174 protein-coding genes and 5 tRNA genes are annotated in these 174,995 nt (G+C 63.7%); 131 read left to right on the top strand and 48 right to left on the bottom strand.

Annotated elements, in window-relative coordinates; all coding sequences use genetic code 11:
* The first annotated feature begins 561 nt into the window (after positions 1–561).
* From ACU8YE_RS18560 to recQ, 21 genes are all read left to right on the top strand, one after another.
* Positions 562–647 (top strand) — tRNA-Tyr (locus ACU8YE_RS18560).
* Positions 648–703: 56 nt separating this feature from the next.
* Positions 704–777, top strand: a tRNA-Gly gene (locus ACU8YE_RS18555).
* A gap of 19 nt (positions 778–796) precedes the next feature.
* Positions 797–871 (top strand) — tRNA-Thr (locus ACU8YE_RS18550).
* A gap of 43 nt (positions 872–914) precedes the next feature.
* Entirely contained in the window at positions 915–2,105 is a 1,191-nt protein-coding gene (tuf, locus tag ACU8YE_RS18545) for an elongation factor Tu (protein ID WP_004634449.1), read from the top strand.
* 88 nt (positions 2,106–2,193) lie between these two features.
* A tRNA-Trp gene (locus ACU8YE_RS18540) sits at positions 2,194–2,269 on the top strand.
* A gap of 59 nt (positions 2,270–2,328) precedes the next feature.
* On the top strand, positions 2,329–2,709 hold the full coding sequence (gene secE, locus ACU8YE_RS18535) for a preprotein translocase subunit SecE (protein WP_015855766.1): 381 nt from the start codon (positions 2,329–2,331) through the stop codon (positions 2,707–2,709).
* A 12-nt stretch (positions 2,710–2,721) separates the two neighbouring features.
* Complete coding sequence (nusG, locus tag ACU8YE_RS18530) at positions 2,722–3,306, top strand: transcription termination/antitermination protein NusG (RefSeq protein WP_004634452.1); 585 nt, start codon at positions 2,722–2,724, stop codon at positions 3,304–3,306.
* Positions 3,307–3,482: 176 nt separating this feature from the next.
* Complete coding sequence (gene rplK, locus ACU8YE_RS18525; protein ID WP_004634453.1) at positions 3,483–3,914, top strand: 50S ribosomal protein L11; 432 nt, start codon at positions 3,483–3,485, stop codon at positions 3,912–3,914.
* A gap of 2 nt (positions 3,915–3,916) precedes the next feature.
* Positions 3,917–4,612 (top strand): 50S ribosomal protein L1, encoded by a 696-nt coding sequence (gene rplA / locus ACU8YE_RS18520; RefSeq protein WP_147216777.1) that lies wholly within the window; start codon positions 3,917–3,919, stop codon positions 4,610–4,612.
* Positions 4,613–4,988: 376 nt separating this feature from the next.
* A complete protein-coding gene (gene rplJ, locus ACU8YE_RS18515; protein WP_004634455.1) occupies positions 4,989–5,495 on the top strand; it encodes a 50S ribosomal protein L10 in 507 nt (168 codons plus the stop codon).
* Positions 5,496–5,561: 66 nt separating this feature from the next.
* Positions 5,562–5,936 (top strand): 50S ribosomal protein L7/L12, encoded by a 375-nt coding sequence (rplL, locus tag ACU8YE_RS18510; protein ID WP_004634456.1) that lies wholly within the window; start codon positions 5,562–5,564, stop codon positions 5,934–5,936.
* A 448-nt stretch (positions 5,937–6,384) separates the two neighbouring features.
* Complete coding sequence (gene rpoB / locus ACU8YE_RS18505) at positions 6,385–10,491, top strand: DNA-directed RNA polymerase subunit beta (protein ID WP_232041207.1); 4,107 nt, start codon at positions 6,385–6,387, stop codon at positions 10,489–10,491.
* A gap of 127 nt (positions 10,492–10,618) precedes the next feature.
* Positions 10,619–14,848: a DNA-directed RNA polymerase subunit beta' gene (gene rpoC, locus ACU8YE_RS18500; protein WP_316881400.1), complete on the top strand. Its 4,230-nt coding sequence runs from the start codon at positions 10,619–10,621 to the stop codon at positions 14,846–14,848.
* Positions 14,849–15,107: 259 nt separating this feature from the next.
* On the top strand, positions 15,108–16,961 hold the full coding sequence (locus ACU8YE_RS18495) for a DUF2138 domain-containing protein (protein WP_446929312.1): 1,854 nt from the start codon (positions 15,108–15,110) through the stop codon (positions 16,959–16,961).
* Entirely contained in the window at positions 16,958–17,662 is a 705-nt protein-coding gene (locus ACU8YE_RS18490) for a DUF1175 domain-containing protein (RefSeq protein WP_260804346.1), read from the top strand. The genes ACU8YE_RS18495 and ACU8YE_RS18490 overlap by 4 nt, the downstream gene beginning before the upstream one ends.
* Before the next feature lie 8 nt (positions 17,663–17,670).
* On the top strand, positions 17,671–22,452 hold the full coding sequence (locus ACU8YE_RS18485; protein ID WP_446929311.1) for an alpha-2-macroglobulin family protein: 4,782 nt from the start codon (positions 17,671–17,673) through the stop codon (positions 22,450–22,452).
* Positions 22,453–22,459: 7 nt separating this feature from the next.
* On the top strand, positions 22,460–24,190 hold the full coding sequence (locus ACU8YE_RS18480; RefSeq protein WP_446929310.1) for a YfaQ family protein: 1,731 nt from the start codon (positions 22,460–22,462) through the stop codon (positions 24,188–24,190).
* A complete protein-coding gene (locus ACU8YE_RS18475; protein ID WP_316871519.1) occupies positions 24,187–24,990 on the top strand; it encodes a YfaP family protein in 804 nt (267 codons plus the stop codon). Before ACU8YE_RS18480 ends, ACU8YE_RS18475 begins: the two co-directional genes overlap by 4 nt.
* Positions 24,991–25,000: 10 nt before the next feature.
* A complete protein-coding gene (locus tag ACU8YE_RS18470) occupies positions 25,001–25,843 on the top strand; it encodes a YfaP family protein (RefSeq protein WP_446929309.1) in 843 nt (280 codons plus the stop codon).
* Positions 25,844–25,865: 22 nt separating this feature from the next.
* A complete protein-coding gene (locus ACU8YE_RS18465) occupies positions 25,866–26,456 on the top strand; it encodes a class I SAM-dependent methyltransferase (protein WP_316871521.1) in 591 nt (196 codons plus the stop codon).
* 112 nt (positions 26,457–26,568) lie between these two features.
* Positions 26,569–28,482, top strand: a complete 1,914-nt coding sequence (gene recQ, locus ACU8YE_RS18460) for a DNA helicase RecQ (RefSeq protein WP_316871523.1) — start codon at positions 26,569–26,571, stop codon at positions 28,480–28,482.
* On the opposite strand, the gene ACU8YE_RS18455 is transcribed toward recQ, so the two are convergent.
* Entirely contained in the window at positions 28,479–29,399 is a 921-nt protein-coding gene (locus ACU8YE_RS18455; RefSeq protein ID WP_322018735.1) for a LysR family transcriptional regulator, read from the bottom strand. The genes recQ and ACU8YE_RS18455 overlap by 4 nt on opposite strands.
* A 99-nt stretch (positions 29,400–29,498) precedes the next feature.
* Here ACU8YE_RS18455 and ACU8YE_RS18450 point away from each other — a divergent pair, with 99 nt between their 5' ends.
* The 36 genes from ACU8YE_RS18450 to dsbD all read left to right on the top strand — a co-directional run bounded on the left by ACU8YE_RS18450 (position 29,499) and on the right by dsbD (position 52,991).
* Positions 29,499–30,758 (top strand): MFS transporter, encoded by a 1,260-nt coding sequence (locus tag ACU8YE_RS18450; RefSeq protein WP_446929308.1) that lies wholly within the window; start codon positions 29,499–29,501, stop codon positions 30,756–30,758.
* A 300-nt stretch (positions 30,759–31,058) separates the two neighbouring features.
* Positions 31,059–31,436 (top strand): 30S ribosomal protein S12, encoded by a 378-nt coding sequence (rpsL, locus tag ACU8YE_RS18445; protein WP_003265519.1) that lies wholly within the window; start codon positions 31,059–31,061, stop codon positions 31,434–31,436.
* A gap of 186 nt (positions 31,437–31,622) precedes the next feature.
* Positions 31,623–32,093 carry a 30S ribosomal protein S7 gene (gene rpsG, locus ACU8YE_RS18440; protein ID WP_004634470.1) on the top strand — a complete coding sequence of 157 codons (471 nt, stop codon included), beginning with the start codon at positions 31,623–31,625 and terminating at the stop codon, positions 32,091–32,093.
* 114 nt (positions 32,094–32,207) lie between these two features.
* Positions 32,208–34,334 (top strand): elongation factor G, encoded by a 2,127-nt coding sequence (fusA, locus tag ACU8YE_RS18435; protein ID WP_045203008.1) that lies wholly within the window; start codon positions 32,208–32,210, stop codon positions 34,332–34,334.
* Positions 34,335–34,417: 83 nt separating this feature from the next.
* On the top strand, positions 34,418–35,626 hold the full coding sequence (gene tuf / locus ACU8YE_RS18430) for an elongation factor Tu (protein WP_102067425.1): 1,209 nt from the start codon (positions 34,418–34,420) through the stop codon (positions 35,624–35,626).
* Positions 35,627–35,733: 107 nt separating this feature from the next.
* Positions 35,734–36,045, top strand: a complete 312-nt coding sequence (gene rpsJ / locus ACU8YE_RS18425) for a 30S ribosomal protein S10 (RefSeq protein WP_004634473.1) — start codon at positions 35,734–35,736, stop codon at positions 36,043–36,045.
* 285 nt (positions 36,046–36,330) lie between these two features.
* Positions 36,331–36,984: a 50S ribosomal protein L3 gene (gene rplC, locus ACU8YE_RS18420; protein WP_024977883.1), complete on the top strand. Its 654-nt coding sequence runs from the start codon at positions 36,331–36,333 to the stop codon at positions 36,982–36,984.
* An 11-nt stretch (positions 36,985–36,995) separates the two neighbouring features.
* On the top strand, positions 36,996–37,616 hold the full coding sequence (gene rplD, locus ACU8YE_RS18415; protein ID WP_446929307.1) for a 50S ribosomal protein L4: 621 nt from the start codon (positions 36,996–36,998) through the stop codon (positions 37,614–37,616).
* Positions 37,613–37,927: a 50S ribosomal protein L23 gene (rplW, locus tag ACU8YE_RS18410; RefSeq protein WP_004634476.1), complete on the top strand. Its 315-nt coding sequence runs from the start codon at positions 37,613–37,615 to the stop codon at positions 37,925–37,927. Before rplD ends, rplW begins: the two co-directional genes overlap by 4 nt.
* Before the next feature lie 2 nt (positions 37,928–37,929).
* Positions 37,930–38,760 carry a 50S ribosomal protein L2 gene (gene rplB / locus ACU8YE_RS18405; protein WP_004634477.1) on the top strand — a complete coding sequence of 277 codons (831 nt, stop codon included), beginning with the start codon at positions 37,930–37,932 and terminating at the stop codon, positions 38,758–38,760.
* A gap of 21 nt (positions 38,761–38,781) precedes the next feature.
* Positions 38,782–39,057: a 30S ribosomal protein S19 gene (gene rpsS, locus ACU8YE_RS18400; protein ID WP_004634478.1), complete on the top strand. Its 276-nt coding sequence runs from the start codon at positions 38,782–38,784 to the stop codon at positions 39,055–39,057.
* A 9-nt stretch (positions 39,058–39,066) separates the two neighbouring features.
* On the top strand, positions 39,067–39,396 hold the full coding sequence (gene rplV, locus ACU8YE_RS18395) for a 50S ribosomal protein L22 (protein ID WP_004634479.1): 330 nt from the start codon (positions 39,067–39,069) through the stop codon (positions 39,394–39,396).
* Positions 39,397–39,405: 9 nt separating this feature from the next.
* On the top strand, positions 39,406–40,194 hold the full coding sequence (gene rpsC / locus ACU8YE_RS18390; protein WP_009241892.1) for a 30S ribosomal protein S3: 789 nt from the start codon (positions 39,406–39,408) through the stop codon (positions 40,192–40,194).
* A 2-nt stretch (positions 40,195–40,196) separates the two neighbouring features.
* The gene (rplP, locus tag ACU8YE_RS18385) at positions 40,197–40,613 is read left to right on the top strand and encodes a 50S ribosomal protein L16 (RefSeq protein WP_003264123.1); all 417 of its coding nucleotides are present in this window, start codon (positions 40,197–40,199) and stop codon (positions 40,611–40,613) included.
* Between the two features lie 12 nt (positions 40,614–40,625).
* Positions 40,626–40,820: a 50S ribosomal protein L29 gene (gene rpmC / locus ACU8YE_RS18380; RefSeq protein WP_004634481.1), complete on the top strand. Its 195-nt coding sequence runs from the start codon at positions 40,626–40,628 to the stop codon at positions 40,818–40,820.
* The gene (gene rpsQ / locus ACU8YE_RS18375; protein ID WP_004634482.1) at positions 40,817–41,086 is read left to right on the top strand and encodes a 30S ribosomal protein S17; all 270 of its coding nucleotides are present in this window, start codon (positions 40,817–40,819) and stop codon (positions 41,084–41,086) included. The genes rpmC and rpsQ overlap by 4 nt, the downstream gene beginning before the upstream one ends.
* Before the next feature lie 267 nt (positions 41,087–41,353).
* Positions 41,354–41,722 (top strand): 50S ribosomal protein L14, encoded by a 369-nt coding sequence (gene rplN / locus ACU8YE_RS18370; protein ID WP_003264129.1) that lies wholly within the window; start codon positions 41,354–41,356, stop codon positions 41,720–41,722.
* 11 nt (positions 41,723–41,733) lie between these two features.
* Complete coding sequence (gene rplX, locus ACU8YE_RS18365) at positions 41,734–42,042, top strand: 50S ribosomal protein L24 (RefSeq protein ID WP_009241893.1); 309 nt, start codon at positions 41,734–41,736, stop codon at positions 42,040–42,042.
* A 26-nt stretch (positions 42,043–42,068) separates the two neighbouring features.
* Complete coding sequence (rplE, locus tag ACU8YE_RS18360) at positions 42,069–42,611, top strand: 50S ribosomal protein L5 (RefSeq protein WP_009241894.1); 543 nt, start codon at positions 42,069–42,071, stop codon at positions 42,609–42,611.
* Positions 42,612–42,620: 9 nt separating this feature from the next.
* A complete protein-coding gene (rpsN, locus tag ACU8YE_RS18355; RefSeq protein WP_004634486.1) occupies positions 42,621–42,926 on the top strand; it encodes a 30S ribosomal protein S14 in 306 nt (101 codons plus the stop codon).
* A gap of 27 nt (positions 42,927–42,953) precedes the next feature.
* A complete protein-coding gene (gene rpsH, locus ACU8YE_RS18350) occupies positions 42,954–43,349 on the top strand; it encodes a 30S ribosomal protein S8 (protein WP_004634489.1) in 396 nt (131 codons plus the stop codon).
* Between the two features lie 12 nt (positions 43,350–43,361).
* Positions 43,362–43,895 (top strand): 50S ribosomal protein L6, encoded by a 534-nt coding sequence (gene rplF, locus ACU8YE_RS18345; protein WP_004634491.1) that lies wholly within the window; start codon positions 43,362–43,364, stop codon positions 43,893–43,895.
* 11 nt (positions 43,896–43,906) lie between these two features.
* Positions 43,907–44,263: a 50S ribosomal protein L18 gene (rplR, locus tag ACU8YE_RS18340; protein ID WP_004634492.1), complete on the top strand. Its 357-nt coding sequence runs from the start codon at positions 43,907–43,909 to the stop codon at positions 44,261–44,263.
* 21 nt (positions 44,264–44,284) lie between these two features.
* Positions 44,285–44,803 (top strand): 30S ribosomal protein S5, encoded by a 519-nt coding sequence (gene rpsE, locus ACU8YE_RS18335; protein ID WP_004634493.1) that lies wholly within the window; start codon positions 44,285–44,287, stop codon positions 44,801–44,803.
* Positions 44,804–44,825: 22 nt separating this feature from the next.
* Complete coding sequence (rpmD, locus tag ACU8YE_RS18330; protein WP_003264137.1) at positions 44,826–45,008, top strand: 50S ribosomal protein L30; 183 nt, start codon at positions 44,826–44,828, stop codon at positions 45,006–45,008.
* A gap of 18 nt (positions 45,009–45,026) precedes the next feature.
* The gene (rplO, locus tag ACU8YE_RS18325) at positions 45,027–45,458 is read left to right on the top strand and encodes a 50S ribosomal protein L15 (RefSeq protein ID WP_024977880.1); all 432 of its coding nucleotides are present in this window, start codon (positions 45,027–45,029) and stop codon (positions 45,456–45,458) included.
* A 57-nt stretch (positions 45,459–45,515) separates the two neighbouring features.
* Positions 45,516–46,838 (top strand): preprotein translocase subunit SecY, encoded by a 1,323-nt coding sequence (gene secY, locus ACU8YE_RS18320; protein WP_009277656.1) that lies wholly within the window; start codon positions 45,516–45,518, stop codon positions 46,836–46,838.
* A 26-nt stretch (positions 46,839–46,864) separates the two neighbouring features.
* Positions 46,865–47,083 (top strand): translation initiation factor IF-1, encoded by a 219-nt coding sequence (infA, locus tag ACU8YE_RS18315; RefSeq protein ID WP_003264140.1) that lies wholly within the window; start codon positions 46,865–46,867, stop codon positions 47,081–47,083.
* Between the two features lie 30 nt (positions 47,084–47,113).
* Complete coding sequence (gene rpmJ / locus ACU8YE_RS18310) at positions 47,114–47,230, top strand: 50S ribosomal protein L36 (protein WP_003264141.1); 117 nt, start codon at positions 47,114–47,116, stop codon at positions 47,228–47,230.
* 21 nt (positions 47,231–47,251) lie between these two features.
* Positions 47,252–47,617 carry a 30S ribosomal protein S13 gene (gene rpsM / locus ACU8YE_RS18305; RefSeq protein WP_004634501.1) on the top strand — a complete coding sequence of 122 codons (366 nt, stop codon included), beginning with the start codon at positions 47,252–47,254 and terminating at the stop codon, positions 47,615–47,617.
* A gap of 24 nt (positions 47,618–47,641) precedes the next feature.
* Positions 47,642–48,043, top strand: coding sequence for a 30S ribosomal protein S11 (gene rpsK / locus ACU8YE_RS18300; protein ID WP_003264143.1), 402 nt, complete (start codon positions 47,642–47,644; stop codon positions 48,041–48,043).
* A 202-nt stretch (positions 48,044–48,245) separates the two neighbouring features.
* Positions 48,246–48,869 carry a 30S ribosomal protein S4 gene (gene rpsD, locus ACU8YE_RS18295; protein WP_092975823.1) on the top strand — a complete coding sequence of 208 codons (624 nt, stop codon included), beginning with the start codon at positions 48,246–48,248 and terminating at the stop codon, positions 48,867–48,869.
* A gap of 239 nt (positions 48,870–49,108) precedes the next feature.
* A complete protein-coding gene (locus tag ACU8YE_RS18290; RefSeq protein ID WP_004634508.1) occupies positions 49,109–50,089 on the top strand; it encodes a DNA-directed RNA polymerase subunit alpha in 981 nt (326 codons plus the stop codon).
* Between the two features lie 155 nt (positions 50,090–50,244).
* Complete coding sequence (gene rplQ / locus ACU8YE_RS18285; RefSeq protein ID WP_024977878.1) at positions 50,245–50,643, top strand: 50S ribosomal protein L17; 399 nt, start codon at positions 50,245–50,247, stop codon at positions 50,641–50,643.
* A gap of 158 nt (positions 50,644–50,801) precedes the next feature.
* The gene (gene cutA / locus ACU8YE_RS18280; protein WP_232041195.1) at positions 50,802–51,140 is read left to right on the top strand and encodes a divalent-cation tolerance protein CutA; all 339 of its coding nucleotides are present in this window, start codon (positions 50,802–50,804) and stop codon (positions 51,138–51,140) included.
* Positions 51,141–51,158: 18 nt separating this feature from the next.
* Positions 51,159–52,991, top strand: a complete 1,833-nt coding sequence (dsbD, locus tag ACU8YE_RS18275; RefSeq protein WP_446929306.1) for a protein-disulfide reductase DsbD — start codon at positions 51,159–51,161, stop codon at positions 52,989–52,991.
* Here dsbD and hemB read toward each other — a convergent pair whose 3' ends face one another.
* Together hemB and yihA are read right to left on the bottom strand one after the other, a co-directional pair.
* The gene (gene hemB / locus ACU8YE_RS18270) at positions 52,992–53,987 is read right to left on the bottom strand and encodes a porphobilinogen synthase (RefSeq protein ID WP_232041193.1); all 996 of its coding nucleotides are present in this window, start codon (positions 53,985–53,987) and stop codon (positions 52,992–52,994) included.
* Between the two features lie 150 nt (positions 53,988–54,137).
* Positions 54,138–54,839, bottom strand: a complete 702-nt coding sequence (gene yihA, locus ACU8YE_RS18265) for a ribosome biogenesis GTP-binding protein YihA/YsxC (protein ID WP_045203015.1) — start codon at positions 54,837–54,839, stop codon at positions 54,138–54,140.
* A 256-nt stretch (positions 54,840–55,095) separates the two neighbouring features.
* On the opposite strand from yihA, the gene ACU8YE_RS18260 reads away from it, so the two are divergent.
* The 8 genes from ACU8YE_RS18260 (at position 55,096) to msrQ (ending at position 63,032) form a co-directional block, all read left to right on the top strand.
* A complete protein-coding gene (locus ACU8YE_RS18260; RefSeq protein ID WP_232041192.1) occupies positions 55,096–55,755 on the top strand; it encodes a c-type cytochrome in 660 nt (219 codons plus the stop codon).
* Between the two features lie 112 nt (positions 55,756–55,867).
* Positions 55,868–58,072 (top strand): cytochrome c biogenesis protein ResB, encoded by a 2,205-nt coding sequence (locus tag ACU8YE_RS18255; protein WP_446929305.1) that lies wholly within the window; start codon positions 55,868–55,870, stop codon positions 58,070–58,072.
* Positions 58,073–58,079: 7 nt separating this feature from the next.
* Positions 58,080–59,267, top strand: a complete 1,188-nt coding sequence (gene ccsB / locus ACU8YE_RS18250; RefSeq protein WP_092975806.1) for a c-type cytochrome biogenesis protein CcsB — start codon at positions 58,080–58,082, stop codon at positions 59,265–59,267.
* A gap of 108 nt (positions 59,268–59,375) precedes the next feature.
* Complete coding sequence (locus ACU8YE_RS18245) at positions 59,376–59,810, top strand: COG4315 family predicted lipoprotein (protein ID WP_316881415.1); 435 nt, start codon at positions 59,376–59,378, stop codon at positions 59,808–59,810.
* A 25-nt stretch (positions 59,811–59,835) separates the two neighbouring features.
* The gene (locus tag ACU8YE_RS18240; protein WP_446929304.1) at positions 59,836–60,408 is read left to right on the top strand and encodes an RNA polymerase sigma factor; all 573 of its coding nucleotides are present in this window, start codon (positions 59,836–59,838) and stop codon (positions 60,406–60,408) included.
* An 8-nt stretch (positions 60,409–60,416) separates the two neighbouring features.
* Complete coding sequence (locus tag ACU8YE_RS18235; RefSeq protein ID WP_260804333.1) at positions 60,417–61,277, top strand: anti-sigma factor family protein; 861 nt, start codon at positions 60,417–60,419, stop codon at positions 61,275–61,277.
* 95 nt (positions 61,278–61,372) lie between these two features.
* Positions 61,373–62,368: a protein-methionine-sulfoxide reductase catalytic subunit MsrP gene (msrP, locus tag ACU8YE_RS18230; RefSeq protein WP_446929303.1), complete on the top strand. Its 996-nt coding sequence runs from the start codon at positions 61,373–61,375 to the stop codon at positions 62,366–62,368.
* Positions 62,369–62,375: 7 nt separating this feature from the next.
* Positions 62,376–63,032, top strand: coding sequence for a protein-methionine-sulfoxide reductase heme-binding subunit MsrQ (msrQ, locus tag ACU8YE_RS18225; RefSeq protein ID WP_440840268.1), 657 nt, complete (start codon positions 62,376–62,378; stop codon positions 63,030–63,032).
* 63 nt (positions 63,033–63,095) lie between these two features.
* Here the strand turns inward: msrQ and lysA are convergent, their stop codons facing one another.
* Positions 63,096–64,355: a diaminopimelate decarboxylase gene (lysA, locus tag ACU8YE_RS18220; protein ID WP_440840269.1), complete on the bottom strand. Its 1,260-nt coding sequence runs from the start codon at positions 64,353–64,355 to the stop codon at positions 63,096–63,098.
* A gap of 64 nt (positions 64,356–64,419) precedes the next feature.
* Positions 64,420–64,653, bottom strand: a complete 234-nt coding sequence (gene lptM / locus ACU8YE_RS18215; protein WP_004634541.1) for an LPS translocon maturation chaperone LptM — start codon at positions 64,651–64,653, stop codon at positions 64,420–64,422.
* A gap of 138 nt (positions 64,654–64,791) precedes the next feature.
* Between lptM and cyaY the strand changes: the two genes are divergently transcribed.
* The gene (gene cyaY, locus ACU8YE_RS18210; RefSeq protein WP_414561162.1) at positions 64,792–65,136 is read left to right on the top strand and encodes an iron donor protein CyaY; all 345 of its coding nucleotides are present in this window, start codon (positions 64,792–64,794) and stop codon (positions 65,134–65,136) included.
* Positions 65,137–65,212: 76 nt separating this feature from the next.
* On the opposite strand, the gene ACU8YE_RS18205 is transcribed toward cyaY, so the two are convergent.
* The gene (locus ACU8YE_RS18205) at positions 65,213–67,624 is read right to left on the bottom strand and encodes a penicillin-binding protein 1A (RefSeq protein WP_260804091.1); all 2,412 of its coding nucleotides are present in this window, start codon (positions 67,622–67,624) and stop codon (positions 65,213–65,215) included.
* A 452-nt stretch (positions 67,625–68,076) separates the two neighbouring features.
* Here ACU8YE_RS18205 and pilM point away from each other — a divergent pair, with 452 nt between their 5' ends.
* From pilM to ACU8YE_RS18165, 8 genes are all read left to right on the top strand, one after another.
* Positions 68,077–69,147 carry a pilus assembly protein PilM gene (pilM, locus tag ACU8YE_RS18200; protein WP_316871539.1) on the top strand — a complete coding sequence of 357 codons (1,071 nt, stop codon included), beginning with the start codon at positions 68,077–68,079 and terminating at the stop codon, positions 69,145–69,147.
* A 10-nt stretch (positions 69,148–69,157) separates the two neighbouring features.
* Positions 69,158–69,790: a PilN domain-containing protein gene (locus ACU8YE_RS18195; RefSeq protein WP_232041182.1), complete on the top strand. Its 633-nt coding sequence runs from the start codon at positions 69,158–69,160 to the stop codon at positions 69,788–69,790.
* Between the two features lie 2 nt (positions 69,791–69,792).
* A complete protein-coding gene (gene pilO, locus ACU8YE_RS18190; RefSeq protein WP_260804092.1) occupies positions 69,793–70,452 on the top strand; it encodes a type IV pilus inner membrane component PilO in 660 nt (219 codons plus the stop codon).
* Positions 70,449–70,994 carry a pilus assembly protein PilP gene (locus ACU8YE_RS18185; protein ID WP_045203028.1) on the top strand — a complete coding sequence of 182 codons (546 nt, stop codon included), beginning with the start codon at positions 70,449–70,451 and terminating at the stop codon, positions 70,992–70,994. Before pilO ends, ACU8YE_RS18185 begins: the two co-directional genes overlap by 4 nt.
* Positions 70,995–70,996: 2 nt before the next feature.
* A complete protein-coding gene (gene pilQ / locus ACU8YE_RS18180) occupies positions 70,997–73,156 on the top strand; it encodes a temperature dependent type IV pilus secretin PilQ (protein WP_446929315.1) in 2,160 nt (719 codons plus the stop codon).
* Between the two features lie 138 nt (positions 73,157–73,294).
* Positions 73,295–73,867, top strand: coding sequence for a shikimate kinase (locus ACU8YE_RS18175; RefSeq protein WP_316871541.1), 573 nt, complete (start codon positions 73,295–73,297; stop codon positions 73,865–73,867).
* Positions 73,864–74,970 carry a 3-dehydroquinate synthase gene (gene aroB / locus ACU8YE_RS18170; RefSeq protein WP_446929302.1) on the top strand — a complete coding sequence of 369 codons (1,107 nt, stop codon included), beginning with the start codon at positions 73,864–73,866 and terminating at the stop codon, positions 74,968–74,970. The genes ACU8YE_RS18175 and aroB overlap by 4 nt, the downstream gene beginning before the upstream one ends.
* A 19-nt stretch (positions 74,971–74,989) precedes the next feature.
* Positions 74,990–76,156 carry a deoxyguanosinetriphosphate triphosphohydrolase gene (locus ACU8YE_RS18165; RefSeq protein WP_446929301.1) on the top strand — a complete coding sequence of 389 codons (1,167 nt, stop codon included), beginning with the start codon at positions 74,990–74,992 and terminating at the stop codon, positions 76,154–76,156.
* 219 nt (positions 76,157–76,375) lie between these two features.
* Here ACU8YE_RS18165 and ACU8YE_RS18160 read toward each other — a convergent pair whose 3' ends face one another.
* Positions 76,376–77,050 carry an OmpW/AlkL family protein gene (locus ACU8YE_RS18160; RefSeq protein WP_446929300.1) on the bottom strand — a complete coding sequence of 225 codons (675 nt, stop codon included), beginning with the start codon at positions 77,048–77,050 and terminating at the stop codon, positions 76,376–76,378.
* A 250-nt stretch (positions 77,051–77,300) separates the two neighbouring features.
* On the opposite strand from ACU8YE_RS18160, the gene ACU8YE_RS18155 reads away from it, so the two are divergent.
* From ACU8YE_RS18155 to tatC, 28 genes are all read left to right on the top strand, one after another.
* Complete coding sequence (locus ACU8YE_RS18155) at positions 77,301–78,026, top strand: transposase (protein ID WP_260804142.1); 726 nt, start codon at positions 77,301–77,303, stop codon at positions 78,024–78,026.
* A 261-nt stretch (positions 78,027–78,287) separates the two neighbouring features.
* Entirely contained in the window at positions 78,288–83,000 is a 4,713-nt protein-coding gene (locus ACU8YE_RS18150; RefSeq protein WP_446929299.1) for a glutamate synthase-related protein, read from the top strand.
* Between the two features lie 140 nt (positions 83,001–83,140).
* Complete coding sequence (locus tag ACU8YE_RS18145) at positions 83,141–84,604, top strand: glutamate synthase subunit beta (protein WP_446929298.1); 1,464 nt, start codon at positions 83,141–83,143, stop codon at positions 84,602–84,604.
* A 177-nt stretch (positions 84,605–84,781) separates the two neighbouring features.
* Positions 84,782–85,831, top strand: a complete 1,050-nt coding sequence (locus ACU8YE_RS18140; RefSeq protein ID WP_373407720.1) for a Bug family tripartite tricarboxylate transporter substrate binding protein — start codon at positions 84,782–84,784, stop codon at positions 85,829–85,831.
* A gap of 268 nt (positions 85,832–86,099) precedes the next feature.
* Positions 86,100–86,933 (top strand): ABC transporter ATP-binding protein, encoded by an 834-nt coding sequence (locus ACU8YE_RS18135; protein WP_446929297.1) that lies wholly within the window; start codon positions 86,100–86,102, stop codon positions 86,931–86,933.
* Complete coding sequence (gene mlaE / locus ACU8YE_RS18130; RefSeq protein ID WP_045203038.1) at positions 86,930–87,697, top strand: lipid asymmetry maintenance ABC transporter permease subunit MlaE; 768 nt, start codon at positions 86,930–86,932, stop codon at positions 87,695–87,697. Before ACU8YE_RS18135 ends, mlaE begins: the two co-directional genes overlap by 4 nt.
* Positions 87,698–87,734: 37 nt before the next feature.
* Complete coding sequence (gene mlaD, locus ACU8YE_RS18125; protein WP_024977847.1) at positions 87,735–88,256, top strand: outer membrane lipid asymmetry maintenance protein MlaD; 522 nt, start codon at positions 87,735–87,737, stop codon at positions 88,254–88,256.
* A gap of 3 nt (positions 88,257–88,259) precedes the next feature.
* The gene (locus tag ACU8YE_RS18120; protein WP_232041172.1) at positions 88,260–89,063 is read left to right on the top strand and encodes an MlaA family lipoprotein; all 804 of its coding nucleotides are present in this window, start codon (positions 88,260–88,262) and stop codon (positions 89,061–89,063) included.
* Positions 89,064–89,215: 152 nt separating this feature from the next.
* On the top strand, positions 89,216–89,851 hold the full coding sequence (locus ACU8YE_RS18115; protein WP_232041171.1) for an MlaC/ttg2D family ABC transporter substrate-binding protein: 636 nt from the start codon (positions 89,216–89,218) through the stop codon (positions 89,849–89,851).
* A 74-nt stretch (positions 89,852–89,925) separates the two neighbouring features.
* On the top strand, positions 89,926–90,237 hold the full coding sequence (locus tag ACU8YE_RS18110) for an STAS domain-containing protein (RefSeq protein ID WP_260804099.1): 312 nt from the start codon (positions 89,926–89,928) through the stop codon (positions 90,235–90,237).
* A gap of 250 nt (positions 90,238–90,487) precedes the next feature.
* Positions 90,488–91,453 carry an ABC transporter ATP-binding protein gene (locus tag ACU8YE_RS18105; protein WP_232041169.1) on the top strand — a complete coding sequence of 322 codons (966 nt, stop codon included), beginning with the start codon at positions 90,488–90,490 and terminating at the stop codon, positions 91,451–91,453.
* Positions 91,450–92,238 (top strand): ABC transporter permease, encoded by a 789-nt coding sequence (locus ACU8YE_RS18100; protein WP_232041168.1) that lies wholly within the window; start codon positions 91,450–91,452, stop codon positions 92,236–92,238. Before ACU8YE_RS18105 ends, ACU8YE_RS18100 begins: the two co-directional genes overlap by 4 nt.
* 59 nt (positions 92,239–92,297) lie before the next feature.
* Positions 92,298–92,534 (top strand): BolA family protein, encoded by a 237-nt coding sequence (locus ACU8YE_RS18095; RefSeq protein WP_024542178.1) that lies wholly within the window; start codon positions 92,298–92,300, stop codon positions 92,532–92,534.
* Positions 92,535–92,632: 98 nt separating this feature from the next.
* Positions 92,633–93,898 carry a UDP-N-acetylglucosamine 1-carboxyvinyltransferase gene (gene murA / locus ACU8YE_RS18090; protein ID WP_260804101.1) on the top strand — a complete coding sequence of 422 codons (1,266 nt, stop codon included), beginning with the start codon at positions 92,633–92,635 and terminating at the stop codon, positions 93,896–93,898.
* Positions 93,899–93,917: 19 nt separating this feature from the next.
* Positions 93,918–94,607: an ATP phosphoribosyltransferase gene (gene hisG, locus ACU8YE_RS18085; protein WP_009241938.1), complete on the top strand. Its 690-nt coding sequence runs from the start codon at positions 93,918–93,920 to the stop codon at positions 94,605–94,607.
* Entirely contained in the window at positions 94,604–95,932 is a 1,329-nt protein-coding gene (gene hisD / locus ACU8YE_RS18080; protein WP_446929296.1) for a histidinol dehydrogenase, read from the top strand. Before hisG ends, hisD begins: the two co-directional genes overlap by 4 nt.
* Positions 95,933–95,948: 16 nt before the next feature.
* The gene (gene hisC / locus ACU8YE_RS18075; RefSeq protein ID WP_446929295.1) at positions 95,949–97,073 is read left to right on the top strand and encodes a histidinol-phosphate transaminase; all 1,125 of its coding nucleotides are present in this window, start codon (positions 95,949–95,951) and stop codon (positions 97,071–97,073) included.
* Positions 97,070–97,660: an imidazoleglycerol-phosphate dehydratase HisB gene (hisB, locus tag ACU8YE_RS18070; protein ID WP_414561151.1), complete on the top strand. Its 591-nt coding sequence runs from the start codon at positions 97,070–97,072 to the stop codon at positions 97,658–97,660. Before hisC ends, hisB begins: the two co-directional genes overlap by 4 nt.
* Positions 97,661–97,715: 55 nt before the next feature.
* Entirely contained in the window at positions 97,716–98,339 is a 624-nt protein-coding gene (locus ACU8YE_RS18065; protein ID WP_004634603.1) for a MarC family protein, read from the top strand.
* Positions 98,340–98,347: 8 nt separating this feature from the next.
* Positions 98,348–99,001: an imidazole glycerol phosphate synthase subunit HisH gene (gene hisH, locus ACU8YE_RS18060; protein ID WP_440819017.1), complete on the top strand. Its 654-nt coding sequence runs from the start codon at positions 98,348–98,350 to the stop codon at positions 98,999–99,001.
* A 76-nt stretch (positions 99,002–99,077) separates the two neighbouring features.
* Positions 99,078–99,821 carry a 1-(5-phosphoribosyl)-5-[(5-phosphoribosylamino)methylideneamino]imidazole-4-carboxamide isomerase gene (gene hisA / locus ACU8YE_RS18055; protein ID WP_004634607.1) on the top strand — a complete coding sequence of 248 codons (744 nt, stop codon included), beginning with the start codon at positions 99,078–99,080 and terminating at the stop codon, positions 99,819–99,821.
* A gap of 47 nt (positions 99,822–99,868) precedes the next feature.
* Positions 99,869–100,645, top strand: coding sequence for an imidazole glycerol phosphate synthase subunit HisF (gene hisF / locus ACU8YE_RS18050; RefSeq protein ID WP_232041163.1), 777 nt, complete (start codon positions 99,869–99,871; stop codon positions 100,643–100,645).
* On the top strand, positions 100,642–101,064 hold the full coding sequence (gene hisI / locus ACU8YE_RS18045; protein WP_232041162.1) for a phosphoribosyl-AMP cyclohydrolase: 423 nt from the start codon (positions 100,642–100,644) through the stop codon (positions 101,062–101,064). Before hisF ends, hisI begins: the two co-directional genes overlap by 4 nt.
* Positions 101,057–101,431: a phosphoribosyl-ATP diphosphatase gene (locus tag ACU8YE_RS18040; protein WP_232041161.1), complete on the top strand. Its 375-nt coding sequence runs from the start codon at positions 101,057–101,059 to the stop codon at positions 101,429–101,431. The genes hisI and ACU8YE_RS18040 overlap by 8 nt, the downstream gene beginning before the upstream one ends.
* 31 nt (positions 101,432–101,462) lie before the next feature.
* Positions 101,463–101,837 (top strand): DUF4870 family protein, encoded by a 375-nt coding sequence (locus ACU8YE_RS18035; RefSeq protein WP_102067507.1) that lies wholly within the window; start codon positions 101,463–101,465, stop codon positions 101,835–101,837.
* A gap of 62 nt (positions 101,838–101,899) precedes the next feature.
* Positions 101,900–102,151 carry a Sec-independent protein translocase subunit TatA gene (tatA, locus tag ACU8YE_RS18030; RefSeq protein ID WP_232041160.1) on the top strand — a complete coding sequence of 84 codons (252 nt, stop codon included), beginning with the start codon at positions 101,900–101,902 and terminating at the stop codon, positions 102,149–102,151.
* A gap of 20 nt (positions 102,152–102,171) precedes the next feature.
* Positions 102,172–102,684 (top strand): Sec-independent protein translocase protein TatB, encoded by a 513-nt coding sequence (gene tatB / locus ACU8YE_RS18025; RefSeq protein WP_446929294.1) that lies wholly within the window; start codon positions 102,172–102,174, stop codon positions 102,682–102,684.
* Positions 102,685–102,745: 61 nt separating this feature from the next.
* Positions 102,746–103,549: a twin-arginine translocase subunit TatC gene (gene tatC / locus ACU8YE_RS18020; protein ID WP_260804105.1), complete on the top strand. Its 804-nt coding sequence runs from the start codon at positions 102,746–102,748 to the stop codon at positions 103,547–103,549.
* A gap of 88 nt (positions 103,550–103,637) precedes the next feature.
* On the opposite strand, the gene ACU8YE_RS18015 is transcribed toward tatC, so the two are convergent.
* The 5 genes from ACU8YE_RS18015 to ACU8YE_RS17995 all read right to left on the bottom strand — a co-directional run bounded on the left by ACU8YE_RS18015 (position 103,638) and on the right by ACU8YE_RS17995 (position 110,071).
* Entirely contained in the window at positions 103,638–104,723 is a 1,086-nt protein-coding gene (locus ACU8YE_RS18015) for an ABC transporter ATP-binding protein (protein ID WP_252694997.1), read from the bottom strand.
* Positions 104,716–106,527 carry an ABC transporter permease subunit gene (locus ACU8YE_RS18010; RefSeq protein WP_440840274.1) on the bottom strand — a complete coding sequence of 604 codons (1,812 nt, stop codon included), beginning with the start codon at positions 106,525–106,527 and terminating at the stop codon, positions 104,716–104,718. Before ACU8YE_RS18010 ends, ACU8YE_RS18015 begins: the two co-directional genes overlap by 8 nt.
* A gap of 87 nt (positions 106,528–106,614) precedes the next feature.
* Positions 106,615–107,721, bottom strand: a complete 1,107-nt coding sequence (locus tag ACU8YE_RS18005; protein ID WP_232041156.1) for an ABC transporter substrate-binding protein — start codon at positions 107,719–107,721, stop codon at positions 106,615–106,617.
* Between the two features lie 122 nt (positions 107,722–107,843).
* Complete coding sequence (locus tag ACU8YE_RS18000; protein WP_433865448.1) at positions 107,844–109,373, bottom strand: sensor histidine kinase N-terminal domain-containing protein; 1,530 nt, start codon at positions 109,371–109,373, stop codon at positions 107,844–107,846.
* Complete coding sequence (locus ACU8YE_RS17995; RefSeq protein ID WP_232041154.1) at positions 109,370–110,071, bottom strand: response regulator; 702 nt, start codon at positions 110,069–110,071, stop codon at positions 109,370–109,372. Before ACU8YE_RS17995 ends, ACU8YE_RS18000 begins: the two co-directional genes overlap by 4 nt.
* A 120-nt stretch (positions 110,072–110,191) precedes the next feature.
* Between ACU8YE_RS17995 and ACU8YE_RS17990 the strand changes: the two genes are divergently transcribed.
* Together ACU8YE_RS17990 and ACU8YE_RS17985 are read left to right on the top strand one after the other, a co-directional pair.
* On the top strand, positions 110,192–111,334 hold the full coding sequence (locus ACU8YE_RS17990) for an ABC transporter substrate-binding protein (protein WP_232041153.1): 1,143 nt from the start codon (positions 110,192–110,194) through the stop codon (positions 111,332–111,334).
* Between the two features lie 334 nt (positions 111,335–111,668).
* On the top strand, positions 111,669–112,802 hold the full coding sequence (locus ACU8YE_RS17985) for a porin (protein ID WP_446929293.1): 1,134 nt from the start codon (positions 111,669–111,671) through the stop codon (positions 112,800–112,802).
* 421 nt (positions 112,803–113,223) lie between these two features.
* Here the strand turns inward: ACU8YE_RS17985 and ACU8YE_RS17980 are convergent, their stop codons facing one another.
* Positions 113,224–114,438, bottom strand: coding sequence for a Do family serine endopeptidase (locus ACU8YE_RS17980; RefSeq protein WP_446929292.1), 1,215 nt, complete (start codon positions 114,436–114,438; stop codon positions 113,224–113,226).
* Positions 114,439–114,457: 19 nt separating this feature from the next.
* Between ACU8YE_RS17980 and ACU8YE_RS17975 the strand changes: the two genes are divergently transcribed.
* A complete protein-coding gene (locus ACU8YE_RS17975; RefSeq protein WP_232041150.1) occupies positions 114,458–115,204 on the top strand; it encodes a Nif3-like dinuclear metal center hexameric protein in 747 nt (248 codons plus the stop codon).
* A gap of 12 nt (positions 115,205–115,216) precedes the next feature.
* Here the strand turns inward: ACU8YE_RS17975 and mscL are convergent, their stop codons facing one another.
* Positions 115,217–115,645, bottom strand: coding sequence for a large conductance mechanosensitive channel protein MscL (gene mscL / locus ACU8YE_RS17970; RefSeq protein ID WP_232041149.1), 429 nt, complete (start codon positions 115,643–115,645; stop codon positions 115,217–115,219).
* Between the two features lie 245 nt (positions 115,646–115,890).
* Between mscL and petA the strand changes: the two genes are divergently transcribed.
* The 6 genes from petA (at position 115,891) to ACU8YE_RS17940 (ending at position 120,120) form a co-directional block, all read left to right on the top strand.
* Positions 115,891–116,499: a ubiquinol-cytochrome c reductase iron-sulfur subunit gene (petA, locus tag ACU8YE_RS17965; protein WP_009241960.1), complete on the top strand. Its 609-nt coding sequence runs from the start codon at positions 115,891–115,893 to the stop codon at positions 116,497–116,499.
* Positions 116,499–117,902 carry a cytochrome b gene (locus ACU8YE_RS17960; protein ID WP_232043059.1) on the top strand — a complete coding sequence of 468 codons (1,404 nt, stop codon included), beginning with the start codon at positions 116,499–116,501 and terminating at the stop codon, positions 117,900–117,902. The genes petA and ACU8YE_RS17960 overlap by 1 nt, the downstream gene beginning before the upstream one ends.
* Before the next feature lie 37 nt (positions 117,903–117,939).
* Complete coding sequence (locus tag ACU8YE_RS17955) at positions 117,940–118,683, top strand: cytochrome c1 (RefSeq protein WP_024977815.1); 744 nt, start codon at positions 117,940–117,942, stop codon at positions 118,681–118,683.
* Positions 118,684–118,833: 150 nt separating this feature from the next.
* Positions 118,834–119,445, top strand: coding sequence for a glutathione S-transferase N-terminal domain-containing protein (locus tag ACU8YE_RS17950; protein ID WP_004634649.1), 612 nt, complete (start codon positions 118,834–118,836; stop codon positions 119,443–119,445).
* A gap of 72 nt (positions 119,446–119,517) precedes the next feature.
* Positions 119,518–120,015, top strand: coding sequence for a ClpXP protease specificity-enhancing factor (locus tag ACU8YE_RS17945; protein WP_232041148.1), 498 nt, complete (start codon positions 119,518–119,520; stop codon positions 120,013–120,015).
* 29 nt (positions 120,016–120,044) lie between these two features.
* Positions 120,045–120,120 (top strand) — tRNA-Thr (locus ACU8YE_RS17940).
* A 61-nt stretch (positions 120,121–120,181) separates the two neighbouring features.
* Here the strand turns inward: ACU8YE_RS17940 and ACU8YE_RS17935 are convergent.
* A complete protein-coding gene (locus tag ACU8YE_RS17935) occupies positions 120,182–120,613 on the bottom strand; it encodes a nuclear transport factor 2 family protein (RefSeq protein WP_446929291.1) in 432 nt (143 codons plus the stop codon).
* 108 nt (positions 120,614–120,721) lie between these two features.
* On the bottom strand, positions 120,722–121,051 hold the full coding sequence (locus tag ACU8YE_RS17930; protein ID WP_446929290.1) for a hypothetical protein: 330 nt from the start codon (positions 121,049–121,051) through the stop codon (positions 120,722–120,724).
* A 467-nt stretch (positions 121,052–121,518) separates the two neighbouring features.
* Between ACU8YE_RS17930 and ACU8YE_RS17925 the strand changes: the two genes are divergently transcribed.
* From ACU8YE_RS17925 to ettA, 8 genes are all read left to right on the top strand, one after another.
* Positions 121,519–122,931, top strand: a complete 1,413-nt coding sequence (locus ACU8YE_RS17925) for a carbohydrate porin (protein WP_446929289.1) — start codon at positions 121,519–121,521, stop codon at positions 122,929–122,931.
* A gap of 224 nt (positions 122,932–123,155) precedes the next feature.
* Positions 123,156–123,362 (top strand): hypothetical protein, encoded by a 207-nt coding sequence (locus tag ACU8YE_RS17920; protein ID WP_446929288.1) that lies wholly within the window; start codon positions 123,156–123,158, stop codon positions 123,360–123,362.
* Positions 123,363–123,407: 45 nt separating this feature from the next.
* Positions 123,408–125,051: an Nramp family divalent metal transporter gene (locus ACU8YE_RS17915; protein ID WP_446929287.1), complete on the top strand. Its 1,644-nt coding sequence runs from the start codon at positions 123,408–123,410 to the stop codon at positions 125,049–125,051.
* Between the two features lie 632 nt (positions 125,052–125,683).
* Positions 125,684–126,670, top strand: a complete 987-nt coding sequence (cyoA, locus tag ACU8YE_RS17910; protein ID WP_446929286.1) for a ubiquinol oxidase subunit II — start codon at positions 125,684–125,686, stop codon at positions 126,668–126,670.
* Positions 126,671–126,679: 9 nt separating this feature from the next.
* Positions 126,680–128,659, top strand: a complete 1,980-nt coding sequence (gene cyoB / locus ACU8YE_RS17905; protein ID WP_446929285.1) for a cytochrome o ubiquinol oxidase subunit I — start codon at positions 126,680–126,682, stop codon at positions 128,657–128,659.
* 3 nt (positions 128,660–128,662) lie between these two features.
* Positions 128,663–129,304: a cytochrome o ubiquinol oxidase subunit III gene (gene cyoC / locus ACU8YE_RS17900; RefSeq protein WP_027680203.1), complete on the top strand. Its 642-nt coding sequence runs from the start codon at positions 128,663–128,665 to the stop codon at positions 129,302–129,304.
* Entirely contained in the window at positions 129,305–129,673 is a 369-nt protein-coding gene (locus tag ACU8YE_RS17895; protein WP_112183489.1) for a cytochrome o ubiquinol oxidase subunit IV, read from the top strand.
* A 148-nt stretch (positions 129,674–129,821) separates the two neighbouring features.
* Positions 129,822–131,489 carry an energy-dependent translational throttle protein EttA gene (gene ettA, locus ACU8YE_RS17890; RefSeq protein ID WP_232041139.1) on the top strand — a complete coding sequence of 556 codons (1,668 nt, stop codon included), beginning with the start codon at positions 129,822–129,824 and terminating at the stop codon, positions 131,487–131,489.
* 117 nt (positions 131,490–131,606) lie between these two features.
* On the opposite strand, the gene ACU8YE_RS17885 is transcribed toward ettA, so the two are convergent.
* From ACU8YE_RS17885 to ACU8YE_RS17865, 5 genes are all read right to left on the bottom strand, one after another.
* The gene (locus ACU8YE_RS17885; protein WP_232041138.1) at positions 131,607–131,831 is read right to left on the bottom strand and encodes a CDGSH iron-sulfur domain-containing protein; all 225 of its coding nucleotides are present in this window, start codon (positions 131,829–131,831) and stop codon (positions 131,607–131,609) included.
* 10 nt (positions 131,832–131,841) lie between these two features.
* Entirely contained in the window at positions 131,842–132,330 is a 489-nt protein-coding gene (locus tag ACU8YE_RS17880; RefSeq protein ID WP_232041137.1) for an aminoacyl-tRNA deacylase, read from the bottom strand.
* 169 nt (positions 132,331–132,499) lie between these two features.
* Positions 132,500–132,808, bottom strand: coding sequence for a hypothetical protein (locus tag ACU8YE_RS17875; RefSeq protein ID WP_045203072.1), 309 nt, complete (start codon positions 132,806–132,808; stop codon positions 132,500–132,502).
* 191 nt (positions 132,809–132,999) lie between these two features.
* Positions 133,000–135,588 carry a glucans biosynthesis glucosyltransferase MdoH gene (mdoH, locus tag ACU8YE_RS17870; protein WP_446929284.1) on the bottom strand — a complete coding sequence of 863 codons (2,589 nt, stop codon included), beginning with the start codon at positions 135,586–135,588 and terminating at the stop codon, positions 133,000–133,002.
* The gene (locus tag ACU8YE_RS17865; protein WP_313903717.1) at positions 135,561–137,147 is read right to left on the bottom strand and encodes a glucan biosynthesis protein G; all 1,587 of its coding nucleotides are present in this window, start codon (positions 137,145–137,147) and stop codon (positions 135,561–135,563) included. Before ACU8YE_RS17865 ends, mdoH begins: the two co-directional genes overlap by 28 nt.
* A 310-nt stretch (positions 137,148–137,457) precedes the next feature.
* Between ACU8YE_RS17865 and ACU8YE_RS17860 the strand changes: the two genes are divergently transcribed.
* Both ACU8YE_RS17860 and ACU8YE_RS17855 read left to right on the top strand, forming a co-directional pair.
* Positions 137,458–138,198 (top strand): hypothetical protein, encoded by a 741-nt coding sequence (locus ACU8YE_RS17860; protein WP_446929283.1) that lies wholly within the window; start codon positions 137,458–137,460, stop codon positions 138,196–138,198.
* A 121-nt stretch (positions 138,199–138,319) separates the two neighbouring features.
* Positions 138,320–138,490 (top strand): hypothetical protein, encoded by a 171-nt coding sequence (locus ACU8YE_RS17855; protein WP_232041134.1) that lies wholly within the window; start codon positions 138,320–138,322, stop codon positions 138,488–138,490.
* A gap of 22 nt (positions 138,491–138,512) precedes the next feature.
* Here ACU8YE_RS17855 and ACU8YE_RS17850 read toward each other — a convergent pair whose 3' ends face one another.
* The 6 genes from ACU8YE_RS17850 to hemA form a co-directional block, all read right to left on the bottom strand.
* The gene (locus ACU8YE_RS17850) at positions 138,513–139,136 is read right to left on the bottom strand and encodes a UbiX family flavin prenyltransferase (RefSeq protein WP_280928269.1); all 624 of its coding nucleotides are present in this window, start codon (positions 139,134–139,136) and stop codon (positions 138,513–138,515) included.
* A gap of 19 nt (positions 139,137–139,155) precedes the next feature.
* A complete protein-coding gene (gene grxD / locus ACU8YE_RS17845) occupies positions 139,156–139,467 on the bottom strand; it encodes a Grx4 family monothiol glutaredoxin (RefSeq protein WP_024977796.1) in 312 nt (103 codons plus the stop codon).
* Positions 139,468–139,535: 68 nt separating this feature from the next.
* On the bottom strand, positions 139,536–140,438 hold the full coding sequence (prmC, locus tag ACU8YE_RS17840) for a peptide chain release factor N(5)-glutamine methyltransferase (protein WP_446929282.1): 903 nt from the start codon (positions 140,436–140,438) through the stop codon (positions 139,536–139,538).
* A 98-nt stretch (positions 140,439–140,536) separates the two neighbouring features.
* On the bottom strand, positions 140,537–140,905 hold the full coding sequence (locus tag ACU8YE_RS17835) for a hypothetical protein (RefSeq protein ID WP_232041132.1): 369 nt from the start codon (positions 140,903–140,905) through the stop codon (positions 140,537–140,539).
* A 181-nt stretch (positions 140,906–141,086) separates the two neighbouring features.
* Positions 141,087–142,169: a peptide chain release factor 1 gene (gene prfA / locus ACU8YE_RS17830; protein WP_446929281.1), complete on the bottom strand. Its 1,083-nt coding sequence runs from the start codon at positions 142,167–142,169 to the stop codon at positions 141,087–141,089.
* 109 nt (positions 142,170–142,278) lie between these two features.
* Complete coding sequence (gene hemA, locus ACU8YE_RS17825; RefSeq protein WP_116576406.1) at positions 142,279–143,586, bottom strand: glutamyl-tRNA reductase; 1,308 nt, start codon at positions 143,584–143,586, stop codon at positions 142,279–142,281.
* A 223-nt stretch (positions 143,587–143,809) separates the two neighbouring features.
* Here hemA and ACU8YE_RS17820 point away from each other — a divergent pair, with 223 nt between their 5' ends.
* The gene (locus tag ACU8YE_RS17820) at positions 143,810–144,052 is read left to right on the top strand and encodes a GlsB/YeaQ/YmgE family stress response membrane protein (RefSeq protein WP_440840284.1); all 243 of its coding nucleotides are present in this window, start codon (positions 143,810–143,812) and stop codon (positions 144,050–144,052) included.
* Between the two features lie 32 nt (positions 144,053–144,084).
* Here ACU8YE_RS17820 and ACU8YE_RS17815 read toward each other — a convergent pair whose 3' ends face one another.
* The 5 genes from ACU8YE_RS17815 to ACU8YE_RS17795 all read right to left on the bottom strand — a co-directional run bounded on the left by ACU8YE_RS17815 (position 144,085) and on the right by ACU8YE_RS17795 (position 151,304).
* A complete protein-coding gene (locus ACU8YE_RS17815) occupies positions 144,085–146,043 on the bottom strand; it encodes a hybrid sensor histidine kinase/response regulator (RefSeq protein WP_260804124.1) in 1,959 nt (652 codons plus the stop codon).
* 25 nt (positions 146,044–146,068) lie between these two features.
* Positions 146,069–146,536 (bottom strand): response regulator, encoded by a 468-nt coding sequence (locus tag ACU8YE_RS17810; RefSeq protein WP_024972795.1) that lies wholly within the window; start codon positions 146,534–146,536, stop codon positions 146,069–146,071.
* 26 nt (positions 146,537–146,562) lie between these two features.
* The gene (locus ACU8YE_RS17805; protein ID WP_446929280.1) at positions 146,563–148,851 is read right to left on the bottom strand and encodes an ATP-binding protein; all 2,289 of its coding nucleotides are present in this window, start codon (positions 148,849–148,851) and stop codon (positions 146,563–146,565) included.
* A gap of 346 nt (positions 148,852–149,197) precedes the next feature.
* On the bottom strand, positions 149,198–150,292 hold the full coding sequence (ychF, locus tag ACU8YE_RS17800) for a redox-regulated ATPase YchF (RefSeq protein WP_252694972.1): 1,095 nt from the start codon (positions 150,290–150,292) through the stop codon (positions 149,198–149,200).
* A 118-nt stretch (positions 150,293–150,410) separates the two neighbouring features.
* Positions 150,411–151,304 (bottom strand): EamA family transporter, encoded by an 894-nt coding sequence (locus ACU8YE_RS17795; protein ID WP_433865418.1) that lies wholly within the window; start codon positions 151,302–151,304, stop codon positions 150,411–150,413.
* A 358-nt stretch (positions 151,305–151,662) separates the two neighbouring features.
* Here ACU8YE_RS17795 and ACU8YE_RS17790 point away from each other — a divergent pair, with 358 nt between their 5' ends.
* Positions 151,663–152,040, top strand: coding sequence for a flagellar protein FliT (locus ACU8YE_RS17790; protein ID WP_092975627.1), 378 nt, complete (start codon positions 151,663–151,665; stop codon positions 152,038–152,040).
* 31 nt (positions 152,041–152,071) lie between these two features.
* Here ACU8YE_RS17790 and ACU8YE_RS17785 read toward each other — a convergent pair whose 3' ends face one another.
* From ACU8YE_RS17785 to ACU8YE_RS17775, 3 genes are read right to left on the bottom strand one after another with little or no spacing between them, the layout of a single operon-like run.
* Positions 152,072–152,545 (bottom strand): lytic transglycosylase domain-containing protein, encoded by a 474-nt coding sequence (locus ACU8YE_RS17785; protein ID WP_232041124.1) that lies wholly within the window; start codon positions 152,543–152,545, stop codon positions 152,072–152,074.
* A 21-nt stretch (positions 152,546–152,566) separates the two neighbouring features.
* The gene (locus ACU8YE_RS17780; RefSeq protein ID WP_446929279.1) at positions 152,567–152,905 is read right to left on the bottom strand and encodes a hypothetical protein; all 339 of its coding nucleotides are present in this window, start codon (positions 152,903–152,905) and stop codon (positions 152,567–152,569) included.
* Between the two features lie 10 nt (positions 152,906–152,915).
* Positions 152,916–153,305 (bottom strand): hypothetical protein, encoded by a 390-nt coding sequence (locus tag ACU8YE_RS17775; RefSeq protein WP_232041122.1) that lies wholly within the window; start codon positions 153,303–153,305, stop codon positions 152,916–152,918.
* Between the two features lie 366 nt (positions 153,306–153,671).
* Between ACU8YE_RS17775 and ACU8YE_RS17770 the strand changes: the two genes are divergently transcribed.
* The 5 genes from ACU8YE_RS17770 to ACU8YE_RS17750 all read left to right on the top strand — a co-directional run bounded on the left by ACU8YE_RS17770 (position 153,672) and on the right by ACU8YE_RS17750 (position 161,012).
* A complete protein-coding gene (locus ACU8YE_RS17770; protein ID WP_446929278.1) occupies positions 153,672–154,967 on the top strand; it encodes a UbiH/UbiF family hydroxylase in 1,296 nt (431 codons plus the stop codon).
* Positions 154,968–155,013: 46 nt separating this feature from the next.
* Entirely contained in the window at positions 155,014–155,760 is a 747-nt protein-coding gene (locus tag ACU8YE_RS17765) for a DsbC family protein (protein ID WP_414561134.1), read from the top strand.
* 78 nt (positions 155,761–155,838) lie between these two features.
* The gene (acuI, locus tag ACU8YE_RS17760; protein ID WP_446929277.1) at positions 155,839–156,855 is read left to right on the top strand and encodes an acrylyl-CoA reductase (NADPH); all 1,017 of its coding nucleotides are present in this window, start codon (positions 155,839–155,841) and stop codon (positions 156,853–156,855) included.
* 67 nt (positions 156,856–156,922) lie between these two features.
* Positions 156,923–158,779 (top strand): M61 family metallopeptidase, encoded by a 1,857-nt coding sequence (locus tag ACU8YE_RS17755; RefSeq protein WP_446929314.1) that lies wholly within the window; start codon positions 156,923–156,925, stop codon positions 158,777–158,779.
* Between the two features lie 16 nt (positions 158,780–158,795).
* Positions 158,796–161,012 carry an FUSC family protein gene (locus ACU8YE_RS17750; RefSeq protein ID WP_260804130.1) on the top strand — a complete coding sequence of 739 codons (2,217 nt, stop codon included), beginning with the start codon at positions 158,796–158,798 and terminating at the stop codon, positions 161,010–161,012.
* A gap of 334 nt (positions 161,013–161,346) precedes the next feature.
* Here the strand turns inward: ACU8YE_RS17750 and ACU8YE_RS17745 are convergent, their stop codons facing one another.
* From ACU8YE_RS17745 to rpe, 9 genes are all read right to left on the bottom strand, one after another.
* Positions 161,347–162,138: a uracil-DNA glycosylase gene (locus ACU8YE_RS17745; RefSeq protein WP_260804131.1), complete on the bottom strand. Its 792-nt coding sequence runs from the start codon at positions 162,136–162,138 to the stop codon at positions 161,347–161,349.
* Entirely contained in the window at positions 162,135–162,794 is a 660-nt protein-coding gene (locus ACU8YE_RS17740) for a CYTH domain-containing protein (protein ID WP_414561129.1), read from the bottom strand. The genes ACU8YE_RS17745 and ACU8YE_RS17740 overlap by 4 nt, the downstream gene beginning before the upstream one ends.
* 10 nt (positions 162,795–162,804) lie before the next feature.
* The gene (gene trpC, locus ACU8YE_RS17735) at positions 162,805–163,608 is read right to left on the bottom strand and encodes an indole-3-glycerol phosphate synthase TrpC (protein WP_414561128.1); all 804 of its coding nucleotides are present in this window, start codon (positions 163,606–163,608) and stop codon (positions 162,805–162,807) included.
* Position 163,609: 1 nt separating this feature from the next.
* A complete protein-coding gene (trpD, locus tag ACU8YE_RS17730) occupies positions 163,610–164,647 on the bottom strand; it encodes an anthranilate phosphoribosyltransferase (protein ID WP_012436495.1) in 1,038 nt (345 codons plus the stop codon).
* Positions 164,648–164,660: 13 nt separating this feature from the next.
* Positions 164,661–165,092 carry a lysozyme inhibitor LprI family protein gene (locus ACU8YE_RS17725; RefSeq protein WP_232041115.1) on the bottom strand — a complete coding sequence of 144 codons (432 nt, stop codon included), beginning with the start codon at positions 165,090–165,092 and terminating at the stop codon, positions 164,661–164,663.
* Positions 165,092–165,661 (bottom strand): aminodeoxychorismate/anthranilate synthase component II, encoded by a 570-nt coding sequence (locus ACU8YE_RS17720; protein ID WP_232041114.1) that lies wholly within the window; start codon positions 165,659–165,661, stop codon positions 165,092–165,094. Before ACU8YE_RS17720 ends, ACU8YE_RS17725 begins: the two co-directional genes overlap by 1 nt.
* A gap of 16 nt (positions 165,662–165,677) precedes the next feature.
* On the bottom strand, positions 165,678–167,210 hold the full coding sequence (gene trpE / locus ACU8YE_RS17715; RefSeq protein WP_446929276.1) for an anthranilate synthase component I: 1,533 nt from the start codon (positions 167,208–167,210) through the stop codon (positions 165,678–165,680).
* 402 nt (positions 167,211–167,612) lie between these two features.
* Positions 167,613–168,344 carry a phosphoglycolate phosphatase gene (locus ACU8YE_RS17710; protein WP_446929275.1) on the bottom strand — a complete coding sequence of 244 codons (732 nt, stop codon included), beginning with the start codon at positions 168,342–168,344 and terminating at the stop codon, positions 167,613–167,615.
* Positions 168,341–169,066, bottom strand: a complete 726-nt coding sequence (gene rpe, locus ACU8YE_RS17705; protein ID WP_232041111.1) for a ribulose-phosphate 3-epimerase — start codon at positions 169,064–169,066, stop codon at positions 168,341–168,343. The genes ACU8YE_RS17710 and rpe overlap by 4 nt, the downstream gene beginning before the upstream one ends.
* Positions 169,067–169,197: 131 nt before the next feature.
* Here rpe and apaG point away from each other — a divergent pair, with 131 nt between their 5' ends.
* Positions 169,198–169,572: a Co2+/Mg2+ efflux protein ApaG gene (gene apaG, locus ACU8YE_RS17700; RefSeq protein ID WP_232041110.1), complete on the top strand. Its 375-nt coding sequence runs from the start codon at positions 169,198–169,200 to the stop codon at positions 169,570–169,572.
* A 7-nt stretch (positions 169,573–169,579) separates the two neighbouring features.
* On the opposite strand, the gene ACU8YE_RS17695 is transcribed toward apaG, so the two are convergent.
* Entirely contained in the window at positions 169,580–169,813 is a 234-nt protein-coding gene (locus ACU8YE_RS17695; RefSeq protein WP_232041109.1) for a hypothetical protein, read from the bottom strand.
* Positions 169,814–169,887: 74 nt separating this feature from the next.
* Between ACU8YE_RS17695 and mltA the strand changes: the two genes are divergently transcribed.
* Positions 169,888–171,030, top strand: coding sequence for a murein transglycosylase A (gene mltA, locus ACU8YE_RS17690; RefSeq protein ID WP_446929274.1), 1,143 nt, complete (start codon positions 169,888–169,890; stop codon positions 171,028–171,030).
* 9 nt (positions 171,031–171,039) lie between these two features.
* Here mltA and paaK read toward each other — a convergent pair whose 3' ends face one another.
* The 3 genes from paaK to paaG all read right to left on the bottom strand — a co-directional run bounded on the left by paaK (position 171,040) and on the right by paaG (position 173,808).
* Complete coding sequence (gene paaK / locus ACU8YE_RS17685) at positions 171,040–172,344, bottom strand: phenylacetate--CoA ligase PaaK (protein ID WP_446929273.1); 1,305 nt, start codon at positions 172,342–172,344, stop codon at positions 171,040–171,042.
* 203 nt (positions 172,345–172,547) lie between these two features.
* Positions 172,548–173,015, bottom strand: a complete 468-nt coding sequence (paaI, locus tag ACU8YE_RS17680; RefSeq protein WP_446929313.1) for a hydroxyphenylacetyl-CoA thioesterase PaaI — start codon at positions 173,013–173,015, stop codon at positions 172,548–172,550.
* A 4-nt stretch (positions 173,016–173,019) separates the two neighbouring features.
* Complete coding sequence (gene paaG, locus ACU8YE_RS17675) at positions 173,020–173,808, bottom strand: 2-(1,2-epoxy-1,2-dihydrophenyl)acetyl-CoA isomerase PaaG (protein WP_433865402.1); 789 nt, start codon at positions 173,806–173,808, stop codon at positions 173,020–173,022.
* A gap of 83 nt (positions 173,809–173,891) precedes the next feature.
* On the opposite strand from paaG, the gene ACU8YE_RS17670 reads away from it, so the two are divergent.
* A complete protein-coding gene (locus tag ACU8YE_RS17670; RefSeq protein WP_446929272.1) occupies positions 173,892–174,668 on the top strand; it encodes an enoyl-CoA hydratase in 777 nt (258 codons plus the stop codon).
* Positions 174,669–174,995 lie beyond the last annotated feature (327 nt).

The following is a 174,995-nucleotide window of genomic DNA, read 5'->3' as shown; positions in this document are numbered from 1 at the left end:
AACAGGACCGTGAAACGACTCCGCGCCGATGATAGTGCGGATTCCCGTGTGAAAGTAGGTCATCGCCAGGCTCTCCCATCCAACACCCCAGCTCCCTTCAAAGAGCTGGGGTGTTTGTCTTTGCGCGGCTCATTCCCATACGCTTTTCCAAGCGCGCTGTCACTCGTCGAGCTGCGCGCCAGCACGCACGCTCGGCCGTCAATTCATAGCAAAAAGCTCACAACGGAGGCTCTAGCGGTTGCGGGAGGATGCGTTCGCGCAGTCGGCTAGCCCGTGCGCCTGCGCGCCGCTCATCGAGTGTTCCGCCGCTTCACGATGGCAACTCGCAGGGGGCTTCTGCCTTTCGATACTCCGCCGGTCGACCGCATTGCCACTTTCGACGAAGGTTCGGCGAGCGCCTCTATCGGCGCCGTGGGGTGTGTATCCGCGTGCCGTGGCCACGCTGGTCCGTCGAATGTCGTCGCCTATAAGGATGAGAGCATCAATGCTCGGAATCTCGCGATTTCATCAAGCAACGCTTGACAGGGTGGCCTGATGGTCCCATAATCGCAAGTTCTCTTCGGAGAGGTGCCCGAGTGGCTAAAGGGGGCAGACTGTAAATCTGTTGGCTTACGCCTACGTTGGTTCGAATCCAACCCTCTCCACCAGAATTAAGCAGTGAGTTCGGCCGCGAGGCCGGGCGGCAAGGGAAGAAGTAACCCGGGCGGGTGTAGCTCAATGGTAGAGCAGAAGCCTTCCAAGCTTACGACGAGGGTTCGATTCCCTTCACCCGCTCCATTCACTGTTCGCAAGTTTTGCCCATGTGGCTCAGTGGTAGAGCACTCCCTTGGTAAGGGAGAGGTCGGCAGTTCGATCCTGCCCATGGGCACCACGCATCCACCAACGCAAATCGCTACCGAGACAGGAGTCGCGACATGGCAAAGGAAAAGTTCGAGCGGACCAAGCCGCACGTGAACGTTGGTACGATTGGTCACGTTGACCACGGCAAGACGACGCTGACCGCAGCGATCACGACCGTGCTGGCGACCAAGTTTGGTGGTGCCGCCAAGGCATACGACCAGATCGATGCGGCGCCGGAAGAAAAGGCGCGTGGCATCACGATCAACACCGCACACGTCGAGTACGAAACGGCTAACCGCCACTACGCGCACGTTGACTGCCCGGGCCACGCCGACTACGTCAAGAACATGATTACCGGTGCCGCCCAGATGGACGGCGCAATCCTGGTGTGCTCGGCCGCTGACGGCCCGATGCCGCAAACGCGTGAGCACATCCTGCTGGCCCGCCAGGTTGGTGTGCCGTACATCGTCGTGTTCCTGAACAAGTGCGACATGGTGGACGACGCCGAGCTGCTGGAGCTGGTCGAGATGGAAGTGCGCGAACTTCTGTCGAAGTACGACTTCCCGGGCGACGACACCCCGATCATCAAGGGTTCGGCCAAGCTGGCGCTGGAAGGCGACAAGGGCGAACTGGGCGAAGTGGCCATCATGAACCTGGCCGACGCACTGGACACCTACATCCCGACGCCGGAGCGCGCTGTTGACGGTACGTTCTTGATGCCGGTGGAAGACGTGTTCTCGATCTCGGGTCGCGGCACCGTGGTGACCGGCCGTATCGAGCGCGGCGTCGTTAAGGTCGGCGAAGAACTCGAAATCGTCGGTATCAAGGCCACGCAGAAGACCACCTGCACGGGCGTCGAAATGTTCCGCAAGCTGCTGGACCAAGGTCAAGCAGGCGACAACGTCGGTATTCTGCTGCGCGGCACGAAGCGCGAAGACGTCGAGCGCGGTCAAGTGCTGTGCAAGCCGGGTTCGATCAAGCCGCACACGCACTTCACGGGCGAGGTCTACATCCTGTCGAAGGACGAAGGCGGCCGTCACACGCCGTTCTTCAACAACTACCGTCCGCAGTTCTACTTCCGTACGACGGACGTGACCGGCTCGATCGAGCTGCCGGCCGACAAGGAAATGGTTATGCCCGGCGACAACGTGTCGATCACCGTCAAGCTGATTGCCCCGATCGCCATGGAAGAAGGTCTGCGCTTCGCTATCCGTGAAGGCGGCCGTACCGTCGGCGCCGGCGTCGTCGCTAAGATCATCGAGTAAGAGCTGTAACTCTTCCGTGCGGCTGCCAACCGGCCGCACGTGAAGTGCCAGAGTGGGGTTGACCAAATGGCAACCCCAAAGCTGTTTTAGGGGTATAGCTCAACTGGCAGAGCGTCGGTCTCCAAAACCGAAGGTTGGGGGTTCGATTCCCTCTGCCCCTGCCAATTCATCAGCCGCGTCGCGCAGGAAAACGCGCCACGCGGCTTAGTCTCGTTTGGGAAACATGGCCAATCCGAACGTCGAAACCGTCAACACCGCCAGCGGCAAATGGCTGCTGGTCTTGGCGTTCCTGCTGCTGGTCGCTGGGGTGATCGGTTTTTACCTGCTTGCGCAACAGCCGAGCTATGTCCGTGCTGCCTCGCTGATCGGCGGGCTGGTGTTGGGCGCAGGCGTTGCGCTGGTGTCCGCGCCTGGGCAAGGCTTCATCGAGTTCGCGCGCGAGTCGTACCGCGAGGTTCGCAAGGTGGTGTGGCCGACGCGCAAGGAAGCCGGGCAAATGACCGGTTTGGTGTTTGCGTTCGTCGTGATCATGGCCCTGTTCCTGTGGTCTGCGGACAAGCTCATCGAGTGGGTGATCTTCTCGCTCGTGCTGGGCTGGAAATAATCGAGTGAAGCCATGACGGATAACGTAGCGAACGACACGTCCACGGATTCGTCCGCACCGGCCTCGAAGAAGCGCTGGTATGTCGTGCATGCCTATTCGGGCATGGAAAAAAGCGTGCAACGCGCGCTGCAGGAGCGTATTGAGCGCGAAGGCCTGCAACATCTGTTCGGTCAGATTCTGGTGCCGTCGGAAGAGGTGATGGAGAGCAAAAGCGGTCGCAAGACCGTGACTGAGCGCCGCCTGTTCCCCGGCTACGTCTTTGTCGAAATGGAGATGACCGACGAGACCTGGCACTTGGTGAAGAACACTTCCAAGGTGACCGGCTTCATTGGTGGTACGGGCAATCGCCCCTCGCCGATTTCCAAGAGCGAAGTCGACAAGATCATGGCCCAGATCCAGGAAGGCGTCGAGAAGCCACGTCCCAAGACGCTGTTCGAAGTGGGTGAGATGGTGCGCGTGAAGGAAGGCCCGTTTACCGACTTCAATGGCAACGTCGAAGAAGTGAACTACGAGAAATCGCGCCTGCGCGTTTCCGTGACGATCTTCGGACGTGCGACGCCGGTCGAGCTCGAGTTCGGTCAGGTCGAGAAGGTTTAAGAAATTCGGTGTGGTGGCGAAAGCCACTGCGCCAATCGCCCGGTCCGTTGGACTTGGCGGGCAACGGTGGCAATGTCACCTGCGCCAACAGAGGAGCGTCGGCCTTGCGCCGATGCGTTACCACTCAACAGGATTGCCATGGTTGGTTGAGCTAGGCAATCCGGATTGGAGTCAAGATGGCCAAGAAAATTATTGGCTTTATCAAGCTGCAAATTCCGGCTGGTAAAGCAAATCCGTCCCCGCCCGTCGGTCCCGCTCTGGGTCAGCGCGGTCTGAACATCATGGAGTTCTGCAAGGCGTTCAACGCGCAGACTCAAGGTATGGAACCGGGTCTGCCGGTGCCGGTGGTGATCACCGCCTTCGCCGACAAGAGCTTCACCTTCGTGATGAAGTCGCCGCCGGCGACCGTGCTCATCAAGAAGGCCGCCGGTATCCAGAAGGGTTCGGCCAAGCCGCATACCGACAAGGTCGGCAAGATCACCCGTGCCCAGGCAGAAGAAATTGCCAAGGCGAAGAACGCTGACCTTACCGCAGCTGATCTGGACGCCGCCGTGCGTACGATCGCCGGTAGCGCCCGTTCGATGGGTATCACGGTGGAGGGCCTGTAATCATGGCAAAGATTTCGAAGCGTGCGGCCGCGAACAAGGCCAAGGTCGAGCGTACCAAGTTCTACCCGATCGACGAAGCGCTGAGCCTCGTCAAGGAATGCGCCAGCGCCAAGTTCGATGAATCCATCGACGTGGCCGTGCAACTGGGCATCGATGCAAAGAAGTCGGACCAAGTGGTCCGTGGTTCGGTGGTGCTGCCTGCCGGTACCGGCAAGTCGGTGCGCGTGGCTGTGTTTGCTCAAGGCGACAAGGCCGAGCAAGCCAAGGCTGCAGGCGCTGAGATCGTCGGCATGGAAGATCTTGCCGAGCAGATCAAGGCCGGCAAGATGGACTTCGACGTCGTGATCGCTTCGCCGGACACGATGCGCGTGGTCGGTACGCTGGGTCAGATTCTGGGCCCGCGCGGCCTGATGCCGAACCCGAAGGTCGGCACCGTGACGCCGGACGTTGCTACGGCTGTGAAGAACGCCAAGGCTGGTCAGGTGCAATTCCGTGTCGACAAGGCCGGTATCGTCCATGCCACCATTGGCCGCCGCTCGTTCGAGCCGGCAGCCCTGAAGAGCAACCTGGCTGCACTGCTGGACGCGCTGACCAAGGCCAAGCCGGCATCGAGCAAGGGTGTGTACCTGCGCAAGGTCGCCGTGTCGTCGACGATGGGCGTGGGCGTGCGTGTTGACCAGGCAACCCTGGCTGCCTGATCGAACTCGATCATTCGCATCGGGTGGCCCGATAACCATCCCGGTGTTAGCTGTTTTCTCTCGCGCGGCTCCGGCCGCACGGACTCTCGAAGCTTGAGGGACAAGACTTTGGGCAGTGGTAGACGTTTGCGCAAGCAGGCCGACGCCGCTGGTTATCAAAGACCGTTGGCGGTGAAGGGCTCCTTGGAGCCAACACCTTAATCGCAGCCTGCTCCGGAAACGGAGGCGGTGCTTAGCCAACGCAGATGGCGCCCCCGAAGGGAATGAGTGACTTTGGTATTGCCGAAGTGATTTGTGCCAATCGGACGCCGTACTTTTGGACTGACCGAGGCGACCGCAGTGACTGCGCAAGCCGAAGTCGTTTTGGAGCTTAACCGTGGCACTCAATCTCGAAGATAAGAAGGCCGTCGTGGCCGAGGTAACGGCGCAAGTCGCCAAGGCCTCGACCATCGTCGTCGCCGAATATCGCGGTATCACGGTTGGCGATCTGACCAAGCTGCGCGCGCAAGCGCGCCAGCAAGGCGTCTACCTGCGCGTTCTGAAGAACACGCTGGCGCGCCGTGCTGTTGAAGGCACGCCGTTTGCCGAACTCGCCGAGCAACTGACCGGCCCGCTGATCTACGGTATTTCCGAAGACGCAGTGGCCCCGGCCAAGGTGCTGAACGATTTCGCCAAGGGCAATGACAAGCTGGTGCTGCGCGCCGGTTCGTACGATGGCAAGGTTCTCGACGTCGACGCCGTGAAGGCGCTGGCAACGATTCCGAGCCGCGAAGAACTGCTCAGCAAGCTGCTGTTCGTCATGCAGGCTCCGGTGTCGGGCTTTGCCCGCGCCCTGGGTGCCCTGGCTGCCAAGCAAGGCGAAGGCGAGGCTGCAGCGGCCTAATAGGCTGCTGCTGCACCGCGCACAGATCGCACGATCGATACCGAATCACATTCTGGAGTTATTCAAATGGCAATCACCAAAGACGACATCCTGGAAGCCGTTGGCGCGATGTCCGTGATGGAACTGAACGACCTGGTCAAGGCGTTCGAAGAGAAGTTTGGCGTGTCGGCTGCTGCCGTGGCCGTGGCCGGTCCGGCTGCTGCTGGTGGCGCTGCTGCTGCTGAAGAGCAAACCGAATTCACCGTGACGCTGAAGAGCGCCGGCGCGAACAAGGTTGGCGTCATCAAGGCCGTGCGTGAAATCACCGGCCTGGGCCTGAAGGAAGCCAAGGACCTGGTCGATGGCGCACCGAAGCCCGTGAAGGAAGGCGTCGACAAGAAGACCGCCGACGAGCTGGTGAAGAAGCTGGTGGAAGCCGGCGCGGAAGCCGAAGCCAAGTAAGTGCAGGTCTCGCGTGCCGTATCGGTACGCGATGGAGGCTGGCAAAGGGAGATTTCCCGGCGCCAGCCTTTTTGCGCTTGTGGGACCGATTGTTGAGCGATCCCGCAATCACGCTGTAAGTATCGTTGAAGTCTCTTTGCCGGGTTTTCCGGCCGCCGGCCAGGACAAGGCCAGCAGAGGCCAAACATCAGTGGCACACTAGGCAGTTCGCAGTCCGCTGATGTTTGTCTTCTGAACCGACTGCAGAAGGCAAGTTTGGTCGGGTACTCCCCCGTCCGTAGCATGGGCTCCATGGGCCCATGTGCGGGTGGCGCGCGCAGTACCGTCAGCCAGAGGTTGGTAGCGGCCAACCGCCAAATCCCGTCACCAGTCGCTGAACACCTCAAGTGTCAGGCGTGCCTTATCGCCTTAAGTCCGTCGCGCGCACTTGCGATGATTCGGAGATCCCATGGCGTACAGCTTTACCGAGAAGAAGCGTATTCGCAAGAGTTTCGCGAAACGCGCAACGGTTCATCAGGTTCCCTTCCTGCTTGCCACCCAGATTCAATCGTATGCCCAGTTCTTGCAGGAGAACGCTCCTGTTGCACAACGCAAGAGCGAAGGTCTGCAAGCGGCGTTCAACGCCATTTTCCCCATCGTGTCGCACAACGGTCTGGCACGCATGGAGTTCGTGTCGTACCACCTGTCCAACCCGCCGTTTGACGTCAAGGAATGTCAGCAGCGTGGTCTGACCTTCCACTCGGCGCTGCGCGCAAAAGTGCGCTTGATCATCAACGACCGCGAGAATCCTACCAAGGTCAAGGAGATCAAGGAGCAGGAAGTCTACATGGGCGAAATTCCGCTCATGACCTCCACCGGTTCGTTCGTGATCAACGGTACGGAACGTGTGATCGTGTCCCAGCTGCACCGTTCGCCGGGCGTGTTCTTCGAGCACGACAAGGGCAAGACGCACAGCTCGGGCAAGCTGCTGTTCTCGGCGCGGATCATTCCGTACCGCGGCTCGTGGCTCGATTTCGAATTCGACCCGAAGGACATCCTGTACTTCCGCGTTGACCGCCGCCGCAAGATGCCGGTGACGATCCTGCTGAAGTCGATTGGCCTCACGCCGGAGCAGATCCTGGCGCACTTCTTCGTGTTCGACAACTTCACGCTCAAGACCGAAGGCGCACTGATGGAATTCGTGCCCGAGCGTCTGCGCGGTGAAGTCGCTCGCTTCGACATTTCCGACAAGAACGGCAAGGTCGTGGTTGAGAAGGACAAGCGTATCAACGCCAAGCACATCCGCGACCTGGATTCCGCCGGTACCAAGCTGATCAGCGTGCCGGAAGACTACCTGCTGGGCCGCGTGCTGGCGAAGAACATCGTCGATCCGGATACCGGTGAAGTCCTGGCCAACGCCAACGACGAACTGACCGAAGGCGTGCTCGAGAAGCTGCGCGACGCCGGCGTGAAGGAAATCCAGACGCTGTACACGAACGACCTGGATCAAGGTCCGTACATGTCTGCGACGCTGCGCACGGACGACACGGCCGACCAGACCGCCGCGCGTATCGCCATCTACCGCATGATGCGCCCCGGCGAGCCGCCGACCGAAGACGCTGTCGAAGCGCTGTTCCAGCGTCTGTTCTATAGCGAAGACTCGTACGACCTGTCGCGCGTTGGCCGCATGAAGGTCAACAGCCGCCTGAACCGTTCGACCGGTACCGGCCCGATGGTGCTGACCGACGAGGACATCCTCGACACGATCAAGCTGCTGGTGAACCTGCGTAACGGCAAGGGCGAAGTGGACGATATCGACCACCTCGGCAACCGCCGTGTGCGTTGCGTCGGCGAACTGGCGGAAAACCAGTTCCGTGCCGGTCTGTCGCGCGTTGAGCGTGCTGTCAAGGAGCGTCTGGGCCAGGCCGAGACGGAAAACCTGATGCCGCACGACCTGATCAACTCGAAGCCGATTTCGTCGGCGATTCGCGAGTTCTTCGGTTCGTCGCAACTGTCGCAGTTCATGGACCAGACCAACCCGCTGTCGGAAGTCACGCACAAGCGTCGTATTTCGGCACTGGGCCCGGGCGGTCTGACGCGCGAACGCGCGGGCTTTGAAGTCCGTGACGTGCACCCGACCCACTACGGCCGCGTGTGCCCGATCGAAACGCCGGAAGGTCCGAACATTGGTCTGATCAACTCGCTGGCGCTGTACGCACAACTGAACGACTACGGCTTCCTCGAAACGCCGTACCGCAAGGTTGAAAACGGCAAGCTGACCGACCAGGTGGATTACCTGTCGGCCATCGAGGAAGGCAAGTACGTGGTGGCGCAGGCCAACGCGACGCTGGACAAGGACGGCAACCTGATCGACGAGCTGGTCTCCGCGCGTGAAGGCAGCGAGCGTGAAACCCGTATGGTCACGCCGGACCGCGTGCAGTACATCGACGTGGCACCGTCGCAGATCGTGTCGGCTGCAGCCTCGCTGGTGCCGTTCCTCGAGCACGATGATGCAAACCGTGCACTGATGGGCGCAAACATGCAGCGTCAGGCCGTGCCTTGCCTGCGTGCGGACAAGCCGCTGGTGGGTACCGGCGTCGAGCGCACCGTGGCAGTGGACTCGGGTACCGCCGTGCAGGCAACCCGTGGCGGCGTGGTCGACTACGTTGACGCGAACCGCGTGGTGATCCGCGTGAACGATGCCGAAGCCGTCGCTGGTGAAGTCGGCGTGGACATCTACAACCTGATCAAGTACACGCGTTCGAACCAGAACACGAACATCAACCAGCGTCCGATGGTCAAGGTGGGCGATGTCGTTGCCCGCGGCGACGTGATCGCTGACGGCGCCTCGACCGACATGGGCGAGCTCGCGCTCGGCCAGAACATGCTGGTCGCGTTCATGCCCTGGAACGGCTACAACTTCGAGGATTCGATCCTGATCTCGGAGCGTGTGGTTGCTGAAGACCGCTACACCTCGATCCACATCGAGGAGCTGTCGGTCGTTGCTCGCGACACCAAGCTCGGACCGGAAGAAATCACGCGCGACATCTCGAACCTGGCCGAAGCCCAACTGGCTCGCCTGGACGAATCGGGCATCACGTACATCGGCGCAGAAGTGGAAGCCGGCGACGTGATGGTCGGCAAGGTCACGCCCAAGGGCGAGACCCAGCTGACGCCGGAAGAGAAGCTGCTGCGTGCGATCTTCGGTGAGAAGGCGTCCGACGTGAAGGACACCTCGCTGCGCGTGCCTTCGGGCATGAGCGGTACCGTGATCGACGTGCAGGTCTTCACGCGTGAAGGCGTGGTGCGTGACAAGCGCGCCCAGTCGATCATCGACGAAGAACTGAAGCGCTACCGCCTGGACCTGAACGACCAGCTGCGTATCGTGGAAGGCGATGCCTTCCAGCGTCTGGAGCGTCTGCTGGTGGGCAAGGTTGCCAACGGCGGCCCGAAGAAGCTGGCCAAGGGCACCGCGCTCACGAAGGAATACCTGGCCGATCTGGACAAGTGGCACTGGTTCGACATCCGCCCGGCGGAAGACGAAGTCGCGCTGCAACTGGAAGCCGTGAAGGTTGCCATCGAGCAGAAGCGCCACGACTTCGACCTCGCGTTCGAAGAGAAGCGCAAGAAGCTCACGCAAGGCGACGAACTGCCGCCGGGCGTGATCAAGATGGTCAAGGTGTACCTGGCCGTGAAGCGTCGCCTGCAGCCTGGCGACAAGATGGCCGGCCGTCACGGTAACAAGGGTGTTGTGTCGAAGATCACCCCGATCGAAGACATGCCCTACATGGCCGACGGCACACCTGCTGACATCGTGCTGAACCCGCTGGGCGTGCCTTCGCGGATGAACGTGGGTCAGATTCTCGAAACCCACCTGGGTTGGGCTGCCCGCGGTCTGGGCGAGCGCATCGGCAACATGCTCAAGGCGCAAGCCAAGGCTGCCGAGATCCGCAAGCTGCTGGGTCAGATCTACAACGAGAGCGGCAAGGTTGAAGATCTGGACAGCCTGTCCGATGCTGAAATCCTCGAGCTGGCCGAGAACCTGAAGAAGGGCGTGCCGTTCGCGACGCCGGTGTTCGATGGTGCGCATGAGGATGAAATCCGCCGCATGCTGGACCTCGCCTATCCGGAAGACATCGCGAAGGAGAAGGGCCTGACCGCATCCAAGCAACAGGTCACGCTGTTCGACGGCCGCACCGGTGAAGCCTTCGAGCGTCCGGTCACGCTGGGCGTGATGCACATGCTGAAGCTGCACCACTTGGTCGACGACAAGATGCACGCGCGTTCGACCGGTCCGTACTCGCTGGTGACGCAGCAGCCGCTGGGCGGTAAGGCCCAGTTCGGTGGCCAGCGTTTCGGTGAAATGGAAGTGTGGGCACTCGAAGCGTACGGCGCGTCCTACGTGCTGCAGGAAATGCTGACCGTGAAGTCGGATGACGTGAACGGCCGGACCAAGGTGTACGAGAACATCGTCAAGGGCGAGCACTCGATCGATGCCGGCATGCCGGAATCGTTCAACGTGCTGGTGAAGGAAATCCGCTCGCTGGGTATCGACATCGACCTCGAGCGCAACTGAGCGCCGATGCGGTGAGGGCATGGCGGCAACATCGCCATGCCCGGGTAACAGCAGCCATTGACGAAGATTTAGGGCCGGCGCCTTTGGGTCACACCAAGGCGCCAGCCTCAAACTCAAGGAGTTTGGAATGAAAGCATTGCTCGACCTATTCCGTCAGGTACAGCAAGAAGAGCAGTTTGACGCGATCAAGATCGGCCTCGCGTCGCCTGAGAAAATCCGTTCGTGGTCGTTCGGCGAAGTCAAGAAGCCCGAGACCATCAACTACCGTACGTTCAAGCCCGAGCGTGACGGTCTGTTCTGCGCCAAGATCTTCGGCCCGATCAAGGACTACGAGTGCCTGTGCGGCAAGTACAAGCGCCTGAAGCACCGTGGCGTGATCTGCGAGAAGTGCGGCGTTGAAGTGACGCTGGCCAAGGTGCGCCGTGAGCGCATGGGCCACATTGAACTCGCTGCGCCGACCGCGCACATCTGGTTCCTGAAGTCGCTGCCGTCGCGTCTGGGCATGGTGCTCGACATGACGCTGCGCGACATCGAGCGCGTGCTGTACTTCGAGGCATTCGTCGTGGTTGAGCCGGGCATGACCGCGCTCAAGAAGAGCCAGATCATGTCGGAAGACGACTACCTGGCCAAGTGCGACGAGTACGGCGAAGGCGAGTTCGTTGCCATGATGGGCGCCGAAGGCATTCGCGAGCTGCTGCGCGGCATCGACATCGAGAAGCAGATCGAAACGATCCGCGCCGAGCTGCAGGCCACGGGTTCGGAAGCCAAGATCAAGAAGTTCGCCAAGCGCCTGAAGGTGCTCGAGGCATTCCAGCGTTCGGGCATCAAGCCGGACTGGATGATCCTCGAAGTGCTGCCGGTGCTGCCGCCCGAGCTGCGTCCGCTGGTCCCGCTGGACGGCGGCCGTTTCGCCACGTCGGACCTGAACGACCTGTATCGCCGCGTCATCAACCGGAACAACCGTCTGAAGCGTCTGCTCGAGCTGAAGGCGCCGGAGATCATCGTGCGCAACGAAAAGCGCATGCTGCAGGAAGCCGTGGACTCGCTGCTGGACAACGGCCGTCGCGGCAAGGCGATGACCGGCGCCAACAAGCGTCCGCTGAAGTCGCTGGCTGAAATGATCAAGGGTAAGGGCGGTCGTTTCCGTCAGAACCTGCTGGGCAAGCGCGTGGACTACTCGGGCCGTTCGGTCATCGTGGTGGGCCCGACGCTGAAGCTGCATCAGTGCGGCCTGCCCAAGCTGATGGCGCTCGAGCTGTTCAAGCCGTTCATCTTCCACAAGCTGGAAACGATGGGCATCGCCACCACGATCAAGGCGGCGAAGAAGGAAGTGGAAAGCCAGACGCCGGTGGTGTGGGACATCCTCGAAGAGGTGATCCGCGAACACCCGGTGATGCTGAACCGTGCGCCGACGCTGCACCGTCTGGGTATCCAGGCGTTCGAGCCGGTGCTGATCGAAGGCAAGGCCATCCAGCTGCACCCGCTGGTCTGCGCGGCGTTCAACGCCGACTTCGACGGTGACCAGATGGCTGTTCACGTTCCGCTGTCGCTCGAAGCGCAGATGGAAGCGCGCACGCTGATGCTGGCGTCGAACAACGTGCTGTTCCCGGCCAACGGCGATCCGTCGATCGTGCCGTCGCAAGACGTGGTGCTGGGTCTGTACTACACGACCCGCGACAAGATCAACGGCCGCGGTGAAGGCATGACGTTCGCCGACATCTCGGAAGTGATCCGCGCCTACGAGAACAAGGAAGTCGAACTGGCTTCGCGCGTGAACGTGCGCATCACCGAGTATGAACTGGTGAACCCGGAAGCCGACGGCGACGCCCGTTTTGCACCGAAGATCACGCTGCAGGCCACCACGGTCGGTCGCGCGATCCTGTCGGAGATCCTGCCGAAGGGTCTGCCGTTCTCGGTGCTGAACAAGCCGCTGAAGAAGAAGGAAATCTCGCGCCTGATCAACACGGCGTTCCGCAAGTGCGGTCTGCGCGAAACCGTGATCTTCGCTGACAAGCTGCTGCAGTCGGGCTTCCGCCTGGCAACGCGCGCCGGTATCTCGATCGCCATCGACGACATGCTGGTGCCGCCGGCCAAGGAGAAAATCATCTCCGAGGCGGCTGCCAAGGTGAAGGAATACGACAAGCAGTACATGTCGGGTCTGGTGACGGATCAGGAGCGTTACAACAACGTCGTGGACATCTGGGGCGCCGCCGGCGACCAGGTGGGCAAGGCGATGATGGAGCAGCTCCAGACCGAAGACGTGGTCGACCGCAACGGCAACACCGTCAAGCAAGAGTCGTTCAACTCCATCTACATGATGGCCGACTCGGGCGCACGGGGTTCCGCAGCGCAGATCCGTCAGCTCGCCGGTATGCGTGGCCTGATGGCCAAGCCGGACGGCTCGATTATCGAGACGCCGATTACCGCGAACTTCCGCGAAGGCCTGAACGTTCTGCAGTACTTCATCTCGACCCACGGCGCACGTAAGGGTCTGGCTGATACGGCACTGAAGACGGCGAACTCGGGTTACCTGACCCGTCGTCTGGTCGACGTGACGCAGGATCTGGTGGTGGTGGAAGACGATTGCGGCACCTCCAACGGCGTGGCCATGAAGGCCTTGGTCGAAGGCGGTGAAGTGATCGAAGCCCTGCGCGACCGTATCCTGGGCCGCGTGGTCGTCAACGACGTGGTGAACCCGGAAACGCAGGAAACCGCGATCGAAGCCGGCACGCTGCTCGACGAAGACATGGTGGACCTGATCGACGCGCTGGGCGTGGACGAAGTGAAGGTTCGCACCCCGCTGTCTTGCGACACGCGCTACGGCCTGTGCGCCAAGTGCTACGGTCGCGACCTCGGCCGCGGTGTGCTGGTGAACTCCGGCGAAGCAGTGGGTGTGATCGCTGCTCAGTCGATCGGTGAGCCGGGCACGCAGCTGACGATGCGTACGTTCCACATCGGTGGTGCGGCATCGCGTGCGGCAGTGGCATCGAGCGTGGAAGCGAAGGCAACCGGTACCGTGCGCTTCACGGCGACCATGCGTTACGTCACCAACGCGAAGGGCGAGCAGATCGTCATCTCGCGTTCGGGCGAAGCGCTGATCACCGACGACCACGGCCGTGAGCGCGAGCGCCACAAGATCGTGTACGGCGCGACGCTGCTGGTCAAGGATGGTCAGTCCATCAAGGCCGGCACGCAGCTCGCCACGTGGGATCCGCTGACGCGACCGATCATTTCGGAGTACTCGGGCACCATCAAGTTCGAGAACGTCGAAGAGGGCGTGACCGTTGCCAAGCAGATGGACGAAGTGACCGGTCTGTCGACGCTGGTGGTGATCGATGCGAAGCGTCGTACCGCTGCCACGAAGGGCATCCGTCCGCAGGTGAAGCTGCTCGACTCGTCGGGCGCCGAAGTGAAGATCCCGGGCACGGACCACTCCGTGACCATCGGCTTCCAGGTGGGCGCGCTGATCACCGTGAAGGACGGTCAGCAAGTGCACGTGGGTGAAGTGCTCGCACGTATCCCGACCGAATCGCAGAAGACGCGTGACATTACCGGTGGTCTGCCGCGTGTGGCCGAGCTGTTCGAAGCCCGTTCGCCGAAGGACGCCGCCGTGCTCGCGGAAGTCACCGGTACGACTTCGTTCGGTAAGGACACCAAGGGCAAGCAGCGCCTGGTGATTACGGATCTCGACGGCAACGCCCACGAGTTCCTGATCGCCAAGGAAAAGCAGGTGCTGGTGCACGACGGCCAAGTGGTCAACAAGGGCGAAATGATCGTTGAAGGCCCGGCCGACCCGCACGACATCCTGCGTCTGAAGGGCGTGGAAGAGCTGGCGACCTACATCGTCGACGAAGTGCAGGACGTGTACCGTCTGCAAGGCGTGAAGATCAACGACAAGCACATCGAAGTGATTGTTCGTCAGATGCTGCGCCGCGTGCAGATCGTCGATACCGGCGACACCCGCTTCATCCCGGGTGAACAGGTGGAGCGTTCGGACCTGCTCGACGAGAACGACAAGGTGATCGCGCTGGGCAAGCGTCCGGCGACCTACGAGAACCTGCTGCTGGGTATCACGAAGGCATCGTTGTCGACCGACAGCTTCATCTCGGCGGCGTCGTTCCAGGAAACCACGCGCGTGTTGACCGAAGCCGCCATCATGGGCAAGGTCGACGACCTGCGTGGTCTGAAGGAAAACGTCATCGTTGGCCGTCTGATCCCGGCCGGTACCGGCCTGGCCTACCACCGCGCCCGCAAGGCGAAGGAAGTGGCCGACCGCGACCGCGCTGCGGCGATTGCCGAAGAAGAAGCCGCTTCGATCTTCGAAACGCCTGCCGTTCAGCAAGAAGGCGACGCGTAAGCGAGCCAAGCAACACCATCAAAGCCCGGCCATGTGCCGGGCTTTTTTTTTGCCGGCTTTTTGCCGAGGCGCCGTGTGCAGACGCCCAGCAACACTGGCGCCGCCCGAGTCGTATTTTCTTGAGACGTTAACCCGCCTTAACATGCCAACCGCTATGATTTCGCGGTTATAGACCGGCACTTTTTACAATCTGCGCGCCCTCCAGCGGAGCAGGTTTCAGCAAGGCGCCGGCCCCTCCAGTCTTGCCGACGATTCCTCCATGAAGCTCACACGCAAGCAGATCGCCGTTGGCGCGGTCGCCCTGGTTGTTGCCGGCGCGGCGGTGGTGCAGATGGTCTGGCACCCGTTTGGCCGCACACGCGCGCTGCACGCCCGCCAGGTCCAGCTCGACCTGACCTATCCCGACGCCCTGATCGACAGCCAAAGCCTGTCGCAACTGCCGCGCGACGTGCTGCGTGTGCCGCTGCTGCGCGACGTGCTGACCGAAGATTTCGTCGCCTATTACGAAGGCAACGAAGACCGTCTCTCGGTGGCCGGGGCGCTGCGCCGCCTGGCGTACGAGCAGAAGCTCGACCTGGCCGAGACGGTGCTCAAGCACGTATTTGACGAGCCCGCCCGCGTGATGCTGTGGCGCGGCCCGGACGACAAGCTGCGTTACTGGGTGCTCTCGATGCAGCGCAACGGCCTGGCCAAGGCGCTGGAAGCCGTCGCCACGGTGGCCACGAGCGATACGCAGCTCACCAAAGTCGCCGATGGGCTGGGCGATTCGGGCGCGCCGGTCTATGCGCTCAGGCTGTCGGCCACGCGTTCGATCCTGATTGCCAGCAAGGGCGATCGGCTGATCGCGCTGTCCGAGCCGGGCATCCTGCTGGACAAGGACGGCAAGCCGATTTCCAAGCAGGCCAGCGCGCTGGCGGCGCTGCTGTCGGACGATACCGGCAGGCGCAACGTGCAGGGCACGGCGTACGCGCTGCCCGCGCAGGAGCCGACGGGCCATCACGTTGTGGTGAGCGCCAACTATCTGTCGTTCGGTTATCAGCAATACTTCCCCGGCATTGAAGCGCTGCGTTTCGACTTTGGTGCGGGCAAAGACGGCGCGGGCAACGGCTGGCAGAGCGCCGCGCTCATCGACCCGGCCCGGCTGACGGCCAAGTGGGACAACGCCGGCCTGTGGCGTGCGCTGCCCTCTGACCCTGCCGCATGCGCGACGCTGCCGGTCGACTGGAAGGCCGCCGGCACGCTGCTGAAGTCCGTGGCCGGCGACGCCAAGGAGATCAGCGAAGCCGCCGCGCATGTTGGTGATGCATTCGCGGGCCCGGCGGCCGCATGCTGGTACGGCAAGTCGTCGCTGGTGGCGCCGTTGTTCGTCGCGAAGCTGTCGTCGGCGTCGCAGGCAGAAGCCGTCAAGCCGGCGCTCGGTGCGCTGTTCGGCCAGATTGTCGGGTCGTACGAAGCCAAGGCGCAGGCTGACGACAAGTCCGGTCCGTACAAGCGCCTGCCGGTGACGACAAAGCAAGGGCCCGCCAACGCAACGCTGTGGCAGCGCCCGGTGAGCGCGCGTTACGGTACCGCGCAGTCGGCGGGGGCACCGTTTGCGGCGCAGCTGTCGTCGGATCGCTACTTCCCGGTCACGCTGGCGATTGCGGGAGACGTGGTCGTGTTTTCGCCTGACGCGCGCCTCGTCGATGACGCCTTGGCGGTGCTCGCCAAGCGCTTCCCCGCAGTGGCCGACAGCCTGCCGAAGGACAAGACCGATCGCATCGTCCTGACCATGACGCCCGCATCGCTCGCCCCGCTTGTCCGCCGCGAAGCGGGCGCAGCGCTGCCGGCCGACCAGGAAGCGGTGTTCCTGAACGCTGCGCAGACGCATCTGTTTCCGAAGCTCAAGGCGCTGTCGCGGTACGCGCCGGTGTCGCTGGCGCTGGATGGCGGCGTGCCGTCGTCGCGCGGCTGGGTGCCGGTGACGTGGCTCTCAAGCGGACGCGGTCTGCCTGCCGGTGGCGATGGCACGCCGCCGCTGGCTGACGCAACGGCAGCACAAGCCCCGGCGGCCGATGCGCCGACCACAGCGGCTGCGGCTTCCGCCTCCGAAGCCAACACCAGCACGCAATGACGTTGCGCGCCCAGGCCGCCGCGTTGAACCGCCGCCGTTGGTTGACGGCGGCGGGCGCCTGCCTGCTCGCTCCGTCTGTGCATGCGTTGTCGGGTTGGGCCGACGCGGCTCCCGCGGATGCCGATGCACTCACGCCGGACCAATCCAGCGTGTTCCGTGCGTGGTTCGTGCGCATCGTCAACGAGCAGCTCCGCCAAGGCCCGACGCCGCGCTGGACGCATCGCGACTGCGCCGGCCTCGTGCGCTTTGCCGCCGGCGAGGCGCTGCGCCCGCACGACGCCCGCTGGCTGCGCGCCAACGGCATGCGCGATGCGGAATCTGCGCGACACCTGCCGCCCGAGCTGAATCTCACACCTGCCCAGCGCACGCTCACGCAGCGTTGGGCACGCTTCGATGGCAGCACCGGCGCGTATGTCTCGGCGCTGGGCCTCATCCAGCAGAACAGCCGATTCATCGCCCGCGACGTCAACCAGGCACTCCCGGGCGATCTGCTCTTCTTTGATCAAGGCGACGACCAGCATCTGATGATCTGGATGGATCGCTACATCGCTTACCACACCGGCACCGTCACCCGCACCGACAACGGCCTGCGCGCGGTCCCGGTCTCTGAACTGATGCAATGGAAAGACTCGCGCTGGCAGCCGCAGAGCGGCAACCCCAACTTCATCGGCGTGTTTCGTCTGGCCTTTTTGACACGGTAGAAAAACTCATGCGCAACCGTTGGCTGTCGTTCAATCTCGTCGCCGCCGTCTGCGTGACGGTGCTGGCGTTCGTCGTTTCGGTGCCGGCAGCGCATGCGGCCGATGCGCCGGAAACCCCGAACCCCACGCTGTTCGACGTGCCGGGCAGCGGCTATGAGCCGTTCAAGGGGCAGCCGTTCTTCCTGCTGTCGGATGCGAGCTACGGCACCGATCAGGAAGCGATGGTCCGTCTTGAAGCGCCGGGCCGCGAGTACAAGGACGAACTCTCCCGCTACGGCGGCGCTGACATCCTCGTCTACCGCGTGCCGCAGCCGCTGGAATTTCTGAAGGCGCAGAAGAACCTGCACCGCATCGACGTCAAGGCCAACTACACGGGCGAAGGCCTGGCCAACACGCTGGCCTATCTGTGGGACAACTGGACGCGCCAGGCCCGCCGCGCCTGGCAGCGCGTCTTGTCGTTCGCCACACGCAGCAAAGCCGTCGAGACCGCGCCGCAGTTCAGCATGGGTGACCAGATGACCGCGCCCACGCGCTTCTCGAACAACCCACAGTACGCGCCGCTCAAGGGCTACGAACTGCTGGGTCGCTTCCGCTACCCGATCTGGGACGCCAAGCCGATCGCGCCGCCCAAGGACGTGCAGCTCGAGGGCAGCAGCAGCGAGTGGATGCCGCAAAACGCCGGCAACGTGATGATTCCGGTCGGCAAGCTGCCTGCAGGTCTGTACATCGTTGAAGCGGTGATTGGCGCGTACCGTGCGCACACGCTGCTGTTTGTGTCGGACACCGTGGCCGTCACCAAGGGCACTTCGCAAGGGATGATGGTGTGGACGGCCGAGCGCAAGAGCGGCAAGCCCGTCGGCGGCGCGTCGGTGAGCTGGACCGACGGCGTGGGCGTGCTGGCCTCGGGCACCACCGAGTCGGACGGGACAGCCGACCTGCGCCACGTGTCGCCTGAGCGCAGCTACGTGATCGGCAACGATCGCGCGGGCGGCGTGTTCATCTCCGAGAATTTCTATTACGACAGCGAGATCTACAACACCAAGCTGTACGCCTTCACCGATCGCCCGCTGTATCGCCCGGGCGACGAAGTGAACGTCAAGTTCATCGGCCGCAACTTCAAGAACGCGACCGAGTCGACCGTGCCGGCTGCCGGCGACATCAAGCTGCAAGTGCTCGACCCGAATGGCGCGCCGGTGGCCACGACGACCACGCGCCTGGCGGGCGAGACCGGGGCGGACGCACGCTTTACGCTGCCGTCCAACGCGCCGGCCGGCGGCTACTCGCTGCGCTTTGATTACAACGGCGGCACATACGGCGGCGCTTTCCGCGTAGCCGAATACATCAAGCCGCACTTTGACGTGAACCTCTCGCTGGACAAGGCGAGCTACGGCACGGGCGAAGCGGTCAAGGGCAAGATCAGCCTGCGCTATCCGGACGGCAAGCCGGTCAAGAACGGCAAGGTGTCGGTCAGCCTGCGCGCGCAACAGGTGACGATGGTGGAGGGCGAACTGCGCTACGCGGGCCTGTTCCCCGTCAAGCTGGAGCAGCAGGAGCTGACCACCGACGGCGACGGCAACGCCAAGCTGGAACTGCCCGCCGCCAAGGAACCGAGCCGCTACGTGGTGACCGTGTTTGCCAACGATGGCGCGGCGTACCGCGTGAAGGTCACGCGCGAATTGCTGATCGCACGTGGCGCGACGCCGTACAAGCTGTCGACCACGTCGAACTTCACCACGCCGGGGCAGAACGTGTCGTTCACGCTCACGCCGATGCCGGTTATGAGCGGCGCAAGCGGTGCCAGCGCTCCGCCGGCCAAGTGGGATCTGGTGCGCCTCGAAACGCGCACGCGCACCGAAGGCACGCTGGCGCCGGATGCCAAGGGCAACGCCACGTTCCCGGTCAAGTTCGACCAGCCGGGTTCGTACACGCTGTCGGTGCGCGATGCGGCCGGCAACCTGCTCGCCGCATCCAGCCACTGGGTGGCCGGTGACGGCGTGCAGACCGTTCCGGGCAACATCGAAATGGTGTTCGACCGCGATCGCTACCAGATTGGCGACACGGCCGAAGCGCTGATCACGTTCCCGCTGCCGGTGGACGATGCGCTGCTCACGCTGGAGCGCGACAAGGTCGAGCGCCACGCGCTGCTCACGCGCGGCGGCGAATGGCTCAGCCTGCAGAAGGTCACGCCGTCGCAGTACCGCGCGCGCATCAAGATCGGTGCAGAGTTCGCGCCCAACATGACGTTCTCGGTGCTGTACGTGCGCGACGGCGACATGGTGTTCCAGAACGCCGGCATTGTCGTCACGCAGCCGACGCTGGACCTGGGCGTGCATGCCGACAAGGCCGTCTACGCCCCGGGCGAAACCGTCACGCTGGACTTGACCAGCGCGCTGGCGGGCAAGCCCGTGCCGGCCAACCTGACCGTGTCGGTGGTCGACGAAATGATCTACGTGCTGCAGCCTGAAGTGGCACCAAGCATCGTCGACTTCTTCTATCACCCGCGCCGCAACAGCGTGCGCACCACGTCGAGCCAGAGTTTCATCAGTTACGACCTGGCGCTGGCCTCGCTGCCGGGCAAGCCGGGCGGCACGTATGGCCGCCATAACGAGCGTGGCGTGAAGGTGCTGGAGCGCCCGCGCCGCGACGAGAAGGACACTGCTGCCTGGGTCGCCAACCTGCAGACCGGCGCCGATGGCCGTGCGCGCATGACCTTCAAGATGCCGGATTCGCTGGCGCGCTGGCGTATCACGGTGCGCGCCGTGTCCACCACTGGCGCATCGGACGGCATCGTTGGCCAGCGCACGGCAAGCATCCGCTCCGACAAGCCGCTGTATCTGAAGTGGACCGGCCCGCAACGCTTCCGCGAAAGCGATCAGCCGCGCCTGGACATGGTCGCCTTCAACCAGACCGACAAGGACATCACCGCCGACTGGATCGTCTCGGGCGCCGGCCTGAACATCAACCAGCGCGTGACGCTCAAGCGCGGCGCCAACTACCTGCGCGCGCCCGTCACGGCGCTGCAGGCGGGTGTCGTGAATGCCGAGCTGAAGCAGGACGACAAGGTCTCGGACCGCCTGCAGACCACGCTCAAGCTGGACGCAGCGGGCTGGCTGGCCGACCGCGAAAACGTCGTTCCGCTCACGCAGCTGCAAGGCACGCGCCTGCCGCTAGGCCTGCCCGCCGATGCACGCGATGTGCGTCTGCGCGTGGTCGGCAACACGGCCAGCCAGTTTGCCCGCGTCGCCGATGACCTCATCGAATATCCGTACGGTTGTGCCGAGCAGACCGCCAGCCGCCTGATCCCGCTGGCACTGGCCCAGCAGAGTCTGGCTGCCACAGGCACGCGCCTCGGCGATGGCGGCCTGGCCGGCACGCAAGGCGTCGACGCGCTGCTGCGCACGCAACGCCAACGTCTGGCACTGCTGGCCGGCACCAACGGCACCTTCGGCTGGTGGGGCGAGCTGACCACCAGCAGCGCGCTGATCACGTCGTATGCGTATTACGCGGATTGGCTCGCCAGCCGTTCGGTCGGCATCAGCCTGCCGGCAGACAACTGGAAGCAGGTGCTCGAAGCCTACAAGCGCACCAGCCAGAACGAGCCGCTGCTGCACCGCGCGCTTGCGCTGTGGTTTGCCAACGAGATGGGCCTGCCGGTGGCGACGCCGCTGTCGGGCGTGGCCAACGAGCTTGCGCCCAGTGGCGGCAAGGCGGCCAAGGCCCCGGTCGATGCCGACCCCGCAGCGGGCGACAGCCTGATCTTCGTGGCGCCGGATTCGCCACGCGGCCGGCAGGTGGCGACGGTGCTGACGGCACAGCTGATGCGCCAAGTCGGCCAGCCGGTACCGGAAGCGCTGGTCTCCGCTGACATCGCCGCCCGCAACGCGCTGGCCGCCGACACCTCGCCGCTGGTGCAAAGCCTGCTGCTGATGGGCGGCGGGCGCTCAGCTGCCGACCCGGCACCGCTGCTGGCTCGCGCCAGCACCGCCATGCCGACGATGGATCGCGCTGTGGCGCTGGTCTGGCTGCAGAAGGGTTTGGGCGGCCTGCAAGGTGCCAGCGTTGCCACCATCCAGCCGGCCGTTTCGGCTGGCGGCTGGCAGGCGGCGCGCTCGCCGGTGGGTGTGCCGACCTGGCGCTGGACCGGCGCGCAAGTGCCCGCCGCGCTGGACCTGACGACGGCTCCGACCGACGTGACCACGCAATCGGCCATCGTGTCGTACCGCAGCCGCGCGGCCGAGGCGTCCAAGCTGCCGATCACGGTGGAGCGCAAGCTGTATCGTCTTGAGCCGATCGACAGCGCGCCCGCCAAGGCCGATCCGAAGGCGCCCAAGCAGCCGGCGGCCGACGCCAGCAGCGGTATCGCCTTTACCGCCAAACCGGTCAAGCCGGGCGACACGCTCGACAGCAATGCGCTCTACGTCGACGAGGTTGTGTTGACGCCGCGCCAGGGCACGTACCGCTACGGCTTGGTCGAAGTGCCGCTGCCGCCGGGCGCCGAAGTGGAAGCCACCACGTGGGGCATCCAGATCGACGGGCTGAAGGGCGAACCGAACGAAGGCAACGGCGCGCAGCCGTTCGAGCGCAAGGCCGCGTATGAAATGGGCCAGCTCTCGTACAACCAGCCGGTGCCCGCGCTGGAGCGCCCGACCGTGCTGCGCCAGCTGGTGCGCTTCTCGCTGCCGGGCCGCTTTGCGCTGCCGCCGGTGCGCTACTTCCGCATGTACCAGCCGGAAGCCAAGGCGTTCCAGGGCGACGGCAAGACGGCCAGCTATCCGTTCAAGGTGGAGTGATCTGACGATGCCTTCCCGCCTGCTCGCCCGTGGTGTGCTGACCGGCCTGCTGTGGGCTGGCGGCGCACTCGCGCTTGCCGGGCAGGCGGGGCACGCCACCGCCGGGCCGGTTGGCCAGCCGCTTCCGCAACTGAGATATGCCGCGTTGCAAGGCGATGACGCCAAGCTCTGGCAGTTCAGCGCTGACCCGGCCGGCGGCGTGCCGCAAGCCACCGCGTTGCCGCACGACGCCGAAACGCCGCTCGGCAGCGTCTGGAAGCTCTTCGTCTATAGCTACCTTGTCTCGCGCCGCATCAGCACGCCCGACTACAAGTGTCACGGCAACGACGCCGAAGAGGTGTACTGCTGCACCGCAGGCAACAGCATCGACCGCGAGCGCGCGCTCATCCAGTCGTGCGGACGCTATTTCGAACCGGCGCGTCTCGGGCTGGACCGCGCGGATTGGCGCCGCTTCTGGCAGCAAGCCGGATCGCCCACGTGGCTACGTGACCTGCGTGCCATGCAGCCGACGCATCGCGTGCCGGTCGCCGATCTGCTCACCGCGCTGCGCAGCGTTCCGGCCGAGGGGCGCGAAACTGCCGCGCAGACACTCGTCTCCGTGCTGACCATCGGGCGCGGCGAGGGCACGGTATCGGACTTCGGCGGTCTGCTGCGCGCCAAGACGTGGACGATGCCCGACCCGCAGCGGCCCGGCGCGTCGATCGGCGGGGCCGCGGGCTGGCTGGCCGACGGCACGCCCGTCTGGCTGGGCGGTGCGGGGTCGAGCAACCAGGTGCTGGCCGCTGCCGCACCGCGCCTGACGCCGCTGATCGAGCAGACGCCCGTGCCCGACGATGATGCCTGCGTCGCGGTGGACTTCTTCGCGCGTTACCCGATTCGCGAGGTGCGCGATGCCAGCGGCAAGCCGGTCGCGGCCGGTCGTCTGGAAGGCCGCTACGCCGTGCGCTTCGTCAACGGCAACACGCTGCCGATCGAGAGCAAGGGCGAGTTGACGCTCGCGCGCCAGAACAACATGCCGGTCATTACGGGCCGCCTGGGCATGAACGACTACGTGGCGCGTGTGGTCGAGCGCGAAGGCGAACTCGCCGAGCCACAGGCCGCGCGTGCGTTGGCCGTGGCGGCACGCAGCTACCTTGTGCAGCACGCCTCGCGCGACAAGGGCTGCTACCGCATCGCCGACAGCTCGCGGACGCAGCGCGTGCTGCCGCGTCCACCGCTGGCCGCCGCGCGCAACGCAGCCGAATTTACCGACACGCTGGTCCTAACCGGCCAGTCCGTGCAGTACCACGGCACCATCAGCGCACGCGGCCAGATGAGCTGGACCGCCGCGCGTGCCGCTGCCCAGCGCGGCCAGGGGTTTGACGCGATTCTCGCACAGTGGTGGCCGCAGGCGACGCTCACGTCGTTCCAGAGCCCGGTGGCGGGGGATTGTTCACCCGTGGCGGGCGCGCAGCAGTGGCTGCAGGCGCGCGCGCCGGGTTGGTCCGCGCGCCTGAATGCCGAGCCCGGCTACGAGACACCGCCGCTGCCGGCCGTGTGCGTCGTACAAGAGGGCCGCCCGTATGCCGACGCGCGCCGCAACCGGCTCTACGTGCACCGGTTTGCCACCGAGGAAGACCGCATCGCACTGACGCACGAATATCTGCACCTCGCCTTTGCGCGTCACCCGCGCGGGCAGGACGAACAGTTTGTCGAGGCGATGGCGCGTCGCCTGATCCGAGGGGAGGGTTTGCTGTGAAGAGTGGGACGACGCGCTTGGCGCTGGGCGCCGTTGCGCTGCTGCTGGCCGCATCGGCACTGGCTGAGCCGGTGGCCGATCTGGAAGGGCCGATCGGCGGCTGGCGCAACAGCAAGCTGACCAACGAGCTGGAGCAGTACACCGCGGCGTATCCAAAACCGCCCGTGGACCGTGGCGCGCAAAAGTACCGCACGCTCATTGCCGGGCGCATCCGCGCGGCTGGCAAGCAGCGCCGCCCGCCGGTGTTGGTCGTCAATGGCAACGCCATGCCGTTGTATGGCGATGGCGAAGGCCGTTTCGCGCGCCCCTGGGCGTTCGGCCCGGGTTCGAACAGCGTCGAAATCGTCAGCGCCGACGGCCAGTCGCGCCAACGTCTGCAGTTCTACGAGGCGGACACCACCAAGACGTCGGCCAAGCTGCGCGCCGTCCTCACGTGGGACGACCCGCGCGCCGAGGTCGACATGCACGTCATTTCGCCGATTGGCGATCACGCGTTCTGGGCGCAACCGCTGCTCTCCGACGGCGGTGGGCTTGACGTGGACAGCGTCGACGGCGCCGGCCCCGAGATTTTCTCGACCGCCGCGCCGCGCCCCGGCGTCTGGCTGTTCTACGTGAACTACTGGGGCAACTTCAATGCCGGCGGCTACAACTTCGACGAAAAGGCGCACGACCGCGATCTCATCACCGCGCAACTGACGCTGATCTATAACGAGAACACGCCCAACGAGCGGCGCGAGTTCGTCAGCGTGCCGCTGCGCAAGATCGGCGAGCTGGCGCTGATGAAATCGATCCGCTTCTGACGTGACACACATGACGCCTTCCACTTTACGTCTCGCCGTCGCCATTGCGCTGGCCACGTTTGCGGCTGCTGGCAGCGTGCTCGCGCAAACCGACGCCGGGAGTATCGAGATCACCGCGCCGCTCAATGGCTGGCGCAATTCGGCGGGCGACGAATCCCGCTACACGCAAGACGTGCATTACCCGGCGGTGTCGGTGTCGACGCCGCCGGGGCAGGGCATCGCGTCGATGATCGCCGGGCGCATCCGCAACCAGCCGAAGGCTGCCGCAGCAACGGACGAAAACAAGCCGCGCCGCCGCCGTGGCGCCGATGGCGCGTCGGTCGGTACGCTGATCGTCAACGGCGTGGCCATGCCGCAGCGCATCGAGGCTGACGGCACGTTCTCGCGTCCGTACGCATTTGGCGCGGGCAGCAACAGCGTCGAGGTGCGCAGCGCGCGCGGCGATGCCAAGCGCGTGCAGTTCTACGACAGCTACACCGGCAAGCAGCGTCCGCGTCTGCGCGTGGTCCTGTCTTGGGACACCGACGGCACCGATCTCGACTTGCACGTCATTTCGCCCGATGGCCAGCATGCCTGGTACGGCAACCGCGTGGTCCAGAACGGCGGCGCGCTCGACGTGGACGTCACGACCGGCTATGGTCCTGAGATCTATTCGAACCCGGCCCCCGTGCCCGGCACGTATCTCGTCTACGTGAACTACTACGGCAGCGGCAACGACAACAGCATCATCACCACGGCTACTGTCAACATCATTACTGACGAAAACACGCCGTCCGAGCGCCAGCAGACGTTTGTCGTGCCGATGCGCAAGGCCGGCGATCTGACGCTGTTACGCAGTTTCACGATGAAGTAGCCCACACGATTCCGGAGCCGCCATGGATACGCAGACCGTTGCCGCCTACGACACCCTTGCTGAGGCTTTCGCGCAGGAGTGGCGCGAGCAGCCCGCGCCTGAAGACCTGTACGCGTTGCTGCGCCGCGAGTTCAAGGCGGGCGGCGCCACCGCCGACATCGGCTGCGGCGCGGGCCGCGAGGTGGCGTGGCTCAACGCCAACGGGTATCCGGCTGTCGGCTACGACGCCTCGGCGGGGTTGCTGGAAGCGGCGCGGGAGCAGTATCCAGGGCTGTCCTTCCGGCAGGCGCTGCTGCCCGAGTTGGTCGGTATTGCCGAAGGCGCGTTCGACAACGTCCTCTGCGAGACCGTCATCATGCATTTGCCGCCCGAGCAGATTGGTGCGGCGGTGGAGCGCCTGGTGTCGTTGCTGCGCCAGGAGGGCACGCTGTACCTGAGCTGGCGGGTCACGCCTGAGGCCGATCAGCGCGATGGACGCGGCCGGCTGTTCACGTCGTTCGATGCGGCACCTGTGCGCCAGGCGCTGGCCGGCACCGAACTCGTCTTTGACAAGGCGGCCGTCAGCCAGTCGTCGGGGCGGACGATCCATCGCATCGTTGCACGCAAGGTCTGACGGCGGCGTTGCCGACAATCCGACTGTCCTGATTGACCACCCTGCGGCGGGGTTTGTCACAATAGCGGTTTCGCCCAGCCCGCGCGTGATACCGCGCGCACCCGCCGCCCCGATGTACGACTCCCCCGCCATAGACCACGCGCTGCAGGCGCTGCCCGAAGACACCGCCGCCGCCACGCATGCGGTGCTGCACGATGTGTTCGGCTACAGCGCCTTCCGCGGCCCGCAGGCGGAGATCGTCGCCCACGTGGCGGATGGCGGCGATTGCCTCGTGCTGATGCCGACCGGCGGTGGCAAATCGCTCTGCTATCAGATCCCGGCGCTCGTACGGCACCGGCGCGGGCAGGGCGCCGGTATTGTCGTGTCGCCGCTGATCGCGCTGATGCAGGATCAGGTGGCCGCGCTGGAAGAGGCCGGCGTGCGCGCCGCATACCTCAACTCTGCGCTGACGGGCGCCGAGGCAGCGCAGGTCGAGCGCGATCTGGCGGCGGGGCGGCTGGATCTCGTCTACGTGGCGCCCGAGCGGTTGATGACGCCGCGCTTCCTCGAGCTGCTTGAGCGATCGCGCATTGGCCTGTTCGCCATCGACGAAGCGCACTGCGTGTCGCAATGGGGGCACGATTTCCGGCCCGAGTACATCCAGCTTTCCGTGCTGCACGAGCGATTCCCGCACGTGCCTCGCATTGCGCTCACCGCCACGGCCGATGCCGTCACCCGCGACGAGATCGTCGAACGGCTGGCGCTGACGGACGCGCGCGTCTTCCTCTCCAGCTTCGATCGCCCGAACATCCGCTACACCATCGTCGAGAAGGACAGCGCGCGCCAGCAGCTGCTGCGCTTCATTCGCGCCGAACACATGGACGGTGACACCTGTGACGCCGGCATCGTCTACTGCCTGTCGCGCAAGAAGGTGGAGGAGACCGCGCAGTGGCTGGCCGAGCAGGGCATCCGCGCGCTGCCGTATCACGCCGGGATGGACTCCGAAGTGCGCGCCCGCCATCAGGCAATCTTCCGCAAGGAGGAGGGGGTCGTCATGGTGGCGACCATCGCCTTTGGCATGGGCATCGACAAGCCGGACGTCCGCTTCGTTGCGCACCTCGATTTGCCCAAGAGCCTCGAAGGTTATTACCAGGAAACCGGCCGCGCAGGCCGCGACGGCATGCCCGCCAACGCGTGGATGGCGTATGGCTTGTCTGACGTGGTGCAGCAGCGCCGCATGATCGACGAGTCCGATGCGGACGATGTGCACAAGCGCGTCTCAACCGCCAAACTCGAAGCGCTGCTCGGCCTTTGCGAAGCCGCAAGCTGCCGCCGTGTGGCGCTGCTTGCGTACTTTGGTGAAAGCAGCCAGCCGTGCGGCAACTGCGATACGTGCCTGACGCCGCCGCAAACCTGGGACGCCACGCGCGAGGCGCAGATGGCGCTGTCGTGTGCGTACCGCGTCCAGCAAGCCAGCCGCGTGAGCTTTGGCGCGGGACAACTCATCGACATCCTGCGGGGCAACGCGACCGAGCGCGTCAAGCAGTGGCATCACGAGACGCTGTCGACCTTCGGCATCGGCAGCGATTTGTCAGAAGCCGCGTGGCGCGGCGTGTTCCGACAGTTGGTCGCGCAGGGCTTGTTTGCGGTGGATCACGGCGGCCACGGCGCACTGATCCTGACCGACGCGGCCCGCCCCGTGCTCAAGGGCGCGCAGTCGGTGATCCTGCGTCGTCAGGTCGAGAAGGTACGTGGTGCGTCTTCGTCGTCGGCGAAGAAGGAGCGTCGCGCCGATCCGGCCGCCGAGCTTTCCGCCGAGGCGCAGGTGCGCTGGCAGGCGTTGCGTGCCTGGCGGACGCAGGCCGCGCGTGAGCACAGCGTGCCGGCATATGTGATCTTCCACGACGCCACGCTCGCGCGCATCGCCGAGACCGATCCGGATTCGCGCGAAGCGCTCGGCGAGTTGCCCGGTATCGGCATGGCCAAGCTGGACCGCTACGGCCAGGCGCTGCTCGACGTGCTGGAGAAATGCCGCGAGCAAGCCTAGGCGGACAGCGGCAATGGCCCCATCACGCCGGTGCGGCTCAGGTGATCGCCCAGAAAATCGACAAACGCCCGCACCTTCGGTAGCAGGTGCACACGTTGTGTGAACACGGCGTGCAGCGGCACCTCCCGCGCCGTGTAGTCCGTCAGCACCGCCTGCAGCCGGCCGGCCGCAATATCGTCGCGCACCAGATACGCCGGCCCCAGCGACACGCCCAGCCCTGAACGCGCCGCCTCGCGCAGCACGAGGCTGTTGTTGGCCAGCATCGAACCATTCACGTGGGCGATGTAGCGCTGGCCCGCGGCGTCCGTCAGCACCCAGTCGTACGGCCCGTCGTAATTGGCGTAGACGAGGCAGTTGTGGTTGCGCAAATCCTCCGGCGACTGCGGAATGCCACGCTCGCGAAAATACGACGGCGCCCCGTAGATGGCGTGCGCGCAACTCGCCAGCCGCCGCGCCACCAGCGATGAGTCCTCCAGCATGCCAATGCGGATCGCCACGTCGATGCGCCCGGCGACAAGATCGGCGTAGCGGTCGTTCATGTCCAGATCGATCTGCACGGCAGGGTAGCGCGCCTGGAATGCGCCCAACAGCGGTGCTAACAATGTCACTGCAAACGAGGCCGGCGCTGACACCCGCAGCGTGCCGCGCGCCTCGTCGCGTAACGCGGTCACGGCCTGCTCTGCCGCATCAACGAGCGCCAGTCCTTCGCGGCTTTTTTCGAAGAACGCCGCGCCCGCTTCGGTGAGCGACAGGCGCCGCGTTGTCCGTTGCAGCAGACGCGTCTGCAGCCGCGCCTCCAGCCGCGCCAGCGCCTTACTGATCACACCGCGCGACATCCCCATCGCATCCGCCGCCGCCGACAGGCTGCCGCGCTCCACCACCTGCACAAAGATCGCCACGTCAGAAAGCCGGTCCATATTTGCGCGCCTGTGGAAACAATATTGCGCCAGAGGCTACCTTAATCTGCGCGAATCGGCTGGCTACGATGGGCGCTCCGATCCTTCGTCCTGCTCATCATGACTACCGAAGCGCCTGCCGTTGCCGTTTCCAACCCGCCACCCGCCGATCGGCTCCCCGACGGCGCCACGCCCTTGTTTGCCGCCGCCGTCGGGCTCATCGTCATCAACCTGTTCGGCATCCAGCCACTCGTTGCCGAGATCGCCGCGAGCATCGGCTGGACCACGGCCGCCACGGGGCTGCTGGTGACCGCCACCCTTATCGGCTATGGCATCGGCCTGTTGCTCCTGATGCCGCTGACCGACCTGCAGGACAACCGCACGCTGGCCTCGCGCACCCTGTGGGGCGCGGTGGCTTCGCTGGCGCTGACCACTGTCGCGCACAGCGGCCAAGTGCTGATGCTGGCTGCCTTCGCCATCGGCCTCACGTCGACGGTCATTCAGATGCTGATTGCGCTGGCGGGGCGCCTCGCCGCAGACCACCGGCGCGGGCGGGTGCTCGGCGACATCATGATCGGCCTGAACCTCGGCATCCTCCTTTCGCGCCCGGCGGCCAGCCTGATCGCGGCGCAGTGGGGCTGGCGGGCGTTCTACGGCGCATCGGCGGTGGCGATTGCCGTGTTGGCTGTCTTCCTGCCGCGCGTGATGCCGACCTTCGTGCCGCCGCGCGCGCTGTCGTACGGCGCACTGCTGGGCTCGTACGGGCGGCTGCTGCGTAGCGAACCGTTGTTGCGCCGCCGCGCCGCCACCCAGGCCTTGCTGATGGCCGCGTTCACGTTGTTCTGGACGGCTGTCGCACTGCGGCTGGCGGCAGCGCCATTCCATCTTTCGCAGAACGGCATCGGCATCTTTGCGCTGTGCGGCGCGGCTGGGGTCGTGGCCGCGCCCATCGCCGGGCGGCTGGCCGATCGCGGCTTGGTGCGCGTGGGTACGCTGCTCGCGCACGGCAGTGCGGCGACGGGTTTGCTGTTGGCGCTGGCTTCGGCACTGTTGCCTGGCCTCAGCGTCCCCGCCATGTTGACGATGTTGGTAGCTGCGGCGCTGCTGCTCGACTTCGGCGCCATCGGCGACCAGGCGCTCGGCCGCTACATGGTCAACACACTGTCACCGGAGATTCGCGGCCGTGTGAATGGTCTGTACACCGGCGCGTTCTTCTTTGGCGCCGCTGCAGGGGGCGGCTTGGCCGGCGTGGCCTGGGTGCGCGCCGGCTGGATCGGCGTATCCGTTCTCGCGCTCGGGTTTGTGGCGACGGCTGCACTCGTCTTTATGTGGCCTGCACGTGCTTCGCGTGCCATCGGCGCCACACCGCGCCGCTGCTGATCTCACCCGCGCGTCGCCAGAGAGGCGGCGCGCTTGACGCTTGCAAGACAGCCCGCTATAGTGCCAGATTCGAGTTTTTGGCTTCTGGTTTCGCGCGTCCCTGCCCGGCAAAGCGCTGTGCGAGACATCTGAACCAGACGGGCTCGCGCTCTTTGGTCTTGATCTGTTCCCGCAGGTCCTCCCCTTCAGAGCGTTCTGCTCGCCACTTCCATAAAACCCGATTGCGCCGTCCGCCTCACAAATGAGGCGTTCACGTTATGTGAACCGGCGATTTTTCAAAAAACCAAGCTGGATTGAACAATGCCAACCATCAATCAACTGGTTCGCAAGCCCCGCGTCTCGGAAAAGCTGAAGAGCAAGAGCCCGGCACTTGAGAACTGCCCGCAGCGTCGCGGCGTGTGCACCCGCGTGTACACCACGACGCCGAAGAAGCCGAACTCGGCACTGCGTAAGGTCGCGAAGGTGCGCCTGACCAACGGTTTCGAAGTCATTTCGTACATCGGCGGTGAAGGCCACAACCTGCAAGAACACAGCGTCGTGCTGATCCGCGGCGGCCGTGTGAAGGACTTGCCGGGTGTGCGTTACCACATCGTGCGCGGCTCTCTTGACCTGCAAGGCGTCAAGGACCGTAAGCAAGCGCGTTCGAAGTACGGCGCGAAGCGTCCGAAGGCGGCCTAAGTCGTCAGTGAGATCGCGCCGCTTTTGCGGTCACGGTCTTGTCATGAGCAGGCGGTACAACGGTGCGTTTTTTGACCGCACTGGCACCGTCGAGTAAGTGGTCACCCGGCTCAGATTGTTGGAAGACAAGCTAGTTGGTGGCCGGAGAACCGAAGCGGTTCTCAACTGAACAGAGAAGGAAAGAAGATGCCACGTCGTCGTGAAGTCCCCAAGCGGGAAATTCTGCCGGACCCGAAGTTCGGCAATGTGGAAGTCGCCAAGTTCATGAACGTCCTGATGCTGGACGGCAAGAAGTCGGTGGCTGAACGTATCGTCTACGGTGCGTTCGACCAGATCGAGAAGAAAGCAGGCAAGGCGCCGATCGAGGTGTTCACGCTGGCAATCGGCAACATCAAGCCGGTGGTCGAAGTGAAGAGCCGTCGTGTTGGTGGCGCCAACTATCAGGTGCCGGTCGAAGTCCGGCCGTCGCGTCGTCTGGCATTGGCGATGCGTTGGCTGCGGGAAGCTGCGAAGAAGCGCAGCGAGAAGTCGATGGCCCTGCGTCTGGCTGGTGAGCTGCTCGAAGCCTCGGAAGGCCGCGGCGGCGCCATGAAGAAGCGCGACGAAGTGCACCGCATGGCTGAAGCCAACAAGGCGTTCTCGCACTTCCGCTTCTAAGCGACGCGAGACGTTGTTGGTTGCTGGGCGGGCTGTGTGCGCACATCTCGCCCATTTGTATTAGGGGCGCTTGGCCATGGGCCGGCGCCCCGTTGACGAATCTGAGGATTAACCGTGGCTCGTAAGACCCCCATTGAGCGCTACCGTAACATCGGTATTTCCGCTCACATCGACGCCGGCAAGACCACCACGACCGAGCGGATCCTGTTCTACACCGGTGTGAACCACAAGATCGGTGAAGTGCATGATGGCGCTGCCACCATGGACTGGATGGAGCAGGAGCAAGAGCGCGGCATCACCATCACGTCTGCTGCTACCACCGCCTTCTGGAAGGGCATGGGCGGCAACTATCCCGAGCACCGCTTCAACATCATCGACACCCCGGGCCACGTGGACTTCACCATCGAGGTGGAGCGTTCCATGCGTGTGCTCGACGGCGCGTGCATGGTGTACTGCGCAGTGGGTGGCGTGCAGCCGCAGTCGGAAACCGTCTGGCGCCAGGCCAACAAGTACAAGGTGCCGCGTCTGGCGTTCGTCAACAAGATGGACCGTACCGGCGCGAACTTCTTCAAGGTCTACGACCAGCTGAAGACCCGTCTGAAGGCCAACCCGGTGCCCGTCGTAGTGCCCATCGGCGCTGAAGACGGCTTCCAGGGCGTCGTCGATCTGCTGGAAATGAAGGCGATCATTTGGGACGAAGCCAGCCAAGGCGTGAAGTTCGAATACACCGACATTCCGGCTGAGCTCGTTGACACGTGCAACGAGTGGCGCGAGAAGATGGTCGAGTCGGCTGCTGAAGCCAGCGAAGCGCTGATGGAAAAGTACCTGGGCGGCGAAGAGCTGACCCGTGCTGAGATCGTCAAGGCGCTGCGCGACCGCACCATCGCCTGCGAAATCCAGCCGATGCTGTGCGGCACCGCGTTCAAGAACAAGGGCGTGCAGCGTATGCTCGACGCCGTGATCGACTTCCTGCCGTCGCCGGTCGACATTCCGCCGGTTCAAGGCATTGACGAAAACGACGAAGAGAAGAAGCTCGAGCGCAAGGCAGACGACAACGAGAAGTTCTCGGCGCTGGCGTTCAAGATCATGACCGACCCGTTCGTTGGTCAGCTGATCTTCTTCCGCGTCTACTCGGGCAAGATCAACTCGGGCGACACCGTGTACAACCCGGTGAAGCAGAAGAAGGAGCGTCTGGGCCGGATTCTGCAGATGCACGCCAACCAGCGCGAAGAAATCAAGGAAGTGCTGGCAGGCGACATCGCCGCTGCAGTGGGCCTGAAGGACGCCACCACGGGTGACACGCTGTGCGACCCGAGCGCTCCGATCATTCTCGAGCGCATGGTGTTCCCGGAGCCGGTGATCTCGCAGGCTGTCGAGCCGAAGACCAAGGCTGACCAGGAAAAGATGGGTATCGCCCTGAACCGCCTGGCTGCTGAAGATCCGTCGTTCCGCGTGCGTACCGATGAAGAATCGGGCCAGACCATCATTTCGGGTATGGGCGAGCTCCACCTCGAAATTCTGGTCGACCGCATGAAGCGCGAATTCGGTGTGGAAGCCAACATCGGCGCCCCGCAAGTTGCCTACCGCGAAACCATCCGCAAGAAGGTTGAAGACGTCGAAGGCAAGTTCGTCAAGCAGTCCGGCGGTCGCGGTCAGTACGGTCACGCTGTGATCACGCTCGAACCGGCGGATGACGAGGCGAAGAAGGCTGGCAAGAACTTCGAGTTCGTCGATGCCATCAAGGGCGGTGTGATTCCTCGCGAATACATCCCGGCGGTCGAGAAGGGTATCGTCGACACGCTGCCGGCCGGTATTCTGGCGGGCTTCCCGGTGGTGGACGTGAAGGTCACGCTGACGTTCGGTTCGTACCACGACGTGGACTCGAACGAAAACGCGTTCCGCATGGCCGGTTCGATGGCTTTCAAGGAAGCCATGCGCCGCGCCACCCCGGTTCTGCTCGAGCCGATGATGGCTGTGGAAGTGGAAACGCCGGAAGACTACACGGGTACCGTGATGGGCGACTTGTCGTCCCGCCGCGGCATCGTGCAGGGCATGGACGACATGGTGGGCGGCGGCAAGATCATCAAGGCCGAAGTCCCGCTGTCGGAAATGTTCGGTTATTCGACGTCGCTGCGCTCGCAGACGCAAGGCCGCGCCACGTACACCATGGAATTCAAGCAATACGCTGAGGCACCGAAGAACATCGCCGAAGCTGTGATGGCTGCCAAGGGTACGAAGTAATCAACGTGTTTTGGGCGGCGCGCGTGTGCGTGCTGCCTGCATCCAAATCTAGTAATTAGCCGATTCCGAATTGAGGAGCTGACATGGCAAAGGAAAAGTTCGAGCGGACCAAGCCGCACGTGAACGTTGGTACGATTGGTCACGTTGACCACGGCAAGACGACGCTGACCGCGGCGATCGCAACCGTGCTGTCGAGCAAGTTTGGCGGTACCGCGAAGAAGTACGACGAAATCGACGCAGCGCCGGAAGAAAAGGCACGCGGCATCACGATCAACACCGCGCACATCGAGTACGAAACGGCTAACCGCCACTACGCGCACGTTGACTGCCCGGGCCACGCCGACTACGTCAAGAACATGATTACCGGTGCTGCCCAGATGGACGGCGCCATCCTGGTGTGCTCGGCCGCTGACGGCCCGATGCCGCAAACGCGTGAGCACATCCTGCTGGCCCGCCAGGTTGGTGTGCCGTACATCATCGTCTTCCTGAACAAGTGCGACATGGTGGACGACGCCGAGCTGCTGGAGCTGGTGGAGATGGAAGTGCGCGAACTTCTGTCGAAGTACGACTTCCCGGGCGACGACACCCCGATCATCAAGGGTTCGGCCAAGCTGGCGCTGGAAGGCGACAAGGGCGAACTGGGCGAAGTGGCCATCATGAACTTGGCCGACGCACTGGACACCTACATCCCGACGCCGGAGCGCGCTGTTGACGGTACGTTCCTGATGCCGGTGGAAGACGTGTTCTCGATCTCGGGTCGCGGCACCGTGGTGACCGGCCGTATCGAGCGCGGCATCATCAAGGTCGGCGAAGAAATCGAAATCGTCGGTATCGCCATGGACGGCGACAAGCCGAAGATCGACAAGACGACCTGCACGGGCGTGGAAATGTTCCGCAAGCTGCTGGACCAAGGTCAAGCAGGCGACAACGTCGGTATTCTGCTGCGCGGCACGAAGCGCGAAGACGTCCAGCGCGGCCAAGTGCTGGCCAAGCCGGGTTCGATCAAGCCGCACACGGAATTCACGGGCGAGGTCTACATCCTGTCGAAGGACGAAGGCGGCCGTCACACGCCGTTCTTCAACAACTACCGCCCGCAGTTCTACTTCCGTACGACGGACGTGACCGGCTCGATCGCCCTGCCGGAAGGCAAGGAAATGGTCATGCCGGGCGACAACGTGTCGATCACCGTCAAGCTGATCGCCCCGATCGCCATGGAAGAAGGCCTGCGCTTCGCTATCCGTGAAGGCGGCCGTACCGTGGGTGCTGGCGTCGTTGCCAAGATCCTGAAGTAAAAGGCGGATCGATGCGCTGTTCCTCGTAAGGGGCGCAGCGCATCGCCTGTTGCATCGCTCTTTCAATCTACCGGCGGCTCGACCGCCATGCTCTTTAAGGAAACATCATGCAGAACCAGAAGATCCGTATCCGCCTGAAAGCTTTCGACTATCGCCTGATCGACCAGTCGGCCGCTGAAATCGTCGAGACCGCCAAGCGCACCGGAGCGATCGTCAAGGGCCCGGTGCCCCTGCCGACCCGCATCCAGCGTTTCGACGTTCTGCGTTCGCCGCACGTCAACAAGACCAGCCGCGACCAGTTCGAAATCCGCACGCACCAGCGCCTGATGGACATCGTCGACCCGACGGACAAGACCGTCGATGCGCTGATGAAGCTGGACCTGCCGGCTGGCGTGGACGTCGAGATCAAGCTGCAGTAAGCAACACAACGCTGCCGGGCCACTCCGGTAACGGGCAAGCGGCGAGCCAAGTGCTCGCCGTTTTGCTTTTGAGCACTGGATGTTGCATTGCACACGACGTTCGGACCGCCATCCGGCAATCGCTCTTGCATATTGTTCGTAACCCGGATATATTGTAGGGCTACCCCTTTAGTCAGGGGAGTGGGCTGGCCATTTGGCCTCGCGCTGTCTCTTTAGGCGCAGTCCAGTTCAAGATTCGTAGTATCAATCAGCCCCGGCCAATCGCAGCTGGGAATGGAGCAAACCATGAGCCTTGGCCTTGTAGGTCGCAAGGTTGGCATGACCCGTATTTTCACGGACGACGGCGATTCGATTCCCGTTACCGTGCTCGAGGTCGGCGACAACCGCGTGACGCAAATCAAGACGGACGAGACCGACGGTTACACCGCGGTTCAAGTCACCTTCGGCACCCGACGCGCCAGCCGCGTCACCAAGCCGCTGGCGGGTCATCTCGCCAAAGCCGGCGTGGAAGCGGGCGAAGTCATCAAAGAATTCCGAGTGGATGCCGCTCGTGCCGCTGAATTCCAGCCTGGCGCGAACATCAGCGTCGACCTGTTCGAAGTCGGTCAAAAGATCGACGTCCAGGGTGTGACGATTGGTAAGGGCTACGCCGGTACCATCAAGCGTTACCACTTCTCGTCGGGCCGCGCCTCGCACGGTAACTCGCGCTCGCACAACGTGCCGGGCTCGATCGGTATGGCGCAGGATCCGGGTCGCGTGTTCCCGGGTAAGCGCATGACCGGTCACATGGGTGACGTCACCCGTACCGTTCAAAACCTGGAAATCGCCAAGATCGACGCAGAGCGCAAGCTGCTGCTGGTCAAGGGTGCGATTCCGGGCGCCAAGGGCGGTCAAGTCATCGTCACGCCGGCCGTGAAGGCCCGCGCCAAGAAGGCATAAGGAGCAAACGCATGGAACTGAAGCTGCTCCAGGACAACGGTCAACTCGGCGCCAGCGTTGCTGCCTCGCCGGAAGTCTTCGGCCGTGACTACAACGAAGCCCTCGTTCACCAAGTCGTCGTCGCTTACCAAGCCAACGCTCGCAGCGGCAACCGTAAGCAGAAGGACCGTGAAGAGGTCAAGCACACGACCAAGAAGCCGTGGCGTCAAAAGGGTACGGGCCGCGCCCGTGCAGGTATGAGCTCCTCCCCGCTGTGGCGCGGGGGCGGTCGTATCTTCCCGAACAGCCCGGAAGAAAACTTCTCGCAGAAGGTCAACAAGAAGATGTACCGCGCCGGCATGCGCTCGATTTATTCGCAGCTTGCCCGTGAAGGTCGCATCAACGTCGTTGACAGCCTGTCCGTCGACGCGCCCAAAACCAAGCTGCTGGCCGACAAGTTCCGCGCCATGGGCCTGGATTCGGTGCTCGTGATTACCGATAACCTGGACGAAAACCTCTTCCTGGCATCGCGCAACCTGGCGCACGTGCTCGTGGTTGAGCCGCGTCACGCCGACCCGCTGTCGCTCGTGCACTACAAGAAGGTGCTCGTGACCAAGGCAGCCGTCGCGCAGATCGAGGAGTTGCTGAAATGACGCAAGTTGCCAAGAACGACCATCGCCTGATGCAGGTGCTGCTGGCGCCTGTGGTGTCTGAAAAGGCAACCCTGGTGGCCGAGAAGAACGAACAGGTCGTGTTCGAAGTGGCTCGCGACGCCAACAAGGGCGAAGTGAAGGCTGCCGTCGAACTGCTGTTCAAGGTCGAAGTTGAGTCCGTCCAGATCCTGAACCAGAAGGGCAAGCAAAAGCGCTTCGGTCGCTTCATGGGTCGTCGTGACCACGTGAAGAAGGCCTATGTTTCGCTGAAGCCGGGCCAGGAAATCAATTTTGAAGCGGAGGCCAAGTAATCATGGCACTCGTCAAAACCAAGCCGACATCGCCGGGCCGCCGCTCGATGGTGAAGGTCGTTAACCCCGACCTTCACAAGGGCGCGCCGCACGCTCCGCTGCTGGAAAAGCAAATCCAGAAGTCGGGTCGTAACAACAACGGCCACATCACCACCCGTCATAAGGGCGGTGGTCACAAGCATCACTATCGCGTCGTCGACTTCAAGCGTAACGATAAGGACGGTATCCCGGCCAAGATCGAACGCTTGGAATACGATCCGAACCGTAGCGCCAACATCGCGCTCGTGCTGTTCGCTGACGGCGAGCGCCGCTACATCATCGCCCCGAAGGGCGCTGTGGTTGGCCAAGCCATCGCTAACGGCTCGGAAGCGCCGATTAAGGCCGGTAACAACCTGCCGATCCGCAACATTCCGGTCGGTACGACAATCCACTGCGTGGAAATCCTGCCGGGCAAGGGTGCTCAAGTTGCCCGTTCGGCTGGGACGTCCGCCGTGCTGCTGGCTCGCGAAGGCATCTACGCTCAAGTGCGACTGCGCTCGGGTGAGGTGCGCCGCGTGCACATCGAGTGCCGCGCGACCATCGGTGAAGTCGGCAACGAAGAACACAGCCTGCGCCAGATCGGTAAGGCCGGTGCAACTCGTTGGCGCGGTATTCGCCCGACCGTTCGCGGTGTGGTGATGAACCCGGTCGATCACCCGCACGGTGGTGGTGAAGGTAAGACTGCTGCTGGCCGTGATCCGGTGTCCCCGTGGGGCACGCCGACCAAGGGCTACCGCACCCGTCGTAACAAGCGCACTGACAGCATGATCGTTCAGCGCCGTCACAAGCGTTAATCGGTAGGTAGGAGCTTAGATATGACTCGTTCCGTAAAAAAGGGTCCTTTCATTGACGCCCACCTGCTGAAGAAGGTTGAGGCGGCGGTGCAAACGAAGGACAAGAAGCCCATCAAGACGTGGTCGCGTCGTTCGACCATTCTGCCGGACTTCATCGGCCTGACGATCGCCGTTCACAACGGCCGTCAGCACGTGCCCGTGTATGTCACGGAAAACATGGTTGGCCACAAGCTCGGCGAATTTGCGCTCACGCGTACGTTCAAGGGCCACGCTGCCGACAAGAAAGCGAAGCGATAAGGGGCAATCATGGAAGTTAAAGCGATTCATCGCGGCGCCCGTATCTCCGCACAGAAGACGCGGCTGGTTGCTGACCAGATCCGCGGCCTGTCGATCGAGCGCGCGCTCAACGTGCTGACGTTCAGCCCGAAGAAGGCGGCTGGCATCGTGAAGAAGGTGGTTGAGTCCGCCATCGCGAACGCCGAGCACAATGAAGGCGCCGACATCGACGAGCTGAAGGTCAAGTCGATCTACATCGACAAGGCTACGTCGCTCAAGCGCTTCACGGCGCGTGCAAAGGGCCGTGGCAACCGCATCGAGAAACAAACCTGTCACATCACTGTGACGCTGGGCAACTAAGGGGTCACGATGGGACAGAAGATTCATCCGACTGGCTTCCGTCTGGCTGTCAGCCGTAACTGGGCATCGCGTTGGTACGCGAGCAACACCCAGTTTGCCGGCATGCTCAAGGAAGACATCGAGGTTCGCGAGTTTCTGAAGAAGAAGCTGAAGAACGCGTCGGTGGGCCGCGTGGTCATCGAGCGTCCGGCCAAGAATGCTCGTATCACCATTTACAGCTCGCGTCCGGGCGTGGTGATCGGCAAGAAGGGCGAGGACATCGAACTGCTGAAGGCTGAGCTGCAGCGTCGCATGGGCGTGCCCGTGCACGTGAACATCGAAGAAATCCGCAAGCCGGAAGTCGATGCACAGCTGATCGCCGATTCGATCACGCAGCAGCTCGAGCGCCGCATTATGTTCCGTCGCGCAATGAAGCGCGCGATGCAGAACGCGATGCGTCTGGGTGCCCAAGGCATCAAGATCATGAGCTCGGGCCGTCTGAACGGCATCGAAATCGCCCGTACCGAGTGGTACCGCGAAGGCCGTGTGCCCCTGCACACGCTGCGCGCCGATATCGACTACGGCTTCTCCGAAGCGGAAACCACCTACGGCATCATCGGTGTCAAGGTGTGGGTGTACAAGGGTGACCACCTTGGTCGCAACGACGCACCCGTCGTGGAAGAGCCGCAAGAAGAGCGTCGCAAGCGTCCGGGTCGTCCGGAAGGTCGTCGCCGTGAGGGCGAAGGTCGCCCGGCCGGTCAGCGCCGCGGTGCTGGTGCAGGTGCCCGTCGTGGCGCCGACGCCAAGACTGGAGAATAAACATGCTGCAACCTAAGCGCAGGAAGTACCGCAAGGAGCAGAAGGGCCGTAACACCGGTATCGCGACGCGCGGCAACGCAGTCTCGTTCGGCGAATTCGGTCTGAAGGCGATGGGCCGTGGCCGTCTGACGGCGCGTCAGATTGAGTCGGCCCGTCGTGCGATGACCCGTCACATCAAGCGTGGCGGCCGCATTTGGATCCGGATTTTCCCGGACAAGCCGATCTCGAAGAAGCCTGCCGAAGTCCGTATGGGTAACGGTAAGGGCAACCCGGAATACTACGTGGCTGAAATTCAGCCGGGCAAGATGCTGTACGAAATGGACGGCGTTGGCGAAGAACTGGCACGCGAGGCTTTCCGCCTGGCCGCTGCCAAGCTGCCGATCGCGACCAGCTTCGTGGTGCGTCAGGTCGGAACGTAAGGAGCACACACCATGAAAGCATCCGAACTGCGCGACAAAGATGTCGCCGGGCTGAACCAGGAGCTCTCCGAGCTGCTGAAGGCCCAATTTGGCCTGCGCATGCAAAAAGCGACGCAACAGCTGCAGAACACCAGCCAGCTGAAGAAAGTGCGTCGTGACATCGCGCGTGTCCGCACCGTGCTGGGCCAGAAGGGGAACCAGAAATGACTGAAGCCGCAACGTCCCTGAAGCGCACGCTCGTCGGTCGCGTTGTCAGCAACAAGATGGACAAGACCGTCACGGTCCTGATCGAAAACCGCGTCAAGCATCCGCTGTACGGCAAGTACGTGGTGCGCTCGAAGAAGTACCACGCGCACGACGAAGCCAATCAGTACAACGAAGGCGACAAGGTTGAGATCACCGAATCGCGTCCGCTGTCCCGCACGAAGTCGTGGGTGGTGTCGCGTCTGCTTGAAGCTGCGCGCGTGATCTAAAACAACAGCGGAGTAGTTTGCTGTTGCAAGGCCGAGATTATGTGATATAGTCTCGGTCTTTCCCTTTGTGAGGGTGGCCGGCAAACCTGCTGGTGGCTCAAGTGAGGGGAAAAGCGAATGGGCCAGGCGGCAATCGCCGTCGGGCAGCTACCGACTTCAAGTTGATCAACCCAATCGCAGTTGGCGCAATGCCAGCAGCCGGCGGGACCAAGACTGATCGCCTCTGCGCATTGTGCGCTTGGCGAATTAAGTTGGGACGAGAACACCATGATTCAGACAGAAAGCCGGCTCGAAGTGGCCGATAACACGGGTGCGCGTGAAGTCATGTGCATCAAGGTGCTGGGCGGTTCGAAGCGCCGCTACGCCAGCGTCGGCGACATCATCAAGGTCAGCGTCAAGGATGCTGCCCCGCGTGGTCGCGTGAAAAAGGGCGATATCTACAACGCCGTGGTGGTGCGTACCGCCAAGGGCGTGCGCCGTCCTGACGGCTCGCTCATCAAGTTCGACGGCAATGCCGCCGTGCTGCTGAACACCAAGCTTGAGCCGATCGGCACCCGCATTTTCGGGCCGGTCACTCGCGAACTCCGTACCGAGCGCTTCATGAAGATCGTGTCGCTCGCGCCGGAAGTGCTGTAATCGGAGGCCGCATGAACAAGATTCGCAAGGGCGATCGCGTCATCGTCCGTACCGGTAAAGACAAGGGCAAGCAAGGTACCGTGCTGGCCGTGCTGGCCGAGCATGTGACGGTTGAAGGCGTGAACGTTGCCAAGAAGCACGTGCGCCCGAACCCGATGCTGGGTACGACGGGTGGTGTGGTCGACAAGGTCATGCCCATCCATATTTCGAACGTTGCGCTCGTGGATGCCAATGGCAAGCCGTCGCGCGTCGGCATCAAGGTTGAAGGCGGCGTGAAGACGCGCGTGCTGAAGACCACCGGTGCTGCCGTCGGCGCTTGATTCTGGGCAATAGAGAGGAGTTGAGCATGACTGCACGTCTGCAAGAGTTTTACAAAGAGAAGGTTGTGCCCGAACTGATCAAGCAGTTTGGTTACAAGTCCGTCATGGAAGTGCCGCGCATCACCAAGATCACCCTGAACATGGGTCTTGGCGAAGCCATCAATGACAAGAAAGTCATTGAGCACGCCACGGGCGACCTGATCAAGATCGCTGGCCAGAAGCCCATCGTGACGAAGGCCCGCAAGGCTATCGCCGGCTTCAAGATCCGCCAGGGTTACCCGATCGGCACGATGGTCACGCTGCGTGGCCAACGTATGTACGAATTCCTGGATCGCTTCATCACTGTGTCGCTGCCCCGCGTGCGCGACTTCCGTGGTGTGTCCGGCAAGGCGTTCGATGGTCGTGGCAACTACAACATCGGTGTGAAAGAGCAGATCATTTTCCCCGAGATTGAATACGACAAGATCGACGCACTCCGTGGTCTGAATATCAGCATCACGACGACTGCGAAGAACGACGAGGAAGCGAAGGCGCTCCTCAACGCGTTCAAGTTCCCGTTCCGTAATTAAGGGGTTACCGTGGCTAAATTGTCTCTGATCGAACGCGAGAAGAAGCGTGCCAAGCTCGTGGCCAAGTACGCTGAGAAGCGCGCCGCTCTCGAAGCCATCGTGGCCGACCAAAGCAAGTCGGAAGAAGAGCGCTACGAAGCGCGTCTGAAGTTGCAAGCGCTGCCGCGCAATGCAAATCCGACTCGTCAGCGCAACCGCTGCTCGATCACCGGTCGTCCCCGCGGTACGTTCCGCAAGTTCGGCCTGGCGCGTAACAAGCTCCGCGAGATCGCCTTCAAGGGCGAGATCCCGGGTCTGACGAAAGCCAGCTGGTAATCACGCACAGGCTACAGGAGAAACAGTATGAGCATGAGCGATCCGATCGCCGATATGCTGACGCGTATCCGCAACGCGCAAGCGGTGGAAAAAGCGTCGGTGGTCATGCCGTCGTCGAAGCTGAAGGTGGCAATCGCCAAAGTCCTGAAGGACGAAGGCTACATCGACGAATTCGCCGTGACCGAGCAGGGTGGCAAGTCCACGCTGACGATTGGTCTGAAGTACTACGCTGGCCGTCCGGTCATCGAGCGCCTGGAGCGCGTCTCGAAGCCTGGTCTGCGTGTGTACAAGGGCCGTAATGAAATCCCGCAAGTGATGAACGGCCTGGGTGTCGCCATCATCTCGACCCCCCAGGGTCTGATGACGGACCGCCGCGCCCGCGCAACCGGTGTCGGTGGCGAAGTCATTTGCTACGTCGCCTAAGGGAGGGGAACCATGTCTCGCGTAGGTAAGGCTCCCATCGCGCTGCCCAAGGGCGCAGAAGTCAATTTCGCAGGTGGTCTGCTGACCGTTAAGGGCCCGCTGGGCACTCTGACGCAGCCGATTCACTCGCTTGTCAAGGTCAACACCGACAACGGCACGATCACGTTCGCGCCGGCAGATGAGTCGCGTGAAGCCAATGCGCTGCAAGGTACGATGCGCGCCCTGACGGCCAACATGGTCAAGGGTGTGACGACGGGCTTCGAGCGCAAGCTGAACCTGGTCGGCGTGGGTTACCGTGCATCGGTTCAGGGCACTGCTCTGAAGCTGCAACTCGGTTTCTCGCACGACGTGATCCATGAGATGCCGGAAGGCGTGAAGGCGGAAACGCCGACGCAGACCGAGATCATCATCAAGGGTTCGGACAAGCAAAAAGTTGGTCAGGTCGCCGCTGAAGTGCGTGGTTATCGTCCGCCGGAGCCCTACAAGGGCAAGGGTGTGCGCTACGCCGATGAGCGTGTGATCCTGAAGGAAACCAAGAAGAAGTAAGGGTGCACATCATGAACAAAAATGACTCGCGTCTGCGCCGTGCACGTCAGACCCGCCTGAAAATTGCGGAACTGAGCGTCGCCCGTCTGGCTGTGCACCGTACGAACCTGCACATTTATGCGCAGGTCTTCTCGGAAGATGGCACCAAGGTCCTGGCTTCGGCCTCGACGGCGGAAGCCGAAGTCCGCAAGGAACTGAACGGCAACGGTGGCAACACCGCTGCTGCCACCCTGGTGGGTAAGCGTATCGCTGAGAAGGCGAAGGCTGCCGGCATCGAAGCCGTGGCGTTCGATCGCTCGGGTTTCCGTTATCACGGTCGCGTAAAGGCTCTGGCCGACGCGGCACGCGAAGCTGGCCTGAAGTTCTAAGCCGGCATAGAGGATATCGTCATGGCAAAAATTCAACCTAAGGTCCAAGGGGACGAGCGCGACGACGGTCTTCGCGAGAAGATGATCGCGGTCAACCGTGTGACCAAGGTGGTCAAGGGCGGCCGGATTCTCGGTTTCGCTGCTCTGACTGTGGTCGGCGACGGCGACGGCCGTATCGGCATGGGCAAGGGTAAGGCAAAAGAAGTCCCCGTGGCCGTGCAGAAGGCAATGGACGAAGCCCGTCGCAAGATGGTCAAGGTCCCGCTGAAGAACGGTACGCTGCAGCACGAAGTGGTTGGCAAGCATGGCGCCGCAAAGGTGCAGATGATGCCCGCGAAGGACGGTACTGGCGTGATCGCCGGTGGTCCGATGCGCGCCATCTTCGAAGTGATGGGCGTGACGAACATCGTGACCAAGTCGCACGGTTCGACCAATCCTTACAACATGGTGCGCGCAACGCTGGATGGCCTGCGCAAGATGAGCACCCCGGCCGAAGTCGCCGCCAAGCGTGGCAAGTCGGTCGAAGAGATCCTCGGCTAAGCCGAAGGGATAGGTGAACGATATGTCGCAGAAAACCGTGAAAGTCCAACTCGTGCGCAGCCTGATCGGTACGCGCGAAGACCACCGCGCCACGGTGCGCGGCCTGGGCCTGCGCCGCATGAACTCGGTGTCCGAATTGCAGGACACGCCCGCAGTGCGCGGCATGATCAACAAGGTGTCCTACCTGGTCAAGGTCATCGGCTAAGGCAAGACGGAGAAGAACATGCAACTGAATAACCTGAAGCCGGCAGCCGGCTCCAAGCACGCCAAGCGCCGCGTTGGTCGCGGTATTGGTTCGGGCCTGGGCAAGACGGCTGGTCGTGGTCACAAGGGTCAGAAGTCGCGTTCGGGTGGTTTCCACAAGGTCGGCTTCGAAGGCGGCCAGATGCCCCTGCATCGTCGTCTGCCCAAGCGTGGTTTTACCTCGCTGACCAAGGAATTCACCGCTGAAGTGCGTCTGGGCGACCTCGCGGGCCTGCCGATCGAGGAAATCGATCTGCTGTCCCTGAAGCAAGCCGGCCTCGTTGGCGAGATGGTCAAGAGCGCCAAGGTGATCTTGTCGGGTGAAATCGACAAGAAGGTCACTCTGAAGGGTATCGGCGCGACGGCTGGGGCGAAAGCCGCAATCGAAGCAGCTGGTGGCTCGCTGGCCTAATAGCCTGCTGTTTCACACTGACGGAGCATCCGTTTGGCCACGGCGAAACCTAATGTGATGGCCCAGGCCAAGAACACGGCCAAGTACGGCGATCTTCGCCGTCGGCTGGTGTTCCTGGTTCTGGCACTGCTGGTGTACCGGATCGGCGCGCACATTCCTGTGCCTGGCATCGACCCGGATCAACTGGCGCAGCTTTTCCAACGGCAGTCGGGTGGCATCCTTGGGATGTTCAACCTGTTCTCCGGCGGCGCGCTGTCGCGTTTCACGGTGTTTGCGCTGGGGATCATGCCGTACATCTCGGCGTCGATCATCATGCAACTGCTGACGATCGTGCTGCCGCAGCTGGAATCGTTGAAGAAGGAAGGCCAAGCCGGCCAGCGCAAGATTACGCAGTACACGCGCTACGGTACGGTCGTCCTGGCAACGTTCCAGGCGCTGGGGATTGCAGTGGCGCTTGAAGCGCAGCCGGGTCTGGTACTGGATCCGGGTCTGATGTTCCGGGCCACCGCAGTGATTACGCTGGTGACTGGCACGATGTTCTTGATGTGGCTGGGTGAGCAGATCACTGAGCGCGGTCTGGGCAACGGGATCTCGATCATCATTTTTGGCGGAATTGCTGCGGGCCTCCCCAACGCGATCGGCGGGTTGTTCGAGCTGGTGCGTACGGGTTCGATGGGGATTTTCTCAGCGATCCTCGTGGTGGCGATTATCGGTGCGGTGACGTTTGTGGTCGTGTTCATTGAACGCGGCCAGCGCAAGATCCTCGTCAACTACGCCAAGCGGCAAGTTGGTAACAAGATTTATGGCGGACAGTCGTCGCATCTGCCGCTGAAGTTGAATATGGCTGGGGTGATTCCGCCGATCTTTGCATCGTCGATCATTCTGTTCCCAGCTACGATCGCGGGCTGGTTTACAGCCGGTAACTCGACGAATCCGGTCGCACGGGTCGTCAAGGATCTGGCAGCAACGCTGTCGCCGGGTCAGCCGGTGTACATCCTGCTGTATGCAGCGGCGATCATCTTCTTCTGTTTCTTCTACACCGCGCTGGTCTATAACAGCCGCGAAGTGGCGGATAACTTGAAGAAGAGTGGTGCGTTCATCCCGGGCATCCGTCCGGGCGAGCAAACCACGCGGTATATCGACAAGATTCTGGTGCGTTTGACCCTGGCGGGTGCGATCTACATCACGCTGGTGTGTCTGTTGCCAGAGTTCTTGGTGCTGCGTTGGAATGTGCCGTTCTACTTCGGTGGGACGTCCCTGTTGATCATCGTGGTCGTCACGATGGACTTCATGGCGCAAGTGCAGTCCTACGTGATGTCTCAGCAGTACGAGTCTTTGATGAAGAAGGCGAATTTCAAGGGAAACCTGACGCTCCGCTAGGAGTGATCGCACGAACCTGAAGGGACATGGCTAAAGATGACGTGATCCAGATGCAGGGCGAGGTGCTGGAAAACCTCCCCAACGCAACGTTTCGCGTCAAGCTAGAGAACGGCCACGTAGTGTTAGGCCATATTTCCGGCAAGATGCGCATGCATTACATCCGCATCTTGCCCGGGGACAAGGTGACGGTCGAATTGACCCCGTATGATCTGTCCCGCGCGCGCATCGTATTCCGGGCGAAGTGAGCGGACTGGAATTGAAGGAAGAGGAAAATCATGAAAGTGCTGGCTTCTGTTAAGCGCATTTGCCGCAACTGCAAAATCATCAAGCGCAAGGGCGTGGTGCGTGTGATCTGCTCGTCGGACCCGCGTCATAAGCAGCGCCAAGGCTAATTTCGCAAAGAGGATTGACGAATGGCACGTATCGCAGGGGTCAACATCCCCAACCACAAACATACCGTGATTGGCCTGACGGCGATCTACGGTATCGGCCGCTCGCGCGCTCAGAAGATTTGCGAGGCTACTGGTATCCCGACCGACAAGAAGGTCAAGGACCTGACGGATCCGGACCAGGACGCGCTGCGTAAGGAAATCGAGAAGTTCCTCGTCGAAGGCGACCTGCGCCGTGAAACGACGATGAACATCAAGCGCCTGATGGATCTGGGCTGCTACCGTGGCGTGCGCCATCGCAAGGGCCTGCCGATGCGTGGTCAGCGTACCCGCACCAATGCCCGTACCCGTAAGGGTCCGCGCAAGGCCGGCGTCGCGCTCAAGAAGTAATCCGTCGGGTAAAGGATAGGAACTATGGCAAAAGCAGCGAATACCGCCGCCCAGCGCGCGCGCAAGAAGGTTCGCAAGAACGTCGCCGACGGCATCGCGCACGTTCACGCGTCGTTCAACAACACGATCATCACGATCACCGACCGTCAGGGCAACGCTCTGTCGTGGGCGACGTCGGGTGGCCAAGGCTTCAAGGGCTCGCGTAAATCCACGCCTTTCGCTGCTCAGGTGGCAGCCGAGAGTGCTGGCCGCGTGGCGCAGGACCAAGGCATCAAGAACCTGGAAGTGCGCATCAAGGGCCCGGGCCCGGGTCGTGAGTCGGCGGTGCGTGCACTGAACAACCTGGGTATCAAGATCCAGTTGATCGAAGACGTGACGCCGGTGCCGCACAACGGCTGCCGTCCGCCGAAGCGTCGTCGTATCTAAGTGATTCGACCGGCCTCTCCAGTTACTGGCGAGGCTGGTCCGCGGGTGCTATACTTGCCCGCTTGCCTGTCTTCCGAATTTTCCGGAAGGCGGGTTTTGTCTTTTCATAAGCCCACTGTTCGCTGCGGTCCCGTTGTTGGGGCTGAGCGGCGGACCATCCGCGGCCGTGCGCCACGGATGACTGATAACGAAGGAACATAACGTGGCACGCTATACCGGTCCCAAGGCGAAACTGTCTCGCCGCGAAGGTACTGACCTTTTCCTGAAGAGCGCACGCCGCTCGCTCGCCGACAAGTGCAAGCTGGACAGCAAGCCTGGTCAGCACGGCCGCACTTCCGGCGCCCGCACCTCCGACTACGGTAACCAACTGCGTGAAAAGCAGAAGGTCAAGCGCATCTATGGCGTGCTGGAGCGTCAATTCCGCCGTTACTTCGCCGAAGCCGATCGCCGCAAGGGCAACACGGGTGAAACCCTGCTGCAACTGTTGGAATCGCGCCTGGATAACGTCGTTTACCGCATGGGCTTCGGCTCGACCCGCGCAGAAGCGCGTCAACTGGTGTCGCACAAGGCGATCCTGGTGAACGGCCAAGCTCTGAACGTGCCGTCGGCTCAGGTCAAGTCGGGCGACGTGATTGCCATCCGCGAAAAGTCGAAGAAGCAAGTGCGTATTGCGGAATCGCTGTCGCTGGCCGAGCAGACTGGTTTCCCGATCTGGGTTGCCGTGGACGCCAAGAAAATGGAAGGCACCTTCAAGCAAGCCCCGGATCGTGCGGATATCGCTGGCGACATCAACGAAAGCCTGATCGTCGAACTGTATTCGCGTTAATGACAACGCCCGTACTGCAAAGTGCGGGCTCGTGCGCCTTCTGGGGACGCTCATCGTCAACGATATTGTGTTCACGCGCCTGCGATATTTGGGCGCCGATCCAATCCGAATCGTTACGTGCCGCAACGCGATTGCGGCATGTGCGTCTTCCGTCGCAACGTCCGCGATGGAACCTTTCCAGTCCAATCCGTCAGCCTTATCGGTGTAACGAGCCGAGGGTATTGAAATAGGACAACCTAATGCAAACAGCACTCCTGAAGCCCAAAATTATTGCGGTTGAGCCGCTTGGCGATCATCACGCGAAGGTCGTCATGGAACCGTTCGAGCGCGGCTACGGCCACACGCTCGGTAACGCGCTGCGCCGCGTGCTGCTGTCGTCGATGGTCGGCTATGCTCCGACCGAAGTCACGATCGCTGGGGTCGTCCACGAATATTCCACCATTGATGGCGTGCAAGAAGACGTCGTCAACCTGTTGCTGAACCTGAAGGGCGTGGTGTTCAAGCTGCACAACCGTGATGAAGTCACGGTGTCGCTGCGCAAGGAAGGCGAGGGTGTGGTGACCGCCGCCGATATCGAGCTGCCGCACGATGTCGAGATCATCAATCCGGGTCACGTGATCGCCAACCTGTCGGCCGGTGGCAAGCTGGATCTGCAGTTGAAGGTCGAGCAAGGCCGCGGCTATGTGCCGGGCAACGTGCGCAAGTTTGGCGATGAGTCGAGCAAGGTTATCGGCCGCATCGTGCTGGACGCGTCGTTCGCACCGGTGCGCCGTGTGTCGTACGCGGTGGAGTCTGCACGTGTGGAGCAGCGTACCGACCTCGACAAACTGGTGATGAACATCGAGACCAACGGCGTGATCTCGCCGGAAGAGGCGATTCGCCAGTCGGCTCGCATCCTGGTTGATCAGCTGTCGGTGTTCGCCGCGCTGGAGGGCACCGAAAGCGCCGCCGAGGCCGCCGCTGCTCGTGCGCCGCAGATCGATCCGATCCTGCTGCGCCCGGTCGACGACCTGGAACTGACGGTGCGTTCGGCCAACTGCCTGAAGGCCGAGAACATCTATTACATCGGCGACCTGATCCAACGTACCGAGAACGAACTGCTCAAGACCCCGAACCTGGGTCGCAAGTCGCTCAACGAGATCAAGGAAGTCCTCGCATCGCGTGGCCTGACGCTCGGCATGAAGCTCGAGAACTGGCCGCCCGCAGGTCTCGAGAAGTAAATCGTAATCGTCGGCCGGTGCGTGAGCATCGGCCGGTTTTCTCGCCATCTCCGTTTTGGGTGGCTTATTGTTAAGGCTACCGGCCCGCGCCACGCCGCGTTGTACACGTGGCGGCGATAGAAGAGCTGGTCAAACACTCCTAAAAAGGAATCATCATGCGTCACCGTCATGGTTTGCGGAAACTGAACCGCACCTCGTCGCACCGTCTCGCGATGCTGCGCAACATGTCCAACTCGCTGCTGCAGCACGAGCTGATCAAGACCACGCTGCCGAAGGCCAAGGAACTGCGCAAGGTTGTCGAGCCGCTGATCACGCTGGCCAAGAAGGACACCGTCGCCAACCGCCGTCTGGCATTTGCCCGCCTGCGCGATCGCGACATGGTTACCAAGCTGTTCAACGAACTGGGCCCGCGTTTCGCGACCCGTCCGGGCGGCTACACCCGTATCCTGAAGTTCGGCTTCCGTCAGGGCGACAATGCGCCGATGGCGCTGGTCGAGCTGCTCGACCGTCCGGAAGTTGCCGAAGCTGTGGAAGTCGACGGCGCTGCCGAGTAAGGTCAGCCCAGGTTTGCCGGCGCGACATGGCGTCGCGTTGGCCAAGCCCAAGAATGCGTGCTGCGGCGCGCATTACAATGAAGCCAGGATTCGCATCCTGGCTTTTTTGTTGCCCGCTTTCGGTGTTCTAGCTGTCAGCGTGCATCCCTGGAGTACCTATGTCCGCCGGAACCGAAGTACTGCTCGTGCTGACCAATTTGCCCGACGCCGATAGTGCGGATCGCGTAACCAAGGTCGTGCTGGAATCTCGTGCAGCAGCATGCGTCAATCGCTTGCCGGCTTGCGCGTCGACGTACTGGTGGAATGGTGCGATCGAGCACGCCGCCGAGATCCCGCTGCTGATCAAGACCACGCACGCAGCCTACCCGGCGTTGGAGCTGGCGTTACGCAAGGCGCATCCGTACGAGGTCCCCGAGATCATCGCTGTACCGGTGGCAGCAGGCTTGCCGGCGTATCTTGCGTGGGTGGCCAACGAAACGCGCCAGCCTTCCAATTGATGTTCGAGTGCCGTTGATATGACCCTTTTTCCGTTCGCGTCCGTCCGACGTGTCGTCCAGTTGGTGATGTTGCTCGTCGCAGTGGCGACGCTGCCCATGCGCGCGCTTGCTGCTGACGATTTCCTGCCACCCGAGCAGGCATTCCGCTTCGCCGCCAAACAGGTCGACAGCCAGACCGTCGAAGTGAGGTTCGCTATTGCCGACGGCTACTACATGTATCGCGAGCGCTTCGCGGTGGCGGCGGATCCGGCGACCGTCACGCTGGCACCCCCTGACATGCCGGCAGGCAAGGTCAAGTTTGACGAGACGTTCAACAAGGACGTCGAGACCTACCGGCATGACGTTGCATTCCGTGTGAAAGCCCAGAACGCCAGTGCGCCTTTCACGCTGATCGTCACGTCGCAAGGGTGTGCAGATCAGGGCCTGTGCTATCCGCCGATGAAGAGCCGTTTCCTGGTGGAGCCCGCCGCCTCGTTGTCGGGCACGTCTTCCGCGGGCGGTGGCGATGCCAGTTCCGGGGATGTCCTCGGCCGCATCGCCAGCACGCTCGGCAGCGGCAATCTGGGAGCGATTGCGGCGTTGTTCTTTGGGCTCGGGCTGCTGCTGACCTTCACGCCGTGCGTGCTGCCCATGCTGCCGATCTTGTCGGCGATCGTGGTCGGCGAACACGCGACGCGCTCGCGCGCAGCAATCGTGTCGGCGGCTTACGTGCTCGGTATGGCCGTCGTCTATACCACCGTGGGTGTGGCAGCCGGTTTGGCCGGGCAGGGGCTGCAAGCCGCGCTGCAGAATGCGTGGGTGCTTGGCGCGTTTGCTGTCTTGATGGTGGCGCTGTCGCTATCGATGTTCGGGCTGTATGAACTGCAATTGCCGGCGGCTTGGCGCGATCACCTGACAAAAGCTTCCAGCAAGCATGGCGGCGGCGAGATTGTGGGAGCCGTCGTGATGGGCGCGCTGTCGGCGTTGATCGTGTCCCCGTGTGTGACGCCGGCGTTGGCGGGTGCGCTGGCCTACATCGCGCAGACGGGCAACGCAGCCATCGGGGGCATGGCGTTGTTTGCGATGTCGATCGGCATGGGCGTGCCGCTTGTGCTCGTAGGTGTGGGGGCGGGCAACTTGCTGCCGCGTGCTGGCCATTGGTTGATCGTCACCAAAGCGGTGTTCGGTTTCATCCTGCTGGCGGTGGCGCTGTGGATCGTGCAGCCGGTGTTGCCGGCCTGGGCGGTGATGGTCGCGTGGGGTGGGTTGTTGATCGGTGCGGCCGTGTTTCTGCGGACGTTCGATTCGCTGCCGGATGGCGCAGGCAACGTGCAGCGCTTGGGCAAGGTCGCGGGTGTGGTGCTCGCGCTGGCGGGGGCGGCGCAACTGGTCGGTGTCGCCGCCGGGGGCCGCGATCCGCTGCAACCGCTGGGCGGACTGATTCGCGCATCGGCGGGCACGTCCGCGCAAGCGGAAACACGCGGCGTGATATTCAAGCGCGTGAAGAGCATCGCCGAACTCGACACCGAAGTGCGCAACGCGAGCGCATCGGGGCGTGCGGTGATGCTCGATTTCTACGCCGACTGGTGCGTCAGCTGCAAAGAGATGGAGCGCCTGACCTTTACCGATGGGCGTGTGCACAAGGCGCTTGCCGATGTGGTGCTGCTGCAGGCCGACGTGACGGCCAACAACGCTGATGACCAAGCCTTGCTCAAACGCTTCGGCCTGTTCGGTCCGCCCGGCACGGTCTTCTTCGATGCGCAGGGTCGCGAACTGAAGGCGCGTGTGGTTGGCTTTGAGCGCGCCGACACGTTCCTGGAAAGCCTGCGCCGCGCGATCGGCACGACACAGGCAGTCAAGCCGACGGCCTGATTACGCGCGCAGCAGGCGTGCGGCGTCCAGCGCAAAATATGTCAGGATGCCGTTCGCCCCGGCGCGTTTGAATGCCAGCAGCGATTCCAGCACGACCTTGTCGTGATCCAGCCAGCCGTTCTGCGCGGCGGCTTTCAGCATCGCGTATTCACCGCTGACCTGATAGACGTACGTCGGAAAGCGGAACTCATCTTTCACGCGGCGCACGATATCGAGATATGGCATGCCGGGCTTGACCATCACCATGTCGGCCCCTTCGGCGATGTCGAGCGCCACTTCGCGCAGTGCTTCGTCCGAGTTGGCCGGATCCATCTGGTAAGTCATTTTGTTGCTCTTGCCCAGATTGGCGGCCGAGCCCACCGCGTCACGGAACGGGCCGTAGAACGCCGAAGCGTACTTTGCCGCGTAGGCCATGATGCGCGTGTGGATGTGGTCGTCATTCTCCAGCGCCAGGCGAATCGCGCCGATACGGCCGTCCATCATGTCGGATGGCGCGACGATGTCCACGCCTGCCGCAGCCTGCACCAGCGCCTGGCGCATCAGGATATCCACCGTCTCTTCGTTGAGCACATAGCCGTTGGCGTCGAGCACGCCGTCCTGGCCATGGCTCGTGTACGGATCGAGCGCCACATCGGTCAGGATGCCCAATTCAGGGAAGCGCGCCTTGAGCGCCTTTACCGCGCGCGGGATCAAGCCGTCGGCATTGGTGGCCTCGATACCATCCGGCGTTTTGAGCGAGGGCTCGATAACGGGGAAGAGTGCAAGCACCGGAATGCCAAGCTGCACGCACTGCTCGGCGACGCTCAGCAATACATCGATCGACACGCGCTCGACACCCGGCATCGACGGCACGGCCTGTCGCACATTCGTGCCTTCGAGGATGAAGACCGGGTAGATCAGGTCGTCAGCAGTGAGGCGCGATTCGCGCATCATGCGGCGGGAGAAATCGTCGCGGCGCATGCGGCGCGGACGATGGTCGGGGAAGCTCGCGATCATTTCAGCAGACCCTAAGAACACACTGTGAAGTTTCGAAACCTTTGTCGCGATTATCCATCCTATGCACGGACAATGCGCCAGCGACGCTGATGCAGCGTTCCCCGCGGCTCCTCCCTGACGCGGGTTCCCATCGATGGCTCGATGGGGTCGTTACCCCCGTTGCGTGTTTGGCGACGGGGTTTTTTTTGCCTGCTCGGCTTGCGGCTCGGGCTCCAGCGCCTCCGGCAGGCACAGCCAGCCTGCGACAATTCGCTGCGCCTCTTCGATGCCGCGACGCTTCAGGCTGGAGAACAACTGCACCGTGAGCGAAACATCGCCGTCGATCTGCGCGCGGTAATCGGCCAGCACCTTGCGTGCGGCCATGAGTGCGCGCGAGGCATCGTTGTTGGTCAGCTTGTCCGCTTTCGTGAGCAGCACGTGGATCGGCTTACCTGTCGGCAGGAACCACTCGACCATCTGGCAATCGAGGTCGGTAAACGGGCGGCGCGCGTCCATCATGATGACGAGGCCGGCGAGCTGCTGGCGCGCCTTGACGTAGTCGCCCAGAAGATGAACCCAGTGCGATTTGGTCTCGCCGGGCGCTTCGGCATAGCCGTAACCGGGCAGGTCGACCAGGAAACCGAGCGGGTCCTCCGCCTTGGCGGGCATCACCGAGAAATAGTTGATGTGCTGCGTGCGGCCAGGCGTCTTGCTGGAAAAGGCGAGCCGCTTCTGATTGCACAGGATGTTGATCGCGGTGGATTTGCCTGCGTTGGAGCGGCCCGCAAACGCAACTTCCGGCACGGCGGTCGCCGGTAAATCACGCAGATGATTGACGGTGATGAAGAAACGGGCTTGATGCAGGAGCGACATGCGCGGCAGTACCTGTAAACTGCAGTTCAGAACTGCGTGGTTGCTGCGCCGCGAGGTCGCATTGCAGAGGTGTTATTGTACAATACGCCGGTTTACGGACGTCCCCACCAGATCCGTCGCAGGACCGCCCCGAGGCCCGGGCCGGTCCGTTTTCATGCGCTGATCTGGCACGAGGAGAAGGGGATGCCCGGCGCCGCAGGGTCCCGCATTGGGCGGCGCACGCAGCATTCGAAAACAATCTAAACAAGGTGTGCGAATGAACCGCATCGCGAACGTTTTTGCTGTCGCAGCGCTGTCACTGGCATCGGTCTTTTCCATGGCCCATGCCGAAGAGCAAAAAGTCGCCAAGGCCGACGCCGCGCGCGGCGAAACGATTTTCAACACCGGTGTGCCCGCCAGTGGCGTGCCTGCATGTGCCAGTTGTCACGGCGCCGGCGGCAACAGCGCCATGAACGTCAACCCGAAGCTGGCTGGCCAGCACGCCGAATACATCGAAAAGCAGCTCAAAGATTTCAAGGCCAAGACCGACCGTAACCAGCCGGTCATGTCCCTGTATGCCGGCGCGCTGTCGGACCAGGACATGAAGGACATTGGTGCCTACCTGGGTAAGCAACCGGCTTGGAAGCCGGGTTCGGCCAAGAGCAAAGACACCATCGAGCTAGGCCAGAAGCTGTATCGCGGCGGCGACGCCAAGCGCGGTATCGCAGCATGCGCAGGCTGTCACGGCCCGACGGGTGCCGGTATCCCGGCGCAATATCCGCGTATTGCAGGTCAGTTCTCCGAATACACTGAAGCTCAACTGGTTGCGTTCCAAAGCGGCACCCGCAAGAACAGCGTACAGATGCGCGACTTGGCTGGTCGCATGACGGCCCAGCAGATCAAGGCGGTAGCCGACTACATTGCGGGCCTGCGCTAATCTGCCGCACCCGGCCGTCATGTGACGGTCGCACAATCAACAAGAAGAACAGGGTGGCAATGCGCCTGGCATCGCCACCCTGTTTTCGTTTCTGAACAGGTTGTCTCCCAGCATGTCTTCGGTCTCCACTTCCGGCGTCCAGATCCGCTCCCGACGTCGCGCGCTGCGCGAAACGGTCGAGCTGCTGTCGTCGATGCGCTTTGCTATCAGCCTGCTGACGGTGATCGCCATTGCCAGCGTGATCGGCACGGTGCTCAAACAGAACGATCCGTATCCGAACTACGTCAACCAGTTCGGGCCGTTCTGGGCCGACGTGTTCCGCTCGCTGACGCTGCCCACCGTCTATAGCGCCTGGTGGTTTCTGCTGATCCTGGCGTTTCTGGTGGTGTCGACCTCGCTGTGCATCGTGCGCAACGCCCCCAAGATGCTGGCCGACATGCGCTCCTGGCGCGAGAACGTGCGCGAAGGCAGCTTGCGTGCGTTCCATCACCGCGACGAATTTGATTCGCCCGTCGCTACCGCAACCGTCATCGCTCGCTTGGCCGCACTTGCGCAGAACCGCGGCTTCCGCATCAAGGCGTTCGCGCGCGAGGGTGGTGCGACGCTGATCACCGCAAAGGCCGGGGCGGGCAACAAGATCGGCTACATCCTTGCGCACACGGCCATCGTCGTGATCTGCATCGGCGGGCTGCTGGACGGCGACATGATGATCCGCGCGCAGATGTGGTTTGGCGGCAAGTCGCCCATCAAGGGCAATGCGGTCATCAGCGACATCGGCCCGGAACATCGGCTCTCGACGTCGAACCCCGGCTTTCGTGGCAATGCGTTCGTGCCGGAAGGTTCGAGCGTCAGCACGGCGATCCTGAACATCGCCGATGGCGCGCTGATCCAGGACCTGCCGTTCATGATCACGCTCAAGAAGTTCACGGTTGAGCATTATTCGACCGGCATGCCCAAGCTGTTCGCCAGCGACATCGTCGTGACCGACCGTCGTACCGGCAAGCAGACCGCCGCACGCGTGGAGGTGAACAAGCCGTTCGTGTATGACGGCGTGGCGATCTACCAGTCGAGCTTCGAAGATGGCGGCTCGAAACTCAAGCTGACCGGCTTCCCGATGCAAGGTGATAACGCCAAGACGTTCGACATGTCGGGCGTCGTGGGCGAAAGCTCCAAGCTCACCGGCAAAGGCGGCGATTACACGGTCGAGTTCTCCGACTTCCGCCTGATGAATGTCGAAACGGTGACGGACGCCTCGGGCAAGCAGGACGCTCGCGGCGTCGGCAAGAAGGGCGGTGCGGAAAGTGGTCTGCGCGCGGAGCTTGGCAACGTGACCAAGATGACGCGCGACCGCGACCTGCGCAACGTCGGCCCCTCGGTGCAGTACAAGCTGCGCGACGCCAACGGGCAGGCGCACGAGTTCAGCAATTACATGCAGCCGGTTACGCTGGACGGGCAGTCGGTGTTCCTGGCCGGCATGCGTTCACAGCCCGACGAGCCGTTCCGCTACCTGCGCATTCCTGCGGACGCACAAGGCACCGTCCGCGACTGGATGCGCCTGCGCGCTGCGCTGCAAAATCCGGCGATGCGGGGCGAAGCGGCGCGCCGGTTTGCGCTGCTCTCCATGCCCGGCGAGCAGCGTGCGGAACTGCGCAACCAGTTGATGGAAAGCGCCCGTCGCGCGCTCGACCTCTTTGCTGGCGCTGCCGATGTAAAGGACGGCTCCGCGGGTGCGCAGGGCGGCTTTGCCGCAGTCGCTACCTTCCTGCAGAAATCGGTGCCCGAAGGCGAGCGCGAGAAGGCCGCCGATGTGCTGATGAAGATCATCAACAGCTCGATGTGGGAGCTGTGGCAACTGGCCCGCGCGCAGGACGGCCAACCGGCCCCCATTGTGGATGCCGCCAGCAGCCAGTGGTTGCAGAGCGCCATCAACGCGCTGTCGGACAATGCCTTCTACGGTGCACCGGTGTATCTGCAGCTGACCGACTTCCAGCAAGTGCAGGCCAGCGTGTTCCAGCTCACACGTGCGCCGGGCAAAAACATCGTGTATCTTGGGTCGTTGCTGCTGGTGCTGGGCGTGTTCTCGATGTTTTACGTGCGAGAGCGCCGCTGGTGGCTGTGGATCCGGCCGCAATCCGGTCAGGCCAACGAAAGCGTCTCCGGCGCACATGTGCTCACAGCCATGTCGACCATGCGCCGCACGCTCGACTTTGACCGCGAGTTCGAGCGCCTCAAGCACGATATTCGCGCCGCGGCAGGAGCCCCGAGCGCCCCCGATGCCGCCGGTGCAGCGAGCGTCGACCCCAAACCAACGAAGTGAGCCGGTGATGGAAGCGAGCAATCCCCAAACGACCATGGCGAGCGCCGATCTGGGCGCGCTGCAACGCCCATCGTATTTCCGTCGCCTAGGCTGGTTTGACTGGCTGTTTGCTGCAATGCTGGCGGCCGGGGCTGGTTATGCCTTCTCCCGCTATGGCGCTTATATGGATGGCTACGAGCGCGGCATTCTCGTCGCCGCCGTGCCCGCCTTCGCATGGCTGGGCTGGACATGGAAGCCGGTGCGCGTGCTGATGATCGGCATCGCCGTGTTGGCGCTGTTCGGTATTTCGCAGTACGCCGGCGCCAATGGCCCGGATCTCGCCCGGGCTGAACACGCCTTCTTCCTCAAGTATTTCCTTGCGAGCCAGTCGGCCATCCTGTGGATGAGCGCACTGATCTTCCTGTCCACGCTGTTTTTCTGGACGGGTTTTCTGCTGCGCTGGGAAGCGGGTGGATCGATCGGCAGCAAGCTGTGCTGGGCGGCCGTGGTGCTCGGCCTGACCGGCATGCTGGTGCGGTGGTATGAGTCGTACCTGGTGGGCGCAGACATTGGCCACATCCCCATCTCGAATCTGTACGAGGTGTTCATCCTCTTTACGCTGATCACCTCGCTGTTCTATCTGTACTACGAGCAGCGTTACAAGACGCGCGCGCTGGGGCCGTTCGTGATGCTGGTGGTGTCGGCAGCGGTGGGTTTTCTGCTGTGGTACACGGTGTCGCGCAGCGCGCAGGAGATCCAGCCGCTGGTGCCGGCTCTGCAAAGCTGGTGGATGAAGATCCACGTACCGGCCAATTTCATCGGTTACGGCACGTTCGCGCTGTCGGCTATGGTGGGCGCGGCTTATCTGCTGAAGGAGCGCGGCGTGCTCGCCGATCGCCTTCCGTCGCTCGAAGTGCTGGACGACGTGATGTACAAGGCCATCACCGTCGGGTTTGCGTTCTTCACCATCGCCACGATTCTCGGTGCGCTGTGGGCGGCTGACGCCTGGGGCGGCTACTGGAGCTGGGATCCGAAGGAAACCTGGGCGCTGATCGTTTGGCTGAACTACGCGGCGTGGCTGCACATGCGCCTGATGAAGGGCCTGCGTGGCCGCATGGCGGCCTGGTGGGCGCTGATTGGCCTGTTGGTGACGACGTTCGCCTTCCTGGGCGTGAACATGTTCCTCTCAGGCCTGCACAGCTACGGCGAGCTGTAAGCCGTCAGTCACAAAAAAATCTCGGCGGACTGGAATAAAGACGCGCCTAGCGTGTTTACTGCTCAGTGAGGGCGCGATCGGCGCGCCCCTCCATCCCAGGAGAACAAGATGAGCCAGTCCGCAGCTTCCCAGAAGTTGTTCAATCCGCGCGCCGCATTGGCCGGCGCCGCGCTGCTTGCCGCATTCGGTTTGGCAGGCTGCAGCGGCATGGGTATGGGCATGGGCGGGTCGTCCACGCCATCGGCCGTCAAGGTGACCAATGGCACGCTTACGGATCAGCACGGCATGGCGCTCTACACGTTCGACCGTGACGCCACGGCCGGCAAGAGTGCCTGCAACGGCAAGTGCGCCGAGAACTGGCCGCCGCTGGCTGCCAATGACGCCGACAAGCCGTCCGGCGATTACACCATCATCACGCGCGACGACGGCAAGAAACAGTGGGCCTATCGCGGCAAGCCGCTCTACCTCTGGACCAAGGACAAGATGCCCGGTGATCAGACCGGAGACGGCTTCATGAACGTTTGGCACATCGCCAAGCCGTAAGCCCCCCGCCTTCGCTCGCGCCCACATGTCCGACCTGGCCAGCCGGCTGATCGCACTTACGCCACGCCTGCGCCGACACGCGCGCGGCCTGATGCGGGATGCCAGCCGTGCCGATGATCTTGTCCAGGACACGCTGGAACGCGCCTGGCGTTATCGCTGGCGGTTCCAGCTACGGCCCAGGCTTGGGCCGATCGGGCAGATTGGCGCAAAGGGCGAGGGCGACGGGTTGTTTGCCTGGCTGCTCACCATCATGCATCGGCTGCACCTGAACGCCGTGCGCCGGCCCGATCGGATCGAGCTGAGCGACTCACCTCCCGAGATCCCCGTCGACGACGACCCCGGTTTGCGCCGAGACTTGCTGCGTGCGCTGGCGACGCTGCCCGAAGACCAGCGGGCGGTACTGCTGCTCGTCGGTCTGGAGCAGTTCGCCTACAAGGAAGCCGCCGACGTGCTGGGCGTGCCGGTGGGCACGGTGATGTCGCGGCTGTCGCGGGCGCGTGAGCGGATGCGCGTGGCGCTGGATGGCTCGCCCGCTGTGTCCCGTGCATCGGCGGTGTCTGGCGACGGGAGCAGCGCAGCGCTGCACCGCGTGAAGTGAGGCTCGCCATGTCCTCCAATTCCATTCATATCGACGAACTTCACGCCTATGCTGACGGCCGCCTGCCTGCGCCGCGGCGCGCCGTCGTGGAGGCTTATCTTGCTGCGCACCCGCACGCAGCCGCCGAGGTCGCGGGCTGGCGCAGGACGGACGCGCAATTGCACCACGCGCTCGATCCGCTGCTCAACGAACCGGTGCCGCAGCGCCGCATTCCGGCGGCAATCTTGGCGGCAGCACGTCGCCCGACGGCCGGCGGCTTCGGCGCGATGCGCGGCTGGAGTGTGGTGGCGTTGAGCGTCGCCTGCCTGGCCATTGGCTCGGGTGCCGGTTGGCTCGGCCGAGGTGCCGTCGAGCGCACCATGCCCATGCAACGTTTCGCGAACGATGCACTTGTATCGCACGTCGTCTTTTCTCCCGAGTCCAAACACATGGTGGAGGTGCCGGCCGGCGAAGAGGCGCATCTCGTCACATGGTTGTCGCGGCGGCTTGATGCGCAGTTGCGTATTCCAGACCTGACGTCGCTCGGCTACCGGCTCATCGGCGGGCGCCAGACGGTCGTGGCGGATGCGCCGACGGCCATGCTGATGTACGAGGGGCCGGGCGGCACGCGGATCTCCGTGCAGTTACGGCGCATGCCGAACAATCGCGATACCGGTTTCCGGCTAGAGACGCTCGCGCCCGACAACCGCGTGCTGCAGGCGATTCATCCTGCGGTGGATCACCCGCCACCGATGGCGTTCTATTGGGCGGATCGCGGTCTGGGGTTTGCGGTCGCCGGCCCGCTGGCGCGGACGCAGTTGCTGGAAGTGGCCCAGGTGGTCTATCGGCAGTACAGCGAATTCACCGGGCCTGCGCCCCGCAAGGAATAGCACTAACTTTTTTTTCCCGCACGCTGTCAGGTTGGCGGCGCGGGCACGACCAACGCACATGGGACAGCGCTCCCGCACAACGAGGACCACGAATCATGTTGATCAAGACTGACCGCTGGCTGCGTGGCGACGACATCCCCGCCAGCGAGATCACGCCGCAGCACATCTTCGAGCAGCGCCGTCGCTTTTTGGCCGCTGCCGCCATGGGCGCTGCCGGCGCAACGCTGGCGCCGTGGGCCTCACGCGAGGCCTTTGCCGCCAACCCGTCGCTAGCCAAGCTGGCCGGCAAGCCGAATCCTGCGTACACGACCGTGGAGAAAGCGACCCCGTACGACCAGGTCACCACGTACAACAACTTCTACGAGTTCGGCACCGACAAGGCCGACCCGGCGCGCTATGCCGGCACGCTGCGCCCGCACCCCTGGCAAGTCAGCGTGGAGGGCTTGGTGAAGACGCCCAAAACCTACGACCTGGACGACCTGATGAAGCTCGCGCCGATGGAAGAGCGCGTCTACCGCCTGCGTTGCGTCGAGGGCTGGTCGATGGTGATTCCGTGGGTGGGCTTTCCGCTGGCCGAGCTGATCAAGCGGGTGGAGCCCCAGGGCGGCGCCAAGTACATCCAATTCATCTCGCTGGCCGACAAGCGCCAGATGCCCGGCATCAGCAGCCCCGTGCTGGAGTGGCCGTACAGCGAAGGCCTGCGCCTGGACGAGGCGATGCATCCCTTGGCGCTCCTCACCTTCGGGCTCTACGGCCAGGTGCTGCCGAATCAGAACGGTGCGCCCGTGCGCGTGATCGTGCCGTGGAAGTACGGCTTCAAGAGCGCCAAGTCCATCGTCAAGATCCGGTTTGTCGACAAGCAGCCGCCGACGAGTTGGAACATTGCTGCGGCCAACGAATATGGCTTCTATTCCAATGTGAACCCGACCGTGGACCACCCGCGATGGAGCCAGGCCACCGAGCGCCGCATCGGCGAAGACAAGGGCGGCTTTGGCGGCCTCTTCGCACCCAAGCGCAAGACGCTGATGTTCAACGGCTATGAGCAGGTCGCGCCGCTGTACGCGGGTATGGACCTGCGCAAGAACTTCTGAGGCCGACATGACACTGCTGCCGCCGATGTTGCCGTCCAAGCAGTTGCGTGTGGTGAAGGCGATCGCGTGGGTGGTCGCGCTCGTGCCCTTCCTGCGCATCGTCTTCCTGGGCGCGACGGACCAGTTCGGGCCGAACCCGCTGGAGTTCGTCACGCGCTCGACCGGCACATGGACGCTGGTGCTGCTGTGCTGCACGCTGGCCATCACGCCGCTGCGCCGCATCACGAGCATGAACTGGCTGATCCGGCTTCGCCGCATGCTCGGGCTGTACACGTTCTTTTACGGATCAATCCATTTCCTGATCTGGTTGCTGGTCGATCGCGGGCTCGACCCAGCGTCGATGCTCAAGGACATCGTCAAGCGGCCCTTCATTACCGTGGGCTTTGCGGCGTTCGTGCTGATGATTCCCCTGGCCGCCACGTCGACCAACGCGATGGTGCGCAGGCTTGGCGGCAAGCGTTGGCAGTGGCTGCACCGGCTTGTCTATGTGACCGGCGTGCTCGGCATCTTGCACTACTGGTGGCACAAGGCCGGCAAGCACGACTTTGCCGAGGTGTCGATCTACGCCGCGGTGATGGCCGTGCTGTTGGGGCTGCGGGTGTGGTGGGCTTGGCGCTCGCCACGCAGTGCGATGGCCGGAGGCGCGATGCCGGCGCGCGATTGACACTGGTCGCGCCCATGAAAAAAGCCGACGTTTGCGCGTCGGCTTTTTCTTTGCGATGCAGGCTTACGCCGGGAACAGGTGCTCGCCGCGGATCAGGTCTTCAAAGCACTCGCGCTCGCGTGCGAGGTGCATCTTGTCGCCGTCGACGATGACTTCGGCGGCGCGATTGCGTGTGTTGTAGTTGGAACTCATCGTGAAGCCGTACGCGCCGGCTGACAGGATCGCCAGCACGTCGCCGGGCTGCACCGCCAGCGAACGGTCGCGGCCGAGCCAGTCCCCGGATTCGCACACCGGGCCCACGACGTCGTAGACCACCGGCGCGCTCTGGCCTTCGCGCACCGGCACGATGTGGTGATACGCCTCGTACATCGCGGGGCGGGCGAGATCATTCATGGCCGCATCGACGATGCAGAAGTTTTTGCTCGCGCCTGGCTTGAGGTATTCGACGCGCGTGAGCAGCAGGCCCGCGTTGCCGACCAACGAGCGGCCCGGCTCGAACAGCACGGTGCGATCGCCAAAGCCGCGCTGCTCGACGCGGTCCAACAGCGTGCGCGCGAAGGCTGTGATGTCCGGCGGCGTCTCGTCTGTGTAAGTGATGCCTAGGCCACCGCCCACATCAATGTGTGCGAGGCGAATGCCCTCGGTGTCGAGCTGCGTCACCACGTCGAGCACCTTGTCCAGCGCATCCAAATACGGCGACACCTCGGTGATCTGCGAGCCGATATGGCAGTCGATGCCGACCACGCGCAGGTTCGGCATCGCAGCCGCCGCGCGGTAGGTCGGCAGCACTTCGTCAAACGCCACGCCGAACTTGTTGCCCTTCAGGCCCGTCGAGATGTACGGGTGCGTCTTGGCGTCGACGTCCGGGTTGATGCGCAGCGACACGGGCGCGACCTTGCCCATCGAGGCGGCCACGTCGTTCAGGCGGTGCAGCTCGGGAATCGACTCCACGTTGAAGCACGCCACGCCGACCTCCAGCGCGAAGCGCATTTCGTCTGCGCTCTTGCCTACGCCCGAGAACACCACCTTCGCGGCCGGCGCACCGGCGGCCAGCACGCGCTTGAGTTCGCCGGCGGACACAATGTCAAAGCCGGCGCCAAGCTGCGCGAACACCTGCAGCACGGCCAGGTTCGAGTTGGCTTTCATGGCGTACTGCACATGCGCGTTGCGACCTTCGCATGCGGCGGCGTAGGCCCGATAGTTGGCCGTGAGCGCGGCGCGCGAGTACACGTAGGTGGGCGTGCCGAACTGCGCGGCAATCGCGTCCAGCGCGACGCCTTCGATCATCAGCGCGCCTTCCTGGCGGATCAGGGACTCGGACATGAGTGGGAACATTCTGGGCGCAGCCCTGGATTAGGGCGGCGCCGGTTGAGCAAAAAAGACGGTATCAGCGGTTCGCGGGTACCGCGCTGGCGGCATCGGCGGCTGCGGGTTTGGCGCCCGGCACCGGGGGCTGCGGCACGGCGTTCGGGCCGGCGATGCCAGGGTCGGTGGTTTGCGGCGCGGTTGGCGCCGGCGGCACCTTGGGCATGTACAGCGGCCCGCGAATCCCGCAGCCGGATAGGCCTGCGACCGTCAGGGTCAGGCCGACAGTGGCTACAATGGCGGCGGTTCGTATCATCGGATGATGGTGCAGAAAGGATGCCCCAGGGGTCAGGCCCTTGCGGCGATCGGAGTCATATGGGACGAGGCGCCTGCTGGTCAGGACGGGCCGGAAAGGGCCGCCACGCAACGTCCGCGCAAGATTTTGGAGTGTAGCATGCCCCCCCTGAGCGAATCGGAGTTCCTGGCGCTGGCTGAAGCGGAACTCACCCGCATCGAAAGCATTGTCGAAACGGCTGCAGAGGAGGCCGATGCCGACATCGAGATCAACCGTGCCGGCAACGTGCTCACGCTTGAATTCGACGATGGCTCCAAGATCATCATCAACAGCCAGGCGCCGATGCAGGAACTGTGGGTGGCTGCGCGTGCCGGCGGTTTCCACTTCCGCCGTGGTGACGACGGCCGCTGGGTCGACACGCGCAGCAAGGAAGAGCTGTACGTCGCGCTGTCACGCTATGTCAGCCAGCAAAGCGATGTGGATGTGACATTGGCCGCCGGTTGAGCTCAACGTTCTTGTCGGATGCCAAAAGAAAAGCCGCCCCGAAAGGCGGCTTTTTCATTGGCCATCGGCGCGAGCATCAGTTGCCGCGGAACATGTCGAGAATCTTCTGCTTCTCCTGTTCCTGCGTCGGCGCCAGATTGACGCCTGGCTGCGGCTGGTCGCCGGCCGGTGCGGATGCTCCCGGCATGGCATCACCCAGGCCGACCGAAGCGACGCCCTGACCGTTGGCGTATTCCTCGTAGGCCCAGTCGCCGGCCATCTGCACGACGCCTTCGGGCGGCTGACGCTCGGTCTGCGGTTCACCCTTGAGCGCGTAGCTCATGTAGTTGATCCAGATCGGCAAGGCCAGGCCACCACCGGTTTCGCGATCGCCCAGGCTGCGCGGGTTGTCGTAGCCCATCCAGGCCACGCCGACCACCTTGGGCGTGTAGCCGCAGAACCAGGCGTCGAACGAGTCGTTGGTGGTGCCGGTCTTGCCGGCCATGTCGTTGCGGCCCAGCTTGACCTTGGCCTGGTAGCCCGTGCCGCCAGACACAACGCTGCGCAGCAGCGAATCCATGATGAAGTCGTTGCGCGGGTCGATCACGCGCACAGCGTCCTTGCCGGCGGTCATTGGATGGCTCTGCTGCACGACCGTGCCGCGCGCATCCACCACGCGGTCGATGATGTACGGGTTCACGCGGTAGCCGCCGTTGGCGAACACCGAGTAGCCGCTCGCCATCTGCAGCATCGTCACCGAGCCTGCGCCCAACGCCATCGGCAGGTAGGCCGGGTGCCGATCGGCGTCGAACCCGAAGCGCGTGATGTACTGCTGCGCGTACTGCGTACCGATCGCCCGCAGGATGCGCACCGACACGAGGTTCTTCGACTTCTGCAGCGCGCGGCGCATCGTCATCGGGCCGTCGTAGCCGCCGCCGTAGTTCTTCGGCTCCCACACTTGGCCACCGGTGTCGCCGGTCGGGATGGAGAGCGGCGCGTCGTTGATGACCGTGGACGGCGAGAAGCCCTTGTCCACCGCCGCCGAATAGATGAACGGCTTGAAGCTCGAACCCGGCTGGCGCCAGGCCTGCGTGACGTGGTTGAACTTGCTGCGGTTGAAATCGAAGCCGCCGACCATCGAATAGATCGCGCCCGTCTGCGGGTCAAGGGAGATGAAGCCCGAGGCGACTTCCGGCAACTGGGTGATCGACCACTTCTGCGTCTTCGTGTCCTGAATCACACGGATCACCGCACCCGGGCGCAGCTTGATCTTCGGCTGCGCGTTGCTCGACAGCGCGGCTTGCGCAAAGCGCAGGCCGTCGCCCGCCAGGTCGATCGTCTCACCGGTCAGCATCGTCGCGCGCACCAGCTTGGGCGTCACGCTCACCACCACGGCCGATTGCAGATCGTCGCTGTTCGGATGTTCGAGCAGGGCGTCGTCGATCGCCTGTTCGCGCTCTTCGGCATCGGAGGGCAGATCGATGAATGCTTCCGGGCCGCGATAGCCATGACGGCGCTCGTAGTCGAGAATGCCGCGGCGCACGGATTGATACGCGACGTCCTGGTCGGCCTTGCGCAGCGTTGTGTAGACATTCAGGCCGCGCGTGTACGTTTCTTCACGGTATTGCGCGTACATGAGCTGACGCACCATTTCGGCGACGTACTCGGCGTGCACGTCAAACTCATGGCCTTCGCCACGGACCGGCAGTTGCTCGTTGATGGCCTGGGTGTACTGCTCCGGCGTGATGTAGTGCAGGTCGCGCATGCGCTGCAGGATGTATTCCTGACGCACCTTGGCGCGCTTCGGGTTCACCACCGGGTTGTACGCCGACGGCGCCTTGGGCAGGCCGGCCAGCATGGCCGCTTCGGCCAGGGTGATGTCCTTGATGTTCTTGCCGAAGTAGATCTGCTCGGCGCTGGCAAAGCCGTACGCGCGCTGACCCAGGTAAATCTGGTTCATGTACAGCTCGAGGATCTGATCCTTTGTCAGGCTCGCCTCGATCTTGTACGAGAGCAGCATCTCGTAGATCTTGCGCGTGTACGTTTTCTCGCTCGACAGGAAGAAGTTGCGCGCCACCTGCATCGTGATGGTCGACGCGCCTTGCGACAGGCCGCCGTGCAGGTTCGCCAGGCCCGCGCGCAGCACGCCGATGAAGTCGACACCGCCGTGCTCGTAGAAGCGGTCATCCTCGATGGCCAGCACCGCGCGCTTCATCACCTCGGGCATCTGCGTGATCGGCACGAAGCTGCGGCGCTCCTCCCCGAATTCCCCGATGAGGACGTTGTCGGCGGTGTACACGCGCAGCGGAATCTTCGGGCGGTAATCGGTGATCGCGTCGAGCGACGGGAGGTTGGGCGCGGCGACGAGCAGGGCATAGCCCAGCAGCAGCGCTCCGACGACCCCCATGGCAACGAACAGGCCGAGCATCCAGAGAAGCAGTCGCACCCACAACGGGCGGCGGGCTTTGGGCGGCTTGGGCGAAGCTGGGGTGGTTTGGGCAGTAGCCATTACAGGTGGGCACCGGGGGTGTCAGTCAGCGTGGCGGCGATTATATCGTCGAGGCTTCAAGGGTCTGACGGCATCGGACGTAACAGCACGTAACCAGTGTCACCTCAGCGCACGAGACTGCACTTGTGCGCCGCGTCATGCTCACTGAGCGCGCGAATTGTGCGCCCGCCGTACCTTGATTCAAGACGGCTAAGAATCAGCCGATAGAAGTAGACGGAGCGGAAATCAAGTCAGACGAAAGGGGTATCCCCCGACCGTGGGGTTTTGACAACGCTTTCCGAAGGGCGTGGCGCGAAATGCATCGCGGTCTGCCTGAGCGTTTGCCTGTTCTAAAGGATTTTGTGAGAATCCAGCAGCAAATCTAAGCAGGCTATGGCGCACGTTGGATTTGCGACGGGCGCCAGGGTTCAAAAAACTATAAACGGTGGGGTGTCTCTGTGCGACGGGGTTTGTTGTCCGGCCTGCTGCGCCGCAATATCGTCGGGATAGATATCGGGTCTTCCAGCGTCAAGGTGGTGGAGTTGTCCGCCAACGGCAAGCAGGGGGATTTCCGTCTCGAAAAATGCGCCAGCGAGCTGATTGAACGCAGTGCCGTCGCCGACGGCAATCTGGTGAATATCGATGCGGTGGGCAATGCGCTCAAGCGTGCCATCGCCAAGGCGGGCATTCGCGGCAAGGAAGCCGTGCTTGCCATTCCCGCAAGCCTGACGGAATCGCAAACCGTCAGCCTGCCCGACAACCTGACCGAAGACGAGCTTTTCGTGCAGGTCGAGAGCGAAGCCAATCGGCTGTTTCCGCCCTCGCAGAACGTCAATTTCGACTATGTCGTGATCGGCCCGTCCGAAACCGAAGGCGGGATCGGCGTGCGTGTCACGGCAACGGTTTCCGAGCGCGTGACCGAGCGCGTGACCGCCGCCGAGATGGCCGGTCTGAAAGCGATCGTCATGGATGTGGAAGAGAACGCCATCCAGCGCGCCATGACGCACATGCTGGCCGTCAAGCCGGACGCCACCGAAACCGAGACGCGCGACATGCCCGTCGTGGCGATGTTCCACCTGGGCGGGGCGCGCTCGCACGCACTGTTCTACCAAGGCTGGAAGGAGTTGTATGACCAGCCGATGTCCGGCTCGGGCGACCAGCTCACGCAAAGCATCTCGCGTCTGTTCTCACTCGATCTGCTCAAGGCCGAGGTGAAGAAGCGCAAGAACACGTTGCCCGACGAATACCGTAGCCAGCTGCTCAAGCCCTCGCTCGAGACGCTGGCCATGGAAGTGGGGCAGGCGATCCAGAATTTCCTGTCGACTTCGAGCGTCGGCCGCGTGGACGAGATCGTGCTCTCGGGCGGTCACGCATCGTTGCTGGGCGTGCAGACCGCGATCCAGCAACAGACGCAGATCAATACGACGCTGGCCAATCCGTTCGCCAACATGGGCGCGGCCAAGAACGTCAACGCGCGCTATCTGCAGCGCGATCTGCCGGCCTACATCGTCAGCGCGGGCCTTGCCCTGCGCGGGCTGCAATAAGGAGCTGACGATGGCCAATGAAAGCGCGAATGCCGTGAATGCGCTCCCGAACGTCAATCTGCTGCCGTATCACGCAGAGCGACGTGCCGGTAAGCGCAAGAAAGTCTTCATGAGCCTGGGCGGCGCTGCCGTTGCGGGCGCAGTGGTGGTGTTCCTGGGCGGCATGGTGATCGATCACCAGACCGAAGAGGCGCAACGCATCAACGACATCCTCACGCAGAAGAACGCGGAGATGGACAAGCAGATCGCCGAGGTCAACACCCTCAAGAAGGACATCGACGACCTGCTGCAACGTCAGCAAGCGGTGGAAAGCCTGCAGAACCAACGCAACCGCCCGGTGCAGTTGCTCGAAGAACTGGTGCGCCAGGTGCCGGACGGCATCTATCTCACCTCGCTCAAGCAGGATGGCGAGCGTTACACCGTATCGGGTGTGGCCCAGTCCAACGAACGCGTGTCGGACCTGCTGCGCAACCTAGGTGCGGTGCCCTGGCTGGATCACGCCGAGCTGGGTGAATCGGTGGCCACCACCATGACCAACAACCTGAAGGAACAGCGCCGTCTGTTCAACTTCACGATCCGCTTCCAATGGAAGGCCGAGCCGGCAGCGCCGGCCAAGCCGGGTGCGGCCACGGCGAGGAAATAACCATGGCGCTCTCGACCGAAATTTCGCTGGAAGACCTGGTCAGCCAGTTCCGTGGCCTGAACCTGAATGAGCCGGAAACGTGGCCGATGGCGCCGCGCATCCTGTTCATGATTCTGTCCGCCGTGCTGGTCATCGGACTGGGTTGGCAGTTCTATTGGAGCGGCAAGTTTGACGAGCGGGACGCCAAGCGCACCGAGCAGAGCAACCTCAAGTCGGCATACCAGAGCAAGCTCGCGCAGGTGGTGAACCTCGAAGCGCTGCGCAAGCAGAAGGCCGAGGTGGAGCAGCGTGTCGCGAAGCTCGAGCTGCAATTGCCCAACAAGACCGAAATGGATGCGCTGCTGGCCGACGTCAACCATGCCGGTATCGCGCGTGGCCTGACTTTCGACCTGTTCCGTCCCGCTGCCGCCGTACTCAAGCCTTACTACGCCGAGATCCCGGTGGCCGTGAAGGTCAATGGCCGCTATCACGACATGGCGCTGTTCGCTGCAGACGTGGCGGCGCTGTCACGCATCGTCACGCTGCAGAACATCTCGCTGACGGGTACCAAGGATGGCGGCATGGTGATGGAAACCCGCGCTGAGGCCTACCGGGCGCTCGACGCCGACGAGCAGGCGGCTCAGCGCAAGGCGAATGCCGCCGCCAAGGGAGGCGCCAAATGAGGGGCCGCACCATGAGCCGTCGCCGCATGTCGCACGTTCTGCGTCTGTCGCCCCTGTGCCTGGCCGTCGTGCTGACGGCCTGCGGCGCGAGCGAAGACGATGAATTGCAGCAATGGATGCAGCAAGCGCGCCAGAGCGTCAGTACGACCGTGCCGCCGCTGCCCGAACCCAAGCCTTACGCGCCGCGCGAATACACGACCACCAAGCAGACTGATCCGTTCAGCGTGCAGAAGGTGGCAGAACTATCGCGCGCGCAGAACGAATCGCCGGAACCGAATCGCCGTCGCGAGCCGCTGGAAGACTATCCGCTGGAAGCCTTCAAGCTGGTCGGGACGATGAAGCGCAATGGCGAGACGGAAGCCGTCCTGTCTGTCGGGGACAAGACGCAGCATGTGCATGTGGGGCAGTACATCGGACAAAACTATGGTCGCATCGTCCGCATCGGAGACCAGGAACTCACCCTGCGTGAGCTGGTGCGCGAAGGCACGACCGAATGGAAAGAAAAAATGACGACCCTGAAAGTTCAGGAGAGCGCGCAATGACGATGCGTCTTGTGAAGGGCGGCCTGTCGCAGGCAACCCGAGTGGCCCGGGGGGGCGCGGTGGCATGGCTTTCGCTGTGCCTGTTCATGATGGCCGGTCAGGCTGTCGCTCAGCAGGCAGCGCCTGCGGCGGCAGTCTCCGGCAACACGATCGAAAAGGTGGAGCAGGCTTCGGCCGGTGAATCCACTGTGGTGACGGTCACGCTCAAGAACGCGCCGGCCCAAAAGCCGGTGGAGTTCAGCACGCAGCAGCCCGCGCGCATCGCCATCGACTTCTTCGGCGCGACCTTTGCGCAAGGCCGAGCCAACTACCAATACGGCGGCAAGCTGCTGCGTTCGGCGAACGTCGTGCAGATCGGCGATCGCACCCGCGTCGTGCTCGATTTGTCGCGCCAGACGCAGTACAAGTCCGAAGTGCGCGGTAACCAGTACGTACTGACGCTGGAAGCCGCACCGGTGGCAGCGGCTGTCTCGGCGCCGACCTTCTCGGCTCCGACACCCGCTGCAGGTGCTGAGCGTCCGGCCGTGCGCAACGTTGATTTCCGCCGCGGCGAGGACCTCGCCGGCCGCGTGGTGGTCGATTTGTCGACTGCCAACTCGGCGATCAACATCGCGCAGCAAGGTCAGAACCTCGTGGTCGACTTCGTCGGTGCGACGCTGCCGCAGTCGCTGCGTCGCCGCTATGACGTGAGCGATTTCGGTACGCCCGTGCAGGCCATGCGCGCTACCGACAACGGCACTGGCGCACGCCTGATCATCGAGCCGCGCGGTAACTGGCAGTACAGCTCGTACCAGACCGACACGCAGTTCGTCGTGGAAGTGCGCCCCACCAAGGAAGACCCGAACAAGCTGATTTCCGGCCCGGGTTACCGTGGCGAGCGCCTGTCGCTGAACTTCCAGAACATCGATGTGCGTTCGTTGCTGCAAGTCTTCGCCGACTTCACGAACCTCAACATCGTGACCAGCGACAGCGTGACGGGCACCCTTTCGCTGCGTCTGAAGGATGTGCCCTGGGATCAGGCACTGCAGATCGTGCTGGATTCGAAGGGCTTGGCGTCGCGCCGCAACGGCAACGTGCTGTGGGTTGCCCCGCGCGGTGAGCTGGCCACGAAGGAGAAGGCTGAGCTTGAGTCGCAGCAGCAAGTGACCGAGCTGGAGCCGTTGCGCAGCCAGGTGTTCCGCCTGAACTACCAAAGCGCCGGGGACGTGCGCAACATGCTGCTGGGTACCGGGGCGGCAGGTGGTGCGGCTGGTGCTGCTGGTGGCGCCGCGACTTCACGGATTCTGTCCAAGCGAGGCTCGCTCACGGCGGATACGCGTACGAATCAGCTGTTCGTCTCGGACATCCCGAGCAAGCTCGAAGAGGTGCAGGCCTTCCTCCAGAAAATCGACATCCCCGTTCGCCAGGTGATGATCGAAGCGCGCATCGTTGAGGCTGACGACACGTTCAGTCGCAACCTGGGTGCCAAACTGGGCTTCGCGTCAAAGACGAATGGCGCGGGTTACGGCAACACCTACACCAACGTGGTTTCGCCGGTTACGCAGGGTGCCACGTGGGACAACAGCCCGGCGCTCAGCTTCCCCGCTAACGGCATTAATGGTGTGAACGCAGCCAGCGTTGCCGTGAGCCTGTTCAACGCCGGTGCCGGCCGTTTCCTCGCACTGGAGCTGTCCGCGCTGGAAGCTGACGGCCGCGGCAAGATCGTCTCTAGCCCGCGCGTGGTCACTGCCGACAACATCAAGGCACTGATCGAGCAGGGTACTGAGATTCCGTACCAGCAGGCGACCTCTTCCGGTGCGACTTCGGTGCAGTTCAAGAAGGCCAACCTGAAGCTGGAAGTGACGCCCAAGATCACGCCCGACGGCAACATCTTCCTGGATGTGGACGTCAACAAGGACAGCGTGGGTATCCAAACGACCAACGGCTTTGCCATCGACACCAAGCACGTACAAACGCAGGTGCTGGTCGAGAACGGCGGCACGGTCGTGATCGGCGGTATCTACACGCAGAACGAGCGGACCGACATCAACAAGGTGCCGCTGCTGGGTGACATTCCGGTGCTGGGCAACCTGTTCAAGAGCACGAACAAGATCAACAACCGCACCGAGCTCCTCGTCTTCCTGACGCCGCGAGTGCTGTCCGATCAACTGTCGCTGAAGTAATCGGCGGTAACGTCGCGATCTGAAAGCCCGGCCTCCTGCGTGGAGCGCCGGGCTTTTTTGTGTCCTGCCCCCGGGTTTGTGCAGGATGGTGACCAAATGCCACTACAATCAAGCTCAAATTCCTGATTTCACGCGATTTTGTCTGTTTCCAACGTTTTTTTCGTCGGCTTGATGGGCGCGGGCAAGACCACGGTCGGCCGGGCGGTGGCGCGCCGGCTTGATCTGCCGTTCTTCGACTCCGACCATGAGATCGAAGCGCGCTGCGGCGTGCGTGTGCCGGTCATTTTCGAGCACGAGGGCGAAGTGGGCTTCCGTGATCGCGAAACCCACATGATCGACGAACTCACCTCGCGCGATGGCGTGGTCCTCGCCACCGGCGGCGGCGCCGTCCTCCGGCCCGAGAATCGCGCTTTCCTGCGCGAGCGAGGCACCGTGATCTACCTGCGCGCCAATCCGCATGACCTGTATCTGCGCACGCGTCACGACAAGAACCGGCCACTTCTGCAGACCGAGAACCCGCGTGCCAAGCTTGAAGAACTGCATGCGATCCGTGATCCGCTATACCGTGACGTGGCGCACTTTGTCATCGAAACGGGCAAGCCCACCGTGGCGCAGCTTGTTAATATGGTGCTGATGCAACTGGAGGTGGCCGGCATTGTGGCGCCGCCGGCGGGCACCTCCACCTCCTCGCAAGTCTCCCCTCAGTCATGATTACCGTTGATGTTGACCTTGGCGATCGCGCCTATCCGATCCATATCGGCTCTGGGCTACTTTCCAAGGCCGAGTTGTTTGACCCACACATTCGCGGCGCGCGTGCCGTGATCGTCACCAACGAGACCGTCGCTCCGCTCTATGCAGCCAAGGTCGAGGAGGCCATTCGTTCGCTCGGCAAGGCTGTCGACACCGTCGTGCTGCCCGATGGCGAATCGTTCAAGAAGTGGGACACGCTCAACCGCATCTTTGATGCGCTGTTGACGGCGGGCGCAGACCGCAAGACCACGCTGATCGCGCTGGGCGGCGGCGTGATCGGCGACATGACCGGTTTTGCCGCTGCCTGCTACATGCGCGGCGTGCCCTTCATCCAGGTGCCGACGACGCTGCTGTCGCAGGTCGATTCCTCGGTGGGCGGCAAGACGGGCATCAACCACCCGCTGGGCAAGAACATGATCGGCGCGTTCCACCAGCCGCAGGCGGTGCTGGCCGATATCGATACGCTGCGCACCTTGCCCGCGCGTGAACTGGCTGCCGGCATGGCCGAGGTCATCAAGCACGGCGCAATTGCCGATGCCGATTACTTCGCCTGGATCGAGCAGAACATCAAGGGCCTCAACGATTGCGATACCGACCTGATGGCCGAAGCCGTGCAGGGCTCGGTCCGTATCAAGGCGGCTGTCGTGGCGCAGGACGAACGCGAGACCGGGCTGCGAGCCACGCTCAATTTCGGCCATACCTTCGGCCACGCCATCGAGGCCGGCCTGGGCTACGGCGAATGGCTGCACGGCGAGGCCGTCGGCTGCGGCATGGTGATGGCGGCGGACTTGTCGCATCGCCTGGGCTTTATCGACATCGATACGCGCAACCGAATCACTGCGCTCACGCGTGCGGCCGACCTACCGACGGTGGCGCCGGACCTGGGCGTCGATCGCTTCATCGAGCTGATGCGCGTCGACAAGAAAGCCGAAGCGGGCGAGATCAAGTTCGTGTTGCTGCGCAAGCTGGGCCAGGCGTTTGTGACCACGGTGCCCGATGCCGACTTGCGCGCCACCTTGCAGCACGCCGTGCTGCGACCACCGACCGAAGCGCCCGTCGCCTGAGACAAGATGAGATGGCCTGATGAACGACCGATTTGATTTGCCGGCCGCCCCGTTCGATCTCGATGGTCATCTCGCCCCCTACGCCGCGCATTCTGCGCAGACGCGCGGCCGCGTCCACGCCGAGCCGCCATCCACGTCGCGCACTGAGTTCCAGCGTGACCGCGATCGCATCATCCACAGCACCGCGTTCCGCCGGCTTGAATACAAGACGCAGGTCTTTGTGAATCACGAAGGCGATCTGTTCCGGACCAGGCTCACACACAGCCTGGAGGTCGCGCAGATTGGCCGGTCGATTGCGCGTAGCCTGCGTCTGAATGAAGACCTGGTCGAAGCGGTTTCGCTGGCACACGACCTGGGCCACACGCCCTTCGGCCACGCTGGCCAGGACGCGCTCAACGATTGCATGAAGCCGTATGGCGGCTTCGAACACAACCTGCAGAGCTTGTTGGTCGTCGATCGGCTGGAAGAGCGCTACGGTGGATTCGATGGCTTGAACCTGACGTTCGAAACGCGCGAGGGCATTCTCAAACATTGCTCGCGAAATAACGCGGCCACGCTGGGTGACCTGGGCCGGCGCTTTCTCGAAGGGCAACAGCCTTCTTTGGAAGCACAGCTGGCCAATCTTGCCGATGAGGTTGCATACAACAACCATGATATCGACGACGGCCTGCGCTCCGGCCTGATTACGCTGGAGCAACTCGAAGGCGTGCCGCTGTGGGCCATTCACCGGCGCGAAGCCGAGGCCGCGTTCCCGAATGTCAGCGGCCGGCGCCTGATCAACGAAACCATTCGCCGCATCATCAACGCGCTGATCGTCGATCTGATCGGCACCACGCGTGCCGGCATTGCCGACGTTGCGCCGCGATGTATCGACGATGTGCGCGCCGCGCCAGCGCTCGTCGCGTTCTCAGATCCGATGCGCGAAGAGGCGCGCGCGCTCAAGCGCTTCCTGTTCGACAACCTGTATCGGCATTACCTCGTGATGCGCATGGCCGCGAAGGCGCGCCGCATCATCGACGATCTGTTCCGCGTCTTCATGGACGACCCGCGCCTGCTGCCGCCGCAGTACCAAGCGAAAGCCACCCCCGAAGAGCAGCCGCGCTGGATTGCGCATTACATCGCTGGCATGACGGATCGCTACGCCATCAAGGAGCACCGCCGCATCTTTGCCGTGGATGCGGTTTGACTAACGGCAGTAACGGTCGAGCCGCTATCCGATCGCCTGGCTCCCAAGCGATCTGAAACCAGGTCAAAAGCAAACGCCCAAAAAAAATGCCCGGCCGCCCCAACGCATGCCGGGCCGAACGCGCCAACCACCGCCGACGAGCGCCCCCGCCGTCGACGGCCCCTGCGGCACGTCGGTAAAAGTCGATCAGGACAGTGTCAGTTCGCTGATCGTCCTCCCTTAAAAGCGATAACCCAGGCCGACGCCCAGCAGCCATGGGTCAACCTTGACCTTGCTGATGGTCTGGCCGGCCATCTTCACGTCGGCGCTGATCCAGGTCTTCTTCAGGTCGACGTTGAAGTAGAGGCGTTCGGTCAGGCGATAGTCGAAGCCGGCCTGCAGCGCGGGGCCGAAGCTGTTCTTGCTGAGGTCCAGCGAGCCAACGCCCGGCACCTGCAGATTCACATTCGAGATGCGCGTGTAGTTGACGCCCGCACCCACGTACGGCTTGAAGCGCGACTCGGGCGTGAAGTGGTATTGCATCGTCAGGATGGGGGGCAAGTGGCGGAAGCTGCCGATCTTGGTCGGGCCGCCCAGCGCGCTTTGCATGACCGTGACGTCCTGTTGTTGCGGGTAAGTCAGGATCAGCTCGGCCGCGAGGTGCGGCGTAAAGAAGTACGAGATGTCCAGCTCAGGCAGGACCTTGTTGTTGATCTGAATGGCATCAGCCGGAATGGCTAGTGCGGGCACCGCGTCGGATTTGTTGGCGGCTGTCAGGTTGACGGCGCGCAGACGCACCATCCAGTTGCCGGTGGCCGGCGCCAAATCCGTGCTCTGCGCAAAGGCGGTCTGGCTGAATCCGGCGGCAAGCATTCCGGCGGCAACAGCTACGGTGGCTAGGCGGTGAAAAGCCATGAATCGCTCCCTCTCGTGTCGTCTCGTGATGTGATGGGAGCCAGTCTCGCGGGGAAGTCGCTTGGCCGATTTGCTCGGGATCAAGTTCACCCCGTCGTCGATGACGCGTACGGCCGCCAATTTGACGGCACGCAAACTCTGCCGTCGCCCCTCGACGACAGTCGGGATGCAAGCGTTTGCCCACCGAAAATTGGGGACAGGTTCGCCGGCTTCACGCTACGATGGCGCTTTTCGCCGCACTGTCTTTTCCATGGCCCGCCTGCCTCGCCTCAGTCCCACCGATGTCCCTGTGCACGTGTTGCAGCGCGGCAACAATCGCCAGGTCGTTTTTCGCGGTGACGACGACTACGCGTTTTATCTCGATACGTTGCGCATGGCCGCGCGCGAGCACGACTTTGCCGTCCATGGCTTCTCACTGATGCCGAATCACGTCCACCTGGTGGGAACGCCCAAGGTGGCGGACAGCCTTTCGCGCACGCTGCAGGCGGTCGGGCGGCGCTATACGCGGTACTTCAACGCCGCGGCCGATCGCAGCGGAACGCTGTGGGAAGGGCGTTTCCGCTCGACCGTGCTGGACCCGGCCGAATGGGTGTTGCCGATGCTGCTGTATGTGGAGTCCAACGCCGTGCGCGCGGGTCTCGTTAGCACGCCGGAAGACGACCGATGGAGCACGTATCGGCACCATGTGGGCATCCAATCCATCCCGTGGGTGAGTGACCACTATTGCTATTGGCGGCTTGGTAATACGCCTTTCGAGCGCCAATCTCGCTATCGAACGTTGTGGCATGAAGGTTTGGGCTCAGATCAGCTGGCGCAGATTCGCCAGCATGTGCACAGCGGTTGGCCGCTTGGCAGCGAGGCGTTTCTCGCAACACTGGCGCGCGCCGGAGGCCGCCGCGTTGCCCCATTGCCCAAAGGGCGACCGCCTCGCCCACCCGCAGAGGCGGTCGTGGAGGGCGGCGTGCGTACCGAATAGCGAGGTGGCGGCGCCGTCGTGCCCAGGTGCTTCGATGCGGACGAATTTAATCTGTCCCCAATAATAAACCCGCACTGTTGTCGTGCATTTATTAATTTACTCCGACCCCATTTAAAAACTTTTGCCTGTTACAGGCTGCTCTTTTATATTCGTTCCACCCCGCATTCATGGTGCGGCGCGCCATTGCCTGTCTGCCACCGCATCCGCACGATCGCGAGGGCCTTCCACGGTGCGCAGTACCCACAACCTCGGAAGATCGCCGTGGAACAACATTCCTTCCCCGCCGCACCGTCGGCCCAGGGTCTGTACGACCCGACCAATGAACATGACGCTTGCGGCGTCGGCTTTGTCGCTCACATCAAGGGCAAGAAGAGCCACGAGATCGTCCAGCAAGGCTTGCGCATCCTGCACAACCTCGACCACCGGGGCGCCGTCGGTGCCGATCCGCTGATGGGCGACGGCGCGGGCATCCTGCTGCAGATTCCCGACCAGTTCTTCCGCGAAGAGATGGCGAAGCAGGGCATCAACCTGCCGCCGGCGGGCGAATACGGCGTCGGCATGATCTTCCTGCCGAAGGAACACGCGTCGCGCCTGGCCTGCGAACAAGAACTTGAGCGCACCGTGCGTCTGGAAGGCCAGGTCGTGCTGGGCTGGCGCGATGTCCCGGTCGACAAGACCATGCCGATGTCGCCCACGGTGCAGAAGACCGAGCCGGTGATCCGCCAGATCTTCATCGGGCGCGGCCGCGACATCATGACCACCGATGCGCTGGAGCGGAAGCTGTACGTGATCCGCAAGACCGCCAGCCACGCCATCCAGGCGCTCAAGCTCAAGCACGGCAAGGAATACTTCGTGCCGTCGATGTCGGCGCGCACGATCGTCTACAAGGGCCTGCTGCTGTGCGAACAGGTCGGCCGCTACTACCAGGACCTGGCAGACCCGCGCACGGTGTCGGCGCTGGCGCTGGTGCACCAGCGTTTTTCGACCAACACGTTCCCCGCATGGGAACTGGCGCACCCATACCGCATGGTTGCGCACAACGGCGAAATCAACACCGTCAAGGGCAACGTCAACTGGATCAACGCGCGTACGGGCGGCATCTCGTCGCCGGTGCTGGGCGATGATCTGCCCAAGCTGTGGCCGCTGATCTATCCGGGTCAATCCGATACGGCATCGTTCGACAACTGCCTCGAACTGCTGACGATGGCCGGCTACCCGCTGGCCCAGGCGATGATGATGATGATTCCGGAAGCGTGGGAACAGCACACGCTGATGGACGACAACCGTCGCGCCTTCTACGAATACCACGCCGCGATGATGGAGCCGTGGGACGGCCCCGCCGCCATCTGCTTTACCGACGGCCGCCAGATCGGCGCGACGCTCGACCGTAACGGCCTGCGTCCGGCGCGCTATTACGTCACCGACGACGATATGGTCGTGATGGCGTCCGAAGCGGGCGTGCTGCCGATTCCCGAGTCGCGCATCGTCAAGAAGTGGCGTCTGCAGCCGGGCAAGATGTTCCTGATCGACATGGAGCAGGGTCGCATCATCGACGACAAGGAACTCAAGGACAACCTGGCGAACGCCAAGCCGTACAAGAGCTGGATCGATGCCGTGCGCATCAAGCTCGACGAGCTGGACGCGAAGCCCGAAGACGTGGCCGCCGAAACCAAGCCGGCCGCGAAGCTGCTGGATCGTCAGCAGGCTTTCGCCTACACGCAGGAAGACGTCAAGTTCCTGATGACCCCGATGGCCGCCAACGGCGAAGAAGCCGCGGGCTCCATGGGCAACGACAGCCCGCTGGCCGTGCTGTCGTCCAAGAACAAGACGCTGTACAACTACTTCAAGCAACTGTTCGCGCAGGTCACGAACCCGCCGATCGACCCCATCCGCGAAAACGTGGTGATGTCGCTCGTCTCGTTCATCGGCCCGAAGCCGAACCTGCTGGAGCTGAACAACATCAACCCGCCGATGCGTCTTGAAGTGAGCCAGCCCGTGCTGGACTTCAAGGACATGGCGAAGATCCGCAACATCGAGCACTACACCGGCGGCAAGTTCATGGCTTACGAGCTGGACATCTGCTATCCGGTGGCGTGGGGCAAGGAAGGCATCGAAGCGCGCCTGGCCTCGCTGTGCGCAGAGGCCGTCGATGCGGTCAAGTCGGGCTACAACATCCTGATCGTGTCGGACCGCGCGGTCGACGAGAAGCAGGCCGCGATTCCGGCGCTGCTGGCCACGTCTGCCATCCACCATCACCTGGTGGACAAGGGTCTGCGCACGAGCACGGGGCTGGTCGTCGAAACGGGCTCGGCCCGCGAAGTGCACCACTTCGCCCTGCTGGCCGGCTATGGCGCAGAAGCCGTGCACCCTTATCTGGCGATGGAGACGCTGGCCGAATTGGCGCCGGGCCTGGGCCTGACCGCCGAGAAAGCCATCTACAACTTCACCAAGGCGATCGGCAAGGGCCTGCACAAGGTGATGTCCAAGATGGGCATCTCGACGTACATGTCGTACACCGGCGCGCAGATCTTCGAAGCGATCGGTCTGTCGCGTGAACTGGTCGACAAGTACTTCCAGGGCACCGCATCGAACGTCGGCGGCATTGGCATCTTCGAGGTGGCCGAGGAAGCGCTGCGCCTGCACCGCGACGCCTTTGGCGATGCGCCGGTGCTGGCCAACATGCTGGACGCCGGCGGCGAATACGCCTACCGTGTCCGAGGCGAAGAGCACATGTGGACGCCGGATTCGATCGCCAAGCTGCAACATGCGACGCGCGCGAATTCGTACCAGACGTACAAGGAATACGCGAACCTCATCAACGATCAGAGCAAGCGCCACATGACGCTGCGCGGTCTGTTCGAGTTCAAGGTGGACCCGGCACGCGCGATTCCGCTGGAGGAAGTCGAACCGGCCAAGGAGATCGTCAAGCGCTTTGCGACCGGCGCCATGTCGCTCGGCTCGATCAGCACGGAAGCGCACACCACGCTGGCCGTGGCGATGAACCGCATCGGCGGCAAGTCGAACACCGGCGAAGGCGGCGAAGACGAGCGCCGCTACCGCAACGAACTGCGCGGCATTCCCATCAAGCAGGGCACGAAGCTGTCGGACGTGATCGGCCGCGAAGTGGTCGAGCGCGATCTGGAACTGCAAGAAGGCGATTCGCTGCGCTCGAAGATCAAGCAGGTGGCGTCGGGCCGTTTTGGCGTGACGGCCGAGTACCTGGCTTCGGCTGATCAGATCCAGATCAAGATGGCGCAGGGCGCAAAGCCTGGCGAGGGCGGCCAGCTGCCCGGCCACAAGGTGACGGATTACATCGGCAAGCTGCGTTACGCGGTGCCGGGCGTTGGCCTGATCTCGCCGCCGCCGCACCACGACATTTACTCGATCGAAGATCTGGCACAGCTCATTCACGACCTGAAGAACGTGAATCCGCGTTCGGACGTGTCGGTCAAGCTGGTGTCGGAAGTGGGCGTCGGCACGGTGGCAGCAGGCGTTGCCAAGGCCAAGGCCGATCACGTGGTGATCGCCGGCCATGACGGCGGTACCGGTGCCTCGCCGTGGTCGTCGATCAAGCATGCCGGCACGCCGTGGGAGCTGGGTCTGGCCGAGACGCAGCAGACGCTGATGCTCAATGGCCTGCGCAACCGCATCCGCGTGCAAGCCGACGGCCAGATGAAGACCGGCCGTGACGTGGCGATTGGCGCGCTGCTGGGCGCGGACGAGTTTGGCTTCGCCACCGCACCGCTGGTGGTCGAGGGCTGCATCATGATGCGCAAGTGCCACCTGAACACCTGCCCGGTGGGTGTGGCGACGCAGGATCCGGTGCTGCGCAAGAAGTTCTCGGGCAAGCCCGAGCACGTGGTGAACTACTTCTTCTTCGTGGCCGAAGAAGTGCGCGAAATCATGGCGCAACTGGGCATTCGCACGTTCAACGAACTGATCGGCCGCGCGGACCTGCTCGACACGAAGTCCGGCATCGAACACTGGAAGGCCCGCGGCCTGGACTTTGCGCGCATCTTCTACCAGCCGGCCAAGAAGGAAGGTGAGCCGTGCTACCAGGTCGATGTGCAAGACCACGGTCTCGATCGCGCACTGGATCACCAGCTCATCGAGAAGGCCAAGGCTGCGATCGAGAAGGGCGAGCGCGTCTCGTTCATCCAGCCGGTGCGCAACGTCAACCGCACGGTCGGCGCGATGCTGTCGGGCGAGGTCGCCAAGCGCTATGGCCACGAAGGTCTGCCTGATGATTCGATCCACGTGCAGATGCAGGGCACGGCCGGCCAGTCGTTCGGCGCGTTCCTGGCGCACGGCATCACGCTGGATCTGGTGGGCGACGGCAACGACTACGTGGGCAAGGGCCTGTCGGGCGGCCGCGTGATCGTGCGCCCGCCGCACGAGTTCCGCGGTGAGCCGACGTCCAACATCATCGTCGGCAACACCGTGCTGTACGGCGCGCTGGCCGGTGAGGCGTTCTTCAACGGCGTGGCAGGCGAGCGCTTTGCGGTGCGCAACTCCGGCGCCACCACGGTGGTGGAAGGCACGGGCGACCACGGCTGCGAATACATGACCGGCGGCACGGTCGTCGTGCTCGGCGCTACCGGCCGCAACTTCGCGGCAGGCATGTCGGGCGGCGTGGCCTACGTCTATGACGAAGACGGCCTGTTCGACAAGCGCTGCAACACGGCGCAGGTCGCACTGGAATCCGTGCTGTCGGCGGCCGACCAGGAGAAGGCGCACACGCCGTCGACCTGGCACAAGGTGAACGGCGAGCGCGTGCTCGACGAGCAACTGCTGAAGGCGCTGGTGGAAAAGCACTTCCGCTACACCGGCTCCGAGCGTGCCAAGGAACTGCTGGCCGACTGGAACAACGCGCGCCGCCGCTTCGTCAAGGTCTTCCCGACCGAGTACAAGCGTGCGCTGGCCGAGATGTACGAACGCGAACAGGAAGCCGGCCGCGAGCAGATCGCTGCCTGATTCCAATCGACTGGGCGAATGGCTGATCTGCTGATCGGCCGTTCGCCACCACCGAATACAACGCAACCTCACAAGACAGGCTCGACTGCCTGGCTAGCACGACTGTGCCGGCAGAGCAGCATCGGGCCAGGAAGGACACCATGGGCAAGGCGACCGGTTTTCTCGAATTTCCCCGCCAGAACGAGGCATACGAAGCGCCCGAAGCGCGCGTGAAGCATTACAAGGAATTCGTGTTCGCGCTGGCGGACAACGAAGCCAAGATCCAGGGCGCGCGTTGCATGGACTGCGGCATTCCGTTCTGCAACAACGGCTGCCCCGTCAACAACATCATCCCGGACTTCAACGACCTGGTGTATCGCCAGGACTGGAAGACCGCGATTGAGGTGCTGCACTCGACCAACAACTTCCCCGAGTTCACGGGCCGCATCTGCCCGGCACCGTGCGAAGCGGCTTGCACGCTGGGCATCAACGAACTGCCGGTGGGCATCAAGTCGATCGAGCACGCCATCATCGACAAGGCCTGGAAAGAAGGCTGGGTCGCGCCGCAAGTGCCGAAGCACAAGACCGGCAAGACCGTGGCCGTTGTCGGCTCGGGCCCGGCTGGCATGGCGGCAGCGCAGCAACTGGCGCGCGCCGGTCACGATGTGACGCTGTTCGAAAAGAACGACCGCATCGGCGGCCTGCTGCGCTACGGCATCCCCGATTTCAAGCTGGAGAAGGCGCAGATCGACCGCCGCATGCAGCAGATGGAAGCCGAGGGCGTGACGTTCCGCACCGGCGTGATGGTGGGCGACAAGACGGTTCCGGCCGGCATCGCCAACGACGCACGCGAGACCATCGCCGCGGAAGAGATCCTCAAGCAATTCGACGCCGTCGTGCTGACGGGCGGCTCGGAAGTGCCGCGCGATCTGCCGGTGCCGGGCCGTGATCTGGACGGCGTGCATTACGCGCTCGAATTCCTGATCCCGCAGAACAAGGAAGTGGCCGGCGATGCGCCGAACCCGATCCGCGCCGACGGCAAGCACGTCATCGTCATCGGTGGCGGCGACACGGGCTCGGACTGCGTGGGCACGTCCAACCGCCATGGCGCCGCATCGGTCACGCAGTTCGAACTGCTGCCGCGTCCGCCCGAAGAAGAGAACAAGCCGCTGGTGTGGCCGTACTGGCCGATCAAGCTGCGCACGTCGTCGTCGCATGACGAAGGCTGCGAGCGCGACTGGTCGGTCGCTACCAAGGCGCTCATCGGCGAGAACGGCCGCGTGACGGGCCTCACCGCCGTGCGCCTGGAGTGGAAGGACGGCAAGATGGCCGAGGTTGCAGGCAGCGAGTTCACGCTCAAGGCCGATCTCGTGCTGCTCGCGATGGGCTTTACCAACCCGGTCGGCGGCGTGCTGGATGCCTTTGGCGTGACGAAGGACGCGCGCAACAACGCGCGTGCCGCCACCGAGGGGGACAACGCCTACGCGACCAACGTGCCGAAGGTCTTCGCCGCCGGTGATGTGCGCCGTGGCCAGTCGCTCGTGGTCTGGGCCATCCGGGAAGGCCGCCAGGCTGCTCGCTCGGTTGACGCGTTTCTCATGGGCCATTCGGAACTGCCGCGCTGACCACGCGGTTGACCGTCTGACTCAGGCCCGCCTGCCTCGGCGGGCTTTTTTGTTTGTGACACGCGTGTTGTGGCGGCAGCGTCATGCCTCATGGTTTACGTCGACATGGTTTACATGAGTGCAGGGCGGACGGGCGGATTTCTAGAATGAGATCTCCCCGTGATCCCCGACCACCTCATGCGACCTCGTGCCCGCAATGTGCGTGCAGATGTGCCCCACGCGCCGGATGTGCCGCATATGCCGGACCGGCAGCGGCGGCGCACGCTTGCGTGGCTGGGCGTGCTGCCGGCAATGCTGACGTCGCCCGCGCATGCATTGCTGCAAGGGTATCCCTCGCAACCGCTGCGTCTGGTCGTGCCCGCGGCGGAAGGCAGCGCGTTTGATGCGTTGGCCCGGGCACTGGCGACGCAACTGCAGCAGCAGGTCGGCCGCGAGGTGGGCGTCGAAGATCGCCCGGCAGCCAATGGCATGGCCGCCGGCGAGGCCGTCGCCCGCGCGCCGTCCGATGGCCATACGCTTCTGCTTCAACAGACCACGTTCGTCGCCCAGCCCGCGCTGGAACCGGCATCGTATGACCCGCTGCGCGATTTTCAACCGGTAGCGATGGTGGCTACGCTGCCGCTGTTTCTCGCCGTCGATGCGCGCCTGCCGATCTACTCCATCACCGATCTGCTTGCGCAGGCGCGCGGCGAGTCCGTCACGGTCAATTGCGGCTCGGATATCGTCGGCACGTGGTCGCATCTCGTCGCCGAGCAGTTTGTGCGCGACTACGCTTTCCACGCGCCGCACGTGGCCGTTCGCGGTGAAGCCGGGCTCGTGCAGCAGATTCTGGCTGGGCGCATGACGGCATGTTTCGCCTGCTATCCGAGCGTGGCAGCAGCCGCGGCCAATGGCCAGTTGCGGTTGCTCGGGGTGACGGGCGGGGCGCGCTCGCGCTTCGCGCCCGCTGTGCCGACGCTGCGCGAAGGCGGTCTCGCCGGATTCGATCGCAGCGCCTGGATCGGCACCTTCATGCCGGCGCGCACCCCCCGGCTTCTGTCGATGCGCGCGGCGGCAGAACTGCGTCGCGCCGTCGCTTCCGGAGATGTCCACGCTACGTTGCGCGCAGGCGGCTTCGAGCCGGAATGGGATGCCCCCGACACGTTCGCCCAGGCCGTGCGCCGTGATGCCACGCATTGGCAAGGGGTGATTCGCCAAGCCGACCTACGCCTGGATAGCGGCGAATAGGGCACTTTCGTTTCTGCCCGCGCCGCCAAGACCGACTTCGCAGGCGCACCACTTTCAGCATCCCGCAAGACCCGAAAACCCATGGCGCGGCGAACAAGCCACACAAACTGTCGGTAAGAAAGGCGTGACTGACGGGCTACGCGGGTTTCCACCTATAATGGCGGGCCGCGCGAAGCCGCCCTTGTTGGCGGGTCTGCGGTCGTCAAGACAACGAGATGCGGCAGCATGAAGCCGCCAACCTGCCGAGCCCTCAGCACCGACCTCCACCGTGTCCAACCAGCCTTCCAACGCCGTTGTCGAACTCGATCAGGTCGATTTCGCCTATCAGCCAGGCGCGCGGCGCATCCTGTCCGGCCTGTGCATGCGCGTCCCCAAGGGCAGGGTGGTGGCCGTCATGGGCGGCTCCGGTTGCGGCAAGACGACAATTCTCCGGTTGATTGGCGGCCAAGTGGCCGCCGCTGCCGGTACTGTGCGCGTGCATGGCCAGGACATCGGCGCCATGGACAAGCGTGCGCTGTACGCGGCGCGCCGCCAGATGGGCATGCTGTTCCAGTTCGGTGCACTGTTTACGGATTTGTCCGTCTTCGACAATGTGGCATTTCCACTGCGCGAACATACCGAGCTGCCCGAAGCCCTCATCCGCGATCTGGTGCTGATGAAACTCAACGCGGTCGGCCTGCGCGGTGCACGCGACCTGATGCCCTCGGAGATTTCCGGCGGCATGGCGCGGCGCGTGGCATTGGCGCGGGCGATTGCGCTCGATCCGTCGCTCATCCTCTACGACGAGCCGTTCGCGGGGCTGGATCCGATCTCGCTGGGTTTGACCGCGTCGCTCATCCGCAAGTTGAACGACGCGCTGGGCGCGACCAGCATCATCGTCTCGCACGACGTGCAGGAGACGTTCCACATCGCCGATTACGTTTATTTCATTGCCAACGGCGGCATTGCTGCCCAGGGCACGCCGGCTGAGCTTGCTGCGTCGACCGACCCGTTCGTGCGCCAGTTCGTGCACGGTGAGGCGGACGGCCCCGTGCCGTTCCACTATCCTGGGGCGCCGCTGGCCGATGACTTCGGTCTGGGAAAGACCGGAGGAGCGCAATGATTTCCGCCATCGGTCGCTTTGTTCTGGTGCTGATCAGCCGCTTCGGCTATGCGGCGCGCACGTTGATTTCGCTCATTGGTGCTTCCGGCGACGTGTTGCGCCGCCCGCGCCTGGTGATCGAGCAACTGCGCTTTGTCGGCAATGATTCGTTCATCATCATTGCCGTATCGGGGCTGTTCGTTGGCTTCGTGCTTGGCTTGCAGGGATACAACACGCTCAACCGCTACGGCTCCGAGCAGGCGCTGGGCCTGCTGGTGGCGCTGTCGCTGGTGCGCGAACTGGGGCCGGTGGTGACGGCGCTGCTCTTTGCTGGTCGCGCCGGTACCTCGCTCACGGCCGAGATTGGCCTGATGAAAGCCGGCGAGCAACTGATCGCCATGGAAATGATGGCCGTCGATCCGCTGGCCCGCGTGCTGGCGCCGCGCTTCTGGGCGGGCTTCATTGCCATGCCGCTGCTGGCGGCGATTTTCAGTGCGGTCGGTATTCTGGGCGGATACTTCGTCGGGGTCGGGTTGATTGGCGTAGACCCCGGGGCGTTCTGGTCGCAGATGCAGGCCGGCGTGGATGTCATGGACGACGTGCTGAACGGCGTCATCAAGAGTGTCGTGTTTGGTGTGGCGGTTACCTTCATTGCGCTGTATCAGGGCTATGAGGCCAAGGCCACGCCGGAAGGCGTCTCGCGCGCGACTACCCGGACGGTGGTGATCGCGTCGCTCACCGTGCTGGCGCTGGATTTCGTGCTCACGGCACTGATGTTCAGCTGAGCCGCCGGTTGTCGTTAGCGTTCAACGAGAAAAGATCATGCGTAAAAGCGTCCTCGATTTCTGGGTCGGCCTGTTCGTACTGGTGGGCATCATTGCGCTGCTATTCCTGGCGCTCAAAGCGGGCAATATGAGTTCGTTCTCGTTTGCCAAGACTTACCAGGTGAAGGCCGCCTTCGACAACATCGGCGGGTTGAAGGTGCGGGCTCCGGTCAAGAGTTCGGGGGTGGTGGTCGGCCGTGTGTCGCAGATCCTCTTCGACGACAAGAGCTACCAGGCCATCGCGGTGCTCGACATGGATCAGCGCTATCAGTTTCCGAAAGACAGTTCGGCCAAGGTCCTGACCTCGGGTCTGCTGGGCGAGCAATACATCGGTATCGAGCCGGGCGGCGACTCGGCCATGCTTGCTAGCGGCAGCAAGATCACGATGACGCAGTCGGCGGTGGTGCTGGAAAACCTGATCAGCCAGTTCCTGTACAGCAAGGCTGCGGATGCCGGTGCCGGCAGCGCAAATGGCAGCGCCGGCGGAGCCAAGCCGGCTGAGGGCAGTGGGAGCAAATAAATCATGAAAACAACGACATCCATCCGTACGCTGCGCAGCTTTGCGCTGGCCGTGGCTGCTGGCGCCACGCTGCTGGCTGGCTGTGCGACGGGGCCGAATGCCAATCCGGCCGATCCGATCGAGCCGTTCAACCGCGAAGTCTTCCGTATCAACGAGGACCTCGACAAGGGCGTGCTGAAGCCGGTCGCGCAAACGTATGTCGATGTGGTGCCGTCTCCGGCGCGCACGGCAGTGTCGAATTTCTTCTCGAACGCGGGCGATGTCTATTCGGCCGTCAACAATCTGCTGCAGTTGAAGGGCACGGCCGCGCTGGAAGACACCATGCGCGTGGCGATCAATACCGTGCTGGGTCTGGGTGGCCTGATCGACATTGCGTCGGACGCCGGCCTGCCCAAGCACAAGGAAGACTTCGGCCAGACGCTGGGTGTGTGGGGCGTACCGTCGGGCCCTTACGTCGTTTGGCCGCTGCTCGGGCCCAGCACCGCGCGTGACACCGTGGGGTTCCTGGTCGACTGGCAGATGGATCCGCTCACGTACTGGCACGACAGCGCAGTCACCTACTCGCTGGCCGCGCTGCGCGTGGTGGACGTGCGCGCGAACCTGCTTGGGGCCAGCAATGTGCTCGAACAGGCCGCTGTCGACAAGTACACGTTCCTGCGCGATGCCTACCTGCAGCGCCGTCGCTACCTGATCTATGACGGCAACCTGCCGGAAGATCAGGACAACAAGACCTCGCCGGATACCGGTGACGCCACGGTCTCGCCGTACCAGCGCTTTACCCCCAACTGGCCGGTGTTCCGTCGCTGATCGACACACGTAACAAGGTCGCCTCAAAGGTGACAAGGCGTAAAACTGGCCGGCCCGCACGAACTAGCTTGCGGGCGGTCTGTTCTAATCGCCAACAAGATTGTGGCGAACGCGCTGCAAGCGACCCGAAAATCACACTATAAGGACGCGATATGTTGAACAAGCTCCTCCGCTCCCTGTTTGCCGGACTCACCCTGACGGCTGCCGTTGCAGCCGCGCCGGTCCACGCCCAAGAAGCTGATGCACAGACCACCGTCAAGACGGCAGTGGACGACGTGCTCACCACCATCAAGAGCGATCCGGAACTGCGCGGCGGCAACATGAGCAAGGTGTTCCAGCTCGTCGACCAGAAGATCGTGCCGCGTGCCGATTTCAAGCGCACCACGCAAATCGCCATGGGCCGATTCTGGAACCAGGCATCGCCGGAGCAGCAACAGCAGATCCAGGAAGGCTTCAAGACGTTGCTCATCCGCACTTACGCCGGCGCGCTGTCGAACGTGAAGAACCAGACCGTTTCGTACAAGCCGTTCCGTGCAGCTGCGGATGACACCGACGTGGTGGTGCGCTCGACCGTGAACAACAACGGCGAGCCGGTGGCCCTGGACTACCGCCTGGAAAAGACGGCCGGTGGCTGGAAGGTGTACGACATCAACATCAGCGGCCTGTGGCTGTCGGAAACGTACAAGAACCAGTTTGCCGATGTCATCAGCAAGCGTGGCGGCGTGGCCGGCCTGGTGAGCTTCCTGAACGAGCGCAACTCGCAGCTCGAGAAGGGCCCGGCAAAGTAAGCAGCCTTCCGGTAGAATCGATGCAGCGGTCAACTCTGGCCGCTGTTTCTTTTTCTGACGTATCCATTTCCACCATGTTGACCTTGTCCGGCCCGCTGACTCACCGCGAAGCGCCGCGCGTTCTGCGCGAGGGCGAGGCTCAGCTCGGCCAAGCGCGCGAAGCCGGCAATGCCGCGCTGCACGTCGATTGCGCTGGCTTGTCGCAGGTCGATTCTTCTGCGCTGGCGGTGCTGCTGTCGTGGCAGCGCACGGCACAGAGCGCCGGTATCGTGCTCGATATCGCAGGCGCTCCGCAGGCGCTGTCCAACCTCGCCACGCTTTACGGCGTGGAGTCTCTGCTGGCCGTCGCGCCAGCCCCTGCTGCTCCCCATCACGCTCGACATTGACGCGGCGTCCGGTGCGGGGCGCGGGGTGATGCCCCCGAACCCGTCATCGCGATGCCGCGCTCCGGCCGAGGCGTCGCGCGCGCCCTGGCATTCGCGGTTGGGCGTCGCAGGGTGCGGCGCCGTGAGTTGGTGCAGTTCCCCTATAATTCTGGGTTTGTCGCTCTGCCGCTGCCATGTGCGGCATCCGCGGCCGTCATGATCGTGTCGATCCACGGCCTCGATATGCGCAGAGTAGTTCACTTTGTCGGCCATGAAAGCCATCGAAATCGCTGACGTCCGCAAGCGCTACAAGTCGTTGCAAGCGCTAAAGGGCGTGAGCCTGTCTGTCGAGCAGGGCGAGTTTTTCGGCCTGCTGGGCCCCAACGGCGCGGGCAAGACCACGCTGATCTCCATCCTCGCTGGCCTGAATCGTGCCGATTCCGGCCACGTGCGCGTGCTTGGTCACGACGTTGTCACCGACTACCGCATGGCCCGCCGCAAGCTCGGCGTGGTGCCGCAGGAACTGGTGTTCGATCCGTTCTTCACGGTGCGCGAAACGCTCCGCCTGCAGTCGGGCTACTTCGGCCTGACCAAGAACGACGACTGGATCGATGAGGTCATGGCCAACCTGGACCTCACCAACAAGGCGGACGCCAACATGCGCGCGCTCTCGGGCGGCATGAAGCGCCGCGTGCTTGTTGCGCAGGCGCTGGTACACCGCCCTCCCGTGATCGTGCTGGACGAACCGACCGCCGGCGTGGACGTCGAGTTGCGCCAGACGCTGTGGAAATTCATCTCGCGCCTGAATCGCGAAGGCCATACCGTCGTGCTGACCACGCATTACCTGGAAGAAGCCGAATCCCTGTGCGACCGCATCGCCATGCTCAAGTTTGGCGAAGTGGTGGCGCTCGATCGCACGGCGAATCTGCTGTCGCAATTTGCCGGGCTGCAACTGGTGCTGAGCTTTTCGAAGGGAGCGCTGCCCGCGTCGCTGGAAGGCCTGCGCTTGCCGGGCAACCACGGCGAGCGTGGCGTGCGCCTGCGCTTGTCGGGCTATGGCGAGGTCGAACAGATTCTCGCCACGTGCCGCCTCGCCGGCTGTGAGATCGACGACATGGAAGTCGCCAAGGCGGATCTGGAAGACGTGTTCGTGCAGATCATGCGCCGCGAAGGTGGCTTGCCCGTGGGGCCTCAGACGCCCGCCATTCCCGATTCTGCGCTGGAGCCCGCTGCATGAACGCCATTCCCGAGAGCTTGCCGGGCCGCTGGGTCGGTTTCCGCACGCTGCTGTACAAGGAAGTGCTGCGCTTCTGGAAGGTGAGCTTCCAGACCGTGGCCGCGCCGGTGCTGACCGCGCTGCTGTATCTCCTGATCTTCGGGCACGTGCTGGAAGACCGCGTCAAGGTGTTCGACCAGTTGAGCTACACCGCTTTCCTGGTGCCTGGTCTGGTGATGATGAGCGTGCTGCAGAACGCCTTTGCGAACAGCTCTTCGTCGCTCATCCAGTCCAAGATCACCGGCAACCTAGTGTTCATCATGCTGCCGCCCCTGTCGCACTGGGAGATGTTCGGTGCGTACGTGTGCGCGTCCGTCATTCGCGGTCTGGCGGTGGGTACGGGCGTGCTGGTCGTGACGACCTTGTTTGCGCATCTGCACTTCGCGCAGCCGCTGTGGATCATCGTGTTTGCTGTGCTGGGCGCCAGCGTGCTCGGCACGCTGGGGCTGATTGCCGGTATCTGGGCTGAAAAGTTCGATCAGCTTGCGGCGTTCCAGAACTTTCTGATCGTGCCGGCCACCTTCCTGGCGGGTGTGTTCTATTCGATTCATTCACTGCCGCCGTTCTGGCAGGCGGTGTCCCACGCCAATCCGTTCTTCTACATGATCGACGGCTTCCGCTACGGCTTCTTCGGCGTGTCCGATGTGCCGGTGACGACGAGCCTCGGCGTGATGCTGATCGCGTTGGTCGTGGTGGGGGGATTGGCCCTGCAGATGCTGCGCACGGGCTACAAGCTGCGCCATTGATGCGTCGATAACAAAACGAACGACGCTCACCCTAACGTTTTGCAGGAGAAGGGACGGCTATGTTGCCCACACCCGAACAAGTCAAGCAGTACATCGAAACTGGCCTGCCGTGCGAGCACCTCGAAGTCGAGGGCGACGGCCAACACTTTTTTGCCACCATCGTCAGCGCGCAATTTGAAGGCAAGCGGTTGATCCAGCGTCACCAGCTCGTCTATGCCGCGCTGGGTGAGCGGATGCGCGCGGAAATCCACGCGCTGTCCATGAAGACGCTCACCCCGGCGGAGTGGCAGTCCTGATGGCCGAGCTTGATCCCACCCCGGTTACCGTTTCAACCGATTCCGACCTTGCGCTCGCCGAGCGCCCCTCCCAAAGTGATCGACGAGACGTCTCGCTCATGGACAAACTGCTGATCGAAGGCAATGGCCCGTTGTCGGGCGAAATCCGCGTGTCTGGCGCCAAGAACGCCGCGCTGCCCATCATGTGCGCCGCGCTGCTGACGGCCGAGCCGCTGGCGCTGAGCAACGTGCCGAACCTGCAGGACGTGCGCACGATGCTCAAGCTGCTGCGCCAGATGGGCGTGGAAGGCGTGCTCGACGGTCACAACCTCACGCTCGACGCGGCGACCATCCACACGCCGGAAGCTTCGTACGACCTGGTGAAGACGATGCGTGCGTCGATCCTGGTACTGGGCCCGCTGCTGGCGCGTTTCGGCCATGCGCGTGTGTCGCTGCCGGGCGGTTGCGGCATCGGTGCGCGTCCGGTCGATCAGCACATCAAGGGCCTGCAGCAGATGGGCGCCGAGATCGTGATTGAACATGGCTACATCGAAGCCAAGCTTGCTGATGAGGCCAAGCGTCTGCGCGGCGCGCGCATCGTCACCGACATGGTGACGGTGACGGGCACCGAAAACCTGCTGATGGCCGCCGCACTGGCCGACGGCGAAACCGTGCTGGAAAACGCCGCGCGCGAGCCCGAGGTGACCGACCTCGCCAATCTGCTCGTGAAGATGGGCGCGCGCATCGAAGGCATTGGCACCGACCGTCTGGTGATCCAGGGCGTGGAAGCGTTGCACGGCGCCGCGCACACGGTGATTGCCGATCGCATTGAAGCTGGCACGTTCCTGTGCGCCGTGGCTGCGGCCGGCGGCGACGTGACGCTGCGCGGCGTGCCGCCTGGCATTTTGGATGCCGTGCTCGACAAGCTGCGCGAAGCCGGCGTGACGCTCACCACGGGCGACGACTGGATCCGTGTGCAGATGACGGGCCGCCCCAAGGCCGTGAGCTTCCGCACGTCGGAATACCCGGCGTTCCCGACCGACATGCAGGCGCAGTTCATGATGCTCAACGCCATTGCCGAAGGCTCTGCCACGGTAACGGAGACCATCTTCGAAAACCGCTTCATGCACGTGCAGGAACTGAACCGCCTGGGCGCCAATATCGTCATCGACGGCAAGACGGCCGTGGTGACGGGCGTCGAGCAATTGTCGGGCGCGACCGTCATGGCAACCGACCTGCGGGCCTCGGCCAGCCTCGTCATTGCCGGTTTGATCGCGCAGGGCGAGACGCTGGTCGACCGCATCTATCACCTTGATCGCGGCTACGACCGCATTGAAGACAAGCTGTCCGCTGTCGGCGCCAAGATCCGCCGCATTCAAGCGTAAGGTAAGGAACCCGCCGGCCATGAACGCATTCCAGTCCGCCTCCAACCAGCTCACGCTGGCGCTGTCCAAAGGGCGCATCTTTGAAGAGACGCTGCCGTTGCTGAAGGCTGCCGGCATCGAGGTGACCGAAGATCCGGAAACCTCGCGCAAGCTGATTCTGCCGACCTCTGACCCGGCGTTGCGCGTGATCATCGTGCGCGCTTCCGACGTGCCGACCTACGTGCAATACGGCGCGGCGGACTTCGGCGTGGCCGGCCGCGACGTGCTGATGGAGCACGGCATGGCGGGCCTGTATGCGCCCATCGATTTGAACATTGCCCGCTGCCGCATGTCGGTGGCGGTGCCCAAGGGCTTCGATTACGCCAACGCGGTGCGCCAGGGTGCGCGCCTGTCGGTGGCGACGAAGTATCTGAATACCGCGCGCGAGCACTTCGCCAAGAAGGGCGTGCACGTCGACCTGATCAAGCTGTATGGCTCGATGGAGCTGGGCCCGCTGGTGGGCCTGGCTGACGCCATCGTCGACCTGGTCAGCACGGGCGGCACGCTGCGCGCGAACAACCTCGTCGAGGTGGAAGAGATCGTGCAGATCTCGTCCCGACTCGTCGTCAACCAGGCTGCGCTGAAACTCAAGCGCGACCGGCTGGCGCCCATCCTCGACGCTTTCGAGCGCGCCTCTGCGACGGACGCGCGCGTTGGGGAAGCCGCATGAGCCTGACCATCCGTAAGCTGGATTCGGCTGAAGCCGGATTCGCGGCGCAACTGCGCCAGGTGCTTGCTTTTGAAGCGAGCGAAGACGAAGCCATTGACCGCGCCGCCGCGCAGATCCTGGCCGACGTGAAGGCGCGCGGCGATGCCGCCGTGCTGGAAGCCACGCGCCGCTTCGACCGCATCGAAGCCGACAGCGTGGCCGCGCTGGAACTGTCGCCGGCCACCCTGCAAGCCGCGCTCGATGGCCTGGAGCCCAAGCGCCGCGCGGCACTTGAAGCCGCTGCCGCCCGCGTACGTGCGTATCACGAGAAGCAGAAGATCGAGTGCGGCACGCACAGCTGGGAATACGCCGAAGCTGACGGCACGGTGCTTGGCCAGAAGGTGACGCCGCTCGACCGCGTGGGCATTTACGTGCCGGGCGGCAAGGCGGCGTATCCGTCATCGGTGTTGATGAACGCGATTCCGGCGCGCGTGGCCGGCGTCAAGGAAATCATCATGGTGGTGCCCACGCCCGGCGGCGTGCGCAATGACTTGGTGCTGGCTGCGGCTTGCATCGCCGGCGTGGACCGCGTGTTCACCATCGGCGGCGCGCAGGCCGTAGGTGCGCTGGCTTATGGCACGGACACCGTCCCGGCCGTCGACAAGATCGTCGGCCCCGGCAACGCCTATGTGGCCGCTGCCAAGCGTCGCGTGTTCGGCACGGTTGGTATCGACATGATTGCCGGTCCGTCGGAAATCCTCGTCATCTGCGATGGCACGACCGATCCGGACTGGGTGGCGATGGACTTGTTTTCGCAAGCCGAGCACGACGAGCTGGCCCAGTCGATCCTGCTGTGTCCGAACGCCGAGTTCATCGCGCAGGTGGAAGCCAGCATCAACCGCCAGCTTGAAGACATGCCGCGCCGCAGCGTGATTGCCGAGTCGCTGTCGGGCCGTGGCGCGCTCGTCAAGGTGCGCGACATGGAAGAGGCGTGCGACATCGCCAACGACATCGCGCCCGAGCATCTGGAGATTTCGGCAGAGAACCCGCGCCAGTGGGCTGAGCGCATCCGCCACGCCGGTGCGATCTTTCTCGGCAAGTACACCAGCGAATCGCTGGGCGATTACTGCGCGGGCCCGAACCACGTGCTGCCGACGTCGCGCACGGCACGCTTCTCGTCGCCGCTCGGCGTGTACGACTTCATCAAGCGTTCCAGCCTGATCGAGGTGAGCGAAGCCGGGGCGCAGATGCTGGGCGAGATTGCGGCCGAGCTGGCCTACGGCGAAGGCCTGCAGGCGCATGCCCGCAGCGCCGAATATCGCCTGCAACGCCCGACCTCCGAATAACACCCGCCGCACGACGATGACCGCCACCGCTCCGGCCCAAGCTTCTCTGGATGACCTGCTCGCCCGCATCGTGCGCGACGACGTTCGCGCCATGGGTGCGTACCACGTGCCCGACGCGACTGGCATGGTCAAGCTGGACGCGATGGAGAACCCGTATCCGCTGCCGGCAATGCTGCGCGACGCATTGGGCAAGCGCCTGGCCGAAGTCGCACTCAATCGCTACCCGGTGCCGACTGCCGATGCGCTCAGGGCACAGCTCAAGCAGGTGATGCACGTGCCGGCCGGCGCCGAGGTGCTGCTGGGCAACGGTTCGGACGAGATCATCAGCCTGATCGCCATTGCGGCGGCCAAGCCGGGCGCGACCGTGCTGGCGCCGGTGCCGGGCTTCGTGATGTACGCGATGTCGGCGCAGCTGCTGGGCCTGAACTTTGTTGGCGTACCGCTCAAGGCAGACCTGACGCTCGACCGTGAAGCCATGCTGGCCGCCATGACCGAGCACCAGCCTGCCGTCATCTACCTGGCGTATCCGAACAACCCGACCGGTAACCTGTTCGACGCGGCCGACATGGACGCGATCATCCGCGCGGCTCGCGGCCCGGTGTGCCAGAGCCTGGTGGTGGTCGACGAGGCCTACCAGCCGTTCGCGCAGCACAGCTGGATGCCGCGCCTGCGCGATTTCGATCACCTTCTGGTGATGCGCACCGTCTCGAAGCTGGGCCTGGCCGGTATCCGCCTCGGCTACGTGGCAGGCCACCCGAAGTGGATCGCCGAGTTGGACAAGGTGCGCCCGCCGTACAACGTGAATGTGCTGACCGAGGCCACCGCCCAGTTCATGCTTGAACACGTGGACGTGCTGGATGCCCAGGCAGCGACCCTGCGCACCGAGCGCACCAAACTGATCGATGCACTGTCGGCCCAGCCCGGCGTGACGGTCTTCCCGAGCGCGGCAAATTTCATCCTGCTGCGCGTGCCGAATGCCGCCGCTTTGTTCGAGCGCCTGCTCAATCGGCGGATTCTGATTAAAAACGTCAGTAAAATGCACCCGTTGTTGACCAACTGTCTGCGCGTGACGGTCAGCAATCCCGAAGAAAACGCGCAATTTATCGATGCCTTTGCCGCATCGATGCAGGAAGCCCCATGAGCCGCCGTGCCGAGGTCACTCGCAACACCTCTGAAACGCAGATCCGCGTCGCCCTTGATTTGGACGGCACGGGCAAGCAGACGCTGAACACCGGCGTCCCCTTCCTCGACCACATGCTCGACCAGATCGCCCGTCACGGCATGGTCGACCTGGACGTTTCGGCCACCGGCGACACCCATATCGACGACCACCACACCGTGGAAGACGTCGGCATCACGCTGGGCCAAGCCGTCACCAAAGCCATCGGCGACAAGAAGGGCATCGTGCGCTACGGCCACAGCTATGTGCCGCTGGACGAAGCGCTGTCGCGGGTGGTCATCGACTTCTCCGGCCGTCCGGGCCTGGAGTTCCACGTGCCGTTCACGCGCGCACGCGTCGGCAACTTTGACGTGGACCTGTCCATCGAATTCTTCCGCGGGTTCGTCAACCATGCCGGCGTGACGCTGCATATCGACAACCTGCGCGGCGTCAACGCGCACCACCAGATCGAAACCGTGTTCAAGGCCTTCGGCCGTGCGCTGCGCATGGCGGTCGAGATCGACCCGCGCGCTGCCGGCACGATTCCGTCGACCAAGGGCGCACTGTAAATCACTGCGTCGGCCTGGCCGCGCCTACCCGACTCCCAAACCGGCCGCCGATCCGATGGATCTGACAAAAAGCTTTTTCTCGCTGCTCGCCCTGATCAACCCGATCGGGGCGATCCCGTTCTTCATCAGCCTGACCGAGAGCCAGACAGACGAAGAGAAGCGCCGCACCATCAAGGTCGCGTCGATTTCGGTGGCGATCGTGATCGGCCTGTCGGCGTTGCTCGGCGAGCAGATCATCAGCTTTTTCGGGTTCTCGGTTGGCTCGCTCCAGGTTGGCGGCGGGATCATCATGATCATGATCGCGCTGAACATGCTCAATGCGCAGACCAGCCGCACCAAGGCCACGCCCGAAGAAGAGGACGAGGCCGGCGCCAAGGCCAGCATTGCCGTTGTGCCGCTGGCGATTCCGCTGCTCACGGGCCCGGGCTCAATCAGCACGGTCATCGTCTATGCCGGCAAGACCAAGCATTGGTGGGACCTGTTTCTCCTGGCAGGGGTCGGTGTTGCGATCGCAGTTGTGGTCTGGATCGTGTTGCGCGCGGCCGAGCCGATCGCCCGCGTGATCGGTCGCACCGGCATCAATGTCGGTACGCGGTTGATGGGCTTGATCCTGGCGGCGCTGGCCGTGGAATTCATTGTTGATGGGCTGAAAACCCTGTTGCCCGTACTGAGGGCCTAAGTTAAGTCATGACTAAGATCGCAATCGTCGATTACGGCATGGGCAATCTGCGCTCGGTAGCGCAAGCCCTGATGGCCGTTGCTCCAGAGGCCGATGTGCGCATCAGTGCGCAAGCGGATGAAATTCGTTCGGCCGACCGCGTGGTGCTGCCGGGGCAGGGCGCCATGCCCGATTGCATGGCCGCGTTCGACCAGTCGGGCCTGCGCGACGCTGTGCTGGAGGCATCGCGCAGCAAGCCGATGCTTGGCGTGTGCGTGGGTGAGCAGATGCTGCTCGAGCGCAGCACCGAGGCGCGCCCGGGCCAGCAGTTCACCGAGGGGTTGGGCCTCATCAAAGGCGATGTGGTCCGCTTTGACCTGGACGGCCAGTTGCAGCCGGACGGCTCACGGTACAAAGTGCCTCAGATGGGCTGGAACCGCGTGCACCAGAGTCGGGCCCACGCCCTCTGGGAAGGTGTGGCGGATCAGAGCTACTTCTATTTCGTGCACAGCTACTACGCCCGGCCTGCCAACGCCGACGAATCGGTCGGAGAGACCGAATACGGCGTGCGGTTTACCTCCGCCATCGCCCGGGATAATATTTTTGCAACACAGTTTCACCCGGAAAAAAGTGCGCAAGCCGGCCTGCAGATCTACCGGAACTTTGTGCACTGGAATCCGTGACGCCCGCCGTGGCGTCGCAATCGAATCCATTTTTCGCCCTTTTTAATCTTTTCCCCTCAACTCTGTCGTCACGCTTATGTTGCTCATCCCGGCCATCGACCTGAAGGACGGTCAGTGTGTGCGCCTCAAACAAGGCGATATGGATCAAGCCACCGTATTCTCGGAAGACCCTGCAGCCATGGCGCGGCATTGGGTCGAGCAGGGTGCGCGCCGCTTGCACCTTGTCGATCTGAATGGCGCTTTCGCGGGCAAGCCGCGTAACGAGGCGGCTGTAAAGGCCATCCTCGCCGAGGTGGGCGATGAGATTCCCGTGCAACTCGGCGGCGGCATCCGCGATCTGGGCACCATCGAGCGCTGGCTCGACGATGGCTTGTCGTACGTAATCATCGGCACGGCGGCGGTCAAGGACCCGGGTTTTCTGCGGGACGCATGCACGGCGTTCGGCGGTCACATCATCGTCGGGCTCGATGCCAAGGACGGTAAGGTGGCGACCGACGGCTGGAGCAAGCTCTCCGGCCACGAAGTCGTTGACCTCGCCAAGAAGTACGAAGACTACGGCGTCGAAGGCATCATCTACACGGATATCGGCCGCGACGGCATGCTGCAAGGCATCAACATCGATGCCACCGTCAAGTTGGCACAGTCGGTGAAGATTCCCGTCATTGCCAGTGGCGGCCTGTCGAACCTGAAGGACATCGACCACCTGTGCGCGGTCGAAGAGCATGGCGTGGAGGGCGTGATCTGTGGTCGCGCGATCTATTCCGGCGACCTGAACTTCAAGGAAGCGCAAGCCCTTGCGGACAAACTCGGCGCGGCCTGATTGTTGATCCAGCCGTGCACAACGGGCGCTCCGGCGCCCGACTCATCATGCTAGCCAAACGAATCATCCCCTGCCTGGACGTGACCAACGGCCGGGTGGTCAAGGGCGTCAATTTCGTCGAATTGCGCGACGCCGGCGACCCCGTCGAAATCGCACGCCGCTATGACGAACAGGGCGCCGACGAAATCACCTTCCTCGACATCACGGCCACGTCGGACGGGCGTGACCTGATGCTCGGCATCATCGAAGCGGTGGCTTCGCAGGTGTTCATTCCGCTGACGGTGGGCGGCGGTGTGCGCGCGCTGGAAGATGTGCGCCGGCTGCTCAATGCGGGGGCGGACAAGATCAGCATGAACTCGTCGGCGGTGGCGAATCCGCAACTGGTTTCTGACGCCAGCGCCCGCCACGGCGCGCAATGCATTGTCGTGGCCATCGACGCCAAGAAGGTGTCGGCTGAAGGCGAGGCTCCGCGCTGGGAAGTTTTCACGCACGGTGGCCGCAAGGGCACGGGCCTGGACGCGGTGGCATGGGCACGTGAAATGGCGCAGCGTGGCGCCGGCGAAATCCTGCTTACCAGCATGGATCGGGACGGCACCAAGGCTGGCTTCGATCTGGAACTCACGCGCGCCGTGTCGGACGCCGTGCCGGTGCCGGTCATCGCCTCGGGCGGCGTGGGCAACCTGCAGCATCTGGCAGACGGCATCCAGCAAGGTCACGCCGATGCGGTGCTGGCCGCGAGCATCTTCCATTACGGGGAATACACCGTCGGCCAGGCCAAGCAATTCATGGCCGAGCATGGCATTCCAGTACGGATCGGACTATGAGCAAGAAGTGGCTGAACAAGGTCCACTGGGACGACAACGGCCTGGTGCCTGTGATCGTGCAGGAACAGGGCAGCAATGACGTTCTGATGTTTGCCTTCATGAACCGGGAGGCACTGCAGAAAACCGTGGAATCCGGCGAGGCCGTGTTCTGGTCGCGCTCGCGCAAGCGCTTGTGGCACAAGGGCGAGGAGTCCGGCCATATCCAGAAGGTGCACGAAATCCGCCTCGACTGCGATGAAGACGTAGTCTTGCTCCGCGTCACACAAATCGGCGGCATCGCCTGCCATACTGGGCGCCACGCGTGCTTTTTCCAGAAGTTCGAAGGCAATGTGGAAGACGGCGATTGGCACACCGTCGAGCCGGTGCTGAAGGACCCTGACGACATCTACGCCGGCAAGCCCGGCCACAATCATGAGTGACACCCTGCGCCGCCTGGGCGAGGTGCTCGAATCCCGCAAGCTTGCCAATGGTGGCGACCCGGAAAAGAGCTACATCGCCCGTCTGTTCAACAAGGGCGACGATGCCATCCTCAAGAAGATCGGCGAAGAGGCCACCGAGACGGTCATGGCCGCCAAGGATGCCCGCGCCGCAGGCATGACCGACGAGGCGCGCAGCAAGGTGGTCTACGAAGTGGCGGACCTCTGGTTTCACACGATGGTGCTGCTGTCGCATTTCGACCTCACGCCAGATGACGTGGTGAACGAACTGGCGCGCCGCGAAGGGCTTTCCGGCCTGGAAGAAAAGGCGCTGCGCAAGTCGCAGGCGCGCGACGCGGCGGGTGACTGACTACGGTGGCGAATCGTCGCAGGGAGGCAGCGTGGACAAATACGGAGCAGCAGTGGTGGTGACGGATGACGCGGAGCGCCTGGCGGGGCTGCGTCGTCTGACGCATATCCTGTATGCGCTCTACGCCATTTTTTGGCTGACCGGCGGTATCACTGCATTGATTGCCATCATCGTCGGGTATGTTAAGCGCGACGATGTGCGCGGCACGCTGTATGAGTCGCACTTTCGTTGGCAGATCCGTTCGTTCTGGTGGTGCGTACTGTGGGGTGTGATCGGCGTGCTGCTCATTCCCGTGGCCTTCATCGGCTTTGCCGTCCTGTGGGCTCTGGGCATCTGGATGCTGTATCGTATTGTGAAAGGTTGGCTGTATCTGAACGACAGCAAGCCGATGTACGCAAATCCGTAAAATCAACCAATGGCGTCGCCACCGTTGCGACGCCACCAGCCGTATTTACGTGGGAGTAGGACATGGGTTCCTTTAGCATTTGGCATTGGCTGATCGTGCTGGTCATCATCATGATGGTGTTCGGCACGAAGAAGCTGCGCAACATCGGTTCGGATCTGGGCAGCGCCGTGAAGGGCTTCAAGGACGGCATGCGCGAAGGTCAGGAAGACAAGCCAGCAGGCTCGCCGCAACAGACCGCCGGCCAGCCGCCGCGCGAGCTGCACGATTCGACGACGATCGACGTCGAAGCGCGCGACAAGTCCAAGCAAGGTTGAGCACCGACGCGCGCTGACCGATGATTGATCTCGGCATTTCCAAGCTGGCGCTGATTGGCATGGTGGCGCTCGTCGTTATCGGGCCGGAGCGTCTGCCCAAGGTGGCGCGCACCGCTGGCGCCTTGCTTGGCCGCGCGCAGCGCTACATCGCCGACGTGAAGGCCGAGGTCAGTCGCGAAATCGAGCTTGAGGAGTTGCGCAAGATGCGCACCGACTTCGAGCAGGCCGCGCGCAATGTCGAGCAGACCATCCACCAGGAGGTCAGCAAGCACACGACCGAAATCAACGAACGCCTGAACGAGGCGCTTGGTGATCCTCCGCACACGGCAACCTCCGCTCCAGACTGGCGCCCGGCACCGGGCAAGTCGCGCAATGGCCGCAACAGCTGGCGCAACAAGCAACTTTCGATGCCCAAGTGGTACCGCCAGAAGCAGGGCGTGCGCATGTGGGCCCAATCGGGTGCGGCACGCGTCAAGCGTCATCGTCCGCCCATCGTTGCAGCACAGTCGCGTGCGCGCTCCTTCTTCGAATGATCTTTCGGGCGCGTGCCGTGTCTGCGGTGCCGCGTCCTGACTTCCCTCTCTCCCATCCGACATGAGTGCCGCTCCGCTCGATCCGCAAGAGTCGCCCGAGGACGGCGCGCAGGAAACCTTCATTTCGCACTTGGTCGAGTTGCGCGAGCGCATCGTCAAGGCAGGTGCAGGCGTGCTGCTGGTCTTTCTGGGCCTGGTCTACTGGGCGCCGGATATCTTCAACCTGTTCTCGCGGCCGCTGATCCAGGCGTTGCCCAAGAACGGTCACATGATCGTGACTGACGTCACCGGCTCGTTCTTCGTGCCGATGAAGGTGACGCTGCTGGCCGCCTTCCTGATTGCTCTGCCTTGGGTGCTGTACCAAATCTGGCGCTTTGTGGCGCCAGGGCTGTATACGCACGAGAAGCGGATGATCATGCCGCTGGTGATAAGCACCTACGTGCTATTCCTGTGCGGTGTGGCGTTTGCGTATTTCCTGGTGTTCCCGACGGTGTTCAAGGTGATGGCGCACTACAATGCGCCGCTGGGTGCCGAGATGTCCACCGACATCGACAAGTACTTGAGTTTCGCCATGACCACGTTCCTTGCCTTCGGCATCACCTTCGAGGTGCCGGTGGTCGTGATGGTGCTTGTGCGCTTTGGCATCGTGAGCCTGGATAAGCTGCGGCAGGCGCGGCCATACGTGGTGGTGGGGGCGTTCGTGATTGCCGCGGTGGTGACGCCCCCGGACGTGATGTCGCAGCTACTGTTGGCTGTGCCGCTGTGGTTGCTGTACGAGCTGGGGCTGATCTTGGCGGCAATTTTCCTGCGTCAGGCCACGGCTGCGGAGAACAATCCCGAGCACTTGCCGGTGGTGAAGGACTGACAGGCCGACCCCAGCGTCAGCCAAAGAAAAAAGGCAGCCGAAGCTGCCTTTTTTTGTTGCCGATAAATCTGCAGTTGCTGCTGTTGCTTCAGGCAGCGTACAGCCAGAACTGTTCGCGCGGGAAGGTCAGTGCGTACTTGCCGTCGCTCGGGGCGCTGGCGGAGTAGGCGCGCAGGCCTGTGCCCGTTGCGCCGCTGTCGTCGGTGGCGCGGAACAGGCATTCCCAGCGGTCGCCCAGATACATGCGCGTAGCGAGCGGCAGGTGGATGGTGTTATCGGCGTTGTCGACACCCACGCGCACCTGCTCGAGGCGGATCACTCCGTGCGCTGAGGCACCCGGCTTCAAATCCCCGCGCGCAACACCCCACAGCGACCAGCCGCCGGTCTCGTCCACCAGGCGGGCCATGCCGTCACGCACTTCGGCGATCTTGCCGTTGATGCGGTTGTTGCTGCCCATGAACTCGGCGGTGAAGAGCGTTTCGGGCGCGCCGTACATCTGCTCGGGCGTGCCTTGCTGTTCGATCACGCCGTTGTTCAGCAGCAGGATGCGGTCGGACATGGCCATGGCTTCGCTCTGGTCGTGCGTGACCATGAGGGCCGAAAGACCCAGGCGGACGATCAGCTCGCGTAGGAAGGCGCGGGCTTCTTCGCGCAGTTTGGCGTCGAGGTTCGAGAGCGGCTCATCGAGCAGGATCACGGGCGGGTTGTAGACCAGCGCACGGGCGATGGCCACGCGCTGCTGCTGGCCACCGGAGAGCTGGCTCGGGAAACGCTCGCCCAGATGGCCGAGGCCCAGTTGCTGCAGCACCGCCTGCACGCGTTCCTTGATCTGCGCGGCAGGCGTCTTGCGCAGCTTGAGCGGGTAGGCGACGTTCTCGGCCACGGTCTTGTGCGGCCACAAGGCGTAGGACTGGAACACCAGGCCCAGGTTGCGCCCTTCGGCCGGCACGTCGAGCTTCTTGGCGCCGTCGAACATGACCCGATCGCCGATCTTGACGGTGCCCTGGCTGGCCTGTTCGAGGCCGGCGACAGCACGCAGCAGCGTGGTCTTGCCCGAACCAGATGGGCCCAGCAGCGAGACGACCTCGCCCTTCTGCAGCTGCATCGAGACACCCTTGAGAACCGGGTTGTTACCGTATTGCAGGTGCAGGTCGTTGACAGTGAGTTCAATCATGGAGCTTCACTCCGAAACGCAGTGCGATGCCGAGGCCGACGGCCACCAGCACGATATTGACGAAGGACAGTGCGGCAACGATATCGATGGCGCCGCCCGCCCACAGGGAAACCAGCATCGAGCCGATCGTCTCGGTGCCCGGCGACAGCAAATACACACCGGTCGAGTACTCGCGCTCGAAAATCAGGAAGATCAGCAGCCAAGCACCGAGCAGGCCGTAGCGCGTGAGCGGCACGGTCACATCGCGCGTGGTGCGGGCGCGGGTGGCGCCTACCGAGCGTGCGGCTTCTTCCAGCTCCGGACCGACTTGCAGCAGCGCGGCAGAGATCAAGCGCAGGCCATAGGCCAGCCACACCACCGTGTAGGCGATCCACACGCTGAAGATCGTGCTGCGCAGGTCGCGCAGGCTCGGCACGACGTTTTCGATGATCCAGTTGGCAAACGGCAAGCCGCTGTCGGTCAGGCCGGTCTCGATCCAGTTCGGTACGAACAGGAACACCCACAGGAAGGCCAGGCCAGCCAGCAGACCGGGAATGGCACGAGGCACCAGCACGCTGTAATCGAGGAAGCGCGTCCAGCCATCCGGCTTCCGGTGCATGGCCAGACCGATACATGTGTAGCAGCCCACCGCCAGCGCGCCGCCGATCACGCCGATCAGCACCGTGTTCACCATCGCCCGCAGGAACTGCGGCTGCTCGAAGATCTGCTGGAATGCCGTGGTCGAGAACGCCTCGGCCAGCGACACGCCTTCACCCCAGTTCGACACGAAGGCGCGCAGCGCGATACCCGAGAGCGGCACCACCACCGTCACGAAGAACCACAGCACCACCACTGCCCATGCCGGCCAGCGCCAGCTGCCCAGCGGCAGCGGACGGCTGCGCGTGACCTTGCCTTTGACGGTGACAAAGCGGTTGGCCGACTTCAGCATGTAGCGTTGCAGCAGCACCAGCGGGAACGTCACCATCACGAGGCAGACCGCCACGGCGGCCATCAGGTGATATGCCGGCGTGCCGAGCTTGTTCGTCAGCTTGTACAGATACGTTGCCAGCACCAGGTGACCTTCCGGATCGCCTAGCACGAGCACGAGGCCGAACACCTCGAAGCCCAGGAACGTCACCAGCACGGCTGCGTACAGCAAGGCAGGGCGCACCATCGGCAGGCTCACGTTGAGCGCCACCGACAGCGGCGATGCGCCCGCGATACGCGCGGCTTCTTCCACGTCCGAACCGAGGCTGCGCAGCGCCGACGAGACATACAGATACACGTGCGGCACGTGCGTCAGGCCGGCAATGATGATGATGCTCGTGAACGAATACACGTTCCAGGGCGCACCGCCAAACAGGCTCTTGAACCACACGGTGTAGAAACCCACCGGGCCGGCGGACACCACGTAGCCGAACGCCAGCACCATCGGCGAGACGAACACCGGAATCATCAGCAGCGGTTCGAGAACGCGGCGGCCGGGCAAGTCCGAGCGCACCATCAGGAACGCCAGGATGCCGCCAAGCGGCACCGAGATCACCGCCAGGCCGAAAGCGAGCGCGGTGGATTTCTCAAAGGCCTGCCAGAAATCGGAATCCGTAAAGATGAAGCGATACGCATCCAGCCCCGCCAGCGCGTCGGGCATGAAGAACGGCGCAGACAGAAAGCTCTGGTAGAAGATCAGCGCCAGCGGCGTGAAAATCGCCAGCGCGGTAAGCAGAATGACCACGCCGCGCGGCAAAGCCTGTCCCACACGCGTCCAGGGCGAGCGCTTGAGGGTGACTTGGCGAGCGGCGGCACGGTCTTGCGCTAGAGAACGCATGGTGCCTCCAGGAGGAACCGGCGCCAGGTACGGATGGCGCCGGCGGGTCGGTCAGATGAGAGAGGTGCCGATGATCAGCGGATCAGATCAACGGCCGGCGGCGGTGCGCCATTGCTTGATGAAGTCCAGGCGCTTCTTGGGTTCCAGGAACGCCAGGATCGATTCGTCAACGGGAATCGGCTTGATGCTGTTGCCGAGAATCTTCTTCAGGCCGGCGGCGGTGGCTTCGCCCGTCACGTCTTCACGCAGCGAGTGCAGATCCGACTTGTTGGCGAGGATTTCCTGGCCGCGCTTGGACAGGATGTAGTCCAGCCACAGCTTGGCCGCGTTCGGGTTCTTCGCCTTCTTGGCGATCATCGCCACGCGCGACACCACCAGCGTGTAGTCCTTCGGATAGACGATGCCGATCGATGGATCCTTCTTGGCGCGTGCAATCGCGTACGAACCGAGGATGTTGTACGCCACCAGGTTTTCACCCGAGGCCACACGTTCCATCATCGTGCCGGTGGAGGACTGCAGCACCAGGTTCGGGCCCACTGCCTTGACGAAGTCGAAGTACTGCGGCGAATCCAGATTGTCTTGCGCTGCCATCATGAAGCCCACGGCCGACTTCTCGATGTCGTAGGTCGTGACCTTGTTCTTGAAGCGCTCTGGCTGGCTGGCGACCAGCTTGGCGAAATCGGCGTGCGTTTGCGGCACTTCCGAATCCTTGATCAGGCGCTTGTTGTACAGGAACACGGCCGGCTCATACGTCGTGCCGTATGCGATGCCCTTGTGGACGGCCCACTTCGGCAGGTTCGGCACTTCGGGCGAGTCGTACTTCATCGCGTAGGTCTGCGCGAGCTTGAGCTGCGAGTCCATCGACGAGTTCCACATCATGTCGGCCGAGGCGCCACCGGCAGCCTGCTCGCTGATGAAGCGGTTGTACAGCTCGCTGCTGTTCATGTCGTTGTACTCGACCTTCACACCCGGGTAGAGCGACTCGAAATCCTTGATCAGCGGATCTGCAGCCTTGGTGTCGGTCGTCGCATAGACCACCACCTTGCCTTCCTTCTTGGCGGCGGCGATGGTGTCGGCGTAGCTGGCGGGGTAGCCGGCCGGAACTTGCGCGAAGGCGGCGGCGCTGAGGGTCAGTGCGGCTGCTGCAATCGAAGCGAGAGCGGCGTGCGCAGGCGTAAAGCGTCCACGAAGCATGAGTTTGTCTCCTGTTTGCTTGTGATGGCGTGGGGCCGGCTACTTATGGCTTGTTGCTCGTAGCTCGGACGGATGGCCCCAGGTGCGGCGGATTATAGAAATCGCGCGCTTTCGCCACGCTTTCATTGCGGCTGCTGCATCGCAGCATGTTCAGAGGGGAAGGCCGCAGTCGCCAGCGGCACGCGAATCCGCGCCGACAAACCGACGCCGCCGTGCTCATTCGGCTCGCCGTCGGCCAGCTCGATGTGTCCGCCGCTACGCGCAGCATAGGCCCGCGCGATGGCCAGACCGAGGCCGGAACCTTCGGCGGCATAGCGAGCATCTTTGGGCGCCGCTTTGGGTTTACCCGAGCGACTTCCACCTTCGTGCGCTCGGCGAAAGCGCTGGAAGGCGTGCGCGCGCTCGTCGGCGTTCATGCCGGGCCCGGTGTCGTCCACGCAGACCAGTGCGGCATCGCCTTCGGCCATGGCTCGTACAGTGATGCGTCCGCCGGCCGGCGTGTAGCGGATGGCGTTGTGCACGAGGTTGGAGAGCGCTTCGCGCAGGAAGGCCGGATAGCCAATGACGGGCAGCGCCATGACGAGGCCGCCGTCGTCCCACCCGAGGTCCTGCTGTTTTTCGCGCGCCAGCGGCAGTGCATCGACCACCACGTCGCGTGCCAATTCACCAAGATCGAAGGTTTCGGCCGGCGCATCCTGTCCCGCATGTCGTGCGCGGGCGAGGGCGAGCAATTGCGTGGTCAGCCGGTTCGTCGACTGCAGGCGCGCGATGATCGCGGACAGGCTTTCGCGCACGCGCGCCGGGTCGGTTTCGCGCAGCGCGTATTCGGCTTGCGTGAGCAGCACGGCCAGCGGCGTGCGCAACTGGTGGGACGCATCGGCAAGGAACTGGCTTTGCGCCTCTGCAAGTTCGGCGTAGCGATGAATGTGGTGATTGATCGCGTCGACCAGCGGCCGCACTTCGGCGGGCACATCCGTGGCGTCGAGCGGACGCAGGTCATCTGACGCCCGCACGCCGATGCTGCGTGCCAGGCGATTGAGCGGGCGCAGCGCAACGGTCACGCCGAGCCACAACAGCGCGGCGCTTACCGCCACCAGCGCCGCGTCGCGCAGCAGCGTACCGTGCCACACCGCCTGTTGCAGCGCGCGCCGCGTCTCGATGGTTTCCGCCACCTGAATGACGATGCGCGCCGGCAGCCCCGGCTGGTAGAGCGGCTTGGCCACGGCGGCCACGCGCACGGGCTCGTCGTGGTACATCGCGTCGTAGAAGAGCGGGGTGTCATTTTCCAGTCGCGTGACGGGCAGCGGCAGATCGTCGTACCCGGTCAGCGCGGCTTCAGGTGCCTTACCGGGTAAGGGCTCGAAAGCGACGCGGTAATAGACATTGCTCTGTGCGGTCGATTCGAACATTGACAGCGCCACATACGGCACGTTGACCTGCACCTGCCCGCGCTCGATCGTCACGCCGTTCTCGATGGCGCGTACCGAGCCGAGCAGGGCGCGGTCGTATGCGCGATCGGTCGCGCTACGCAGCGCTTGGTACGCCGAGACGATGTCGATGGCCAGCACACCCACCAGCCCCGGCAGCAGCAACCAGAGCAGCGTGAGTTTCAGGCTGCGCGGCAGCCGAAGCCAAGTGAGCCGCTGCATCATGCGCTGCTATCGCCGGCGGCGGGCGCTTCACCATTGCCGGTTTCGAGCAGGTAGCCCAGCCCGCGGACGGTGACGATCTGCACGCCCGTGCCCGCCAGCTTCTTGCGCAGGCGGTGCACGACCACTTCCACCGCGTCGGGGCTGGAATCGCTGTCCAGATTGAAGACCTTGTCGAACAAATGCACTTTGCTGATCGGCTGGCCGGTCTTGTGCAGCAGCGCCGACAGCGCGGCGTGCTCGCGCGGCGTGAGCGATAGCGGCTCGCCTGACAGCAGAAACGCCTTGCGTCCGGTGTCGAACTCCAGCGGCCCGCAACGCAGACGTGGGAACGCCCGGCCGCGGCTGCGGCGGATGAGCGCCATCAACCGCGCCTCCAGCTCGGACAACGCAAACGGCTTGGTGAGGAAATCATCAGCGCCGGCATTGAGGCCGCGCACGCGCTCATCCAGCGCGCCCTGCGCGGTGAGGATCAATACCGGCGTGCGGTCGTCGCGCGCGCGCATGTCGGCCAACACGGCAAAGCCATCCTTGCGCGGCAAGCGCAGGTCCAGCACCACCGCATCAAATTCTCCCGAGCCGAGGAACGCCTCCGCGATGACGCCATCCGCGGCGCGCTCGATCACGAAGCCGCTTTGCGCCAGCGCGCGCGCCAGCCATGCGGCCAATTCTTCCTCATCCTCCACCAGCAAAATCCGCATCGGGTGTCTCTCAATATCGTTCTGGCTACTTTTTCATGATAATGCGTGGCGCCCTGATCTCGGCCACATCGCCGATCACACCGTCCACCTGATGCGCAGCACAGTTGCGCTTCAACAGGCATGTCGTCCATCCTCAATTCCCGTCGCCGCTGGCTTTGTCAGACCGCCGCATTGCTGGCTGCAAGCGGCGTCGTCGCGCGTGGGGCGCAGGCGCAGTGGCTGGCCCGCCCGGCGCCGGAGCTGCCGTCGTATTACCCGCGCGATTACGGCGCGATGATCGACGCCGCGCGCCGCGAAGGCCGTGTCACGGTGTATTCCACGACAGATTTCTCCGCCGCGTACCCGCTGATCCGCGCCTTCGAAACGCGCTACCCGGGCATCACCGTCGACTACCGCGAGCAAAACAGCGACGACATTTACCGCCGATTTCTCGCTGAATTCGCTGCCAAATCGCCGGGCGCCGATGTGGTCTGGAGTTCGGCCATGCCCGAGCAGTTCAAGCTGGTGAACGACGGCCACGCACTCTCTTACGCATCGCCCGAAAGGCCGTACCTGCCGTCGTGGGCCATCTGGAAGAACGAGGCGTACGGCACGAGCTACGAGCCGGTCGTCTTCGTCTACAACACGCGACAGCTGCCGGCGGAGTTGATTCCTTCCACCCACGCCGACTTCGCCCGCATTCTGAATGGCCATCGTGACTTGCTGCGCGGCCGCGTCGCCTCGTACGACATCGAGCACTCCGGCTCGGCCTTCCTCTTTGCCGCCGAAGACGCGCGCACCACGCCGGTATTCTGGGATGTTGCCAAGGCATTGGGTGGCGTCAACGTCAACTTGTACATCACGACGGCCGCGATGCTGGAGCGCGTCGCCTCCGGCGAAAGCCTGCTCGCCTACAACGTGATCGGCTCATACGCCGCGCGCTACGTCGATCGCAATCCGGCCCTCGCCATCAAGATGCCGACCGACTACACCCTGGTGGCCACGCGTGTCGCCTTCATCGCGCGGCGCGCTGCCCGCCCGAATGCCGCGCGCCTGTGGCTCGACTTCATGCTCTCGCGCGATGGCCAGAGCGTGATGGCGGATCGCGCATTCCTGTTTTCGCTGCGCCAGGACGTTGAGACCGGCCTCACGGCCAAGCGCCTGCTCGCCGAACTTGGAAATACGCACCGGCCCATCCCCGTCGGCCCGGGTTTACTCGCCCATCAAGATCAACTCCGCCGTGCCGATTTCCTAAAGCGATGGCACGCCGCACTCGGTCGATAAAAAGAGAATAAAAGACCACTTTTTGCTGTAACGTGGTGCGAAGGCGACAATTCAGAACCGTCACAGACTCCCCAAATTTGTTCGGCGGGAAGAGGGTGACAATCGCCCGCCAACCCCAGTGCCATCGCGCAAAAAGCGGGTCGCGCCCCCCTCTCAATGGGGTCCGGCGCGTGTTGCCCATGAGCAACAACTTGGCCGCAAATCGCGGCCCAGAGCCAGAAAGGGTTTCCGGAATCAGTCAACGCTGGCACATAATGCGGTCAGACGTGAGGTATCTGCGTCGTCCATAAGGACAGTCAAGATTTCCCAATCAGTTGACAAGGAAAGTGTCGATATGAAGATGAAACTGTTTGCAGCTGCTGTTGCAGCTCTGGCCGCCGGTGGCGCCTATGCACAATCCTCCGTGACCCTGTACGGCGTGGTCGACGCTGGTCTGACCTACGCAAACAAGGTGCCGAACGGCAACGGCGGCGGTAGCTCGCGTGTTGGCCTGGATTCGGGCGGCCTGTCGGGCTCGCGCTGGGGCCTGCGCGGCGTTGAAGACCTGGGCGGTGGCCTGAAGGGTATCTTCAACCTGGAAAGCGGCTTCAACCTGGACAACGGTACGTCGGCTCAAAACAACCGCCTGTTCGGTCGTAACGCTTACGTCGGTCTGCAAGGCCAGTGGGGTCAACTGACCCTGGGTCGCCAGCAAAATCTGCTGTACGACTTCTCGCTGATGTATGACCCGATGGCGATCGCTACGCGTTACTCGCTGGCCTCGCAAGATCAATACTTCGCTGGCCGCGCTGATAACTCGGTTAAGTATGTTGGTGCGTTCGGTGGCCTGAGCGTCTCGGCTCTGTATGCATTCAACCGTGACGGTAACGAGCAAGCTGGTCTCAGCAAGCTGGGCCGCGAGTGGAGCCTGGGCGTGAACTACGCTGGTGGCCCGCTCGGTATCGGTGCTGTGTACGACCAATCGAATGGCGTTGCTGGTTCGGCGACGACGTTTGCAGCCCAGAGCGCTCTGGCTGACAACAAGGAACAACGCGCCACGATCGCTGGTACGTACGCTTTCGGCCCGGCCAAGCTGTACGCTGGCTATCGTTGGTACAAGGCTAACTTCGCAACTGTTGCTGGCAACGGCAACCTGCGTTCGAACCTGTACTGGGCTGGCCTGGGTTACCAAGCTACTCCGGCTCTGTCGCTGACGGGTACGGCTTACTACCAACAGTTCAAGAACAGCGGTACGGGCAACCCGTGGCTGTTCGTGGTCGGCACCGACTACGCTCTGTCGAAGCGCACCGACGCCTACTTCAACGTGGCCTATGCTAAGAACAGCGGCGGCTCGGGTCTGGGCGTGATGGGCCTGAATGCCAGCGGTTACACTGGTACGACGTTGACTAACGGCGAACAAGTGTTCTCGAACTCGGGTAACAGCAACAACCAGTTCGGCGCTACCGTCGGCCTGCGTCACAAGTTCTAATTTGACGCGCTCGTAAGGGCGCATCGAATTAAGCGGTTAAACGCCGATTCCGAAAGGAGTCGGCGTTTTTCTTTGTGCGAACGATCCATAGCGCGCCTCCATGCTTGAAACTCTGCCGAGGGATGGCTCGGCTGGTGTGCAAGTTTTGGTCGATGACGCGAGCGGAGGCGAGGGGAGGTAGGCCGTCTCGCTTGCCGTCTTATGGCGGCGCCCGCCCGGGTGAGCCGACGCTGCCCCAGCGGAGCGTGACGAAGGCAGTTCGCAGCAATCTCGCGCAGCTATTGGTCTGATCGCTTGTTGAGCGGGCGCGTCCGCGTCAAGGTGGCTTACCCCCTCAACGTGCAGGCTCGATGGTCAAGCGTGCGCGCATAAAAAACGGCGGCACATATGGCCGCCGTTCGTGTATTACGAAATCTGCTGCTTACTGTGGTTCTTCGTCGTCCTGCGAAGGCATCGGTACGTTGCGACGAGTCGGCGGGGGACGCTTACCGACAACGATGGTCAGTTCCACCGCCTTGCCTTTGCGTGAAACCGTCACCTTAGCGTCCGCGCCGGGTTGCAGCTGAGCGATGCTGTTGAGCAGTGCCGTCGTATCCAGGATCGGCTCACCGTTGACGCTGGTGAGAATGTCTCCCGGGCGCAGGCCCGCCTTGTCTGCGGGGCCGCCTTGAACCACGGCGGCAATCAGCGCTCCATCCTTGCGCGACAAGCCAAACGACTCGGCGATTTCCGGCGTCACATCCTGCGGTTCTACACCGATCCAGCCGCGCACCACGCTGCCGGTCGAGATGATCGATTCCATCACCTGCTTGGCCAGCGACACCGGAATCGCAAAGCCGATGCCAAGCGAGCCGCCCGAGCGCGAGTAGATCGCCGTGTTGATCCCGAGGAGGTTGCCGTCGGCATCGACCAGCGCGCCGCCGGAGTTGCCGGGGTTGATCGCGGCGTCGGTCTGGATGAAGTTTTCGAAGGTGTTGATGCCCAGATGGCTGCGACCCAGGGCGGACACGATCCCCATCGTCACCGTCTGGCCCACGCCGAACGGATTGCCGATGGCGAGCACCACATCGCCAACGCGCACATTCTCCAGTCGGCCCAGGGTGATCGCGGGCAGATTGGGCAGATTGATCTTGAGGACGGCCAGGTCGGTTTCCGGATCGGAGCCGACCACTTTGGCGTTGGCCTTGCGGCCGTCGGTCAGGGCGACTTCGATCTCGTCGGCGCCGTCCACCACGTGGTGGTTCGTTAGAATGTAGCCTTCCGAACTGACGATCACGCCTGAGCCGAGGCTGGCCGTGGGTTCTTGGCGCTGCTCAGGAGCGCGGTCGCCGAAGAAGAACCGGAACCACGGATCAGCGCTGGCTTGCGGGTTGTTGCCACGCTTTGGCGCATTCTTGCTGCTGAAAATGTTGACCACCGCCGGCATCGCCACCTTGGCGGCTTCCGCGTAGGAGTTGCTGGAGGTGCCGCCGTGGCCGATCGGCGCGACTTCCTTGAGCGCGACGATGGGCGAGCCGGATTGCACTGCGACCTTGCCGCGCTGCAGCCAATCAGGCTTGAGCGTGGCGATCACAAACCAGACGGCCAGGACGACCGTGACGGCTTGCGCGAAAAACAGCCAAAAGCGGCGCAACATAGAGCGAAATTGAGTCCAAATGGATCGAAAAGAACTTGAATTGTACTTGAACGACCTGTTGCAGGCGGCCCGTTTTCGGGACTATTGCCCCAACGGTCTGCAGGTGCAAGGGCGCGACACCGTTACCCATATCGTGACGGGGGTGACCGCCAGCCTTGCGCTGATCGAGGCTGCCATCGATGTGGGCGCCGATGCCATCCTCGTGCATCACGGTTACTTCTGGAAGGGGGAGGACGGCCGTGTTGTGGGTCAGAAGCATGCGCGCCTGAAGCAACTTCTGGCGCACGATCTCAACCTGTTTGCATATCACCTGCCGCTCGATGCGCATCCTGAGCTGGGCAACAACGCGCAGTTGGGTGCGTTGCTGGGCATGTCGCCCCAGGGCCGGTTTGGCGACGATGAACTTGGCTGGGTTGGTACGCTTGCCGCAACGACAACGCTGGGCGCTTTCGCGCAGACGGTGTCGGCGAAGCTGAACCGGGCGCCGCTGGTGATCGGCGAGGAGGATCGCCCGGTGCGCACAGTGGGTTGGTGCACGGGCGGTGCCCAAGGCTGGTTTGATGCTGCCGTGGCTGTCGGTGTGGACGTGTATTTAAGCGGTGAAGCGTCGGAGCAGACCACGCATCTCGCGCGCGAATCGGGGGTTGCCTACATTGGTGCGGGGCACCACGCTACCGAGCGCGGTGGCGTTCAAGCGCTCGGCAATCATCTGGCCGAGCGCTTTGGCGTGGGTCACACCTTCATCGATATCCCGAATCCGGTGTGATTCGACTTCCGATTACGGCTTGTTCTTCAGGCTGTCGCGAATCTCGCGCAGCAGGAGGATGTTTTCGGGCGTTTCGGCGGGCGCAGCCGGCGGGTTGGCGTCGATTACGCGCGTGATGGCGCGCACCATCAGAAAGACGATGAACGCCAGAATCAAGAAATTGACCGCCACCGTGATGAAGTTGCCGTAGGCGAAGACCGGCACGCCTGCCTTCTTCAGATCGACAAGGGTGTGGGGCACTCCCGCCGGCGCCTCTGCCAACTGGATGAACAGGTTCGAGAAATCGAGCTTGCCAACGATACGGCCGATCAACGGCATGATCAGATCATTGACGAGCGAATCCACGATTTTGCCGAACGCCGCACCGATGATCACACCCACTGCCAGGTCGATCACGTTGCCGCGCATCGCGAATTTCTTGAAGTCTTGCATCAGTGCCATCGGTTTTCTCCGGATTGTTTGATTCGAGACAAACGGTCAAGCTAACGAACGGTTGACCTGAATTGTTGAAAGCGAGGCTGCAAGAGCCATGCCAAAGCCTTGTCAGCATTGGGCTGGCGGGCGATCGGCGTGTTCACTATATCCGTAACCGCTGCGCCCGGCGACCGCTATCGTTCGCTCGGTACGCTCGGGTATAATTTTTGGTTGACGCGAATCTATCTTGATTTCTCATCCTGGGGTCTTGAATGAGTGACCAGCAAAACGTGGACAAAGGTCGCCGTAATCTATTGATTGCGACGTCCGTGGCTGGTGGTGTGGGAGGGGTTGCAGTTGCGGCCCCTTTCGTTTGCACATTCGCACCATCTGAAAAAGCCCGTGCAGCGGGCGCGCCCGTAGAGGCCGACGTGAGTGACCTGGCCCCCGGCCAGATGAAGGTGGTGGAATGGCGCGGCAAGCCGGTCTGGCTGCTCAAACGCACGCCCGACATGCTGGAATCGCTCAAGAAGACCGATAACGAAGTCGCCGACCCCAAGTCCGACGTGCCCTTCACCATGAAGACGCCGGACTACTGCAAGAACGAAACCCGCTCCCGTGCCGAGCATAAAGACCTGCTGGTCGTGGTCGGCATCTGCTCCCATCTTGGTTGCTCCCCGTCTGGTCCGTTTCCCGCGGGTGCCAACGTGCAGCTCGCCGGAGACCCCGGCTTCGTCTGCCCGTGCCACGGCTCCACGTTCGACCTGGCTGGCCGCGTGTTCAAGAACAAGCCCGCGCCGCAAAACCTCGACGTTCCGCCGTACATGTTCCTGTCCGACACGAAACTGGTGATCGGTAAAGACGAGAAAGGAGAGGCTTGATCATGGCCGAGAAGAAGGTGGAGACAACCGGGCTGCTGGGCTGGATCGATGCACGCTTCCCGGCATCGGAGCTGTGGAAGGCGCATCTGTCGGAGTACTACGCGCCGAAGAATTTCAACTTCTGGTATTTCTTCGGATCGCTGGCGCTGCTGGTGCTGGTGATCCAGATCGTCACGGGCATCTTCCTGGTGATGAACTACAAGCCGGACGGTACGCTCAACGCCGCCGGCATCCCCGTCGCCTATGCGAGCGTGGAGTTCATCATGCGCGAGGTCCCGTGGGGCTGGCTGGTGCGCTATATGCACTCGACCGGCGCTTCGGCGTTCTTCATCGTCGTGTATATGCACATGTTCCGCGGCATGCTGTACGGCTCGTACCGTAAGCCGCGCGAGCTGGTCTGGATCTTCGGCTGCCTGATCTTCCTGTGCCTGATGGCCGAAGCCTTCATGGGCTATCTGCTCCCATGGGGCCAGATGTCGTACTGGGGCGCGCAGGTCATCGTGAACCTGTTCTCCGCCATCCCGCTGATCGGCCCGGACCTGTCTCTCTGGATTCGCGGCGACTACGTGGTGTCTGACGCGACGCTGAACCGCTTCTTTTCGTTCCACGTTATCGCGGTGCCGCTGGTGCTGCTGGGCCTGGTGGTCGCGCATATCATCGCGCTGCACGAAGTGGGCTCGAACAACCCGGACGGCGTCGAGATCAAGGCCAAGAAGGACGAGCGCGGCATTCCGCTCGACGGCATTCCGTTCCACCCGTATTACTCGGTGCACGACGTTGTCGGCGTCGCGGTCTTCCTGTTCATCTTCAGCGCGATCGTGTTCTTCGCGCCGGAAATGGGCGGCTACTTCCTGGAAGCCAACAACTTCATTCCGGCAGACTCGCTGAAGACACCGCCGCACATTGCACCGGTCTGGTACTTCACGCCGTTCTATTCGATGCTGCGCGCGACCACGTCGGACTTCCTGCCGTGGCTGTGGGGCTTCATCGCGATCATGCTGGGGCTGCTGTTCGTGCGCTCCAAGAGCATGAAGGTCAAGGGTGTCGCGGTGGCTGTGGCCGTGATCCTGGCGCTGGGCTTCGCCTTCATCGACGCGAAGTTCTGGGGTGTGGTGGTGATGGGCGGCTCGGTGGTGATCTTCTTCTTCCTGCCGTGGCTGGACCAGTCGCCGGTCAAGTCGATCCGCTATCGCCCGGGCTTCCACAAGACGCTGCTGATTGTCTTCGTGATTGCCTTTGCGGTGCTGGGCTATCTGGGTATCCAGCCGCCGAGCCCGGTCGGTTCGATCATCTCGCAGATCGGCACCATTCTGTACTTCGCGTTCTTCCTCGCGATGCCGATCTGGAGCCAGATCGGGACGTTCAAGCCAGTGCCTGAGCGCGTCACGTTCACGCCGCACTGATAGAGCCCGCGCACAAGGACCCATGAAGGACACAAGAATGAAAAAGCTGCTTGCGATTTTCGCCTTGGCCGGTCTCGTGTTTGCCGCGCCCGTGATGGCCAATGAGGGCGGCGTGCCGCTCGATCCGGCGCCCAACCAGTCCAGCGACACGTCTGCGTTGCAGCGCGGCGCCAAGCTGTTCGTCAACTACTGCCTGAACTGCCACGGCGCCAGCGCCATGCGCTACAACCGCCTGCGCGACATCGGTTTGAGCGAGGAGCAGATCAAGCAAAACCTGCTGTTCTCGTCAGACAAGGTCGGCGACACCATGCACATCGCCATGGACCGCGAGGACGCGAAGAAGTGGTTTGGTGCCGTACCGCCGGACCTGTCTGTCATTGCCCGCGCGCGCGGCAGCGACTGGCTCTACACCTACCTTCGCACGTTCTACCGTGACGACACGCGTCCGACTGGCTGGAACAACCTGGTCTTCGACAAGGTCGGCATGCCGCATGTGCTGTGGGAGCTGCAAGGCCAACAAGTGCCCAAGTACGCCGAAGTGAAGTCTGAGCACGGCGAGGCCGAGAAGAAGCTCGTCGGCCTTGAAGTGACGGTTCCGGGCAAGATGAACAAGGTCGAATATGACCAGGCAGTCGCCGATCTGGTCAGTTATTTGGACTGGATGGCTGAGCCTGCCGGCAACCTGCGCAAGCGCCTCGGCGTCTGGGTATTGTTGTTCATTGGCGTGTTCTTCGTGCTGGCCTGGCGCCTGAATGCGGCCTATTGGAAGGACATCAAGTAAAATCCGTGTTTTCCGGGCAAGGGCTAGGCCGGTGGAGAACTGGCTCTAGCCCTTTGCCTTTTCGCTTTTTGTGCCGTGGCGATGTCATTTGTCGTCACGGTTGTACCGTCATAGGGCCGCCCCCGGCCCATGCGCCAAGGAACTACAACCATGATGGTCTTGTACTCGGGCACCACTTGCCCGTTCTCGCAGCGTTGCCGCCTCGTCCTGTTCGAGAAGGGCATGGATTTCGAGATTCGCGACGTCGATCTCTTCAACAAGCCGGAAGATATCGCGGTGATGAACCCGTACGGCCAGGTGCCCATCCTGGTTGAGCGCGACCTGATTCTGTACGAGTCGAACATCATCAACGAGTACATCGACGAGCGCTTCCCGCACCCGCAGCTGATGCCGGCCGATCCGGTACAGCGCGCCCGCGCCCGCCTGTTCCTGTTCAACTTCGAGAAGGAACTGTTCACGCACGTCTCCGTGCTCGAGAACGAAAAGGGCAAGGCCGCCGAGAAGAATCACGAGAAGGCACGTGCGGCCATCCGCGACCGCCTTACGCAGCTGGCTCCGATCTTCCTGAAGAACAAGTACATGCTGGGCGAAGAGTTCTCGATGCTTGACGTGGCGATTGCGCCGCTGCTGTGGCGTCTGGACCACTACGGCATTGAGGTCTCCAAGAACGCGGCCCCGCTGATGAAATACGCTGAGCGTATCTTCAGCCGTCCGGCGTATATTGAAGCGCTGACGCCGTCGGAAAAGGTCATGCGCCGCTGATTGCCGCCGGGTCGCCGGTCTCGCTCGGGTTGCTCCTGTGCATGGCCGCGCCCAACGGTCACTGATTTCATCATGTCGGAAACCTCCACCAAGCCCTATCTGATCCGTGCCATCTATGAATGGTGCACGGATAACGGCTTCACGCCGTACATCGCTGTCTTCGTCGACAAGAGCACCAACGTGCCGCGCGAGTTCGTCAAGAACGACGAAATCGTGCTGAACGTGAGCTTTGACGCGACCAGCCAGCTCGACATGGGCAACGAGTGGATCACGTTCCACGCGCGGTTCTCGGGTGTGTCGCGCAAGATCGAAGTGCCGATCGAAAACGTGCTCGCCGTGTATGCGCGCGAGAACGGGCAGGGTATGGCATTCCCGGTAGAGCGCAGCACGCCGACGACACAGGCCGCAACCGAACGTGAGAACAATCCGCCGCCCAAGCTGGCCGCGGTGGACTCCGAATCGGTGCCTGCGCCGGTCCCTGTCGAAGCCGAAACCGGCCCGGAAGACGACCCGACGCCGCCGAATGTGCCTCGCATTGGGGGCAAGCCTGCGCTAAAGGTCGTCAAGTAACGCGTGTTAGGTTAGAATCGCGTTTCTTTGCCGGCTTAGCTCATCTGGTAGAGCAGTTGATTTGTAATCATCAGGTGGCGGGTTCGAGTCCTGCAGCCGGCACCAGCATCACGAAAACGGTCTCCCTTGCGGAGGCCGTTTTCTTTTGTCCGGCCGGTTTAGTCTGCTAAACGCGCACTTCTTTCCCAAAGATGCACGTCCAGCCCCGCATCGTGTCCATGTACTCGCGCACCCGGGCGATCCGCTCGCCCTCCAGCACGAAGACGAAGCAATAGGTGTTGTCGTAGCGTCGGCCGTTCGCCAGCGTGGCCTGCATGCGTTCCTCCACGATCACCGTTTCGTCATTGGCGTGGATCGCGCCGAGTTCTACCAACACATCGGCGACGAAAAGCTTCGGGAACGTGACCGTGAGGAAATGCACGATGGCGTCGCGCCCGATCATGTGATGCGTGCAGTCGAGCGCAATGGCGGTGGCGTTACCCTCGGGAGCGAGCCATTGCGCGTCTGGCGTGAAGCAGTCGGCGATGCGGGCGGCATCGCGTGACGCGAATGCACGCCACGCATCTATGACGATGTCTTTGCTGGTTCGAGACGTCATGTGCGGCATGGAAGAGCAGGATGTACGTCGATGCTAATGTCTGCAAACCTTGCTGGCGCGCCAGTTTCGGACCACTCCCTGTTCGCCTGCGATCCAGCTCCGCGAGCCTTAACCGCGCCGCACCCAGATCACTTTGCCGCCCTGAATGCCCAGATTGCGTCGTTCTTCGCGGTAATCCATGGTGCCGGGCAGGGCTCTGCCATCGCGCTCGCTAATGCGCCAGAGGCAGCCGTTGAGCAGGACAGCGGCGTCCTGTTCGGATTTGCCGATCAGGGCGTTGTCAGGACCTGCGGCCGCCTGGCAAGTGGCCGTGGCCGGTGTGTGTTCGGTCACCTTGGATTCGGCCCCGCTCCTGGTCTGTTCCGAGCCTGCCGTCGAGCAGCCGACCATGCCTGCTATTGCCGCGATCATAGTGAGCAGCGTTGCTAAGCGCGTCATACAACCTCCGTCTGATATCGCTGTGTCGAGCGCCCCCTCGTGATGCGCTCGATCGTGATTGCAGTGTACCGATGCCGACTTGCGAGGCGCCTCTCATCGCGTTGTTGCCGCCGCGCAATGGGCTTCGTGACACCTCCAAGAAAACGCTTGCCGCCGTCAACGAGACTTTGTTACTCTGCGCCCCGTCACAGCTACGGAGACTATCTCCATGGACAGTTGTTCTAGTCGATCCTCGATCGCACATTGAACGGCTAGACAGTCTCGGCGCATCGCCTCGCGCCTCACCACTGCCTAGCCGTATCGCACGGCAGGCGGTGGCGCTTGCGTAGGTTCTCTGCGCAAGTCCCTTCCTGAATTCGATTGTTGTATCCGGCACAGCCGCATGGCTGCGTGCGTTTGCGCGCGCCATGACGCGGCGTGGCCGGCGTTCGCCTACGCCCGTCAGAGAAACGGGCGGGGGAGGTCTCATGCTGTTTCTCTCGATGCTGGAGTACGTTTGGGTGGCGGTGCGTCCGCTGGTCTGGGTTCGCGTGCTGATGGGCGTGGCGGCCATTGTGTCGGTGATGTCGATGGCGCATGCGGCGGACGTACCCGCTTCAGCGGTTGACGTCCCACGCATCGCCAGCGGCGAACTGGACGACCGTTTCGGTTTCCATGGCCAAACCACCTACGTGTGGCAACGCAAGCCTGCCTTCAACGCTGCATACAGTGGCGGCAACAGCCTTGGCGCCTCGCGCGCCAAGAGCTATTCCTTCACGGCCACGCTCGACCTGGGCATGCGCTTATGGAAGGGCGCCGAGTTCCACTTCAACCCCGAGGTCGCGCAGGGCGTGGCGTTCTCAGAGCTGCATGGCCTTGGCGGCTTGCCCAACGGGGAACTGGCCAAGACGGCCGGGACGAATCCAACGCTGTACCGCGCCCGCGCTTTCCTGCGCCAGACGTGGGGCCTGGGTGGCGACACGGAAAAGGTCGACGCCGATTTCAACCAGTTCGCCAACGTCGTCGACAAGCGCCGTGTGGTGCTGACAGCCGGCAACTTCGCGGTGCCTGATGTCTTCGATGCGGTGTCGTATGCGCAAGACCCGCGCACCCAGTTCTTGAACTGGGCGTTCATGGCGCATCCGTCGTTCGACTATCCCGCCGATGCGCGTGGCTACAACTGGGGCGTGGCGCTTGAGTACGTCGACAGCGAGAACGGTTGGGCCGTGCGCGCTGGCCGCTTCCTGCAGCCGGAACAATCGAACGGTTTGCCGCTCGACACGCGGTTCCTCAAGCACTACGGCGACATCCTCGAGCTGGAGAAACGCTACACGCTGTTCGGTCAGGAAGGCACGGCGCGGTTGCTCGGTTGGCGAAACCAGGCGCGCATGGGCCGATTCGACGATGCGATGGCGCCTGGCGCTGCCACAGGTGCGGCGCCCGACGTCGGACTGGTGCGCAAGGCGCATGCAAAGCTGGGCGTTGGCATCTCGTTCGAACAGAAAGCCGGTGACAACCTCGGCCTGTTCGCGCGCCTGAATTGCTCGGACGACAAGACCGAGACGTACGCCTTTACCGAAGCTGGCCGGAGCGTGTCGTTTGGTGGATTGCTCAAGGGTGCCGCTTGGCGCCGTTCGAAGGATGTGCTGGGCGTGGCCGTCGCGGTGAACATGCTGGGGCCGGATCACCGCGCCTATCTGGCCGCAGGCGGCAGCGGCGCGTTCCTTGGCGATGGCGGCTTGAACTATGGCCACGAGCGCGTGCTGGAACTGTTCTACAGCCTGCAGGTAACCAAAGTCCTGGCGATCAGCCCCGACTTCCAGCTCATCCAGAACCCGGGCTACAACCGCGATCGCGGTCCGGCCAAGTTCGTGGGCGTTCGCGTCCACGCCGAGTTCTAACCGTAGGAGGACCCATATGGACAGTCCGAGTCGACCTTACCGAACGTCTTCTTTTCACTAGGCGAGTCCGCCGCACGGTTGTTCCTTGCTGCTGACTTGCCGCCCTGGCAAGGCAGCGGTGTCTGCATCGCTCCTTGATCGTTTCGACTTTGCCGCTGCGCGTATGTAACGCGTGCGGCGATGGCCGCGTGCCGTGCATGTGCGCACGCGGTGAGGAGAGTGTCATGCGCAAATTCAATATTCCCGCGCGTCGTTTCTCGGCGATCGCACGGCCTTTCAGCTCGCCGTTTGTGCAGGCCCGAGCCGGTGCGCCCGGGCGTGCCGACGCTGCGTCGACCACGTCCAACCGGCGCGCCGGTGACGGCGGCCAAGCGCTTTCCAACCAAGGCTATGCGGCGGCGGCCATCCGGCTCTCGCGCACCTATTGGTAGTTCAACGGCGGGTAATCCGATAACACAACACAAACGGAGTTCGATATGACCCAATTCGCTTCGGGCATCGACGCACCACCACGTCACGCCGCGCTCGACGATGCTCACGTGGGCGATATTCGCGGCGCGCTCGGCACCATCGCGCATCACGATACGGGCGCCCGTAACAGCTGGCGCGCGCGCTTGCGAACGCTGCTCGCCATCCTCGGGCCTGGCCTGATCGTGATGGTCGGCGACAACGACGCCGGCGCCTTCGGCACGTACACACAGGCCGGGCAGAACTACGGCACCACGCTGCTGTGGACGCTATTGCTGCTCATCCCCGTGCTGTACGTGAACCAGGAGATGGTGCTGCGCCTGGGCGCCGTCACGCGCGTTGGCCACGCGCGGTTGATCTTTGCGCGCTTCGGCAGGTTCTGGGGCAGCTTCTCCGTCATCGATCTGTTCCTGGTGAACGCGCTGACGCTCGTGACGGAGTTCATCGGCATCAGCCTCGCGCTGGAATACCTCGGAATCCCGCGGCATTGGGGCGTGTGCGCTGCCGCAGCGCTGGTCATGCTGGCGGCATCCACCGGCGACTTCCGCCGCTTCGAGCGCTTTGCGCTGGTGCTGGTGGCGGGCAGCCTCACGCTGATCCCGGTGTTCGTGATGGTGCATCCGCCGATGGGGCAGGTGGCGCGCGACTTCTTCGTGCCGGCGCTGCCCGCCGGTGCGCCGCTTGCCGAGGTGATGCTCCTGATCATCGCCATCGTGGGGACGACGGTGGCGCCGTGGCAGTTGTTCTTCCAGCAAAGCTACGTGATCGACAAGCGCATCACGGCGCGCTTCATCCGCTACGAGCGTGCGGACCTTTGGCTCGGCATCGTCCTCGTGATCGCCGGCGCGGTCGCGATGATCGCTTTCAGCGCCCAGGCCTTCCACGGCACGCCGGAGTTCGGCAATTACACCGATGCGCTTGGCACCGCGCACGGCCTGGAGCGCCACTCGGGCCGCTGGGCCGGCGTGCTGTTTGCGATTGCGTTGCTGGACGCCAGCATCATCGGCGCCTGTGCGGTGTCGTTGTCGACTGCATATGCGATTGGCGATGTGTTCGCTGTGCGGCATTCGTTGCATCGCAAGCCGACGGAGGCCAAGGGCTTTTATGCCGTGTACTTCGGCCTGACGTTGCTAGCCGCAGGGCTGGTGCTGACGCCGGGCGTGCCGCTCGGTCTGCTGACCAATGCCGTGCAATCGCTGGCAGGGGTGCTGTTGCCAAGCGCCACGGTGTTCCTGCTGCTGTTGTGCAACGACAAGGCCGTGCTGGGGCCTTGGACGAACGGCCGCGCGATGAACATCTTCACCGGCGGTGTGGTGGCTGTGCTGGTGACGTTGTCGGTCATCCTCACTGCCGCTGTGCTGTTCCCGGGCATTGGCGAATTCGAGATAGGCGCCATCCTGATCGGCGGCACGCTGATCGCGGGGGTGATGTCGCTCGTGCTGTGGCGTATCGAGCGACGTACCCATCGGCCGCACCATCCGCGGCGCGTGAGTGTGCTGGACCGCGACCACTGGACCATGCCATCGCTTGAGCAGCTTCCGCCTGCGCGCTGGACGCCACTCAAACGCACCTGGATGTTTGTGCTGCGCGGTTACCTCGTGGTGGCGGCAGGGCTGGTTCTGGTGAGGATTGTTGGGCTCCTCATCCAGTGACGCAGTCCTGTGAGGGCGAGGGGAGCCACCTGGGTGGCTCCCCAAGATGAGAATTGTTCTTATTATTCGCTGCCTATTTGGGCGCACATCTGGGGATAACGTCGGGTGCGCGCCACTGTGGCTGATTGTCGCAGTGCAACAACAGGCACTTTCGATTTGCTTACCCGCAAAGCCACGTAAACCCTAGCCGTACGGCGAGGGCATCACTTGTCAATCGACGCCGTTTTCTAGTTGCCTGAGCACATAGCGCGATCCGGAGCGCCATCTGGCGGTAAGATCGCGCCCGCATTCCACTTCCAACCGCGCTCCCCCAACGGGCGCATGACGTAGTGCCTGCTCCGACCTTTTACGCCCCCGATCTGTCGTCCGCCGCTTTGTGCGACGCGGCGGCGCTCGACTTCGCCCATGCCCGGCATGAGCGAAGCCCGCCTCGCCAACTGAGGGCGTTGGGTTCAGCTTCTCCCTGACCGGCGCCTGATGTGATCGAAGATCCGCTGCCGCACCTCAGCTGTACTCGGGGCGCCGGTAGTTCGGTCTTCTCTCATTTCCCGCGTTTTTCCGCCTGTGGCCGCTGTCTGGGCTGCTGGGCTCCCGTGATGTCCGGAAGCATCGCCGGCGCAATTGTGCAAGACATGAAGAACACACTCGTTCCACATATGAAGCGGCTCCTCGCCGCAAGCCTCCCGCTCCTGCTGGCGGGCTGCAACCTGACGGTCCTGGACCCGAAGGGGATGGTTGCGGCTGAAGAAAAGACGCTGATCCTGGTGGCGACCGGCCTGATGCTGCTGGTGGTCATCCCCGTGATCGTGCTGACGCTGGTGTTTGCGTGGAAGTACCGCGCGTCCAACACCCGCGCCCGCTATGAGCCGGACTGGTCGCACTCCAACGCCATCGAGGCTGTGGTGTGGCTGATCCCCTGCCTGATCATCATCGTGCTGGGCGTGATCACCTACAAGTCCACGCACGCCCTCGACCCGTACAAGCCGATCGAATCGGATGTGAAGCCCATCACGGTCGAGGCTGTTTCGCTGGATTGGAAGTGGCTGTTCATCTATCCGGAACTCAAGATCGCAACGGTCAATCAGCTCGCATTCCCGGCCAACACCCCGATCAACTTCAAGATCACGTCCGACACGGTGATGAACGCGTTCTTCATCCCGCAGCTGGGCAGCCAGGTGTATGCCATGGCGGGCATGCAGACCAAGCTGCACCTGATCGCCAATGAGACCGGCGTGTTCGACGGCATGTCATCGAACTACAGCGGCTCGGGTTTCACGGGCATGAAGTTCAAGGCCACGGCCATGACGAACGAAGAGTTCGATGCCTGGGTCAAGCAGGTCCGTGAGTCGTCGCAGAACCTGACCAAGGAAGGCTACGCCGAGCTGTCCAAGCCGAGCGAGAAGGTGCCGCCGGCGGTGTACGCATCGGTCGACCCGACCCTGTATCACAGCATCCTGCACAAATACATGGACAAGATGGGCGAGGGCGACAAGGTCCTGACGCTCGACGAGGCGCTCGAAGGCGCCAACTGCACGACGGCCACGGCTGAAGCGGCAACGCGTCCGCTGCCGGTGCAGTCAGCCCTGCCAGCGCCCAAGAGCGCGGCCAAGAATTCCTAGGAGTTGACGATGTTTGGCAAGTTGAGTCTGGAGGCCATTCCGCTGCACGAGCCCATCGTGGTCGTGACGGTGTCGGCCATTCTGTTGGGTGGCGCTGGCCTGTTCGGCCTGATCACCTATCTCAAGAAGTGGACCTACCTCTGGAATGAGTGGATCACCTCGGTCGATCACAAGAAGATCGGCGTGATGTACTGCATTCTGGCCATCGTGATGCTGCTGCGCGGCTTTGCCGACGCCATCATGATGCGCTCGCAACTGGCGGTTGCCTCGGGCGGCGGTGCCGGCTATCTGCCGCCTGAGCACTATGACCAGATCTTTACCGCGCACGGCGTGATCATGATTTTCTTCATGGCCATGCCGCTGATGACGGGCCTGATCAACCTGATCGTGCCGCTGCAGATCGGCGCGCGCGACGTGGCATTCCCGTTCCTGAACACGCTGTCGTTCTGGCTGGCTGCCGCAGGTGTGGTGCTGATCAACGTGTCGCTCGGCGTGGGTGAATTTGCTCGCACCGGCTGGCTGGCGTACCCGCCGCTGTCGGAGCTGGCGTACAGCCCGGGCGTGGGGGTCGATTACTACATCTGGGCGTTGCAGATATCAGGCCTCGGGACATTGCTGACCGGCGTGAACTTCGTCGCGACCATCTTCAAGATGCGCGCGCCGGGCATGACGCTGATGCGCATGCCGATCTTCACTTGGACCGCCCTGTGCGCCAACATCCTGATCGTGGCGGCGTTCCCGGTGCTGACCGTGGCGCTGGCGCTGCTGGGCGCCGACCGCTATCTCGACATGCACTTCTTCACGAACGGCGGCGGCGGCAACGCCATGCTGTATGTGAACCTGATCTGGATCTGGGGCCACCCCGAGGTGTACATCCTGATCCTGCCGGCCTTCGGCATGTTCTCGGAAATCGTCTCGACGTTCTCGCGCAAGAAGCTCTTCGGCTACACGTCGATGGTGTGGGCGACCGCCGGCATTACCGTGCTGTCGTTCCTGGTGTGGCTGCACCACTTCTTCACCATGGGCTCGGGTGCGAACGTCAACGCGTTCTTCGGTATCGCGACGATGATCATCTCGATCCCGACGGGCGTGAAGATCTTCAACTGGCTGTTCACGATGTACCGCGGCCGCGTCGAGCTGAACTCGATGATGCTGTGGACGATCGGCTTCATGATCACCTTCGTGATCGGCGGTATGACCGGCGTGCTGCTGGCCGTGCCGGGCGCCGACTTCCTGCTGCACAACAGCCTGTTCCTGATCGCCCACTTCCACAACACCATCATCGGTGGTGTGGTGTTCGGTTACCTGGCCGGTATCACGTACTGGTTCCCGAAGGCCTTCGGCTTCAAGCTGGACGAAAAGTGGGGCAAGCGCGCTTTCTGGTGCTGGTTCGTGGGTTTCTACACCGCATTCATGCCGCTGTACGTGCTGGGCTTCATGGGCATGACGCGCCGTCTGAACCATACCGACAATCCGGCATGGCAGCCGTGGCTGATCGTCGCCGTGATCGGCGCCGCGATCATCGCCTGCGGTATCGCTTCGCAGCTCATCCAGATCTTCGTGAGCATCCGCAACCGTCATGCGCTGGCTGATCTGACGGGCGACCCCTGGGGTGGCCGTACGCTGGAGTGGGCGACGTCGTCGCCGCCGGCGCACTACAACTTCGCACGCGTGCCGGTCATCCGTGACATCGACGCCTTTGCAGACATGAAGGCGCGCGGTGAAGTGCTGACGCAGGTCGCACCGAGCTACGAAAAGATCCACATGCCGAAGAACACCGGCGCCGGCTTCTTCATCGGCATGTTCTCGATCGTGATGGGCTTCGCGCTGATCTGGCACATCTGGTGGATGGCCGTGCTGGGTCTGGTCGGCATGATCGGCAGCTTCATCCTCCGCAGCAACAACGACGACATCGATTACTACGTGCCCGCTCACGAGGTTCACGAGACCGAGTCGGCCTACTTCCAACGTATCGGTTCGCAGGCTTAAACCATGGCTTCCAATGTTCTAGACGGTCACGCCGCGCACGGTCACGCGCACGGCCACGACCACGCGCATGACCATGCGCACCACCACGATGCTGCAGACACCAAGGTCTTCGGCTTCTGGGTGTACCTGATGAGCGACTTGATCATCTTCGCGTCGCTGTTTGCCACGTTCTGCGTCCTGCGCGGTGCGACGGCAGGCGGCCCGACGGGCAAGGAACTCTTCGATCTGTCGTATGTGGCAATCGAAACCGGCATCCTGCTGGTGTCGTCCATCACCTACGGCATGGTGATGATTAGCCTGCAGAACGGCCGCAAGGACCAAGTGATGCTGTGGCTGGGCATCACGCTTCTGCTGGGCGCCGCGTTCGTCGGCATGGAAATCAACGAGTTCCACCACCTGATTGCAGAAGGCGCGGGCCCGAGCCGCAGCGCGTTCCTGTCATCGTTCTTCTTGCTGGTCGGTACGCACGGCCTGCACGTGGCGAGCGGCATGCTGTGGATCATCGTCCTGATGTGGCAGATCAGCCGCAAAGGGCTGACCCCGACGCAATCGACCCGCCTGTCGTGCCTGAGCCTGTTCTGGCACTTCTTGGACGTGGTGTGGATCGGCGTGTTTACCGTCGTGTATCTGCTGGGAGCGATGTAAATGGAACAGACCAACGTTTCGACGGGCATTGCCCACGATGATGCCCACGGTCATGCAGCGGGCGGCGCCGGTCATGCCACCGTCAAGGGCTACCTGATCGGCTTCGTGCTGGCGGTGATCCTGACCGCCATCCCGTTCAAGATGGTGATGGACGGCGGCTACTCGCACCAGACGGTGCTGGTGACGGTGATGGCCCTGGCGGTCGTGCAGATCGTCGTGCATCTGATCTATTTCCTGCACCTGGACGGCTCGTCCGCCCAGCGCTGGAATGTGATGGCCTTCCTGTTCACGCTGCTGATCCTGGCGATCGTCGTTGTCGGCTCGCTGTGGGTCATGCATAACATGAACGCCAACATGATGACGATGTAACGAGGCCTGGCCTCTGTTGCATTGGAAGGGCGCCCTGGTGGGCGCCTTTTCTTTTGCTCGTGCGGCCTTGAGCCCTGGGTTTGCCACGCCCCGGCTTTGTTAAACTCGCCGGGTTCCCCATTTCTGCGTTTCCCCCCGCAATTCCGCCATGTCACAGTACGTTTTCACCATGAACCGCGTGGGCAAGATCGTTCCGCCCAAGCGCCAGATCCTCAAGGACATCTCACTGTCGTTTTTCCCGGGCGCCAAGATTGGCGTGCTGGGCCTGAACGGCTCGGGCAAGTCGACCGTGCTGAAGATCATGGCCGGCCTGGACAAGGACATCGAGGGCGAAGCCACGCCGATGCCCAACCTGAACATCGGTTACCTGCCGCAGGAGCCGCAGCTCGATCCCGCCAAGACTGTGCGTGAAGAGGTCGAGAGCGGCCTGGGCGAAGTGATGGATGCGCAAAAGCAGCTCGAAGCCATCTACGCCGCGTACGCCGAGGAAGGCGCTGACTTCGACAAGCTGGCCGAAGAACAGGCGCGTCTGGAAGCCATCATCGCCGCCGGCTCCGGTGACAACGTCGAACTGCAGCTGGAAATTGCCGCCGACGCACTGCGCCTGCCGCCGTGGGACGCCAAGATCGAGCACCTCTCGGGCGGTGAAAAGCGTCGTGTCGCACTGTGCAAGCTGCTGCTGTCCCGCCCCGACATGCTGCTGCTGGACGAGCCGACCAACCACCTGGATGCGGAATCGGTGGACTGGCTTGAGCAGTTCCTCACGCGCTTCCCGGGCACCGTGGTGGCCGTGACGCACGATCGCTACTTCCTCGATAACGCCGCCGAGTGGATTCTCGAGCTCGACCGTGGACACGGCATCCCCTGGAAGGGCAATTACAGCTCGTGGCTTGATCAGAAAGAGACGCGCCTGAAGCAGGAAGAGTCCAGCGAATCTGCGCGCCAAAAGGCGCTGAAGAAAGAACTGGAATGGGTGCGCCAGAACCCGAAGGGCCGCCAAGCCAAATCGAAGGCGCGTCTGGCTCGCTTTGACGAGTTGAACAGCCAGGAATACCAGAAGCGCAACGAAACGCAGGAAATCTTCATCCCGGCCGGCGAGCGTCTGGGCAATGAAGTGATCGAGTTCACCAACGTCAGCAAGAGCTATGGCGATCGCCTGCTGATCGACAACCTGAGCTTTACGATTCCGCCGGGCGCGATCGTCGGCATCATTGGCCCGAACGGCGCCGGTAAGTCGACGCTGTTCCGCATGATCACGGGCAAGGAGCAGCCGGATTCGGGCACTATCAAGATCGGCCCGACCGTCAAGCTGGCTTACGTTGACCAGAGCCGCGATGCGCTTTCCGCAGACAAGACTGTCTTCGAAGAAATCTCGAACGGCTCGGACATCCTCACGGTGGGCCGGTATGAGACGCCATCGCGCGCCTACATCGGCCGCTTCAACTTCAAGGGTGGCGATCAGCAGAAGCACGTCGGCACGCTGTCGGGTGGCGAGCGTGGGCGCCTGCATCTGGCCAAGACGCTCATCTCGGGCGGCAACGTGCTGCTGCTGGATGAACCGTCGAACGACCTCGACGTGGAAACGCTGCGTGCGCTCGAAGATGCACTGCTCGAATTCGCGGGCTGCGTGATGGTGATCTCGCACGACCGCTGGTTCCTCGACCGCATCGCCACGCACATCATCGCGTTCGAAGGCGATTCGCACGTCGAATTCTTCCCGGGCAACTACCAGGAATACGAAGCCGACAAGAAGAAGCGTCTGGGCGAAGAAGGCGCCAAGCCCAAGCGTATCCGCTACAAGCCCGTTACGCGCTAGGACGGCTCGCCGGCCTATTGCGCTACCCGATCTCGGTGCTCCGATGCTCGCCGTACTGATGTACGGCTGCGCTTCTCAGACCGATTTCGGGCCGCTCGCTACGGCCTTCGAACCATCCTATGGCGCTTCTTCAGCCGCAGGCGCGTCGAGGTTGCTGTCAAACTCGACGCGCTTGTGCGAGCCGTCACAGAACGGCTTGTTCAACGAGTGCCCGCAGCGGCACAGCCATGCCTGGCCTTCCTCCACCGGTAATTCGCGTCCGCCCTGGGTGACGATCCGGAAGCTTCCCTTGATGTGATACGGCCCGTCGTTGCGGACCGTGATGACGACATCGTCGGCCATGTTGGCCTCCTCAGAAGAGGATGCCCTGCATGCGATACGCGAAGTGACCGGGCTTGGCGTCGCGCATCAAAGCCATGAATTGATCCATGTCCATATGCACGACGTTTTCGTGGTCGCCAGCTTCGAAGTAGACGTCGCCGTGGGTCATCAGGCTGCTGTCGATGTAGGTTGGCATGCCGTAGGCCATGCCCACGGGCGGAACGGCTCCTGCATCACAGTCCCGGAAGACTTCGCGCAACTCCGATTCATCGGCCAGCGTGAGGTCCATGCGGCCCGATTCCTTTTGCAACTCGGACAGATGCAGGTGATACGTCGACGGCAACACGGCCGCGACATAGCCAAGCTTGTCTTCTAGCAGGAGCGTCTTGGCCAGACGGTCGCCGGGGACATGTGCAGCTTGCGCGGTTTCGGTGCTCGTGTGGGTATGCGGATGGCGAATCACCTCGTACAGGCAGCCCTTGCTGCGCAGGCAGCCGTCGAGGGTGCTGGAGATCGACATGGCGTCCTCCCGTGTGCTATGCGGCCGGCGGCGGGATTGCTGTGGCCGCTACGTCAGCATAGGTCGGTTTGCGGATTGCGCAGGCATTCGAGCGTACAAAAGCAACGGGCCACTCATGTGAGCGGCCCGTGTGGCGATGTAGCTTTCTGTTCGCGCCAAGCGTCAGGGGTTAGCGGTCCCAGCCGCGGTGCCAGCCGTGGTCGTGGCGCCATTCGCGCTCGCGCCACTCGTGACGGCGCCATTCGCGTTCACGCCAGTCGTCGCGGTCGCGATAGTAGCCACCATAGACCACCGGGGCAGGGGCATAGACCGGCGCCGGGCGATACACCACGGGAGGCGGCGCATAGACAGGGGCCGGGGCCACATACACCGGCGCGGGGACGCCGATCGACACGCCAACGTCCACATGCGCCAGCGCCGCCGTCGAGGCGCACAGCGCGGCGCCACCCAGAACGAATGCGAGCAGTGTGCGTTTCATGATGCTTCTCCTTACGGTTGCGAGGCCGGGGCCGCTGTGCCGTCGACTTCGTGTATCAAGTTCGTGATGCCATTCTATGAACCACCGGGCGCTTCAGGTGATACGCAAATCCTACGGATGTAACGGGAAGTAAAACGCCCCACCGGCAAGACGCTGGTGGGGCGCGGGGTTTCCACGCGGGCACGCCTCGTTCAGCCCTGTGCAGCCTCCCAGGCTCCTCGCTGTTCCGGTGACGACCACACCGCCAGGTGCAGCGCCGACAGCGCGAACGGATCTGACAGCAATACCAGCTTTTGCTTGCCTGTGAGCTTGTCGGGACCAACCTCCAGTGCGTGGCGCACGTGTGCCTCCCGCACGGCAATCAGCCGCCGGTCGTGCGGAAAGCGGGCCGTGCCGATCGCGCACATCAGCGCATTGGTGACGGGGTCGACCACGGCTTGGCGGAAGTCTGGCATCGGCGGCGCATTGCGCAGGTGCTTGCGTGTGGCGCGGAGCTCGCGCGGCGGGCGCACTTCCTCGGGGATCATGAACAGGCGCAGCCGTCGCATGCGGCGGCCCAGGCTCACACGGCTGGAGAATACCGAGAGCGGAATCGACACGATCAGCGCGCCCACGACTGGCGAAAGCCACCACAGGAAGCTCGGGTTCAGCCAATAGACGATGGCGGCCCAGACGATGCCGATCACGGTGTGCAGGCCGTGGCGGCGTACAGCGTCGCCCCAATGCGTCTGCGCGTCTTCGCGCGGCGGTGACTTCCAGTGCACCTTCCAGCCGAGGAAGGCGGCCGTCACGAAGCGTGTGTGGAACAACATGCGCACCGGCGCGGCCAGCACCGAGAACGCCGCCTCGATCGCCATCGACAATGCCAGGTGGATCGCCCCGCCAAAGCGCTTCGGCCCCTGCGCCCACAGGACGAACACGCTGAGGATCTTCGGCAGGAACAGCACGGTGGCGGTGGCGGAAAACAGCGCGGCGGCTTTTTCCGGATGCCACTCCGGCCAGATCGGGAAGAGCTGGCGCGGCTGCGTAAAGTATTCCGGCGCGATCAGCGTGTGCTTGGCCAGCAGGGCGGTCGACAGGATCAGGAACAGGAACCACAGCGGCGCAGACAGATACGCCATCACCCCGGTAATGAACACCGCGCGGTGCACACGGTGGAAGCCTGGTGCGCCGAACAGGCGGAAGTTCATCAGATTGCCGTGGCACCAGCGGCGGTCGCGGCCCAGCTCGTCGAGCAGGTTGGGCGGCATTTCTTCGTAGCTGCCGTCCAGGTCGTAGGCGATCCACACGGCCCAGCCGGCACGGCGCATCAGCGCGGCTTCGACAAAGTCGTGCGACATGATCTCGCCGGAAAGCGAGCCCTTGCCCGGAATCGGCGCCAGCGCGCAGTGCTTGATGAACGGGTCCAGCCGGATGATGGCGTTGTGGCCCCAGTAGTGCGATTCGCCGAGCTGCCAGTAGTGCAGGCCAGCGGTGAACAGCGGCCCGTACACACGCGTGGCGAACTGCTGGATACGCGCATACAGCGTGTCGCGGCCGGCGGCGCGCGGCGCGGTCTGGATGATGCCCGCGCTGGGCGCACCTTCCATCAACTGCACGAGGCGCGTCAGGCAGTCGCCGCTCATCACGCTGTCGGCGTCGAGCACGATCATGTAGCGGTATTTGCCGCCCCAGCGCCGGCAGAAATCGTCGATGTTGCCGCTCTTGCGCTTCACGCGGTGGCGACGCCAGCGATAGAAGATGCGACCGAAACCATCGAGCGCGCGGCAGATATGCAGCCACGCATCGGCTTCTGCGGTGCGGATATCCGGGTCGCCTGAGTCCGACAGCACGAAGAAGTCGAAATGCTCCAGATGTCCCGTGCGCTGCAATGATTCGTACGTCGCGCGCAGCCCTGCAAACACGCGCTGCACATCTTCATTGCAGATCGGCATGACGATGGCCGTGCGCGCATCGTCCGGAATCGTGGCGTCCGGCGTGGCCCGGCGCGAGATGACGAAGCGGTCGCCGTGGAAGGCCAGCAGCAGGAAGCCCGTAATGGCCGTCCAGAAGCCCGCCGAGACCCAACAGAACAGCACCGCAAACAACACGATGATGATGGCTTCGAGCCAGTCGGCACCGTGGTACGGCAGCACCGTGCTCATCGCCCAGGTGGCAGCGATGGTCTGCGCGATCATCAGCGCCAGCAGCGTCAGGCGGCGGCGCGAGCCGACGAAGCGCCAGATGCCCTTCGGGTCCGGCGAGTCGGGTGCCTCGTACGGCACCGGCTTCTTGCCGCCATGCATCCAGCGGTCGATGGCCTTGCGCGTGCGCCAGATCGGCCCGAGCACCCATGGCCACGGCACCATCGAGCGACGCGCGGGCGTGGGCCCGGTATCCAGGTGGATGCGGCCTTGGCTGTCGTGCTCAAGCGGCGGCGCCGGCTCGGCAGAGGGCTCCGTCGATGCGGCATCGGCGCGCGTGGCGCCATAGGCCGCATCCAGACGCGAGCCTACGGAGGCGTAGGCCGGTGCATCGGCGTCGAGCGAGGTCGTCTGGGCCGGGTCGAGCCTGGCCAGCGCACGATGCAGCTTGGCGAGCGCCGCTGCATCGTCGTCGGCGGCTGTGATGCCCGCGTTGCGCAGGAGCGCAGCACGCGCATCGGCCGCCAGCGGCAGCGCCCCAAGGTAATGGTCGGCCACAGACTGCGCTGTGGCAGGGGTGGTGGAGGGGGCGGTGCCAGCGGCACCGTCAGTCTGGGCTGTCGTCACATTCAGCCCGGAGGTAACAGGTAGCTCCACGTCTCAGAAAGTCCGGTGCCGCCGCTGCGCAGGTAGCCGCGCATTTCGACGGGTTTATCGTCGTCGACCCGCTTCAGGCGCACAGTCACGCGCCATCCGCCGGTCGCGGTGTTGGGTTGGCCGAAGATCGATTCGATCTTGCCGTTGGCATCTGCCGAGAATACGGGCTCGACCGGCGCATTGGGCGGAAGCTTCGCCAGCGCGGGGCCTTCAAAGTCGACCACGAAAGCGATCGTATCGTCGGGCTTGCGCTCGTCGGGGCGCTTGGTTGTCCAGCCGTGCGAACGGCGCGTCTGCGTCACCCACGCCAGCGCAGGCTTCTTGTCAGCGTCCTTCTGCCACAGCAGGCGGTATTCGAGATTGAACGGCTGATGCGGCTTGGGCGGGTTCTCAGGCACCCAGTAAGCGACCACGTTGTCGTTCGTCTCGTCTGGCGTCGGAATCTGCACCAGCTCCACGCGGCCCGCGCCCCATTTGCCGACGGGCTCGACCCACGCGCTCGGGCGCAGTTCGTAGCGGTCGCCGATTTCCTGGTAGCTGGAGAACGCGCGGTCACGCTGCATGAGGCCGAAGCCGCCGGGGTTGGTCGTCCCGAACGAGCTGACCAGCAGGCGCTTGGGGTTCGTCAGCGGACGCCAGATCCATTCACCTGTGCCGGAAAGCACCGACAGGCCGTCGGAGTCATGCACTTCGGGGCGGAAATCCAGCGCCGGTGCCGGCTGGTTCTCGCCAAAGAAGAACATGCTGGTGAGCGGCGCGATGGCCAGCTTGCTCACGTTCTCGCGCATGTACAACTGCGCCTTGACGTCGACCGCCGTGTCGCTGCCCGGCTTGATGACAAAGCGGTAGGCACCCGTGGCGCGGCGCGAGTTGAGCAGCGCGTAGATCGTCAGCTCTTTCGCGTTGGCGGCAGGCCGTTCGATCCAGAAATCGGTGAAGCGCGGGAATTCCTCGCCCGAATTGAGCGCGGTGTCGATGGCCAGCCCGCGCGCAGAGAGGCCGTAGACCTGCCCCTTGCCGATACCGCGGAAGTACGACGCGCCCAGGAACACGATGACCTCGTCCTTGTATTTGGGCGTGTTCATCGGATAGTGCACGCGGAAGCCGGCAAAGCCGAGCTTCTGCAACTGCTTCGGGTCGAGCTTGACCGGACCGTAATCGAACAGGCGCGGATCGAAGCGGATTTCGCGCACGCCGGCAGGCGACACCTCATTGATCTTCACGGGCTGGTCGTAGTAGGACCCCTCGTGGAAGAAGCCGAGTTCGAACGGCAGCTTGTCGCGGCGCCAGTAAGCCTGATCGGACTTGAAGCGGATTTCGCGGTACTGGTCGTAGCGCAGCTCGCGGAGTTCGCGGGGCAGGGTGTCGGCGGGCGCCTGGTAGGGCTTCGAGGCCAGTTGCTTGGCGCGTACGGCCACATCGTTGAAACCGAAGGCCAGCGCAGCATGCGCCGAAGCCAGCGCCAGCAGGCCCACGGCCAACCGCGCATAGCCGGTTACCGAACGGGTGCGTGCCGCGCGAGCGGCCCCCGGCGTGCGGGAGGAAACAGCGGAGGGAATGTTCAAAATGAGATCGCGTCTATGCGGCGGGCCGAGGAACGTGACGCTTCGGTCCTGCCGGTCATTCGTCTGTGCCGCCGAGATTTTACCCGCCGTACCTTTGCGAGATCAAAACCGGCAACATTTTGATAATGTTTCTGGCCGTATCGGGCCGACATCCGCGTCAAATGGCGTGTAACCAGGCGGTCTTTGGCGGGTCAGCCGTTCGGTTGAGGGGAACGCGCAGCGTCGGCCGGCAGTCAGAGCTGCTTTCCTGTGTGCCGGGATTTCCGCGTGGCACACTCTCGGCTTTTTCCTCCATGGAGTTCGCATGACCTGCTGGACGCGACGCGCCACTGCAATCGCCGCGCTTGCCTTTTCGACCTCGTTGCTCGCGCCTGTGGCGTTTGCTGCACCCGCAGCCAAGGCGGCTCCAAAGGCTGCGGCGCCTGCCAAGGCAGTGCGCGATCCCGGCGACGTGGCGGTGCTGCTGGATACCTTCCCGCTCGGCAAGCCTCTGCGCAAGCTGCCCTCGTGCGAGGACGTACGCGCGAATGGCGGCAAGGATGTCGCCGAATATTGCTCCGATGCGCTTGAATCGCATGGCCGCACGCGCTCGCTGGGCGTGCCTCAGGCATCGCGCCCCGAGTTGATGGACGGGCCGCAGGCCGTGCTCCTGATCGACCAGGATGGCAACATCGCCGGCATGTTCGTGCCGACGCGCGGCGTCGATACCGAGCAGCGCGTCTTCCAGGCGCTGTCCGATCGTTACGGCAAGCCTGCGCAGGAAGGCAAGGCGCCGCTCAAGCTCAAGTCTGGCAAGACGGTCGATTCGCTTCGTGCGCGCTGGGCAGGCCATCAGACCATCATCACGATGTACGCGATTCCCGAAGAGCCGCAGAACGGCACGGTGGAATTCCTTTGGGCACCGCGCGCCGGGGCGGTCATGGATCAGATGCGTGCGGAAGTCGATCCGAATGCACCCAAGCCGGCTCCTGCGTCCGGTGTGGCGGCCTCGGCACCTGCTGCGATGGTCAAGCCCTCTGCAGGCAAACCGGCGCCTAAGCAGTGAACTTACGAACACACGTTCGTAGTTTTCGGTTACACCGCTTACACCCGCATGACGCCGGCGTCGCTCGCGTCGGCTTATAACGTCCGTGTGGCTCCACTAGGGGGGCCGAAGGACGCTAATCATGAAAATCGTGGCTCTGGCCTTGTTGGCCGCGACGCTTGGGGGTTGCGCGGTGTATCCGGCACCGGTGGCTGTGGCACCTGTGCCTGTCTATGCTGCACCGGCTTATCCGGCCTATTACGGCGGCTATTGGGGTGGACCTTCGGTGTACTTCAATTACCATCACCGCTGATCTGCCGTTGGCTGATCAGCGTCTAATCCGTTGAACGCAGGCCCGGCCAGCCGGGCGCCAACGTCTGCGGCAAGCCAAGCAGATCCAGCACGCGCCCGACCGTGTGGTCGACGAGGTCGTCGATCGTCTTGGGGCGCTGGTAGAAGCCCGGCACGGGCGGAAACACGATTCCGCCCATCTCTGTGACGGCCGTCATGTTGCGCAGGTGCGCCAGATTCAACGGCGTTTCGCGCACCATCAGGATGAGGCGACGACGCTCCTTGAGCGTGACGTCGGCCGCGCGCGCAATGAGATTGTCCGACAGGCCGTGCGCCACGGCCGCCAACGTCTTCATCGAGCAGGGCGCCACCACCATCGCTTCCGCCGCAAACGAGCCGCTGGCAATGGTTGCGCCGATATCGCGCACGTTATGCACGACGTGCGCCAGCGCTTCCACTTCTTCGCGTGCCATGTGCAGCTCGTGCTGCACGTTCATCAGCCCTGCGGGCGACATCAGCAGGTGAGATTCCACCCCCGCCGATTCGCGCAGGCCCTGCAGAATCTGCAGCAGCCGCACGCCGTAGATTGCCCCGGACGCCCCCGTGATGGCCACGATGATGCGGCGCACAGGTGGCGTCTGGACTGTGGCGTTCACGGGCAAGGTCACGCTGAAACGAGAACGCAGCTCAAGCAGCCAGCAGCGGCTGCAGCTCGCCGCTCTGGTACATCTCCATCATGATGTCCGAGCCGCCGATGAATTCGCCCTTGACGTAGAGCTGCGGAATGGTCGGCCAATTGGCGTAGTCCTTGATGCCCTGGCGGATTTCGTCGTCTTCCAGCACGTTGACGGTGTGCGGCCGATCCACGCCGCAGGCCTTCAGGATCTGGATGGCGCGGCCCGAAAAGCCGCACATCGGAAATTGCGCCGTGCCCTTCATGAAGAGGACGACGGGGTGGCCTTTGACGATCTGGTCGATCTTTTCGTGCGTGGTGCTCATGGGGAGACTCGATTGGGTGAGGGGCGGCAGCCGGGTTTTTAGGCTGACATCCACATTGGAAAACCCTTCTATTTTAGCGAGGAACGCGCACCGGCGTTTTGATCCAGCCACTGCCCGCCGCTGCAGCGGTCATGGCCGGCCAGGTCTTGCGCAGTGAAGACATTGGCGAAGCCGGCGCCCTGCAGCAGCGCGCGCACGGGTTCGCCCTGATCGTAGCCGTGTTCGAGCAGTAGCCAGCCGCCCGAGGCAAGCCGCGCAGGCGCCCCTGCGACGATGCTGCGCAGGTGTCGCAGGCCGTCATCGTGGTCGGTGAGGGCGTTGGCGGGTTCGAAGCGCAGATCGCCCTGATCGAGATGCGCGTCGGTGGCCGCAATGTAAGGTGGGTTGCTGGCGATCAGGTCGAAGGCGGGGGGCGCATCGGCATCGGCCAGCGCGCCATACCAGTCACCCAGTGCAGCCCGGAAATTGGTTGCGCCCAGCGCCTTGGCGTTGTCGATCGCCACGGCCAGCGCATCGGCGGAGGCATCGGTGGCCCACACGCGCGCGTCGCGTCGCGCCAGTGCAATTGTGATGGCAATGATGCCGCTGCCCGTGCCCATGTCGAGCACGGCCGGTGCATCGCGTTCTTCCAGGCGGTCAAGCGCCTGCTCGACCAGCAATTCCGTATCGGGACGGGGAATGAGCACGGCCGGCGTGACCTTGAACGTGCGGCCGAAGAATTCACGTTCGCCCAGCAGATAGGCCATCGGCTCGCCGGCCAGGCGGCGTGTGGCGAGTTGGCTGATTCGCGCGCGCGCGGCTACGTCGATAGCGCTGGTGTCTTGCGTGATGAGTTGCACGCGCGAGAGGCCCGTCACGTGCGAGACCAGCATGCGCGCTTCCAACGCAGGCAAGCCGGCGCGTGCCAGCGCCGTCAGCGCATCGGACACGCAAGCCAGGGTTTCGGGCGAAATGACGGGAACAGACGACACGGCAACAGACCAGCAGCGAAGATCGGGGCGCACAAAATAACACGGGCCCGGCCAACGTGGCGCGGGCCCGCGAGCGGGTCGGTGCGGTTAAGCAGCGCTTATTGCTTGGTCGCGTCCTTGACCTTGTCGGCCGCTTCCTTCGTGGCGTCTGCGGTCTTGTCTGCTGCAGCCTTGGCCGCGTCGGCCGTCTTGTCGGCCGCAATCTTGGCGGCATCCTTGGCCTGCGCCAGTGCGCCCGACGCGGAGACTTGGGCATCCGAAGCGGCTTGCGAGAGTTCCACCTTGGCGGCGTCTGCAGCCTTGGTCACGGCGGTGCCGGCGTTGTCGAGCGCCTGTTTGGCGGCGTCTTTCGATTGCTCCATCGCGCTCTTGGCGGCCTGGTCGGTGGCGTCGTCTTTCTTGCCGCAGGCGGCCAGGCCCAGTGCGAGGGAGGTAGCGACAGTGATGGCCAGCAGTTGGGTACGCATTGCGATTCTCCTAATCGTGATGTTGCCGCGCTTGTTGGTGAGTGCGCGCCGGATGCGACCGGCGATGCACTCGGCGTGATCGAGATCGATTATAGGAACGCAAGACCGGCGCGCCATCGCGCAAACCTGTATCAAACGCAAGCGGATGTTACGGAGGGCGCGCTTTTTAACGATTGAGCGCTCAGGCCTCTTCCCCGAGCGCCGCAAGCTGCTCCGCTTGGTGCTCAGCCGCCAACGCACCGACCAGTTCATCGAGGTCGCCGTCCATGATCGCGTCGATCTTGTACAGCGTCAGGTTGATGCGATGATCGGTCACGCGGCCCTGCGGGAAGTTGTACGTGCGGATGCGGTCGGAGCGGTCGCCCGAGCCGATCAGGCTCTTGCGGGCGCTGGCTTCCTTGGCTTGCGCTTCGCGCTCCTGGCGATCCTTCAGGCGTGCAGCTAGCACCTGCATGGCACGGTCCTTGTTACGATGCTGGCTGCGGTCGTCCTGGCACTCCACCACCAAGCCGGTCGGCAGGTGGGTGATGCGCACGGCCGAATCCGTCTTGTTGATGTGCTGCCCGCCCGCACCGGATGCGCGGAACGTATCAATGCGCAGATCGGCCGGATTGATCTGGATGTCGGCCAGTGCGTCGGCCTCGGGCATGATCGCCACGGTGCAGGCCGACGTGTGGATGCGTCCCTGCGCCTCGGTGGCGGGCACGCGCTGCACGCGGTGGCCGCCCGATTCGAACTTCAGGCGCGAGTACGCACCTTCGCCTACCAGCCGCGCAATCACTTCCTTGTAGCCACCCAGGTCTGACGGCGATTCGCTCACGATCTCCACCTGCCAGCGCTGCCGTTCGGCGTAGCGCGTGTACATGCGCAGCAGGTCGCCGGCAAAGAGCGCGGATTCATCGCCGCCGGTGCCGGCGCGGATTTCCACGAAAATGTTGCGATGGTCGTTCGGGTCTTTGGGCAGCAGCAGGCGTTGCAGCTCGCCTTCGAGGGATTCCATGCGCTCGCGCGCCGCGCGAAGTTCATCTTCCGCAAACGCCTTCATGTCCGGATCGGCTGCCAATTCCTGCGCGGTGGCGATGTCTTCCTCGGCCTGCTTCCACGCGGCAAATTGCGCGACCACGGGCTCCAGCTCGGCATGTTCGCGCGTGAGCTTGCGGTATTGGTCGAGGTTGGCGGTGGCGTCTTCACGCGCAAGCAGCGCGTTGATTTCGACGATGCGCTCGGCCAGTTGGTCGAGCTTGGACAGCATGCTGGGCTTCATTCGGGCAGTCGCGGAGGGAAACGCTGGAAGCGAAGGCGGCGCATGATACCGCGCCAGAAGTTGCGCGCCGAGAGTGAAACCATGCGGCGCGCGGGCGATGCGCTGGCCGCTAGCGCTCGGAGTGGCTGGATTGGCGGAACAGCGCCGGCAGCAGGTCGATGAGCTGTTCGCGGCCTTCGCCCTGCGCGTGGTTGAGCGCATGCGTCGGGCCGTGGAGGAATTTCTTGGTGAGCGCCTGCGACAGCGCTTCAAGCACAAGGGCCGGGTCATCGCCGCGCGCGAGCATGCGCTGGGCGCGTTCCAGCTCACCCTGGCGCAGCGTTTCGGCCTGCGCGTGCAGATCGCGGATGACGGGCACCACGCTGCGCGCATCGAGCCAGTGCATGAAGTTCAGCACGCGCGTTTCGATGATGGCCTCGGCCTGCGCCACGGCGGCCTGCCGCAGCGCGTTGCCTTCCCGCACGATGGCGCCCAGATCATCCACGGTGTAGAGGAACACGTCGGACAGACGTGCGACCTCGGGTTCGATGTCGCGCGGCACGGCCAGGTCGACCATGAACATCGGGCGGTGGCGGCGCTGCTTGATGGCGCGCTCCACGGCGCCCAGGCCGATGATGGGCAGCGTGCTGGCCGTGCATGAAACAACGATGTCGAACTCGGCCAGCTTGGTCGGCAGTTCGGCCAGGCGCACCGCGCGAGCGTTCAGGCCCTGGTTCGACAGCGATTCGGCGAGCTTCTCGCCGCGTTCCAGCGTGCGGTTGGCGATCACCACCTCACGCGGCGTCTGCGCGGCGAAGTGCGTAGCGCACAGCTCGATCATCTCGCCGGCGCCAATAAACAGGACGCGCTGATCCGCGATCGACTCGAAGATGCGCTGCGCCAGGCGCACGGCGGCGGCGGCCATCGACACGGAATGCGCGCCGATCTCTGTCGTGCCGCGCACTTCCTTGGCCACCGCAAAGGTGCGCTGGAATAGCTGATTCAGGTACGTGCCCAGGGCGCCCGCTTCGGTGGCGGTGCGCACGGCGTCTTTCATCTGGCCGAGGATCTGCGTCTCACCCAGCACCATCGAATCGAGCCCGCTGGCCACGCGGAACGCATGGCGTACCGCAAGCGATTGCCCGAGCGAATACACATGGGGCGCAAGTTCGCCGGGGTCGATGTTGTGGTGCTGTGCCAGCCAGCGAATCGCATGCTCGTGCGCGGTCTGCTCGGGCAGGTTGCCGTCGGTCGCGCAGTAGATTTCGGTGCGATTGCAGGTGGAGAGGATGGCGGCTTCGGCCGTGCTTCTGAGGTGCGGCAGGTGCTGGCGCAGCGTGCCCAGCGCGGGCTTGAGCTGCTCGAGCGGAAACGCCACCTTCTCGCGCAGGGAAAGCGGCGCAGTGTGGTGGTTGATTCCAAGCGTCAGCAACTGCATGTGGGGCGGCCGGTTAAATGGGGACGGCACGAATTTTGAGCACTTTGGATTATAACGCCCGGCCCCCGGATGAGCAGGACCCAGGTCAAATCTCGTGGCATGTGTGGACGAATGTCGATTATTCGTCACGCGCCGCGTGGTGGGGCCACCGTGGCCTTCTGCAGCGTCCTGCGCTAAGGTACGCGTCCAGTTGAATCGCTCAAGGGCAAGACGGAGAACAGGCATGGGGTGGATCGGGCCGCTATGGATCGGGCTGGCGGTGGGCGTGGCGGCACGTTGGCTGCATCCCGCAGGCAAACGCCTGGGGTGGGCGGCTGCGCTGGTGACGGGTGCGCTTGGCGCGTTGTTTGGTTACTACAGCGGCCAGTTTGCCCACCTCTATGCCGACGGGCAGATCATGGCCTGGACGGCCGCCGTAGTGGGCGCCATGCTGCTGCCCGCGGCGTGGGGCCTATTGCGCCGCTAGGTGGCAAGTGGACTGCGGCGTTCTGGCGCGGTTCAGCCCGCCCCCACGCCGGCAGTGCGCGCATCGCGCGCGGCCAGGTAGCCGGCCATCAACGTTTCCAGGCGCTTGAAGTCCACCGGTTTGGTCAGGTGATCCGTAAAGCCCGCATCGCGGCACCGGGCGATGTCTTCTTCCATGCCGTAGCCCGTAATTGCAATCGATGGTGCGGCTTGCCGCTCGGCAAAAACGCGCACCACATCCAGGCCGCTGCCGTCCGGCAGGCCAATATCGCTGATCAGCAGATCAAACGTGCCAGATTCAGCAGCCTGCATGGCCGTGCGCGCGCCGTTGGCCACGGCGACGCTGTGGCCGAGGATCTCCAGCATCTGCGACATGGCTTCGGCCGTATCGGCGTTGTCTTCCACCAGCAGCACATGCAAGCCGCGCGTCGGCTGGGCGCGTGGCATGGGCGGCGAGGGCGGTGTCTCGGGCTGCACCCTCTCGGTCGCGAGGGGCAGCGTAAGCGTGAACGTAGCGCCCTCGTGGCGGCCGGCGCTCTCGGCAATCAATGAGCCCTCGTGCTTCTGCACCAGCGCGTAGGCAATCGCCAGGCCCAGGCCCAGCCCGCCAAAGCGTTGGGTGATCGATGCATCGGCCTGTTCGAACGCCGAGAAGATACGCGGCAGTGCGTCGAGCTCGATGCCGATGCCATTGTCCTTCACGGCCACGGCCACGGTGGAGGGCGATGGGTTCCAGACGCGCACCTCAATGGCGCCGCCTTCGGGTGTGAACTTGACGGCGTTGCGCACCAGGTTCCAGATCACCTGCTGGATGCGCGCACCGTCGGCATACAGCCGGCTGCGGCCCGCCTCGAAGCGCGTCTTGAGCGACAGCCGCTTGGCCTGCATGTCGTTGCGCGACATCTCCAGCGTGCTCTCCAGCAGCGGATACAGATCGACCAGCGCAAAGCTCACCGCCAGCTTGCCGCGTGCAATGCCGGTGATGTCGAGCAGGTCGTCGATCAGGCGCGCTTCCAGCTCGGCATTGCGGCGCACGACTTCGAGCTGCGCGACCACATACGCCGGCAAATCCTGGCGCAGTTCCAGCAGATGCACGGCGGTCAGGATGGGCGTGAGGGGCGTGCGCAACTCGTGCGACAGCACGGCCAGGAAGTGGTCCTTGGCGTGGTTGGCCGTCTCGGCTTCTTCCTTTGCACGGCGCAGGGCGTCGGCAGCGATGCGCTCTTCGGTGGAGTCGCGGATGATCTTGGAGAAGCCGACCAGTTGCCCCGTCTCGTTGTGGATGGCGGTGACCACGCTTGATGCGTAGAACGGCGTGCCGTCCTTGCGCAGCATCCAGCGGTCGTCGGTGAGGCTGCCTTCGCGGCGCACGCGTTCGAGCTTGCGCTGGAATTCCCCCGCCTCGCGCGCGGCCTGCGGATACAGAATCTCTGCTGACTTGCCCAGGATGTCTTCGCGCGCATACCCGAGAATGCCGCGCGATGCCGCGTTCCAGGTGCGCACGATGCCCTGGGGGTCGAGCGAGAGCACGGCGTGCTCCTTGAGCGCGTTGATCAGCAGGCGGAAATGCGTTTCCGCTTCGCGCAGGGCGGCTTCTGCGGCGATGCGCTGGCGGCGCTCGGCCGCTTCGGCCAGCGCGCGCAACAGCACCACGGGCAGGCGCTGCAGGCGCTGTTTGATGACGTAATCGGTGGCGCCGCGCTTGAGCATGTCCACCGCGTGCTCCTCGCCCAGCGCACCCGATACAAAGATGAACGGCGTTTGCGGCGCCATGCGGCGCGCAATATCGAGCGCCTCCGCCCCCGTGAACTGCGGCAGCATGTAGTCGGCCAGGATGGCGTCGAAGGTCCGTTCGCTGAGCTGGGCGATGAAGTCGGTCTCGTTGTCGACCAGCGTGGTGTCGGCCTGCAGGTTGGCGGTTTCCAGCCGCGCGCGCGTCAGTTCTGCGTCGAGCGGATTGTCTTCGACCAGCAGCAGTTGCAGATTGGGCATGGCGGCGAATGCTCCGGATTGGCGGCTAGCTCGCCGGCAGCAACGTGCGGCGTGCCCGGGTGGAGCCGGGAGGCGGTTCGTTGAGCACCGCCCAGAATACGCCCAGGTCGGCAATCGCATCGACAAACGCGCGGAACTCCACCGGTTTCACCACATAGGCATTGACGCCCAGCTCGTAGCTGCGCAGGAGGTCGGTTTCTTCGCGCGACGAGGTGAGCATGACCACCGGCAGGCTCTTGAGCGCCGGCGTGGCGCGAATCTCGGCCAGCACTTCCAGCCCGTCGACCTTTGGCAGCTTCAAGTCGAGCAGCACCACGGCCGGGTTGCCGGGCACGCGTTGCGCGTACAGGTTGCGCGCGTGCAGGTAATCCAGCGCTTCGGCGCCGTCGCGGGTGACGACCACATCGTTGGCAAGCTGGCTGCGCTCCAGCGCCAGCAGGGTCAGCTCGAGGTCGTTTGGGTTGTCTTCGACGAGCAGGATGGGTTTGAGCATGGTGACAATGAACGTGGAAAGAACGATCAGGCATCGCGAGTCATGGGTGTGCGGAGGCCCGCCTCCGATGCCGCCTGCGGGTCGGGCGCGCGCGGCAGCGCGAAGTAGAACGTCGCGCCGCGGTCGAGTTCGCCCTCGGCCCAGGTGCGGCCGCCATGGCGGTCGATGATGCGCCGCACATTGGCCAGACCAATGCCGGTGCCCTCGAACTCGTCCATGCGATGCAGCCGCTGGAACACACCGAACAGCTTGGCCACGTATTCCATCGAGAAGCCCACGCCGTTGTCGGCAATGCGCACGATGGTTTCGGCGTCGGTCTGTTCGGCGTCGATATGGATCCGTGCCGGATCACGGTCACGCGTGTATTTGATGGCGTTGGAGAGCAGGTTGCGCATCGCCAGTTGCAGGAATGCCGGGTCGGCGCGCACCACGGGCAATGCGGCGATGTTCCATTCGATATGGCGGCGCCCCTGATCGATCGTCAGGTCGCGCACCACGCCGCGCACGAGTTGTGCGAGGTCGACATCGGTCAGGTGAAGTGCGCCGCGTCCCATTTGCGAGAAGGTGAGCAGGTCGTCGACCAGCTTGCCCGCAAAGCGCGACGACTCCGAGATCGTCTGCAGAAAATGCCGTCCACGCGCCGAGACATGCTGGCCTTCCATCTCGTCGAGCAGTTCGGCATAACCGGCGATATGGCGCAGCGGCGCGCGCAAGTCATGTGAAACGGAATACGAGAACGCTTCCAGCTCGTGATTGGCGCGGCGCAGTTCGCTCGTGAGTTCCGCGGCCTCTTCAGCGCGGCGCAGCACGATGTTCAGGACGGCGTAGCGGAACTCCGCGGCGGTTTCCACTTCGCTCGTACGCCAGGGGCGCGAGGTGTGGGCGATGTGTTCTTGCCAATGGCGCGTGTGGCCAAGCATGTGCGCGGTATCGCTGTCGGTGGCCATGTCTGGCGCGTCGCCTGCCCAGCGTACGGTGTGCGGGGTTTCAGGGCGAAACCACAGCACATAGTGACGATGCAGTTGGGACACCTGCACGGCCAGCACGCCGCAGGCATGGGGTAGCAGCGCGGCGCCGTCCGGATAGGTGGCGACCAGGCGGTCGGTGTGGAAGACCTCGCCGGGGTGCTCGTTGGCCAGCCATTCGGTCAGGCGCAGGATGCCATCTTCGTCAGGCGCGGCACCGATGCGCACGCACTCTCCCTGGCGCACGATGGCGGCGCCGCTGGCCGAGGCAAAGCGCAGCAGGTCGGCGGGATGTTCGATCAGGCCATCCTGGAAATGGTCACGATCGGCCATTGCCGCCAGCAGACGCACCAGGATGCGCCGCAGTTCCAGCCGGTGGGCGATCTCGGCGCGGTCTTCCTTCGCTTCGACCTGCAGCGACAGAATCTGCGCCAGGTGTTCGCATGCCGTGCGCACCTCAAATGACAGCGAACAGGGCGTTGCATGGTGGCAGGCGATCAGGCCCCAGAGATTGCCTCGCACCGTAAGCGCCAGCGTGAGCGAGGCCTTGGCGCCCATGCGGCGCATGGTTTCGCGCTGCGCTTCGGACGCGGCGCGCAGGGCCGCGTACGTCAGATCAGTCGTGCGCCCCGTGGATGGATGCAGAGGCGGCACCAGACCCACCGGGGTATCGTCCACATCTGCCACCAGGCGCAAGGGGTTGTGGCTATACAGGCTGTGCAGTTCGGGCGTCATGCCTGCGCCGGACAGGTGCGTGCCGACCAGCGTCTCATAGGCCTTGTCGCGCGCCTCTGCGAGTGCCAGCAAGGAACCATCGCGGTCAATGCGGTAGATCGTGACGCGGCCAAAGCCGGTCAGGCGGCGGACTTCGCCCGCGGCCAAGTCCGTCAGCGCATCGACTGTGCTGGCCGCTTGCAGGCTGGCGACGAACGTGCGCACCAGGGGATACATCGATGCAAACGCGCCGTCGGCCGCACGCGCGGCAGGTTCCAGCTCCAGGATCAGCGTGCGCTTGTGCCGGTGCGTCACCGCGTCGAGCGCGTGGCCGTGTGGCGTCTGCAGCGTGCCGATATACAGCGGATGGCCGTCGATGCTGTGTGTGCCCAGGGCGCGCTCCAGCATTTCCCGGCCGGCGGTGCCGATCACACGGTCGACGGGTGCGTGCAGGGCAGTGGCCAGTGGCGTACCCAGGGCCGCCTCCAGGTTTTCGCTCACCTGATGGATGCGTAAATCCGGTTCGGACAGGCACAACAACACTCCGCGCGACTGGATGGCGGCGTTGCTGCCAATACCGATGGCGTCGTCGATGTCGTCCACTACGGACAAGGGCGGAGGCGATTGCGAACTCATGGCGTCGGGCGAGTGCGCCGCCCCGATGGCGATGGCCTTGGCTGAATGCCTGGCAGGGCGGCGGGCTGCCCCGGGCGGAAGCGGCCTGCCGGGGGTTCAGCGTATTTGCCAGGTTCCTACGCAAGCGACGTGCCCAACACGCGAAAACGGCATGGCGATGCGCCCCGTCGAGCACCGAAGCTGCGTTATCGGCCCTTCATGCATGTAAAAAAGTGATCCAGGATCGCCACAACGTTACAAGGCTGGCCGGTACGCGGGATACCCTGTTGCCCAGGCTTGCATTTTCGCGTCGCCCATGAAAAAGCCCCGCAGCGATTGCGGGGCTTTTTCGTTGCGCTTGTGCTGGTCAGACGTTGAACAGGAAGTGCAGCACATCGCCGTCCTTGACGATGTATTCCTTGCCTTCGGCGCGCATCTTGCCGGCTTCCTTGGCACCCTGTTCGCCCTTGAACTGGATGAAATCGTCGTACGAAATCGTCTGAGCGCGGATGAAGCCGCGTTCAAAGTCGGTGTGGATGGCCGCGGCTGCGCGCGGGGCCGTGTCGCCGATGTGGATCGTCCAGGCGCGCACTTCCTTCACACCGGCGGTGAAGTACGTTTGCAGGCCGAGCAGCTTGAAGGCCGCGCGGATCACGCGGTTCAGGCCCGGCTCCTCCATGCCGATGTCGGCGAGGAATTCGGCCTTGTCTGCGTCATCCAGATCGGCGATTTCGGCTTCGATGGCGGCGCACACGGCCACTACTGGCGAATTCGTCTGCGCGGCGTAGTTGCGCACGGCGTCCAGGTGCGGATTGTTCTCGAAGCCGTCTTCGCGCACGTTGGCCACGTACATGGTCGGCTTGGCGGTAATCAGGCATAGCGGCTTGATGGTTGCCCACTCGTCGTCGGTCAGGTTCAGGCCACGCACCGGCTTCGCTTCATCCAGCACCTTCTGGGCTTTCTCCAGCACGGCGACCAGCTTGGCGGCTTCCTTGTCGTTGCCCGACTTGGCGGCCTTGGTGTAGCGCTGTAGCGCCTTTTCGACCGTACCCAGGTCAGCGAGGGCGAGTTCGGTATTGATGACTTCGATGTCGGCGATCGGGTCGACCTTGCCGGCGACGTGGATCACGTTTTCATCTTCGAAACAGCGCACCACGTGCGTGATGGCATCCGTCTCGCGGATATTCGCCAGGAACTGGTTGCCCAGGCCTTCACCCTTGGAGGCGCCCGCCACCAGGCCCGCAATGTCGACGAACTCGACCACCGCCGGCAGCACGCGCTCGGGCTTGACGATGTCGGCCAGCGCTTGCAGGCGGGCGTCCGGCACTTCCACCACGCCTACGTTGGGCTCGATCGTGCAGAACGGGTAGTTCTCGGCAGCGATGCCGGCTTTGGTCAGGGCATTGAACAGGGTCGACTTGCCGACGTTCGGCAGACCGACGATGCCGCATTGGAGGCTCATGGTGAAAAAGGCTCTAAATCAAGGGGTTGCGTGACGCGGGGGAGGCGGCAGCACAGTGGAATCCGGGCTGTGCGCGTCGTTCACGGAAAGGCGTGATTGTAACCGCTCCGGCTCGGGTCTAGCCCCGGGATGCGGCTTCGGCGGGCTTGCGTTGCGTGCGGCTGGCCAGCACCAGCGCAATACCGCCGAGGATGGCGGCGGATGCGGCAGCCAGGCGCGGGGTCAGCGGCTCCGCCAGGAACAGCACGGCGCCGAACGCCGCAATGGGCGGCACCGACAGTTGCACCGCCGCCGCACGGATCGCCGACAGCCCTTTGAGCGCGGCGTACCAGATCACATAGCCGATGCCCGAAGTGAGCGCGCCGGAGGCAAGCGCGAGCAGGATACCGGCCGGGCTGGCGTGTGCGCGGTCATACAGCAACATGCTCAGCGCGAGAGCCATGGGCGCGGCGCGCAGGAAGTTGCCGGCAGTGGCAGCCAGCGGATTGTCGAGCCCGCGACCGCGCAGCGAATACACGCCCCAGGCAATGCCCGCCACCGTCATCAACGCGGCACCCAGTGGCGTCGGGGCTGTCACGCCGGGCGAGACGAGATAGACGAGCCCACCCGCCGCCAGCGCAAAACCCGCCCAACCCAGGGCCTCAAACCGTTCGCCGGCACGCAGGCCGGCCGCCAGCATGGTGAGCTGCACCGCGCCAAACAGAATCAGCGCGCCGGTGCCTGCGCTCAGCGTCAGATACGCAAACGAGAAGAAGACGACATAGACGAAGAGCATCGTCGCGGCGGCCCAATCAACACGGGCTAGCGGTGCCCGCCCCGCGCCTGCCCGCGCAAGGACGGCCAGCACGACGGCGCCCGACACGAGCCGGATGCTGGAAAAGCTCGCCGCATCGATGGCCGCGTGTTGAAGCGCCAGCCGGCACAGCAGCGAGTTCGACGCGAACGCCACCATGGTGATGCTGGTGAGCAGCACTGTGCGCAGGCCGGGGTGCCCGACATTCGTCTGGTCCATGTGAGTTCTCATGTGGTGGGCAATCGGCCTCCGCGCGATGGCCCGCCAGTGGCGCGATGTCCTCATTCTAGAGTGCGGCTTTGGGCAAACAAGGCGCTTCCCTGCCGCATGGACGAGGGGGGGGGAGGCGTTACGGGCCCCGTTACGCGTTACGTTCCAGAAACGTAACAACTTCGCTTGAAGCGGCCGTTTTTCGGGCCTGTGACGACTGCCACCAGATGCCCTCCGTATCCTGCGGGGCCAAGCCGGCAAAGGCTTGAGTGCCATTTCTGCGCGAGTTGGAAACGGCTGCGCGCCGGCCGGGCATGCCTATTGCACTGGCTTCCCGCAAACAACACGTTTGATTCTGGAGCACAGCATGTCCTGGACCGTCGCCACCGCCGCCCGCCCGATCCATACGGTTTCCGACAGCGCCGGCCTGTTCGCCTGCTACGAGGCCATCGCGAGCCTGTCCGAAGACATGGTGGATGCTGCCGAACGCGGCGACTGGGACGAAGTGAGCTTGCTCGAGCGCGAATGCGCGGCCCACATGGAGCGCCTCGGCCACGGCCTGCGCCCGGCCTTGTCGCACGAAGAAGTGCAACGCAAGCGTGACCTGATGATGCGTATTCTGGCTAACGACGCCCGCGTGCGTGCGCTGGTCTGCCCGCGCCAGGATGAACTGATGCGCTTGGTCAGCGGCGAGCGCCGTGCCATTGGCGCCCGTCAGGCGTACGCCGCCGTCTCGTACTACTGAGCCGCAGAGCGGTTCCGGGGCCGGACCCGAATCAGCGGTCGGCCCGCAATTCTCCCCACGACATCAGCACCCGCTGGATGCTGCGCGCATAGGCGTCGCGGTGGACAGGCGTTTCCGAGTGGTACGCGCCGATGGCCCGCCACGTGTTTCCATGGCGAACCATTTTTTGCTTGAGCAGCCACGCCGCCACGAACACGTTGACGCAGGCGTCGGTCAGCGCGCGGCGCGGCACGCCGTAGCGGGCCAGCGTACTGAAGTGGATCGAGTTGATCTGCGCCTGGCCGATGTCGACCGAGCCGTCGGCATTGCGGTGGATGGCGCCCGCATCGCCCTTCGATTCAAACCACACGATCGCGCGCAGCACCGTTGGATTGACGCCCTGATAGGTGCCGGCCTGCTCGAAGCAATCGCCCGAAGCGGCGTGCGCAGCAACGCTGGAGGCGGCCAGCACAAGCGCCGCAACAACGCGGCTGCAACTCAAACGAAGAGGGCGGGCGAGAGGCATGGCGGCTCCGGCGTTTTCTGATTACTTCTGCAGGGCCACTTCAAGCTGCCGCTCGATACCGGCCAGATACGTATGCGATGCTTCGGAGACCACCATGCGCGGCACCGGCTCGGTAGCCTTGCGCCACTGGTTGGTCACGACCTTGCGTTTGCCGCCGCGCGTATGGACGGCGGGCGCGGCTTCGATATCGGCCCCGCCGCCCGGTGGCAGCATCGCCAGCGAGGGCAAGGGCGGATAGACGCGGTCGGGCGCCGCGGCTGTCGTCGGCATCAGTGCGTCGGGTGGCGCGGCAAAGGCCGATACGGTCGGGATCGCCAGCAGGCCAACGGTGAGCGGGAAGAATAGATGGGTCATACGCATGACGGTCCTCTTAATCCTGCGTGCGGATCGTCACGCTGTAGGGCTGGCTGGCGCTGACGGTCAGGTTTTCCAGGCGGACGTAGCCGGCGCGCTGCGCGGGCACGCCGTTCCATAGCGCCTGGTTCAGGTAGCGGAAATCCTGCGCTAGCGCGGCCACCTGGATCGTCGCGGGGCGTTTTTGCGCAGCGGCCAGTGCCCCTGCCTTGGTCAGCACGGCGGTCAATTGCGGGTCGTGCGCGCCGAGTGCATCAGGCGGGATGGCGAAGGTCATGACTTCGCCGGCGGGCGCGGTGCGGGCCACCGGCGCGGGCGTCTGGGCGGGCATTTGCGCACAGCCGGCCAGTGCCAGCAGGGCGGCCAGCGTCAGCGAGAGGGTGGAGCGTTCGGAGAAAGTCCACATGGCGATGAGGAATGTGTGGATCGGACCCGCACTGTATCGGCGGGTCGCGCGGGTCAAAACGTCGAATTACCCGGCTTTTATCGTCCATCCCGACGAATGGCTTGAGTCGCTGAATTTGGGTGGAAACGGCATCACATCGCGGGTTTGCGGCCGGGCGAATTGCCTCGCACATATGCGGCGCAATCGGCATATTGGCGCCGCATATGTGCGCTGCGCGCTGCAATGGGTTTGGGTGGCGCCAGCGTCTCGCCGCAGGGCGGGTAGGCGTAAACACCGAGCAGCGGTGCGGCGCCGCCAAGTGTCGGCCGTGACACATTTGCGCGGCCACAAGGCTGGGCCACCCCTCGCCGCTATAATCGGCGCACCATGAATACACCCGCGTTTTCCTCTTCCAAGGCTGTGCCCAAGGAGGCAGCGCCTTACCACTTGGCCGTGGTGGGCGGCGGCATCGTCGGGCGCGCCTGCGCGCTGCGGCTGGCGCAGATCGGCTTGCGCATCGCGCATATCGCCCCGCCCGCTCCAGCCTCCGCACCGGTCGGGCCGGATGCCTGGGATGCGCGTGTCTACGCGTTCTCGTCCAGCTCCCAAGCGTTGCTGGAGCAGTTGCGCATCTGGCCAGCGCTCGACATGACGCGCGTGCAGCCTGTGCACGACATGCGGATCTTCGGCGACGACGCTGCCGCACGCGGCGAGCATGCCCACCCCGACCTCCATTTTTCCGCCTACGCAGCCGGCACGCCCCAACTGGCGTGGATTGCTGAATCGTCGCTGGTCGAACGCGCGCTGGAAACCGCACTGCGCTTTGCCCACACCGTGCAGACGTTCCCGCACGCCGCCACCGGTTTCGAAATGGAAGCGGACGCCGTGCGCCTGACGCTGGCGGACGGGCAGACGCTCCGCGCCGAATGCGTGATCGGCGCCGACGGCAAGCATTCGTGGGTGCGCGAGCAGGCCGGTATCCAGGCCGAAGCGAAGCCGTATCGTCAGCTTGGCGTGGTCGCCAACTTCCAGGCCGAACACTGGCATCAGGACACCGCGTGGCAATGGTTCCTCGGTGCCTCCGCCGAGCAGGCCGCCGCCACGGATGACGCCGCCCCGGTACGCGGCGAGATTCTCGCGATGCTGCCGCTGCCCGATCGGCGCGTGTCGATGGTGTGGTCTGCCAGCGAAGACCACGCCCGCGAATTGCTCGCGCTGTCGCCGGAGGCGCTGTGCCGCGCGGTGGAAGCCGCGGCCGGTGGCGCCATTGCCGCACGCTTTGGTCGTCTGTCGAACATCACGCCTGCGCAGGGCTTCCCGCTCGTGCTGCAACACGCCAGCCGGGCCGTCGCGCCGCGCGTGGCGTTGGTGGGCGATGCGGCCCATGTGATCCATCCGCTGGCTGGGCAGGGCATGAACCTCGGGCTGCGGGATGTGTCGGAAATTGGCCGCGTGATGGCGGAACGTGAAACCATGCGCGATCATGGCGATCTCAGGTTGCTGCGCCGTTACGAGCGTGCCCGCCGCGAAGATCTGCTTTCGCTCACGGCCGCCACTGATGGACTGCACAAACTGTTCGCCCTGCCGGGCGCGCTGCCCCGCACGGTACGCAACGCGGGGATGCGCATGGTGGGCATGACGCCATTTATCAAACGCTTGTTGATCAAGCACGCACTCGGCTGAGGCAGTCTCAGCGGGTTTGTGGTTTTTCGGGGTTCCAGGAGTCGTTATGTCGTTTCGTATTCGGGTGGCGGCCATCGCCTCTGCGGTGGCAGTGGCAGCTATTGGCGCAGGCTATGTGTTGAGCGCCGGTGCCGCCGAGCCCGCCTTGGACAAGGTCAAGGCCACGGTACAGAAGGCCCTGGGCCCGAACGTGGAGATCAAGAGCGTCACCAAGTCGCCGCTGGCCGGCCTGTACGAAATCAACCTCGGCAGCCAGGTTGTCTACAGCGATGCCACCGGCCGCTACGTGCTCAACGGCGACCTGCTCGATACGCAGACCGCCACCAACCTCACGCAAGAGCGCCTGGCCGAGCTGAACCGCGTGAAGTGGTCGGACCTGCCGCTGGACCGCGCCGTGAAGTGGGTCAAGGGCAACGGCGCACGCAAGATCGCCGTGTTTTCCGATCCGAACTGCCCGTACTGCCACAAGCTGGAGCAGATGCTCACGCAGGTCGACAACATCACGGTCTACACCTTCCTGTTCCCGATTCTGTCGGAAGACTCAAACACCAAGGCTAAGCAGATCTGGTGCTCGGCCGACCGGGCCAAGGCCTGGCGCGACTGGATGACCGCCAAGACCGCCCCGGGCGGCTCCGGCACCTGCGACACGCCGCTGGAGGCCAACCTGAAGTTGGGCCAGCAACTGAACGTGACCGGCACGCCGGCCATCATCTTCCCGGACGGCACCCGGGCCCCGGGCCTGATCGACGCGGCCACGCTGGAGCGCAAGTTCGCCGCGCTCAAGAAGTCGTAATTCGCACGAAGGAAGCGCCGGTCGATCCGGCGCTTTTTCTTTGGGCGCTTGCATTCAATTCACCTTCGGAGACTTGGCATGTCGTTTCGCGCGCTGATGCTGGAAAAGCAGGATGGCGGGCCGCTGGCTCACATCGTCGACCTCGATGACGCGGCGTTGTCCACGCCCGAAGCGCTTGCCAACGATGTGACCGCTGGCGACGTGCTGATCCGCGTGGACTGGTCGACCATCAATTACAAGGACGGCCTGGCCATCACCGGCAAAGGCCCCGTGGTGCGCAAGTGGCCGATGGTGGCCGGTATCGATGGCGCGGGCGTCGTGCTCGATTCGTCGCACCCGGATTGGCGGACTGGCGATGCGGTCGTGCTCAACGGCTGGGGCGTCGGCGAGACGCACTGGGGTTGCCTTGCCCAGCAGGCACGGCTTTCCGGCGATTGGCTGGTGGCATTGCCGGCGGGGCTCGATGCGCGGCAGGCCATGGCGATTGGCACGGCGGGCTACACGGCGATGTTGTCCGTGCTGGCGCTCGAGCGCGCCGGCGTGAAACCCGGCGACGGCGAAGTCCTGGTGACCGGCGCCTCGGGCGGCGTGGGTTCGATCGCCATCGCGCTGCTCGGCAAACTGGGCTACCGCGTGGTGGCATCCACCGGCAAGACGAGCGAGGCCGATTTCCTGCAGGCGCTGGGCGCGACGGACGTCATCGACCGCGCAGAGCTGTCTGCCCCGGGCAAGCCGTTGCAGAAGGAGCGCTGGGCGGCAGTGGTCGACTCGGTGGGCTCGCACACGCTGGTCAACGCGTGCGCACAGGTGCGCTATGGCGGCGTCGTCACGGCGTGCGGGCTGGCGCAGGGGATGGATTTTCCGGCAACCGTCGCGCCGTTCATCCTGCGCGGCGTGACGCTATACGGAATCGACAGCGTGATGGCACCGCGTGCGTTGCGCCAGACCGCGTGGCAGCGCTTGGCCGCCGATCTGCTGCCCGATCGCCTGGCCGCCATCACGCGCGAAGTGACGCTTTCCGAGGCCATCGACGCCGCCCACGACATCGTGGCCGGCAAGATGCGCGGGCGCGTCGTGGTCAACGTCAACCGATAGGCTGGCAGGCGGGTTTGCGGACGATTTGCCTTCGGCAGCGTGGGACGGCAACGCTACAATGTCCGCCATGAAGCCGATCCGCTACACCATCGCCCCCGCCGCGCCCGAGGCGCACGTTTTCACCGTCACCGTCACGGTTGACGCGCCCGACGCTCAGGGCCAGCGTTTCTCGCTGCCGGCGTGGATTCCGGGCAGCTACATGATCCGAGAGTTCGCACGCAACATCGTGCGGATCGAGGCATCGTCGGCTGACAGGCCGGTGCGCCTGACCAAGGTCGACAAGCACACGTGGTGGGCCGCCCCCTGCAGCGGGCCGCTGACGGTTTCATACGACGTCTATGCGTGGGACTTGTCGGTGCGCGCGGCCCATCTGGACGCCACGCACGGCTTCTTCAACGGCACGTCGGTGTTCCTGCGCGTGGAAGGCGCGGACGACCAGCGTTGCGTCGTCGACATCCAGCCGCCCGCCGGAGATGCCTACCGGGGCTGGCGCGTGGCCACCGCGCTGCGCGAGGCCACCGGCCGCGTCCAGGGCAAGGCCGGCGCCAAGCGTTACGGCTTTGGCTGGTACGAAGCGGCGGATTACGACGAGCTGATCGACCACCCAGTCGAGATGGGCACGTTCGAGCTGGTGTCGTTCGAGGCCTGCGGCGCGCAGCACGACGCCGTCTTTACCGGCCGCGTGCCCAACCTCGATCTGGAACGCATCGCCCGCGACTTCAAGCGCATCTGCGAAGCGCAGATCCGCCTGTTCGAGCCCCACACCGCCACGGCGCCGTTCCTCGACAGCAACTGCCGCTACGTCTTCATGACGATGGTCACCACCGACGGCTACGGCGGCCTGGAACACCGTGCCAGCACCGCGCTGATGTGCGCGCGCAATGATCTGCCCGTGGCCGGGCGCGATGAAACCACCGAGGGCTATCGCACTTTCCTGGGCCTCGTCAGCCACGAGTATTTCCACACCTGGAACGTCAAGCGCATCAAGCCGGCCACCTTCGTGCCGTACGCACTCGACCGCGAGGTCCACACGCCGCTGCTGTGGCTGTTTGAAGGTTTCACGAGCTACTACGACGACCTGATGCTGGTGCGCTCGGGCCTGATCTCCGAAGCCCAGTATCTGGAGATGCTCAGCAAGACGTGGAACGGCGTGCTGCGTGGCAGCGGCCGTCTCAAGCAGAGCGTGGCAGAAAGCTCGTTCGACGCCTGGACGAAGTATTACCGCCAGGACGAAAACGCGCCCAATGCCATCGTCAGCTATTACACCAAGGGCTCGCTGGTGGCGCTGGCGCTGGACCTGACGATCCGCACGCAGACCCACGGCGAACGTTCGCTCGACGACGTGATGCGCGCCCTGTGGGTGACATACGGCCGTGATTTCTATGCCGCCGGCCACACGCAGCGCGGCGTGACCGAAGCGGGGCTGATCAGCCTGATGGAAGAAACCACGGGTGTGCGCCTGCGCACGCTGGTGCGCCAGTTGAGCGAAGGCCGCGACGACCCGCCGCTGCCCGCGCTCTTCAAGGCGATGGGCGTGAGCGCCACGCGCAAGGCCGCCGATACGGCGCTCGCGCTGGGCGTCAAGACCGCTGCCGAAAACGGCTTCGTCAAGCTGCAGCAGGTCTTCGACGATAGCCCGGCGCAGCGCGGTGGTTTGTCCGCCGGCGATCTGATCGTTGCGGTGGACGGCCTGCGCGTGCCGGCGGGCCAGCTCGACAAGACGCTCACGCGCCATCGCGCCGGCGATACCGTGCCGGTGCACGTGTTCCGCCGCGACGAACTGATGACGCTGAACGTGAAGCTCGCCGCCGATGCGACGCCGCAATTCACGCTGGCGCTGGCAACGGAGCCGTCGCCGCTGCGCTCGGCGTGGCTGGGCAAGCGAGCGGCCGCGCGCAAGGTGGCGCGCGGCAAGTCGGCCTGACGCGTCGCCTGATCCGATGGATTACGTCCACGATCCGCGCACGTTCCTCTACAGCCATTACGTCTCGCGCGGCATCCGTACTGCCACCGGCGTGATCGGCCTGACGCTGCTCGCGCTGCTGGTGATGGACCTGCAGGGCGCGATGGTGGTGTCGATCGGCGCGCTGTGCACGAGCCTCATGGACTTGCCCAGCCCGCTGCGGCACAAGTTCAACGAGATGATGGCGTGCGTGCTGCTGACCACCGCCGTCACGTTTCTCGTCGCGGTGGTGACGCCGTATGCCATCTTGCCGGCGGTGATCGTGGTGGTGAGCTTCCTCGCGGGGCTCATGGTGGCGTACGGCAACAAGACGATGCCGCTGCAGTTCGCGGCGCTCTTCGTCATGACGCTCACCTTTACCGAGGAATTCGCTTTTCGCGAAGCGGTGGAGCACACCCTGCAGTTCTTCCTCGGCGCCATCGGTTATATGGCCTTTGCGATGGCGGTGGCGTGGGGGCAGCGGCGCCGTATCAAAGAGCAGGTGCTGGCCGAATGCCTCTACGAACTGGCTGTGTACGTGGAGCGCAAAGCCGGCTTCTACGACGCGTCCAAGGATTTCGACGAACAGTTCAATGCGCTCGTGCGCCAGCAGATTTCGGTGGCCGACAAGCAGCAGGTGGCGCGCGATTTTGTTTTCCGCGACAACCGCACCGCCAGCGACGGGCGCCTCGTGCAGATCCACATGCGGATGCTCGACATCTACGAGTACCTGCTGTCGTCCAACACCGATTACCCCGTGCTGCGCCAGTGGCTGGCCGACGCCGAGGTGATGCGCCTGCTGCGCGACGTGATCGAACGCATGCGCCTGGACATCGAAGGCGTCGCCTATGCCGTCGGGCGTGATCGGCCATCGCCCACGCCGATGTCGTATGACCAGGAGATGGCCGCCATTGAAGGCGCGCTGCACGAACTGCAACACAACCACCATGGCGTGCCCATCGAAGCCATCGCAGCGCTGGAGGAATCGGTGGCCACGGTGCGCGGCGCGATCCGCCTGATGACGCAGTTGCATGCCGCCACCGACACGCAGGTCGAGCCGTCGCAGGTGCTGTTGCGCCCGGACATGACGCCGTTCCTCACACGCCAGAAGTACGAACTGCGCCTGGTGCTGGAAGAACTGACCTGGCGGTCTCCGGTGCTGCGCTTTGCGCTGCGCATCTCGATGGCGGTGGCTGCCGGTTTATGGATTGCCGACCACCTGCCCTATGCGTCGCACGGCTACTGGGTGTTGCTGACGATTGTCGTGATCCTCAAGCCGACCTTCAGCATGACGCGCCAGCGCAACTTTGATCGGGTGCTTGGCACGCTGATCGGCTGCGTGATCGCGGCGGTGATTCTGCGATTCACCCATTCGACGTGGATCCTGATGGGCGTGCTGTACCTGTCCACCGCCGCCAGCGCGGCGTTCGTCACCGTGCGCTACCGCTACACGGCCATTGCCGCCTGCGTGCAGGTGCTCATCCAGATCAACCTGCTGCTGCCGGGCAGCAAGGGCGCCATTGGTGAACGGCTGGTCGATACGCTGATCGGGGCAGCCATCGCCACCGCCTTCAGCTACGTCCTGCCCGCCTGGGAATACCGCAACCTTCCCAAGCTGGTGGACGACGTGCTCCGCACCAACCGCCGCTTTATCGAGGCCGCGCGCGAGCTGCTGCTCGGCACGCTCAAGGACGATTTCGCCTATCGCGTGCAGCGCAAGCAGTACATGGAATCGCTCACCGGGCTGATCTCGGCCTTCGCACGGATGCTGGACGAGCCCAAGAGCCGCCACCGCGCCGTCGACAACCTCAACCGCTTCATCGTCCAGAACTACCTGGTGGCCGCGCATGTGGCGGCGGTGCGCATCCTGATGCGTCAGCGCGCGCAGGAGCTGGACGAAGCCGACACCCGCGCACTGGTCGAGCAGACCGCCGAAGCCGCGCTCGAAAGCCTCGCGCGCGCCAAGGAACGTTTCGACCAGGCCGTGCACGAAGGTGGCTGGGGCGTGCGTCCGCGCGATACGCAAGAACTGGGCGCTGCCGACTTCGCCGACAAATCCGCCCGTTCCCGCATGGTGGATGCGGCAGCAGAATCGGACTCGCTATCGGCGATGCACTTGCTGGAGCGGCGCCTGCAGGCCCTGCGGGCCGATACGGCCAAGATTGCGCTGCGCTGCGGGGCGTTGGGGCGGGCGCTGCGTATTTCGAAGGACTAGGTGCGGCCGGGCTGCTGAAAAGCCTTCGCACGGGCGGCGATCTTCCACCACGACTGCTCTGAGCCTCGGACCCTCGACGACGGCGGTCAAAGCGCGGAAGACGAGCTATAGACAGTCGACATCCGGTATCCCGGCGTCAAAGGTCAGCCTCCGAGGGCCGAAATTGAGCCTCGGAGAGTCGAAGCCGGGTCTTAGAGAGTCAAACTCGAGCTCCGGAGAGTCGAACTCGAGTCTCGGAGAGTGGAGTTCGAGTCTCGGAGAGTCGGACTCGGCCGCCAGAGAGTCATGGCCGGCGCTTGGCGGCTCGTCGATGGGGCTGCATGGCCCGCGCGGTTCATTCGGCTTGCGGTTTCAGCCAATCGATGGTCGGTTGATGCTGCGCTGCCAGCCAATCATTGGCCGTCTTGAAATGCCCGCACCCCAAGAACCCGCGATGCGCTGACAGCGGCGACGGGTGCGGCGCCTCCAGCACCAGATGCCCGTCCGACAGCAGCGCGCGCTTGGCCTGCGCGTGGCTGCCCCAGAGCATGAACACGCGCTTGTGACCGACGCGCGCGAGCTGCTCCAGCAGGCAATCGGTAATGCGTTCCCACCCGCGCTTGGCGTGACTTGCGGCCTGGCCTTGCTCGACGGTGAGCACCGTGTTCAGCAGCAGCACGCCTTGTTGTGCCCAGCCTTCCAGGTTGCCGGAGGCGCCGGGCAGCTTGCAGCCGAATTCCGCTTCGATTTCCTTGTAGATATTGCGCAGGCTGGGTGGCACGCGCACACCGGCCGGCACCGAAAACGCCAAGCCATGCGCCTGCGGAATCTCGCGGCCATCAACAGTGCCCGTGCCGTGATACGGATCCTGGCCGAGGATGACGACGCGCACATCGTCCACCGAGGTCAGGTGCAGCGCGCGAAAGACATCCGTCGGAAAGATCGGCTTGCCCGCTGCGCGCTCGCCATCGACAAAGGCGCACAACTCGGGCCAGTTGGCCTGCGCGATGCAAGGCGTGAGGATCGCCTTCCAGTCGGCGGGCAGGGCGTCGAACTGTTGGGCCAGCGGGGTGAAACCCGCGGCGATCGTGTCGGCTGCGGGCTCATCGAAGAGAGCGGCTTGCGCCGGATTGGCGCGTCGCGTCACGGCTGGCCCCCAGTGGCTTTCGCGCGCAGTTGGTAGCCGCGTTGCGCCTTGCTGATGTCGAGTGGCGCGAGGCCGGTCACAGCGGCGCGCAACTTCTGCGTCCAGGCGTGCAGGCGTTCGGCAATCGCCTCTTCGGCGAGCGTGCTGCCGGCGGCGGGCTTCCACTCCAGTTCCAGTTCATCGATCGGCTCGCGTGCCTGCGTGCCGGGGATGAGGATGGCGCCAGCGTCCAGCGCGATCTCGATGTCGCCGCCATCCGCTGCGACACGCCACAGGCGGCGCGTGAAGTCGGTGCGGAACAGCGGGGCGAGTGCAGCCGCGTGTGGCCGAACATAGTCGGCAGCTTCGGCGGCGTTGTTTGCGATGAAGGCATCGACGGACAGTGCATCGCTCTGCAGCGGCACCTCCCATTCATGGCGGGCGCTCAAACCGGACGTACTCACTGCTGCGGTTTTCAGCGTTTGCAGCCATTGGCTGCCCTGACGGCGCACGCGCAGCGCGGCGCGGTTGCGTGCCAGCGCCTGGTCGGGTGTGTCGTAGTAGACGTTGGCCAATTCCACCGAGCCGGCGGCCTGCGCATGGGCGTCCAGCCAGCCGACCAGCGCGTCGTGCGTGCCGGCCGATACGGCCAGCTTCAGTTCAATCTCGCGGGCCATTGTGTGGCGCTCAGGCGAACAGGCGGGCCAGTTCGGCGCCCGGGTCGTCTGCACGCATGAAGGCTTCGCCGACGAGGAACGCGTTGACGGCGGCGGCGCGCATCTTGCGCACGTCGTCCGGCGTGAGGATGCCGGATTCCGTGACGACGATGCGATCGTCCGGCATGTGCTTGAGCAGGCCGAGCGTGTTGTCGAGCGACGTTTCGAACGTGCGCAGGTTGCGGTTGTTCACGCCCACCAGCGGCGTTTGCAGACGCAGTGCGCGGTCCAGCTCATGGCCGTCGTGCACTTCCACCAGCACGTCCATGCCGAGTTCGAGCGCGCACGCTTCGAGTTCTTCCATCAGGCCCTGGTCCAGCGCGGCGACGATCAACAGGATGCAGTCGGCGCCCCACGAGCGCGCTTCGTACACCTGGTACAGGTCGACCATGAAATCCTTGCGCAGCACCGGCAGCGGGCAGGCGGCGCGCGCCTCGCGCAGGTAATCGGCGTGGCCCTGGAAGAACTGCTCGTCGGTCAGCACCGACAGGCAGGCGGCGCCGTGCTCCGCATAGCTGCGGGCGATGTCGGCGGGCTTGAAGTCGGGGCGCAGCACGCCCTTGGACGGCGAGGCCTTTTTCACTTCAGCGATGACCGCCGCGTTCCCGGCGGCAATCTTCTCGCGCATCGCCTTGGCAAAGCCGCGGGCCCCGAGCGTGCTGTCGTTGCGGTTGGCTTCGGCTTCGGCGCGCACGCTGGCGAGATCGCGGTGCTTGCGCGCGGTGGTCACTTCTTCGGCCTTCACGGCCAGGATTTTCTGCAGGATGTCGGACATATCAGGCTTTGAACTGGTTGGTGACGCGCACGAGTTCGTCGAGCTTGGCACGTGCCGCGCCGGAGGCGATCGCCTCGCGAGCCAGCTTCATGCCGTCGCCGATCGAGCCGGCGATGTTGGCCGCGTACAGTGCCGCACCGGCGTTGAGCGAGACGATCTCGCGCGGCGTGCCGGGCTTGTTCTCGAGCGCTTCGATCAGCATGGCTTTGGACTCGTCAGCGTCGGCCACCTTCAGGCTGCGGTTGGAGACCATCTGCAGCCCGAAGTCTTCGGGGTGAATTTCGTATTCGGTCACCACGCCGTCCTTCAGTTCCCCGACCAGCGTGGCAGCACCCAGCGACACCTCGTCCATGCCGTCCTTGCCGTAGACGACCACGGCGTGCTTGGCGCCCAGGCGCTGCATCACGCGCACCTGAATGCCGACCAGGTCCGGATGGAACACGCCCATGAGGATATTGGGCGCGCCGGCCGGGTTGGTCAGCGGCCCCAGGATGTTGAAGATCGTGCGCACGCCCAGCTCCTTGCGGATCGGGGCGACGTTCTTCATGGCGGGGTGGTGGTTGGGCGCAAACATGAAGCCGATGCCCGCCGTCTCGATCGACTCGGCCACCTGTTCGGGCGTGAGCATGATGTTCACGCCCAGCGCTTCGAGCACATCGGCGCTGCCCGACTTGGAGCTGACGCCACGTCCGCCGTGCTTGGCGATGCGCGCGCCGGCCGCCGCCGCCACGAACATTGAGGCGGTCGAGATGTTGAAGGTGTTGGCGCCGTCGCCGCCCGTGCCGACGATGTCGACAAAGTGATCGGACACCTCAGCGGGCACGTCGACCTTGGTGGCGAATTCGCGCATCACGGTGGCAGCGGCTGCGATTTCGCCGATGGTCTCTTTTTTGACGCGCAGCCCCATGGTGAGGGCGGCTGCCATGACGGGCGACATCTCGCCGCGCATGATGAGCCGCATCAGGTGCAGCATTTCGTCGTGGAAGATCTCGCGGTGCTCGATGCAGCGCGTCAGCGCTTCTTGCGGAGTGATGGACATGGTCGTTCCGTATTCAGTTGGGCGCCGCCGGAGCCGCAGCCGGGGTGACCGGCTGTGCGGCGTCGCGCAAGGCGCCGATGCGCTCGCGCGACAGATCGGCCTCGCATGCGGCTTCAGCCAGATCGGCATCGGGCGCATTGCGGGCCAGGCGGCGTTGCAGGTCGCATTCGGCCTGCCGGTAGAGTTGGTGTGCGCGTACGGTGCGGTCGAATGCCATGGCGGCGCCACGGTCCGTGCCGGGGTTGTCGGCAATGCGGGCGCGCAGCATGTTGCGACGTGCCGATTCAACAGCGGTCAGTTCGGCCAGTGCCGACTTGCGTGCGGCCTGCACGCAGCGGGCGACGTTCCCGGCTTCGGGCTGGGCGGCGCGGCAGGCTTCCAGCGTACCGGCCATCGCCGGCAGGCTTGCCATCATCGCCAGCGCTACTGCCCACGCGCCGCGCATCAGACGCGTTCCTTCAGGAAGTTGCCGAGCAGCGCGTGGCCGTGTTCCGACAGGATCGACTCCGGGTGGAACTGCACGCCCTCCACCGGCAGCGTCTTGTGGCGTACGCCCATGATCTCGCCGTCTTCGGTCCAGGCGGTGATTTCCAGGCAGTCCGGCAGCGTTTCGCGCTCGATCGCCAGCGAGTGATAGCGCGTCACCTTGAAATGCCGCGGCAGGTTGGCGAACACGCCTACGCCGGTGTTTTCAATGGTGCTGACCTTGCCGTGCATCACCTTCTGCGCGCGGATCACGCGTCCGCCAAACGCGTCGGCAATGGCCTGATGGCCCAGGCATACGCCCAGGATGGGCACGCGCCCCGCAAAGTGCTTGAGCGCCGGAACCAGGATGCCGGCTTCCGTCGGCGTGCATGGGCCGGGCGACAGGCAGATGCGCTCCGGGTTCAGCTTTTCGATCTCTTCGATCGTGATCTCGTCGTTGCGATACGTGCGCACGTCCTGGCCGAGTTCACCAAAGTACTGGACGATGTTGTAGGTAAAGGAGTCGTAGTTATCGAGCATCAACAGCATGGTGGTCTCCTTAACCTCAGAAATCGGCGTCGAGGCCGTCTTGCACTTGCTCGGCGGCACGCAGCACGGCGCGCGCCTTGTGTTCGGTTTCTCTCCATTCGGCATCCGGGTCCGAATCGGCCACCACGCCGGCGGCGGCCTGCACATAGAGATTGCCGTCCTTGATGATGCCGGTGCGGATGGCGATCGCCAGATCCATCTCGCCCGAGAATGAGAGATAGCCCACCGCGCCGCCGTAGATGCCGCGCTTGACGGGTTCCAGCTCGTCGATGATCTCCATCGCGCGCACCTTGGGCGCGCCCGACAGCGTGCCCGCCGGGAAGGTCGCGCGCAGCACGTCCATGTTGGTCATGCCGGGCTTGAGGCGGCCTTCGACCGAGCTGACGATGTGCTGCACGTGCGAATACTTCTCGATGACCATCTGGTCCGTCACCTTGACGGAGCCGATTTCGGCAATGCGGCCGATGTCGTTGCGCGCCAAGTCGATCAGCATGACGTGCTCGGCGATTTCCTTCGGATCGTTGAGCAGCTCGGTGGCGAGTTCTGCGTCGCGCTCGGGCGTGTTGCCGCGCGGGCGCGTGCCGGCCAGCGGGCGGATCGTGACGATGCGGGCGGATTCGTCTGCGCCGTTGCCGTTATTTTCAGCAGCCGGCACACGGCGCTCTTCCTGGCGCACCAGGATTTCCGGCGATGCCCCGACGATCTGCATGTCGCCGAAGTTGTAGAAGTACATGTACGGCGACGGGTTCAGCGAGCGCAGCGCGCGATACAGCGACAGCGGCGCGTCGCGGAACGGCTTGACCAGGCGCTGACCGATCTGCACCTGCATCATGTCGCCGGCGGCGATGTATTCCTTGGCCTTGAGTACGGCGGTGATGTAGTCCGCCTTGTCGAACTCGCGGATGGTGTCGGTACGCACGGACGCCGACGTCACCGGGACGTCCACCGGCTGGTGCAGCTTGGTGCGCAACGCGCGCAGGCGCTGCTTGGCGCGTGAATACGCTTCGGGCTTGGACGGGTCGGCGTAGACGATCAGGTAGAGCTTGCCGGACAGGTTGTCGATCACGGCCAGCTCTTCGCAGAGCATGAGCTGGATGTCGGGCAGTTGCAGATCGTCGGGCGGGGCGGTGTCGGCCAGGCGCGGCTCGATGAAGCGCACGGCGTCGTAGCCGAAGTAGCCGGCCAGGCCGCCGCAGAAGCGCGGCAGGCCCGGGCGGAGCGCCACTTTCTGGCGGCGCTCGAACGCAGCGATGAAGTCCAGCGGGTTGCCTTCGTTCGTCTCCACCACCTTGCCGTCCGTCACGACTTCCGTGCGATTGCCCTTGGAGCGCAGCAGCGTGTGCGCGTGCAGGCCGATGAAGGAGTAACGCCCGAAGCGCTCGCCGCCCACCACCGATTCCAGCAGGAACGTGTGCGTGCCGCGGTCGTGCGATTGCGCCAGCTTCAGGTACAGCGACAGCGGCGTCTCCAGGTCGGCCAATGCCTCGGCAATCAGCGGAATGCGGTTGTAGCCCTGGTCGGCCAGCGATTTGAATTCGAGTTCGGTCATGAGCGGTCAGGTCGATTCGCCAGGCGGGGCGGTTGCGCGCCCACCGGCATGCGTTCGGTCCACGGCAAACGCAAGAGCGTCAATGATGCCGTCGGAACGTTAGCAGAACATCAGGGATGGGAACGCGCGAACGTCGTAAAAGCGACCGAGCGATCCCGCAAGGGTCGTCCGCAGCCGATAGCGGGCCAGTGGAAGACCGGCGGGCGGTCAGCGTTTGGGGCGGGAGATGCGAGGGTGGTTTGGGCGGCGCGATTGTGACGCGCCAGAGTGCCGAAACCGGGGAAGAACGATCAGCAGCCGTGCAAACGCTTACGCCCGGACGAGGGCGTGCCAGGGCCGCCAGGGCCAGGCCCCCCGGTCACCACCAGCGTCGACGCGTTTGCGATTCAGGAACATGGATCGTCAGTTGGAAGCGGCAGAGATAGCGTTGTGTGGCTCTGCATGGGGCCGGATCAACTCGGCTGCCGCAAAAAGTGTGTCGACTATAGCATCGGCTCCCGCGGCCTGTATAGGCTGGCCGTGGTTGTAGCCATACGGCACCGCGAGCACGCGCATGCCGGCCGCACGCGCGGCCCGGGCGTCGTTTTCCGAATCGCCAATGGCCACGACTTCAGCCGGGGCCACGCCAAACGCCTCCGCCACCCGCAGCATGGGGTACGGATCGGGCTTGCGATACGGGAAAGCGTCGCCTGGGTAGACGAGGTCGAAATACGTGTTCAGGCCGAGCTGCGCGAGCAGCGGCTGCGTGAAATCGTGTGGCTTGTTTGTCACACACGCGAGGGCGACGCCCATGTCGCGCAGTGCGGTCAACCCTTCGAGGACGCCGCCGTAGACGGTCACGTGTTGGCCGTTGATGGCGATGTAGGCGCGCTGGTAAGCCTCCAGGCCTTCCGCAAAGCGGCTATTTGCCTGGGCCGGTGGCAAGCGCGCATCCAGCACGCGTCGCACGAGGTTTTCCGAACCTTTGCCGACGTAGCTGACGACTTCCTCGGCAGGCATGTCAGGCGTGCCGCCAAGCGCCTCCAGCATTGCGTTGATGGCGGCGTGGAAGTCGCCTGCCGTGTCCACCATCGTCCCGTCCAGGTCGATGATGACGGCGCGGACGGGGCCGGCGGGTAGCGCGCCCGTCGTCATGCCAGGGGTGCCAGGGCTTGGCGCAGCGCGCCCACGGTGCCGCGGTAGCCGCCATCTGCATCCGGCTTGCCGAACACGGCCGAACCCGCGACGAAGGTGTCGGCGCCGGCTTTGGCAATCTCGGCGATGTTGTCTGCCTTCACGCCGCCATCGATCTCAAGCAGGATCTTGCGGCCGGTCTTGTCCTGGTATGCGTCGAGCTTCTGGCGCACGGCGCGCAGCTTGTTCAGCGCTTCCGGAATGAACGATTGGCCGCCAAAGCCCGGGTTGACCGACATGATCAGCACCATGTCCAGGCGGTCCATCACATGGTCCAGGTAGTGCAGCGGCGTGGCCGGGTTGAAGACGAGGCCAGCCTTGCAGCCGTGGTCGCGAATCAGCGCGAGCGAGCGGTCGATGTGCTCCGACGCCTCCGGATGGAACGTGATCAGGTCGGCGCCGGCCTTGGCAAAGTCCGGAATGATGCGATCGACGGGGCTGACCATCAGGTGCACGTCGATCGGCACCGGCTTGCCGTCCTTCTGTGCGTGCGGGCGGATCGCCTCGCAGACGAGCGGCCCGACGGTCAGGTTCGGCACGTAGTGGTTGTCCATCACGTCGAAATGGATCCAGTCGGCGCCCGATTCGAGCACGCGGCGCACTTCTTCGCCCAGGCGGGCAAAGTCGGCGGAGAGGATGGACGGGGCGATGCGGAAACCGGACGGATCGATGGCTGCGGACATGATGGGAGACGGATAAGGCGCGCAGAAGCGCAAAGGAGGCCGCTATTTTAGCCGGTTCGGCCGTCTGCCCGCGCCTTGCCGCTGCCACAGCCATGCCGCACAATGGGCGCCAATTCTGATTGTGGATCGACATGCCGAGCTACGAACTCACCGTCCAGGTCCGGACGCGCTATCTGCCGGAGCAATCCGAGCCGGAGCAGGGCAACTACGCCTTCGCCTATACCATCACCATCCGCAACACCGGTGACGTGCCGAGCCAGCTCATTTCCCGTCATTGGGTGATTACCGACGCCGACGAGCAGGTGCAGGAAGTGAACGGTCTGGGCGTGGTCGGCCACCAGCCGCTGCTGCCGCCGGGCGAGTCTTTCGAATACACGAGCTGGGCGACCATCAAGACGCCCGTGGGTACGATGCGCGGCGAATACTTCTGCGTGGCCGAGGACGGTCACCGCTTCGAGGCGCCCATCCCCGAATTTGCGCTGGTGATGCCGCGCATGCTGCACTGATCGGGAATCAGGGCGCGTCGGATTTGGCCGGGTGCGAATTTTTCGGGGCGGCGCTGGTCGATTCCGAAGGCTTGGCAGCGTCGCTGTGGCGCGATGGATGCTCGGGTGGGGCACGCAGCGGGCGCGGGTGCTTCTTGGCGCCCGACATCGTCCAGATCACGACGAAGATGAGCAGGAACAGCGCCACGCCGGCCTCCAGGCCGAACAGCATCATCGGATGGTTTTCAAAGAATTCGCTCATGGTCGACGGCGGGAAGCTCGGGTGGGAGGCATTGTAGCCAAGCCCGCGGCCGCATCGGACAGGATGGAACACGCATGACAGCAGCAACCTTCGACGCATTGACACCAGCACGCAACGCCACCCGTCGCCGCTGGGGCGGACTGGCCGCCGCTCTGGTCGCGGCCTTGCTTGCCGCCTGCACGAGCGGCCCCCCGCCGCGCGTCGAAACGCCGCAACCGCCCAGCGCCACGCTCGGCGGGCATCTGAGCCCCGCCACCTGGGCTGACGTGTCCGGCTGGACCGCCGATGACCTCGCTTCCGCCTGGCCCGCACTGCAATCGAACTGCCAGGCGATGAAGCGCCGCGCCGAATGGTCGCGCGTGTGCTCCGCCGGCCTGATGGTCGATGCTGGTGACCCGATTGCCATGCGCGTGTTCTTTGAAGATAACTTCACGCCGTATCGGGTCGTGAAGGACGACGGCACGGACAGTGGCCTTATCACCGGTTATTACGAACCGCTGCTGCGCGGCTCCCGCACCCGCCACGGGGCCTATCAGACGCCGCTGTACCGCATGCCGGCTGCGTGGCGCGGCAAGACGCTGCCGGCCCGTGCGCAATTGATCCGCAGTCCGGCGCTCCAGGGGCAAGAGATTGTCTGGGTGGACGACCCGGTCGAAGCGGCGTTCCTGCAGATCCAGGGCTCGGGCCAGGTCCAGTTGGAAGAGGGCGGCATCATGCGCCTGGGCGTGGGCGGCACCAACAACCAGCCGTTCCGGTCATTTGCGCGCTGGCTGCTCGACACGGGCGAAATCACACCGGTGCAGGCCACCATGCAGGGCATCAAGGCCTGGGCACGCGCCAATCCGGGCCGCGTCGAAGAGATGCTCAATATCAACCCGCGCTACGTGTTCTTTGCCGAGACGCCCGGCAACACGGGCGGGCCGATCGGCAAGTTGGGCGTGCCACTCACGGACGAGCGTTCGATTGCCGTGGACCCGACCTACATTCCGCTGGGCTCCCCGGTGTTTCTGTCGACAACCAAGCCGCTGTCGACCGATCCCATCCAGAAACTCGTTTTTGCGCAGGATGTGGGTTCAGCCATTCGCGGCGCCGTGCGTGCCGATTATTACTTCGGCCATGGCGATGCCGCGGGCGATCTGGCCGGGCGCATGAAGCAGGCGGGCCGCCTTTGGGTGCTCGTGCCGAAGGGCGGCAGCGTCGGCGTCGCCGCCCGCTAAGAAGAGGAACTAACCGCGCCGCAAGTCCACCACGCGGCGCGCTTTACCGACCGAGCGCTCGATCCCGCCGCTGGCCAGCGTCTCGATCGCGGCCGTCACACCAATCAACGACTTGATGTCGTGCGCCAGCTGACGACTCGCCGATTGGGCCGCATCCGCCGGCGCACCCAGTGCCGCCTCGATCCGCACCGTCAGCGTATCCAGCGGCCCTTCCTTGCCGAGCACGCACTGGTAGTGCGGTGACAGCGCCGCGTGCTTCAGGATCAATTCTTCGATCTGCGATGGGAACACGTTCACCCCGCGCACGATCATCATGTCGTCGCAGCGGCCGGTGATTTTTTCCATGCGCCGGAAGCCCGGACGTGCCGTGCCAGGCAATAGCCGCGTCAGGTCGCGCGTGCGATAGCGCACCACCGGCATCGCCTCCTTGCTCAGCGACGTGAAGACCAGTTCGCCGAATTCGCCGTCAGGCAGCACCTCGCCAGAGTCTGGATCAATGATCTCTGGATAGAAGTGGTCTTCCCAGATGGTCGGGCCGTCCTTGGTTTCGGCGCATTCGCTTGCCACGCCTGGCCCCATCACCTCCGACAGGCCGTAGATATCGACCGCTGAAAGCCCCATGCGCGCTTCGATGGCGCTGCGCATTTCGGGCGTCCATGGTTCGGCGCCGAAGATGCCGATCTGCAGGCTTGACGCGGCGGGGTCCATGCCCTGGCGTTCGAATTCGTCGGCAATTGCCAGCATGTAGCTGGGCGTGACCATGATGATCTGCGGCTGAAAATCGTGGATGAGCTGCACTTGTCGTTCGGTCTGCCCCCCGCCGAACGGGATGGCCGTCAGCCCCGCGCGCTCCACGCCGTAATGCGCGCCCAGACCGCCGGTGAACAGGCCGTAGCCGTAGCTCACGTGGACCTTGTCGCCGCGCCGTGCACCCGCTGCCCGGATCGAACGCGCCACCAACCCGGCCCACGTCTCGATATCCGCCAGCGTGTAGCCGACGACCGTGGGTTTGCCCGTCGTGCCCGACGACGCGTGGATGCGCGCGATCCGTTCCTGCGGCACCGCAAACATGCCGAACGGATAGTTGTCGCGCAGATCCGCCTTGGTCGTGAACGGAAACCTCGCCAGATCGCCAAGCGACCGCAAATCCGACGGATGCACGCCGGCCGCGTCGAACTTGGCCCGATAAGCGGGCACGTTCTCGTACGCGTGCGCCAGGCTGTGTTTCAAGCGTTCAAGCTGCAGTGCCTCGATGGCGTCGCGGCTGGCAGTCTCGATCGGATCGAGCGGCAGGTCGGTCGAGCGGGGGCGCATGCGGGTCTCCTCGGGGCGCCGTCGTGCGAACCTGCTCACGATCCTGCTGCGCGTCCCGATCTTGGCCCTGCGCTGCTCACTGTACCCAGGTACGGTGGCGCTTCGCGGGCCAACCTCTGGCCGCTCGCTACGGATCGTGAACAGGTTCTGAGGCGTCCTCTAATGGTGATGCGGTTTTGTGGGGGCTTTATATCGAGGTCGAACTAGGATTCTGGGCTGCCAGGGACCGGAATGACGTGGCCGCGAATCTGCGCAGACTTGCCGCGAAACATGGCGACCACCTCGCCGGCCTGGTTCGTCACGCGTACGTCGTAGATGCCGTGGCGGCCGGACAAAACCTGCTCGGTTGCCTCGGCGACGAGCACATCGCCGCCATGCGCCGGGCGCAGGAATTCGACGCTGCACCCAGCCGCCACTGTGTTGTGGTTATGGCTGTTGCAGGCAAACGCAAAAGCCGAATCGGCCAGCGTGAAGATCAGTCCGCCATGGCAGGTGCGATGTCCGTTGAGGAATTCAGGCCGCACCGCCATGGAAAGCCGGGCATAGCCCGGTGCGACCGCCTCCACGCGCATCCCGAGCCAGCGGCTGCAGGCGTCGGCGTCATACATACTTTCGCAGGCCGCTTCAGCCAGCGCCTGTGCATCGTGGAGGGTCGTTTCCGTCACGCTGATGTCCTTATTCGCCAGTGAAATGCGCCACGCGCTTGTTGAGGAACGCGTCGACGCCCTCCGCGTAATCATGAGAGTTGCCGAGTTCGCGCTGTAGGTCGCGCTCCAGATCCAACTGGGCGTCGAGCGACTGAGTGGGCGCTGCGTGCATCGCGCGCTTGATGGCGGCTAGCGCCCGGGTCGGCTGCTTGGCCAGGTGGTCGGCCATGCAATTCACTTCCGTCATCAGGATCTTTGCGTCGTGATAGACGCCCCAGATCAGACCCCAGGCGAGCGCAGTCTTGGCGTCGAGCTTCTCACCCAGCATTGCCAGCCCCATCGCCCGCGCCACACCGATGCGCTGCGGCAGGAACCACGTTCCGCCCGAATCCGGCAATAGCCCGATCTTTACAAAGGCCTGGAGGAAACACGCATTTTCGGCGGCCATTACGATGTCGCACGCCAGCGCGAGATTCGCGCCCGCGCCTGCGGCCACGCCATTCACAGCGGCAATCACGGGCAGGGGCATGGCGCGCAGACGGCGCACCAACGGGTTGAATTGCTCGTCGATGAGCTGGCCCAGGTCGGTCATCTGCCCGGGCGTGACATTGAGTTCGGAGAGATCCTGCCCTGCGCAGAAGCCGCGTCCCGCACCGGTCAGGATCAAAGCGCGGGCGCGCTGGCGCTCCACCTTGTCCAGCGCTTCGCGCAGTTCCCGGTGCATGCCGGCCGTGAAGCTGTTGAGCTGATCGGGCCGGTTCAGCGTGATGGTTGCCACGCGTTCATGCCAGTCAAGCAGAATGGTCGGGCTAGTCATCTTGTCTCCTCCTCGGTCATCGGTTCATTGATTAACCGACCGGTTGGTCGGCTAATATTACATCCATTCCAACTGGAGCTTCCATGTCCTACGAAAACATTCTGGTGCAAACGCGCGGTCGCGTCGGTCTTATTACGCTCAATCGTCCGAAGGCGCTCAATGCCCTCAACGATGCGCTCATGGATGAACTCGGCGCCGCGCTGCTTGCCTTTGATGCCGACGCCAACATCGGTGCCATCGTCATCACCGGCAGTGAAAAGGCGTTCGCCGCGGGCGCAGATATCGGCGCCATGGCCGATTACGACTTCGCCACTGTCTATAAGAACGAATACATCACGCGCAACTGGGAAACCATTCGCCGCATCCGCAAGCCGGTGATTGCCGCGGTGGCCGGCTACGCGCTGGGCGGCGGCTGTGAACTGGCCATGATGTGCGACATCATTCTCGCCGCCGATACGGCCAAGTTCGGCCAGCCGGAAATCAAGCTTGGCACCATGCCTGGCGCCGGCGGCACGCAGCGCCTGCCGCGTGCTGTCTCCAAAGCCAAGGCGATGGACCTCTGCCTGACCGCTCGCATGATGGGCGCTGAAGAGGCCGAGCGCGCCGGGTTGGTCTCGCGCGTTATCCCCGCCGACAAGCTGCTCGACGAGGCTATCCAGGCTGCGGAAACTATTGCAGGGTTCTCGCTCCCCACAGTCATGATGATCAAAGAGTCGATCAATGCGGCCTACGAGACTTCGCTCAGCGAAGGCGTACATCTTGAGCGCCGCCTGTTCCACTCCACATTTGCCACGGAAGACCAGAAAGAAGGCATGCGCGCGTTCGTCGAAAAGCGTGCAGCCGCGTTCAAGCACCAATAACGACGGCCCAGCGGGGTGACTTCGGGAATACCCGAGTAACGCCTTCGGGTATCCCGCGCCTCCTTTTGCGGCTCCTTTACGGCCGCAATCCCATGCGTAGACAAGGCTGGCGGCTATTCTTCACGAGCGCGTCATCAGCCCGTCACGACAAAGGTGTTGCCAAGCTCCGGGAACCCGCCTATAGTTCGCCCCTCGCTGCAAAAACACAGCGCCGAAACGCAAGTGGCGGTGGTGGTGTTGAGTGGTGGAGAAGCAGGAGTGGAGCGGGTTTGCGGTCGATTGTGTGGTTGGCGATTGGCGGTAGATCGGGTGGTAGTTGGCAGCGAG

The organism is Ralstonia sp. VS2407 (assembly GCF_052950655.1).
The sequence above is the reverse complement of the archived record's forward strand: the minus strand, read 5'-3'. Positions and strand labels throughout refer to the sequence as shown.

Bases quoted from the DNA above. Each gene is read 5' to 3' on its own strand.
- tuf (WP_004634449.1), top strand. From the start codon at position 915: ATGGCAAAGGAAAAGTTCGAGCGGACCAAGCCGCACGTGAACGTTGGT.
- secE (WP_015855766.1), top strand. From the start codon at position 2,329: ATGGCCAATCCGAACGTCGAAACCGTCAACACCGCCAGCGGCAAATGG.
- nusG (WP_004634452.1), top strand. From the start codon at position 2,722: ATGACGGATAACGTAGCGAACGACACGTCCACGGATTCGTCCGCACCG.
- rplK (WP_004634453.1), top strand. From the start codon at position 3,483: ATGGCCAAGAAAATTATTGGCTTTATCAAGCTGCAAATTCCGGCTGGT.
- rplA (WP_147216777.1), top strand. From the start codon at position 3,917: ATGGCAAAGATTTCGAAGCGTGCGGCCGCGAACAAGGCCAAGGTCGAG.
- rplL (WP_004634456.1), top strand. From the start codon at position 5,562: ATGGCAATCACCAAAGACGACATCCTGGAAGCCGTTGGCGCGATGTCC.
- rpoB (WP_232041207.1), top strand. From the start codon at position 6,385: ATGGCGTACAGCTTTACCGAGAAGAAGCGTATTCGCAAGAGTTTCGCG.
- rpoC (WP_316881400.1), top strand. From the start codon at position 10,619: ATGAAAGCATTGCTCGACCTATTCCGTCAGGTACAGCAAGAAGAGCAG.
- ACU8YE_RS18495 (WP_446929312.1), top strand. From the start codon at position 15,108: ATGAAGCTCACACGCAAGCAGATCGCCGTTGGCGCGGTCGCCCTGGTT.
- ACU8YE_RS18490 (WP_260804346.1), top strand. From the start codon at position 16,958: ATGACGTTGCGCGCCCAGGCCGCCGCGTTGAACCGCCGCCGTTGGTTG.
- ACU8YE_RS18485 (WP_446929311.1), top strand. From the start codon at position 17,671: ATGCGCAACCGTTGGCTGTCGTTCAATCTCGTCGCCGCCGTCTGCGTG.
- ACU8YE_RS18480 (WP_446929310.1), top strand. From the start codon at position 22,460: ATGCCTTCCCGCCTGCTCGCCCGTGGTGTGCTGACCGGCCTGCTGTGG.
- ACU8YE_RS18470 (WP_446929309.1), top strand. From the start codon at position 25,001: ATGACGCCTTCCACTTTACGTCTCGCCGTCGCCATTGCGCTGGCCACG.
- ACU8YE_RS18465 (WP_316871521.1), top strand. From the start codon at position 25,866: ATGGATACGCAGACCGTTGCCGCCTACGACACCCTTGCTGAGGCTTTC.
- recQ (WP_316871523.1), top strand. From the start codon at position 26,569: ATGTACGACTCCCCCGCCATAGACCACGCGCTGCAGGCGCTGCCCGAA.
- ACU8YE_RS18455 (WP_322018735.1), bottom strand. From the start codon at position 29,399: ATGGACCGGCTTTCTGACGTGGCGATCTTTGTGCAGGTGGTGGAGCGC.
- ACU8YE_RS18450 (WP_446929308.1), top strand. From the start codon at position 29,499: ATGACTACCGAAGCGCCTGCCGTTGCCGTTTCCAACCCGCCACCCGCC.
- rpsL (WP_003265519.1), top strand. From the start codon at position 31,059: ATGCCAACCATCAATCAACTGGTTCGCAAGCCCCGCGTCTCGGAAAAG.
- rpsG (WP_004634470.1), top strand. From the start codon at position 31,623: ATGCCACGTCGTCGTGAAGTCCCCAAGCGGGAAATTCTGCCGGACCCG.
- tuf (WP_102067425.1), top strand. From the start codon at position 34,418: ATGGCAAAGGAAAAGTTCGAGCGGACCAAGCCGCACGTGAACGTTGGT.
- rpsJ (WP_004634473.1), top strand. From the start codon at position 35,734: ATGCAGAACCAGAAGATCCGTATCCGCCTGAAAGCTTTCGACTATCGC.
- rplC (WP_024977883.1), top strand. From the start codon at position 36,331: ATGAGCCTTGGCCTTGTAGGTCGCAAGGTTGGCATGACCCGTATTTTC.
- rplD (WP_446929307.1), top strand. From the start codon at position 36,996: ATGGAACTGAAGCTGCTCCAGGACAACGGTCAACTCGGCGCCAGCGTT.
- rplW (WP_004634476.1), top strand. From the start codon at position 37,613: ATGACGCAAGTTGCCAAGAACGACCATCGCCTGATGCAGGTGCTGCTG.
- rplB (WP_004634477.1), top strand. From the start codon at position 37,930: ATGGCACTCGTCAAAACCAAGCCGACATCGCCGGGCCGCCGCTCGATG.
- rpsS (WP_004634478.1), top strand. From the start codon at position 38,782: ATGACTCGTTCCGTAAAAAAGGGTCCTTTCATTGACGCCCACCTGCTG.
- rplV (WP_004634479.1), top strand. From the start codon at position 39,067: ATGGAAGTTAAAGCGATTCATCGCGGCGCCCGTATCTCCGCACAGAAG.
- rpsC (WP_009241892.1), top strand. From the start codon at position 39,406: ATGGGACAGAAGATTCATCCGACTGGCTTCCGTCTGGCTGTCAGCCGT.
- rplP (WP_003264123.1), top strand. From the start codon at position 40,197: ATGCTGCAACCTAAGCGCAGGAAGTACCGCAAGGAGCAGAAGGGCCGT.
- rpmC (WP_004634481.1), top strand. From the start codon at position 40,626: ATGAAAGCATCCGAACTGCGCGACAAAGATGTCGCCGGGCTGAACCAG.
- rpsQ (WP_004634482.1), top strand. From the start codon at position 40,817: ATGACTGAAGCCGCAACGTCCCTGAAGCGCACGCTCGTCGGTCGCGTT.
- rplN (WP_003264129.1), top strand. From the start codon at position 41,354: ATGATTCAGACAGAAAGCCGGCTCGAAGTGGCCGATAACACGGGTGCG.
- rplX (WP_009241893.1), top strand. From the start codon at position 41,734: ATGAACAAGATTCGCAAGGGCGATCGCGTCATCGTCCGTACCGGTAAA.
- rplE (WP_009241894.1), top strand. From the start codon at position 42,069: ATGACTGCACGTCTGCAAGAGTTTTACAAAGAGAAGGTTGTGCCCGAA.
- rpsH (WP_004634489.1), top strand. From the start codon at position 42,954: ATGAGCATGAGCGATCCGATCGCCGATATGCTGACGCGTATCCGCAAC.
- rplF (WP_004634491.1), top strand. From the start codon at position 43,362: ATGTCTCGCGTAGGTAAGGCTCCCATCGCGCTGCCCAAGGGCGCAGAA.
- rplR (WP_004634492.1), top strand. From the start codon at position 43,907: ATGAACAAAAATGACTCGCGTCTGCGCCGTGCACGTCAGACCCGCCTG.
- rpsE (WP_004634493.1), top strand. From the start codon at position 44,285: ATGGCAAAAATTCAACCTAAGGTCCAAGGGGACGAGCGCGACGACGGT.
- rpmD (WP_003264137.1), top strand. From the start codon at position 44,826: ATGTCGCAGAAAACCGTGAAAGTCCAACTCGTGCGCAGCCTGATCGGT.
- rplO (WP_024977880.1), top strand. From the start codon at position 45,027: ATGCAACTGAATAACCTGAAGCCGGCAGCCGGCTCCAAGCACGCCAAG.
- secY (WP_009277656.1), top strand. From the start codon at position 45,516: ATGGCCCAGGCCAAGAACACGGCCAAGTACGGCGATCTTCGCCGTCGG.
- infA (WP_003264140.1), top strand. From the start codon at position 46,865: ATGGCTAAAGATGACGTGATCCAGATGCAGGGCGAGGTGCTGGAAAAC.
- rpmJ (WP_003264141.1), top strand. From the start codon at position 47,114: ATGAAAGTGCTGGCTTCTGTTAAGCGCATTTGCCGCAACTGCAAAATC.
- rpsM (WP_004634501.1), top strand. From the start codon at position 47,252: ATGGCACGTATCGCAGGGGTCAACATCCCCAACCACAAACATACCGTG.
- rpsK (WP_003264143.1), top strand. From the start codon at position 47,642: ATGGCAAAAGCAGCGAATACCGCCGCCCAGCGCGCGCGCAAGAAGGTT.
- ACU8YE_RS18290 (WP_004634508.1), top strand. From the start codon at position 49,109: ATGCAAACAGCACTCCTGAAGCCCAAAATTATTGCGGTTGAGCCGCTT.
- rplQ (WP_024977878.1), top strand. From the start codon at position 50,245: ATGCGTCACCGTCATGGTTTGCGGAAACTGAACCGCACCTCGTCGCAC.
- cutA (WP_232041195.1), top strand. From the start codon at position 50,802: ATGTCCGCCGGAACCGAAGTACTGCTCGTGCTGACCAATTTGCCCGAC.
- dsbD (WP_446929306.1), top strand. From the start codon at position 51,159: ATGACCCTTTTTCCGTTCGCGTCCGTCCGACGTGTCGTCCAGTTGGTG.
- hemB (WP_232041193.1), bottom strand. From the start codon at position 53,987: ATGATCGCGAGCTTCCCCGACCATCGTCCGCGCCGCATGCGCCGCGAC.
- yihA (WP_045203015.1), bottom strand. From the start codon at position 54,839: ATGTCGCTCCTGCATCAAGCCCGTTTCTTCATCACCGTCAATCATCTG.
- ACU8YE_RS18260 (WP_232041192.1), top strand. From the start codon at position 55,096: ATGAACCGCATCGCGAACGTTTTTGCTGTCGCAGCGCTGTCACTGGCA.
- ACU8YE_RS18255 (WP_446929305.1), top strand. From the start codon at position 55,868: ATGTCTTCGGTCTCCACTTCCGGCGTCCAGATCCGCTCCCGACGTCGC.
- ccsB (WP_092975806.1), top strand. From the start codon at position 58,080: ATGGAAGCGAGCAATCCCCAAACGACCATGGCGAGCGCCGATCTGGGC.
- ACU8YE_RS18245 (WP_316881415.1), top strand. From the start codon at position 59,376: ATGAGCCAGTCCGCAGCTTCCCAGAAGTTGTTCAATCCGCGCGCCGCA.
- ACU8YE_RS18240 (WP_446929304.1), top strand. From the start codon at position 59,836: ATGTCCGACCTGGCCAGCCGGCTGATCGCACTTACGCCACGCCTGCGC.
- ACU8YE_RS18235 (WP_260804333.1), top strand. From the start codon at position 60,417: ATGTCCTCCAATTCCATTCATATCGACGAACTTCACGCCTATGCTGAC.
- msrP (WP_446929303.1), top strand. From the start codon at position 61,373: ATGTTGATCAAGACTGACCGCTGGCTGCGTGGCGACGACATCCCCGCC.
- msrQ (WP_440840268.1), top strand. From the start codon at position 62,376: ATGACACTGCTGCCGCCGATGTTGCCGTCCAAGCAGTTGCGTGTGGTG.
- lysA (WP_440840269.1), bottom strand. From the start codon at position 64,355: ATGTCCGAGTCCCTGATCCGCCAGGAAGGCGCGCTGATGATCGAAGGC.
- lptM (WP_004634541.1), bottom strand. From the start codon at position 64,653: ATGATACGAACCGCCGCCATTGTAGCCACTGTCGGCCTGACCCTGACG.
- cyaY (WP_414561162.1), top strand. From the start codon at position 64,792: ATGCCCCCCCTGAGCGAATCGGAGTTCCTGGCGCTGGCTGAAGCGGAA.
- ACU8YE_RS18205 (WP_260804091.1), bottom strand. From the start codon at position 67,624: ATGGCTACTGCCCAAACCACCCCAGCTTCGCCCAAGCCGCCCAAAGCC.
- ACU8YE_RS18195 (WP_232041182.1), top strand. From the start codon at position 69,158: ATGGCCAATGAAAGCGCGAATGCCGTGAATGCGCTCCCGAACGTCAAT.
- pilO (WP_260804092.1), top strand. From the start codon at position 69,793: ATGGCGCTCTCGACCGAAATTTCGCTGGAAGACCTGGTCAGCCAGTTC.
- ACU8YE_RS18185 (WP_045203028.1), top strand. From the start codon at position 70,449: ATGAGGGGCCGCACCATGAGCCGTCGCCGCATGTCGCACGTTCTGCGT.
- pilQ (WP_446929315.1), top strand. From the start codon at position 70,997: ATGCGTCTTGTGAAGGGCGGCCTGTCGCAGGCAACCCGAGTGGCCCGG.
- aroB (WP_446929302.1), top strand. From the start codon at position 73,864: ATGATTACCGTTGATGTTGACCTTGGCGATCGCGCCTATCCGATCCAT.
- ACU8YE_RS18165 (WP_446929301.1), top strand. From the start codon at position 74,990: ATGAACGACCGATTTGATTTGCCGGCCGCCCCGTTCGATCTCGATGGT.
- ACU8YE_RS18160 (WP_446929300.1), bottom strand. From the start codon at position 77,050: ATGGCTTTTCACCGCCTAGCCACCGTAGCTGTTGCCGCCGGAATGCTT.
- ACU8YE_RS18155 (WP_260804142.1), top strand. From the start codon at position 77,301: ATGGCCCGCCTGCCTCGCCTCAGTCCCACCGATGTCCCTGTGCACGTG.
- ACU8YE_RS18145 (WP_446929298.1), top strand. From the start codon at position 83,141: ATGGGCAAGGCGACCGGTTTTCTCGAATTTCCCCGCCAGAACGAGGCA.
- ACU8YE_RS18140 (WP_373407720.1), top strand. From the start codon at position 84,782: ATGCGACCTCGTGCCCGCAATGTGCGTGCAGATGTGCCCCACGCGCCG.
- mlaE (WP_045203038.1), top strand. From the start codon at position 86,930: ATGATTTCCGCCATCGGTCGCTTTGTTCTGGTGCTGATCAGCCGCTTC.
- mlaD (WP_024977847.1), top strand. From the start codon at position 87,735: ATGCGTAAAAGCGTCCTCGATTTCTGGGTCGGCCTGTTCGTACTGGTG.
- ACU8YE_RS18120 (WP_232041172.1), top strand. From the start codon at position 88,260: ATGAAAACAACGACATCCATCCGTACGCTGCGCAGCTTTGCGCTGGCC.
- ACU8YE_RS18115 (WP_232041171.1), top strand. From the start codon at position 89,216: ATGTTGAACAAGCTCCTCCGCTCCCTGTTTGCCGGACTCACCCTGACG.
- ACU8YE_RS18110 (WP_260804099.1), top strand. From the start codon at position 89,926: ATGTTGACCTTGTCCGGCCCGCTGACTCACCGCGAAGCGCCGCGCGTT.
- ACU8YE_RS18105 (WP_232041169.1), top strand. From the start codon at position 90,488: ATGAAAGCCATCGAAATCGCTGACGTCCGCAAGCGCTACAAGTCGTTG.
- ACU8YE_RS18100 (WP_232041168.1), top strand. From the start codon at position 91,450: ATGAACGCCATTCCCGAGAGCTTGCCGGGCCGCTGGGTCGGTTTCCGC.
- ACU8YE_RS18095 (WP_024542178.1), top strand. From the start codon at position 92,298: ATGTTGCCCACACCCGAACAAGTCAAGCAGTACATCGAAACTGGCCTG.
- murA (WP_260804101.1), top strand. From the start codon at position 92,633: ATGGACAAACTGCTGATCGAAGGCAATGGCCCGTTGTCGGGCGAAATC.
- hisG (WP_009241938.1), top strand. From the start codon at position 93,918: ATGAACGCATTCCAGTCCGCCTCCAACCAGCTCACGCTGGCGCTGTCC.
- hisD (WP_446929296.1), top strand. From the start codon at position 94,604: ATGAGCCTGACCATCCGTAAGCTGGATTCGGCTGAAGCCGGATTCGCG.
- hisC (WP_446929295.1), top strand. From the start codon at position 95,949: ATGACCGCCACCGCTCCGGCCCAAGCTTCTCTGGATGACCTGCTCGCC.
- hisB (WP_414561151.1), top strand. From the start codon at position 97,070: ATGAGCCGCCGTGCCGAGGTCACTCGCAACACCTCTGAAACGCAGATC.
- ACU8YE_RS18065 (WP_004634603.1), top strand. From the start codon at position 97,716: ATGGATCTGACAAAAAGCTTTTTCTCGCTGCTCGCCCTGATCAACCCG.
- hisH (WP_440819017.1), top strand. From the start codon at position 98,348: ATGACTAAGATCGCAATCGTCGATTACGGCATGGGCAATCTGCGCTCG.
- hisA (WP_004634607.1), top strand. From the start codon at position 99,078: ATGTTGCTCATCCCGGCCATCGACCTGAAGGACGGTCAGTGTGTGCGC.
- hisF (WP_232041163.1), top strand. From the start codon at position 99,869: ATGCTAGCCAAACGAATCATCCCCTGCCTGGACGTGACCAACGGCCGG.
- hisI (WP_232041162.1), top strand. From the start codon at position 100,642: ATGAGCAAGAAGTGGCTGAACAAGGTCCACTGGGACGACAACGGCCTG.
- ACU8YE_RS18040 (WP_232041161.1), top strand. From the start codon at position 101,057: ATGAGTGACACCCTGCGCCGCCTGGGCGAGGTGCTCGAATCCCGCAAG.
- tatA (WP_232041160.1), top strand. From the start codon at position 101,900: ATGGGTTCCTTTAGCATTTGGCATTGGCTGATCGTGCTGGTCATCATC.
- tatB (WP_446929294.1), top strand. From the start codon at position 102,172: ATGATTGATCTCGGCATTTCCAAGCTGGCGCTGATTGGCATGGTGGCG.
- tatC (WP_260804105.1), top strand. From the start codon at position 102,746: ATGAGTGCCGCTCCGCTCGATCCGCAAGAGTCGCCCGAGGACGGCGCG.
- ACU8YE_RS18015 (WP_252694997.1), bottom strand. From the start codon at position 104,723: ATGATTGAACTCACTGTCAACGACCTGCACCTGCAATACGGTAACAAC.
- ACU8YE_RS18010 (WP_440840274.1), bottom strand. From the start codon at position 106,527: ATGCGTTCTCTAGCGCAAGACCGTGCCGCCGCTCGCCAAGTCACCCTC.
- ACU8YE_RS18005 (WP_232041156.1), bottom strand. From the start codon at position 107,721: ATGCTTCGTGGACGCTTTACGCCTGCGCACGCCGCTCTCGCTTCGATT.
- ACU8YE_RS18000 (WP_433865448.1), bottom strand. From the start codon at position 109,373: ATGATGCAGCGGCTCACTTGGCTTCGGCTGCCGCGCAGCCTGAAACTC.
- ACU8YE_RS17995 (WP_232041154.1), bottom strand. From the start codon at position 110,071: ATGCGGATTTTGCTGGTGGAGGATGAGGAAGAATTGGCCGCATGGCTG.
- ACU8YE_RS17990 (WP_232041153.1), top strand. From the start codon at position 110,192: ATGTCGTCCATCCTCAATTCCCGTCGCCGCTGGCTTTGTCAGACCGCC.
- ACU8YE_RS17985 (WP_446929293.1), top strand. From the start codon at position 111,669: ATGAAGATGAAACTGTTTGCAGCTGCTGTTGCAGCTCTGGCCGCCGGT.
- ACU8YE_RS17980 (WP_446929292.1), bottom strand. From the start codon at position 114,438: ATGTTGCGCCGCTTTTGGCTGTTTTTCGCGCAAGCCGTCACGGTCGTC.
- ACU8YE_RS17975 (WP_232041150.1), top strand. From the start codon at position 114,458: ATGGATCGAAAAGAACTTGAATTGTACTTGAACGACCTGTTGCAGGCG.
- mscL (WP_232041149.1), bottom strand. From the start codon at position 115,645: ATGGCACTGATGCAAGACTTCAAGAAATTCGCGATGCGCGGCAACGTG.
- petA (WP_009241960.1), top strand. From the start codon at position 115,891: ATGAGTGACCAGCAAAACGTGGACAAAGGTCGCCGTAATCTATTGATT.
- ACU8YE_RS17955 (WP_024977815.1), top strand. From the start codon at position 117,940: ATGAAAAAGCTGCTTGCGATTTTCGCCTTGGCCGGTCTCGTGTTTGCC.
- ACU8YE_RS17950 (WP_004634649.1), top strand. From the start codon at position 118,834: ATGATGGTCTTGTACTCGGGCACCACTTGCCCGTTCTCGCAGCGTTGC.
- ACU8YE_RS17945 (WP_232041148.1), top strand. From the start codon at position 119,518: ATGTCGGAAACCTCCACCAAGCCCTATCTGATCCGTGCCATCTATGAA.
- ACU8YE_RS17935 (WP_446929291.1), bottom strand. From the start codon at position 120,613: ATGACGTCTCGAACCAGCAAAGACATCGTCATAGATGCGTGGCGTGCA.
- ACU8YE_RS17930 (WP_446929290.1), bottom strand. From the start codon at position 121,051: ATGACGCGCTTAGCAACGCTGCTCACTATGATCGCGGCAATAGCAGGC.
- ACU8YE_RS17925 (WP_446929289.1), top strand. From the start codon at position 121,519: ATGCTGTTTCTCTCGATGCTGGAGTACGTTTGGGTGGCGGTGCGTCCG.
- ACU8YE_RS17920 (WP_446929288.1), top strand. From the start codon at position 123,156: ATGCGCAAATTCAATATTCCCGCGCGTCGTTTCTCGGCGATCGCACGG.
- ACU8YE_RS17915 (WP_446929287.1), top strand. From the start codon at position 123,408: ATGACCCAATTCGCTTCGGGCATCGACGCACCACCACGTCACGCCGCG.
- cyoA (WP_446929286.1), top strand. From the start codon at position 125,684: ATGAAGAACACACTCGTTCCACATATGAAGCGGCTCCTCGCCGCAAGC.
- cyoB (WP_446929285.1), top strand. From the start codon at position 126,680: ATGTTTGGCAAGTTGAGTCTGGAGGCCATTCCGCTGCACGAGCCCATC.
- cyoC (WP_027680203.1), top strand. From the start codon at position 128,663: ATGGCTTCCAATGTTCTAGACGGTCACGCCGCGCACGGTCACGCGCAC.
- ACU8YE_RS17895 (WP_112183489.1), top strand. From the start codon at position 129,305: ATGGAACAGACCAACGTTTCGACGGGCATTGCCCACGATGATGCCCAC.
- ettA (WP_232041139.1), top strand. From the start codon at position 129,822: ATGTCACAGTACGTTTTCACCATGAACCGCGTGGGCAAGATCGTTCCG.
- ACU8YE_RS17885 (WP_232041138.1), bottom strand. From the start codon at position 131,831: ATGGCCGACGATGTCGTCATCACGGTCCGCAACGACGGGCCGTATCAC.
- ACU8YE_RS17880 (WP_232041137.1), bottom strand. From the start codon at position 132,330: ATGTCGATCTCCAGCACCCTCGACGGCTGCCTGCGCAGCAAGGGCTGC.
- ACU8YE_RS17875 (WP_045203072.1), bottom strand. From the start codon at position 132,808: ATGAAACGCACACTGCTCGCATTCGTTCTGGGTGGCGCCGCGCTGTGC.
- ACU8YE_RS17860 (WP_446929283.1), top strand. From the start codon at position 137,458: ATGACCTGCTGGACGCGACGCGCCACTGCAATCGCCGCGCTTGCCTTT.
- ACU8YE_RS17855 (WP_232041134.1), top strand. From the start codon at position 138,320: ATGAAAATCGTGGCTCTGGCCTTGTTGGCCGCGACGCTTGGGGGTTGC.
- grxD (WP_024977796.1), bottom strand. From the start codon at position 139,467: ATGAGCACCACGCACGAAAAGATCGACCAGATCGTCAAAGGCCACCCC.
- ACU8YE_RS17835 (WP_232041132.1), bottom strand. From the start codon at position 140,905: ATGCGTACCCAACTGCTGGCCATCACTGTCGCTACCTCCCTCGCACTG.
- prfA (WP_446929281.1), bottom strand. From the start codon at position 142,169: ATGAAGCCCAGCATGCTGTCCAAGCTCGACCAACTGGCCGAGCGCATC.
- hemA (WP_116576406.1), bottom strand. From the start codon at position 143,586: ATGCAGTTGCTGACGCTTGGAATCAACCACCACACTGCGCCGCTTTCC.
- ACU8YE_RS17820 (WP_440840284.1), top strand. From the start codon at position 143,810: ATGGGGTGGATCGGGCCGCTATGGATCGGGCTGGCGGTGGGCGTGGCG.
- ACU8YE_RS17815 (WP_260804124.1), bottom strand. From the start codon at position 146,043: ATGCCCAATCTGCAACTGCTGCTGGTCGAAGACAATCCGCTCGACGCA.
- ACU8YE_RS17810 (WP_024972795.1), bottom strand. From the start codon at position 146,536: ATGCTCAAACCCATCCTGCTCGTCGAAGACAACCCAAACGACCTCGAG.
- ACU8YE_RS17805 (WP_446929280.1), bottom strand. From the start codon at position 148,851: ATGAGTTCGCAATCGCCTCCGCCCTTGTCCGTAGTGGACGACATCGAC.
- ychF (WP_252694972.1), bottom strand. From the start codon at position 150,292: ATGAGCCTCCAATGCGGCATCGTCGGTCTGCCGAACGTCGGCAAGTCG.
- ACU8YE_RS17795 (WP_433865418.1), bottom strand. From the start codon at position 151,304: ATGGACCAGACGAATGTCGGGCACCCCGGCCTGCGCACAGTGCTGCTC.
- ACU8YE_RS17790 (WP_092975627.1), top strand. From the start codon at position 151,663: ATGTCCTGGACCGTCGCCACCGCCGCCCGCCCGATCCATACGGTTTCC.
- ACU8YE_RS17785 (WP_232041124.1), bottom strand. From the start codon at position 152,545: ATGCCTCTCGCCCGCCCTCTTCGTTTGAGTTGCAGCCGCGTTGTTGCG.
- ACU8YE_RS17780 (WP_446929279.1), bottom strand. From the start codon at position 152,905: ATGCGTATGACCCATCTATTCTTCCCGCTCACCGTTGGCCTGCTGGCG.
- ACU8YE_RS17775 (WP_232041122.1), bottom strand. From the start codon at position 153,305: ATGTGGACTTTCTCCGAACGCTCCACCCTCTCGCTGACGCTGGCCGCC.
- ACU8YE_RS17770 (WP_446929278.1), top strand. From the start codon at position 153,672: ATGAATACACCCGCGTTTTCCTCTTCCAAGGCTGTGCCCAAGGAGGCA.
- ACU8YE_RS17765 (WP_414561134.1), top strand. From the start codon at position 155,014: ATGTCGTTTCGTATTCGGGTGGCGGCCATCGCCTCTGCGGTGGCAGTG.
- acuI (WP_446929277.1), top strand. From the start codon at position 155,839: ATGTCGTTTCGCGCGCTGATGCTGGAAAAGCAGGATGGCGGGCCGCTG.
- ACU8YE_RS17755 (WP_446929314.1), top strand. From the start codon at position 156,923: ATGAAGCCGATCCGCTACACCATCGCCCCCGCCGCGCCCGAGGCGCAC.
- ACU8YE_RS17750 (WP_260804130.1), top strand. From the start codon at position 158,796: ATGGATTACGTCCACGATCCGCGCACGTTCCTCTACAGCCATTACGTC.
- ACU8YE_RS17740 (WP_414561129.1), bottom strand. From the start codon at position 162,794: ATGGCCCGCGAGATTGAACTGAAGCTGGCCGTATCGGCCGGCACGCAC.
- trpC (WP_414561128.1), bottom strand. From the start codon at position 163,608: ATGTCCGACATCCTGCAGAAAATCCTGGCCGTGAAGGCCGAAGAAGTG.
- trpD (WP_012436495.1), bottom strand. From the start codon at position 164,647: ATGTCCATCACTCCGCAAGAAGCGCTGACGCGCTGCATCGAGCACCGC.
- ACU8YE_RS17725 (WP_232041115.1), bottom strand. From the start codon at position 165,092: ATGCGCGGCGCGTGGGCAGTAGCGCTGGCGATGATGGCAAGCCTGCCG.
- ACU8YE_RS17720 (WP_232041114.1), bottom strand. From the start codon at position 165,661: ATGCTGTTGATGCTCGATAACTACGACTCCTTTACCTACAACATCGTC.
- trpE (WP_446929276.1), bottom strand. From the start codon at position 167,210: ATGACCGAACTCGAATTCAAATCGCTGGCCGACCAGGGCTACAACCGC.
- ACU8YE_RS17710 (WP_446929275.1), bottom strand. From the start codon at position 168,344: ATGACGACGGGCGCGCTACCCGCCGGCCCCGTCCGCGCCGTCATCATC.
- rpe (WP_232041111.1), bottom strand. From the start codon at position 169,066: ATGTCCGCAGCCATCGATCCGTCCGGTTTCCGCATCGCCCCGTCCATC.
- apaG (WP_232041110.1), top strand. From the start codon at position 169,198: ATGCCGAGCTACGAACTCACCGTCCAGGTCCGGACGCGCTATCTGCCG.
- ACU8YE_RS17695 (WP_232041109.1), bottom strand. From the start codon at position 169,813: ATGAGCGAATTCTTTGAAAACCATCCGATGATGCTGTTCGGCCTGGAG.
- mltA (WP_446929274.1), top strand. From the start codon at position 169,888: ATGACAGCAGCAACCTTCGACGCATTGACACCAGCACGCAACGCCACC.
- paaK (WP_446929273.1), bottom strand. From the start codon at position 172,344: ATGCGCCCCCGCTCGACCGACCTGCCGCTCGATCCGATCGAGACTGCC.
- paaG (WP_433865402.1), bottom strand. From the start codon at position 173,808: ATGACTAGCCCGACCATTCTGCTTGACTGGCATGAACGCGTGGCAACC.
- ACU8YE_RS17670 (WP_446929272.1), top strand. From the start codon at position 173,892: ATGTCCTACGAAAACATTCTGGTGCAAACGCGCGGTCGCGTCGGTCTT.